Annotated in this window: 182 protein-coding genes, 3 tRNA genes, 4 rRNA genes and 10 pseudogenes (2 of these 199 only partly in view); 103 read left to right on the forward strand and 96 right to left on the reverse strand. The window is 59.3% G+C overall.

Translation table 11 applies throughout. The features are described 5' to 3' along the window. Positions 1 to 692, reverse strand: partial view of an ATP-binding protein gene (locus PSH57_RS00250; RefSeq protein WP_305387120.1) — the 5' end (the start) only. 1,099 nt of this gene lie to the left of the window's left edge; only the first 692 of its 1,791 coding nucleotides appear in the window; it begins with the start codon at positions 690 to 692; the stop codon falls past the left edge of the window. A 10-nt stretch (positions 693 to 702) separates the two neighbouring features. Continuing rightward, positions 703 to 2,049 (reverse strand): sigma-54-dependent response regulator transcription factor AlgB, encoded by a 1,347-nt coding sequence (gene algB / locus PSH57_RS00255; protein WP_305387122.1) that lies wholly within the window; start codon positions 2,047 to 2,049, stop codon positions 703 to 705. 438 nt (positions 2,050 to 2,487) lie between these two features. Here algB and PSH57_RS00260 point away from each other — a divergent pair, with 438 nt between their 5' ends. The 5 genes from PSH57_RS00260 (at position 2,488) to PSH57_RS00280 (ending at position 6,858) form a co-directional block, all read left to right on the forward strand. Next, positions 2,488 to 2,775 carry a hypothetical protein gene (locus tag PSH57_RS00260; RefSeq protein ID WP_305387124.1) on the forward strand — a complete coding sequence of 96 codons (288 nt, stop codon included), beginning with the start codon at positions 2,488 to 2,490 and terminating at the stop codon, positions 2,773 to 2,775. An 80-nt stretch (positions 2,776 to 2,855) separates the two neighbouring features. Then, positions 2,856 to 3,020 (forward strand): DUF1328 domain-containing protein, encoded by a 165-nt coding sequence (locus tag PSH57_RS00265; RefSeq protein ID WP_003177151.1) that lies wholly within the window; start codon positions 2,856 to 2,858, stop codon positions 3,018 to 3,020. A 2-nt stretch (positions 3,021 to 3,022) separates the two neighbouring features. Then, positions 3,023 to 3,487 (forward strand): inhibitor of vertebrate lysozyme family protein, encoded by a 465-nt coding sequence (locus PSH57_RS00270; protein WP_305387126.1) that lies wholly within the window; start codon positions 3,023 to 3,025, stop codon positions 3,485 to 3,487. A gap of 705 nt (positions 3,488 to 4,192) precedes the next feature. Then, positions 4,193 to 5,524 (forward strand): glutamate/aspartate:proton symporter GltP, encoded by a 1,332-nt coding sequence (gene gltP, locus PSH57_RS00275; RefSeq protein ID WP_305387128.1) that lies wholly within the window; start codon positions 4,193 to 4,195, stop codon positions 5,522 to 5,524. Between the two features lie 104 nt (positions 5,525 to 5,628). Continuing rightward, positions 5,629 to 6,858, forward strand: a complete 1,230-nt coding sequence (locus tag PSH57_RS00280) for a nucleoside recognition domain-containing protein (RefSeq protein WP_305387130.1) — start codon at positions 5,629 to 5,631, stop codon at positions 6,856 to 6,858. Positions 6,859 to 6,901: 43 nt separating this feature from the next. Here the strand turns inward: PSH57_RS00280 and PSH57_RS00285 are convergent, their stop codons facing one another. The 9 genes and pseudogenes from PSH57_RS00285 to PSH57_RS00325 all read right to left on the reverse strand — a co-directional run bounded on the left by PSH57_RS00285 (position 6,902) and on the right by PSH57_RS00325 (position 17,293). Then, positions 6,902 to 7,537, reverse strand: a complete 636-nt coding sequence (locus PSH57_RS00285) for an ABC-type transport auxiliary lipoprotein family protein (RefSeq protein ID WP_305387132.1) — start codon at positions 7,535 to 7,537, stop codon at positions 6,902 to 6,904. Further along, complete coding sequence (locus PSH57_RS00290) at positions 7,534 to 8,472, reverse strand: MlaD family protein (RefSeq protein ID WP_305387134.1); 939 nt, start codon at positions 8,470 to 8,472, stop codon at positions 7,534 to 7,536. Before PSH57_RS00290 ends, PSH57_RS00285 begins: the two co-directional genes overlap by 4 nt. Before the next feature lies 1 nt (position 8,473). After that, complete coding sequence (locus PSH57_RS00295) at positions 8,474 to 9,280, reverse strand: ABC transporter ATP-binding protein (RefSeq protein WP_305387136.1); 807 nt, start codon at positions 9,278 to 9,280, stop codon at positions 8,474 to 8,476. After that, a complete protein-coding gene (locus tag PSH57_RS00300; protein ID WP_305387138.1) occupies positions 9,274 to 10,422 on the reverse strand; it encodes an ABC transporter permease in 1,149 nt (382 codons plus the stop codon). The genes PSH57_RS00295 and PSH57_RS00300 overlap by 7 nt, the downstream gene beginning before the upstream one ends. 51 nt (positions 10,423 to 10,473) lie before the next feature. Further along, positions 10,474 to 11,502, reverse strand: a complete 1,029-nt coding sequence (locus PSH57_RS00305) for a DUF5924 family protein (RefSeq protein WP_305387140.1) — start codon at positions 11,500 to 11,502, stop codon at positions 10,474 to 10,476. A gap of 72 nt (positions 11,503 to 11,574) precedes the next feature. After that, entirely contained in the window at positions 11,575 to 12,948 is a 1,374-nt protein-coding gene (locus PSH57_RS00310) for a M16 family metallopeptidase (protein WP_305387142.1), read from the reverse strand. Positions 12,949 to 13,120: 172 nt separating this feature from the next. After that, positions 13,121 to 14,779 (reverse strand): Na/Pi cotransporter family protein, encoded by a 1,659-nt coding sequence (locus PSH57_RS00315; RefSeq protein ID WP_305387144.1) that lies wholly within the window; start codon positions 14,777 to 14,779, stop codon positions 13,121 to 13,123. Between the two features lie 360 nt (positions 14,780 to 15,139). Beyond that, a pseudogene (locus PSH57_RS00320) lies at positions 15,140 to 15,910 on the reverse strand (TerC family protein). 75 nt (positions 15,911 to 15,985) lie between these two features. Continuing rightward, positions 15,986 to 17,293, reverse strand: coding sequence for a CitMHS family transporter (locus PSH57_RS00325; protein ID WP_305387148.1), 1,308 nt, complete (start codon positions 17,291 to 17,293; stop codon positions 15,986 to 15,988). 495 nt (positions 17,294 to 17,788) lie between these two features. Here PSH57_RS00325 and PSH57_RS00330 point away from each other — a divergent pair, with 495 nt between their 5' ends. Beyond that, positions 17,789 to 18,448, forward strand: coding sequence for an NAD(P)-dependent oxidoreductase (locus PSH57_RS00330; protein ID WP_305387150.1), 660 nt, complete (start codon positions 17,789 to 17,791; stop codon positions 18,446 to 18,448). A 44-nt stretch (positions 18,449 to 18,492) separates the two neighbouring features. Here PSH57_RS00330 and PSH57_RS00335 read toward each other — a convergent pair whose 3' ends face one another. Continuing rightward, a complete protein-coding gene (locus tag PSH57_RS00335) occupies positions 18,493 to 19,443 on the reverse strand; it encodes a choline sulfate utilization transcriptional regulator (RefSeq protein WP_305387152.1) in 951 nt (316 codons plus the stop codon). Positions 19,444 to 19,557: 114 nt separating this feature from the next. Between PSH57_RS00335 and betC the strand changes: the two genes are divergently transcribed. From betC to PSH57_RS00350, 3 genes are all read left to right on the forward strand, one after another. Beyond that, a complete protein-coding gene (betC, locus tag PSH57_RS00340) occupies positions 19,558 to 21,072 on the forward strand; it encodes a choline-sulfatase (RefSeq protein WP_305387153.1) in 1,515 nt (504 codons plus the stop codon). Between the two features lie 15 nt (positions 21,073 to 21,087). Continuing rightward, a complete protein-coding gene (choX, locus tag PSH57_RS00345; RefSeq protein WP_305387155.1) occupies positions 21,088 to 22,005 on the forward strand; it encodes a choline ABC transporter substrate-binding protein in 918 nt (305 codons plus the stop codon). Between the two features lie 185 nt (positions 22,006 to 22,190). Further along, positions 22,191 to 23,759 carry a SulP family inorganic anion transporter gene (locus tag PSH57_RS00350; RefSeq protein WP_305387157.1) on the forward strand — a complete coding sequence of 523 codons (1,569 nt, stop codon included), beginning with the start codon at positions 22,191 to 22,193 and terminating at the stop codon, positions 23,757 to 23,759. Positions 23,760 to 23,900: 141 nt separating this feature from the next. On the opposite strand, the gene aroE is transcribed toward PSH57_RS00350, so the two are convergent. Beyond that, positions 23,901 to 24,722, reverse strand: a complete 822-nt coding sequence (gene aroE / locus PSH57_RS00355) for a shikimate dehydrogenase (RefSeq protein WP_305387158.1) — start codon at positions 24,720 to 24,722, stop codon at positions 23,901 to 23,903. 13 nt (positions 24,723 to 24,735) lie between these two features. Further along, the gene (gene hemF, locus PSH57_RS00360; RefSeq protein WP_305387159.1) at positions 24,736 to 25,650 is read right to left on the reverse strand and encodes an oxygen-dependent coproporphyrinogen oxidase; all 915 of its coding nucleotides are present in this window, start codon (positions 25,648 to 25,650) and stop codon (positions 24,736 to 24,738) included. Positions 25,651 to 25,813: 163 nt separating this feature from the next. On the opposite strand from hemF, the gene PSH57_RS00365 reads away from it, so the two are divergent. Further along, positions 25,814 to 26,791, forward strand: a complete 978-nt coding sequence (locus PSH57_RS00365; RefSeq protein ID WP_305387161.1) for an NADPH:quinone reductase — start codon at positions 25,814 to 25,816, stop codon at positions 26,789 to 26,791. Between the two features lie 147 nt (positions 26,792 to 26,938). Here PSH57_RS00365 and tsaC read toward each other — a convergent pair whose 3' ends face one another. The 3 genes and pseudogenes from tsaC to PSH57_RS00380 form a co-directional block, all read right to left on the reverse strand. Next, positions 26,939 to 27,496 (reverse strand): L-threonylcarbamoyladenylate synthase type 1 TsaC, encoded by a 558-nt coding sequence (gene tsaC, locus PSH57_RS00370; protein ID WP_305387162.1) that lies wholly within the window; start codon positions 27,494 to 27,496, stop codon positions 26,939 to 26,941. A gap of 60 nt (positions 27,497 to 27,556) precedes the next feature. Beyond that, positions 27,557 to 28,653, reverse strand: a pseudogene (gene dprA / locus PSH57_RS00375) (DNA-processing protein DprA). A gap of 79 nt (positions 28,654 to 28,732) precedes the next feature. Next, positions 28,733 to 29,758, reverse strand: a complete 1,026-nt coding sequence (locus PSH57_RS00380; protein ID WP_305387164.1) for a LysM peptidoglycan-binding domain-containing protein — start codon at positions 29,756 to 29,758, stop codon at positions 28,733 to 28,735. 160 nt (positions 29,759 to 29,918) lie between these two features. On the opposite strand from PSH57_RS00380, the gene def reads away from it, so the two are divergent. The 8 genes and pseudogenes from def (at position 29,919) to PSH57_RS00420 (ending at position 37,455) form a co-directional block, all read left to right on the forward strand. After that, complete coding sequence (gene def / locus PSH57_RS00385; RefSeq protein WP_092167761.1) at positions 29,919 to 30,425, forward strand: peptide deformylase; 507 nt, start codon at positions 29,919 to 29,921, stop codon at positions 30,423 to 30,425. Between the two features lie 69 nt (positions 30,426 to 30,494). Further along, positions 30,495 to 31,454: a methionyl-tRNA formyltransferase gene (gene fmt, locus PSH57_RS00390; RefSeq protein ID WP_305416263.1), complete on the forward strand. Its 960-nt coding sequence runs from the start codon at positions 30,495 to 30,497 to the stop codon at positions 31,452 to 31,454. After that, complete coding sequence (rsmB, locus tag PSH57_RS00395; protein WP_305387166.1) at positions 31,451 to 32,761, forward strand: 16S rRNA (cytosine(967)-C(5))-methyltransferase RsmB; 1,311 nt, start codon at positions 31,451 to 31,453, stop codon at positions 32,759 to 32,761. The genes fmt and rsmB overlap by 4 nt, the downstream gene beginning before the upstream one ends. Before the next feature lie 24 nt (positions 32,762 to 32,785). After that, a complete protein-coding gene (gene trkA / locus PSH57_RS00400; RefSeq protein ID WP_305387168.1) occupies positions 32,786 to 34,159 on the forward strand; it encodes a Trk system potassium transporter TrkA in 1,374 nt (457 codons plus the stop codon). Between the two features lie 179 nt (positions 34,160 to 34,338). Next, positions 34,339 to 34,650, forward strand: a complete 312-nt coding sequence (locus tag PSH57_RS00405; RefSeq protein ID WP_047229821.1) for a tetratricopeptide repeat protein — start codon at positions 34,339 to 34,341, stop codon at positions 34,648 to 34,650. Positions 34,651 to 35,029: 379 nt separating this feature from the next. Further along, positions 35,030 to 35,644: an alpha/beta fold hydrolase gene (locus tag PSH57_RS00410; protein ID WP_305387169.1), complete on the forward strand. Its 615-nt coding sequence runs from the start codon at positions 35,030 to 35,032 to the stop codon at positions 35,642 to 35,644. A 345-nt stretch (positions 35,645 to 35,989) separates the two neighbouring features. Next, positions 35,990 to 36,466 (forward strand): annotated as a pseudogene (locus tag PSH57_RS29125) (hypothetical protein); the annotation flags it as partial. Between the two features lie 338 nt (positions 36,467 to 36,804). Beyond that, entirely contained in the window at positions 36,805 to 37,455 is a 651-nt protein-coding gene (locus PSH57_RS00420; RefSeq protein WP_305387170.1) for a DUF2459 domain-containing protein, read from the forward strand. Between the two features lie 177 nt (positions 37,456 to 37,632). On the opposite strand, the gene PSH57_RS00425 is transcribed toward PSH57_RS00420, so the two are convergent. From PSH57_RS00425 to PSH57_RS00440, 4 genes are all read right to left on the reverse strand, one after another. Further along, entirely contained in the window at positions 37,633 to 38,667 is a 1,035-nt protein-coding gene (locus tag PSH57_RS00425; RefSeq protein WP_305387172.1) for an aldo/keto reductase, read from the reverse strand. 186 nt (positions 38,668 to 38,853) lie between these two features. After that, positions 38,854 to 39,354: a DUF2306 domain-containing protein gene (locus PSH57_RS00430; RefSeq protein WP_305387173.1), complete on the reverse strand. Its 501-nt coding sequence runs from the start codon at positions 39,352 to 39,354 to the stop codon at positions 38,854 to 38,856. Positions 39,355 to 39,404: 50 nt separating this feature from the next. Further along, a complete protein-coding gene (locus tag PSH57_RS00435) occupies positions 39,405 to 40,229 on the reverse strand; it encodes an alpha/beta fold hydrolase (protein ID WP_305387175.1) in 825 nt (274 codons plus the stop codon). Next, a complete protein-coding gene (locus PSH57_RS00440; protein WP_305444810.1) occupies positions 40,226 to 40,408 on the reverse strand; it encodes a hypothetical protein in 183 nt (60 codons plus the stop codon). The genes PSH57_RS00435 and PSH57_RS00440 overlap by 4 nt, the downstream gene beginning before the upstream one ends. Positions 40,409 to 40,610: 202 nt before the next feature. On the opposite strand from PSH57_RS00440, the gene PSH57_RS00445 reads away from it, so the two are divergent. Next, on the forward strand, positions 40,611 to 41,018 hold the full coding sequence (locus tag PSH57_RS00445; RefSeq protein WP_305387176.1) for a helix-turn-helix transcriptional regulator: 408 nt from the start codon (positions 40,611 to 40,613) through the stop codon (positions 41,016 to 41,018). Positions 41,019 to 41,030: 12 nt separating this feature from the next. Here the strand turns inward: PSH57_RS00445 and PSH57_RS00450 are convergent, their stop codons facing one another. Next, positions 41,031 to 41,978, reverse strand: a complete 948-nt coding sequence (locus PSH57_RS00450; RefSeq protein WP_305387177.1) for a helix-turn-helix domain-containing protein — start codon at positions 41,976 to 41,978, stop codon at positions 41,031 to 41,033. A 476-nt stretch (positions 41,979 to 42,454) separates the two neighbouring features. Between PSH57_RS00450 and PSH57_RS00455 the strand changes: the two genes are divergently transcribed. The 3 genes from PSH57_RS00455 (at position 42,455) to PSH57_RS00465 (ending at position 44,287) form a co-directional block, all read left to right on the forward strand. Next, a complete protein-coding gene (locus PSH57_RS00455) occupies positions 42,455 to 42,688 on the forward strand; it encodes a hypothetical protein (RefSeq protein WP_305387178.1) in 234 nt (77 codons plus the stop codon). Between the two features lie 89 nt (positions 42,689 to 42,777). Continuing rightward, the gene (locus tag PSH57_RS00460; RefSeq protein WP_305387180.1) at positions 42,778 to 43,428 is read left to right on the forward strand and encodes a DUF2459 domain-containing protein; all 651 of its coding nucleotides are present in this window, start codon (positions 42,778 to 42,780) and stop codon (positions 43,426 to 43,428) included. A 466-nt stretch (positions 43,429 to 43,894) separates the two neighbouring features. Next, the gene (locus PSH57_RS00465) at positions 43,895 to 44,287 is read left to right on the forward strand and encodes a hypothetical protein (RefSeq protein WP_305387182.1); all 393 of its coding nucleotides are present in this window, start codon (positions 43,895 to 43,897) and stop codon (positions 44,285 to 44,287) included. 571 nt (positions 44,288 to 44,858) lie between these two features. Here PSH57_RS00465 and PSH57_RS00470 read toward each other — a convergent pair. From PSH57_RS00470 to PSH57_RS00490, 5 genes and pseudogenes are all read right to left on the reverse strand, one after another. Next, complete coding sequence (locus tag PSH57_RS00470; RefSeq protein WP_305384618.1) at positions 44,859 to 45,437, reverse strand: plasmid pRiA4b ORF-3 family protein; 579 nt, start codon at positions 45,435 to 45,437, stop codon at positions 44,859 to 44,861. A gap of 3 nt (positions 45,438 to 45,440) precedes the next feature. Beyond that, positions 45,441 to 46,944: pseudogene (gene tnpC / locus PSH57_RS00475) on the reverse strand (IS66 family transposase). Between the two features lie 37 nt (positions 46,945 to 46,981). After that, the gene (tnpB, locus tag PSH57_RS00480) at positions 46,982 to 47,326 is read right to left on the reverse strand and encodes an IS66 family insertion sequence element accessory protein TnpB (protein WP_034138746.1); all 345 of its coding nucleotides are present in this window, start codon (positions 47,324 to 47,326) and stop codon (positions 46,982 to 46,984) included. After that, the gene (gene tnpA, locus PSH57_RS29160; protein ID WP_422766044.1) at positions 47,323 to 47,700 is read right to left on the reverse strand and encodes an IS66-like element accessory protein TnpA; all 378 of its coding nucleotides are present in this window, start codon (positions 47,698 to 47,700) and stop codon (positions 47,323 to 47,325) included. The genes tnpB and tnpA overlap by 4 nt, the downstream gene beginning before the upstream one ends. Before the next feature lie 115 nt (positions 47,701 to 47,815). After that, a complete protein-coding gene (locus PSH57_RS00490) occupies positions 47,816 to 48,289 on the reverse strand; it encodes a hypothetical protein (RefSeq protein ID WP_305387184.1) in 474 nt (157 codons plus the stop codon). Positions 48,290 to 48,583: 294 nt separating this feature from the next. On the opposite strand from PSH57_RS00490, the gene PSH57_RS00495 reads away from it, so the two are divergent. Next, positions 48,584 to 49,000 (forward strand): Imm50 family immunity protein, encoded by a 417-nt coding sequence (locus PSH57_RS00495; RefSeq protein WP_305387186.1) that lies wholly within the window; start codon positions 48,584 to 48,586, stop codon positions 48,998 to 49,000. Between the two features lie 49 nt (positions 49,001 to 49,049). On the opposite strand, the gene PSH57_RS00500 is transcribed toward PSH57_RS00495, so the two are convergent. The 10 genes from PSH57_RS00500 to PSH57_RS00545 all read right to left on the reverse strand — a co-directional run bounded on the left by PSH57_RS00500 (position 49,050) and on the right by PSH57_RS00545 (position 58,403). Further along, positions 49,050 to 49,505 carry a hypothetical protein gene (locus PSH57_RS00500; RefSeq protein ID WP_305387187.1) on the reverse strand — a complete coding sequence of 152 codons (456 nt, stop codon included), beginning with the start codon at positions 49,503 to 49,505 and terminating at the stop codon, positions 49,050 to 49,052. A 113-nt stretch (positions 49,506 to 49,618) separates the two neighbouring features. Next, positions 49,619 to 50,359, reverse strand: coding sequence for an HNH endonuclease (locus PSH57_RS00505; protein WP_305387189.1), 741 nt, complete (start codon positions 50,357 to 50,359; stop codon positions 49,619 to 49,621). A 295-nt stretch (positions 50,360 to 50,654) separates the two neighbouring features. Then, positions 50,655 to 52,085: an IS1182 family transposase gene (locus PSH57_RS00510; RefSeq protein WP_305384404.1), complete on the reverse strand. Its 1,431-nt coding sequence runs from the start codon at positions 52,083 to 52,085 to the stop codon at positions 50,655 to 50,657. 269 nt (positions 52,086 to 52,354) lie between these two features. Then, a complete protein-coding gene (locus PSH57_RS00515) occupies positions 52,355 to 52,933 on the reverse strand; it encodes a hypothetical protein (RefSeq protein ID WP_305387191.1) in 579 nt (192 codons plus the stop codon). A 268-nt stretch (positions 52,934 to 53,201) separates the two neighbouring features. Beyond that, positions 53,202 to 53,564: a DUF6124 family protein gene (locus PSH57_RS00520; protein ID WP_305387192.1), complete on the reverse strand. Its 363-nt coding sequence runs from the start codon at positions 53,562 to 53,564 to the stop codon at positions 53,202 to 53,204. Between the two features lie 933 nt (positions 53,565 to 54,497). Then, complete coding sequence (locus tag PSH57_RS00525; protein WP_305387194.1) at positions 54,498 to 55,133, reverse strand: SCO family protein; 636 nt, start codon at positions 55,131 to 55,133, stop codon at positions 54,498 to 54,500. Further along, positions 55,130 to 56,029 carry a heme o synthase gene (cyoE, locus tag PSH57_RS00530; protein WP_305387195.1) on the reverse strand — a complete coding sequence of 300 codons (900 nt, stop codon included), beginning with the start codon at positions 56,027 to 56,029 and terminating at the stop codon, positions 55,130 to 55,132. Before cyoE ends, PSH57_RS00525 begins: the two co-directional genes overlap by 4 nt. Continuing rightward, complete coding sequence (locus PSH57_RS00535) at positions 56,017 to 57,096, reverse strand: COX15/CtaA family protein (RefSeq protein ID WP_256229692.1); 1,080 nt, start codon at positions 57,094 to 57,096, stop codon at positions 56,017 to 56,019. Before PSH57_RS00535 ends, cyoE begins: the two co-directional genes overlap by 13 nt. Before the next feature lie 10 nt (positions 57,097 to 57,106). Continuing rightward, entirely contained in the window at positions 57,107 to 57,700 is a 594-nt protein-coding gene (locus tag PSH57_RS00540; protein WP_305387196.1) for a hypothetical protein, read from the reverse strand. Continuing rightward, positions 57,666 to 58,403: an SURF1 family protein gene (locus PSH57_RS00545; RefSeq protein ID WP_305387197.1), complete on the reverse strand. Its 738-nt coding sequence runs from the start codon at positions 58,401 to 58,403 to the stop codon at positions 57,666 to 57,668. The genes PSH57_RS00540 and PSH57_RS00545 overlap by 35 nt, the downstream gene beginning before the upstream one ends. 71 nt (positions 58,404 to 58,474) lie before the next feature. Here PSH57_RS00545 and PSH57_RS00550 point away from each other — a divergent pair, with 71 nt between their 5' ends. Then, positions 58,475 to 58,678: a twin transmembrane helix small protein gene (locus tag PSH57_RS00550; RefSeq protein WP_305387198.1), complete on the forward strand. Its 204-nt coding sequence runs from the start codon at positions 58,475 to 58,477 to the stop codon at positions 58,676 to 58,678. 24 nt (positions 58,679 to 58,702) lie between these two features. On the opposite strand, the gene PSH57_RS00555 is transcribed toward PSH57_RS00550, so the two are convergent. The 4 genes from PSH57_RS00555 to coxB all read right to left on the reverse strand — a co-directional run bounded on the left by PSH57_RS00555 (position 58,703) and on the right by coxB (position 63,080). Then, entirely contained in the window at positions 58,703 to 59,590 is an 888-nt protein-coding gene (locus PSH57_RS00555) for a cytochrome c oxidase subunit 3 (RefSeq protein ID WP_305387199.1), read from the reverse strand. A 24-nt stretch (positions 59,591 to 59,614) separates the two neighbouring features. Further along, on the reverse strand, positions 59,615 to 60,166 hold the full coding sequence (locus PSH57_RS00560; protein WP_305387200.1) for a cytochrome c oxidase assembly protein: 552 nt from the start codon (positions 60,164 to 60,166) through the stop codon (positions 59,615 to 59,617). Between the two features lie 117 nt (positions 60,167 to 60,283). Continuing rightward, positions 60,284 to 61,870 (reverse strand): cytochrome c oxidase subunit I, encoded by a 1,587-nt coding sequence (ctaD, locus tag PSH57_RS00565; protein ID WP_047230053.1) that lies wholly within the window; start codon positions 61,868 to 61,870, stop codon positions 60,284 to 60,286. Between the two features lie 82 nt (positions 61,871 to 61,952). Next, a complete protein-coding gene (gene coxB / locus PSH57_RS00570) occupies positions 61,953 to 63,080 on the reverse strand; it encodes a cytochrome c oxidase subunit II (RefSeq protein ID WP_305387201.1) in 1,128 nt (375 codons plus the stop codon). Positions 63,081 to 63,453: 373 nt separating this feature from the next. Here coxB and PSH57_RS00575 point away from each other — a divergent pair, with 373 nt between their 5' ends. Then, entirely contained in the window at positions 63,454 to 64,104 is a 651-nt protein-coding gene (locus PSH57_RS00575; protein ID WP_305387202.1) for a hypothetical protein, read from the forward strand. A gap of 303 nt (positions 64,105 to 64,407) precedes the next feature. Here PSH57_RS00575 and PSH57_RS00580 read toward each other — a convergent pair whose 3' ends face one another. From PSH57_RS00580 to PSH57_RS00590, 3 genes are all read right to left on the reverse strand, one after another. Next, entirely contained in the window at positions 64,408 to 65,937 is a 1,530-nt protein-coding gene (locus PSH57_RS00580) for a SulP family inorganic anion transporter (RefSeq protein ID WP_305387203.1), read from the reverse strand. Between the two features lie 93 nt (positions 65,938 to 66,030). After that, a complete protein-coding gene (locus PSH57_RS00585; protein WP_305387204.1) occupies positions 66,031 to 66,762 on the reverse strand; it encodes a carbonic anhydrase in 732 nt (243 codons plus the stop codon). A gap of 196 nt (positions 66,763 to 66,958) precedes the next feature. Continuing rightward, positions 66,959 to 68,017 (reverse strand): PA0069 family radical SAM protein, encoded by a 1,059-nt coding sequence (locus PSH57_RS00590; RefSeq protein ID WP_305387205.1) that lies wholly within the window; start codon positions 68,015 to 68,017, stop codon positions 66,959 to 66,961. Between the two features lie 180 nt (positions 68,018 to 68,197). Between PSH57_RS00590 and PSH57_RS00595 the strand changes: the two genes are divergently transcribed. After that, positions 68,198 to 68,878, forward strand: a complete 681-nt coding sequence (locus tag PSH57_RS00595) for a phosphatase domain-containing protein (RefSeq protein ID WP_305444811.1) — start codon at positions 68,198 to 68,200, stop codon at positions 68,876 to 68,878. On the opposite strand, the gene PSH57_RS00600 is transcribed toward PSH57_RS00595, so the two are convergent. The 3 genes from PSH57_RS00600 to prlC all read right to left on the reverse strand — a co-directional run bounded on the left by PSH57_RS00600 (position 68,854) and on the right by prlC (position 73,339). Further along, positions 68,854 to 70,869 (reverse strand): M3 family metallopeptidase, encoded by a 2,016-nt coding sequence (locus tag PSH57_RS00600; protein ID WP_305387208.1) that lies wholly within the window; start codon positions 70,867 to 70,869, stop codon positions 68,854 to 68,856. The genes PSH57_RS00595 and PSH57_RS00600 overlap by 25 nt on opposite strands. Positions 70,870 to 70,985: 116 nt before the next feature. Then, a complete protein-coding gene (locus PSH57_RS00605; RefSeq protein WP_305387209.1) occupies positions 70,986 to 71,264 on the reverse strand; it encodes a YheV family putative zinc ribbon protein in 279 nt (92 codons plus the stop codon). Continuing rightward, positions 71,261 to 73,339: an oligopeptidase A gene (prlC, locus tag PSH57_RS00610; RefSeq protein WP_305387211.1), complete on the reverse strand. Its 2,079-nt coding sequence runs from the start codon at positions 73,337 to 73,339 to the stop codon at positions 71,261 to 71,263. Before prlC ends, PSH57_RS00605 begins: the two co-directional genes overlap by 4 nt. Before the next feature lie 72 nt (positions 73,340 to 73,411). On the opposite strand from prlC, the gene PSH57_RS00615 reads away from it, so the two are divergent. After that, positions 73,412 to 73,957, forward strand: a complete 546-nt coding sequence (locus tag PSH57_RS00615) for a gamma carbonic anhydrase family protein (protein ID WP_305387212.1) — start codon at positions 73,412 to 73,414, stop codon at positions 73,955 to 73,957. 212 nt (positions 73,958 to 74,169) lie between these two features. Next, positions 74,170 to 74,820, forward strand: coding sequence for an HAD family hydrolase (locus PSH57_RS00620; protein ID WP_305387214.1), 651 nt, complete (start codon positions 74,170 to 74,172; stop codon positions 74,818 to 74,820). Positions 74,821 to 75,118: 298 nt separating this feature from the next. Here PSH57_RS00620 and PSH57_RS00625 read toward each other — a convergent pair whose 3' ends face one another. Further along, positions 75,119 to 75,577, reverse strand: a complete 459-nt coding sequence (locus PSH57_RS00625; RefSeq protein ID WP_305387216.1) for an REP-associated tyrosine transposase — start codon at positions 75,575 to 75,577, stop codon at positions 75,119 to 75,121. A 556-nt stretch (positions 75,578 to 76,133) separates the two neighbouring features. After that, positions 76,134 to 77,225, reverse strand: coding sequence for an aminopeptidase (locus PSH57_RS00630; RefSeq protein WP_305387218.1), 1,092 nt, complete (start codon positions 77,223 to 77,225; stop codon positions 76,134 to 76,136). 59 nt (positions 77,226 to 77,284) lie between these two features. On the opposite strand from PSH57_RS00630, the gene PSH57_RS00635 reads away from it, so the two are divergent. Next, positions 77,285 to 77,698 carry a PA0061/PA0062 family lipoprotein gene (locus tag PSH57_RS00635; RefSeq protein ID WP_305387219.1) on the forward strand — a complete coding sequence of 138 codons (414 nt, stop codon included), beginning with the start codon at positions 77,285 to 77,287 and terminating at the stop codon, positions 77,696 to 77,698. Positions 77,699 to 77,739: 41 nt separating this feature from the next. Then, a complete protein-coding gene (locus PSH57_RS00640; RefSeq protein WP_305387220.1) occupies positions 77,740 to 78,165 on the forward strand; it encodes a PA0061/PA0062 family lipoprotein in 426 nt (141 codons plus the stop codon). A gap of 6 nt (positions 78,166 to 78,171) precedes the next feature. Here PSH57_RS00640 and PSH57_RS00645 read toward each other — a convergent pair whose 3' ends face one another. Beyond that, positions 78,172 to 78,405: a DUF1161 domain-containing protein gene (locus tag PSH57_RS00645; protein WP_305387221.1), complete on the reverse strand. Its 234-nt coding sequence runs from the start codon at positions 78,403 to 78,405 to the stop codon at positions 78,172 to 78,174. 129 nt (positions 78,406 to 78,534) lie between these two features. Next, positions 78,535 to 78,966, reverse strand: coding sequence for an OsmC family protein (locus PSH57_RS00650; RefSeq protein WP_305387222.1), 432 nt, complete (start codon positions 78,964 to 78,966; stop codon positions 78,535 to 78,537). Between the two features lie 237 nt (positions 78,967 to 79,203). On the opposite strand from PSH57_RS00650, the gene PSH57_RS00655 reads away from it, so the two are divergent. Then, positions 79,204 to 80,205: an LLM class flavin-dependent oxidoreductase gene (locus PSH57_RS00655; RefSeq protein ID WP_305387224.1), complete on the forward strand. Its 1,002-nt coding sequence runs from the start codon at positions 79,204 to 79,206 to the stop codon at positions 80,203 to 80,205. Between the two features lie 54 nt (positions 80,206 to 80,259). Here PSH57_RS00655 and PSH57_RS00660 read toward each other — a convergent pair whose 3' ends face one another. Further along, positions 80,260 to 80,484: a DUF1161 domain-containing protein gene (locus PSH57_RS00660; RefSeq protein ID WP_305387225.1), complete on the reverse strand. Its 225-nt coding sequence runs from the start codon at positions 80,482 to 80,484 to the stop codon at positions 80,260 to 80,262. 117 nt (positions 80,485 to 80,601) lie between these two features. Next, the gene (locus PSH57_RS00665; protein ID WP_256229718.1) at positions 80,602 to 80,817 is read right to left on the reverse strand and encodes a dodecin; all 216 of its coding nucleotides are present in this window, start codon (positions 80,815 to 80,817) and stop codon (positions 80,602 to 80,604) included. Between the two features lie 153 nt (positions 80,818 to 80,970). On the opposite strand from PSH57_RS00665, the gene PSH57_RS00670 reads away from it, so the two are divergent. Beyond that, positions 80,971 to 81,297, forward strand: coding sequence for an ElaB/YgaM/YqjD family protein (locus tag PSH57_RS00670; protein WP_003196426.1), 327 nt, complete (start codon positions 80,971 to 80,973; stop codon positions 81,295 to 81,297). On the opposite strand, the gene PSH57_RS00675 is transcribed toward PSH57_RS00670, so the two are convergent. Next, entirely contained in the window at positions 81,270 to 82,187 is a 918-nt protein-coding gene (locus tag PSH57_RS00675; RefSeq protein WP_305387226.1) for a LysR family transcriptional regulator, read from the reverse strand. The two genes, PSH57_RS00670 and PSH57_RS00675, sit on opposite strands and share 28 nt — an antisense overlap. Positions 82,188 to 82,299: 112 nt before the next feature. Between PSH57_RS00675 and trpB the strand changes: the two genes are divergently transcribed. Beyond that, positions 82,300 to 83,532, forward strand: coding sequence for a tryptophan synthase subunit beta (gene trpB, locus PSH57_RS00680; protein ID WP_305387227.1), 1,233 nt, complete (start codon positions 82,300 to 82,302; stop codon positions 83,530 to 83,532). Beyond that, a complete protein-coding gene (gene trpA, locus PSH57_RS00685; protein ID WP_305387228.1) occupies positions 83,532 to 84,344 on the forward strand; it encodes a tryptophan synthase subunit alpha in 813 nt (270 codons plus the stop codon). The genes trpB and trpA overlap by 1 nt, the downstream gene beginning before the upstream one ends. Positions 84,345 to 84,410: 66 nt before the next feature. On the opposite strand, the gene PSH57_RS00690 is transcribed toward trpA, so the two are convergent. The 10 genes from PSH57_RS00690 to PSH57_RS00735 all read right to left on the reverse strand — a co-directional run bounded on the left by PSH57_RS00690 (position 84,411) and on the right by PSH57_RS00735 (position 94,236). Continuing rightward, a complete protein-coding gene (locus PSH57_RS00690) occupies positions 84,411 to 86,372 on the reverse strand; it encodes a DUF7844 domain-containing protein (RefSeq protein WP_305387229.1) in 1,962 nt (653 codons plus the stop codon). After that, positions 86,369 to 86,689 (reverse strand): DUF2388 domain-containing protein, encoded by a 321-nt coding sequence (locus PSH57_RS00695; protein ID WP_305387230.1) that lies wholly within the window; start codon positions 86,687 to 86,689, stop codon positions 86,369 to 86,371. The genes PSH57_RS00690 and PSH57_RS00695 overlap by 4 nt, the downstream gene beginning before the upstream one ends. A gap of 26 nt (positions 86,690 to 86,715) precedes the next feature. Beyond that, positions 86,716 to 87,024 carry a DUF2388 domain-containing protein gene (locus PSH57_RS00700; protein WP_305387232.1) on the reverse strand — a complete coding sequence of 103 codons (309 nt, stop codon included), beginning with the start codon at positions 87,022 to 87,024 and terminating at the stop codon, positions 86,716 to 86,718. Between the two features lie 109 nt (positions 87,025 to 87,133). Next, positions 87,134 to 87,451: a DUF2388 domain-containing protein gene (locus PSH57_RS00705; protein WP_305387233.1), complete on the reverse strand. Its 318-nt coding sequence runs from the start codon at positions 87,449 to 87,451 to the stop codon at positions 87,134 to 87,136. Positions 87,452 to 87,781: 330 nt separating this feature from the next. Beyond that, positions 87,782 to 87,997, reverse strand: a complete 216-nt coding sequence (locus PSH57_RS00710) for a DUF1127 domain-containing protein (RefSeq protein ID WP_047230079.1) — start codon at positions 87,995 to 87,997, stop codon at positions 87,782 to 87,784. Between the two features lie 318 nt (positions 87,998 to 88,315). Next, positions 88,316 to 89,809 (reverse strand): acetyl-CoA hydrolase/transferase family protein, encoded by a 1,494-nt coding sequence (locus PSH57_RS00715; protein ID WP_305387235.1) that lies wholly within the window; start codon positions 89,807 to 89,809, stop codon positions 88,316 to 88,318. 199 nt (positions 89,810 to 90,008) lie between these two features. After that, on the reverse strand, positions 90,009 to 91,445 hold the full coding sequence (locus PSH57_RS00720) for an NAD(P)(+) transhydrogenase (Re/Si-specific) subunit beta (RefSeq protein ID WP_305387237.1): 1,437 nt from the start codon (positions 91,443 to 91,445) through the stop codon (positions 90,009 to 90,011). Beyond that, a complete protein-coding gene (locus PSH57_RS00725; protein WP_003187010.1) occupies positions 91,445 to 91,768 on the reverse strand; it encodes an NAD(P) transhydrogenase subunit alpha part 2 in 324 nt (107 codons plus the stop codon). The genes PSH57_RS00720 and PSH57_RS00725 overlap by 1 nt, the downstream gene beginning before the upstream one ends. 15 nt (positions 91,769 to 91,783) lie before the next feature. Next, complete coding sequence (locus PSH57_RS00730; RefSeq protein ID WP_305387238.1) at positions 91,784 to 92,905, reverse strand: Re/Si-specific NAD(P)(+) transhydrogenase subunit alpha; 1,122 nt, start codon at positions 92,903 to 92,905, stop codon at positions 91,784 to 91,786. A 434-nt stretch (positions 92,906 to 93,339) separates the two neighbouring features. Then, a complete protein-coding gene (locus PSH57_RS00735) occupies positions 93,340 to 94,236 on the reverse strand; it encodes a LysR family transcriptional regulator (protein WP_305387239.1) in 897 nt (298 codons plus the stop codon). A 157-nt stretch (positions 94,237 to 94,393) separates the two neighbouring features. Here PSH57_RS00735 and PSH57_RS00740 point away from each other — a divergent pair, with 157 nt between their 5' ends. From PSH57_RS00740 to PSH57_RS00785, 10 genes are all read left to right on the forward strand, one after another. Beyond that, positions 94,394 to 95,575 (forward strand): acyl-CoA dehydrogenase, encoded by a 1,182-nt coding sequence (locus PSH57_RS00740; protein ID WP_025216186.1) that lies wholly within the window; start codon positions 94,394 to 94,396, stop codon positions 95,573 to 95,575. Positions 95,576 to 95,587: 12 nt separating this feature from the next. After that, positions 95,588 to 96,808 carry a CaiB/BaiF CoA transferase family protein gene (locus tag PSH57_RS00745; RefSeq protein ID WP_305416273.1) on the forward strand — a complete coding sequence of 407 codons (1,221 nt, stop codon included), beginning with the start codon at positions 95,588 to 95,590 and terminating at the stop codon, positions 96,806 to 96,808. Positions 96,809 to 97,446: 638 nt separating this feature from the next. Next, positions 97,447 to 98,982 (forward strand): 16S ribosomal RNA (locus PSH57_RS00750). 83 nt (positions 98,983 to 99,065) lie between these two features. After that, positions 99,066 to 99,142, forward strand: a tRNA-Ile gene (locus tag PSH57_RS00755). Positions 99,143 to 99,172: 30 nt separating this feature from the next. After that, a tRNA-Ala gene (locus tag PSH57_RS00760) sits at positions 99,173 to 99,248 on the forward strand. A 235-nt stretch (positions 99,249 to 99,483) separates the two neighbouring features. Then, positions 99,484 to 102,375 (forward strand): 23S ribosomal RNA (locus PSH57_RS00765). Between the two features lie 154 nt (positions 102,376 to 102,529). Continuing rightward, positions 102,530 to 102,645, forward strand: a 5S ribosomal RNA gene (gene rrf / locus PSH57_RS00770). Between the two features lie 107 nt (positions 102,646 to 102,752). Next, positions 102,753 to 102,868, forward strand: a 5S ribosomal RNA gene (gene rrf / locus PSH57_RS00775). The 16S, 23S and 5S rRNA genes sit together here with 2 tRNA genes alongside, the layout of an rRNA operon. 182 nt (positions 102,869 to 103,050) lie before the next feature. Further along, the gene (locus PSH57_RS00780) at positions 103,051 to 103,686 is read left to right on the forward strand and encodes an NADH:ubiquinone oxidoreductase subunit N (RefSeq protein WP_305387241.1); all 636 of its coding nucleotides are present in this window, start codon (positions 103,051 to 103,053) and stop codon (positions 103,684 to 103,686) included. A 154-nt stretch (positions 103,687 to 103,840) separates the two neighbouring features. After that, positions 103,841 to 105,346: a YdgA family protein gene (locus tag PSH57_RS00785; protein ID WP_305387243.1), complete on the forward strand. Its 1,506-nt coding sequence runs from the start codon at positions 103,841 to 103,843 to the stop codon at positions 105,344 to 105,346. A 243-nt stretch (positions 105,347 to 105,589) separates the two neighbouring features. On the opposite strand, the gene PSH57_RS00790 is transcribed toward PSH57_RS00785, so the two are convergent. The 6 genes from PSH57_RS00790 to PSH57_RS00815 form a co-directional block, all read right to left on the reverse strand. Further along, entirely contained in the window at positions 105,590 to 106,498 is a 909-nt protein-coding gene (locus tag PSH57_RS00790; protein WP_305387245.1) for a hypothetical protein, read from the reverse strand. Further along, positions 106,495 to 107,190 (reverse strand): hypothetical protein, encoded by a 696-nt coding sequence (locus tag PSH57_RS00795; RefSeq protein ID WP_305387247.1) that lies wholly within the window; start codon positions 107,188 to 107,190, stop codon positions 106,495 to 106,497. The genes PSH57_RS00790 and PSH57_RS00795 overlap by 4 nt, the downstream gene beginning before the upstream one ends. 168 nt (positions 107,191 to 107,358) lie before the next feature. Then, positions 107,359 to 109,539: a lipase family protein gene (locus PSH57_RS00800; RefSeq protein WP_305387248.1), complete on the reverse strand. Its 2,181-nt coding sequence runs from the start codon at positions 109,537 to 109,539 to the stop codon at positions 107,359 to 107,361. A gap of 12 nt (positions 109,540 to 109,551) precedes the next feature. Beyond that, positions 109,552 to 110,325, reverse strand: coding sequence for a hypothetical protein (locus PSH57_RS00805; RefSeq protein ID WP_305387249.1), 774 nt, complete (start codon positions 110,323 to 110,325; stop codon positions 109,552 to 109,554). Then, a complete protein-coding gene (locus tag PSH57_RS00810) occupies positions 110,322 to 111,173 on the reverse strand; it encodes a DUF4123 domain-containing protein (protein ID WP_305387250.1) in 852 nt (283 codons plus the stop codon). The genes PSH57_RS00805 and PSH57_RS00810 overlap by 4 nt, the downstream gene beginning before the upstream one ends. Continuing rightward, positions 111,170 to 113,233: a type VI secretion system Vgr family protein gene (locus PSH57_RS00815; RefSeq protein WP_305387251.1), complete on the reverse strand. Its 2,064-nt coding sequence runs from the start codon at positions 113,231 to 113,233 to the stop codon at positions 111,170 to 111,172. The genes PSH57_RS00810 and PSH57_RS00815 overlap by 4 nt, the downstream gene beginning before the upstream one ends. A gap of 442 nt (positions 113,234 to 113,675) precedes the next feature. On the opposite strand from PSH57_RS00815, the gene tssA reads away from it, so the two are divergent. The 31 genes and pseudogenes from tssA to PSH57_RS00970 all read left to right on the forward strand — a co-directional run bounded on the left by tssA (position 113,676) and on the right by PSH57_RS00970 (position 150,665). Continuing rightward, on the forward strand, positions 113,676 to 115,232 hold the full coding sequence (gene tssA / locus PSH57_RS00820; protein ID WP_305387252.1) for a type VI secretion system protein TssA: 1,557 nt from the start codon (positions 113,676 to 113,678) through the stop codon (positions 115,230 to 115,232). 30 nt (positions 115,233 to 115,262) lie between these two features. Further along, the gene (gene tssB / locus PSH57_RS00825; RefSeq protein ID WP_305387253.1) at positions 115,263 to 115,766 is read left to right on the forward strand and encodes a type VI secretion system contractile sheath small subunit; all 504 of its coding nucleotides are present in this window, start codon (positions 115,263 to 115,265) and stop codon (positions 115,764 to 115,766) included. Between the two features lie 27 nt (positions 115,767 to 115,793). Then, complete coding sequence (gene tssC / locus PSH57_RS00830; RefSeq protein WP_305387255.1) at positions 115,794 to 117,269, forward strand: type VI secretion system contractile sheath large subunit; 1,476 nt, start codon at positions 115,794 to 115,796, stop codon at positions 117,267 to 117,269. Positions 117,270 to 117,277: 8 nt separating this feature from the next. Then, positions 117,278 to 117,691 carry a type VI secretion system baseplate subunit TssE gene (gene tssE, locus PSH57_RS00835; protein WP_305387256.1) on the forward strand — a complete coding sequence of 138 codons (414 nt, stop codon included), beginning with the start codon at positions 117,278 to 117,280 and terminating at the stop codon, positions 117,689 to 117,691. A 6-nt stretch (positions 117,692 to 117,697) separates the two neighbouring features. Continuing rightward, a complete protein-coding gene (gene tssF, locus PSH57_RS00840; protein ID WP_305387258.1) occupies positions 117,698 to 119,485 on the forward strand; it encodes a type VI secretion system baseplate subunit TssF in 1,788 nt (595 codons plus the stop codon). Continuing rightward, positions 119,449 to 120,456, forward strand: coding sequence for a type VI secretion system baseplate subunit TssG (gene tssG / locus PSH57_RS00845; RefSeq protein WP_305387259.1), 1,008 nt, complete (start codon positions 119,449 to 119,451; stop codon positions 120,454 to 120,456). Before tssF ends, tssG begins: the two co-directional genes overlap by 37 nt. 11 nt (positions 120,457 to 120,467) lie before the next feature. Next, entirely contained in the window at positions 120,468 to 123,053 is a 2,586-nt protein-coding gene (tssH, locus tag PSH57_RS00850; protein ID WP_305387261.1) for a type VI secretion system ATPase TssH, read from the forward strand. Positions 123,054 to 123,061: 8 nt separating this feature from the next. Then, positions 123,062 to 124,579, forward strand: a complete 1,518-nt coding sequence (locus tag PSH57_RS00855; RefSeq protein WP_305387263.1) for a sigma-54 interaction domain-containing protein — start codon at positions 123,062 to 123,064, stop codon at positions 124,577 to 124,579. Between the two features lie 61 nt (positions 124,580 to 124,640). Further along, positions 124,641 to 124,781 (forward strand): type VI secretion protein, encoded by a 141-nt coding sequence (locus PSH57_RS00860; RefSeq protein WP_305387265.1) that lies wholly within the window; start codon positions 124,641 to 124,643, stop codon positions 124,779 to 124,781. 18 nt (positions 124,782 to 124,799) lie between these two features. Beyond that, the gene (gene tagH, locus PSH57_RS00865) at positions 124,800 to 126,002 is read left to right on the forward strand and encodes a type VI secretion system-associated FHA domain protein TagH (RefSeq protein WP_305387267.1); all 1,203 of its coding nucleotides are present in this window, start codon (positions 124,800 to 124,802) and stop codon (positions 126,000 to 126,002) included. A gap of 5 nt (positions 126,003 to 126,007) precedes the next feature. After that, entirely contained in the window at positions 126,008 to 126,511 is a 504-nt protein-coding gene (tssJ, locus tag PSH57_RS00870) for a type VI secretion system lipoprotein TssJ (RefSeq protein ID WP_305387269.1), read from the forward strand. After that, entirely contained in the window at positions 126,508 to 127,839 is a 1,332-nt protein-coding gene (gene tssK, locus PSH57_RS00875) for a type VI secretion system baseplate subunit TssK (protein ID WP_305387271.1), read from the forward strand. The genes tssJ and tssK overlap by 4 nt, the downstream gene beginning before the upstream one ends. A gap of 5 nt (positions 127,840 to 127,844) precedes the next feature. After that, positions 127,845 to 128,702, forward strand: coding sequence for a type IVB secretion system protein IcmH/DotU (gene icmH, locus PSH57_RS00880; RefSeq protein ID WP_305387272.1), 858 nt, complete (start codon positions 127,845 to 127,847; stop codon positions 128,700 to 128,702). 19 nt (positions 128,703 to 128,721) lie between these two features. Next, a complete protein-coding gene (tssM, locus tag PSH57_RS00885) occupies positions 128,722 to 132,201 on the forward strand; it encodes a type VI secretion system membrane subunit TssM (protein WP_305387273.1) in 3,480 nt (1,159 codons plus the stop codon). Continuing rightward, on the forward strand, positions 132,201 to 132,926 hold the full coding sequence (locus tag PSH57_RS00890; RefSeq protein ID WP_305387274.1) for a PP2C family protein-serine/threonine phosphatase: 726 nt from the start codon (positions 132,201 to 132,203) through the stop codon (positions 132,924 to 132,926). Before tssM ends, PSH57_RS00890 begins: the two co-directional genes overlap by 1 nt. 44 nt (positions 132,927 to 132,970) lie before the next feature. Next, on the forward strand, positions 132,971 to 133,855 hold the full coding sequence (locus PSH57_RS00895) for a serine/threonine-protein kinase (RefSeq protein WP_340368600.1): 885 nt from the start codon (positions 132,971 to 132,973) through the stop codon (positions 133,853 to 133,855). A 210-nt stretch (positions 133,856 to 134,065) separates the two neighbouring features. Then, positions 134,066 to 134,647, forward strand: coding sequence for a hypothetical protein (locus PSH57_RS00900; protein ID WP_305390249.1), 582 nt, complete (start codon positions 134,066 to 134,068; stop codon positions 134,645 to 134,647). 118 nt (positions 134,648 to 134,765) lie between these two features. Continuing rightward, the gene (locus PSH57_RS00905; RefSeq protein WP_305387277.1) at positions 134,766 to 136,427 is read left to right on the forward strand and encodes a vWA domain-containing protein; all 1,662 of its coding nucleotides are present in this window, start codon (positions 134,766 to 134,768) and stop codon (positions 136,425 to 136,427) included. Between the two features lie 169 nt (positions 136,428 to 136,596). Further along, positions 136,597 to 137,169 carry an RNA polymerase sigma factor gene (locus PSH57_RS00910; protein WP_256233066.1) on the forward strand — a complete coding sequence of 191 codons (573 nt, stop codon included), beginning with the start codon at positions 136,597 to 136,599 and terminating at the stop codon, positions 137,167 to 137,169. Next, positions 137,166 to 137,783, forward strand: coding sequence for a hypothetical protein (locus PSH57_RS00915; RefSeq protein ID WP_305387278.1), 618 nt, complete (start codon positions 137,166 to 137,168; stop codon positions 137,781 to 137,783). The genes PSH57_RS00910 and PSH57_RS00915 overlap by 4 nt, the downstream gene beginning before the upstream one ends. 175 nt (positions 137,784 to 137,958) lie before the next feature. Further along, positions 137,959 to 138,132: pseudogene (locus tag PSH57_RS00920) on the forward strand (VOC family protein); the annotation flags it as partial. A 46-nt stretch (positions 138,133 to 138,178) separates the two neighbouring features. Next, the gene (locus PSH57_RS00925) at positions 138,179 to 139,207 is read left to right on the forward strand and encodes a homoserine dehydrogenase (RefSeq protein ID WP_305387279.1); all 1,029 of its coding nucleotides are present in this window, start codon (positions 138,179 to 138,181) and stop codon (positions 139,205 to 139,207) included. Then, complete coding sequence (locus PSH57_RS00930) at positions 139,204 to 139,908, forward strand: glutamine amidotransferase (protein ID WP_305387281.1); 705 nt, start codon at positions 139,204 to 139,206, stop codon at positions 139,906 to 139,908. The genes PSH57_RS00925 and PSH57_RS00930 overlap by 4 nt, the downstream gene beginning before the upstream one ends. A gap of 253 nt (positions 139,909 to 140,161) precedes the next feature. Beyond that, positions 140,162 to 140,848 carry a hydrolase gene (locus PSH57_RS00935; RefSeq protein ID WP_305390251.1) on the forward strand — a complete coding sequence of 229 codons (687 nt, stop codon included), beginning with the start codon at positions 140,162 to 140,164 and terminating at the stop codon, positions 140,846 to 140,848. A 354-nt stretch (positions 140,849 to 141,202) separates the two neighbouring features. After that, a complete protein-coding gene (locus PSH57_RS00940) occupies positions 141,203 to 141,778 on the forward strand; it encodes a putative antibiotic biosynthesis monooxygenase (RefSeq protein WP_305387283.1) in 576 nt (191 codons plus the stop codon). A 143-nt stretch (positions 141,779 to 141,921) separates the two neighbouring features. Beyond that, the gene (locus PSH57_RS00945) at positions 141,922 to 143,760 is read left to right on the forward strand and encodes an amidohydrolase (RefSeq protein WP_305387284.1); all 1,839 of its coding nucleotides are present in this window, start codon (positions 141,922 to 141,924) and stop codon (positions 143,758 to 143,760) included. 2 nt (positions 143,761 to 143,762) lie between these two features. Further along, positions 143,763 to 145,360 (forward strand): annotated as a pseudogene (locus PSH57_RS00950) (MFS transporter). A 16-nt stretch (positions 145,361 to 145,376) separates the two neighbouring features. Beyond that, positions 145,377 to 146,237, forward strand: a complete 861-nt coding sequence (locus tag PSH57_RS00955) for an alpha/beta hydrolase (RefSeq protein WP_305387287.1) — start codon at positions 145,377 to 145,379, stop codon at positions 146,235 to 146,237. Between the two features lie 19 nt (positions 146,238 to 146,256). After that, positions 146,257 to 149,373 carry a sensor histidine kinase gene (locus PSH57_RS00960; RefSeq protein WP_305387289.1) on the forward strand — a complete coding sequence of 1,039 codons (3,117 nt, stop codon included), beginning with the start codon at positions 146,257 to 146,259 and terminating at the stop codon, positions 149,371 to 149,373. Positions 149,374 to 149,402: 29 nt separating this feature from the next. Then, the gene (locus PSH57_RS00965; RefSeq protein ID WP_305387290.1) at positions 149,403 to 150,008 is read left to right on the forward strand and encodes a response regulator; all 606 of its coding nucleotides are present in this window, start codon (positions 149,403 to 149,405) and stop codon (positions 150,006 to 150,008) included. Positions 150,009 to 150,116: 108 nt separating this feature from the next. After that, a complete protein-coding gene (locus tag PSH57_RS00970; protein ID WP_305387292.1) occupies positions 150,117 to 150,665 on the forward strand; it encodes a helix-turn-helix transcriptional regulator in 549 nt (182 codons plus the stop codon). 72 nt (positions 150,666 to 150,737) lie between these two features. Here the strand turns inward: PSH57_RS00970 and gabD (PSH57_RS00975) are convergent, their stop codons facing one another. The 5 genes from gabD (PSH57_RS00975) to PSH57_RS00995 form a co-directional block, all read right to left on the reverse strand. Next, positions 150,738 to 152,180 carry an NADP-dependent succinate-semialdehyde dehydrogenase gene (gabD, locus tag PSH57_RS00975; RefSeq protein WP_305387294.1) on the reverse strand — a complete coding sequence of 481 codons (1,443 nt, stop codon included), beginning with the start codon at positions 152,178 to 152,180 and terminating at the stop codon, positions 150,738 to 150,740. A 75-nt stretch (positions 152,181 to 152,255) separates the two neighbouring features. Beyond that, the gene (locus PSH57_RS00980) at positions 152,256 to 153,899 is read right to left on the reverse strand and encodes an acetolactate synthase large subunit (protein WP_305387296.1); all 1,644 of its coding nucleotides are present in this window, start codon (positions 153,897 to 153,899) and stop codon (positions 152,256 to 152,258) included. Positions 153,900 to 153,948: 49 nt separating this feature from the next. Continuing rightward, positions 153,949 to 154,260 (reverse strand): antibiotic biosynthesis monooxygenase family protein, encoded by a 312-nt coding sequence (locus PSH57_RS00985; RefSeq protein ID WP_305387298.1) that lies wholly within the window; start codon positions 154,258 to 154,260, stop codon positions 153,949 to 153,951. 37 nt (positions 154,261 to 154,297) lie between these two features. Then, positions 154,298 to 155,272: a zinc-dependent alcohol dehydrogenase family protein gene (locus tag PSH57_RS00990; RefSeq protein ID WP_305387299.1), complete on the reverse strand. Its 975-nt coding sequence runs from the start codon at positions 155,270 to 155,272 to the stop codon at positions 154,298 to 154,300. A gap of 634 nt (positions 155,273 to 155,906) precedes the next feature. Beyond that, positions 155,907 to 155,983, reverse strand: a tRNA-Arg gene (locus PSH57_RS00995). A 349-nt stretch (positions 155,984 to 156,332) separates the two neighbouring features. Between PSH57_RS00995 and gabD (PSH57_RS01000) the strand changes: the two genes are divergently transcribed. The 3 genes from gabD (PSH57_RS01000) to PSH57_RS01010 all read left to right on the forward strand — a co-directional run bounded on the left by gabD (PSH57_RS01000) (position 156,333) and on the right by PSH57_RS01010 (position 160,564). Then, positions 156,333 to 157,775 carry an NADP-dependent succinate-semialdehyde dehydrogenase gene (gene gabD, locus PSH57_RS01000; RefSeq protein ID WP_305387302.1) on the forward strand — a complete coding sequence of 481 codons (1,443 nt, stop codon included), beginning with the start codon at positions 156,333 to 156,335 and terminating at the stop codon, positions 157,773 to 157,775. Positions 157,776 to 157,949: 174 nt separating this feature from the next. Further along, positions 157,950 to 159,227 (forward strand): 4-aminobutyrate--2-oxoglutarate transaminase, encoded by a 1,278-nt coding sequence (gene gabT / locus PSH57_RS01005; protein WP_305387304.1) that lies wholly within the window; start codon positions 157,950 to 157,952, stop codon positions 159,225 to 159,227. Between the two features lie 125 nt (positions 159,228 to 159,352). Continuing rightward, on the forward strand, positions 159,353 to 160,564 hold the full coding sequence (locus PSH57_RS01010) for an HDOD domain-containing protein (RefSeq protein WP_305387306.1): 1,212 nt from the start codon (positions 159,353 to 159,355) through the stop codon (positions 160,562 to 160,564). Between the two features lie 134 nt (positions 160,565 to 160,698). Here the strand turns inward: PSH57_RS01010 and PSH57_RS01015 are convergent, their stop codons facing one another. Both PSH57_RS01015 and desA read right to left on the reverse strand, forming a co-directional pair. Further along, positions 160,699 to 161,688, reverse strand: coding sequence for a GGDEF domain-containing protein (locus PSH57_RS01015; RefSeq protein ID WP_305387308.1), 990 nt, complete (start codon positions 161,686 to 161,688; stop codon positions 160,699 to 160,701). A gap of 219 nt (positions 161,689 to 161,907) precedes the next feature. Next, positions 161,908 to 163,092, reverse strand: a complete 1,185-nt coding sequence (gene desA, locus PSH57_RS01020) for a delta-9 fatty acid desaturase DesA (protein ID WP_305416274.1) — start codon at positions 163,090 to 163,092, stop codon at positions 161,908 to 161,910. Between the two features lie 145 nt (positions 163,093 to 163,237). Between desA and dibA the strand changes: the two genes are divergently transcribed. Further along, positions 163,238 to 165,145, forward strand: coding sequence for a phosphodiesterase DibA (gene dibA, locus PSH57_RS01025; RefSeq protein ID WP_305416275.1), 1,908 nt, complete (start codon positions 163,238 to 163,240; stop codon positions 165,143 to 165,145). Between the two features lie 313 nt (positions 165,146 to 165,458). On the opposite strand, the gene PSH57_RS01030 is transcribed toward dibA, so the two are convergent. Then, on the reverse strand, positions 165,459 to 165,842 hold the full coding sequence (locus tag PSH57_RS01030; RefSeq protein WP_305387310.1) for a DUF6124 family protein: 384 nt from the start codon (positions 165,840 to 165,842) through the stop codon (positions 165,459 to 165,461). Between the two features lie 479 nt (positions 165,843 to 166,321). Here PSH57_RS01030 and oscA point away from each other — a divergent pair, with 479 nt between their 5' ends. The 8 genes from oscA (at position 166,322) to PSH57_RS01070 (ending at position 174,831) form a co-directional block, all read left to right on the forward strand. Continuing rightward, the gene (oscA, locus tag PSH57_RS01035; protein ID WP_305387312.1) at positions 166,322 to 166,504 is read left to right on the forward strand and encodes a sulfur starvation response protein OscA; all 183 of its coding nucleotides are present in this window, start codon (positions 166,322 to 166,324) and stop codon (positions 166,502 to 166,504) included. A 50-nt stretch (positions 166,505 to 166,554) separates the two neighbouring features. Next, on the forward strand, positions 166,555 to 167,568 hold the full coding sequence (locus PSH57_RS01040; RefSeq protein ID WP_305387314.1) for a sulfate ABC transporter substrate-binding protein: 1,014 nt from the start codon (positions 166,555 to 166,557) through the stop codon (positions 167,566 to 167,568). Positions 167,569 to 167,699: 131 nt separating this feature from the next. Continuing rightward, positions 167,700 to 168,518, forward strand: coding sequence for a sulfate ABC transporter permease subunit CysT (cysT, locus tag PSH57_RS01045; RefSeq protein WP_305387316.1), 819 nt, complete (start codon positions 167,700 to 167,702; stop codon positions 168,516 to 168,518). Between the two features lie 12 nt (positions 168,519 to 168,530). Then, positions 168,531 to 169,400 carry a sulfate ABC transporter permease subunit CysW gene (gene cysW / locus PSH57_RS01050; protein WP_305387317.1) on the forward strand — a complete coding sequence of 290 codons (870 nt, stop codon included), beginning with the start codon at positions 168,531 to 168,533 and terminating at the stop codon, positions 169,398 to 169,400. Positions 169,401 to 169,403: 3 nt separating this feature from the next. Beyond that, a complete protein-coding gene (locus PSH57_RS01055) occupies positions 169,404 to 170,393 on the forward strand; it encodes a sulfate/molybdate ABC transporter ATP-binding protein (protein WP_305416276.1) in 990 nt (329 codons plus the stop codon). Positions 170,394 to 170,747: 354 nt separating this feature from the next. Further along, complete coding sequence (locus tag PSH57_RS01060) at positions 170,748 to 172,112, forward strand: cytochrome C (protein ID WP_305387319.1); 1,365 nt, start codon at positions 170,748 to 170,750, stop codon at positions 172,110 to 172,112. Further along, positions 172,109 to 172,624, forward strand: a complete 516-nt coding sequence (locus tag PSH57_RS01065) for a sorbitol dehydrogenase (RefSeq protein WP_305387320.1) — start codon at positions 172,109 to 172,111, stop codon at positions 172,622 to 172,624. The genes PSH57_RS01060 and PSH57_RS01065 overlap by 4 nt, the downstream gene beginning before the upstream one ends. Continuing rightward, positions 172,621 to 174,831, forward strand: coding sequence for a GMC family oxidoreductase (locus PSH57_RS01070; RefSeq protein ID WP_305387321.1), 2,211 nt, complete (start codon positions 172,621 to 172,623; stop codon positions 174,829 to 174,831). The genes PSH57_RS01065 and PSH57_RS01070 overlap by 4 nt, the downstream gene beginning before the upstream one ends. A gap of 132 nt (positions 174,832 to 174,963) precedes the next feature. On the opposite strand, the gene PSH57_RS01075 is transcribed toward PSH57_RS01070, so the two are convergent. Then, positions 174,964 to 175,488, reverse strand: a complete 525-nt coding sequence (locus PSH57_RS01075) for an Mpo1 family 2-hydroxy fatty acid dioxygenase (RefSeq protein ID WP_305387322.1) — start codon at positions 175,486 to 175,488, stop codon at positions 174,964 to 174,966. Positions 175,489 to 175,575: 87 nt separating this feature from the next. Between PSH57_RS01075 and PSH57_RS01080 the strand changes: the two genes are divergently transcribed. Next, positions 175,576 to 176,262: a Crp/Fnr family transcriptional regulator gene (locus PSH57_RS01080; RefSeq protein WP_305387323.1), complete on the forward strand. Its 687-nt coding sequence runs from the start codon at positions 175,576 to 175,578 to the stop codon at positions 176,260 to 176,262. Between the two features lie 149 nt (positions 176,263 to 176,411). Here PSH57_RS01080 and PSH57_RS01085 read toward each other — a convergent pair whose 3' ends face one another. Continuing rightward, the gene (locus tag PSH57_RS01085; RefSeq protein WP_305387324.1) at positions 176,412 to 177,359 is read right to left on the reverse strand and encodes an IS110 family transposase; all 948 of its coding nucleotides are present in this window, start codon (positions 177,357 to 177,359) and stop codon (positions 176,412 to 176,414) included. 246 nt (positions 177,360 to 177,605) lie between these two features. Then, entirely contained in the window at positions 177,606 to 178,610 is a 1,005-nt protein-coding gene (locus PSH57_RS01090) for an AraC family transcriptional regulator (protein WP_305387325.1), read from the reverse strand. A 100-nt stretch (positions 178,611 to 178,710) separates the two neighbouring features. Between PSH57_RS01090 and PSH57_RS01095 the strand changes: the two genes are divergently transcribed. Next, on the forward strand, positions 178,711 to 179,763 hold the full coding sequence (locus PSH57_RS01095) for a fatty acid desaturase (RefSeq protein ID WP_305387326.1): 1,053 nt from the start codon (positions 178,711 to 178,713) through the stop codon (positions 179,761 to 179,763). 191 nt (positions 179,764 to 179,954) lie between these two features. On the opposite strand, the gene PSH57_RS01100 is transcribed toward PSH57_RS01095, so the two are convergent. From PSH57_RS01100 to PSH57_RS01110, 3 genes are all read right to left on the reverse strand, one after another. Continuing rightward, the gene (locus PSH57_RS01100) at positions 179,955 to 182,459 is read right to left on the reverse strand and encodes a TonB-dependent siderophore receptor (protein ID WP_305387327.1); all 2,505 of its coding nucleotides are present in this window, start codon (positions 182,457 to 182,459) and stop codon (positions 179,955 to 179,957) included. Between the two features lie 86 nt (positions 182,460 to 182,545). Continuing rightward, on the reverse strand, positions 182,546 to 183,547 hold the full coding sequence (locus PSH57_RS01105; RefSeq protein WP_305416279.1) for a FecR domain-containing protein: 1,002 nt from the start codon (positions 183,545 to 183,547) through the stop codon (positions 182,546 to 182,548). Next, the gene (locus tag PSH57_RS01110) at positions 183,537 to 184,037 is read right to left on the reverse strand and encodes a sigma-70 family RNA polymerase sigma factor (RefSeq protein ID WP_305387329.1); all 501 of its coding nucleotides are present in this window, start codon (positions 184,035 to 184,037) and stop codon (positions 183,537 to 183,539) included. Before PSH57_RS01110 ends, PSH57_RS01105 begins: the two co-directional genes overlap by 11 nt. A gap of 251 nt (positions 184,038 to 184,288) precedes the next feature. Between PSH57_RS01110 and PSH57_RS29165 the strand changes: the two are divergent. Further along, positions 184,289 to 185,266, forward strand: a pseudogene (locus PSH57_RS29165) (cache domain-containing protein); the annotation flags it as partial. A gap of 117 nt (positions 185,267 to 185,383) precedes the next feature. After that, positions 185,384 to 186,169, forward strand: coding sequence for a methyl-accepting chemotaxis protein (locus tag PSH57_RS29170; RefSeq protein ID WP_422766085.1), 786 nt, complete (start codon positions 185,384 to 185,386; stop codon positions 186,167 to 186,169). Positions 186,170 to 187,577: 1,408 nt separating this feature from the next. Here PSH57_RS29170 and PSH57_RS01120 read toward each other — a convergent pair. The 5 genes from PSH57_RS01120 to PSH57_RS01140 form a co-directional block, all read right to left on the reverse strand. Continuing rightward, positions 187,578 to 188,042, reverse strand: coding sequence for an SRPBCC family protein (locus PSH57_RS01120; protein WP_305387331.1), 465 nt, complete (start codon positions 188,040 to 188,042; stop codon positions 187,578 to 187,580). 32 nt (positions 188,043 to 188,074) lie between these two features. Continuing rightward, a complete protein-coding gene (locus PSH57_RS01125; protein WP_305387332.1) occupies positions 188,075 to 191,632 on the reverse strand; it encodes an amino acid adenylation domain-containing protein in 3,558 nt (1,185 codons plus the stop codon). 10 nt (positions 191,633 to 191,642) lie between these two features. Beyond that, a complete protein-coding gene (locus tag PSH57_RS01130) occupies positions 191,643 to 192,575 on the reverse strand; it encodes a diiron oxygenase (RefSeq protein ID WP_305387333.1) in 933 nt (310 codons plus the stop codon). Next, complete coding sequence (locus PSH57_RS01135) at positions 192,572 to 193,348, reverse strand: DUF3050 domain-containing protein (RefSeq protein ID WP_305387334.1); 777 nt, start codon at positions 193,346 to 193,348, stop codon at positions 192,572 to 192,574. The genes PSH57_RS01130 and PSH57_RS01135 overlap by 4 nt, the downstream gene beginning before the upstream one ends. A gap of 687 nt (positions 193,349 to 194,035) precedes the next feature. Then, positions 194,036 to 194,728, reverse strand: coding sequence for a GntR family transcriptional regulator (locus PSH57_RS01140; RefSeq protein WP_305387335.1), 693 nt, complete (start codon positions 194,726 to 194,728; stop codon positions 194,036 to 194,038). Between the two features lie 273 nt (positions 194,729 to 195,001). Between PSH57_RS01140 and lapG the strand changes: the two genes are divergently transcribed. The 3 genes from lapG (at position 195,002) to PSH57_RS01155 (ending at position 198,685) form a co-directional block, all read left to right on the forward strand. Further along, positions 195,002 to 195,625, forward strand: a complete 624-nt coding sequence (gene lapG, locus PSH57_RS01145; protein ID WP_370695181.1) for a cysteine protease LapG — start codon at positions 195,002 to 195,004, stop codon at positions 195,623 to 195,625. A 14-nt stretch (positions 195,626 to 195,639) separates the two neighbouring features. Further along, the gene (gene lapD / locus PSH57_RS01150) at positions 195,640 to 197,586 is read left to right on the forward strand and encodes a cyclic di-GMP receptor LapD (RefSeq protein ID WP_305387337.1); all 1,947 of its coding nucleotides are present in this window, start codon (positions 195,640 to 195,642) and stop codon (positions 197,584 to 197,586) included. A gap of 739 nt (positions 197,587 to 198,325) precedes the next feature. After that, positions 198,326 to 198,685 carry a DUF6124 family protein gene (locus PSH57_RS01155; protein WP_305387338.1) on the forward strand — a complete coding sequence of 120 codons (360 nt, stop codon included), beginning with the start codon at positions 198,326 to 198,328 and terminating at the stop codon, positions 198,683 to 198,685. A gap of 286 nt (positions 198,686 to 198,971) precedes the next feature. Here the strand turns inward: PSH57_RS01155 and PSH57_RS01160 are convergent, their stop codons facing one another. The 4 genes and pseudogenes from PSH57_RS01160 to PSH57_RS29185 form a co-directional block, all read right to left on the reverse strand. Then, positions 198,972 to 199,310: a tryptophan synthase subunit beta gene (locus tag PSH57_RS01160; RefSeq protein WP_305387339.1), complete on the reverse strand. Its 339-nt coding sequence runs from the start codon at positions 199,308 to 199,310 to the stop codon at positions 198,972 to 198,974. A gap of 139 nt (positions 199,311 to 199,449) precedes the next feature. After that, positions 199,450 to 204,669, reverse strand: a pseudogene (locus PSH57_RS29175) (LapA family giant adhesin); the annotation flags it as partial. A gap of 31 nt (positions 204,670 to 204,700) precedes the next feature. Next, complete coding sequence (locus PSH57_RS29180; RefSeq protein WP_422766062.1) at positions 204,701 to 206,353, reverse strand: immunoglobulin-like domain-containing protein; 1,653 nt, start codon at positions 206,351 to 206,353, stop codon at positions 204,701 to 204,703. Continuing rightward, positions 206,350 to 215,667 carry a retention module-containing protein gene (locus tag PSH57_RS29185; protein WP_422766063.1) on the reverse strand — a complete coding sequence of 3,106 codons (9,318 nt, stop codon included), beginning with the start codon at positions 215,665 to 215,667 and terminating at the stop codon, positions 206,350 to 206,352. The genes PSH57_RS29180 and PSH57_RS29185 overlap by 4 nt, the downstream gene beginning before the upstream one ends. A gap of 358 nt (positions 215,668 to 216,025) precedes the next feature. Here PSH57_RS29185 and PSH57_RS01170 point away from each other — a divergent pair. From PSH57_RS01170 to PSH57_RS01180, 3 genes and pseudogenes are all read left to right on the forward strand, one after another. Next, positions 216,026 to 217,376, forward strand: a pseudogene (locus tag PSH57_RS01170) (TolC family outer membrane protein). 38 nt (positions 217,377 to 217,414) lie between these two features. Beyond that, on the forward strand, positions 217,415 to 219,571 hold the full coding sequence (locus PSH57_RS01175; protein ID WP_305387341.1) for a type I secretion system permease/ATPase: 2,157 nt from the start codon (positions 217,415 to 217,417) through the stop codon (positions 219,569 to 219,571). Next, positions 219,561 to 220,928 (forward strand): HlyD family type I secretion periplasmic adaptor subunit, encoded by a 1,368-nt coding sequence (locus PSH57_RS01180; protein WP_305387342.1) that lies wholly within the window; start codon positions 219,561 to 219,563, stop codon positions 220,926 to 220,928. Before PSH57_RS01175 ends, PSH57_RS01180 begins: the two co-directional genes overlap by 11 nt. A 331-nt stretch (positions 220,929 to 221,259) precedes the next feature. Here PSH57_RS01180 and PSH57_RS01185 read toward each other — a convergent pair. Then, positions 221,260 to 221,627 (reverse strand): annotated as a pseudogene (locus PSH57_RS01185) (DUF6124 family protein). Positions 221,628 to 222,017: 390 nt separating this feature from the next. Between PSH57_RS01185 and PSH57_RS01190 the strand changes: the two are divergent. The 4 genes from PSH57_RS01190 to PSH57_RS01205 are packed head-to-tail and all read left to right on the forward strand — an operon-like array spanning position 222,018 to position 226,712. Further along, positions 222,018 to 222,797: an efflux RND transporter periplasmic adaptor subunit gene (locus PSH57_RS01190; RefSeq protein WP_305387343.1), complete on the forward strand. Its 780-nt coding sequence runs from the start codon at positions 222,018 to 222,020 to the stop codon at positions 222,795 to 222,797. Continuing rightward, entirely contained in the window at positions 222,794 to 224,113 is a 1,320-nt protein-coding gene (locus tag PSH57_RS01195) for an efflux RND transporter periplasmic adaptor subunit (RefSeq protein ID WP_305387344.1), read from the forward strand. Before PSH57_RS01190 ends, PSH57_RS01195 begins: the two co-directional genes overlap by 4 nt. Before the next feature lies 1 nt (position 224,114). Continuing rightward, positions 224,115 to 226,211, forward strand: a complete 2,097-nt coding sequence (locus PSH57_RS01200) for a site-2 protease family protein (protein ID WP_305416283.1) — start codon at positions 224,115 to 224,117, stop codon at positions 226,209 to 226,211. Between the two features lie 9 nt (positions 226,212 to 226,220). Then, positions 226,221 to 226,712 carry a GNAT family N-acetyltransferase gene (locus PSH57_RS01205; protein WP_305387345.1) on the forward strand — a complete coding sequence of 164 codons (492 nt, stop codon included), beginning with the start codon at positions 226,221 to 226,223 and terminating at the stop codon, positions 226,710 to 226,712. 118 nt (positions 226,713 to 226,830) lie between these two features. Here PSH57_RS01205 and PSH57_RS01210 read toward each other — a convergent pair whose 3' ends face one another. Both PSH57_RS01210 and PSH57_RS01215 read right to left on the reverse strand, forming a co-directional pair. Beyond that, positions 226,831 to 227,142, reverse strand: coding sequence for a DUF6916 family protein (locus PSH57_RS01210; protein WP_305387346.1), 312 nt, complete (start codon positions 227,140 to 227,142; stop codon positions 226,831 to 226,833). A gap of 47 nt (positions 227,143 to 227,189) precedes the next feature. After that, positions 227,190 to 227,777: a phage tail protein gene (locus tag PSH57_RS01215; protein ID WP_305387347.1), complete on the reverse strand. Its 588-nt coding sequence runs from the start codon at positions 227,775 to 227,777 to the stop codon at positions 227,190 to 227,192. 249 nt (positions 227,778 to 228,026) lie between these two features. On the opposite strand from PSH57_RS01215, the gene PSH57_RS01220 reads away from it, so the two are divergent. Both PSH57_RS01220 and PSH57_RS01225 read left to right on the forward strand, forming a co-directional pair. Beyond that, entirely contained in the window at positions 228,027 to 228,872 is an 846-nt protein-coding gene (locus PSH57_RS01220; RefSeq protein WP_305387348.1) for a sulfotransferase family protein, read from the forward strand. Positions 228,873 to 228,925: 53 nt separating this feature from the next. Next, positions 228,926 to 230,686, forward strand: the start of a protein-coding gene (locus PSH57_RS01225) for an Ig-like domain-containing protein (protein ID WP_305387349.1). The gene runs 5,478 nt beyond the window's last position; 1,761 of the gene's 7,239 nt are visible here — the first part of the coding sequence; its start codon is at positions 228,926 to 228,928; its stop codon lies beyond the right edge, outside the window.

The following is a 230,686-nucleotide window of genomic DNA, read 5'->3' on the forward strand; positions in this document are numbered from 1 at the left end:
AAGTTCAGCTCAGCGGCTGAGGAGATCGGCAGCGTCACCTCGAAATTGCCCTGGCCGATATCATCCGCAGCCGCAGCCAACGCCTCAATCGGCGCCCCGAAACGCCGTGCGATACCGTGGGCCGTGATGAAGCCGATGATCAGCACTGCCAGCCCTACCAGCCCCAGTAATCCGGAAATCAGCAATGCGCGCTCGCGAGCTTTGTTCTGGGTATCGCTGATGTTGTTCAAGGCCTGCCGATACGCGTCGATCAAGCCTGTGCGCAGCACGTTGAATTTTTCGGTGACGTTCTGGATACCGGTAAGTTGGGCGGGTAGCTGGCGAGCGGCTGAAAAAGCCTCGAGAAAACTGATGTAATCGGCCTTGGCCTTGCTGAAGCTGTCTGGCGAATCGTCCAGTACCTGTTCGTGGGCGATGCCCTCGTCAAGCAACTGGAAATATTGCCGTTTGGATTCTTCCAGGGCAGCCAGGTCGGGCTTGTCATCGAGCATGATCATCAACTGGTCGCCCAGGGTCTGGCGCAGCTTGAGGCCCAGGTCGAGCAGGATGAAGTTGTCGCGCACCGATTGTTCCTGGGTATTGGCCATCTGCACCACGCTGACCAGGCCGAGCAACAGGCCCAGCAATGCCACGGTGATCAGCGCCGAGATACTCAGAAACAGCCGTGTGCGCAGCTTCATCGCCAATTTCATAAGGTGCCGCTCACAGGTTGTATTGCTTGCGTTTGCGATACAGTGTGGACGCATCGATACCCAGGGTCTTGGCGGCCTGGTCAAGGGTCTCGGCCGTGGCCAGCACCGCGCCAATATGCGCCTTTTCCAGTTCGTCGAGACTCAGCGCGGCACCGATTCGCGGTGCATTGTTGACAGGTTGCTCAGCCATGCCCAAGTGGCTGATTTCAACTTTTTCCTGCGCGCAGATGATGCTGGCGCGCTCGACCACGTTGCGCAGCTCCCGGATGTTGCCAGGCCAGCGATAACCTAGCAGCGCTTCGCGCGCCTCGTCGCTGAAGCCTCGTGCCGGGCGGGCGTACTCCTTGACGAAGCGCGCCAGGAAACGGTCGGCAAGGGTCAGGATGTCTTCGACTCGCTCGCGTAGTGGCGGCAGATGCAGGGTAATGACATTCAGGCGATACAGCAGGTCTTCGCGAAAGCGCCCGTCGCGCACCATGTCTTCAAGGTTGAGGTTAGTCGCCGCGAGAATCCGCACATCGGCACGACGGGTCACCGGGTCGCCGACCCGCTCGTATTCCTTGTCCTGGATAAAGCGCAGCAACTTGGGCTGCAATGTCAGGGGAAAATCGCCGATTTCATCGAGAAAAAGCGTACCGCCGTCGGCCTGATTGACCCGTCCCAGCGTGCTTTCACTGGCGCCGGTAAATGCGCCGCGGCTGTGGCCGAACAGTTCGCTTTCCATCAATTCAGCGGTCAGCGACGGGCAATTGATAGTGACGCAGGACTTCTTCGCGCGCTTGCTCCAGCCATGGATGGCTCGGGCCAGTTCGCCCTTACCGGTGCCGGACTCGCCAAGGATCAGAATGTTGGCGTCAGTGCTGGCGACCTGGCGAGCGGTTTCAAGGACGACTTTCATCGCTGGGCTATGGGAATCGAGGCCGTCATTGGGTTTGCGCACTTCCCCTTCCAGAGCTTCCAGTCGCGCCGACAACTGGCGTACCTCCAGCTGTTTGGCAGTCGCCAGGCGCAGTTGATCGGGGCTGCAAGGCTTGACCAGGTAATCGGCGGCGCCGGCCTGGATCGCATCAACGGCGGTGTCGACCGCCGAGTGAGCGGTGACGATCACCACCCGCATCCAGGGAGCCTGGATGCGCATTTGCGCCAGCACATCGAGGCCGTTGTCTTCTCCCAGGCGCAGGTCCAGAAAGCACAGGTCAAACACCTGCCGCTGCAGCAGGGTGTCGGCCTGGGCAGCGCTGTTGGCGGTGGCGACGCTGTAGCCTTCGTCTTCCAGGCAGTAACGGAAGGTACGCAGGATGGCGGACTCATCGTCTACCAGCAGAATGCGGCCTTGATGCTCAGTGGCGGATTCCATTTTTCCTACGCTCCTTTAATGAATGATGTTGGTTAGTGTCAGAAATATCGGGCAAGTTGCATGGTCGTTTCTGAGGGGATATTACCCACCGAGAGCGTACCCGTGAGTGTCTGACTCCTAAAAGGTTGATTTGGGTCCCTTTTTTGCTCCTGTCCCCGCCTCGCACGGTACGGCTTGCTCATTCCGACATCTCTTTGCGACGGGCAATTCAAAAAGATTCTATCGCGCCTATCCCCGCGGTTCGTGCATTTCGCACGACGCTCGTCGTAGCCATCGTGCAGGATGCGCTCCGGCGTGCGCACAGAGTATTTATAACTAGCTGATTTTAAAGAGTTTTATCTCGGTAAAAATTCTGGCATGCCGGCTGCAATGGTCAGGTCAATGTGGCGTGAAGACGCCTCAACCAGATCACCACTCGGGGTGGGGAGGAATTTCAGGATGAATCGTCAACGTGCCGCTCAGTTTCGAATCTCTGCCTTGCATGTTCAGCAGGGTCTGTGGGCTGTAGTGGCCCTGCTGATCACTCTTATGGCAGGCCAGCAGTTGATGCTTTGGCATCAGAGCCAACAGCCTGAAGCGCCTCTGCTGTCGATTCAGCGCGCCCCGCAAACTCATTTCAGCGCTGTCAGCAGCCTCGCGGATGTTGCCGCTTCGATGCGAATGATGGAAGTCGACCAGGTTCAGCCTGCCAACGACATGCCCCGCCAGGAGCGTTGGGTGTTTTAACTCGATGAACCGGTCGTCCACCGCACCGGAACCATCACCGCAAGACCCAAACTAAATAGAAAAGCGTAAGGAGAATCACCATGTTGAGCTGGGCAATTACTTTCCTGATCATTGCCATCATCGCCGCAGTACTGGGCTTCGGTGGTATCGCAGGCACCGCCACGGGCATCGCCAAGATTCTCTTTGTCGTGTTCCTGGTGATGTTCATCGCTTCGTTCTTCTTTGGCCGTCGCGGCCGAGGCTGACCATGAGTGTTAGATATAAGGGACTGGCCGCCGCCCTGTTGCTGGGCGGCAGCGCCATGGCCATGGCGGCCAACGACGGACAGATGCGGGTCAATCAATTGCTTAAGGCCGACCCGCAATATGTCGAGACTTGGCAGCAAGTGGTTAAAAAGGAAGAACGCCTGCCGGAATGGGTGATGAACCTGTCAGGCGATTCGCAACAGATGAATGCTGTTGAGGAAGATGGCGATAAATACCTGGTCGGTCCGTTGTGCGAAACCCAGGCGACGTGCCGCAGCAAGCGCTTGTTCGTCGCCTTCAGTTTCGACAAGGACGAGGCGTATGCATTGCTGGTTGAAGTCCCCGCGGGACTTCCGGCCGACAAGTCGCCGACGCGTCATGCCGATTACCGTTTCCTCGGCGATCCCGATGAAGGTATGCAAGAACTGTTAATGGAACAACTCAAAAAAGATCCGAACTGGTACTGATTCTGAAAGCGAGAAAAGCACTCTGCTTTTCTCCTCTGCACCGTCCGAAGAGGGCTGATGCATGACCAGGGGGCCGGGACGCTCTGCCCGTTTCAGGGCGCAGTGACCTACGGGCACAAGGGGTGCCTGCGAAAGGGCCAGGTCAGGAAAAAGCTTCCACGCAGGTTCGCAAAGTCATGGTGACTGGCGAACTTGCGTGGAGCTTCGTGCCTTGTAAAGTTCATGCCAGAGCGGTTGGCTATCCTGGCGTCTGCGCCACCCTCCCCGCACCGCTATCGTTTTTCAATGCTGCTCCATTCCTCCGCGCCCGACCGTATATCGGAGATTTATCCGGCCGGTCCGCCCTCTTGAGGGTCCTTCATTCTTCTGTCCTTTGATCGGTTTTTGCGATGCAGGGTAAAAAGCCTGCTGCGCTGAAATGGCCGGTTCACGGCACTTTTGCCTGCCGAAATGGCGTATTCGCACCCATTGCTACAGACGTTTCATTTCTCAAGCCTCATGCCGATTCGGCATAGGGTAGGCGTTTACGGCATTAGACGCCCCACCTTCACGTCGCAATAGTTGCGCCTTTTTTCGCCTGCCAGTGCGCCTGTGGCGCGTACTCGGGGTGACTTTACATGGGGGGCAGCGGCACGCATTCGTATCGCCATCGGGTGGTTCAGTTTGTGGCAGTTGCCCGAGTCAAACTGAAGTAAGGGTAAAGATATGAAGAAGGCAAGACTAAGCCTCGCCTGGCAGATCCTCATCGGTCTGGTGCTCGGGATTGCAATTGGCGCGTTGCTCAACCATTTCAGTGCCGAGAAAGCCTGGTGGATCAGCAACGTACTGCAACCGGCAGGCGATATCTTTATTCGTCTGATCAAGATGATCGTGATCCCGATTGTGATTTCCTCGCTGATCGTCGGTATTGCCGGGGTTGGCGACGCCAAGAAACTCGGGCGTATCGGTCTCAAGACTATCCTCTACTTCGAAATCGTCACCACCATTGCCATCGTTGTTGGCCTGCTGTTGGCCAACTTCTTCCAGCCGGGCAGCGGCATTGACATGAGTACCTTGGGAACGGTGGACATTTCCAAGTACCAGGCCACGGCCGCCGAGGTGCAGCATGAACATGCGTTCATCCAGACCATCCTCAATCTGATTCCGTCGAACATCTTCGCGGCGGTTGCGCGTGGCGAGATGCTGCCGATCATTTTCTTCTCCGTATTGTTCGGCCTGGGGCTGTCCAGCCTGCAATCGGACCTGCGTGAACCCCTGGTGAAAATGTTCCAGGGCGTCTCGGAAAGCATGTTCAAGGTCACCCACATGATCATGAACTACGCTCCGATCGGCGTATTCGCGCTGATCGCGGTGACGGTCGCCAACTTCGGTTTCGCATCTTTGCTGCCATTGGCGAAGCTGGTGATCCTGGTTTACTTCGCCATCGCCTTCTTCGCCTTCATGGTGCTGGGTTTGATTGCCCGTCTGTTCGGCTTCTCCGTGATCAAACTGATGCGCATCTTCAAGGATGAGCTGGTGCTGGCCTACTCCACCGCCAGCTCCGAAACCGTGTTGCCACGCGTGATCGAGAAAATGGAAGCCTACGGCGCACCCAAGGCGATTTGCAGCTTCGTGGTGCCGACCGGTTATTCGTTCAACCTTGACGGTTCGACCCTTTACCAGAGCATCGCGGCGATTTTCATCGCTCAGTTGTACGGCATCGATTTGTCCATCAGCCAGCAATTGCTGTTGGTGCTGACCTTGATGGTGACCTCCAAAGGCATCGCCGGCGTACCGGGTGTCTCTTTCGTGGTGCTGTTGGCGACCCTGGGCAGTGTCGGTATTCCGCTGGAAGGTCTGGCGTTCATCGCCGGTGTCGACCGCATCATGGACATGGCCCGTACCGCGCTGAACGTGATCGGCAATGCCCTGGCCGTGCTGGTCATTTCCCGCTGGGAAGGCATGTACGACGATGCCAAGGGCCAACGCTACTGGAACTCCCTGCCCCACTGGCGCAGCAAAGAGCCGCTGCCGGCGGGGGAAGTTTCCAGCCGCTGACACACATGACCCTGTGGGAGCCAAGCAAACCCCGGAGAAATCCGGGGTTTGTCGTTTCTGCCAGCCCCGCTATCATTCGCGGCATCTTCCGGGGGACTTAACCGATGCTCAATGGCCTGTGGCTTGGCTTCTTTATCGTGGCAGCCGTGTCGGCGCTGGCGCAGTGGCTGATCGGTGGTAACGCCGGGATCTTCGCCGCCATGGTCGAAAGCATCTTCGCCATGGCCAAGCTGTCGGTGGAGGTGATGATCCTGCTATTCGGCACCTTGACCCTGTGGCTGGGGTTTCTGCGGATCGCCGAAAAGGCCGGAATTGTCGACTGGCTGGCCAAGGCGCTCGGGCCTTTATTTTTGCGGCTGATGCCGGAGGTGCCGGCGGGCCATCCGGCGATCGGCCTGATTACCCTCAACTTCGCGGCCAACGGCCTGGGGCTGGATAACGCTGCGACCCCGATCGGCCTGAAGGCCATGCGTGCCCTGCAGGACTTGAACCCCAGCCCGACCATCGCCAGCAACGCACAAATCCTGTTCCTGGTGCTCAATGCGTCATCACTGACGCTGTTGCCGGTGACTATTTTCATGTATCGCGCCCAGCAAGGCGCGCCGGACCCGACCCTGGTGTTCCTGCCGATCCTGCTGGCCACCAGCGCCTCAACCCTGGTGGGGCTGCTGTCGGTAGCCTTCATGCAGCGTCTGCGCCTGTGGGACCCGATAGTGCTGGCTTATCTGGTTCCGGGTGCGTTGGTACTGGGCGGTTTCATGGCGCTGCTGGCGACGCTCTCAGCCACGGCGCTGGCCGGGCTGTCTTCGATCCTCGGCAACCTGACGCTGTTCGGCTTGATCATCCTGTTTCTGGTGGTAGGCGCGCTACGCAAGGTCAAGGTTTATGAAGCTTTCATAGAAGGCGCCAAAGAGGGCTTTGACGTCGCCAAGACGTTGCTGCCGTACCTGGTGGCGATGCTGTGCGCCATTGGCGTGCTCCGGGCTTCTGGGGCGCTGGACTTCGGTCTGGACGGCATTCGGCACCTGGTGCAATGGGCCGGCTGGGACACCCGTTTCGTCGACGCCTTGCCGACCGCCATGGTCAAGCCATTCTCCGGCAGTGCCGCCCGGGCGATGTTGATCGAAACCATGCAGACTTCCGGCGTGGACAGCTTCCCCGCGCTGGTGGCCGCGACCATTCAGGGCAGCACCGAAACCACCTTCTATGTGCTGGCGGTGTATTTCGGCGCCGTGGGTATCCAGCGGGCGCGGCATGCGGTGGGCTGCGCGCTGCTGGCCGAGTTCAGCGGAGTCGTGGCGGCGATCGGCGTTTGCTACTGGTTCTTTGGTTGAGCCCAATAGCCTTGCCACCGGCCCGGATTGCAGTGACGGGCCTTTAGGGGCGTGCGGGGATCGCCAGGCGCTGGCCTTGTTCCACCGTCCAGTTCACAACCTCGGCCGTCAGCCGATCGCTGGCCTGGCCAAAACCCTGCACCACCGCCGGCACTTGCACGTCGCTCAAGGGCTGGCGGACTTCAAAACGATGACTGGCAAGGATGCGTTGGTCAAACCCCCGCACCAGCAATGCGTCCAGGCGAATCACCACGCTGGCTCCTGCACCTTGATATTCGGTCTGGAAAGCCTGCAACTGGCCACCCAACTCCAGATCCGTTTGCAAGTTGCTGTCGGCGACACTCAATAGCCCGACACGTCCATCCTGTGCGAAGCCATCGAGCAAGCGATTGCGTAGCAACACCGGTGCCGGGTCGCTCCAGCGTGAGGCTGCGTAGCTGCTCAACAGATTGCCGTGGGGAATGACCGCTATTTTAGGGCTGTTGAGCACTTCGCTGGCCTGCGGGCTGGCCAGGCGCAACGACCACTTCACGGGCGTGCCCGGGGCTGCGGGCGCCTGCGTCGCGGGTAAGCGATAGACGTTTGAGGGCTCGGCCTGGGGCAGAATCGAGCAACTGCTAATCAGGACACATCCTGCCAGCAAGAGGATAGGGCGGACGAATCGATCAAACGGCTTCATGGCGTGAACTCCTTGTTCTTGTCATTGCCCAGCAAATAGCCGCTGGGGTTGGCATCCAGGCGCCGGGAAATACCCCGCAGCGCGCTCAAGGTGTCGCGCAATTCCCGCACGGCCGGCGACAGGGCATTGAGCCCCTGCATGCCATTGTTCAGCGCGTCGCGATTGTCGTTGAGCAGTTTGTCGAGGGTCGCGGTGCTGCGGGCCAGTGATTGCATGGCCTGGTCTGCGCTGTTCATGACCTCCTTGCCCTGATCGTTGAGCAGACCGTTGGCGCTGCGCATCAATGCCGTAGTCTGCTCCAGGGTGGCGCTGGCCTGTTTGCCGACAGATGCCAGTTGCTGCATGGCCTGGCGAATATCGCCGCGTTGATCGGCGATGACCCCGGTGGTTTGCTCCAAGTGTTCAAGGGTCTTGCCCAGCCGCTGGACATTGTCCGAGGAAAATACCTCGTTGGCGTTATGCAGCAGCAGGTTGATGCTGGTCATCAGGTCATCGCTGTTGTTCAGCAGGCGGGCAATGGGCGAGGGCGCTGCGATAATCACGGGTGGCTCACCATCCTGCCCGGTCAGTGGCGGGCTATTGGGGGTGCCGCCGCTGAGTTGGATAATCGAGGTGCCGGTGATGCCGGTCAGTGCCAGTTTGGCCTGAGTGTCCTGCTTGACCGGTGTCTCAGCACTCAAACGGACCCGTGCCAGTACCCGGCGCGGGTCGTTCGGGTCCAGGCGCAGATTGACGACGTCTCCGACCTTGATGCCGCTGTACTCCACCGAGCTGCCTCTGGACAAGCCGCTGACCGCTTCGTTGAACACCACTTCGTAATACTTGAATTCGCTGTCCACGCTGGATTTGGCCAGCCACAACCCAAACAGCAGGGCGCCGACCACCACGATCACGGTGAACAGGCCGATCAATACATGATGGGCTCGGGTTTCCATGTCAGACCTCGTTCAATTGTGTCGCGGCCGTTAAGGCCGCGCGGCCGCGAGGGCCGTGGAAGTACTCATGAATCCACGCATCGTCGGTTTCCGACACTTTGTCGATGACGTCGGCCACCAGCACTTTTTTCTGGGCCAGCACCGCCACCCGGTCGCTGATGGTGTAGAGGGTGTCCAGGTCATGGGTGACCAAAAATACGCTCAAGCCCAAGGCGTCGCGAAGCGTCAGGATCAATTGGTCGAACGCAGCCGCGCCGATGGGGTCGAGGCCGGCGGTGGGTTCGTCGAGAAACAGAATGTCCGGGTCCAGGGCTAGCGCCCGGGCCAAGGCTGCACGCTTGATCATGCCGCCGGACAGCGAGGCGGGGTATTTGTCCGCTGCCGATAGCGGCAGCCCGGCCAACGCCAGTTTCACCGCCGCCAGATGCTCGGCATCGGCCCGGCTGAGCCCGGCGTGTTCGATCAGTGGCAGGGCGACATTCTCTGTCACGGTCAGCGAAGAAAACAGCGCGCCTTTCTGAAACAGCACCCCAAAGCGTCGTTCCACTTGCGAGCGCTGTGCCTGGGGCAGGCTCGGCAGGTCCTGGCCGAACACTCGCACGGTCCCTTCACTGGGCCGGTTCAAGCCGACAATGCTGCGCAATAGCACTGATTTGCCGCTGCCGGAACCGCCGACCACGGCGAGGATCTCGCCCCTGTATACGTCCAGGTCGAGGTTCTCATGCACGCTCTGCGGGCCAAAGCGATTGCACAAACCACGTACCTGAATCACCGCCTCGGTGGGCGGCCTGGAAGGTCGACTCACCATTGCATCTCCATGAAAAACAGCGCCGCCACCGCGTCGAGCACGATCACCACAAAAATCGACTGCACCACGCTGGAGGTGGTGTGAGCCCCAACAGACTCGGCGCTGCCGCTGACTTTGAAGCCTTCCAGACATCCCACCGCAGCAATCAGGAAGGCAAAGATCGGCGCCTTCACCATTCCCACCAAGAAATGCTGGACGCCGATGTCCGACTGCAACAGCGTCAGGAACATCGCCGGAGAAATATCCAGCGACAGGGCACACACCACTCCGCCGCCGACAATACCCGAGAGCATGGCCACAAAAGTCAGCATCGGCAGCGCCACCAACAGCGCCAGCACTCGCGGCACCACCAGCAACTCGATGGGGTCGAGGCCCAGGGTGCGAATCGCGTCGATTTCTTCGTTGGCCTTCATTGAGCCGATCTGCGCGGTGAACGCGCTGGCGGTGCGACCGGCCATGAGAATCGCAGTCAGCAACACGCCGAATTCGCGCAGAAACGAGAACGCCACCAGGTCCACGGTAAAAATACTGGCGCCGAAATCGGCCAGCACCGTCGCCCCGAGAAACGCCACCACCGCGCCCACCAGAAAAGTCAGCAGGGCGACGATAGGGGCCGCGTCCAGCCCCGTCTGTTCGATGTGAACAACCATTGGGGTAATGCGCCAGCGTTTAGGGCGAAACAGACCCTTGGCCAGCGTTTCAAGGATCAAGCCGACAAAGCCCAGCAATTGCAGGGTGTCTTGCCAGACCTTGTCCACGGCTCGACCGATGCGTATCAACAACTGGGTCGCGACACTCACTCTCGGCTCTTTGATCGGCACGCAGAAGTCGGTCAGCGAGCAATAGACCGTCTGCAACAGTGCCCGATCGGCGGACGACAAAGTGCAATCGCGATGCTCGGCGGTCTTGCCCAGCCGCTCGGTGCCTAGCAGTTCCACCAGCAATGAGGCGCCGGCGGTGTCGAGGGCACCCAAGCCGTTGAGGTCGATCAGCGTGTCGTCGTCGTACTGGCCGCGCAGCGAGTCGCTCAAGCGCTTGAGTTGCGTGTAATGAGCCAGTGTCCAGTCGCCGCTGATCCATAGCTGCGCCGGAGCGCGAGACTGATCCAGTCGGGCACTGCCAGCAAGAGTGCTAGAGGTCATAAGCGCCATGCTCGTTCGGCTCGAAAGTGTTACCTAATAGCACGAGCGGCATTATTTTGCCTCAGGCTCGAGCGCACCGCTGACCTTGAAACGCAATACACCAATCACCTGACCATTTTCCGTCAGCACCCGCACCTGCCATTTACCCGTGGGGTTTTCCGGGAAGTTCTGCTTGTGGGTCCAGGCGCGATAGCCTTCCTTGCGTCCGCCATGAATGTCCAGGGCGATGCGATCGACTTCTTTGCCGTTGAATTGCCAGACGTGATAGATCCGCTCATCAAGGCCCCGCGGCGCATTGATCGCGGTGTAGGCATACAGGCCATTGCCGCGGATCTGGGCAGCGGTGACTTCCTTCAGGCTGGCGCCCGGCGTGCGGTCTTGCAACTGGGTGCTGATCGCCACTTCGGTCATCCACAAGGTTGCCGGCGGCACCCAGGAGCGCAGCAGCCACCCGGCGGCGCCGATCCCCACCGTGATGCACAGAATCGCCAGGGCGTTGCGCACGGTGCGGATCGGAAAGATCGAGGCCAGGCTGGGGAACGACAACAGCATGGCAGTGCCCAGGGCCAGCTTGAAGCTCTGGTCGGTGGTCAGGTGCAGGATGATGGGCAGCGCAGTGAGCAGGGCGGCAAACAGCGTCAACGTGTGCAGCGCCAGGAACGCCCAGCGCCGGGGCGCCAGCCATTTGTAGTACAGCGGATCAATGATCGAGACCAGCGCCGAGGCCGCCAGCAGGCCGGTGAAAATCACCTGGCTGCTGTTCCAGGTGGTGGTGATGAAAAAGAACGGCAGGACGAAAAACAGGCTTTCCTGGTGAATCATCTGCGTGGCGTAACGCAGCAGCGGCTGGGGGATTTCCCGTTTGAAGATGCGGGCAAAAAGCCGGGTCAGACTATTCTCCAGCATCAGCCAGACCCAGCTCACCAGCATGATGATGGCGATCCAGGTCGCAAGGCCCTGCTGGCGGTCCACCAGCATGAAACTGCCGATCCCGGAGATGAAACCACCGAGTGCGATGACTCCTGGATAGCGCTTCATCAATTCAAGAAGGCGCTGGATGTAATGAGTCAGGTTCGGCATTCGGCAGTTCGCAGTCAGTCGTAGGAAATATCCCTGACAGAGTATCGCCAGGACATCGATGTGACGAGCGCTCTAAACCCTGCGACGCAATCTCCAGCCGACCAGGACCAGCAGCAACCCCAGCAAACCGCTCACCCCCCAAACCAGTTCATCGTCGCCGAGCAATGGTTTCTCGATGCGCAGGTATCCCGGGTCCTTGAGCAGTTCACGCAGGGCCTGGTTGGCCTGTTCCAGGCTCACTGCCTGAAGGCGCACGGCCGGATTGGTGAAGCGGCCGTCGTCGTAATCGCCCAGGGCGCTCCAATAGTAATCGGCCAGCGCGCTGTTGCCTTGAACCGCCCAGGACTGATGGGCGATGGCGGCTCGTTTGATACGCACGAAACTCTCCGGGTCCAGGCCATCCTTGAGCAACGTGGTGCGCATTTGCTCCAGCGCTTGTTCGGCCTGGGGCAGGTCCTCGCGGGCAAGGTCCGCGTTCAGGCTGAAGAAGCCAACGCCGCCAAACACCTCTCGCTCCACCCACGGCCCGTAGGACAGGCCACGGGCCAGGCGCAGTTGGCGATAGAGCGCCCAGTCCAGATAGTCCTTGAGCAGGTCGAAGGTTTCGTCGTGCTGCTGTTGCAGTACCGGCTCCGGAAACAGCCAATGAAGCTTGGCGCTATTGCCCACCAGGCCGCGCATCAGGTTACGCTTGGTGACCGCGCTGTAGCGGATCTGCGGCAACGCTGCGTGAGCGCTGGGCTCGACCGGTTCCAGTTCGCCGAAGGTCCGTTCCAGATAGGCCGGTAGCAACCGGTCCAGGTCGCCAACCACGATCAGCGTCATGTTGTTCGGGGCATACCAGGCCTTGCGTGCCTGCTCGATCCTGGCAAGGGTGAGGTGCCCGACTTCGGCCCGCTCAGCGCAGCGCAGCCCCAATTCCACTGCCAGTTGATTGCCCGCCTTGTGGCCCAGGTCCTGATGGTCGAGCCAGCGTTGCAGATGGGTGTAATGACCGCCATCCTCGCGTTCCACCACACGTTTGGCCGCCTGCAGGGCGTTGTCATCGATGCGGGTACGGGTCAGCAGTGCCATCAACAGGTCCAGGACCTTGCGTTGATTGCTTGCCGGTGCCTCGATAACGAATGTGGTGTCGGCGTTGCTCGTGAAGGCATTCCACTCGCCGCCCAGCGCCTGCATGCGCTCTTCCAGCCCGCCTTCGCCGCCGTCATCGACACCGCTGAACAGCAAATGCTCCAGCAGGTGGGGCAGTTCCTTGTCGGCGCAGTTGAAGTCGTCCAGCCCCACGCCCACCACCAGCCGGATCGCCACGTGCCCGCGCTCGCTGCCCGGCTTGAGCAGCAGTTGCATACCGTTGGGTAGCGCATAGCCTTCGACCTGGAATCGATCCAGCGCGACCACTGGCACAGAACCGAGCAAAAGAACGGCGAGCAACAGACAACGCATAGCGAGCTTCCTGGCGGCTGATTGGAGGTCCATGTGCCGGGCAGGTCGATATCGCAAGCAATTTCGCGCCCCACATCGAGCCGGATGTATTTCCTTGGCGATGTGGGGCCGGTTTGCGTGCGAAGGGTTTAAGCCCAGGCCAATCTTACTGACTGAGCAATGCGCCAGTCGTTCAAGGCGAATGGGTGATGTCGGAAATTTCATCAACCGCGAGCGCACCGGTCTCGGACGCCCCCAGCACCGCGTAGGCGCTGCCGCAGAACAGCGAGTTGAGGCGCTTCATGTCGGCGATCAGCTCAAGGTGCAGGGAGCTGGTCTCGATGCTTTGTACGATCTTTCGCTGTAGGCGGCTGACGTGCGCATGGGCCAGTCGTCTTTCCTGCGCTCGAAAGCGACGTTTCTCACGCAACAGCTGACGTGCGCTCTCCGGGTCGGCACTGAGGAACACCGACAATCCCAGCCGCAGATTGGCGATCAACTGGCTGTGCAGCGCCGCCAACTCTTCCAGGCCAACCTCGGAAAAGGACCGACGTTGCGCGGTTTTCTGCTGCTGGACCTTGCGTAACATGCGTTCGATGAGGTCGCTGGCCAGATTCAGGTTGATCGCCAGCTCAATGATTTCCGCCCAGCGGCGGCTGTCCTGTTCACTGAGGTCCTCACGGGGCATTTGGGCCATATACAGCTTGATAGCGCTGCACAGCGCCTCGACGTCATCGCCCATGCTTCGTACTTGTTGGGTGACAGCCGTCTGCCCGCCGCGCAGCACGTCGAGCATGGCTTCGAGCATGTTTTCGATCAGATCACCGATGCGCAGGGTTTCCCGGGCGGCGTTTGCCAGGGCCAGGCTCGGCGTGGCGAGGGCGGTGAGGTCCAGGTGGCGGGGCTTGGCCGTGCCATTGGTGTCTGGACGCTCCGGCAGCAGCCAGGCACACAGCCTGGCCATCGGCCCGACGCTGGGCAGCAGCACCAGGCAGCGCACGGTGTTGTACAGCAGGTGAAAACCGATCACCGTTTCCTGGTGGCTGAAATCCAGGCCGTCCAGCCAGCCCACCAGCGGATCGAGCACTGGAATGATCAACAACAGGCCGATCAGCTTGTACAGCAAGCTGCCCAGCGCCACCTGGCGGCCGGCGGCGTTCTGCATGCTGGTGCTGAGAAAGGCCAGCACGCCGCTGCCGATGTTGGCGCCGATCACCAGGCCGATGGCCACCGGCAGGCTGATCACCGCCGCGCCGGCCAGTGTCGCGGTCAGCAGCACGGCGGCGAGGCTGGAATAGGAGATCATCGCGAACAGCGCACCGACCAGCGCATCGAGCAGGATGTCACCGGTCAGCGAGGCAAAGATCACTTTCACGCCCTGGGCCTGGGTGATGGGCGCGGCGGCTTCGACAATCAATTGCAGCGCCAGGATGATCAGGCCCAAGCCGATGCCGACCCGGCCCATTTGCCCCAGGCGGGTCTGTTTGCGCGACAGGAAAAAAATCACCCCGAGGAAAATCAGCAGCGGCGATAACCACGACAGGTCCAGGGTCAGTACTCGCGCCATCAGCGCCGTGCCGACATCGGCGCCGAGCATGGTCGCCAGGGCAGGGGTCAGTGCCATCAGGCCCTGGCCGACGAACGAAGTGACGAGCATGGCCGTGGCATTGCTGCTCTGGACCATGGCAGTGACCATGATGCCTGCGACGAAAGCCAGCCAGCGTCTGGACATGTTTTGGCCAATGACATGGCGCAGGTTCGTGCCATAGACCCGCAGAATGCCGGTACGGACGATGTGCGTGCCCCAGATCAGCAGGGCCACGGCAGAGAGCAAGTTGAGCAGGGTCAGCATGAGAAGCCCCCTGTTAGCGTCCCAAAGGGACCAATTGACGGTGCCACATTTTTCTTCGTTGTACTTAAGCTGTAGTTGGCCAACGGTTCGAGCGCCAGCATTGCACAGCTAAAGAATCGATTGAAACAAAACTGTCATAAAAAATACCTCGACGAACTTGAAGACTCCTGTATCGATCAGGCAAACGCGGACCTGTGGGAGCGGGCTTGCTCGCGAAGAGGCCAGAGCAGCCAATCCTGTGTCGCCTGACAGAATGCATTCGTGAGCAAGCCCGCTCCCACAGGTCATGCACCAGGCCACTTTCATACCGGCATGAAAAAGGGGCTCCAATGAGCCCCTTCGTTCAAATGCCCAACGTCATTACTGACCCGGCATATCCTTACGCAGTTTCACTGGATCTTGCTGCTTGCGCTTGCGCGCCATGGCCGTGCGCATCTTGATGTTGAACGCTTCGACCGCCAGGGAGAACGCCATGGCGAAGTAGACGTAGCCTTTTGGCACATGCACGTCCAGGGACTCAGCGATCAGCACAGTGCCGACCACCAGCAGGAACGACAGCGCCAGCATTTTCAGCGACGGGTGCTTGTCGATGAACGCGCTGATGGTGCCCGCCGCCAGCATCATCACCAGCACCGCCACGACGATTGCCGCGACCATCACCGGTACATGGGAGACCATGCCCACGGCGGTGATGACCGAATCCAGGGAGAACACGATGTCGATGATCGCGATCTGGACGATGGTGTAGATGAAGCTACCGCCCTTGCCCGTAGGCGTCTCGCCGGTTTCATCTTCGCCTTCCAGCGCGTGGTACATTCTCCTGGGAGCTTTTCCACAGCAGGAACAGGCCACCGAAGAACAGGATCAGGTCACGACCGGAGATGCCCTGGCCGAACACTTCGAACAGGTCGGCGGTCAGGCGCATGACCCAGGTGATGGACAGCAGCAACAGGATCCGCGTGACCATGGCCAGGGCCAGACCGAAGATCCGGGTGCGTGCCTGCATGTGCTTGGGCATGCGGCTGACCAGGATCGAGAGATCATGATGATGTTATCGATACCCAGGACAATTTCCAGGGCGGTCAGGGTTAAGAAGGCAACCCAGATTTCCGGGTTGGTCAGCCATTCCATGTGAGTTCCTTTAGCGAGTGTTGGACCGCGCCGCACCTTCGGTTATCGAAAGGGGCGACGCAGCGGGCATTGCTTTTATAGAGTGCTGAACAGCGGAAAAATCCCCATCAGCAAGGCGGCAAACATTATGCACAGGCAAACCAATACTGCCCACTTCAAGGTGAAGCGTTGGTGATCGCCAAACTCGATCCCGGCCAGGGCCACCAGCAGGTAAGTCGACGGAACCAGCGGGCTCAGCAGATGGACGGGCTGGCCAACGATCGATGCACGGGCCATTTCAACGGCCGTGATGCCGTAATGGCTGGCCGCTTCGGCCATGACCGGTAACACCCCATAATAAAATGCATCGTTCGACATGAAGAAAGTAAACGGCATGCTCACCAGCGCGGTAATCACCGCCAGGTAGGGGCCGAGGAAATCCGGGATCACCGCCAACAGGCTCTTGGACATGGCGTCGACCATGCCGGTACCGGACAGGATGCCGGTGAAGATACCCGCCGCGAAAATCAAACCGACCACCGCCAATACGCTACCGGCATGGGCCGCAACGCGATCCTTCTGCTGTTGCAGGCAAGGGTAGTTGACGATCATCGCGATGCTGAACGCCACCATGAACAGCACCGGCAGTGGCAACAGGCCGGCGATCAGGGTGCACATCAGGGCCAGGGTCAACGCACCGTTGAACCAGATCAGCTTCGGACGACGGGCGTCCGGGAACTGGGAAACGCTGATTTCGCTGTGGTCGATGTCGTCACCGGCGAGGTGCAACTCACCCAGACGGGCGCGCTCGCGTTTACCGTACATGTAGGAAATCGCCAGGATCGCCACTACACCCGCGAGCATCGCAGGAATCATCGGAACGAAGATGTCGGACGGGTCGACATGCAGCGCGCTGGCCGCGCGGGCCGTCGGGCCGCCCCAAGGGGTCATGTTCATCACGCCACCGGCGAGAATGATCAGGCCGGCCATGATCCGTGGGCTCATGCCGATGCGGCTGTAGAGCGGCAGCATAGCGGCTACGCAGATCATGTAAGTGGTCGCGCCGTCACCATCGAGGGAAACGACGAGCGCCAGAACGGCGGTGCCGACCGAAACTTTCAACGGGTCGCCCTTGACCAGCTTGAGGATCTTGCGCACGGCCGGGTCGAACAGGCCGGAGTCGATCATCAGGGCAAAATAAAGAATCGCGAACATCAGCATCACCCCGGTCGGGGCAAGCTTGGTGATGCCTTCGAGCATCATCGGACCGATCTTCGGTGCAAAGCCACCGAACAGGGCGAACAGGATCGGGATGATGATCAGGGCAATCAGCGCGGACAGGCGCTTGGTCATGATCAGGAACATGAACGTGATGACCATGGCAAAGCCAAGGAAAGTCAGCATAGGAAATACTCCAGGCGTGGCGCGACGGGCAAAGGCAGACCGGACAGGTCAGCGCAGGATGCAAAGCACGGGACGGACGGAGGGAGTTGACGCGACGGGACGGCTAGCAGCGGACATCAGAATCACCATTGTTGTTGTTAAAAGGGCCTAACGAGCCTTCGAAGCTCGCTTCTGGCCACCGGTCTGTTGCCGGTAGTGGGGGCGATCCTAATCGCGCAAGCTTTCAGCCACCTTTCGCTGCAGGCAATGGCGTTTTTGTATAGGAGCAAGGCTTAACTGTGGGAGCAAAGCTTGCTCGCGATGAAGTTGATAAATTTTCACTGGAGAGCTGTGGTGCGTTTATCGCGAGCAAGTGCTCCCACAGACAAATCGAAGGTCGCATGGTCGTGGTAGCCCTTGATCCGATGCACGTGCCTCTCCCAGAAAACTGCCGAACCGAGCTTGGCTCCCGTGTGTCAGAGCCTTTACACGCGAGACAAAAAAGGAAAAGCAGCCATGAAAAATGCCGAAACCCCGGTCACCAAAGTGGTGCTCTATGGGGCCATGAGTAGCCTCGGCAGTGCGTTGATGGCTGAAATGCTGCGGCGCCAGCACGAAGTCATCGCTGTTCTCGACGACCTTACGGCCCTGGCGCCGCGCCCCGGCCTGCGGACCAAGACCGGCGACCTCTACGATCCCCAGCGGGTCAAGCAAAGCGTCGCCGGCACCAATGCCGTGGTGTGCCTGCTGAACGCCCCGGGGTTGCCGATGAACAGCGAGCAAGTGGAGCGCACGCTCATTCCTGGGCCCGTGGAGCAGGTGTTGGCCGTGGATGCGCTGATCGCCGGGATGGAGGCGGCGAGTATTTCCCGGCTGTTTCTGGTGGGCGATTTCGCCGTGCTCGACGAGGAGCAGGCGGACGATGTATTGCAGCGCCATGCCGCCGAAGAGGTACTCGACGCCCTGAATAACAGCACGTTGCAATGGACCCTGATTAACTCACCCTACGCAACGCCCGGCTTGAGCATCGAGCACTTCAGCCAGGTCAGCACAAGCCTGGAGCCCGGCATGGCCGAATCACTGGAGCGGCTTGGCCGTGTGGCCGTCGGCATTGCCGATGAGCTGCGCCTGAACCTGCATGTGGGCCAGCATGTCAGTTTTGTCGCCGCCGATTAGCCTGAACGGTCGCAGTCTCCTGAGTCGGCGCAGGGGCGGGCGGGTCACACCGCAATGGAAGGTGATGCCAAACCTATCAGCGATTCGGCGCTGTTGGCCTGCTCCTCCATTAACCAGTCCACAAACTGCTTGATCAAAGCCCCGCGCCGTTTACGCTGGGGCAAGACCACGTAATACCCTGACCGCGACAGCACCGTTTCCGCGACCGGACGGCACAGCAGCCCTTGGGCCAATAAGTTATCCACAAGGTATCGCCAGCCGATGGCGACGCCCTGACCGCCTATCGCCGCCTGGATCAGCAAGGTGTAGTTGTCGAACCGTAACTGCCCGGGCGCCGGGGGCGAGGTAATGCCCAGCTCACGGAAAACGCCACTCCAGTCGAACCAGTGACTGCTGTTTTCCCCACGCAAATGCAGCAGCGGGAATTCCGACAAGGCTTGAGCGGACAAGGGCAGGGAGCGCTCCCTGAGCAATAGCGGGCTGCACACCGGAAAGACTTCTTCGCTGAAAAGCCAGCGACTTTCGCCTTGTTTGAAGCGACCGTCTCCAAACAGCACCGCAACGTCGATATCCGTGCGCAGCATGTTGTGGTTGCGTTCGCTGGTCACCAGGCTGACGTCCACCTGCGGGTTGGCCGCGTGAAACCGATGCAGGCGTGGCATCAGCCAATAGGCGGCAAAGGCAAAATCTGTGGCGACTTGCAGCACCTCATGCTGGTCCTGGGCGGTAATCGCGCCCAATCCTGCGTCGATATTCTGCAAACCGGCCTGAACTTGCTCGAACAGGATTGTCCCGGCCTCGGTCATTTCGATGCCGCGGTAGATGCGATCGAACAACCGTGTACCCAGTTGTTCTTCCAGGCGCTTGATCTGCTGGCTGATGGCCGGTTGCGTGGTGCCCAGTTCGATCGCCGCTGCCGTGAAACTGCGGTGGCGGGCCGCCGCTTCAAAGGCGCGGAACAGGTCAAGGGACAGGTCTCCCAGAGCTTCATACATAAGCTGTGCTTATCCTAGTCATTGCCTTACATGGGCTTTACCCATAAAGACGTGGGCTACATGCTCAATCGCAGCAATCTCGCATAACTGTTTACTATGGAATGCCGCGAATACATGAAGCGCAAGAACATTCTTTTCATCATGGCCGATCAAATGGCCGCGCCAATGTTGCCGATCTACGGTCCTTCGCCGATCAAGCTGCCGAATCTGTCGCGCCTGGCCGAGCAGGGCGTGGTGTTCGACGCCGCGTATTGCAACAGCCCACTCTGCGCACCGTCGCGCTTTACCCTGGTGAGCGGCCAGTTGCCCAGCAAGATCGGCGCCTACGATAACGCGGCGGACTTTCCTGCGGACGTCCCGACGTACGCCCACTACCTGCGGCGCCTGGGTTATCGCACGGCGCTGTCCGGCAAGATGCACTTTTGCGGGCCGGACCAGTTGCATGGCTATGAAGAACGCCTGACCAGTGACATTTATCCGGCCGATTACGGCTGGTCTGTGAACTGGGACGAGCCCGACGTGCGGCCAAGCTGGTACCACAACATGTCTTCGGTGTTGCAGGCCGGCCCGTGCGTGCGCACCAACCAGCTGGACTTTGACGAAGAGGTGGTGTTCAAGGCCCAGCAGTATCTGTTCGATCACATCCGCGAGGATGGCGACCAGCCGTTCTGCCTGACGGTGTCCATGACCCACCCCCACGACCCGTACACCATTCCCAAGACCTTCTGGGATATGTATGACGACAAGGACATCCCGCTGCCGCAAACCCCGGCGCAGACGGAACTCGACCCGCATTCCCAGCGCCTGCTGAAAGTGTATGACCTGTGGGACAAGCCACTGCCTGTGGATAAGATCCGTGATGCTCGCCGCGCGTACTTCGGTGCATGCAGCTACATTGACAGCAACGTCGGCAAGTTACTGCAAACCCTGGAAGACACCGGCTTGATGGAGGACACGATCATCGTGTTCTCCGGTGATCATGGAGACATGCTCGGTGAAAAAGGCCTCTGGTACAAAATGCACTGGTTCGAGATGGCAGCTCGTGTCCCCCTGTTGATCAGCGCACCGGGCCAGTTCGCCAGCGGGCGAGTCGGTGCGGCGGTGTCCACTGCCGACTTGCTGCCGACCCTGGTGGAGTTGGCCGGTGGCACGCTGGAGCCCGGACTGGCGCTGGATGGCCGGTCGCTGGTGCCCCATCTGCAGGGGCAGGGCGGTCATGACGAGGTCTTTGGTGAGTACATGGCCGAAGGCACCATCAGCCCATTGATGATGATCCGTCGTGGTCCATGGAAATTCATCTACAGCGAGGATGATCCGTGCCTGCTGTTCGATCTGCGTAATGACCCCAAAGAACTGGAAGACCTCAGCCAATCGGCTGAACATCAGTCCCTGTTCGCGGATTTTCTCGCCGAGGCGCGAGCCAAATGGGATATCCCGGCCATTCATCAACAGGTGCTCGCCAGTCAGCGACGCCGGCGTTTCGTCGCTCACGCGTTGACCCTGGGCAAACTCAAGAGCTGGGATCACCAGCCGCTGGTGGACGCCAGCCAGCAATACATGCGCAACCACATTGACCTCGACGATCTGGAGCGCAAGGCCCGTTATCCACAACCCTGCCAAAACCAATAATGTAAGGGGAAGCACATGCAAAAGTTATCCACAGTACTGACCGCTGGGCTGTTGGCGCTTAGCAGTTCGGCGTGGGCCGAGCAAAGCTGCGAGACGGTAAAGATGGCCGACCCGGGTTGGAGCGACATCGCCGCGACCAACGCGATCACCGGTTTTCTGCTCGATGGCATGGGCTATAAGGCCAAGGTCGACACCCTCGCGGTGCCGATCACCTTCGGCGGTCTCAAGGACGGTCAGGTTGATGTGTTCCTGGGTAACTGGATGCCGGCGCAGCAAGGGTTCTACGACAAGTTCGTGGCCAATGGCGATGTCACGCAACTGGCCAAGAACCTGGACGGCACCGAGTTCACCCTGGCGGTCCCGGATTACGTGTGGGACGCCGGTGTGCATAACTTCGCTGACCTGAACAAATTCGCCGATAAGTTCGACAAGAAGATATACGGGATTGGCTCCGGCGCCCCGGCCAACCTGTCCTTGAAGGAAATCATCAAGACCAATGATTTCGGCATGGGCGAATGGAAACTGGTGGAATCGAGCGAGCAGGCCATGCTCGCGGAAGTCTCCCGGGCGGTGAGGAAACAGAAGTTCGTGACCTTCCTTGGCTGGACGCCACACCCTATGAACGTGCAGCTGAAAATGCACTACCTCAAGGGCGGCGAGAAGTACTTCGGCGACACGGGCAGCGTTTATACATTGACCCGCAAGGGTTATGCACAGGCCTGCCCGAACGTCGGCAAGCTGTTGACCAACCTGAGCTTCACCCAGGAAATGGAAAACAGCATCATGGCCGAGGTGGTGAACAAGAAAGTCAGCAACGCCGAAGCGGCCCAGGCCTGGATCAAAGCCAACCCGGCGGTGCTGGATAAATGGCTGGACGGTGTGAAAACCCTGGATGGCAAGGATGCGTTGGCGGCGGTGAAGGCCAAGCTCTGACAATCATGTGCTCCGCGGGAATCTATGTGGGAGCAAGGCTTGCCCGCGATGAAGACAACTCGGTCTTTCAGAGACCGAGGTGCCTGTTTCGCGAGCAAGCCTTGCTCCCACATAAATCCCCTCGGCACAGGGAGAATGGCGCCTTGTCCTGATACTCTTGCGCCAAACCCGATCCTTGAGGCCCCATGGCATTGCCCACCCGCCATTCACTCTTTCCGTTCCTGAGCTGGCTGCCCCGGCAGACCCGCGCCAGTGTCGGCCGTGACCTGATCGTCGGTCTGAGCGGTGCGATTCTCGCGTTGCCGCAGTCGATTGCCTACGCCCTGATTGCCGGACTACCACCGGAATACGGTTTATATGCGGCGATTGTGCCGGTGCTGATCGCCTGCTTGTGGGGGTCGTCATGGCACCTGATATGCGGCCCTACGGCGGCGATTTCCATTGTCCTGTATGCCAGCGTCAGTCCCCTGGCCATGCCGGCCAGCCAGGACTACGTCACCTTGATCCTGTTGCTGACGGTGCTGGCGGGGGTTTTCCAATGGCTGCTGGGGCTGTTGCGTTTCGGCGCGCTGGTGAATTTCGTCTCACACTCGGTGGTGTTGGGTTTCACCCTGGGCGCAGCGGTGGTAATCGCCCTGGGACAGTTGCCCAACCTGCTGGGTCTTGATCTGCCCAACGAAGCCACGGCGTTGAAGGGGCTGCTGATGTTGGCCAGCCATATCGAGGCTGTGGATAAGCCTTCTCTGTTTCTCGGTTTGGGCACGCTGGTGATGGGCGTCGTGCTCAAACGGCTGCTGCCGCGCTGGCCGAGCCTGTTGATAACTTTAGTCATCAGCAGCCTGGTGGTCTGGCTATGGCCGGGGATGTTCGGGCATGTCGCGTTGGTCAGCGCCTTTGCCGGGCGCTTGCCGCCTTTCTCTGCGCTGCCGCTGGACCTGGATCTGATCCTGCGCCTGCTGCCCGGTGCCGTTGCGGTGGGCATGCTCGGGTTGGTGACCAGCCTGTCCATTGCCCGCTCGTTGTCAGTACGCTCGGGGCAGTTACTCGATGCGAACCAGGAGGTCAGGGCGCAGGGGCTTTCCAATATTGTGGGAGGGTTCTTTTCCGGTTCCTTGTCAGCGGGTTCCTTTACCCGTTCCGGCCTCAGTTATGAAGCCGGCGCCTGCTCGCCCCTGGCGGGGGTTTTCTCGGCACTGTGGGTGGCCTTGTTTGCGGTAACCGGTGCCAAGCTGATTTCGCACATTCCGATACCGGCCATGGCCGGCAGCATTCTGCTGATTGCCTGGGGCCTGGTGGACTATCGCGGCGTCCGGGCGTTGTTTCGCGTGAGCCGCGCCGAATTCGTGGTGATGAGCCTCACCTGTCTGGCCACGCTGCTGCTGGAGCTGCAAACCGCCATCTACGCCGGTGTGCTGGCGTCGCTGTTTTTCTACCTCAAGCGCACCTCACAACCGCGGGTACAACATTCCTGTGAGGGGGAAGCTGACATCCTGCGGGTCGGCGGTTCGATCTTTTTTGGTGCCAGCCACTACCTGCAAGTGCGCCTGCAACGGTTGCAGGCACAACGGGTGGTGATCGATGCGCAGCAGATTAACTTTATTGATTATTCCGGCGTGGAAATGCTGCACCAGGAAGCCCGGCGCTTGCGCATGCAGGGGCGCAGCCTGACGTTGCGCAGGGCCAGGCCCCATGTGGTGGAGGAGTTGAAGAAGCTGGAAGGGCCGGAGCACTGTCCGATCCATTTTGAAGACTAGGGCTTAAGGTAGAAACACCCTGTGGCGAGGGGATTTAGCGAAACGTCGCACCGCCCCGCTGGGGCGCGAAGCGGCCCTGGTTTTTTGGGACTGCTTCGCAGTCCAACGGGGATAAATCCCCTCGCCGCAACAGTCTGTAGCCTACAGTGCGAGCTGGCGCCGCAATTCGGCCAGCACCGGCGCGGTGTCCGGGCGTACCCCACGCCACAGGTAGAACGCTTCGCCCGCCTGTTCGGCCAGCATGCCCAAGCCGTCCATCGCCACCGCCGCGCCCTGTTCACTGGCCCAGCGACAGAACGAAGTAGGTTCCTTGCCATACATCATGTCGTAGCAGAACGTCATGCCGGGTTCGATCAAACTTGCGGCAATCGGCGGAACATCGCCGGACAGGCTCGCCGATGTGGCGTTGATAATCAGGTCCACGGGCTCTTGCAGCCAGTCGAAACCGCTGGCCGAGACCGGGCCCAGGTCCGCGAACAACTCGGCCAGCAATTCGGCTTTTTCCACCGTGCGGTTGGCGATGATCACCGAGGCTGGCGCTTCGGCCAGCAGCGGCTCCAAGGCGCCGCGCACGGCGCCGCCGGCTCCCAGTAACAGGATGCGTTTACCCTTGAGGTTTAAACCTGCGTTGACGGTCAGGTCCCGTACCAGTCCGGCGCCATCGGTGTTGTCACCCAACAGGCGGCCGTCGGCCAGCTTGCTCAGCGTGTTCACCGCCCCGGCCCGCTGGGCTCGCTCGGTCAGGCTGTCGGCCAAGCGGAAGGCATCTTCCTTGAACGGCACGGTGACATTCGCCCCACGACCTTCGCGGAAGAATTCCCGCGCGCAACCGGCGAAATCGTCCAAGGGCGCCAGCAGCGTGCTGTAGTCCAGCGCTTGCCCGGTCTGTTCGGCAAAGAGACGGTGGATCAGCGGCGATTTGCTGTGGCCGATCGGGTTGCCCATTACAACGTAGTGATCCATGGAAACTCCCCCGTCAGGCCGTCGCCAGCCAATCACGATCCTGCAGGAAGTACTCGGTCAGCCGCGCCTCTTCGCTGCCCGGTTCGGCTTTCCAGTCATAGCCCCAGCGCACTTGCGGCGGCAGGGACATCAGGATCGACTCGGTACGCCCGCCCGATTGCAGCCCGAACAGGGTGCCGCGGTCGTAGACCAGGTTGAACTCCACGTAGCGTCCGCGGCGAAACTCCTGGAATTCCCTTTGTTTGGCTGTGAACGGATCCTGCTTGCGGCGGCGCACGATAGGCAGGTAAGCCTCGATGTAGGCATCGCCGATGGCGCGCATGAAGGCGAAGCTGGTGTCGAAATCCCACTCGTTCAGGTCATCGAAAAACAGGCCGCCGATGCCTCGGGGCTCGTTGCGATGCTTGATATGGAAATAGCTGTCGCACCAGGCCTTGTAGCGCGAATACACGTCGGGGCCGAACGGGGCACAGGCCTGCTCGGCAACGCGGTGCCAATGCACGCAGTCTTCTGCCACGCCATAGTACGGTGTCAGGTCGAAGCCACCGCCGAACCACCAGACCGGCTCTTCGCCTTCCTTTTCGGCGATGAAAAAACGCACATTGGCGTGGGACGTCGGAACATGAGGGTTGTGGGGATGGATGACCAATGACACGCCCAGGGCTTCAAAGCCGCGCCCGGCCAGTTCCGGCCGATGGGCGCTGGCCGAGGGTGGGAGGCCGCTGCCGAAGACGTGGGAAAAGTTGACGCCGCCCTTTTCGATCAGCGTACCGTTTTCAATTACTCGCGTGCGACCGCCACCACCGGCGGGGCGGGTCCAGGCATCTTCGACGAAACGAGTGCCGCCGTCTTCGGTTTCCAGGGCCGCACAGATGCGGTCTTGCAGGTCGAGCAGGTAGGCTTTCACGGCCTCGGTGCGAGTGGTCATGACATCACCTTGATCAGGGCTGCGCTACGCGGCTTGCAGCGGGCCGGTGGCAAATGGGCGCACAGGATACCACCGCACTTGCCTACGCCACAGTTGACGAAGGTCAAGCTTAGGAGTCCGATAGCAGGCTTGGTAAAAAGTCCACGGCAAGGAGAAAGTGAAGATGGCCAAACGTATCCAGTTCAGTTCCCACGGCGGCCCCGAAGTGCTCAAGTACGTGGGCTACCAGCCTGCCGAGCCGGGCCCGCAGCAGGTGCGGGTCAGCAACAAGGCGATCGGCCTGAACTTCATCGATACCTATTACCGCAGCGGCCTTTACCCGCCACCGGCCCTGCCGTCGGGCTTGGGGGCCGAGGGAGCGGGGGTGGTCGAGGCGGTCGGCTCAGACGTCACGCGGTTCAAGGTCGGTGACCGGGTAGCCTATGGCAGCGGTCCGCTGGGGGCCTACAGCGACGTGCATGTGTTGCCCGAGGCCAACCTGGTGCATTTGCCCGAATCCATCAGTTTCGAACAGGCGGCTGGGGTAATGCTCAAGGGCCTGACCGTGCAATACCTGTTACGTCAGACCTATGAGCTCAAAGGGGGGGAAACCATCCTGTTCCATGCCGCCGCCGGTGGCGTGGGTTCTTTGGCCTGCCAGTGGGCCAAGGCCCTGGGCGTGAAGCTGATCGGCACCGTCAGCTCAGCGGAAAAAGCCGCAATCGCCGAATCCCACGGCGCTTGGGAAACCATCGACTACAGCAAGGAAAACGTCGTACAGCGGGTGCTGGAGCTGACCGACGGCAAGAAAGTCCCGGTGGTCTATGACGGTGTCGGCAAGGACACCTGGTTGACCTCCCTGGACTGCATAGCGCCCCGTGGCCTGCTGGTGAGTTTCGGCAATGCTTCCGGTGCGGTGGAGGGCGTGAACCTGGGGATACTCGCGGCCAAAGGCTCGCTGTACGTCACCCGCCCGACCCTGGCGACGTACGCCAATAACGCCGAGAACCTGCAGCGCATGGCCGATGAGCTGTTCGGCATGATCAGCAGCGGCAAACTCACGGTGGATATCAACCAGCGCTATCCACTGGCCGAAGCGGCCAAGGCCCAGGCCGAGTTGTCGGCGCGGCGTACAACCGGGTCGACCATTCTTTTGCCCTGATTCAGAGGTTGCTAAAGAACCTGTGGGAGCGGGCTTGCTCGCGAAAGCGGTGGGTCAGCTTGCATCAATGTTGGATGTGCCGACGCCTTCGCGAGCAAGCCCGCTCCCACACTTGCTCTGTGTTGAGCATGGAGCTTGTGTTCGGGCTCAGTCCGGCCGCACGACCTTGCCGCTGGCCAGGTCGCGAATCACGCTGGGGTTCTTGCGCCCGCCCAGGTTGCCGCCCAGCACCAGGTCGATCTGCCCGCGAAAATACTGCTCGACGCGAATCCGCGTGCGCGCTGCCGGGCGGCCCTGAGGGTTGGCCGAGGTGGACACCAGCGGCCCGACCAACGAGCACAAGTCCCGCACGGTGGGATGGTCGCTGACCCGCAGCGCGACGGTGTCGTGTACCCCGGTAATCCATTCCGGCAGCAGGTTCTGGTGCGGCACCAACCAGGTATTGGGCCCCGGCCACGTGCTGGCCATGCGGTCCATCCAGGTTTCAGGGAAATCTTCGAACAGAAAGTCGAACTGGTGGATATTGTCAGCTACCAGAATCAAACCCTTATCGGGCAGCCGCGACTTGATCGCCAGCAGGCGCTCCACCGCGTCTTCGTTCCACGGGTCGCAGCCCAGGCCCCAGACCGCTTCGGTTGGATAGGCAATCACCGCCCCGGCGCGAATTTCTCGCGCGGCTTGTTGCACACGCCAACTGTTGACCATGAAAGACTCTCCACAACGCAAATAAGGCTGTGCGCAGTTTACCGATCTTCCCCATAAAACCTAGCGTGCAAACCAGCGCCCGGTGTCACAGACCGCCCGTCCCTCCATTTCCAGTTCAGTCAGCGCCGCCAGTACTTTGGGCAAGCCCCAGCCACTGGCGTCGGCCAGCGCTTCGCTGGTAAGCGGCGCGGCATGGAGCAAGCGCAACAGCGGATGGGTGACGGGCGCCGGTTCCATGGACAGCGGCAACTGTTGCCAACCCCGCAATGCTTCAAGGATGTGCTCGACGGTTTCCCACCAGCGCCGCACCGTCGCGGATCAACTGATGACAGCCCTTGGCGCCGGGGTGATGGATCGACCCCGGAATGGCGTACACCTCGCGGCCTTGTTCGGCCGCCAAGCGTGCGGTGATCAGCGAACCGCTGGCGATACTGGCCTCCACCACCAGCACGCCGAGGGACAAGCCGCTGATGATCCGGTTGCGACGAGGAAAGTTGCTGGCGTGGGGCGGCGCGTCCAGCGGGAACTCCGACAGCACCGCGCTGCCTTGGGCGATCATCGCGTCCGCCAGCCGACGATTGCGCTGTGGATAAAAATTTTCCAGCCCCGTGCCCAGCACGCCAATTGTCTGCCCGCCCACATCCAGTGCCGCTTGATGGGCCGCCGCGTCGATGCCCAGGGCCAGGCCGCTGGTGATGACAAAACCGGCACCCGGCCAGGCTTCGGGAAAACGCCGCGGCCGTGTCCATGCCCGGTCGCGATGCCCGGCGGCTGCCGACCATTGCCAACTGTGGTTTTTCCAGAATGGTCGCGTTGCCGGCGACGAACAACAGCGGTGGCGCATCGCTGATCTGTGCCAGCAGCGCGGGGTAGTCAGGCTGGTCCCACATCAGTAAATGCTGGGCCGAACGCTCCAACCAGGCCAATGCATGGGCTGCACCGTCACGCACATCCGGGTTGCGCCGTGCCTCGGCGCACGCCGAGGGCAACCTCAGCGCTCGCCAGGCGCTGGCCGGTGCGCTGATGGCTTTGGAGGCCGAGCCAAAGGCCTCCATCAGGGTCATGAAACGTTTGGGGCCCAGTTCCGGCAAGCGGTGCAGGCGCAGACGGGCCTCCAGTTCCGCCGGGGAAACCGAAGCAGATTCAGGCAATGACATGGATCATCCTTGATCGTTATTAAGCCCGTCGAAACGGGAACAAGCTGTGGATAACTCTGTTGGTAACTTGTGAGACACGTTATGGATTGCGCACTTTGTCGAATACCGCCAGCGAGCGCGAGGCGTAGAGCACCAAGCCATAGCTGAGCTTGTCGTAGGTGCGAAAAACCATCAGCAGGCCAGCACGTTCATCCGGGATTTTCACCCGCTCGCCGGTGATGCGGTCGCGCACGGTCTCGCCGGTCTTCATCACCGCCAGCACGTTGCCTTCGGCCAGCCCGTCGCGACGCCCCTTGTTCAGGGTGACCACGTCCAGGGCGCCAATCTGGGTGACGCCTCGGGGTACATCGAGGATCAGCCCGTTGATGTCCGATTGCGGTGCGCTGGGCATGAACGTCGAGTTGATCGAGCGTTCTTCGCCACTGAACAGGCGATCACCGAGGCGCACCTCCTGGGTTGTGCGTTGCAGGGCCAGGGTCGTGACGTCGCCTTCGCTCGCCACGACTTCACCGCTGCCGATGTCGTCGGCGTTGATGCCCAGGAACTCCTTGGTTTCGGGATCGGTGTAGACCTTGCCCTGCCGAAAGATGCCATACGCCGACTGGTTCGCGTCGAATGGGCCGCGGGCAAAGATCCGGTCTCCCGCGCCGCTGAGGACCCGTTCGGCATTGCCGGCAACAATGTAGGGCGCCTTGTCGAAATCCTCGGCCGTGTCGACGATGCGGTTGCTCAGCAAAAAGCTATTGATGGCCTGCAGCGGGATGCTCGGGATCGCCTCGGCCACCGGCGAGCTGCGAATGCGCGGTGACAGCTTGATGGTGCCCCGCGAAGCGCCGCGATGGAGGGTCAGCCGCGGTTGGCCGTTGACGTAGACCAGCGACAGGGTGTCGCCGGGATAAATCAGGTTGGGGTTTTCGATCTGTGGGTTGGCTTGCCAGAGCTCGGGCCATTTCCACGGTTCACGCAAGTATTTGCCGGAGATGTCCCACAGCGTGTCCCCCGTCACCACTGTGTATTGCTGGGGAAAACCTTCCCGAAGTTGCACTTGCCCGTGCGCGATACCGGCCGAGGCCAGAAGCAGCAGGGCGAGTAGTGATTTCCTCATGCGGTGAATCCCTTTATTATGTGCGTTCGCGTAAAACGCCAGAGCCCCCGTGGCTCGCTCCGTAAGATGTGAGGAGCAACGTTTTACAACGGTAGCCTGCATCCCAAGACACGCCAGGCCTGCCACCCGACTTTACCTCACACGTGCATTTATCAAGCTTATGGCCATTTTGAACATTCTCGAATTTCCGGACCCGCGCCTGCGCACTATCGCCAAACCGGTGGCCGTAGTGGACGACGAAGTGCGTCAGTTGGTCGATGACATGTTTGAAACAATGTATGAGGCGCCAGGCATCGGCCTCGCCGCGACTCAGGTCAACGTGCACAAGCGTATCGTCGTGATGGACCTTTCCGAAGACCGCAGCGAGCCCCGGGTGTTCATCAACCCCGAGTTCGAAACCCTGACCGACGAGATGGACCAGTACCAGGAAGGCTGTCTCTCGGTGCCGGGCTTCTACGAAAACGTCGACCGCCCGCAGAAGGTCAGGATCAAGGCCCTGGACCGGGATGGCCAGCCTTACGAACTGATCGCCGAAGGGTTGCTGGCGGTGTGCATCCAGCATGAGTGTGACCACCTCAACGGCAAGCTGTTCGTGGACTACCTGTCTACCCTCAAGCGTGACCGGATCAAGAAAAAACTGGAAAAACTGCATCGCCAGAATGCTTGACGCCCCCTTCAAAGGCTTGCCGCGGCAAGCCTTTTTCTTTTGCGACTGCTTTGTAAATGAGAGCTTCCCATGACTGAGCCACTGCGCATCGTCTTTGCCGGCACTCCCGAGTTCGCCGCTGAACACCTCAAGGCCCTGCTGGCCAGCCCCCATGAAATCATCGCGGTCTACACCCAGCCGGATCGGCCGGCCGGTCGCGGGCAAAAACTGATGCCCAGCCCGGTCAAGCAACTGGCCCTGGAGAACGGTCTGCAGGTATTGCAGCCGCCGACCTTGCGGGACGCTCAGGCCCAGGCCGAATTGGCCGCGCTCAAGCCCGACTTGATGGTGGTGGTCGCCTACGGCCTGATCCTGCCCCAAGTGGTGCTGGATATCCCGCGCCTGGGTTGCATCAACAGCCACGCCTCGCTGCTGCCACGCTGGCGCGGTGCGGCGCCGATCCAGCGCGCCGTGCAAGCCGGTGATGCCGAGAGCGGCGTCACGGTGATGCGCATGGAAGCCGGCCTGGACACCGGGCCGATGCTGCTCAAGGTCAGCACGCCCATCAGCGCCGAAGACACCGGCGGCAGCCTGCACGACCGCCTCGCGCTCATCGGCCCGCCGGCCGTGGTCCAGGCCATTGCCGGCCTGGCCGCCGGTACGCTGGAAGGCGAAGTGCAGGATGACAGCCTCGCCACCTACGCGCACAAACTGAACAAGGACGAGGCGCGTATCGACTGGAGCCGCCCGGCCATCGAACTGGAACGCCTGGTGCGAGCCTTCAACCCGTGGCCGATCTGCCACAGCACCTTGAACGGCGAGGCCCTGAAAGTGCTGGCGGCCAGCTGCGCCGAGGGGCAGGGCGCGCCGGGTGAAATCCTCGGTGCCAGCAAGGACGGCCTCGTTGTCGCCTGTGGTGAGCAGGCGCTGTGTCTGACACGTCTGCAATTGCCCGGTGGCAAGGCGCTGAACTTCAGCGATTTGTACAACAGCCGCCGTGAGAAATTTGCCGTCGGCACGCTGCTGGGCCAAGTGGCGGACGCTTCATGAACCCGCGTCTGGCCGCCGCCAAGGCACTTGCCGCGGTCCTGAGCGGAAAAGCCTCACTCAACAGCTCCCTGCCGACCCAACTGGACAAGGTTGAAGACCGCGATCGCGGTTTCACCCAGGACCTGGCGTTCGGCACCGCCCGTTGGCAGCCGCGGCTGTCGGCCCTGGCGGCCAAGCTGCTGCAGAAACCGTTCAAGGCCGCCGATGCCGACGTTGAAGCACTGCTGCTGGTGGGGCTCTATCAATTGCTCTACACCCGCGTGCCTGCCCACGCCGCCATCGGTGAAACCGTAGGCTGCGCCGACAAACTGAAAAAGCCGTGGGCCAAGGCCCTGCTCAATGCCGTGCTGCGCCGCGCCCAACGGGAAAGCGAAGCCCTGCTGGCTGAGCTGGAACACGACCCAGTGGTGCGCACCGCCCACCCGCGCTGGCTGCAAAAATCCCTGAAGGCCTTCTGGCCCGAGCAATGGGAAGCCATCTGCGCGGCCAACAATGCCCATCCGCCGATGATCCTGCGGGTCAACCGTCGCCACCATACGCGCGATGCCTACCTGGCGTTACTGGGCGAGGCGGGCATCCCGGCCATCCCGTGCCAGTACAGCCGCGACGGCATCGTGCTGGAAACCCCCGGTGATGTACGCACGCTGCCGGGCTTTGCCGACGGCTGGATCAGCGTCCAGGACGAAGCCGCGCAGTTGGCTGCCGACCTGCTGGAGCTGGCGCCCGGCCAACGCGTGCTGGATGCCTGCTGCGCACCGGGTGGCAAGACCTGCCACATCCTTGAGGCCGAGCCGAAGCTGGCCGGCGTGGTGGCGGTGGACCTGGAAGCCAAGCGCCTGGTGCGCGTGAAGGAAAACCTCGAGCGCCTTGGCCTGGACGCCGAACTGATCGCCGCCGATGGCCGTGACACCGCCAGTTGGTGGGACGGCAAGCCATTCCAGCGCATCCTGCTGGACGCACCGTGTTCGGCCACCGGCGTGATCCGCCGTCATCCCGACATCAAGCTCACCCGTCAGCCGGACGATATCGCCGCACTGGCGGTATTGCAGGGGCAATTGCTCGACGCCCTGTGGATAACCCTGGAAGTCGGCGGCATGCTGCTGTATGCCACCTGTTCGACATTGCCGACCGAGAACACCGAAGTGATCGAAGCCTTCCTCGCCCGTACCCCCGGTGCCCGGGAGCTGGACATTGCCAGCCAGGCCGGGGTGAAGCAGCTCCATGGCCGGCAGTTGCTGGCCCAAGAGGGCGGCCACGACGGGTTCTACTACGCCAAACTGATCAAGATCGCCGCCGCACGCGGTTAAAACCGATTCGATAGGAGTGACCGGATGAAAATCATCATCCTCGGCGCAGGGCAGGTCGGCGGTTCGCTGGCTGAACATCTGGCCAGTGAAGCCAACGACATCACCGTGGTCGACACCGACGGTGAACGCCTGCGCGATCTCGGTGACCGCCTCGACATCCGCACCGTACAGGGCCGTGGCTCATTGCCTACGGTGCTGCGTCAGGCCGGTGCCGACGATGCCGACATGCTGGTGGCTGTCACCAACAGCGATGAAACCAACATGGTGGCCTGCCAGGTCGCTCACACGCTGTTCCACACCCCGACCAAGATCGCCCGGGTGCGCGAGGCGGCCTACCTGACCCGCGCCGATCTGTTCGACAACGAAGCGATCCCGGTCGATGTACTGATCAGCCCCGAGCAAGTGGTGACCAACTACATCAAGCGCCTGATCGAACACCCGGGCGCCTTGCAGGTGATCGACTTTGCCGAAGGCAAGGCGCAATTGGTCGCGGTCAAGGCCTACTACGGCGGACCGCTGGTGGGCCAGCAACTGCGCCAGCTGCGCGAGCACATGCCGAACGTGGAAACGCGGGTCGCGGCAATTTTCCGCCGTGACCGGCCGATCCTGCCCCAGGGCGATACGGTGATCGAAGCGGACGACGAGGTATTTTTCATCGCCGCCAAGGCCAATATCCGCGCGGTGATGAGCGAAATGCGCCGTCTCGACGAAAACAACAAGCGCATCGTGATTGCCGGCGGCGGCCAGATCGGCGAGCGCCTGGCCGAAGCCATCGAAAGCCGCTATCAGGTCAAGATCATCGAGATGAACCCGGCGCGCTGCCGTTACCTCTCGGATAACCTCGACAGCACCGTGGTGCTGCAGGGCAGCGCCTCGGACCGTGACTTGCTGCTGGAAGAAAACATCGCCGACGCGGACATCTTCCTGGCCCTGACCAACGACGACGAAGCCAACATCATGTCCTCGCTGCTGGCCAAGCGCCTGGGGGCGAAGAAGGTGATGACCATCATCAACAACCCGGCCTACGTCGACCTGATCCAGGGTGGCGAGATCGACATCGCCATCAGCCCGCAACTGGCAACCATCGGCACCTTGCTGGCCCACGTGCGGCGCGGCGACATCGTCAGCGTACACTCCCTGCGCCGTGGCGCGGCCGAAGCCATCGAGGCGATTGCCCATGGCGACGCCAAGTCCAGCAAAGTCATCGGCAAGGCCATCCGCGACCTCGGCCTGCCGCCAGGCACCACCATCGGCGCAATCATCCGCGACGAACAAGTGCTCATCGCCCATGACGACACCATGATCCAGACCGGCGACCATGTGATCCTGTTCCTGGTGGACAAAAAGCACATTCGCGACGTCGAGAAACTGTTCCATGTGGGGTTGAGTTTCTTCTGATCCAGAATTTGCGGTGGCAGTCATGGCCTCATCGCGGGCAAGCCTTGCTCCCACAGATGTTCCACAGTCCAGACTCTGTGGAACTCCCTGTGGAGGTCTCTGTGGGAGCAAGGCTTGCCCGCGATAGCGATCTCATTCCCAACCGATCAACCCCTGACACAACAGATAAGGACGCCCCCATGCTCGACTCCCTGGAAAAAATGCTCGCCAAGGGTGTGGATAACTCCCTGCTGCGCTTCGGCCTGGGCAAGGGCTACCTGGACCTCGGCGAATTCGCCCGCGCCGCCGAACACTTCCAACGCTGCGTCGAACTCGACCCCAAGTATTCGGCGGCTTGGAAGCTACTAGGCAAGGCCCACCAAGGCCAGGGCGACCTACCGGCAGCCCGCCAAGCCTGGGAACAAGGCCTTGAAGCCGCCCGCGCCCACGGCGACAAACAGGCGGAAAAGGAAATGACCGTGTTCCTCAAGAAACTGGATCGCCACCCCTGACAAACTCTCAGCCCCAGCACAGCCCCCGTGGCGAGGGAGCTTGCTCCCGCTTGACCGGGCTGGCGCTCCAGTGCGAAGCACTCACAAAAAAGCCCACCCCCCAACCCACTGCCGATCCGCTAAAAGCTCAGACAGCGCAAAATCTGTGGGAGCAAAGCTTGCTCGCGATAGCGATAGACCAGCCAAACCCGTTGTCGACTGACCTGCCCCAATCGCGAGCAAGCTTTGCTCCCACAGATTTGCGGCTTGACTGATCGGTACTAGCCAAGAACGGCCCTTCACTTGCCGGCGGCTCTCATTGCGAAGTGGTCGCCGAAGCTTGCGGCATCCGTTTGTCCTCCTGCTGACTCTTTCAATCCCACCTTCAAGGACCGAACCCGTGATTGCATCCCCCACCAAACTGCTCTTCCTGCCCGGCGCTTCTGGTAACACCCAGTTCTGGCACCCGGTTGCCGAGCGCTTGGCCCACCCGGCGCAGCAGGTCCATATCGGCTGGCCCGGCTTTGGAGACACTCCGCCCGTGCCTGGCATAACCGGCATGGAAGATCTGGCGAGGTGCGTGCTGGCCGAGATCGACCGGCCCACAGCGCTGGTGGCGCAGTCCATGGGCGGTATCGTTGCGGTGCTTGCAGCGCTTGAACGCCCTGAGCTGATCACGCACCTGACGCTGACCGTCACCTCTGGCGGGGTGAATATGTCTGATCTGGACGCGGAAGACTGGCGCCCGGATTTTGCTGCCGCCAACCCGACACTGCCGAGGTGGTTTCTCGACGACCGCACTGACCTCACGCTCCGGTTGGCCGAGTTGCGCATGCCGGTCCTGCTCCTCTGGGGAGATGCTGACCCGATCAGCCCCGTTCGTGTCGGCCAGCGCCTTGCTCAACTGTTACCCCGTGCGCAGCTACACGTTTTCCCTGGCGCCGATCACAGTCTGGGCTTTACGCATGCAGATGAGGTGGCAAGGTTGATTGAGAGACATCTGGCCTGCGGGTGAGCGGGGGGATTTGTTGCTACTGGGTTAGGGGAAAAGGAAGCAGGTGAATTAATGAAAATAAATCCGTCCCGTTTCTTGAAAAAGCCCACCCCCCATTCCACTGCCGATCCGCTAAAAGCTCAGCCGACGCAAAATCTGTGGGAGCAAAGCTTGCTCGCGATAGCGGTAGACCAGCCAAACCCGTTGTCGACAGACCTGCCCCAATCGCGAGCAAACTTTGCTCCCACAGGTTTGTGGCTTAACTGACCGGCATTCACCGCTCCCCGATCCAGCAAGATGAAATGATTTGAATCCAATCCACTCGTTGTAGAGAATCGCCACCTTTACCCCAAAAGGATGCGGGCGATGAAGTTCGAAGGGACTTTCCAATACATGGGCAATCACGGGGTCGTCTTCAACGTCTCGCAGATCACCCTCACCGACAGCGAACGCGGACGCTTGCGCGAGCTGCATTTTGGCGAAGCGAAAAGTGCCCACTATGAAGTCAACAGCAAGGTCGTCGAGGTGTACGACAAGATGCTGGCCAAAAACCTGCCGTGCGTGATGATGATCGGCATCTCCAAACCGCTCACCCGGCAACAGGGCGATGCCCTCAATACCCAGCGCACCACGATCGCCAACCTTGCAGCCACGGCCTTCACTGCCGCCGCCAAGGCCGTGGCCCCGTCTTACGTGGCGGTATCTGTAGGGGCCGGTGTGCGCACGTATGCCAATGAAATCCTGCCCACCTACCATGCGGGCGACGTACTGGTCAGCATAGAGGCGCAGGTCAACGGCGGTATCGGCCCGCAACGCACCCTCTCGACATTGATCATCAAGACCTGGCTGGAGACGTACATGTCCGTAATTACTCAATTGGTCATTGCCTTGGTGGTGTCCTTTCTGCTCGATCGATTCCTCAAACCCTATCTGCTACGCAAGTGGCTAGGCGTGGTGTTGGTGGCGGCGGGTGCGGTTGGCTGCGTTTTGGCCGGTCAGACCCGCGTGTTGGGGTTTGATCTGGGGTTGCTGTCGGCTTTTGCCGTGGCGATAGGGATGGGGTTGTTTATGAAGCGGCGGCGGTTTGAGGAGGTTGGCTGAGCGGGAAAGGCGGATGGATTAATATCAGAAAATAAATCCGTCCTCTTAAGTGGTCCCCTTAAGTGAGCGAGCCCTTGTGTATGCGCATTGTAGTGCTGGCCCTGATCCTCACGCTGTTCGGCTGCGCTACCGCGTCGGACCCGCCGAGGGGCGAGGGTGGCGATTGGCGGTCCTTCTATGTAGTGAATCATGGCCTGCATACCGGGTTGATAATTGCGCGCCCCGATCTGCTTCAGGTGCTTCCCGCACTGGCCGAAGAATTCAGCGACGGCGACTTCGTTGAGTTCGGTTGGGGTGACGAGGATTTTTACCGAGCCCCACAGGCCACCTTGAGCCTCGCTCTGCGAGCCTTGTTCGGGTCGACGGCAACCGTGCTGCATGCGGTCAAGATTGACGGGGACCCCAGGCGGCGTTTCGCCGCAAGCGAGGTCGTCGAGGTGCGGGTGACGGAGGACGGCTACCGACGACTGCTCGCGTTCGTGGCCGGGACCTTCACCCACTCAGCGACGGGCACCTTGGTGGTGCTCGGGCCTGGCCTGTATGGAGAGAGCCGGTTCTACCAGGCCGAGGGTCGCTATTCGCTGTTTTATACCTGCAATACCTGGGTCGCAGAGGCGCTGGCCGCGAGCAGTTGCCCAATGTCGCCTACGGCGGTGATTACGGCGGGGAACGTCATGTCGCAGTTACGCCGGGCGACAGCGGTCGGTGCATCTTGCTTGGTTACTCGCTAACCTGTGCCTTGACTGAAAAGGGGACAGAATTATTTGCTGGAAATAAATCTGTCCCCTTTTTGAGCGCAGCCCCAGCACAGCCACCGTGCCCCAATGCTGTTGGCTTTGTAGAAAGTCGCCGTTGCTCATCCAGCATCCTGCACCGTCGAGTCAGGGCTGGATAGCTGACCCCAATACTCATCGAACAATCCGGTTCGTTGCATCGATGAGGTCTGCCTTGCCTCCGGCAAGCGAGGGTCCTGAAGCCGCAACCACGTCGTGTGGAAATCCAAGGGTTATTGCGCTAACAGCGTCCAGATGCTCCAGTTGATCCGCCGTCAGGTGAACGTCTGCTGACGCAAGGTTATCGGCCATCTGCTCCGGCGTGCGTGGACCAATGATGGGGAGTGTTCCCTTGGCCAGCACCCAGGCGATTGCGATCTGACCCGGTGTATGGCCGGTCTCTTCGGCGATCGCCAATACTGAATCCACAGTCGTGGTCTTGCGCTCGCTGCTCTCGTCGTGGATAACCGCCCCCAAACCCTGGGCACGACCGGTTTCCCCTTTGCGGTATTTACCTGTCAGCAAACCACCTCCTAGCGGTGACCACCCGACCGTTCCCAAATTGAATGCAGCCGCCATCGGCAGAAGTTCGCGTTCGGCCGACCGCTCCACCAGGCTGTGCTCCAATTGCACCGCCGATATCGCAGACCAACCACGAAGCTCGGCCAGGGTGGCTGCCGTTGCCACACGCCAAGCCGGAAAGTTGGACAGTCCGCTATAAAGCACTTTGCCAGAGCGGATCAGGTCGTCCAGACCCCGTACAATTTCGTCGATAGGCGTTACGCCATCGGGCATATGCACCCACAAAAGATCAATTCGATCCGTCTTGAGGCGCTTAAGGCTTACTTCCACCGAGCTGAGCATGGCTTTGCGGCTATTGCCGGAGCGCAGAACGCCAGCACCGGGTGAATCACCGAGTGAGAATTTAGTCGCCAGCACGACTTCATCGCGCTCGGTAGCCACGAAATCGCCGAGCATTGATTCCGACTGGCCAAATTGATATTGATCGGCCGTATCGATGAAGTTGCCCCCCGCTTCACGGTAGCCGTTGTAGATTTTACGTGCCTCGTCCGGCTCGGAGCCATAGCCCCATCCTTTACCGAAGTTGCCGGTGCCGAGCGCTAGCGAAGATACCCGCAGGCCGGTGTTGCCGAAAATGCGATAACGCATGGCGTGCTCCTTCATGGGCAGGAGGCTTCAGCGACCTGCGCGGGTTGATAGTTAATGTATGCGTAGGAAGTTTAGACGGTCACATAAGTAGTTGGCCCCCTCCACTCCAGCCAAATCAGTAACGCCGTGTCATCCGGTGTTCGCGTCAACGGCCCTCCACCACGATACGGCCGGCAGCGAACCGCGTCATGCAATACGGGCGAGTCGTTGTGTCCTTCGAATACTTACAATTTGCGCGGCCGCGCCTGCTAGGTAAATCAGGAAACAGCCCCCTACTAGCATCTTGAGTGTTGGGTCCTGCGGACCAGCAAAAACTGGGTGGCCCACGGGCACTCTTGTTCCCGTCTCAGTGAGACCGGGGATGAAGTGGAAGAAGAAAGTCAGTGAGTAACCCAAAGCGGCAATGTACCGCGAAAGGCCACGCTGGCTGGCGCGGGTCTCTGCCAAATAGGCAATGGCCAACACGATTAGTGTTGTGATCGACAGGACATGCGGAGCGCCAAAACCTCCGTGGTGAAAGATAAACAGCCCAGTGATACTGGTTGCTACGGTGAACCACACATAGATTCGCCCCGATCGTGTGCGAAAGCTGATTTCGCCGTGACTCAGGAGCGTAACAATTGCCCCTGCCACTGCTATCAGGGCGAGGGCTGTATGCAGCATGCCGAAAGGTGTCATACCCAACATAAGAATGCCTCCAGTCGAAGGGACCATGCGCCGTTCCGGCTATGTGCTTCTCAGGATTTTACAAATGCCAAAAGGTCGGCATTCAGTCGTTCTTTATGGGTGTCGGTAATGCCATGAGGGGCGCCTTCGTAGACGATCAATTTGCTGTTCTTGATCAGTTTGGCTGAAGCACGACCTGCCGCATCGATAGGAACGATCTGGTCATCGTCACCGTGGATAATCAGCGTTGGTACGTCGAACTTTTTCAAATCTTGCGTGAAATCGGTTTCCGAGAAGGCCTTAATGCTGTCGTAAGTGTTCTTGTGCCCACCCAACATGCCTTGCATCCACCAGGCGTTGATGACCCCTTGCGATGGCTTCGCACCAGGGCGGTTGTAGCCAAAGAAAGGACCGCTCGGGATGTCGATGAATAGCTGCGACCTGTCGGCCAGGAAGGCTGCGCGGATGTCATCGAAGACTTTAATGGGCAGGCCGCCGGGATTGGCTTCGGTCTTGACCATCAGCGGTGGGACGGCAGAAATGAGGCCGGCCTTCTTCACTCGCTTGGTGCCATGACGACCAATGTATCTCGCCACCTCGCCTCCGCCTGTGGAGAAACCGAACAACGTGGCATCCCTCACATCCAGGTGGTCGAGCAATTGGGCCAGGTCATCGGCATAGTGGTCCATGTCATTGCCATCCCAGGGTTGACTGGAACGGCCGTGGCCGCGGCGGTCATGGGCAATGCAACGAAAGCCGTTAAGGGCCAGGTGATACATCTGTGATTCCCAACTGTCCGCGTCCAGCGGCCAGCCATGGCTGAACACGACGACCGGGCCCTTGCCCCAATCCTTGTAATAGATTTCCACGCCATCTTTGGTGGTGAAGGTACTCATGGTTTTATGCACTCCATGGTTTTTTGAGGGGGATTGGATTCAGACGCCTGTGCGTTCGCTTGGAAAAACGCTTTACCCTGGATGTCAGCAGCGAAAAGAGGCGTTTCCTCTTCGTTGTTCTCAACGGGGGCTTTGATGACGCTTCTGCGAGTGGAGTTTGCTAGCACCTGACTGCTCATGATTAATGACCTTGTGGAAAGTTCATCTATGACATGCCGCCGATGATCCCAATGCCAAAGCCGCTGAGCTACGTAAAAACGGCAATTAGAATCGAAGCTTCGCCGATCCATGCACTCAGTGTTTTTGCCTGTTTTACGTAGTTCAGTGCAGTGAGTTAAGAGACCCTTAGCCGACCTGAAACGAGTTGAATGGCAGGTTGAAATGCAAAAGGTCCCTGTCTCGCCCCAACACGCGGAACACCCAAAAAAACTGCGAGCCGGATGGCAAGGTGCCAAACACCAGGAAAGCGTCGCCAAGGTGCTGGACCTACTGCTTGTGTATGAGGAAAAACCGATTCGCCTATCCGATTTGTGCCGCCATGCAAGCATTAGCGAACGCACCTTGCGCTCCATTTTCAAAGAGGTATTCGGTATAGGGCCGAATCGTTACTTGCACATTCGCAGGCTACATCTGGTCCGTGCCGCACTGTCAGTAGCCAACGCCAACACGACATCCGTCAGTGATATCGCCTCGCGCTTCGGTTTTTCCGACAGTGGACGAATGGCGTCCGATTATCGGAGGCTGTTCGGGGAATACCCCCGCCAAACCCTGATTCGGACGCTGCTGTGAACGTCTCAAGCATCATGGATGCGACAACGCCTTCGTGGCCCTGAGCGATTGCGCCGGCAGCGTTCCAAAATACTGGCGGTACAGGCTGGCGAAACGGCCAAAATCCCAGACCCCAAAACGTGCGCAAATGCTGGTGATCGTATCGTCAGGGCCTGCATGTCGGATGGCATCACGCATCCCATGCAAGCGGCGGATCATCAGATACCGATGAGGACTCATACCGAGGTATTCGTTGAATACATTGCGTACAGTGCGCTCCGAGGCACAGGCGGCCTGACAGATGTCTTCAGTGTAAACGGACTGGATCTCCAGCGTATCCAGCAACTCCAATGCACGCTTGAGTATCTCTCGGTGATCGCGATGGTGCCGTGGTGCGGCGTGAAGCGGGTCTACGGGCAGCAGCATGCGGAAGACCACATCCATCACCTCCCGGCGCGCGGCCTCCTCAGCTTCCTCGTTGTGCAGAACCTCAGGGGCTTGGGCTTCGATGTGGAACAGACGACGTGCCAGCCACAACAATGGGCCGAGATTGCGCTGGGCGTTGCTGACCAAGTTGCGATGCAACACGCAAAAGTCGAACTCATCTTCACGTACCGACGCCCAACGGAGCACTAACTCGCAGGACATCGCCACCGTCAGCCAACGGGCCGGACTTTTCGCGTTGATGTGGAACATGGCATTGGGCACCATCCAGCCGATTCGTCGGCGATTGAAGGGATGGCCGTCGACCACCGTGGACTCATGCCCCGTCAGCGGCAGGAAGATGTTGAAGTAACCTGGCAGGCCGATGCCGGTGTAAACCGTGCTGGCGCCCTCGCGGCCACTCATCAGTGCTACGCCGTTCAAGTCAACGACGTTGAGTTGCCAGTCGCGCTGCTGTCGCGTGCGCAGCACGTACCGGCCTTGCACCCCGTATAACGCTTCTTCGAATTCGTCGAACTCTGAACAGATCAGCTGCATCGCCCACCTCACTCAACCCATATATAGCGGAGGGCAGCCTCCATGCCAGATCGGTCCAGACGATGAGCATAGACTACGAAAACGGCAGGCAGACGAACGCGCATGGCCGTCCATCTACCCACTCGGTGCAACGGTTCAGCGGCTCAGGTAGTCCGAGGTGGAGATGAGCGGTGCAGTGTGAAAAGGGGACAGAATTATTTGCTGGAAATAAATCTGTCCCTTTTTCTCCTTTGCTTCTCTATTCACCCCCAATCCACTGTTGATCCGCTAAAAGCTCAGCCGGCGCAAAACCTGTGGGAGCAAAGCTTGCTCGCGATAGCGGTAGACCAGCCAAACCCGTTGTCGACTGACCTGGCCCAATCGCGAGCAAGCTTTGCTCCCACAGGTTTGCGGCTTAGCTGATCGGCATCGGCATCGGCATCGGCCCGCAACGCACCCTCTCGACATTGATCATCAAGACCTGACTGGAGACGTACATGTCCGTAATTACTCAATTGGTCATTGCCTTGGTGGTGTCCTTTCTGCTCGATCGATTCCTCAAACCCTATCTGCTACGCAAGTGGCTAGGCGTGGTGTTGGTGGCGGCGGGTGCGGTTGGCTGCGTTTTGGCCGGTCAGACCCGCTTGTTGGGGTTTGATCTGGGGTTGCTGTCGGTTTTTGCCGTGGGGATAGGGATGGGGTTGTTCATGAAGCGGCGGCGGTTTGAGTAGGTTGGCTGAGCGGGAAAGGTGGATGGATTAATATCAGAAAATAAATCCGTCCTCTTAAGTGGTCCCCTTAAGTGAGCGAGCCCTTGTGTATGCGCATTGTAGTGCTGGCCCTGATCCTCACGCTGTTCGGCTGCGCTACCGCGTCGGACCCGCCGAGGGGCGAGGGTGGCGATTGGCGGTCCTTCTATGTAGTGAATCATGGCCTGCATACCGGCTTGGTAATTGCGCGCCCCGATCTGCTTCAGGTGCTTCCCGCACTGGCCGAAGCGTTCAGCGACGGCGACTTCGTTGAGTTCGGTTGGGGTGACGAGGATTTTTACCGAGCCCCACAGGCCACCTTGAGCCTCGCCCTGCGAGCCTTGTTCGGGTCGACGGCAACCGTGCTGCATGCGGTCAAGATTGACGGTGACCCCAGGCAGCGTTTCGCCGCAAGCGAGGTCGTCGAGGTGCGGGTGACGGAGGACGGCTACCAACGACTGCTCGCGTTCGTGGCCGGGACCTTCACCCACTCAGCGACGGGCACCTTGGCGGTGCTCGGGCCTGGCCTGTATGGAGAGAGCCGGTTCTACCAGGCCGAGGGTCGCTATTCGCTGTTTTATACCTGCAATACCTGGGTCGCAGAGGCGCTGGCCGCGAGCAGTTGCCCAATGTCGCCTACGGCGGTGATTACGGCGGGGAACGTCATGTCGCAGTTGCGTCGGGCGACGGCGGTCGGTGCATCTTGCCTGGCTACCCGTTAACCCGTGCCTGACGGCGGGTGTGTATTCCAGTGGTGCTGACATCCAGTTCCAGTGAATGTGACCCAACCAAAATCTTGTTTGCGAAATTGCATCCCACGGGACTGTCCGTATTCGTTCCCATTGACCCGCCAATTGCGTTGGTGCTGACCACCGTTTGCATCAGGCATTGACCGATACCCGCTGAAGAAGCGACCGGCAGAGAACCAGCCAGCCAGAAGCAGCCACTGGACAGGCCTGTTGTCAGTCGCTAAGACCTGGCGGCTTCGATGAAGCCAACAAAGATTTTTGCCTGCATGAATCCCTCAAATGTGGGAGACAATGGTAACGGTGTGCGTGTGAATTTAGAAGACGGTAGGCGAGCCCTTGTTCGTCCCAATAGCAGCAACGGTCGGCGAACCATCGAAATACAAAGACCTGACGGAAAAAGAGCCGGTGATCAGATACATTACGACTAAAGGATGTTGACATGAATACACAAATATTCCGTCCATGGAGTGCATTAGGCTTGCCTGCTTTAGGTAGAGTAACCTTCGAACGAATAACCTATGACAGCGGCATGCGCGTTCATCTTAAAGAATCAGGAAGTGCAGGTAGAAGACTTTATTTAGACTTCATTCAACTTCCCACCGCAATACGCATAGCAAACGAGAGCATGAGGCTTGTTTCGTTGCAGCTGATACCCAAGGAAATCGAAACCTCATTTTTCTTAGTTGAGAATTCAGATTTTTTAGCATGGCTACATAATGATTCACTTGGTATCTATAAAGATGATCCAATTTTTCATTTGGCAATTGTCACAGATGAGTGGATAGACATTATCTGCAATGAAAAACCAGTACTTGTGATTGAGGGCAGATAGGCTTTACGGGCCCAGACTTGAATGACATTGATGGGACGACCTGCATTCTTGATGCAGAAGCTGGCAGGGCGGCGCAATGGCCGAGATCGACCGAGTGATAACGTCTGACAGACTACCGGCCTACCGCCTTGGTAGTCAGTCGTGCGCGCCTCTTGTCGTAAAGGCAGAAAACGGCCAGAGCGGACATCCCCTAGGTACGGCTGCCGGCCAGAAGCAGGCCGTCAGAACAGTAAAATATCGAATTTAAGATTTAACTTCGCTCTGGACAGTGCCACGCGAGACAGTGCCACATGCTTCCCGATACCGTAAATTGCACCATCAGCATTTGAGACTCTGCATAATCGGGTGCTTCGGTGTAGCTGAAAACGAGCTTCGGATAGATGCTCCGCCCGAAAGCCAGGAACTCATCAACCGGCGCATTGCAACTCGCCAAACATTCGATTAACGGGTGCCACCTATCTTCAGAGAAAAATTTCAGCTTTCTCCTCCAGTACAGATATTCCTGATTAAGGAATAGGTCATGAATACAAGTGGTTAATTCGTAAGCGTCCGAGCTACACCGCCTTGCAACTCAAACCTTAATCCGTTTAAACCACTGGTTCACGCGCTCGCACTCAAATGTCGCCGGATCAAAAACATCGCCATGCCATTCAACCATGGCGTCATGCTCTGGATGATCGGGGTTGCCCATCGCCTCCAGAAACTCCTCGTAACCAGGCCCGCCACCCACGTCTTCCGGTGGGCAAGCATTGGCGCCGTCGATGCAGTACGGCACCTGAGGACAGGCAACAGCGGGTAGCGTTTTTTCGACCTTGATACTGTGATGCCAGCTGTCACCAAAGTCGTAGAGATAATTGAATGTCCGCTTTCCGCTTAGCGCCTTGATCAGCGTTTTACGGGATTCCGGGTTCACCGTCGGCCCCCAACCATCAGGGTCGGGCATGCCGTAATTCTCACCAGCAATTTCAAACTCATGCAGATGGCTATCACTCCAGCCCATCACGACCTGGATGACATGGTGCAGCTTGCCCAAGGTGATGTTTTCAGGCACCGCGAACCGACGCCAAATCTTCGGAGTGATCCACTTCAGCTCGATGTGCAGCAGTAACAGGTCGGGGGCGGGTTTGGGTAAACGGACAGTTTTAACCATGGATCAGGTGGCCTCGCAGTGTTCAGTGTGATTCAAAGAAATGTTCCAAGGCAGCAACTCGCTCACCCGATTGATCGAGTGTTCGGCAATGTGCTCAAGTACGTAGGCCAGATAGGCCTGTGGGTTTAACCCGTTTAGCTTGGCAGTACCCACCAGGCTGTAAATCGCAGCGGCTCGTTCTCCGCCGACATCGGAACCGGCAAACAGGTAGTTTTTGCGGCCCAGCGCGACGGCGCGTAGCGCCCGTTCGGCGGCGTTGTTGTCGATTTCGATTCGGCCGTCATTGCAGTAGCGCGTTAAGGCCTGCCACCGGTTGAGGGCATAGAGGATTGCACCGCCCAATGCCGACTTTTTCGACAGTTGAGTCAGCGTCTGATTAAGCCATGTGTGCAGGTGCTCCAGCAGCGGACTGGCCCGACTTTGCCGAACCGTTTTTCGCAGGTTAGGCGGCTGCCCTCGGATCTCACTTTCGATGGCATACAGGGCTGCAATCCGTTGCAGCGCCTCGGCGGCAAGGGGTGAAGCCAAGTCTTTGTAGACATCGTAAAACTTGCGCCGGGCGTGAGCCCAGCATGCAGCTTCCTCAATAGTGCCCGTCGCATACAGCTGAAAAACCGGCGTAGCCGTCAGCCTGCAAGATCCCGCTAAAGCCCTTGAGATGAGCGCGCGGATGTTGCCCCTTGCGATCCGACGAGTAGGCAAACCAGACCGCCGCCGGTGTCGAGTCACCCGCAGGCCGGTCGTCCCGCACGTATGTCCACAGGCGAGCCGTTTTGGTCTTGCCGTTGCCCGGCGCGAGCACGCCAATCGGCGTGTCGTCTGCATGGACTTTGTGACCGCTCATGACGTGGTGCTCAAGGGCGTTGATCAGCGGCCTGAGCAACTGACTGCTCTGGCCCACCCAGTCGGCCAGGGTTGAGCGCTCCAGCTCGACGCCCTCACGGGCGTAGATCTCGGACTGCCGATACAACGGCAAATGATCAACAAACTTGGAGACCAGCACATGGGCCAACAACCCCGGGCCTGCAAGGCCTCGGGCTATCGGACGACTCGGCGCCGGCACCTGGGCGATGTGCTCGCAGCAGCGACAGACCCACTTCGGACGGACATGGCAAATAACTTTGAAACGTGCCGGAACGTACTCCAGCACTTCGGACACATCCTCACCCAAATAGCGAAGCTTCCCACCGCAGCCCGTGCATTGCGACTCGGGCTGATGCACGTGAGTTTCGCGAGGCAGGTGTTCGGGCAATGGTTTGCGGCGCGAAACTGCGCGAGGTGCCGGTTCGACTGGCGTTGTCATTTCGGCTTGGCTGACTTGCAGCTCTTCGAGGCTCAACTGGAGTTGATCGATCATCGCGTCCAGTTGCTCGGAGCTGCGACCGAACTGCGTACGACGCAGCTTGGCGATCATCATTTTCAAGCGCTCAATCTCTGCCCGCTGGGCAGAGACCAGAGTCTTCAAGGCTTGAAGATCGTTCGGCAGGGAGTCGGTCACGAGAGTCATGACCGCATGTTACTGGGGATTTTTTCAGCGCGGCAAGTCAGACTGCGAGGACAGGCGCTGTACGAATTGGCCTGCGCCAATCAATGCCTTCCAACAGCATCGATAACTGCGCAGGCGTCAGCGACACGCTGCCGCTGGTTGCTTGCGGCCAGACGAAGCGCCCTTGTTCCAACCGTTTGCAAAACAGACACAAGCCGTCGCCATCCCACCACAACAGCTTGATCCGGTCACCGCGCCGTCCGCGAAAGGCAAATATCTGACCGGAAAACGGGTCGGCTTCCAACTGTGTCTGCACCAGTGCCGCTAAACCATCGAAGCCACGGCGCATATCCGTGACGCCGGCGGCGATCCAGATACGGGTTCCAGCGGGCGGGGCAATCATCGCAGCAACTGCTGCAAGACGAATTGCAGCGTCTGCGGATCGGGTGCGCCCATGATACGCAACTTGGCTTTTCCGACCTCAACTGCGATCTCGGAATGACACTCCGCCTGTGGCTGGACGACGTGCGGCAGATCGATTGGCGCCTCCATCACCTGGACGGGCAGAAGCGTTGCGCTCTGGCTGACGACGCCGAATACCCCTTCCTGATATTGATGCCGCCAGCGAAACACCAGGTTGGCATTGACGTCATGCTCACGAGCGATCAACGACACGGAGGCGCCAGGCTGGAGGGTCGCCTCGACGACTTGGCGTTTGAACGCCAGCGAGAAGTTGGGGCGGCGGCCGGTTCGACGGGCTAGGGCAACGGTATCCAAGATAGTGTCCACTAAAAAATGGTGTCCACTATCTTGGCTAATTTGGAGGGCTTTCAGGAGAGGGTGCTGGCCGGACGGTTACGTTAATTCCTCTTCGGTCGCATCTTCAGTTTGCTCACACACCGCCTGGTCCCTCGCGACGAGAAAAATCAGCTTGAGTTTCCTTCAGGGCTAGCGATAAGCGCTCATCCCCCGCCCAGACAGCATCGGTGACGCTGAACGCTTCGGAAGCACGACCGGACGCCATGGCCTGCTCTCTGGACAGCATTTGGCCGAGGATGCTATTGCTTACCCAAGATGTTTCAGAGGCGTCGATTACACGACAACCAGGTCCGCTGTCGCCATTTTCCCACTCTAGGGCTACACACTCTTTGGCCGCTGTATCCGCGCCGTCACCCCAGCCTCTCAGGCTTACGACCATGGCAACCCCAAACTCGGGATGTGATGCCGTATATGTGCACAGGTACACCGCATAGGCATCCTCGTGATTGAAGACAAAACCGCGAAAGGTTCGTGTCTCGTGACCGCAAGAGTCGCAATGTCCAACGACTGCCTCTGCACCTGGCTCGACCCTGAAAACACTGTCCATACCTGCGTATCCTTCTATTCATTGGTCTGAAAGCTCATAAAACCACCAGAGCGACCTCCCGCGTTATACGCCCCCTGATCAGAGACGAAGCCACAAACCTCGAGGATTCACCTGCTGCCTAGCTGTTATCGACCCAAAGCAACACATTTGAAGTCATCACTAAGTGAGCCTATCGATTTTGGCTTTTTTCTGCTTAACATATCTATAGCGTGAGATGCAGTCGTTGCACAATTGCTTGCTGATTGCTTCGTATCTGACGATTATCAGTTAATGACATCATCTTGGAGGCAGGCCGTGAAACCCGCAGAACTGATAAGCGGAGCGGAGAGTGTGATTGAAGCTATTGGTTTCTGGCCATCGTTTCACGATGCAGAGGTGATCTCTTTTTCGGTATCGCGCGCGCTTCCGGGCGTCGATTCGGTTACGGTAGCGAAGCTCTGCGTTCACTACCGTGAGCATGAAGCGGTTGGCGTTGGGACGGCGGACCTTGAATACGTTTGCCAGAAAAGTTTGCTGGTTGAGCTGATACTCAGTGATATCCACGATCTTGCACTGACAGAGTTCAATCAACAAAACGTGCTTGAATCAATTGACCTGAAGCGATCAGAAGATTTATCGATTCTGGTGGATATCGTCTCGATCTGGGGCGTTGGCGGAACCATTCGTTGCAACCATGTAGCCGTTGGAGCGGTAACGAATCTATTGTCCTGATGCTGGTCTGCTTTATTTTTGTTCAGTTTTATAGATATTGAGAGCAGGGTCAGGCTTTGGCGGTCGCCAATGGTCGGGTGTCGGGATATCTAACCATAAATGAGTGAGCGGCTTGCGCAGGTAGATTAATCAGGATGGTGCCGCTACTGTCCCAGCATACGATTTCAAATAAGGCACCATCGAGTTGAGGAGTTGGCTCTGTCCCATCCCAATATCTGGGGTTACCCTCGACGTATGGTGGAAACGAAGGCGATGAACGAAACCCTTTAGGTACGGCACTAAATACCGCCCAAATGAACTGCACCTCATGTTCACGTATAAAGGACGCGAGTGCGTCGCCAGAAAACCATTGATCAATCGGTGAAAAACCCGCAGGCGCCCAATTAGTTTCGATATCGCTGACGAACCAATCATAATTTTGCGGCGCAATGTTCGCAGCATCAAATACTTCAAGCATATTAGTGAACCAACGGACTTGGTTCGTCTTTTCCAAGATAAGATTCATTTGCCTCCTTGAAAGTCCGGGCTTCGTAGGTTCGCTTTTGGCCGATTGTTGCCTGTCGTGACGGGCAGCAATTGATCCGAATTTTCCATTCGCGAATACTTCAGTGGGACTTGTTAGGTTTTTTTGGTGATAAGTGCTTTAAGTTGACCAACAGTGAGCCATGGCCTTGAGCGATGCAGTATTCTATGGCAATTAGAACACACCATTGCAATGTCAGTAATTTTGGTTTTTTGTGAGGACTCCATCTCGCTTACAGGTACTATATGGTGAGCCTCAATGTAATCACTACCTCTTTCGCCATAGACTTTTTCAAAGTCAAAGTTACAGGCTTCGCAGGAAAGACGTTTATTTGACTTTTTATAAGCATCCTTCGCTGACTTGACTAGAGCTGCATTTCGCTCACGAGCTGTATGTTTCCTTTCAACTATTTTCCCCTCTGGAAAGCCCTCATCGGAGATTTTATTATTTGTGAAATCTGTGCCTTCTAGGGATAGGCTCCAAAATTTTCTTTTTTTATTGAAAGGTGATACACCCAAATCACTGCAATATTTAAGATATTTCTTTTCTAGGTTGTCGCTCTGAGTTAATTTTCCAAGCACTTTAGTGATGGCCGGATTCGTTTCTTTTCCGTCCTTCTCCCGCTGAATGTGAGAGTGAATTGTATTTTTTGAATAGCCGATATAGCGACTAGGAGAAAACCGCAGTTCATTTTCGATCTCGTATGCGATAAAGCAACTGCCCTTTCGAATCAATTCTGAACAGAATAACTGCTCTTCATCGGTGCCTTCGCACAGGTAGTCTTCGAAAAGCTGTAAGTTCTCTTCGATTTCAGTGATTGACGTCACAACAGTCATAATTCGCTCTCGAGATGGAACGGGACATTGGGTGGCAGAAGCGCGGCATACTTAAGGAAAGCTGATCTGCAACAAGATTTAACGCGCGAATTGAAGATACCAATTTGCCACTAGTCTGTCCACCGACTGCTATTGGCCCAGAGTGTGTAAAAACGTCAGATTGAGTTTTCTGTATCGACGTCAGCAGCCCGTGCTTTCGTTTCGCAAACTGATCAACATCACGACGCTTCCAGAAGCAGTCAAAACGACTCAGCAGCCTCTTAAAGTCCTTTGGGCGGGGCAAAAAGAGCGGTTTTTACGCCGCTAACGCTTTCATCAAATCAGCGGTGCCGATGATTTTCATGACCCTTTTCAAATTGTAGGCGAGCACGTTCAGACTCATCTCTGCACTGACCCCGTTGAGCTTTCGCGTGAGGAAGTGCGTTGCACCCATCCATTGTTTGAGCGTCCCGAAGGGATGCTCAACAGTCCGTTTTCGGATCCGCATCATTTCCGGCGCGTTGCTCAGCCTGTTCTGCATTTCCTCCAGGACGGCTTCATGCTCCCAGCGTCGAACCCGCCGTTCCGTGCTCGGTGTGCACTGCGGTTTCATTGCGCAACCCCGGCATTTCGAACTCCAGTAACGGTGCAACGCCAGGCCTTTTTCAACGTTGGTATAGCGCCAGATCAGGGCCTCTCCAGCCGGGCAAATGTATTCGTTTTTTGCCGCGTCATAGATGAAGGCATCGTTATTGAAACGCCCGTCTGCTTTGGCTCCAGAGGTCATCGGCTTGGGCACATAGGCGGTGATGCCTGCATCGTGGCAAGCCAGGATTTCTTCGCTTTTGAAGTAACCTCGGTCAGCCACTACCGAAAGCGTTTCTGACGCCATCGCTTCGCGGGCCTGCTTGGCCATCGCGCTGAGTTGATCACGGTCGGAACCGACGTTGGTAACCTCATGGGCAACGATCAAATGGTGCTGGGTATCGACCGCTGTCTGCACGTTGTAACCGACGATTCCAGTGCCGCGCGTCATCATGGAACGGGCGTCGGGATCGGTCAGTGAGACCTGTTTATCCGGTGATTCGTTGAGCTGAGTTTCAATGACCTGTAACTCTTTCATCTGAGCTTTGAGCTTGTCGATTTTCTCTTGCAGACGGGCAGCCTTGGGCTGAGCGATCGAGGGTTCTTGCCGATCGGCTTCGTCGAGCGCAGTCAGGTACCGATTGATACCCGATTCAATTTCTTCCATCCGCCGCTTCAGCTTGGCGCTGGTGAAATTGCGATCGCGGTTGTTGACGGCCTTGAATTTACTGCCGTCGATGGCGACCAGATTTTCTCCGAACAGTCCCAGTTGCTGGCACAGCACCACGAATTGGCGGCAGACGCCTCGGATGGCTTTGCTGTTGTCTTTTCGGAAGTTGGCGATGGTCTTGAAATCGGGTATCAAACGCCCGGTCAGCCACATCAGCTCGACGTTGCGTTGGGCTTCTCGTTCAAGACGCCGGCTCGATGGAATGCGGTTTAGATAGCCGTAGATGTAGATCTTCAGCAGGATCGCGGGATGGTAAGCCGGCCGGCCAGTATCAGCCGGTATGGCGCCCTCGAAACCCAGTTTGACCAGGTCGAGTTCGTCGACAAAGACGTCGACTACGCGCACCGGATTGGTATCGCTGACGTAATCGTCGAGGCTCTCCGGAAGGAAGGTACCTTGGCCTCGATGTTCACCTTGGATAAAGCGCTTCATGGGCGGTCCCTGCGATGAAATCCTCAGAAATCATAGCAAGGGTTTGCGAAAGCGTTTTTACACACTCTGGGCCGGTAGCTGCCTGTCACCAGCCTTCGCTACCTGCCAGAAGCGGTCACTAGGTTGGGGCGGCTGACTGTTCGCACCCTCTCACCTTCTTGGTAACTAACATTTGTCTAAGGGTCCGGCTTTAACCGACCTCAAGTGAGCGAAGCGAACGACTTGAGTCAGTTGTTAGGTATGAGTGGTCTTGAGTGAGGGGATAGGTATCACACCGGTACGACGGCTGTTCCTGTCTTGCTCTCGGTGGCAAATTTTATAAGCACTTGACCACACTTAGATCTTTCGATCATTTCCGGCGATACGGGAATCTTCAATCGGACCCATGTGCTATTCCTGCTGCCAGGGTCTAAGAGTGTGTAAGTGGTCTTGTTGTCCGTGCCGAACTTGATTTGCAGTGATTTCTTAAAGAGGCCGGACTTAAAGTTTGAAGCAACTGATGCACCAGCGCGCGAGAAGAAGAAAAATCTGCGCACACGCGGCCGGAATGCAGCAGCCGCTAAGAAAACTGGCGCGCCTGTCTGGTTGATGATCTGAATGCGAAGGACAGGTTGAGGGGAGTCGGGAGATGCTGCGCCAACCTGATCTTGGGGTTCGTTGAAGACGGCATGATCGACATATACCTGAGCAGTCAGACCTTTGAGGCCACGGCCTCGATAGTCGAGCAGAGTGGTTTGGAGGCGGAGCCAGACCCAAGCTAGTACCGCAATGGCCACGCCTACCAAGCCTTTCGCTACCTCGGCTGGAATCGACTCAAGGATTTTCTGTAGCAGTTCAGCCATGGTCATTGCTGCTATCTCCGACGGTTTGTTCAGAGTGATCTGGTGATGCCTAGCGTTCGCGGCCTCACATGGGACCGTCGGTTTGCAGCGAATGGTCAGGAATCAAGCCAGTCAAGTATTTCCTAGAAACAGCGGCATGGCCTCCGTGGAGATTAGAAAGCCTTTGGCAGTGTGTCCACAGCCTGCCTTTGGCCGTTTTCGGCCACTCTAGGAGGACGGAGGCAAAAAGGAACCCGGCGCAGCACGCCGGGTTTTTCCATTGGCAAACCTTTACCTACTGCCGCGGCTCCACGTTATCCAACACCCGATTCGCCAGCAACGAACTCAGCTCAATCAACTGCTGGATACCCTGCGCCACATGACGTCTCGAGCCATCCAGATCAAACGCCAGATCACTCACCATGGCATCGGCCGAAGCCAATGTCTCGCTGAGATTGGCGAGCAAGCATTCGTTATCGAGGCCTTTCACGACGGTGTATAGCTGGCCCGGTTTGGGGTCGTCTTGGGATTTATCCGGCTTTGGTAGCAAGTAGTGATCGAGCACGCGTTTGGTGGTTTCGTCTTGCTGCTTGGCTTTGGATTTTGCGGACGTGGAAGTGGAGTCTGTTCCTGGTGGGTTCGGCGTTACTTTGAACATTGGTGTGTTCCTATAATAGGCCGCACCATCTCGCTACTAAACGGAAGGGTGGCAGCTGTGCGCAAGTTAGTAGACCGGTAACACACCGAACCCGGCGCGCCCGAAGGCGCCATGCGCACAGCCACCATCAAGAACAGGCAAATGCCTGACTGATGAGACTTGTGCAACCGAGGTGTGAACCGGGCTACTAAACCCGACCACTGATGGGCAGTGGCAGGAAAGACAATAGAACCCAGGGAAAAAGCGCACAAGCGGGCGGATTCTGGCGTAGTTGTAGGCAAAGGCGCAAGGATGCGTGGCTTGGTGAAGGTGTGTAGGCAGGTTCTGTAGGAGCGGGGTTTTCCGGCGATGCGGGTGACTTGTTTTGGTCTGGAACCGCGTCGATTTCATCGCGAGCAAGCTTTACTCCCACAGGGGGCGGCATGTTCAACATTGATGCAAGCTGACCGGCCGCTTTCGCGAGCAGGCTCGCTCCCACAGGGGAGTTGGGTTGGATGCTGTATTTGTGAGCACCCCAGGTTGGATGTGGGGCAGTTGCTCGCGGAGGCACATTCAATATTGATGCAAGCTGACCGGCCGCTTTCGCGAGCAGGCTCGCTCCCACAGGGGAGTTGGGTTGGATGCTGTATTTGTGAGCACCCCAGGTTGGAGGTGGGGGTGGGCTTGCTCGCGGGGGTACATTCGGTTCTGATGCAAGCTGAGCCGACGCTTTCGCGAGCAAGCCCGCTCCCACAGAGAGAGTGGGGGCAGGAGGTCTCTCGCCCTGAACGCAGGCACCGCGTTGTGCCATGTTGATCGCATTGGGCTTTTGGGGGCTGCTGCGCAGCCCAGCGGGGATAAATCCCCTCGCCACAATGAGTTTCCCTACAACAATGAATTCCCCCACCACAATGAATCGGCACGGCTTAACTGAACGGCATGCCCTTGGAAGTGCTATTTACGCTTAAGCATCTCCGGCAACTGCGCCACCAGTTTCTGGTTATTCAACGGCGCACGAATAAACCCGCGTTGAGTACCGTCCGGTCCGATGACGGCGAGGTTGCCGCTGTGATCGACCGTGTAGTTGGGCTTGCTGGTGTCCGCCGGGATGAACGGAATGCTTACCGCGTTGGCGACCTTCTGCAGGTCTTCGATCGATGACGGGGTCAGGCCGATGAACTGCGGGTCGAAGTAGCCCAGGTACTGCTTGAGTTGCTTGGGCGTGTCGCGGTTCGGGTCGACGCTCACCAGTACGATCTGCAACTTATCCACAGCCTCCGGCGGCAGTTCGCTCTTGATCTGGCGCAGTTGGGCGAGGGTGGTCGGGCAGATGTCCGGGCAGAAGGTGTAGCCGAAGAACAGCAGGCTCCATTTGTCTTTCAACCCGTCCATCGCCACGGGCTGACCGTCCTGGTCGGTCATTTTCACGTCCGGCAGGTTGCGGCTCTGAGGCAGCAGGATGATGCCGGCGTCGATCAGCGCCGTGGGGTCGCCTTCGCCCTTGCCGGTCAGCACTTTATTGATGGTCAGGCCGAGGATCAGCGCGATCACGGCCACGAGAATGAAGACGGTTTTCTGGGTTCGAGTCATAGGCTCAACAGTAAGTAGTGATCTACAAGCAGGGCAATGAACAGCAGGAACAAGTACCAGATAGAGTACTTGAACGTGTTGATCGCCGCGTGCGGCCGACTGCCACGGTACAACACCACGGCCCATTGCAGAAACCTGGCGCCCAGCACGAGCGCGCACACCAGGTACAGCAAGCCGCTCATCTGGATCACAAAGGGCATCAGGCTCACCGCCAGCAACACCAGGGTGTACAGCAGGATATGGATCTTGGTGTAGTGCTCGCCATGGGTCACCGGCAGCATCGGGATATCCGCCTTGGCGTATTCCTCTTTGCGATGAATCGCCAGGGCCCAGAAATGCGGCGGGGTCCAGGCGAAGATGATCAGCACCAGCAGCAGCGGTTCGGCGCTGACATGACCCGTGGCGGCCACCCAGCCCAGCAACGGTGGCGCCGCGCCGGCCAGGCCGCCGATGACGATGTTCTGCGGCGTCGCCCGTTTGAGGAAGCCGGTGTAGATCACCGCATAACCGAGCAAGGAGGCCAGGGTCAGCCAGGCGGTCAGCGGGTTGGTGAACGCCAGCAACAGCGCTTGGCCGGCCACCGCCAGTGCCAGGGCGAAGGTCAGTGCGGCGGCCGGTGAGACGCGGCCTTCGGCCAGTGGGCGTTTATGGGTGCGGGCCATCACCGCATCGATACGCCGGTCCACCACATGGTTGACCGCCGCCGCGCCGCCGGCACACAGGGCGATGCCCAGGTTGCCGAACACCAGCACCGTCCACGGCACACCGGCGCGGGTGGCGAGGAACATGCCCACCAGCGAGGTGATCAGCATCAGCACCACCACTTTGGGCTTGGTCAGCTCCAGATAATCGCGCCAGATCGCCTGGCTGTGGCGTTCACCTATCAGGGTTGCCATGGCATCTCTCCTTTTATTGTGAGGGGGCTGGCGCTGTGTTTATGCGCATTGAAGCGCCAGCGCAGCGGGATTTGATGCTTGACCCGGACCAGGCTGGTACGGGCGTGATAATTGACCAGCACCAGGCTCAACAACAGCGCGGCGCCTCCGGCGTTGTGGGCCACGGCGACTGGCAGCGGCAGGTGGAACAGCACGTTGCTGATGCCCAGGCTGATCTGGGCTGCCAGGGCCACCAACACCAGCCCCGCCAGGCGTGTCATGCCGACGGTCTTCAATTGCCAGGCCAGCCCCAACAGCACCACCGTCACCAGCAACGCGCCGATACGGTGGGTCAAGTGAATGGCGGTGCGCGCATCGCTGTCGAGCTGGCCGCCCAGGTAGTTCGGGCCAATGTGCTGGGTCAGATGAAAGCCGTTGGCAAAATCCGCCGGGGGCAGCCATTGCCCGTGGCAAGTCGGAAAATCAATGCAGGCTACGGCGGCGTAATTGGAACTGACCCAACCGCCGAGGGCGATCTGGCCGATCACCAGCAGTAACCCGGCGGTGGCCCAATGTTGCAGACGCTTGGGCACGGTCAGCGCCGGCAACACGCCAGACAATCTCAACGTGAGCAGAAACAGCAGGCTGAGGGTCGCGAACCCGCCCAGCAAATGCCCGGTTACCACTTGCGGCCACAGCTTGAGGGTCACGGTCCACATGCCGAACGCCGCCTGGGCAAACACCACGGCTAGCAGAAACAGCGGCAGCTTCAAGGGCAGGCCCGGGTGACGCCGGTTCATCCAGGCCCGAGCAGCCAGCACCGTAATCATCAGCCCCAACAGGCCGGCGAAGTAGCGATGGACCATCTCGTTCCAGCCCTTGTGGGCTTCCACCGGGGCGTCGGGAAAGTGCAGTTCGGCATGGGCCAGTTGGGCTTCGCTCTTGGGTACGCTGATGAAACCGTAGCAACCGGGCCAGTCCGGGCAGCCGAGGCCGGCGTGGGTGAGCCGGGTGTAGGCGCCCAGTAATACGACGATCAGTGCCAGCAACGTGGCAAACAGCGCGAGGCGAAATCCAGGTTTGGCCATGTCGTTGCCCTCATCCGATGTTCGACAGTTTCAACAGATGTCGCAGGTCGTTGAGCAGTGCCTTGCCCTTGATCCGGGCGTCATAGCGCAGCACCAGGTTGCTGTGGGGATCGATGATCCACAGCTGCGCTTCCCCGCTGCCTTGGGCGCCTTTCTGGTAGGCCGGCAGGTCCAGCGGGTAGCGTTGCAGTTGGGGGTATTCGCGTTGCAACTGGGCGTCGTATTCCGCGTCCAGCGGCTGGGCGATGGCCAGGGCATGGCTGGCGCGGGAGGCGTCGCGGCCCAGGCCGATCTGCACCTGACGGGCCAGGTAGACCAGTTGCCGGCAATCGGCCGAACATGCCTGCGGCGCCGTGACCAGGATCTGCCAGCGCTGCTCATCGGCCTGTACGCCAATCTCGGCGCGGGTCTGGCCGTTGCCGATCAGTTCGCCGTGGTAGCTGCGGTTTTCCGGGACCCAGAACTGGAATTTGTACATGCCGGTGGCCAGGATCATCGGGCCGATCACCCCGAGCAGGATCAGCAGCAGTTGCAGGCGACCCTTGCGACGGTTGCGCGCCGTAGGTGCCTCAGACGTGTTGGTTGGATTCATGGTGGTTCCCATGCTGTCTCCCTGCGTTGTGCCATCCGAGATAAAGGAAAAGGCCGAACAGCGCCGCCGCCATGGCGAACCACTGCACGGCATAGCCGAGGTGTTTTTCCGGCCCCATGGCCACTACCGGCCAATCGGTCCGATAGGCGCCGGGGCCACTTTGCTGGCGTAATTGGTAGGCGTAACCGTTGCGGCCCAGTTCGGCCCAGAGTTTGTCCGGTTCGACGGCGGTCACCAGTCGCGGCCACGGCGCGTCGGCCGGGTCGGCGTGGAGCTGGAACGTGGTGCCCGGAGCAACGTAGACCCAGGCTTGAAGGTTCACCGCTTGTTCGGGGGTGCTGAAGACCGGCGGCGTGCGGCGGTCAGGCCAGGGCAACCAGCCGCGATTGACCAGCAGCCAGAGCCCGGTCTCCTGGTCGAGAAAGGGTTGTAGCAACTCCACGCCGACCTTGCCGTCGTGCTGGCGGTTATCCAGCAGGATGCTGTGGTCGGCGTCGAACTGGCCCCGCAGGCTGACCGGCCGAAAGGCCGGGTCCGCCGTCTCTTGCAACTCGACGCTGGCCATCGGCTGCGCCACGCGGCGTTCGGCGTAACTGTCCATGAGTACGCGCTTTTGTTCGCCCCGGCTCAATTGCCAGAACCCCAGGCACACCATCACCGGCAACAGAACCGCTACCACCAGTGACGGCACGACGCCTGGTCGGAAGCCCTTCATGGCGCCGTTCCAAAGCTGTCGAACGAGATAGCTATACTCACGTGCATCGCGTCCCCCCCGGAGTGTCCCTAATGCTAAAAGCAGCCATCGCCCTGATGCTGATTGCCACGATTGCGAGCCTGTTCAGCGGCCTGTTTTTTCTGGTCAAGGACGAAAGCGATTCCAATCGCCTGGTCATCGCCCTGACGGTTCGGGTCAGCTTGGCCGCCATCACCGTCGGCTTGATCGCCTGGGGCTTTTTCAGCGGCCAGTTGGTGTCGCATGCTCCTTGGTAAAGAGCCGCCTTGGTAACGGTTGCCTCAGAGTATGTAGACGAAGAAGAACAAGCCGATCCACACCACATCGACGAAGTGCCAGTACCAGCTCGCGGCCTCGAAGCCGAACTGGTGTTCGTTGTCGAAATGCCCACGCATGACGCGCATAAGCATCACAAACAAAATGATCGTGCCGATGGTGACGTGAGCGCCGTGGAAACCGGTGAGCATGAAGAACGTTGCGCCATAGATTCCCGAGCCCAACGTCAGGCCCAGCTCTTTATAGGCGTGGATGTATTCCTCGGCCTGGAAGCCCAGGAAGGCGCAACCCAGCAGCACGGTGATCGCCAGCCAGATTTTCAGCGCACCGCGATGGCCTTTTTTCAGGGCATGGTGGGCGATGGTCACGGTGACGCTGGAACTGACCAGCAGGATGGTATTGAGCAGCGGCAAGCCCCAAGGGCTGATTACATCCTTGGGCGGCGGGAAGAGCTTGGGGTCGGGGTTGTTCAGCAACGGCCAGACGTATTCGAAGTTCGGCCAAAGCATCTCCGACAGGCCCTTGCTGCCTTCACCGGCCAAGCCCGGCGCCGAGATCATGCGCACATAGAACAGCGCGCCGAAGAAGGCGACGAAGAACATCACTTCGGAGAAGATGAACCAGCTCATGCCCCAGCGAAACGAGCGGTCGAGCTGCGCACTGTAGAGCCCGGCGCGACTTTCCTTGATCACCGCGCCGAACCAGCCGAATAGCATGTAGGCCAACAGCAGGCCGCCAACGAAGAAGATCAGCGGGCCGTTGGAGTCGGGCCGGTCAGCCTTCAGGTCGTTGAACCAGGTCGCCAGGCCGTACACCGTGACGAACATCCCGACGGTGGCGATGATCGGCCATTTACTCTGGGCCGGAACGTAATAGTGCTCGTGAGTTGCCATTTATTGTTCTCCTTATCGGGCACGCTATCGGTCAGTGTTTACAGCCACCGGTGGATGACGAGCGGTGATATCGAACAGCGTGTAGGACAGCGTCAGGTGCTTCACTTCCTTGGGCATGTCCCGGTCAACGATGAAGCGCATGGGCATTTCGATACGTTCACCGGGTTGCAGCACTTGCTGGGTAAAACAAAAGCATTCGGTCTTGTGGAAATAGGCCGCCGCGTTGCTCGGCGCGATGCTGGGCACTGCTTGGGCGCTCATCGGCCGATCGGTGGGGTTGTGGGCAACGAACACCATCTCGTTCACGGCCCCCGGCTGAACCACCAGTTCATCGCCCTTGGGGTAGAAATCCCAGACCATGTCCACCGAGTTGGTCGACAGGAACTGCACGCGCACCTGGCGCGATTCATCCACGGTTTGCTCGCCTTCGTACTGCCCGGCGGTCTTGCCGTTGATGCCGAAGGCCTTGCACATCACGTCGTAGATCGGCACCAGGGCAAACCCGAAGACAAACATCGCCACCACCACCAGCAACAGGCGCGTGACCAGTTTTTTCAGCGAAATCGAGTCAGCCATGATTTCCAATCCTCACCGGGAACCCTGTGGGAGCGAGCCTGCTCGCGATGCAGGCAACGCGGTGTGCCTGTTCTACCGCTATCGCGAGCAGGCTCGCTCCCACAAAAGCTTGCGTGTTCATTTCACTTCCGGCGGCGTAGTGAAGGTGTGATACGGCGCCGGTGAAGGCACGCTCCACTCCAACCCCTCAGCCCCATCCCACGGCTTGGCCGGAGCCGGTTCGCCGCCGCGGATGGTCTTGATCACGATGAACAGGAAGAACAACTGCGTGGTGCCGAACATGAACGCGCCGATGGACGAGACCATGTTGAAGTCGGCGAACTGCAGGTTGTAGTCCGGGATCCGCCGGGGCATGCCCGCCAGGCCGACGAAGTGCATCGGGAAGAACGCCAGGTTCATGCCGACGAAGGACAGCCAGAAGTGCAGCTTGCCGAGGGTTTCGTCGTACATGTGGCCGGTCCATTTCGGCAGCCAGTAGTAGGCCGAGGCGAAGATCCCGAAGATCGCGCCGGGCACCAGCACATAGTGGAAGTGCGCGACCACGAAATAGGTGTCCTGGTACTGGAAGTCCGCCGGGGCGATGGCCAGCATCAGCCCGGAGAAGCCGCCGATGGAAAACAGGATCACGAACGCTACGGCAAACAGCATCGGCGTCTCGAAGGTCAGCGAGCCTTGCCACATGGTGCTGGCCCAGTTGAACACCTTCACCCCGGTGGGCACGGCAATCAGCAGGGTGGCGTACATGAAGAACAGCTCGCCCACCAGCGGAATGCCCACCACGAACATGTGGTGCGCCCAGACGATGAACGACAGGAACGCAATGGCCGCGGTGGCATAGACCATGGAGGTGTAGCCGAACAACGGTTTGCGCGAGAAGGCCGGGATGATCGAGCTGACGGCACCGAAGGCCGGCAGGATCATGATGTACACCTCGGGATGGCCGAAGAACCAGAACACGTGCTGGAACAGCACCGGGTCACCGCCGCCGGCAGCACTGAAGAAGCTGGTGCCGAAGTGGATGTCCATCAGCATCATCGTCACGCAGCCGGCCAGCACCGGCATCACTGCGATCAGCAGGAACGCGGTGATCAGCCAGGTCCAGACGAACAGCGGCATTTTCATCAGTGTCATGCCGGGGGCGCGCAGGTTGAGGATGGTGGCGACCACGTTGATCGCGCCCATGATCGAGCTGATGCCCATCAGGTGGATGGCAAAGATAAAGAACGTCACGCTTTCCGGCGCATAGGTGGTGGACAGCGGCGCGTAGAAGGTCCAGCCGAAGTTCGGCCCGCCGCCGGGGGTGAACAGCGTCGACACCAGCATCAGGAATGCCGCCGGCAACAACCAGAAACTGAAGTTGTTCATGCGCGGCAGGGCCATGTCCGGCGCCCCGATCATCAGCGGAATCATCCAGTTGGCCAGGCCGACGAAGGCCGGCATCACCGCGCCGAAGACCATCACCAGGCCATGCATGGTGGTCATCTGGTTGAAGAACTCCGGCTGCACGATCTGCAGGCCGGGCTGGAACAGCTCGGCGCGGATCACCATGGCGAACGAGCCGCCCAGCAGGAACATGGAGAACGCGAACCACAGGTACAGCGTGCCGATATCCTTGTGGTTGGTGGTCAGTACCCAGCGCATCAGCCCTTTGGCGGGGCCGTGGGCGTGGTCGGCATGACCGTGGTCATCGATCACAGCACTCATGTCCTGTCTCCTTCGAACGAGTGGGCTGGGCGGCGCGCGGCTGTGAGCGGCGACCGGTTGCGGGAACAAACGTCAGGCCGGCTCATTGGCTTTCTGCCTGTTTGAGTTCCAGCACTTCTTTAGGCGTAACCATGTCGCCCTTGTTGTTGCCCCAGGCGTTACGTTCATAGGTCACGACCGCGGCGATATCGACTTCCGACAATTGTTTGCCGAACGCCGCCATGGAGGTGCCCGGTTTGCCGTGGAAGACAATGTTCAGGTGATCCTTGATCGGCCCGGTGGCGATTTTCGAGCCCTTGAGGGCCGGGAACATCGGCGGCAGGCCCTGGCCTTCGGCCTGGTGACAGGCCACGCAGGTGGTGTGATAGACCTTGTCGCCACGCTCGATAAGCTCTTGCAGGGTCCATTCCTTGCTGGTCAGCTCTTTGAGCTGCGCCGCTTCGGCCTTGCGCTCGGCCAGCCATGCTTCATAGTCGGGCTTGCTCTTGACCTCGACCACGATGGGCATGAACCCGTGGTCCTTGCCGCACAGTTCGGCGCACTGGCCGCGATACAGGCCGGGCTTGTCGACGCGGGTCCAGGCTTCGTTGACGAAGCCTGGAATCGCATCGCGCTTGACCGCAAACGCCGGCACCCACCAGGAGTGGATCACGTCGGCGGAGGTCACCAGAAAGCGCACCTTGGCATCGACCGGCAGCACCAGCGGCTTGTCGACTTCCAACAGGTAATGTTCGCCCTTGGCGCTCTGGTTATTGATTTGTTCGGCGGGGGTGGCCAGGTTGCTGAAGAACTCGACGTCCTGCCCCAGGTACTTGTAGTGCCACTTCCACTGATAGCCGGTGACCTGGATATCGATGTCCGACTCGCTGGAGTCGTACATCTTGATCAGCGTCGCGGTGGCGGGAACCGCCATTGCAACCAGGATCAGGAAGGGCACGATGGTCCAGAGGATTTCGACGCGGGTGTTTTCGTGGAAATTGGCCGCATTTTGGCCGGTTGAGCGGCGGTGCATTATCATCGACCAGAACATGGCGCCGAAGACGATGATGCCGATCACTACACAGATCCAGAAGATGGTCATGTGCAGGTCGAACACTGCATTGCTGATCTGTGTCGCTCCAGGCGCCATATTCACAGTCCAGGCTGCTTGCGCCTGACTGAAAATCGACCACAACAGGAGGCCCATCCATACGTGTGGATGTCGCGTCATTGCGGGTTCCCCTTATCGTTCTTGTTATCCCGTCGGCGTAACGCCAGCGGCAAGGGATCGGCTACTTCAGACTACCAACTTGACTCGCCGCGCCTTGCTGCACATGCAATCGGGTGTCATCAGCTAACTCCATTCCAAACCGAGTATAGACAGCGACTGCAACCTCGCAACGCGATGGCGTAAATCGTTTGAAACAGGCAGGGCTTGCGCTAGAGCCCACGAATGGAGAAGGATGCGAACCTGAGTGATGGCAAACCGATATAACGGTGACGTATCAAGGACGAGCCAGTTATGAAAAATAGGTCTTAGGAGTGTTTTTGCGCCAGCTAAGTTATGTCTTCCTTATTTCATTGCCTTGTATCCTGGAGTTGTCATGAACACCGCCGCATTGCGCGAGCAGATCCAAAAAGCCCAACAACATGAGGCCGAGACCGGCCAACTGACGCGTCAGCTGGAAGCTCAGCTGCCGAGCCTGCACGCCGCGATCCAACTGCCGGACATCGACGCCAAGGGCGTGATGACCCGTTTTGTCAGCGCGTATATCGAGCAAGTGCCCGACCTGCTGGACGCAGCCAACGAGGTGGCCCGCGAAGCCGGCATCGAATCGCAGATCAAGCCGGTGCTGAAAATCGCCGAGCAGTTTTTCCTCCAGCCACCCAAGGTCATGGAGGGTCACGTTGGCCTGGACAGCCTGCTGGATGAAGCCTACCTAGCCCATCGGCTGGTGGAGGAGGTCAACGACCTGTACATCAAGCACTTCGGCCAGCCCTTGATTCCGTTGGATATGACGGTGGCCAACCTGATCGCTCACCATTTGATCGGCGAACCCTTTGCCAATCAGCTCGATGAAGCCGTGCATCATGCGGTAGATGAAATGCTCGACGAAGACAGCTTTGCGCTGGAGTCGGTGGAGTCTTACCGGGAAAAACTCAGCAACCCGGACACCGGCGCTGCCTGGAAGCGCTGGCCGTGCCTGTCGCGGCAGTTGGGAGTGGGGCTGGAGCTGGATCAGCCGGCGGCTTGATCCATCAGGAAAACCTGTAACCCCTGTGGGAGCGGGCTTGCTCGCGAAAGCGCAGTGTCAGGCAGCATTTAGCCAACTGATCCACCGCCTTCGCGCTCCCACATTGGATCTGTGGCGTTCATCAATCACTTGCCCTACACCCAACCCCTGTGGGAGCGGGCTTGCTCGCGAAAGCGCAGTGTCAGACAGCATTTAGCTAACTGATCCACCGCTTTCGCGAGCAAGTCCGCTCCCACATTGGATCTGTGGCGTTCATCAATCACCTGCCCTACACCCAACCCCTGTGGGAGCGGGCTTGAGATGTCAGGAAGCCGCTGCGCCAACCCCTACCGTGGTGCGCAAGCGCCCTTCCAGCCTGCGCTTGAGCCCGCGGGATTCGATCAACAGCTTCGAGCCCTTGCTGGCATTCGCCCGGCCCCATTCTTCCAGCAACTCCAGACACGAATGGTCGATGTAACTCAGGTTATTGAGCGGCACATGCACCGTCGCGCCTGGGGGAATGGTGCCCAGCACCTGGGTCAGTGCCGGCACCTTCAGGAAGGTTGCCGCCCCCACCAAGCGCAGCTCCATTTCACCGTCCCGGGGCAGGTCGATCAGGCTGATTTTCAGTCGCGAGGCTTTCCAGGCCAGTTTCGCCAGGGTCAGGCCGAAACCGATCAGCACGCCGGTCAGCAGGTCGGTGAAGATGATCGCCAGCGCCGTCGCGGCATAGGTGAACATCGGCATCCGGCCATAACGTCCCAGCCCGCGAAACGCCTTGAGATCCACCAGTTTGAAACCGGTGTACACCAACACGCCCGCCAGGCTCGCCACTGGAATGCTCTGGAGCACGCTGGACAGCAACAGCACAAAGAGTAACAGCCACAGGCCATGGAAAATCGTCGACATCCGCGTGGTCGCCCCGGCCTGGACATTGGCCGAACTGCGCACGATCACGCCGGTCATCGGCAGGGCGCCGAGCAGACCGCAGAGCATATTACCGATGCCCTGGGCGGACAGTTCCCGATCGAAATCCGCGCGTTCGCCGCTGTGCATGCGGTCCACGGCAGCGGCCGACAGCAGCGTTTCGGCGCTGGCGATGAAAGCGACAGCGAACGCAGCGATCAGCAACGTGGGGTCGGCCAGGTTCAGCAGGTCGGCCGGGCGCAGCCAATCGATGGCTTCGGCAAGGTTCTCCGGGACTTCCACACGTTTGACCTGTAAGGCCAACAGCAGGCTGGCAATGGTCGCCAGACCCACGCCGAGCAGGGCACCGGGAACAAAGCGCAAGCTGTGAGGGCGAAACTTTTCCCACAGCCACATCACCGCAATCGTCGACAAACCGAGCAGACCAGCCTGCCAGCCGAAGGACGGCAACGCCTGAGCCACTGCCGCAGGAAACGCCGCCAGATTATCCAGCCCTGACGGCTTAGGCACCGCGTCGAGCATCACATGGACCTGGGACAACACGATCAGCACACCGATACCCGCCAGCATCCCGTAGACCACCGCAGGCGCGGTCACCCGGAACCAGCAACCCAGGCGAAAGCGCCCGGCCAGCAACTGTAGAAGACCGGCCAGCAGCAGGATCGGCCCGAGCATCGCGACGCCGTGCTGGCGCACCAGTTCGAAGACCAGTACCGCCAACCCGGCGGCCGGGCCGCTGACTTGCAACTTGGACCCGGCCAGAAAACCCACAACCAGACCACCGATGATGCCGGTGATCAGCCCTTTGGCCGGTGGCAGGCCGGACGCGATGGCAATGCCCATGCACAAGGGCAGCGCCACCAGAAACACCACCACGGAAGCCAACAGCTCCCGTGGCAGAACAGCTTTTAATTGAGCAGCACGCATGGCGACTCTCCCGAAGTTTTCTTCAGGCATGGCAAGGCCCGACCGCTCAAATGGCAGGCTGGGCTTGGACCACGCAAGGATGTTTAGGAGTGGTTAGAAGCGCGCTTTAGGCGTCGCCACCGGTATCGGATGGCTGCCATCGAGCGGCAGGAAACAGCCCTGGTCCGCGTCGTAGGCTTTGATCTCGCTGGTCTCGATGTTGTACACCCAGCCATGGATGAACAACTGGCCGTTGGCCATGCGAGAAGCGACCGAGGGATGTGTTCGCAAATGCTGCAACTGCGCGATCACGTTCTCTTCGGTGAGGATAGGCATGATTTGTTTTTCGTCGCCGCACGGGCAGTTGTCATGGACCATGGTCTTGGCCACTTCGGCGTGGCGCAACCAGGCTTTGACCGTGGGCATTTTTTCCAGGGTGTCGGGATTCAACACTGCACGCATGGCGCCGCAGTCGGAGTGACCACAGACGATGATGTGCTGCACTCCGAGGGCCAGCACGGCGTATTCGATGGCGGTAGAGACGCCGCCGTTCATCTGCCCGTATGGCGGAACGACGTTGCCGACGTTGCGGGTCACGAACAGGTCGCCCGGGGAGCTATGGGTAATCAGCTCGGGCACGATGCGCGAATCGGCGCAGGTGATGAACATCGCCCTGGGCGCTTGCGCGGTGGCGAGTTTCTTGAAGAGTTCTTCCTGCTGCGGAAAGATTTCGTGATGGAAATGCAAAAAGCCGTCAACAATATGCTGCAGCGCTGCATCGGCGGTTTCCGCCGCGGGTTGGGCTGAAGCCGACGCAGCCAACGGCTGTTTATCCTTGTCACTCATGATTCATCCTCTATAGCGCCAGTGGCTGGTTAAAAAACATCCAGGTCGAGGTGTTCGACCTGTCAGTCACTCGATGAACAAGGTAGCGGCCGAAACTTAACTCAAACTGAATCAAAGGCTCTAGAACAACGATTACAGGTGTGACCGGGAGCGCAAGTGCCGGTCATGCCAGCCCATGCCCCACGTTCAACTTTAATCAAATCAAAGACATCTGTCGGCCCGGCGGACAAAAGGCATTGCAATCGAGATTGTAGCCTTCCCGACGCTCTAGCCCCAGACGCTTGAGCGCCTTGGCGAAACGCTGGGCCAGCAGGTCGGCGAACGGGCCTTCGCCACGCATCCGAGAACCGAAGCGGCTGTCATACAGTTCGCCGCCACGGCTCTGGCGAACCAGGCTCAGCACATGAGCGGCGCGTTGCGGGTAGTGCGCTTGTAACCATTCTTCGAACAGCGGCGCGACCTCCAATGGCAGGCGCAACATGATGTATGAGGCACTCTGCGCACCGGCGGCATGGGCCTCGGCCAGCAGGTTTTCGATCTCGCTGTCGTTGATCATCGGGATCATCGGCGAACACAGCACCCCCACGGGAATGCCCGCCTCGCGCATGACCTTGATCGCCCGCAACCGCGCCTTGGGCGCCGCCGCGCGCGGTTCGAGGATGCGCTTGAGTTCATCGTCCAGGGTGGTGAGGCTGATCATGACCTTGACCAGGCGCTGTTGCGCCAGCTCGGTCAGCAGGTCCAGGTCGCGCAGAATCAGCGAGCCTTTGGTGACGATGGTCACCGGATGACGGTAGCGCAGCAGCACTTCGAGAATCCGGCGAGTAATGCGATGTTCGCGCTCGATGGGCTGGTAAGGGTCGGTATTGGAACCCAGATTGATCGGCGCGCATTGATAACCGCGCCTGGACAGCTGCTCCTCCAGCACATCGGCGGCATTGGTCTTGGCGATCAGTCTGGTTTCGAAATCCAGCCCGGGCGACATGTCCCAGTAAGCATGGCTGGGCCGCGCATAGCAGTAGATACAGCCATGTTCACAGCCTCGGTAAGGATTGATGGAGCGGTCGAAAGGCAGATCCGGCGAGGTGTTGCGGGTGATGATGGTCTTGGCCGTTTCGATCCGCACTTCGGTGCCTTGGGTCGGCGGTACTTCCTGATACCAGCCATCATCTTCGACCACCGAGCGACTCGGGGCGAAGCGGTTGTGCGGGTTGGTGGCGGTGCCACGGCCACGGGGCGGAAGAGAGATGGACATTGGAATGCTCCGTTGCTGTATGTGCATACAGTATTCGCTGGAGTTGAATTAGACCAGCGCCGTTCAGCAGCCCACCGCTATGGGTCTTGTTCACGTTGTGTTGACGTCTTGCTCACAGGCCTTTAACCGGCTCGTGCCGAAACTGGCGGTCTCGTTCTTCTTCGTTTCGGTCGTCCGCGCATGTTCAAACGCTATTACCGCTCGCTGCTTCTTCTGTCCTTGTGCCTGGTATTTGCCGAGTCCCAGGCCCTGGCGGCCGATTTGGTCGAGGCGGGGTCTTCCGAATGGGCCCGGCCGGTAGAAAAGCGCTACAACCTTTATCAAATGTCTCCCGCGCTTTACCGCAGCGCCTTGCCGGACGCTGAGGCTTTGCCTCTGCTGACGAGACTCAACATCGGCACGGTCATCACCTTTCTGCCGGAGTCGGATGCCAATTGGTTATCCACACCCGGCGTCAAGCAAGTGCAGTTGCCTTATCGCACCAACCATGTGGACGACAGCGATATCCTCGCCGCCTTGCGCGCCATTCAGGTCGCCGAAGCCGATGGCCCGGTGCTGATGCACTGCAAGCATGGCTCGGACCGCACCGGGTTGGTGGCAGCCATGTACAGAGTGGTCGTACAGGGCTGGAGCAAAGAGGAGGCCTTGAACGAAATGACGGAAGGCGGCTTTGGCAACAACCCGCACTTCAAGGACGGGATTCGTTACATGATCCGGGCTGATATTGAGAAGCTCCGCATTGCGCTGGCCAACGGCGATTGCAGCACCAGCGTTTTTGCTCTTTGCTCCCTGAACAGTTGGATCAACTCAACCACCACAGCGCATCATCTCGACCCTCAGGTGGATGTCCCCGGGCGATGATCGGTTGCGTGCTCGAAGGCGACTATGGATTCGGACAACGGTCGTGAATCCCCCGGCGCGAAGATCGTTTCGCGCAATGCCCGGCCCGTTGCCGCGTTGAACAGTCCATCGCGTTTGAATGTCTGGAAGACGGTATTGGCCGACTCCCTTGACCAGGCATAGGCGTAGATCCCGGCTGCGTAGCCCGTGACGATGTAGTCCAGGCCATTGGGCCAACGTTCGTTCGCGAACACCGGCAGGTGCCCTACTTGTCCGCTGATTTGATCGAATACTTGTTGGGCTGTGCGTCCGTCGCCGTGGCTGTGGTGCAACTCCATGTCGAATAACGCATCGCGCAAGAAAGCGGCGGTGCCCCAACTGGTTTGCGTATTGAGGTAAACCAGCAACTGATCGGCGATTTTGTCCGGTAAGGGTGCCCCGGTTTGATGATGCTTTGATATACGGATCAGGCACTGTTTGGAGAAGCACCATTTCTCGAACAATACTCCGGCAAATTCGGCCGTATCCCGGGAAAGCTCCGAGATACCTGAAACCCCGCGATAGTCTGCCCGGGTCAATACGTGGTGCAGGCAATGGCCGAATTCATGAAAGAGGATTCGTAGCTGCCGATGATCCAGCAATACGGGGTCTGCACTTGAGCTACGCGGCAACCAGCCATGCAAGACGGCGATGGGGTGGCGGGGGCGGCCCTCGGCCGTGAGGCGACGGTTGCGCAGGGTCGTGGTATTGGGGAACCCGTCCTGGTTCGCCACTTCAAACGGGTCGAAGTAGATGTAGCCAATGATTTCGTCCCGCTCACGGACTTCAAAAAGACGCACGTCCGGATGCCAGGTAGCCACATCCCGACGTTCAGCGATGATCACGCCGAACAGGTCCCTGGCGATCAGCCGCAGCTGTGAAAAAGTGGACTCCAGCGCAAACCAGGCGCTGACTGTTTGCTCTGAAATGCCTGCTGTCTGCCGACGGAGCTTTTCTGCCAGGTATTGAAGGTTCCAAGGCTCAAGCCTGTTGAAACCTTGTGTCGTGGCAAATGCCTGCAGTTGCTCGGTGTCCCGGATAAACACGCTGTGCTGCTGTGCGAGCCGCCCTTGCAAGAACGACAGGACCTGCTCGGGCGACTCGGCTTGCTCCGGCTCGATCGCCATTTGGGCGTAATTCGAATAGCCCAGTAAGGTGGCGTACTGATGACGATCTCTGAGCAACTGCGAGAGTACGTCGCCGTTGTCGAACACCCCGGCATGCGGCCCTTGATCCGATGCGCGCGTGCTGAAGGCGACATAGATTTGCTTGCGCAAAAGGTGATTGTCAGCGTAACGGGTGACGATACGAAACGATTCCTCATTGAGCGTCAGCAACCAGCCTTTGCGCCCAGCCTCACGCGCCTGGTCGGCCATGCGTTGTTTGAAAGACGGCGGTAGGCCGCTCAACTGAGCCTCGTCGTCAAACGTTTTGCTCCAGGCTTTATTGGCTTCGTGCAAGTGCTCCAGGAACAAGCTCCGGGCGCCTTGGATGCGTAGCGTCAGGTCTTTCAAGTCTGCCTGTGAGGTGTGTGCCAATCCGTTCTGGCGAAACTGTCGGAGGATCTTATCCAGCGTTCGTTTTCTCGCCGATGTGAAATGCCTGGCTATCTGGCTGTTCGCCAATTGCTGGAAGAGTTGAAACAGTTCTGGATTTTGCTTCAACGACCTCTGGTACTCGTACAACCGTTCGCTGCAGTCGCGCCAAGCCTGTGTCCAGCCGTCTCCCGTCCTGGTCAAGGTCAAACGCTCCAGTACGTAGCGGAAGCCTTTCAATCGTGCATGGATTTCGTCCATGGCCAGCACCAGGTCGTCCCAGGTGGGGAAAGCTGTCTGGGTCTTGATGATCTCGGTTACCTGATCCCGGCTTTGAGCAAGGATCCGGTCGAGGGCCGGTGAAAAATGTTCGGCTTTGATCAGCGAAAAAGGGGGCAGGTCGTAGGCCTGCACCAGCGGGTTGTCATCGTCGGGCATGGCAGCCTTCCTGTCAGTCTGGACTTGCTGAACAGTCTGGGCGGGAAGGGATAAAGCCTGGTGGTATATATGTATCGCTTCCGGGCCGGGCGGCCCGGAAGGTGATGCCGAAGGTTTCAGTCGGTTTTTTTCTTCAACTTGGGATTGGGGAAAAATTGCACCGCCTGAACCTTGGCGTCCGGCACTTTGAGCGCCGCGGTGTTGACTCGGGTGCCCAATTCCTTGGGCACCGACAGGCCTTGCTCGTTGAGCGTGTCGGAATAACCGCAGGCCACGCATTCACGGTGCGGCACGCCGTCTTCGTTCCACATCATCAACTTGTCCGGTTCGCTGCACGCTGGGCAGACTGCCCCGGCGATAAAGCGTCTTTTGGTAATCACAGGCCCCTTGCTCATGCTGCTGCGTCCTCGGTCAGACCGCTATGGCGCAAGAGTGCGTCAATCGATGGCTCACGGCCACGGAAGTCGACGAACAGCACCATCGGTTCCTGAGAACCGCCGCGGGCCAGGATCGCTTCACGGAAGGCGCGACCGGTATCGGCGTTGAGTACGCCGTCCTCTTCGAACTTGGAGAACGCATCGGCCGACAACACTTCCGCCCACTTATAGCTGTAGTAACCCGCCGCATAACCGCCGGCGAAGATGTGGGCAAAGCTGTTGGGGAAGCGGTTGTAGGCCGGCGGACGCATCACCGAGACTTCGTCGCGCACGCCTTCGAGCACTTGCAGCACGCTGCGGCCATCGCCGTGGGTGGCGTGCAGCTCGAAGTCGAACAGCGAGAACTCCAACTGGCGGACCATCATCAGGCCTGACTGGAAGTTTTTCGCCGCGAGCATTTTTTCCAGCAGGTCCTGGGGCAGCGGTTCACCGGTTTCGTAGTGGCCGGAAATCAGCGCCAGGCCTTCGGGTTCCCAGCACCAGTTTTCCATGAACTGGCTCGGCAGCTCCACGGCATCCCAGGCCACGCCGTTGATGCCGGACACCCCGGCATGTTCGACGCGGGTCAGCAGGTGGTGCAGGCCATGGCCGAACTCGTGGAACAGGGTGGTGACTTCGTCGTGGGTCAGCAGTGCCGGTTTGCCGCTGTCGGCCGGGGTGAAGTTGCACACCAGGTTGGCGACCGGGCTTTGCAGCACGCCCTCGAAGGTGCGGCGACGGTCACGAGCGCCGTCCATCCAGGCACCGCCGCGTTTGTTGGCGCGGGCGTAGAGGTCGAAGAAGAAACGGCCGACGTGCTGGCCGTTTTCCTTGATTTCGAACAGGCGCACGTCCGGGTGCCAGGTGTCGAAACCTTTCAGCTCGGCAATCTCTATGCCATAGAGGCGTTGCACGATGGCGAACAGACCGCTCAAGACCTTATCGATCGGGAAGTAGGCGCGCAGGGCTTCCTGGGCGACGCTGTAACGCTGCTGGCGCAGTTTTTCACCGTAGAAACCGCTGTCCCAGCTTTGCAGGTCCGGGCAGCCCTGTTCGGCGGCGAACGCCTTCAGCTGTTCCAGGTCCAGGGCGGCAAATGGTTTGCTGCGCTTGGCCAGGTCGCGCAGGAAGCTGAGCACCTGATCGCTGGACTCAGCCATTTTGGTCGCCAGGCTCAGTTCTGCGAAGTTGGCGAAACCCAGCAATTGGGCCAGTTCCTGGCGCAGGTCGAGGATCTGTTCCATCACCGGGGTGTTATCGTTCTGACCGGCGTTGGGGCCCTGGTCTGACGCGCGGGTGCAGTAGGCAGCGTAGATTTCTTCACGCAGGGCGCGGTCTTCGGCGTAGGTCATCACTGCGTAATAGCTGGGGAATTCCAGGTTGATCAGCCAACCGTCCAGTTCTTTGGCATGGGCGGCAGCGGCCATTTGCGCCTTGGCCGAGTCGGTCAGGCCGGCGAGGGCGGCTTCATCGGTGATGTGTTTGGTCCAGGCCTGGGTCGCGTCCAGCAATTGGTTGGAGAAGCGGCTGCCCAGTTCCGACAGTTTGCTTTGCACTTCGGCATAGCGCTTCTGCTGCTCGGGCGGCAGATCGATACCCGACAGACGGAAGTCCCGCAGGGAATGTTCCAGGATGGTTTTCTGCGCCACGTCGAAACCGGCGGCCTCGGGGCTGTTCGCCAGGGCTTCGAAGGCCTGGAACAGCTCGCGGTTCTGGCCCAGCTCGGTGGAGTAAGCACTCAGCGCCGGCAGGCAGGCCTCGTAGGCTTCCCGCAGTTCGGGGCTGTTGCGCACGGCGTTCAAATGGCTCACCGGGCTCCAGGCGGCGCCCAGGCGATCATTGAGTTCGTCCATCGCCAGCACCAGGCCGGCCCAGGTAGGCTGCTGGCCTTGGGTCTTGAGGATTTCAGCAATGGCGGCACGGTTGTCAGCCAGGATCTGCTCGATGGCCGGTTGCACGTGCTCGGCACGGATCGTCGAGAACGGCGGCAGGTCGTAGGGTTGCAAAAGGGGGTTGTTCACGCTCACGGTTGACACCTTGGCTGGAAGAAACATGGGCCCATCTTAATTACAATCGACGTTCACCGCAGCTAGCAGCGCCTATCACCGGATAAGAGAGAGCCTATCGTGACCCTTCGCACGTACCAGAATCACCGCCCACGGCTTGCCCGCGGCGTTTTTGTCGACAGCACCGCGGTGGTGATCGGCGACGTTGAAATTGGCGAAGACAGCTCCGTCTGGCCGCTGACGGTCATACGCGGCGACATGCACCGCATCCGTATCGGCGCCCGCACCAGCGTCCAGGATGGCTGCGTGCTGCACATCACCCACGCCGGCCCCTTCAATCCCGATGGCTTCCCGCTGCTGATCGGCGACGACGTGACCATCGCCCACAAGGTCATGCTCCATGGCTGCTCCGTGGGCAGCCGCGTCCTGATCGGCATGGGCAGTATCGTCATGGACGGCGCGGTGGTCGCAGATGATGTGATCATCGGCGCCGGCAGCCTCGTACCGCCGGGCAAACGCCTGGAGAGCGGCTTCTTGTATGTGGGCAACCCGGTGAAACAGGCCCGGCCACTGACCGACAAGGAACGGGCCTTTTTCACCTACAGTGCGGCGAACTACGTGAAGCTTAAGGACCTGCATCTGGCCGAAGGCTACGACCAGCTCTGAATCGCCCACCTAAGATGTCGAATGAACCATTGTGGCGAGGGGATTTATCCCCGCTGGGCTGCGTAGCAGCCCCAAACCCTGCCACCGCAGTGTGCCAAGTTTGTTACATTCAGTTTTTTGGGGGCTGCTGCGCAGCCCAGCGGGGATAAATCCCCTCGCCACAGTTTCATTCAAACCTGTTGAGTGAACTTCATGATCACCCAGGAACTGCCATGCACTACCAGACCGTACTCTTCGACCTCGACGGCACCCTCACCGACCCCCGCGAGGGCATTACCCGTTCGATCCAGTTCGCCTTGAGCCAATTAGGCATCGACGAACCCGACCTCACTCGCCTCGAACACTTCATCGGCCCGCCGCTGTTGCAGGCCTTCATGCAGTTTTATGATTTCGATGAAGCGAAAGCCTGGGACGCGGTGAATTTTTATCGCGAGCGCTTCAAAGTCACCGGGTTGTATGAAAACCGCGTCTTCGACGGCGTGATACCTCTGTTGGAAACCTTGGGTGGCCAAGGTCGGCAACTGTACATCGCCACCTCCAAACCTTGGGTCTTCGCCCGGGAAATCGCCCGCCACTTCGACTTCGCCCGGCACTTCAAAGTGATCTATGGCAGTGAGCTGGACGGTACGCGCACCGACAAAGTCGAGTTGATTGCTCACCTGATGGCTGAAGAGGGGCTCGACCCGGCGAATACCTTGATGATTGGCGACCGCAAACACGATTTGATTGGGGCTCGTCGCAATGGGCTGGATGCGGCGGCGGTGGGGTATGGGTTTGGCAGTTATGAGGAGCTGAATGCCGAGGGCCCGGCGTATCACTTTCAGACGCTGGATGAGTTGCATCGGGCGTTTTTGCGGGGTTAGCCATATTGCTATCGCGGGCAAGCCTTGCTCCCACAGATGACAACCTCAGTACTTCATTCCGAGCACTGCCCTGTGGGAGTAAAACTCAGAGTACTGCTCTGTGGGAGTAAAACTCAGAGTACTGCTCTGTGGGAGTAAAACTCAGAGTACTGCTCTGTGGGAGTAAAACTCAGAGTACTGCCCTGAGGGAGCAAAACTCAGGGTACTGCTCTGTGGGAGCAAAAGTGTGTGTGAGTACTGCTCTGTGGGAGCAAAGCTTGCTCGCGATGAGGCCCTCATGGACACAGCCTGAACCGACTCATACCCATACGGCATCCCACAATGAATAGTCCCCAATTTTCTCAACTAGACCTGCCCGCAGCGGATTCGCCACGATATACCGTGCAACTGCTTGCAAATCTTCCTCCTTGCGAATGGCTCGGTCATGGAATCCCTCCTGCCAAAGCGATCCTTGCCGCTGCATCAATCGATTGAAGGTGACCGTGGTCCGAGACTTCGTTCGCGCCATCAGTTTTGAAAGTCCGATTCCCTGCAACTCGATCAGCCAATGAAAATGGTCCGGCATCACCACCCAGGCCAACGAATGGGCAAATTGCTCTTGCTGGGCCTTGCGAAAGGCATCAACCACCAAGCGTCCCGTCTCGAAGCGGCCAAAAGCCGGCTCGCGATCCCGCGTAATCGCCGTCAGCAAATAAATTTGCCCAGACTGCGAATAACGCCCGAAACGCAACTGATTGGAGTGGGGCAGTGTTGTCATCAGTGATCCTCCTTGATCTGTCCTTTGTCTCAAGGCTAGGACAGCGGCAACGGATCTGACTTGGAATGTTGGAGCAGGATATGTCTGGGCGAACGTCATCGCGGGCAAGCCTTGCTCCCACAGATGACACCCTTAGCACTTCATTCCGAGCACTGCCCTGTGGGAGCAAAACTCAGAGCACTGCCCTGTGGGAGCAAAACTCAGGGTACTGCTCTGTGGGAGTAAAACTCAGAGTACTGCCCTGTGGGAGTAAAACTCAGAGTACTGCCCTGTGGGAGTAAAACTCAGAGTACTGCCCTGTGGGAGTAAAACTCAGAGTACTGCCCTGTGGGAGCAAAACTCAGAGCACTGCCCTGTGGGAGCAAAACTCAGAGCACTGCTCTGTGGGAGTAAAACTCAGGGTACTGCTCTGTGGGAGCAAAACTCAGAGCACTGCCCTGTGGGAGCAAAACTCAGGGCACGGCCCTGTAGGAGTAAAACTCAGGGTACTGCTCTGTGGGAGCAAAACTCCGAGTACCGACCTGTGGGAGCAAAGCTTGCTCGCGATGAGGCCCGTTCAATCACCGGAAGTCTTCAATCCTGCCAGCGCCTTCAGTGCCGCTTTGCGCTCATCAATCGGCAAACTGCCGAGCTTTTCCACTGCGGCATAAAACGCAAGCCAATCGCCGTCCTTCTGCTGGAACAACGCCACAAACGCCGGCACCCACTGGTCATATAGCCCGAACGGCAATAGCCGCGCATTGTTCAGTGGCGCGTAGATCCAGGCGTCGTAGCGTTTGTCGCCTGCCCACCGGGTGTCGCGCAGTTGCTGATAATCAGCGCGCAGGCGCTCGAACTCCTGAGCCTTGCGCTGGCGCATCTGTTCGGCCGGCAAGGGTTGGGTGTAGAGCTGTTCCAATCGCTGGCGCGTGTCGAGGATCAACTGGATGAATTCATCGCGCTGGCGCATTCGTTTGCCATTGTCCGGCGCCAGCCCGCGGCTGGCGCGCCATTGCCGGGTGCCTTGCTGTTCGACGAAGGTGGCGAAGGACTCGTTGAATTCGGTGTCGTCCTTTACATAGAAGCGCTGGTGCGCCAGCTCGTGAAAGATCAGCGTCGCCAGGCGTTCGTCGCCCCAATGCATCATCGAACTCAGGATCGGGTCGTTGAACCAGCCCAGCGTCGAGTAAGCCTCTACGCCGCCAATCGCCACATCCATGCCCTGCAAGCGTTGCAGCGCCGCCTCGCCACGGGCGGCGCCCTGGTTGTAGTAGCCGCGATAAGCCACGCAACCGGCGATGGGAAAGCAGTGGTTTTGCGGTGCCAGGGAAAATTCTGGCGTGGCGAAGACGTTCCAGACTACGAACGGCCGGCCAATGTCCGCATACAGACGGTAGCTGTTGTTGTCCGGCAGGTGCAGGTGCGCACTGGCAAACGTTCGTGCCGCGCGCGCCTGGGCCAGATGAGCCCGCAATGTGGGATCGCGGGCGGGGTCGGCAATCACCTGGTCGATCGGCTCGCGGGCCTGTAGCAGTCGCAGTTGTCCGCTGGCGAGTTGGCCGTAATAGCCAACGCTTGCACAACCGTTGAGTAACAAAAGCAGGAGGCCTGGAAACAAAATCCGGAAAACACGGTCGAGTAACCGATGGCTTGGATGCGGCCTGATCAATTGGTATCACCCCGGGAAAGTCTGCCCACAAGACTATCCCGCCTGCCTGGAGCTTCGCTATGCGCGTGTTGATGCTGACGAGTGGCTTGTTGCTGCTAACCGGTTGCGCCGGTTTGCCTGATCCCGATCCGTCGCAAGCATGGATCGACCTGGGAAGCCATCAGGACACGGCGTTGCAGGCGCTGGAAGTCGATGACAAGACTTCCATCGACCGACGTTATTTCCAAGTGCAGCCCGGCAGCCATGAGCTGACCGTGCGTTATCAATTTGCTGTCGAGCCCGGCAACATCGGCCCGAATGCCGAGCCGCTGTGGCGCGATTGCCGGTTGAACGTGACATTCAAGGATTTCAATGCCGGCCAGCGTTACCAGTTGCAGGCCGGCAACATCGGTTTCCGGCCATGGGCCAAGCTCTATGATCAACAGCGAAAAGTCGTGGGCCAAGGCACGCCAGCAGGCTGTCAGCAAAGCTGATCGGCGCTATGCTCAGGATCTGACCTCAGGAAATCTCCACCATGCGCCTACCTATATTGCTATTGGCTTTTGTCTCCATGAGCGGCTGTGCAACCAGCCCGCCGCCCAAGGTTGATCCGAACATGGCCTGGATCGATTTCGCCACGCCCATGCCGGGCGGCAAGATGCTGATGGCTGAAAGCCTGGATGGCCAACGACTGCAGGATGGACGGTTCTTTCAGGTGTCTCCGGGCAGCCATGAACTGAAAGTGCGTTTCGACTTTGAGGTGCCTGGCGGTGGTGGGATGGGTATGCAAGCCGAGCCGCAGGAGCGGTTGTGCTACATGCTCGTGCGTTACGACCATTTCGAGGCGGGTCAACGTTATCGCCTGGAGGGTCGCAATCTGGCGTTTACCCCCAGCGCTCGACTCTATAACGCCAAGCGTGAAATCGTGGCCGAAGAACGGCAGGTCAATTGCGTTCCGTAGGACTGTTTAGCTGTCGTTCTTCTGGTAGATGATTTTTTTGGTGCCGTTTTCGCAACTGCCCACGACCATATTTTCGTCATGCACTTCATCATTGGTCACGATTTCCAATGTGTAGGACGGAACGTTATTGGCCTGGATCTTCGTTTCGATTTCCGCTTTCAACTCTTCGCAGGGTTTGGGCGCCGCGAGGGCCGATGTGGCCAACGCGCAACTGATGACCGCCAGGGCAAGTCTTTTCATGCTCGAATTCCTCATGGCAGCGCGCACTGCCTGTGCGCTGAAACTGCAGGTGTGCATTCGACCACAATTGCTGCAGGGTAAACAGATCACAACCTTCAGCCGCAGCTGAAGGCTGTGATGGGTATCGCATCAGCTCACCAGCGTCGCATCCAGGGTAATCTTGGCGTTCAGCACTTTGGAAACCGGGCAACCTTCCTTGGCCTTGTTGCTCAGCTCTTCGAATTGCGCTTGGCTGGCGCCAGGGATTTTCGCTTTAAGCGTCAGCTTCACTGCGGTGATGGCAAAGCCGCCCTCGACCTGATCCAGGGTTACGTCCGCGTTGGTATCGATACTCTCGGCTTTAAGCCCTGCATCGCCAAGGATCATCGAAAACGCCATGGAAAAGCAGCCCGCATGGGCCGCGCCGATCAGTTCTTCCGGGTTGGTGCCCTTGCCGCCTTCGAAGCGCGCCTTGAAGCCATAGGGTGCTTCGCGCAACACGCCGGTTTCCGTGGAGATGGAGCCGATACCGGTTTTCAGGTCACCTTCCCAATGAGCTGATGCTTTCTTGATGATAGCCATGTCTGCCTCCTCAATATCCGGCGCGAGGTTCGCGCCTGGGTGTTTTTCGTTGTCAGGGTTGTGAGGATAGACCGCCGGATAAAGTTCATCCTGTCGATTAGCCGACCGATTTAGTAGGAAATTTCGTGGTAGCTATTGAAACTCGGGTATATGCCCACATTGCATGAAACACACCTATAGAAACGGCAGGCTTTTGCCCGTAGGAAAAGCCCCTCATGCCGTTGGAGATGCCGGCCCATGAAACAGCTGTCCGAAGTGAAATTCTCGACCCTCGACCTCGTGCCTGTGCGTGCTGATGGCAACGCTGCCCAGTCCTTGCGCAACTCGCTGGACCTGGCGCAGCACGTGGAAAAATACGGCTATACCCGCTTCTGGGTAGCCGAGCACCACAACATGGATGGCATCGCCAGCTCCGCGACGGCGGTACTGCTGGGCTATCTGGCGGGGGGCACTTCGACCATTCGCGTTGGCTCCGGCGGCGTGATGCTGCCCAATCACGCACCGTTGATCATCGCCGAACAGTTCGGCACCCTCGAAAGCCTCTATCCAGGCCGTATTGATCTTGGGTTGGGGCGCGCGCCCGGTTCCGATCAGATGACTGCCCGAGCGTTGCGTCGCGAGCGCTCCGGTAGCGCGGACGATTTCCCTGAAGACGTGGCCGAACTGATGCGTTACCTCGGCCCACGCACCCCTGATCAACGCATTATCGCCATGCCCGGCACCGGGACCAACGTGCCGGTCTGGCTGCTGGGCTCAAGCCTGTTCAGTGCGCAACTGGCCGGCGAGCGCGGCTTGCCCTACGCCTTCGCTTCCCATTTCGCACCGCGCTACATGCATGAAGCGATCCGTATTTATCGCAATCACTTCAAGCCGTCGGCGGTGCTCGACAAGCCTTACGTGATGCTCGGCGTGCCTTTGGTGGCAGCCGACACGGACGAGCAGGCCGATTACCTGGCGACCTCGGTGTATCAGCGAATCCTGGCCCTGATGCGCGGCCAGAGCCTGGTGCAGCGCCCACCGGTGGAAACCATGAACGGTCTCTGGTTGCCCCATGAGAAAGAAGCGGTTGGCGATTTCCTGGGCCTGGCCATGGTCGGTGGTCCACAGAAAATCAGGGCCAAGCTCGAAGTGCTGATTGAGCAGACCCAAGCCGATGAATTGATCTTCACCAGCGATTTGTATGAACACGCTGATCGTCTGCACTCGTATGAGTTGCTGGCCCAAGCCATGAAAGACTGAGTCAGGCGCATAAAAAAGCCGACGCTTGCGTCGGCTTTGACGTTCCAGAAAGTATCAGCCCTTCCTGTAGACGATTTGCTTCGTGCCACCTTCGCAGGAACCGACGATTTCACCGTCAGTGGCCGTACCTTTGTCGACAATTTCCAGCGTATAACCCGATGCGCCTTTGGCATCAATTTTCGCTGCGATCTCGCTTTTCAGCTCCTCGCATGGCATGCCGGCGGCAAACGCAGAGCCGGCAAGGCTCAGCAAACCCAGGGCAACCATTAACTTCTTCATCGCTCGCACTCCTTGGTCGGATCAAATAGGGCAGGGATCGAACAGACATGACGCGCTTGCCAGATAGCGCATCGCCATTCCCTATGGCACTCCGCCAGCGTGCAAGTTCACAGCCTCTCAGCTATTAGCAATCCGGAAGCCGACTTTAATGGTCACCTGAAAGTGCGCGGCCCGACCGTTTTCGATGTGCCCACGGGTTTCCGTGACTTCGAACCACTCCAGGTGCTTGATGCTTTTGCTGGCTTCGGCCAGAGCATTGTTGATGGCGTCTTCGATGCTGGTGGGAGAGGAGCCGACCAGCTCGACCTTTTTATACGTGTGATGATCACTCATGACGTTCTCCTTGGTTGTCTTTAACAGCCTAGCAGCGAATTTTCGCCTTACGTGTGTCGCCGTTAACCCGGTGAAAGTTCAGATTTACTGCACTTTCAGAAACGGCTGGAGTCCCAATTCACACGCACTCAACCACTGCAGGAGATAGCCACCATGGCCAGTAATTCTTTACGTAAAGCCTCGTTGCAAAGCATGGAAGCGGAGATCGAGAGTCTGCTCAAGTCCTTGGAAAGCCTGAAGGACGACGCTTCGGACGAGTCGCGTAAGACCCTCAAGTCGCTCAAGGCAAACGCCGAAAACGCGCTGAAGCATTCCCGGCATCTGCTGAGCGACGCGTATGAAGAGGTCAAGGTGAAAACCCGTGAAACCGGAATCGCCACCCGTGATTACGCTCAGGAGCATCCTTGGACCACCGCTGGCGTCGCGGTCGGGGCGCTGGGTTTGTTGGCGGCTTATTTGCTGTGCAAGCGCGGCGACTGAGTCGGTGGGTTCAGCTCATGTCTGAGCCATTGCGCCAATTGCCGAGCGCGCCCGTCCGCGGCGCGCTTGGGTAGCCACAGCGCCAGTCGCGCCGGGGTTTCGTCAAAGCCCCACGGCGCGACCAGGCGACCGGCGCGCACATCCTCGGCGACCAACGGCTCGGGGGCGATGGCCACGCCTAGCCCCGCCACGGCGGCCTCCAGCAAGTAATACAAATGCTCGAAACCCTGCCCGAACTTCAACGCCTTGGGGTCAAGGGCGTTTTGCTGTGCCCAGGTGGGCCACGCCTGGGGACGAGAGGTGGTATGCAGCAGCGCCTCGCCCAGAATTGCACTCGGCGGGGCGTTTTGCAGCCGGGCGAAACCGGCGTAATGAGGGCTCATGACCGGGCCGATCCGCTCACTGACCAGTTCATAGACCTGCATGTCTGCCGGCCACGGCGGTTCTGCGAATACCAGCAACGCGTCAAGCCCTGGTCGCCTGGGGTCAAGGTCGCCTTCGCCAGCGGAAAGATGCAAGCGCAAATCCGGCAGATCGGCATTGAGCCGGCCCAGGCGAGGAATGAACCAGCGCGCCAGCAGACTTCCCGAGCAGCCCAGTACGAACGGTGCATCCGCTGTGCTTTGCGTCAGCTGCGCACAGACGGTGCGTAACCGCTCGAACGCCTCGGCGCTGGCGTCGCGCAGACGCATACCTGCATCTGTGAGTTTAAGGCCGCGTCCATCCTTGATGAACAGGCTGACGCCCAAGTGTTCTTCCAGCACCTTCAACTGTCGGCTAACCGCACCATGGGTGACATGTAGCTGTTCGGCCGCCTGGCTCACGCTGTTCAGGCGGGCAGTGGCTTCGAAGGCGCGCAAGGCGTTGAGGGGGGGAAGGTCATGGCTCATTTTATCTGTGAGTTTTCCTGACGGGTTGCGGCGATCTTATCGGTTTTCAGCGCGGGATGTCAGGGGTAGAGTGAACCTCATTGTCTTTCTACGCATTCGCCTGGAGCGCCCGATGACCCAGTCTACAACCCCTTTCAACCTGCGCAGTGGCCCGGACGCCAACGGTCTGTTCGGTGCGTTCGGCGGCCGCTATGTGGCCGAAACCCTGATGCCGCTGATCCTTGATCTGGCCCGCGAATACGAAGCGGCGAAGGAAGATCCTGCGTTCATTGAGGAACTGGCCTACTTCCAGCGTGACTACGTCGGACGTCCAAGCCCGCTGTATTTCGCCGAACGTCTGACCGAATATTGCGGCGGCGCCAAGATCTACCTCAAGCGCGAAGAGCTGAACCACACTGGCGCGCACAAGATCAACAACTGCATCGGTCAGATCCTGCTGGCGCGGCGCATGGGCAAGAAACGCATCATTGCCGAGACCGGCGCCGGCATGCACGGCGTAGCCACTGCCACCGTGGCGGCACGTTTCGGTCTGGATTGCGTGATCTACATGGGCACCACCGACATTGAGCGCCAACAGGCCAACGTGTTCCGCATGAAGCTGCTCGGCGCCGAAGTCATCCCGGTGGTCGCCGGCACCGGCACCCTCAAGGATGCGATGAACGAGGCGCTGCGCGACTGGGTGACCAACGTTGACAGTACGTTCTACCTGATCGGCACCGTGGCCGGCCCGCACCCGTACCCGGCCATGGTTCGCGACTTCCAGGCCGTGATTGGCAAGGAAACCCGCGATCAGTTGCAAGCCCAGGAAGGTCGTCTGCCCGATAGCCTGGTAGCGTGCATCGGCGGGGGTTCCAACGCCATGGGCCTGTTCCACCCGTTCCTGGACGACAAGAGCGTCGAAATCATCGGCGTTGAAGCCGCCGGCTACGGTATCGAGACCGGCAAGCATGCGGCGAGCCTGAACGGCGGCGTCCCGGGTGTATTGCACGGCAACCGCACCTTCCTGTTGCAGGACGACGACGGCCAGATCATCGATGCCCATTCGATCTCCGCGGGCCTCGATTACCCCGGTATTGGCCCTGAACACGCCTGGTTGCACGACATTGGCCGTGTCCAGTACACCTCGGTCACCGACGCCGAAGCCTTGGAAGCCTTTCACAAATGCTGTCGCCTGGAGGGGATCATTCCGGCCCTGGAAAGTGCCCACGCCCTGGCTGAAGTGTTCAAGCGCGCTCCGAACCTGCCCAAGGATCACTTGATGGTGGTCAATCTGTCCGGCCGTGGCGACAAAGACATGCAAACCGTAATGCACCACATGGAACAGTCCCAGCAGGAGAAACACTGATGAGCCGCCTGCAAACCCGTTTTGCCGAACTCAAGGAACAGAACCGCGCCGCTCTGGTGACTTTCGTTACCGCTGGCGACCCGAACTACGACACCTCGCTGGCGATCCTCAAGGGCCTGCCGGCGGCTGGTGCTGACGTGATTGAGCTGGGCATGCCGTTCACCGATCCGATGGCCGACGGCCCGGCGATCCAGTTGGCGAACATCCGCGCCTTGGGCGCACAGCAGAATCTGGCGAAAACCCTGCAGATGGTTCGCGAGTTCCGTGAAGTTAATAACGATACGCCGCTGGTGTTGATGGGCTACTTCAATCCGATCCATCGCTATGGCGTGCAGCGTTTCATTGGCGAAGCGCTGGACTCGGGTGTGGATGGGCTGATCGTGGTGGACATGCCACCTGAGCACAACAGTGAGCTGTGCGAGCCGGCCCAGGCCGCTGGTCTGGACTTCATTCGCCTGACCACGCCGACCACCGATGACGTGCGTTTGCCGACGGTGCTCAACGGCAGTTCCGGTTTTGTGTATTACGTCTCGGTGGCCGGCGTGACCGGCGCCGGCGCCGCGACGCTGGAACATGTGGAAGAAGCCGTGGCGCGCCTGCGTCGTCATACCGATCTGCCGATCAGCATTGGTTTCGGCATTCGTACCCCGGAGCAAGCCGCGGCCATCGCACGGTTGGCCGATGGGGTGGTGGTCGGTTCGGCGCTGATCGACCATATCGCCAGTGCTGATACACCGGAGCAGGCGATCGATGGGGTGTTGAGCCTTTGCGCCGCTTTGGCTGATGGGGTGCGTAAGGCGCGGGTTAGCTGAGTGCCTGATTTAGCCTGCCAGTAACCCAAAAGGGGTTCAGAACTTGGTTCTGAACCCCTTTTTGTTTCAAGGCAACTCCAACCCGCCGCCCGCCTTGTGCAACTTGCGCAAATGCTCGCCGATCCTTTTGACGTTGTCCTCACTGGCGCTAATTTCTGCCGCACGGCTTGGCTCAAGCAAGGCCCTGACTTCCTTATCCAAATCCCCGGTCAGTGTTTGAAGCTGTTTCTGACGCAAGCTGCTTTCGGACTCCAGTCGCTGCCACTCGCTGGGCTGCGGCAGCCCGTAACCGCTACTGCCCAGCAACTCGGCGGGACGGCTCAGGAAACCACTGTTGGCGAGGATCTGTTGCAGCGTCGCGTTGGCCCTTTCCATGCCTCCGTTCTGCAACTCCCGGGCACCGAGGTAACGCTGTTTGACCTCATCCTGGGCCAGAAGCAACTGCCGGCGATAACTGGCCTGTTCCAGCAGTAGCAATGCCGCACTGGTGCGCAGGTCGGCCTGCTCAAACCATGGTCGGCGTTCTGCGGCGCTCAGGGCCAGCCAGTCTTCCACTGTTTGTTGCTTGATGGGCAGGTGTTTCTTCAGCACCTCGAACATGGCCTGATAGCGCTCGCGGAACGAGTCGAAACGGTAGCCCAGGCGCAAGGCCTCCTTGGGATCATCGAGCACGCTGGTATCGGCCAGACCGCGTCCCTTGAGCACTTCCAGCAAACCGTTGGGCAGGATGCTGTCCAGGCCCTTGAGCTGTGCGTTATTGCTGCCGCTGCGCAGCAACTTCAGGTTTTCCACCGCGCAGTTATTGGACAGGAAGTAATAGTTGCCGTCGTAGCTCCAGTGCATTTCGGCGGCGCGCTCGACCGTTGCCTCGATCTCGGACCGTGACAGGTTCAGTGGTACCGAGGCCAGGCTGCGCAGTTCGGTCTTGGTGTATTCATCGATGACCTGGGCCAGCGGCAGTACGAACAGGCGCGACGGGTATTTGCCTACCAGGCCGTCCCAGCTCGACAACTGCACATCGCCAACGAAGGCGCGGTAGGACAGCACCAGGTGTTGATCCAGGTCCAGTCGGCAGTCCGGCCCACGGGGGCGGTCCGGTGCGCAGATCACCAGCCGCAGCATGCTGTGGCCCCAGCGGCTGACCCAGTTCTGGTTGGCTTCGGCCAAGAGATAATCGATGGCGTAGACCCGCTCTGGGTCAACCTTGCCCAGTGGCGTCTTGGCAAAGTCGTTGCCGGCGTTGAGAAACGCGAATGACTGGGCGCAGGTATTCTTGGCGGCGGGAGCCCAACCGAAGTGTTCCTGATAATAGCGATACAGTGCAGGCCGTCGGCAGGCGTAGCTCGGGTCCAGGAGAAAGTACTCCATGTTGACCGCGACGAACTCCTTGGGGCTGCTCGTCTCGTAGATGTCCGGGCTGCGGGCGATCTGGCGATTGTGCTGTTCCCGTTCACCACGACGGCCGACGTATTGCGGCCAGCCGGCGAGGTCCAGCAGGCGGGGATCATCGCTGAGGGTGAAGCGGCGGTCGTTCTCGCCCCGGCATTCATCGGGAAGGCCGATCAGCCCGGCGCTGCTGGTGCGTCGGGTGCAGCGTTGGATCAGCGCGCGTTCGGCATTCGGCCATAAACGTGAGCGATCATAAATGTGGGTCAGTTCATGCAGGACCGTGGCGAGCATTTCCCGCCGCACCGTACCGTGGGGGCGATGGGTCTTTTGCGTGGCGGCACTGCCGTCGGTGAGGCTGTCGAGCAGGTTGCGATTGAGGTCCAGCTGCGACACCAGCGACGCCTGGCCATAGGCGTTGGCGGGCATCCGGTCGGTCCAGCCCACATCAATGCGTCGGTCCAGCTGTTCGATGAATCGCGGCGGCAGGGCCTGCATCGCTTCATCGAGCAGCGCCTGGCTGGCCTGTTGTTGCGCCGGGGTCAGTCCTTCGTCGTTAAGGTGCAGTTGCAAGCCGGCCTGGGCGGTGCTGCCCAAGAGCAGCACGATCCCGGCCGTCAGCCAGACGGCGAACGGCCTCACAATGCGAGGATGGCTTCGGCGAGAATCTGGTCACTGGCGTCGCGGGCTTCCGGTACGCGGGTGCGCAAGGTGTCGAAGGCGGCCTCGAGATGAGCACCACGTATCTCACCGTTACTGGCGACGAAACTGGCCGCGTCGTCATGGGCTTCACGGACGATTTTCGAATCACGGATAGATGTAGTGGTGTCGGAAGTGAAATCGATCGTGCGCTGGGAAGCGCGAACGACGATGTTACTGGTGGCTACCAGGGTTTGTGCCTGGGCCACATCGGCCAACACCAGCAGGCCTAGGGCGGCAGCAATCAGTGGGCTACGCATGGAACGACTCCGAAGAATAAAGATAACTATTGGACGAGAATTGCCTGTGCCAGTTCAAGGTCGCTGACGTGAAGTTTTGGTTGGGTCCGGTGTAGATAATCCAGGGCCGACTCCAGTCGCGCGCCTCTCAACTGCCCGTCGCTGGCAACGAATGCCGCAGCATCATCGTGGGCGGCGGCGATCAGTTTATGGTCGAAGGGCGCGGAGGTCACCATGCTCGTGGCATAGCCGCTGATCACGACTTGCTGGGTGGAGACATCGAAGGCATGGGCCGGAACGGACCAGCATAAAGCGCTGAAGAAAAAAGCGATGGACAGATCTGAGTAGAAACGCATGGGACTCGACTGTTGATGGTGAGTCCGAAGGCTAGCGCAAACCACTGCGCCAGAGCCAGCGCTGAAACATCGGAACACCATTGGCGGCCCGATGTTTCATGTTTGCAAATCAGATCACCAGGATGGCTTGGGCCAGCTGCGCGTCGGTGGCGTTCAACTGCGGCGCCTGCTGCCGGATAAAATCCAGAGCGCTTTCCAGTTTCACACCGCGGATGGCGCCGTTGCTGGCGACGAAGCTGGCAGCGTCGTCACGGGCGGCCAGGACGATCTTGTTATCTCGAAACGACGACGTAAGGTCGGATGTGGCGTCGGATGTGGCCTTGAGTGCACCCACAAGGGAGTCGGTGGTGACAATGAAACTACTGGCATTGGAGTGGGCGGCTACGGCCAGCAGGGCGGCGGCGCTGAGCAGACGAAGACTGATCATGATGAAACTCCTTGGATAATGAAGTGGTGCTGGTGCGTGTAGCTGGAAGAGAAGACGCATGCTCGACCCGCTTCGCCACGTTCGTTTCGATATTAAGTCAGAACGAGGTGGATGACAGCTTGGGTCATTGGCTATTTCTAATGTTTCTATAACTGCCGGATAAAACTGTACCGGTTATTTTTAGATTATCTTGAACTGTGCAGTCGTGTTGTTTTTGCCAAAATCAGGGCTCTGAAACGACAAGACCCGTCGCGGTTTCCCGCGACGGGTCTTGTTTGTTCAATTCAGTGCTGGCGGTGGACCCGGTGGGTCAGAGCCAGCGACGCTGAGTTAGCGCCAGAACGGCTTGCTCAGCTCTTCGTAGCGTTGTGCTTCGCTGATACCGGCGTCAGCCAGCAAGCGTGCATCCAGACGAGCCAGTTGGTGGCGGCTGGCGATGCGGCGCTGCCACAACATCAGGTTAGCGATAACGCGAAGAGGCAGGGAAGCCTGGTTTTTTTCAGCTTTGTCTTCGAAGAACAGCTCGGAACTGAGTGTACGTTCCATGGTTGACATCCTTCCGCTTATGGCGGGATTAGGTAGTGGTTTAACTGGTGCCCATGATCCTCTCGTTTGGCCAGTCTCTCTAGATACAGTTCACCTGTAATGTGAGAGACCAGTTAACTGTTAAACGGTGGTGTACTGGTCAATATCGATGCAACTGTACCTGTGCGCACTGTTTTCGTGCATTTTCGCTATGAAAGCAGAGATGTGTAGGCATTTGCTGTAGGAAATCACAGGTACAGTAGTACAGTTTTTTCTGTTTATGGGTTGAAAGAGGCGGGCAGCAAAAACTGTATGTGCTGGCAGGCTGATCCAGCTGTATTAAACCGCCAGCATCCGCCCGGTCTCTTCCAGGTTCAGGTGCCAACTCAGTGCATCGCGCAGGATGTGCGGTGTGTGTCCACCCAGGGCGCACGCCGCTTCAAAATACTCGTTCAATGCCTGGCGATAGGACGGATGCACGCAATTGTCGATAACCACCCGCGCCCGCTCCCTTGGCGCCAGGCCACGCAGGTCGGCCAAACCGATCTCGGTCACCAGGATGTCGACATCGTGTTCAGTGTGGTCCACATGGCTGACCATCGGCACAACACTGGAAATCGCGCCACCCTTGGCAATCGACTTGGTGACGAAAATCGCCAGATGCGCATTCCGGGCAAAGTCGCCCGAGCCACCAATCCCATTCATCATTCGTGTGCCGCAGACATGGGTGGAGTTGACGTTGCCGTAGAGGTCGAACTCCAGCGCCGTATTGATGGCGATGATGCCCAAGCGGCGTACTACCTCGGGGTGGTTGGAAATTTCCTGGGGGCGCAGGACCAGCTTGTCCTTGTACTTCTCCAGATTGCCGAAGACGTCGGCATTGCGTCGGCCCGACAGCGTAATGGAACTGCCAGAGGCGAAGCTCAGTTTGCCGGCGTCGATCAGGTCAAATGTGGAGTCCTGCAGGACTTCGGAATACATGGTCAAGTCTTCGAACGGGGAGTCGATCAACCCGCACATCACGGCATTGGCAATGTTGCCGATACCGGCCTGCAACGGACCGAGTTTGTTGGTCATGCGCCCGGCGGCGACTTCCTCTTTGAAGAAGCCGATCAAATGATCGGCAATCGCCTGGGTGTCGCTGTCCGGCGGCATGACTGTCGAGGGCGAATCCGGCTGATGGGTGATGACAATGGCGGCAATTTTTTCCGGTGGTATCGGGATGGCGGTGCTGCCGATACGGTCGTCGACCTTTACCAAGGGAATCGGTGTGCGGGTCGGGCGATAGCTCGGGATATAGATGTCATGCAACCCTTCCAGATCAGGGTTATGGGCCAGGTTGATTTCAACAATTATCTGCCTGGCGAAAATAGCGAAGCTGGCCGAGTTGCCCACCGAGGTGGTGGGCACGATATGGCCTTGCTCGGTAATCGCCACGGCTTCGATCACGGCAATGTCCGGCAACTTGAGCTGGGCGTTGCGTAATTGCTCGACGGTTTCCGACAGGTGCTGATCGATGAACATCACCTCGCCAGCGTTGATCGCCTTGCGTAGGGTGCTGTCGACCTGGAACGGCATGCGCCGCGCCAGCACGCCGGCTTCGGTGAGCTCCTTGTCGAGGTCGTTACCCAGGCTCGCACCGGTCATCAGGCTGATTTTCAGTGGTGTGACCTTGGCGCGCTCAGCCAGCGCGTGGGGCACCGCTTTCGCTTCTCCGGCGCGGGTAAAGCCGCTCATGCCGACGGTCATGCCGTCCTGAATCAACAAGGCTGCTTCGGCAGCACTCATCACTTTATTCAATAACGAAGGCAGGCGGATGCGATCACGGTACATAGGTTGTTATCTCGGGCAGGAAAGCAAGATGCGCAGTCTAGTGAATTCGCGCTGTGCCCGACCCGCTACAAAGGTCGCATTTGAGGCCTCTATTACGGGCGTTTCAGGCAAAACATTATTACCGGATCGGTAACGTTCGGCCTTGATACAAATCAAAACGCCCCGACAAGTCGGGGCGTTAGTGGCAAAACAGTGACCGTTATTCCACGGCTTTGACCATGTCTTCGATGACCTTCTTGGCGTCACCGAACACCATCATGGTCTTGTCGAGGTAGAACAGCTCGTTGTCCAGACCGGCGTAGCCGCTGGCCATCGAGCGCTTGTTGACGATGATGGTCTTGGCTTTGAACGCTTCGAGAATCGGCATGCCGGCAATCGGCGACTTCGGATCGTTCTTCGCCGCCGGGTTGACCACGTCGTTGGCGCCCAGCACCAGCACCACGTCGGCCTGACCGAACTCGGAGTTGATGTCTTCCATTTCGAACACCTGGTCGTAAGGCACTTCGGCCTCGGCCAGTAGCACGTTCATGTGTCCAGGCATCCGGCCGGCCACCGGGTGGATCGCGTATTTAACGGTCACGCCGTGGTGGGTCAGCTTTTCAGTCAGCTCTTTCAAGGCGTGTTGCGCGCGGGCCACCGCGAGGCCGTAGCCTGGGACAATGATCACGGTGTCGGCGTTGGTCAGCAGGAAGGTGGCGTCGTCCGCCGAACCGGATTTCACCGGGCGGGCTTCTTTGGAGCCCGCAGGGCCGGCAGCCTCTGCGGTGTTGCCGAACCCGCCGAGCAGCACGTTGAAGAACGAACGGTTCATGGCCTTGCACATGATGTACGACAGAATCGCACCGCTCGAACCCACCAAGGAACCGGCAATGATCAGCATCGAGTTGTTCAGCGAGAAGCCGATACCGGCCGCCGCCCAGCCGGAATAGCTGTTGAGCATCGACACTACCACCGGCATGTCCGCACCGCCGATCGGGATGATGATCAGCACGCCCAGCACGAACGCCAGGGCCAGCATCAAGGCAAATGCGCCGAGGTTGCCGGTGAACATGAACATCAGGCCCAGACCCAGTGTTGCAAGGCCCAGGATCAGGTTGAGTTTGTGCTGGCCGGCAAACTGTACCGGCGCGCCCTGGAACAGGCGAAACTTGTACTTGCCCGACAGCTTGCCGAAGGCTATTACCGAACCGGAGAAGGTGATTGCGCCGATGGCGGCGCCGAGGAACAGTTCCAGGCGGTTACCGGCCGGAATGGCATCGCCCAACTGTTGGACGATGCCCAGGGACTGTGGCTCGACCACTGCTGCAATGGCGATGAACACCGCAGCCAGGCCGATCATGCTGTGCATGAACGCCACCAGTTCCGGCATCTTGGTCATCTCGACGCGCTTGGCCATGATCGAGCCGGCGGTACCGCCGACCAACAGGCCGACGATGACGTAGCCGATGCCGGCTGTCGCTAGCTCAGCGCCCAGCTTATAGATGAGGCCCACGGTAGTGAGCACCGCCAGCGCCATGCCGAGCATGCCGAACAGGTTGCCACGCCGGGATGTGGTCGGGTGCGACAGGCCCTTGAGGGCCTGGATGAAGCAGACAGACGCGATCAGGTAGAGCGTCGTTACCAGATTCATGCTCATTACTTGGGCGCCTCTTCTTTTACGGCTTTCGGGGCTTTTTTCTTGAACATTTCGAGCATGCGGCGCGTCACCAGGAAGCCACCGAACACGTTCACTGCCGCCAGGGCCACGGCGAGGGTGCCCATGGTCTTGCCCAGCGGGGTCACGGTCAGCGCGGCGGCAAGCATGGCGCCGACGATCACGATCGCCGAAATGGCATTGGTCACCGCCATCAGTGGTGTGTGCAGCGCGGGTGTTACGTTCCAGACCACGTGGTAACCGACATAAATCGCCAGCACAAAGATGATCAGGTTGTAGATACCGGGGGAGATAAGCTCTTCCATTGTCTGAATCCCTGCTTAGGCGTTTTTGCGGATGACTTGGCCGTCGCGGCACATCAGGCACGCGGCGACGATGTCGTCTTCCAGGTTCACGTCGAACTGACCTTCCTTGGTGAAGACCAGCTTCAGGAAGTCCAGCAGGTTACGGGCGTACAGCGCCGAAGCGTCGGCCGCGACTTCGCCGGCCAGGTTGGTCGGACCGCAAATGGTCACGCCATTTTCGATCACCACCTGATCGGCCACGGTCAGCGGGCAGTTACCGCCCTGGGCTGCCGCGAGATCGATGACCACCGAGCCGGGTTTCATCTGCGCGACGGTTTCGGCACTCAGCAGCGTCGGAGCCTTGCGGCCCGGAATCAGTGCGGTGGTGATGACGATGTCCGCCTGTTTGGCGCGTTCGTGCACGGCCTGGGCCTGGCGCTGCATCCAGCTGGCCGGCATGGGGCGGGCATAACCACCGACACCGATGGCGCATTCACGCTCTTCATCGGTTTCGTAAGGCACGTCGACGAACTTGGCGCCGAGGGATTCAATTTGCTCCTTCACTGCCGGCCGCACATCCGACGCCTCGATCACAGCGCCCAGGCGCTTGGCCGTGGCAATCGCCTGCAGTCCGGCCACGCCAGCACCGAGAATCAGCACTCGCGCTGCTTTTACGGTACCCGCGGCGGTCATCAGCATCGGCATGAAGCGTGGGTAGTAGTGGGCAGCCAGCAGCACGGATTTGTAGCCGGCAATGTTCGCCTGAGACGACAGCACATCCAGGCTTTGGGCGCGGGAGGTACGTGGCGCAGCCTCAAGGGCGAAAGCGGTAATGCCGCGTTCGGCCAGCTTGGCAATGGTTTCGTTGTTGAACGGATTGAGCATGCCCACCAGAACGGCGCCGGTCTTGATCAGCGTCAGTTCGCTGTCGCTGGGGGCGACCACCTTAAGGATCAGTTCGGCCCCGAACGCATCACTGGCGCCGCCAATGGTGGCACCCGCTGCTTCATAAGCACTGTCGATAACGCTTGCCTTGATGCCGGCACCGCTTTGAACAGTGACCTTATGGCCTTGGCCGATCAGCTTCTTGATGGTTTCCGGGGTTGCAGCAACCCGTGTTTCACCCGTCTGGGTTTCGAGAGGAACACCAATGTGCACGTCAAATCTCCTGCGTGATCTTATTGAGTAAACCCAGGCACTTCGGATGGTGCGACTGGGGCGGCCGATCAGCACGATCCCGCCAAATCAGGCGGGGCGCGGCATTTTGCAGGCGAAAATTCAGCCCTTCAAGGGATTATGACTGGTGACGGAAAATTAACTACAAGTCACCCTGTGACCGAATGTCGCAACTATCGGTAGATATCCCTTGCAGGCCGGGCTTTTCAGGGCTTCAGGCCAAAATTGACGAATTTTCCATTGGCGACGTGAATGAACCCTAATGAGCTGCGTAATATGGCTCAAAGCCACGTATTTGAACGGTTGTGAGACTACGGTACTGATTTCATAACAGATTGACTGTATGCGACATAAATTTATATCTGTAGCGCTTTTGATTAGCTTACTACCGGAGTCGGATATACAGCTTTTCCTTATTAATCAAGGCTATAGTCAGCCGCCTGTTTTACCAGCCAGTCGCGAAAAGCCCGCAGGGACGCCGATTCGACCTTTCGTTCGGGGATCATCAGGTAGTAGGCCTTGATGCTCGATAAGGCATTTCGATTGGCAACCACCAGTCGTTTCTCTGCCAGCTCGCGCTGGATCAAGAAGGGTGGAATCAAGGCGACTCCCATGTCGTGCATGGCCGCTTGGGCAAGCATGGAGAATAGTTCATAACGCGGGCCTGTCAGGTCTCGCGCGATATTGAGGTTTTGTGAGTTGAACCACTGGCGCCAGGCATACGGGCGAGTGGTTTGTTGGAGTAGGGGCAGTTCGGCGATAGCTTGCGGTGTCAGACTGGTCCGGTTACCCAGTAAGGAGGGACTGCACACGGGCATCGGATTTTCCCCCATCAGCTTGTGGGATTCGGTACCAGACCAGTCCGCATCGCCAAAATAGATGGCGGCGTCAAAATCCGTATCCGCAAAGAGAAAGGGCCGCGTGCGATTGGTCAGATTGACCGTGACTTCTGGATGCTGCTGCTGGAAGTCCTTGAGACGCGGTAATAGCCATTGAGTGCCAAACGTCGGAACTACAGCCAACTCGATCACATTGGCGCCGGTATGCCCCATCACTGAAAGAGTATCGCGCTCGACGGCGTCCAGTTGGGTGGCCACTCGGCGGCTGTAGGAAAGTCCGGCCTCTGTCAGTTTGACTCCTCGCCGTGAACGTCGGAACAACTCCACACTGAGGAAGTCTTCCAGGCTGGCGATCTGTCGGCAAATAGCACCCTGCGTGAGGGAAAGCTCCTGTGCGGCCTTGGTGAAGCTCTCATGACGTGCGGCTGCCTCGAAGCTGACCAGGGCGGCGGTGCTGGGGATTTTTCTGCGCATGTACGTCAACCTCACACGTCAGGGTTGTAAATGGGGTTCCAGGCGTTTACGGAGTGAGAAATTAGCACAAGATCGTGCGTAATCCTCGTTTGCTCTGATAGGAAAGCGCGCCTAGGATCAACCCACGATTTTTAATCTGATTGGCGAGGACTCATTCATGGCCGGTAAAGCGAGTTTCAACTGGATTGATCCATTGTTGTTGGACCAGCAACTCACCGAAGAAGAGCGCATGATTCGCGACACTGCCGAGCAGTTCGCCCAACAGAAGCTCGCGCCGCGGGTATTGGAAGCGTTCCGTCATGAAAAAACCGACCCGGCGATTTTTCGTGAAATGGGCGAGGTCGGTCTACTGGGCGCCACCATTCCTGAGCAGTACGGCGGCAGCGGACTGAACTACGTCAGCTATGGCTTGATCGCCCGTGAAGTGGAGCGCGTTGATTCAGGTTATCGCTCGATGATGAGTGTGCAGTCTTCGCTGGTCATGGTGCCGATCAATGAGTTCGGCACCGAGGCTCAAAAGCAGAAGTACCTGCCAAAGCTGGCCTCCGGCGAGTGGATTGGTTGCTTTGGTCTGACAGAGCCGAACCACGGTTCTGACCCGGGAGCGATGATTACCCGTGCGCGCAAAGTGGAAGGCGGCTACAGCCTGACCGGCAGCAAGATGTGGATTACCAACAGTCCGATCGCCGACGTATTTGTCGTTTGGGGCAAGGATGACGCTGGCGACATCCGTGGCTTTGTTCTCGAGAAAGGCTGGAAGGGCCTGAGCGCGCCGGCTATTCACGGCAAGGTCGGTCTGCGCGCTTCGATCACTGGCGAGATCGTCATGGATAACGTCTTCGTTCCAGAAGAAAACATTTTCCCGGATGTGCGTGGCCTGAAGGGTCCGTTTACTTGCCTGAACTCGGCGCGCTATGGCATCTCCTGGGGGGCCTTGGGTGCCGCCGAGTTCTGCTGGCACACCGCGCGCCAGTACACCCTGGATCGGCAGCAGTTTGGTCGTCCTTTGGCTGCCACTCAGTTGATCCAGAAAAAGCTGGCCGATATGCAGACTGAAATCACCCTCGCCTTGCAAGGATGTCTGCGTCTGGGTCGTATGAAGGATGAAGGTACGGCCGCGGTTGAAATCACATCGATCATGAAGCGCAACTCCTGTGGCAAGTCCCTGGATATTGCTCGCATGGCGCGGGACATGCTGGGCGGTAATGGCATCTCCGATGAGTTCGGCATCGCTCGTCATCTCGTCAACCTGGAAGTGGTGAACACTTACGAAGGTACTCATGACGTTCATGCACTGATCCTTGGGCGTGCGCAAACCGGTATCCAGGCGTTCTATTAATAGGAGGACGGCATGGGCGCGCTTTCGCATCTGCGGGTACTGGATTTATCGAGGGTGCTGGCCGGGCCGTGGGCTGGTCAGATCCTGGCGGACCTGGGGGCTGAAGTCATCAAGGTCGAGCGACCGGGTGGTGGTGACGATACGCGCGCCTGGGGGCCGCCGTTCCTGAAGGATGTATCTGGAGAGAATACGACCGAGGCGGCCTATTACTTGTCGGCCAATCGCAACAAACAGTCGGTGACCATCGACTTCACGCATCCCGAGGGGCAAAGGTTGGTGCGGGAGCTGGCGGCCAAGTCCGACATTCTGATTGAGAACTTCAAGGTGGGAGGGCTGGCGGCTTATGGCCTGGATTACGACTCGCTGAAGGCGATCAACCCACAACTGATCTATTGCTCGATTACCGGGTTCGGCCAAACCGGTCCTTACGCCAAGCGCGCCGGATATGACTTCATGATCCAGGGGTTGGGGGGGCTGATGAGTCTCACCGGCCGGCCTGAAGGTGATGAGGGGGCGGGGCCGGTGAAGGTCGGGGTTGCGCTGACGGATATCTTGACCGGTGTTTATTCGACCGTGGCCATCCTGGCGGCGCTGGCTCACCGCGATCATGTCGGCGGCGGGCAGCATATCGATATGGCCTTGCTGGACGTTCAAGTGGCTTGCCTGGCGAACCAGGCGATGAATTATCTGACTACGGGCAACGCGCCGAAGCGGTTGGGCAACGCTCATCCGAACATAGTGCCGTATCAGGACTTTCCTACGGCTGACGGTGACTTCATCCTTACCGTGGGTAATGACGGTCAGTTCCGAAAATTCGCCGAGGTCGCGGGTCAGCCGCAGTGGGCTGATGATCCCCGGTTCGCTACAAACAAACTGCGGGTGGCGAACCGTGCAGTATTGATTCCTTTGATTCGCCAAGCGACGGTCTTCAAGACCACTGCCCAATGGGTGGCTCAGTTGGAGCGGGCGGGTGTGCCCTGTGGGCCGATCAATGATTTGGCCCAGGTGTTTGCCGATCCTCAGGTCCAGGCGCGTGGGCTGGCGATGGAGTTGCCTCACGCACTGGCGGGTAAAGTGCCGCAGGTTGCCAGCCCGATCCGACTGTCTGAGACGCCGGTGGAATATCGCAATGCGCCTCCTTTATTAGGGGAGCACACGCAGGATGTCCTGCAGCGAGTATTGGGATTGGATGAAGTGATGGTGGCGGGTCTGAGGGAAGCTGGAGTGCTCTGACTCTTTCTTCTATATAGAAGAGGCTTTTTGAGGGGCACGGTGGCTTTTTCGAATGTCTGCAGCTTATTGATAGAAAAACGAAATTAAGGGTTGACGGCAAATCCTGGACGTCTATAATTCGCCCCACTTCCGGCGCAGTCGAAACGGAAAACTCCTTGAGTTTCAATGAGTTAAGCGAAATTTCGGCAACGCAGGGCTTCAGGTCATCGAAGCCTGGGAAGCAGTTAGTGGGGCGGTTTACATGGCTCCGTTAACGATTCGGTCTTCTCGATCGAAAAGCGGTCAAAAAGAGGTGTTGACAGCAGCGAGTAACGCTGTAGAATTCGCCTCCCGCTAACGAGAGATCGGAAGCGCAAGTGGTTGAAGTTGCTGAAGTTTTGGAAAGCAAAACTTTGAAAACTTCAAAAATAACCGCTTGACAGATACATCGGGCGCTGTAGAATGCGCGCCTCGGTTGAGACGAAAGGCTCAACCCACCGCTCTTTAACAACTGAATCAAGCAATTCGTGTGGGTGCTTGTGGAGTCAGACTGCTAGTCAACAGATTATCAGCATCACAAGTTACTCCGCGAGAAATCAAAGATGTAACCAACGATTGCTGAGCCAAGTTTAGGGTTTTCTCAAAACCCAAAGATGTTTGAACTGAAGAGTTTGATCATGGCTCAGATTGAACGCTGGCGGCAGGCCTAACACATGCAAGTCGAGCGGTAGAGAGGTGCTTGCACCTCTTGAGAGCGGCGGACGGGTGAGTAAAGCCTAGGAATCTGCCTGGTAGTGGGGGATAACGCTCGGAAACGGACGCTAATACCGCATACGTCCTACGGGAGAAAGCAGGGGACCTTCGGGCCTTGCGCTATCAGATGAGCCTAGGTCGGATTAGCTAGTTGGTGAGGTAATGGCTCACCAAGGCGACGATCCGTAACTGGTCTGAGAGGATGATCAGTCACACTGGAACTGAGACACGGTCCAGACTCCTACGGGAGGCAGCAGTGGGGAATATTGGACAATGGGCGAAAGCCTGATCCAGCCATGCCGCGTGTGTGAAGAAGGTCTTCGGATTGTAAAGCACTTTAAGTTGGGAGGAAGGGCATTAACCTAATACGTTAGTGTTTTGACGTTACCGACAGAATAAGCACCGGCTAACTCTGTGCCAGCAGCCGCGGTAATACAGAGGGTGCAAGCGTTAATCGGAATTACTGGGCGTAAAGCGCGCGTAGGTGGTTCGTTAAGTTGGATGTGAAATCCCCGGGCTCAACCTGGGAACTGCATTCAAAACTGTCGAGCTAGAGTATGGTAGAGGGTGGTGGAATTTCCTGTGTAGCGGTGAAATGCGTAGATATAGGAAGGAACACCAGTGGCGAAGGCGACCACCTGGACTGATACTGACACTGAGGTGCGAAAGCGTGGGGAGCAAACAGGATTAGATACCCTGGTAGTCCACGCCGTAAACGATGTCAACTAGCCGTTGGGAGCCTTGAGCTCTTAGTGGCGCAGCTAACGCATTAAGTTGACCGCCTGGGGAGTACGGCCGCAAGGTTAAAACTCAAATGAATTGACGGGGGCCCGCACAAGCGGTGGAGCATGTGGTTTAATTCGAAGCAACGCGAAGAACCTTACCAGGCCTTGACATCCAATGAACTTTCCAGAGATGGAGGGTGCCTTCGGGAACATTGAGACAGGTGCTGCATGGCTGTCGTCAGCTCGTGTCGTGAGATGTTGGGTTAAGTCCCGTAACGAGCGCAACCCTTGTCCTTAGTTACCAGCACGTTATGGTGGGCACTCTAAGGAGACTGCCGGTGACAAACCGGAGGAAGGTGGGGATGACGTCAAGTCATCATGGCCCTTACGGCCTGGGCTACACACGTGCTACAATGGTCGGTACAGAGGGTTGCCAAGCCGCGAGGTGGAGCTAATCCCACAAAACCGATCGTAGTCCGGATCGCAGTCTGCAACTCGACTGCGTGAAGTCGGAATCGCTAGTAATCGCGAATCAGAATGTCGCGGTGAATACGTTCCCGGGCCTTGTACACACCGCCCGTCACACCATGGGAGTGGGTTGCACCAGAAGTAGCTAGTCTAACCTTCGGGAGGACGGTTACCACGGTGTGATTCATGACTGGGGTGAAGTCGTAACAAGGTAGCCGTAGGGGAACCTGCGGCTGGATCACCTCCTTAATCGACGACCGCAGCTGCTTTCATGAGCTCCCACACGAATTGCTTGATTCATTGAAGAAGACGAAAAGAAGCAGCCCGAAATTGGGTCTGTAGCTCAGTTGGTTAGAGCGCACCCCTGATAAGGGTGAGGTCGGCAGTTCGAATCTGCCCAGACCCACCAATTTTGTGTGGGAAAAGCCTGTAGAAATACGGGGCCATAGCTCAGCTGGGAGAGCGCCTGCCTTGCACGCAGGAGGTCAGCGGTTCGATCCCGCTTGGCTCCACCACTACTGCTTCGATTGTATAAAGCTTAGAAATGAGCATTCCATCGGTTCGATGGTGAATGTTGATTTCTAGTCTTTGACTAGTTCGTTCTTTAAAAATTTGGGTATGTGATAGAAAGATAGACTGAACGTTGCTTTCACTGGTAACGGATCAGGCTAAGGTAAAATTTGTGAGTTTAATCGCGAATTTTCGGCGAATGTCGTCTTCACAGTATAACCAGATTGCTTGGGGTTATATGGTCAAGTGAAGAAGCGCATACGGTGGATGCCTTGGCAGTCAGAGGCGATGAAAGACGTGGTAGCCTGCGAAAAGCTTCGGGGAGTCGGCAAACAGACTGTGATCCGGAGATGTCTGAATGGGGGAACCCAGCCATCATAAGATGGTTATCTTGTACTGAATACATAGGTGCAAGAGGCGAACCAGGGGAACTGAAACATCTAAGTACCCTGAGGAAAAGAAATCAACCGAGATTCCCTTAGTAGTGGCGAGCGAACGGGGACTAGCCCTTAAGTGGCTTTGAGATTAGCGGAACGCTCTGGAAAGGGCGGCCATAGTGGGTGATAGCCCTGTACGCGAAAATCTCTTAGTCATGAAATCGAGTAGGACGGAGCACGAGAAACTTTGTCTGAATATGGGGGGACCATCCTCCAAGGCTAAATACTACTGACTGACCGATAGTGAACTAGTACCGTGAGGGAAAGGCGAAAAGAACCCCGGAGAGGGGAGTGAAATAGATCCTGAAACCGTATGCGTACAAGCAGTGGGAGCCCACTTTGTTGGGTGACTGCGTACCTTTTGTATAATGGGTCAGCGACTTATTTTCAGTGGCGAGCTTAACCGAATAGGGGAGGCGTAGCGAAAGCGAGTCTTAATAGGGCGTCTAGTCGCTGGGAATAGACCCGAAACCGGGCGATCTATCCATGGGCAGGTTGAAGGTTGGGTAACACTAACTGGAGGACCGAACCGACTACCGTTGAAAAGTTAGCGGATGACCTGTGGATCGGAGTGAAAGGCTAATCAAGCTCGGAGATAGCTGGTTCTCCTCGAAAGCTATTTAGGTAGCGCCTCATGTATCACTGTAGGGGGTAGAGCACTGTTTCGGCTAGGGGGTCATCCCGACTTACCAAACCGATGCAAACTCCGAATACCTACAAGTGCCGAGCATGGGAGACACACGGCGGGTGCTAACGTCCGTCGTGAAAAGGGAAACAACCCAGACCGTCAGCTAAGGTCCCAAAGTTATGGTTAAGTGGGAAACGATGTGGGAAGGCTTAGACAGCTAGGAGGTTGGCTTAGAAGCAGCCACCCTTTAAAGAAAGCGTAATAGCTCACTAGTCGAGTCGGCCTGCGCGGAAGATGTAACGGGGCTCAAACCATACACCGAAGCTACGGGTATCACTTAGGTGATGCGGTAGAGGAGCGTTCTGTAAGCCTGTGAAGGTGAGTTGAGAAGCTTGCTGGAGGTATCAGAAGTGCGAATGCTGACATGAGTAACGACAATGGGTGTGAAAAACACCCACGCCGAAAGACCAAGGTTTCCTGCGCAACGTTAATCGACGCAGGGTTAGTCGGTCCCTAAGGCGAGGCTGAAAAGCGTAGTCGATGGAAAACAGGTTAATATTCCTGTACTTCTGGTTATTGCGATGGAGGGACGGAGAAGGCTAGGCCAGCTTGGCGTTGGTTGTCCAAGTTTAAGGTGGTAGGCTGGAATCTTAGGTAAATCCGGGATTCTAAGGCCGAGAGCTGATGACGAGTTACCCTTTGGGTGACGAAGTGGTTGATGCCATGCTTCCAAGAAAAGCTTCTAAGCTTCAGGTAACCAGGAACCGTACCCCAAACCGACACAGGTGGTTGGGTAGAGAATACCAAGGCGCTTGAGAGAACTCGGGTGAAGGAACTAGGCAAAATGGCACCGTAACTTCGGGAGAAGGTGCGCCGGTGAGGGTGAAGCACTTGCTGCGTAAGCCCACGCCGGTCGAAGATACCAGGCCGCTGCGACTGTTTATTAAAAACACAGCACTCTGCAAACACGAAAGTGGACGTATAGGGTGTGACGCCTGCCCGGTGCCGGAAGGTTAATTGATGGGGTTAGCTAACGCGAAGCTCTTGATCGAAGCCCCGGTAAACGGCGGCCGTAACTATAACGGTCCTAAGGTAGCGAAATTCCTTGTCGGGTAAGTTCCGACCTGCACGAATGGCGTAACGATGGCGGCGCTGTCTCCACCCGAGACTCAGTGAAATTGAAATCGCTGTGAAGATGCAGTGTATCCGCGGCTAGACGGAAAGACCCCGTGAACCTTTACTATAGCTTTGCACTGGACTTTGAATTTGCTTGTGTAGGATAGGTGGGAGGCTTTGAAGCGTGGACGCCAGTTCGCGTGGAGCCAACCTTGAAATACCACCCTGGCAACTTTGAGGTTCTAACTCAGGTCCGTTATCCGGATCGAGGACAGTGTATGGTGGGTAGTTTGACTGGGGCGGTCTCCTCCTAAAGAGTAACGGAGGAGTACGAAGGTGCGCTCAGACCGGTCGGAAATCGGTCGTAGAGTATAAAGGCAAAAGCGCGCTTGACTGCGAGACAGACACGTCGAGCAGGTACGAAAGTAGGTCTTAGTGATCCGGTGGTTCTGTATGGAAGGGCCATCGCTCAACGGATAAAAGGTACTCCGGGGATAACAGGCTGATACCGCCCAAGAGTTCATATCGACGGCGGTGTTTGGCACCTCGATGTCGGCTCATCACATCCTGGGGCTGAAGCCGGTCCCAAGGGTATGGCTGTTCGCCATTTAAAGTGGTACGCGAGCTGGGTTTAGAACGTCGTGAGACAGTTCGGTCCCTATCTGCCGTGGACGTTTGAGATTTGAGAGGGGCTGCTCCTAGTACGAGAGGACCGGAGTGGACGAACCTCTGGTGTTCCGGTTGTCACGCCAGTGGCATTGCCGGGTAGCTATGTTCGGAAAAGATAACCGCTGAAAGCATCTAAGCGGGAAACTTGCCTCAAGATGAGATCTCACTGGGACCTTGAGTCCCCTGAAGGGCCGTCGAAGACTACGACGTTGATAGGTGGGGTGTGTAAGCGCTGTGAGGCGTTGAGCTAACCCATACTAATTGCCCGTGAGGCTTGACCATATAACACCCAAGCAATTTGTTGACCCGATACATCAAGGGCACCAGATTGCGGTGTGTGAAGACGCTATGAACCGAAAGTTCGCACAACACACAAATCTATCGCATACCCATTCGCTGGCACGTGACCGCAAGGCACGCACCGGCTACCGAATTTCTTGACGACCATAGAGCATTGGAACCACCTGATCCCATCCCGAACTCAGCAGTGAAACGATGCATCGCCGATGGTAGTGTGGGGTTTCCCCATGTGAGAGTAGGTCATCGTCAAGATTAAATTCCGAAACCCCTATCTGCTGATGCAGGTAGGGGTTTTGTTTTAGTAGAAGTTATCGATTTTCGCCGGCACGTTGCTGTTGAACGAGTTGGCCACAGAATTTCTTGACGACCATAGAGCATTGGAACCACCTGATCCCATCCCGAACTCAGCAGTGAAACGATGCATCGCCGATGGTAGTGTGGGGTTTCCCCATGTGAGAGTAGGTCATCGTCAAGATTGAATTCCCAGAACCCCTGTCTGCTGATGCAGACAGGGGTTTTGTCGTTTTGGGCCGGTAATCGGATCGCCCCTCATGATTGCTGTCCGCACACGGCAAACCCTGAGGCCGTTGCTATGCTGTGATAGTCGGGGTCCTTGAAAAATGGCCCGCGACGTGACTGGTCATGGGGATTCCAATAATGAAAAACCCTTATGCTCCTGGCTTCTGGTGCGCCCTTGCGGCGTTAGTGCTGCTTTCGGCCACTTATTTCTATGGCGTCATGCTGACTCACCAGATCGACAAAGCGCTGATCTTCCTCGATAGCGCGGCTGCGCTTATCGGTGTGATATCCATCGCAATCGTGGCCTGGGCATCGCTTCAGGGCCAACGCATCAAAAAAAAGCATCTTGAGCAGGGCAAGACCCTGGTGCTGATCTGGGACACCAAGGTTGCGCTGCGCCGGGTCGAAACGGTCTTCGACCGCTACTTCTGGGGCAGTTACTGGCAGCCTGGCCGCACATTCCAGGAAGTCATGGGTGAACTCACCGGTACTCCATTGGAAAAAAGTCTCGAGGCCTTAAAGACCCAATGTGCAGAATTGGACAAGCAAGTCGCCCAAGACGACTGGCACTGGCTCAACAACGCTCGTGAGCTCTGCGACGTTGCTAACGCTATGGCCCGGGAGCGCTATCAGCTGGACTTCTGCGATCCTCGCGCAGAATCATCGGGTGCGACGGTGATCAATCGCGATTTCGAAGTGTTGGTGTACACCTGGACGGCACGGCTCAAGACGTTCGATCATCAGCTCGACGAGATTGAAGTTCAATATTCGTAGACCCTCTCTCAAGAAAATACTTTCACCCTTTAAACATTGGGCCCGCTGGCGTGCCTGATGGTAATCTCCCTCCACTTCGCGGCGTCGAGCCACACCCTTTGCGGGTCAGGGAAGACGACGGCTTTTTCAACCATGGATATTGATCGGGTCACTCATGAATAAATCAGCAAGCGTACTTTTGGGAATCGTTGTGGTTGTCGGTGCAATCAGCGCAGGTGGCGCCTGGTACACCGGCACGAAGCTCGAAGGAGTGCTGCAAACCGCTATTGCCGACAGCAACAAGCAAATGCAAACGGCCCTGGCCGGGTCCAATGGTACCGCTTCGATCGAGCTGGTTTCATTAGATCGTGGGACTTTCAGCAGCACCGCCCACTATCGCCTCAAGGGCGAAGGCGAGATGTTTGGTGATGAGCCGGTTGAATTGCTGTTCGTCGACAACATCGAACATGGCCCGCTCCCGTTCTCGCGCCTGATGACGCTCAAATGGTTGCCGGTCATGGCCACCAGCCACACCGAGCTTGAGCGCACTCCGCTGACAGAGAAATGGTTCGTCGCCGCCAAGGACAAGTCGCCGCTCAAAGGTGTGGTCAACCTGGGTTACGACCAGTCGACCCACGGCACATTCGAGTTGCTGCCCCTGGACACCAAGCTGGATGAACAATCCCAGCTCAGTTTCTCTGGCCTGAAGATCGACCTGGCCTCCAGCGCCCAGGCAGAGAAGATCAAGGCTGACGGTTACATGGACAGCTTCAAGCTGACCACCGTCGCGGAGGACCAGACTCCGGTGCAAGTCGAGCTCAACGGCCTGACGCTCGCCAGCAACCTGAGCAAGAGCACTTATGGTTATTACATGGGTGACAACGTTCTGATGCTCAGCAACAGCAAGACTACTTTTGGCGAGCAGAAGTCGGTCTTGGGCCTGAAGAACTTCGAGATGAAAAACAACAGTACCGAAAATGGCACCAGCGCATCGGGCCGTGCTGATTACAAGGTCGGCGAGTTGTCGTTCAACGATAAGGCCATCGGTTCTGCGAAGATGGCGGTCAGCCTGAAGAACCTGGATATTCCGGCCACCATGTCGCTCATGCAGGTCTATCAGACCAAGCTGCAACCTTACGAGCAAGCGGCTGCTGAGGCTGCTGCAGCCGGCGAGCCAGCGCCAGAGTTGGTCCTGACCGAGGCCGAGGAGGCGCAGGTCAAGACCGACCTGGAGAAACTCCTGGCCGGCGGCCCGCAAGTGGCGCTGGAAAACCTGTCGTTCACTACAGCCAATGGCGAAAGCCGCGCGACGCTGGTCATTGACCTTACCAAACCGCAATCCATGGACCTGCCGCCCGATCAACTGGGTCGTCAGTTGCTCGCCTTGCTGGATTTCAATTTGAAAGTGTCCAAGCCGATGCTGGTGGATCTGTTGACCGTGCAGGCGCAAATGGAAGGCCAGACCGACGCGAAGTTGATCGCCGATCAGGCCACAGCCACTAGCGACATGTTCAGCGCGATGGCGGTGGGCACGGAACTGGCAACGCTTGAAGGCAACGACGTGGTCACCAAGCTGCACTACGCCAACAATCAGGTTGATTTCAACGGTCAGAAGATGACAGTCGAACAATTCACCGCGTTTGTGATGAACAAGCTTGGCGGCGGTGTAACCATTCAGTAATCCGCTCCAGCAACACCCAAAAACCCGGCCCGTGCATTGCGCACGGGCCGGGTTTTTTATGGCTGTAAACGTCGAAGGCACCACAAAGCCAATGTGTGACCCTGAAGCCTGGGGCGCTCCGAAGGCCGCCTGTTATTTGTGGCGAGGGGATTTATCCCCGCTCGGCGGCAGAGCCGTCGTAAAGCATCGGATGCTGCTGGTCAGCCCCGCCCTCTACGGACCCAACAAGAAAACGACCCTGAACTAACGCCCGTATACCTTCTGCAACTGTGCCTCTGTCAGCGCATCCTCGAACGGCACCGGCACGGATTTCACCGCGCCGTAGAGGTTGCGATAACGCCAGTAGTTGCCATTGTGGGCCAATTGATAACCGCGCTCGACCACGCGCTGACCGTCAAGCACATAGCGCAAGGTTTCCTGAGCGGCTTGCGGTGGGGTCGGCAGCATCAGGTCAGTGGTCAGCACGCGCATCGACTCGTCAACGCACTCGTCGAGCACCGCCGTGACTTGCGCCAGGTCCAGGATGCCGTCATCAATGCAGCGTTTGCCGCAGCGCCGAATCGGCTGGCTGGTGACTTCGATGCGCATGCGATACAGCGCCGAACCGGCAATATCCTGGACCTGTACCTGATTGATCAGCACGAAACTGCCGCGATCGGGGGTAAGCATCAGTTTAGGTTCGACCAGCAAGCGCGCGGTCACGGGCCCCGCTCCCTGCTTAAGGCCGGCCGCCAGCGAAGCCTGCTGGAAACGCTGTTGCAAACGTTCCTGCAACGGCACGCCAGCCAGCAGGTCGGCCAGTGGACGCGACTCCTTGGCGGCGGCGGTTTCCGCGTCCCGCTGCAAGCTGCCGCTGCCCATCTGGGTATTGATCAGGCTGGCGACCAGCAAACCGGCAACCCCAGCGGTGTTGCCGGAACTGGCGATCAGATTATGACTCGACGACGCGGCCTGCTGCGCGGCCTTGGCGTCGACCACAGTGCTGGCCCCCACGAAGACCGGCGGCAGTTGTACATCCACCTTGACCCCATGGGCCTGGACGTAAGTCACCGCATCTTGCGACTTGAAACCGGCCGGCGGCGCTGGCTTCTGCGCGCAACCGGCCAGTACCAGCAGGGCCAGCGCGCCGGCCGTTATCAGCGCGGGTTTCATTGTTCGAACGGGGTGATCATTTGCTGGCGGCTGGTATCCATCGCCTGGTAGAACGCGTTGGTCAGATTGGCGTAGTTAGGCTCGTCCCACTCCCCCTGAGCGGCCTGCACGACGGCAAAAGGTTTGAACCACAGCAACTTGTTGTCGGCCAGATCAACCACCATGCCTTGCCCGCCCACCTGCGCCATTGGCACGCTGGTCGGCACGACGCTGTAGTAGCTGCGCGTGGCGCCGGTGGCCAGAATGTTGACCAACAACAGGCGATCCACCCCGTAAGTTGCCTTGAGCGGCGTCAGGTCGCGGACCGTGTAGCCTTCGCGGAAGCTGACTTCCTTATAGACCTTCAGATCCACCGGCTCGTCGATTCGCTTGGCCTTGTAACCCTTGGCCTGCAACTTGGCGACAATGGCATCGGGCAGCGTGTTGAGATCGCGTACCTGCCATTTCTCGACGTTGTCGCTGAGCGTGCTATTGACGCCCTTGTTGATGGCGAAATCCAGAAGGCCTTGATTGCCGGTCAGCGCCAGCACAGGCTCCGGCACCACGGTAATCGCCACGCCAATAGTCGGCTCCTTGGCGTCCCAGAATTGATGATCCAGCGGTACTGGCGGTTGAACGTGGGCGCAGCCGGTGAGCGTGAGGCAGGCGAGTAACGTCAGTGCGGCGAGGGTGCGGAAGGTGTGAAAAGACATGCATCAAGTCCTTATGATTTAAAAACGATGCTGTCTGTGTCGGCAGCATTGGTCATAACAATAGTGGCAGATTGATATATTTTTCCCCGCTGTGTTACCGCACGCGGCCGCAGTGCCTCGTCACCCAGTGGGAACTCAGTGTCTACAGCGCCAGCCAGAGGCCTTCAGTCAAGTGATCGTATCAACATCCAGTGTGTAGCGTTTGCCGACGGCGTATCCATCTGCACCGCCTATTACTTCGACGTCGACATCCTCGATCGGCGCCATTGCCAGTTGCTCGGCGACACTGTTCTGCGGATGTGCCTGCCAGCGTGCCAAACTTTGCGCCAATCGTTCGGGTTGTTCCGCCATGCTTCCGTAAACGTCTTTTCCGCTAACCGACGCGTTTCGCAGTGTGGTCAGACGAGCGTGTGTGGTTTGTATCTTGTCGATCTCGCGGGCGAGTGCAACGTTGACGGGTCTTTCGCTACGGCCGTTTGGGGCGCCCCGTCCCGTCAGGTGGCGGTTTTCGTCGCGTAGCTGTTGGACAATCCGGTCCAGTGCATTGGCCATCCATTCATATTCGCGCCTTGTTACCAAAGTGTCCCCAGTAGTCTGCGCTTGCTGCCAGCGGCGCAAGGTCGCCCAACAAGCCGGGATATAGCTGGGGACCATAAAGTGGTTCCCAACGTCGAAGAGTTGAGCCAGGAATGAAGGACGATTCGGCAGGCCGTGTTTATGGTGAAGGGCCATTTCGCAGGCGGCGTGTTGAGTGATGGTGTCGCAACTGGGTGTCCAAAGAATCGAAGACTTTTCCCCGCGACCGAGTTCCACCGGCAAAAAATGTCGCAAGATACCGTGGTGTTCGTAGGCCTCGCCCGTCCAGTTGATGATGCCCGCCACGAACACCGAAAGGCCGAGCGGCACGTTGGCGAACATCAGTGCCATGCCGGCGCCATATACCTCTGTTTTGGTGTTCATCCAACTGCCGGGCAAACTGGGTACAGGGTCGTTGTGGTTGACCATGCGATAGTGCATCAGGGCGTCGGCGTTTTTTATGAACATGGAATCAGCGGCGCGGGGTGCGCCGTAGGTGTAAAGCTGGATGCTGTAGTTTTCCTGTCTGCGACGCAGCATCTCGGAAAGTAATAACGCCACTGCGCCTCCCAGGCTGTGACCGCAGATCAACAGTTTTTGCCCTGCGTAGAATCTGTCCAGATAGCTCGTCACGAAGGTCGCGGCTTGTTTGGCGGCCCTATAGAAACCTCGATGCACATGGCCGTCACCTTCTTCAAAAGGCACTTGAAGCGCGTCGGCGTCGCGCAGACCGTCGGCGGATTGCTGGGTTCCACGCACTGCGATCAGGATCAATTCGTCGTTGTGGGTGATGAAGGCCTGAGTGTCCGTACAGTCTTGCGCGTCGGTGTCGTCGAGAAAGTGGATGTTGGCGGGGTGTTCCTGATGTACACCTAGTTCTGGATCGTTGGCCGCGTAGAGAGCTGGGTCGAACGGCACAATCTCCAGGCGCTTGGAATAGGGCACGTCCTCGTACAGTGGGTAGAAGTAAGGTTCTGTTTGCTCCGGATAGAGCTTCCAGATCTCTTCGAATTTGGCCAATGCATCCGCGAACCAATTACCCACGCTCGGCTGTTGGGTGAAACTTACCGATGTTTCTATCGGCGCTTTGTCAGGCGTCTGGCCGAAGGGGCAATAGGTCAGGGTCGACATGAGCGCCAGTTGATATAAGTTGAGCGCGCAGAACCCGGGAGCAGTAGACAGCATAGGCCGCAGCGCCCGCAGTGGGCGTACCTCAAGCATGGTGTGCCTTTGGGGCATCAGCGCCACACCGAACTTGCCATGCTTGCCAATGAGTCTTGCAGGCCCCGTGCCGGGTGGGTAATGACGGTTAACCTCTGGCGGCAGATGCGTGGCATGTTGGACCAGATGGCGCACTTCCACCTGGAAAAATTCATCGGCGCAGGTTTGCGCGGGTTTTTCTCGGGGCCGGGCGGCGTTGCTGTTCAGGTAGCGTGTTTGTTCGGCGCGAACTTGCAGTTCAGTAATTTTGAGGGGGTAATGCTTCCTGCTAATCAGTTCGTTGTACCCTGCGTCGTTGCCTTGATAAAGATCAGTAAACGCAATGGCAATGGGCCCCGCACAATGGTTAGCCACTTTCCCTGTCCCATCAGTGTCTAGCTGGCCGTGATATTCAAGCCCTTCGGCATCCGTCGCGGTATAGGCCAATCCGGCGTACGGTTCGCCTGAACCGAACTCGTCAGTGAGTTGAAAAGTGGTCCACTTGCCTTGTCGAGGGCAAGAAACCATTCGTCCACTTAAAGAAGATGTCATTTCCTTATTTGAAACTGCCATTGAGTCCTTTCCTTATTCGATGCATCCGGGGTAGACGGAGCAGATACGGCCGTCAGGCATTTGAAATGTGCTGAAGTCTTTAAAGTTTCCGTGACAGAAAGCATGTTGATCTTCAAAGCCGTTGCCCATGCAGCGTTTATATCCGTTCTTGAACTTCACCCATTTGCCGGTGAAATAGGGCTCCTCCTCCGGCGCCAGGGAAATCCTCATCCTTACAGTCTTGCCTGGTAGCTGTTCGAGGGTGTACGCGGTGAAAGGACGCCCGTGTCCAGGTTCGCCGAGTGAATTGGTTTTATTACAATCGAGGATTTTTCTGAGAATGCGGGGCTTTCCTGAGGTGCGAAACAACCATTGGCATTGACCATAAAAGAGGCTTTCTCCTGCTTCGTTGAAAGTGCCTTTATATGTGTCTTCCAGTTCATCGCGAATAACGACGTTGGCCGTGTCATGGCTTATATCGCTCCAGTCTTTGCCGTAGGCGGAGTTGATTGTGAGTTTGATGCGGTTGATCACCAGCGGACAGCCCTTACGGGCGGTACGAATAGTGATCTGAGAGTCAGGTGTGTATTCCTTTCGCCACTCTCTGTTAAACACGGGTGCTTTGTTGTTCCTTTTCTCGACGGTGCAGCTCTCGCCCTTGGCGGGGGAGTAGTACACCACCGCAACGTAGGCAAAGTCGGGCGGCAAATCAGCGGTAAAGGTGAAGGTATTCACCTGTTCCCCAGCGCAACCTGCCGTTGTCGCCAGGCCTAAGCCAAGGCTCATCATCCGCAGGTGATTGTTCATTGCGGCGCGCCTCCCTGCCAAGACTGCGTCGCCAAGCGCACTCGCTCAAAATGTTCGTCGGGGGTTTCGTCGGGGCGCGCTTGCCAGTGTGGCGCCAACGTCTGGGCAGGGGCCTGCAGGCTTTGGGTGAGCAAAAACTCCAGAGGGGCGGGCGCCAGCCAATTCCATGCCTCGGCCTGATCAAGCGTGGCGCGCAACCATATCTGCGGATCCTGTTGCTCGGCGAGCTGAGCGTAGGCCTGGAGATGCTCGGCCAACAAAAAGCGGTGGGCATTGATCAGGCGAGTTTTCATCGCTTGCTGTGGAGCAACTGGCAACTGTAGCCAAAGAGGAAAATCAGGTACCGGACAAGTGCCTGGCACCGGGTTATCCGTGCATTCCCAACAGGCGCCCCGCCAATAGCACACGCTGATCGCCGGCCCGAGGTAGCTCGGATAGGACTCAACGGGTAGATGCCTGAGAGCCTTGGCCAATACTCGATTGTCGTGAAAGCGATACAGCGCCTGATGCGGGCGATCTCCGATGATCAGCCGTTTACGCCAGTGCTCCACCAGCATGGGCATGTGCCCTTTGGGAACGCTGGCAAGCCACCCCCAGTCACTGTCCGGGCGCATGAGCAACTCGTTGACATTTTTGTCGCCGGGATTGACGGTGAAAACAAACGGCCCGGCATCGCAGAGGTCTGCGACCATCGTTTGCCCGTAGACACTCAGATACTGGTGGGGGCGACTGTTCTTCAGCAACGTCTGGCGCATCTGGCGCTCATTTTCTGAATCCAGAACGACACACAGGGTGTGACCGAGACGTTGGTGTGTAAGCAACCATTGATAAGGGCGCGAATGAGTCATGCGGCGGCTTCCATTGGGCAGATACCCTCCCGGCAGGTCTCGCAGACAGGGCAAAAGTCGGACCCCAAGGCTTTACTGGCCGTCATCAGGGCGCGTTGAGTGGGGGCAAGCAGCAGTTGGTCCGATAACGTAGCCGTGGGGTCCGCTAATTCGGGCTTGAATGACGAGGCAGTGGCACCGGTCAGTGGTGCTCCACCGATCTGGATTTCACTGCTGCTATGGATACCGCGGTGGTCGATCACCAGATGTTGGCCCCCGGCATTCAAACTGAGGGTTGCGCCTGCCTGGAGAACCAGATGGGCACCGGCCTTGATATGCACTTGCTGCCCGGCCTCAACGATTAGCGTCTGTTCAACGCTCGTGTGGCGGTTGGCGACACGCAGATAGTCGTTGCCTCCAACCTGGATCGCGCGATCGGCAGCCGTGGTCCGATGCTCGCCGGCTTGCAGCACGGTGGTGCTGTTGCCCTTGATCATTTCTCGTCGCTCGTTGCCAACCTCCAAACGACAGTCGTTCTCTACCTTCTGCTCCATGTCACGCTGGGCACGCAGGTAGATCAGCTCCTGACCCACGCGGTCTTCCAGGTGCAATTCATTGAAGCCCTTGCTGCCTGGTGAGCTGCAAGAACGAAGCACCGTGCGGGTCTTGTGTGCAGGCAGTGGATAGGGCAAAGGGGTGGCGCTGTTGGTCAGGCATCCACTGATCAAGGGTTTGTCGGGGTCGCCCTCCATGAAGGTTACCAACACCTCCATGCCCACCCTCGGGATCGTGACCCCTCCGTAGCCGTTACCGGCCCAACTGGAAGCGACTCGTAACCAGCAACTGCTACGGTCATTGAAATGCCCCGCGCGATCCCAGAAAAACCTGACCTTGACGCGGCCATAGGAATCGCAATGGATGTCTTCGCCTTGAGGACCAGTGACTATGGCGGTCTGGCTACCCGATACGCATGGTTTTTGATAGGCCCGCTGCGAGCGGAAGACCGCATCCCAAGGCGTGGCGACGAATCGATTGCGGTAGCCCTGATCGAAGTCACCTTCATTTGCGCCGGTATAGTGAGTGATGTTCTCTTCCAGCACCTGCGGTTGTCTGCCTTGGTGATGCACTTCGGTCAGCAGCCAAAGATCATTCCATTCCTGGCGAGGGTGTTCACTCAGCGTCAGGAAGTGTCCCGACGCCAGCTCCGGTTGATTACTCCTGCCTTCGGCCTGGCGGTAATCGGCGCGATAGCGTTCCAAGTTTCGCCGACTGACTAAGTTGCCGCGTTTTTCCTGGGTAAAGCCGCCGGGATAATCATAGGCTTCCAGATCTGGCCAGATGTCGCCACCCGACTGACAGGTGTTCTCCAAAGGAAAAGTTGCTTTCTTGAAATCGTAATCACGGCGAGTGACCCGGTTGGGTCTTGTCTCCAGTCGTAGACCAAAACGCTGGATGACCGGGACATCGCAAACCATGCCTCGTTCGTGTTTATAAACAGTGGGGAATTTAAGTCGGGGAAACACAGTCTGGTCGTCGCCAAATATCAAATGATGGCCCGACGCGCTGTGCTGGAAATGATAATGCAGGCCTTCTTCATGACACAGGCGCTCAATGAAATGTAAGTCAGACTCTTGGTATTGCACGCAGTAGTCACGCGGCGGAGAACTTATACTCAATTGAAAGCGATGAGTGTCGGCGAGAATGCCATGTTCGTTGAGAATCGACGTGATAATTTGTGGAACATTGATGTTTTGAAAAATACGTTGATTGGTTCGGTGCTCTAAATAAGCCAGTCGAGGAACCAACCTGATCGTGTAATGAGCCAGGCGGGCGTCGGAGTCAACTTGTGCAATGCGGTAAATCAGCCCGTGAACGCCGCAGCCGTGTTTATTAAATGCCAGAAACGCCTGCTTGTTTATTAGATGTTCAAGATCGATGTCCTTTTTCGCGCTGACGAGTTCTATATCGAATGAATAGGTCGTGCTAATGGCTTCATGCCCTTTGAAGGCCAAAACTTGGAGGTCATGATTAAAGTCGGGAATTGAGAGATGAAAATCGGGTAACTCAATAGAGGAGGGCATCAATTTGTCCTTGGGGAGTGGCTTCGGGTCATGGTTTTATTGAAGCAGCCCAGATGGCTGACGACGCTTGAATCTGCAAAAAAAGAAAAGGATGTAGGAGTTTTCTTCGAGTCCGACAAAGCAATGGCGAAATGATTTGAAGTAATTTGTAGTTGACTAAATGACTCGCTCAAGTGTGGCAAGGGCAGCGATGGAGGTAAAAAACTGATGGGTTGATCTGTTTTTATTCTTCTACAGAAAGAGAAAAATCCTACTTTTTTATGTTCAAAACTTTGGCATTCTTTGCGGCGTTCGAATAGCTGGAAGTCGACGGGAATTTTTGTGAAGGGACTTGATTGTATAGGGCGAAAATCCCTACAAGCGACATTGAATGCTTATCTTGGATAACCCTGTCGCCCGAGCCACTCGAGTTATAAATCGAATTACTTAAACAGAGTTATAAATGTCGTATTCTGGAAAACTGTCCGCCCATTATCTGACCCTCGCTGGATCTCCCGTTTCCACGGAGCGTTTCGCAGGTGCGGACGTGCGTTTTTCAAATGAATACGAAGCCTTGGAAAGTGAGTTGGGCAAGGCTCAGTCGATGCATGAAAACGGTCAGGTCGACTGGCTGAAAGTGCTTGAGCAAAGTGAAGCCTTGTTGCGCACCCGCTCGAAAGATCTGCGCGTGGCGGCTTGGCTGACATGGGCGTTGTATCAGCGTGAATCTCTACAGGGGCTGCTGGCCGGTCTCTGTTTGTTGCAGTACTTATGTAAAAATCATTGGTCCGAGATCCACCCCGTCAAGGACCGAACCCGGGCCGCCAGCATCAACTGGCTGGTGCCTCGCCTGGAGCAGGCGATGGGCGAGGACGTTGCGATCAAGGATCAACTGCCGTTGTTCCGTGACCTGGCGGAGCAACTGGAGGGCCTCGAAGCCGCTTGCACTGCTCAGTTGGGTGATGAAGCGCCTCTATTGTTGCCGCTTTGCCGGCGACTCAAAAATATGATCCGGCGCGCTTCCGAAAACCGTCCGCAATCCGATGTGGTTGGGGAGGTAGAGGCCCAGTCGAAGCAATCCGCCACGCAACTGCTCACCCCCGGTGCGCCGATTGAAAACGAAAAAGCGGCCCACAAGGCCCTACGCGCCCAGCAGGAAGGCGCTCGTACATTGTGTTCCTGGTGGCTCAAACAAAAGGCGACCGACGTTCGCGCCTTGCGCCTTAATCGCACGTTGCTCTGGCTGTCCATCGACGCTGTGCCCGAGCGTAACACTGAGCAGATCACTTCGCTGCGCGGACTGCCGGCGGACAAACTCAAAAGTTTTCAGGACAGCCTCCAACATGGCCATTACATGGACCTTCTGGTGGAGGTCGAGGCCAGCCTGGCGAAGTCACCGCTCTGGCTCGACGGCCAAAGACTCGCCTGGGAGTGCCTGCAAGGACTGAACGCTGAGCAGGCCATGCGTGAAGTGGAAGTTCATTTCGCATTGTTCATCCAGCGTCTGCCGGGGGTTATCGACCTGCGTTGGCATGACGGCACGCCATTCGCGGACCCGGCCACCCGAGCCTGGATCGCAGCTCAGGTCTTGCCTCATCTGCAAACTCACAGTCTCCCGCCCAGAGCCGATGTCACCGGCAGTCAGCAGCATTGGGAACTGGCTCTGGACGAAGCCCAGTCGGTCCTCGGCAAGGATGGCCTAAAACCCGCCGTTCAATTGCTCAGCCAAGGCATGCAAAACGCTCACGGTGCGCGCGAGCTTTTCTGCTGGCGGTTCGCGATGGCTCGTTTGTGTTTCTCGGCGAGGAAATACGAACTCGCCAAGGTCCAGCTTGAAGCCCTCGATCAGACGCTACAGAACGCGGATTTGAAAGCCTGGGAGCCCGATCTGGTGCTGCAGGTTTTGCACCTGTTGCATAGCTGCTGTGAGCTGCTGCCCCAAAACCACGCAGTGCGCGAGTGCAAGGAAGAAACCTACCGCAGGTTGTGTCACCTCGACCTGGAACGGGTCATTGAATAGGCCCCTGGCCTCAATCATTAGGAGAAAGTCATGGCCAAAGAAGGCTCGATCGCACCCAAGGAACGCATCAACGTCACTTTCAAACCCGCTACTGGCGGTGCGCAGGAAGAGATCGAACTGCCGCTGAAACTGTTGGCAATCGGTGACTACACCCACCGCAAGGACGAACGCAAAGTCGAGGATCGCAAGCCGATCAGCATCGACAAGATGACCTTCGATGAAGTACTGGCCAAGCAGGAGTTGAGCCTGACGCTGAGTGTGCCGAATCGTCTGCTGGCCGAAAGTGCAACAGAAGAATTGGCCCTGCAACTGCGCGTTAATTCGATGAAGGATTTCACCCCGGCCAACCTGGTCGACCAAGTGCCTGAACTCAAGAGATTGATGGAGCTGCGTGATGCGCTGATGGCCCTCAAAGGCCCACTGGGCAACGCGCCTGCCTTCCGCAAAGCCATCGAAGGCGTACTCGCCGACGACGAGTCGCGCGCGCGGGTACTGGGTGAGCTGGGCCTGAAGGCCGAAGCCCCGGAAGCTTAAGTCCCTATCAGTCAAGGAAGCCAAACTATGAGCATCAGCGCAGCGCAGCAACAGAACAGGGAATACGGCGAGTACAGCATCCTCGACAGTATCATCGCCGAAACCCGCCTGACCCCGGACGACGAAGCCTACGACATCGCCAAGCGCGGTGTGCTGGCGTTCATCGAAGAACTGCTCAAGCCGCAAAACAGTGGCGAACCGGTCAAGAAAGCTATGGTTGACCGCATGATCGCCGAGATCGATGCCAAGCTTAGCCTTCAGATGGACGAGATCCTCCATCATCCTGCGTTCCAGGCATTGGAGTCGGCGTGGCGCGGTTTGCATCTGCTGGTCGAACGCACCAATTTCCGCGAAAACATCAAGATCGAGATCCTCAACGTCTCCAAGGATGACTTGTTGGACGATTTCGACGATTCGCCAGAGGTGATGCAGTCGGGGTTGTACAAGCACATCTATACCGCGGAATACGGCCAGTTCGGTGGTCAGCCGGTGGGCGCGATCATCGCCAACTACTACATGTCCCCGAGCTCGCCGGATGTGAAGCTGATGCAGTACGTGTCCAGCGTCGCCTGCATGTCCCACGCGCCGTTCATTGCCGCCGCCGGCCCGAAATTCTTCGGCCTGGAAAGCTTTACCGGTCTGCCGGACCTAAAGGATCTGAAAGACCACTTCGAAGGTCCGCAATTCGCCAAGTGGCAGAGCTTCCGTCAGTCGGAAGACGCTCGTTACATCGGCCTGACCGTGCCGCGCTTCCTGCTACGCAACCCATACGATCCAGAAGAAAACCCGGTCAAGTCATTTGTGTACAAGGAGGCTGTAGCCAACAGCCACGAGCACTATCTGTGGGGCAACACTGCGTACGCATTCGGCACTCGGCTGACCGACAGTTTTGCCAAGTTTCGCTGGTGTCCGAACATTGTGGGCCCCCAAAGTGGTGGGGCGGTTGAGGATCTGCCGCTACACCACTTCCAAAGCATGGGCGAAATAGAAACCAAGATTCCGACCGAAGTGCTGGTTTCCGACCGCCGCGAATACGAGTTAGCCGAAGAGGGCTTCATCTCCCTGACTATGCGCAAAGGGAGTGATAACGCCGCATTCTTCTCCGCCAGTTCCGTTCAAAAACCGAAGTTTTTCGGTATCGGCGCCGAGGACAAGCATGCAGAACTCAACTACAAGCTCGGCACCCAACTGCCGTACATGATGATCGTCAACCGCCTGGCTCACTACTTGAAGGTGTTACAGCGCGAGCAACTCGGTTCGTGGAAAGAACGTACCGATCTCGAACTGGAACTGAACAAGTGGATCCGCCAGTACGTCGCCGACCAGGAAAACCCGAGCGCCGAAGTTCGTGGCCGTCGTCCGCTACGTGCTGCCCGGATCATCGTCAGTGATGTGGATGGCGATCCGGGTTGGTACCGCGTCAGCCTGAACGTGCGGCCGCACTTCAAATACATGGGGGCCGATTTCACCCTGTCGTTAGTTGGCAAGCTGGAAAAGGCATAAGCCCCCCCATGACTGGATACGGCAGCCTTTTCGAACGCCTGAACGGCGACGTTGATAAACGTACAGGTTTGAGTCGCGATGTTTGCGCCATGGCCTCTGTTGCTGCACATCTGGCCAAGATGCTCAGCACCCGTTCGGGTAGCGTGCAGACGTCCGCCCATTATGGAGTACCGGATCTCAATGACATGCGTTTTAGCCTGCACGATGCCCGGAGCCAGGCCCGCGAGGCGATCAAGACACTCATCGAGACTTATGAGCCACGCCTGAGCAATGTCTGTGTCGCATCGGTGCCAGGTAACACCGGTCAGCTTCGCCTGTTCTTCAGTATCGACGCTTTGCTGGTTATGGAAGGTTTCAAGCAGCAAGTGAGTTTTACCGCGAGTCTGGACGGTCGCGGCCAAATCAAGGTCAGCCAAGGATAGCCACCGATGTCGTTCAACCACTACTACCAGAGCGAACTGACCGCGCTGCGCCAGCTGGGTCGGCGTTTTGCTGAGCGCAATCCGGCATTGGCGCCATTCCTGGGGCACGCCGGGCGGGACCCGGACGTGGAGCGGTTGCTGGAGGGGTTCGCATTTCTAACGGGTCGCTTGCGCCAGAAGCTCGATGACGAATTGCCGGAGCTGAGCCATTCGCTGATGCACCTGTTGTGGCCAAACTACATGCGCCCATTACCGGCCTTCAGCATATTGCAGTTCGATCCGCTACATCGCTCCGGACCCGCCATTCGGGTGGAGCGTGATACGTCGGTCGAGAGCAAACCGGTGCAGGAGGTGCGTTGCCGTTTTCGGACTTGTTACCCGACCGACGTGCTGTCGCTGGACCTTACGGGGTTGAGTTATTCGATGAAGGGCGATAGCTCGCTATTGAGCCTGCGCCTGGAGATGGGATGCGAGGGGCATGTGGGCGAGTTGCAACTGAGCCGTCTGCGTCTGCACTTCGCCGGTGAGCGCTATATCAGCCAGATGCTCTATCTCAACCTGTTGCGCAACCTGAAAGGCATCGAACTGATCCCGCTCAATGGCGCCGGCATGCCCTTGAAGGCCGCAGATGATTCTCCCATAGCTTTCAGGATCACTGCCGACCGCGTCCAGCCGGTAGGGTTTGCCGAAGAGGAAGCGCTGATTCCGTATCCGCTGAATACCTTTCGCGGCTATCGTTACCTGCAGGAATATTTCGCCTTTCAGGACAAGTTTCTGTTTGTCGACGTCAACGGCCTGGACGTTCTCAGCACGTTGCCGCAAGAGACCCTTAAACAGATGCGCGGCCTGGATCTGCGTTTCGATATTGGCAAGAGCGGCATTCAGCGGCTGCGTCCGACGCTGGATAATGTGAAGCTGTATTGCACCCCTATCGTCAATCTGTTCACCCATGACGCGCAGCCGATCCGGCTGGACGGCAAACAGGACGAGTACCTGCTGCTGCCGGCCAATTACAACCGGGAGCACTGCGGCGTGTTTTCTGTCGAAAGTGTCATCGGCTGGAGTCCCGGCGGCTTGGGTTATCAGGCCTATGTGCCGTTCGAGTCCTTCGAACACGACTCAAGCTTTGAAGTGCCCCATAACCGCCCCTATTACAGCGTTCGCCAGCGTCCGTCATTACTGCACGGCGGCCTGGACACCTGCCTGGGATTTGGTGTCAGGCACGCTCAGCCCCATGAGACCCTGTCAATCGAACTGATGTGCACCAACCGAAACCTGGCGCAGCAACTCAATCTGGGAGACATCGACCAGCCTGGCGAAGAAAGCCCTGAGTCGCTGAGTTTCCGCAACATCTGCCCGGTCACTCCGAGCTTCGCGCCGCCACTCAACCGCGACTTCCTCTGGAAGTTGGTCAGCAACATGTCACTCAACTACTTGTCGTTGGCGAACGTGAATACCCTCAAGGTGATTATCGAAACCTACGATTTCCCGCGTTACTACGACGAGCAGGCGGAAAAGGTCAGTAAGCGTCTGCTGGATGGACTCAAGTCGATCAGTCATCAGCACGTCGACCATCTGCATCGCGGGCTGCCGGTTCGCGGCTTGCGCACTGAACTGGCCATCGATCCGCAAGGGTATATCGGTGAAGGCGACCTATTCGTTTTCGCTTCGGTCCTTAACGAGTTTTTCGCGCTTTATGCCAGCCTCAATTCGTACCACGAACTTCGGGTGAGCAGTACTCAGGGAGAGGTGTACCAATGGACACCCCGCATGGGCCAGCAGCCGCTTCTATAAGCGCGCTGACGCAAGGGATACGTGAGTACTCGCTGTTTCAGGCGGTGTTGCTGGTGATTGATCGGCTGCGTGAGACCTGCCCGCTTCTGGATGATGAGGAACTGTACGAGCGCCTGGAGTTTCAGGCCAATCCAAGCCTGGGGTTCCCGGCCAGTGATGTTGATCGTGTGGAGTTTTTTGAGGAGCACGGGCAAGCGCGGGCTCGTCTGCGCCTGAATCTGATCAGCTTGATGGGTGCAGGGTCGCCGCTTCCGGCGTTCTATGGTGAGCAGGCCTTGGGAGAGGATGGAGATGGCAATCCGACTCGCCTTTTCCTGGACCTGTTTCACCATCGACTTCAGCGGCTGATGCTGCCGATCTGGCGCAAGTATCGCTACTGCGCCAGTTTCCAGAGCGGCGCCCGCGATCCATTTTCCGAGCAATTGTTTGCATTGATCGGCCTGGGTGGCGAAGAAATCCGTAAGTCCACTCAATTGAATTGGAAGCGTCTGCTGCCATACCTGGGTCTGTTGAGTCTTCGGGTTCATTCGGCGGCGTTGGTCGAAGCGGTACTGCGTTATTACTTCAAGCACGCCGAACTGAACATCGAGCAGTGTGTTGAACGCCGTGTGGACATCCCGGGTGAGCAACGCAATCGCCTTGGAAGCGCCAATAGCCTGCTGAGCGAAGAGCTGGTTCTGGGAGAGCAGGTTCGTGACCGCAGCGGCAAGTTCCGGATCCATATCTGCGAACTGGACTGGCGCCGTTTCCACGAATTCCTGCCCATCGGCGTCGGTTATCAGCCGTTGTGCTCGCTGGTGCGTTTCACCCTTCGTACCCCCCTCGAATATGACATTCGCCTGGTCCTGCGCCAGCAGGAAATACGAGAACTGCGAATCGGAGAAAGAAATACCTGCCGCCTCGGCTGGACCAGCTGGATGGGGCACGAACACGCCGATGGTGTAGTGACCTTGGGCAGCAAAATTCATTAGGAATGGATGACATGATCAACGTAGATCTACAGCAACTCATTCAGGCGCTGGACGCCGATACGCGCAGCGACCTGGAGCGTTCGGCCCAGCGATGCGTGGCTCGTGGCGCCAACAAAGTCCTGGTGGAAGATCTGTTGCTGGGCTTGCTGGAGCATCCGCAGGGGCTGCTCGCACAGGCCTTGCAGGATGCCCGGATAAGCACAAGCGAGCTCAGCGCCGCCCTGCAACCGCGGATTGAACACAGCGTTTCGCGCGACCCGGTATTCGCTCCTGAGTTGGTGCAATGGCTACAAGATGCAATGCGGGTGGCCAATCTGGAACTGGGCCAAAACCAGATTGGGCAGGCCGCCTTGATTCTGGCATTGCTGCGCAATCCGGTTCGCTATGCGGGCAGTCCTTATCAGGCATTTTTCGCCGGGATGAACGCCGACCGGTTGAAAAATCTCGCCTTGTCGCAAGAAGCCCCGTTGGTGGTTACTCAATCTGCCACCCCAAACGATTCCGCGTTGGAGCGTTTTACTCACAACCTGACCCAACAGGCCCGTGACGGTCATCTCGATCCGGTTCTTTGCCGGGATGACGAGATCAGGCAAATGATCGATATTCTGGTTCGTCGCCGCAAGAACAATCCGATCGTGGTCGGTGAGGCTGGGGTGGGCAAGACTGCCATTGTCGAAGGTCTGGCGTTACGTATTGTGGGTGGGGAGGTGCCATCGGCGCTCGAAGCCGTTGAAGTGCTCTCATTGGATATGGGACTGCTGCAGGCCGGAGCCAGCATCAAGGGTGAATTCGAACGTCGCCTCAAGGGTGTGATTGATGGAATCAGAACTTCACCCAAACCTATCGTCCTGTTCATCGACGAAGCTCATACGCTGATCGGGGCGGGCGGTAGCGCCGGCGGTTCCGATGCGGCTAACCTGCTCAAGCCGGCCCTCGCCCGGGGCGAGCTGTGCACCATCGCGGCCACCACCTGGACCGAATACAAAAAATACTTTGAGAAAGACCCGGCTCTGGCCCGTCGTTTCCAACCGGTGCGAGTGCACGAACCTACCGTCAGCGAAGCAGTGACAATCTTGCGTGGGCTGGCTCGAGTCTATGAGTCCAGCCACGGTATTTACCTGCGTGACGATGCGGTGGTCGCGGCGGCACATTTGTCAGCCCGCTACCTGGCCGGTCGCCAACTGCCGGACAAGGCTGTTGATGTGCTGGACACAGCCTGTGCTCGAGTGCGTATCAGCTTGGCCGCTACGCCGCAGAGCCTTGAGCGATTGCGAGGCGAACTGGCAAAGGGCGAGCGTCAGCGCCAGGCATTGCGGCGCGACGCAGAGGCCGGCCTGTCGATTGATTTCCAGGACCTTGCGGCGCTGGACGTGAGTCTGGCTGCCATCAAAGACGAGTGCCGGGAACTGGAGGCTCTCTGGACCGAGCAACGAATCATGGCCGAACGCCTGCTGTCGCTGCGTCAACAGCTGGTCAGGGCGCGCGCAACCGCGATAGATCAAGCACTGAATGTCGAAACCCTGGAAGCGGCGGTACACGATACCCATAGCGCGTTGGTGGCTGCGCAGGTTCAGGAGCGCCTGGTCAGTTTCGAAGTTTGCCCGCGTCTGGTGGCGGAAGTCATCAGCGCCTGGACGGGTATTCCTCTGGCGCAACTGGCACGGGAGCATAACGAAAGAATCGCCAGTTTCGCGGCCGACTTGCGCGCTCGTATTCGTGGTCAGGAACAGGCTGTGCAGGCGCTTGACCGCGCAATGCGTGCCGCCGCCGTTGGTCTGAACAAACCCGACGCGCCGGTTGGTGTGTTTCTGCTGGTGGGTCCGAGCGGAGTCGGAAAGACGGAAACGGCGCTGGCCATGGCCGACCTGTTGTATGGCGGTGATCGTTTCATTACCACCCTGAATATGGCTGAGTTCCAGGACAAACATACCGTCTCGCGACTGATCGGCGCGCCGCCGGGTTATGTCGGTTTTGGCGAGGGCGGCATGCTTACCGAAGCCGTGCGGCAGAAGCCCTATTCGGTACTGTTGCTCGATGAGGTCGAAAAAGCCGACCCGGATGTGCTGAACCTGTTCTATCAAATTTTCGACAAGGGCCTGGCCAATGATGGGGAAGGGCGGGAGATTGATTTTCGTAACACCTTGATTCTGATGACGTCGAACCTGGCTAGCGAGCTCATCAGTGATCTGTGCGAAAACGGCGCGCAACCAAGTGCCGAACGGCTCGAAGAAAGTATTCGCCCGATACTCAGCAAACATTTCAAACCAGCGCTGCTTTCACGCATGTGTGTGGTGCCGTACTACCCGGTGAGCGGGCCGGTGCTGCGCGAACTGGTGGAAATCAAACTTGATCGCGTGGGGAAGTGGCTGCTTCGTCGTCAGTTGGGCTTCAGTTACTGCGCACGTCTCGTCGATCAGTTCGTCGAGCGCTGTACCCACAGTGACAGTGGAGCAAGGCTGATTGACCATTTGCTCGACCGGCACCTGATGCCGCTGGTGGCCGACCGCCTGCTCGCTGCCATGGCGGATGGCGAACAGTTGCGGCACGTACACGCCACGCTCAGCGGCGAAGCCTGCGTAACTTGCGAGTTCACCTGATGGGCGCGATGTTCAATCAGATTGCGCAACCGCTGGCTTACGCTGAAGCCCTGCTGGCGCAATTTACCCACTTGTCGCGGGCGGTGGATGGCCCTGCATTGCTGGGGGATTTCATCCTGGGCGTGGCGAGCCTCAGTGGCTGTGAACTGACGCAGCTATACGTGCTCGATGCCACCCATACTCGTCTGGAAGTGCACACTGAATGCCTGGAAGGCCAATTGCAGGTTCGTGATCGGACCAGTGTCCCTTCCAATTACCGCGGTGAACAACTGTTGCAATTCGCCCTGTGTCAGAACCGCGTGGTGTGCCTTGGTGCGTTGAGCGACAGCCTGTACGAAACCAGTTTTCTGCCGGTGCGGGCAGCGCCGTGGCAGTCGCTGCTCTGCGTTCCCCTCGTCAACCCGCAGGAAACCGTTGAAGGTCTGTTGCTGTGTGCCAGTGGTCAACACATCGACTTGCAGGGGTTCGCGGAGTCACTGGGGCATCTTGGTGTGTTCGCGCTCGGCCGGATACATCAGTTGAAGCTCCTTCCCAGCCCATCCGGCAACCCTCGACCAGTCGCCACAAGCGTGCCGAGCGCCAACGGCTCCAGTCTGATCGGCAAGAGCGCGGCGATGCGCCAAACCTGGTCATTGATCAGCAAGGTCCTGGACAGCCCTTACACCGTCCTGCTGTGTGGTGAGACAGGCACTGGCAAGGAGGTGGTGGCTCGGGCGATCCACGATCGGGGTGTTCGCTGTTCCAAGGCGTTTATCGTGCAGAACTGCGCGGCGGTTCCCGAACATTTGCTGGAAAGTGAGCTGTTCGGCTATCGCAAGGGTGCCTTCACCGGTGCAGATCGGGACCGCCCGGGGCTGTTCGATTCGGCCAACGGAGGCACTCTGCTGCTCGATGAAATTGGCGACATGCCATTGTCTCTTCAGGCCAAGCTGTTGCGGGTGTTGCAGGAAGGTGAAATCCGTCCGCTGGGGTCCAACGACACCCACACAGTCGATGTGCGCATCATCGCCGCCACTCATCGCAACCTGAAACAGTTGATGGAGGAGGGCAAGTTCCGCGAGGACCTGTACTACCGCCTCGCTCAGTTTCCGATCCAGTTGCCGGCGTTGCGTCATCGCGACGGCGACATCCTTGAGCTGGCGCGGCATTTTGCCGACAAGGCATGCGTGTTCCTGCGACGAGAACCCGTGCGCTGGTCCGGCGCTGCGCTGCGCCATCTGGCTGCCTACGGTTATCCCGGCAATGTACGTGAGTTAAAGGCTGTGGTGGAAAGAGCCGTGTTGTTGTGCGAGGGCGGGGAAATATTGGTCGAGCATTTTGCGCTGCACATCGAAACGGCGGCAGAACAAGGTCATTCAAATCTGCGCGAACGGATGAGGCAGGTCGAACGTAAGTTGCTGATCGATTGCCTTCGAAAAAACGCCGGTAACCAGACGCTTTCCGCCCGTGAGCTCGGCTTGCCGCTGCGCACACTGCTTTATCGCCTCGGGCGTTTGAAGATATGTCGGAAAGATTTCGATGATTGACCTCGTTCTCGCCCATTCCTACCGATGCCCACCCGCTCCTTTCATTTCTGGAGACTTTTCCATGTCTGTCTATTCCCGGCCAATCGTCCTGCTGACCCTGTTGGTGTTACTTGGCCTCGGCGGCTGTAGCGGCAATTACAAATTCAATGACGGCGGTTATCGCCCGCTGGGTGATCCGCAAGCGGTCAATCGCGGTAAGTGACCGCAAGGAGCTTCATCGATGGAACTTGTTTTTGAAGTGTTGAACGCCAGGCAGTTCGTCGCAGGGCAGTCGTGCCAGAAGACTTTCGGGCCGGCCGGCGGCGTGATTGGGCGGGGCGAGGGCTGTGACTGGATTATTGCCGACCGCCTGCGACTCCTGTCCAAGCGTCATGCGCAGATTAGCTTCCGTGAGCGCGCTTTTTTCCTCACAGATATCAGTGGCAACGGCGTGATCGACAGTGAAAGTGGTACACGGCTGCCCAAGGGCGAGCGGGTACGTATCAAGGACGGCGGAGTCTACGTCATGGGCGATTTCGAAATTCGGGCACGGTTGATAGCCAGCCCAGCGAGCAGCAGTGCTGAAGCCGGTCATGTAGTGCCGGCCGGCAGCCTGATCCCTGACGACATGTTTTTGGATCTAGACCCGCTGAAGACCTTGGATCAACGAGAGCAGGTATTTTCCGAGATCGATAATCTGATAAACCCCGTTGCGGTCTCCTCGGACAGCCCCGGGCGTTCGGACTACGCTCGCATCGACATGGAAAGCCTGCTGCTGCCGGAACTGGTTGAAGCCTCGACCAAGCCTGAGCCGGTCACGGCCCCACCGTCCGACGCGGCCGGCCCCTCACACGACGGCTTCTGGGAGCGCTTCGGTATCGCGCTGGGCATGGACCTCAGTGGCCTGGGCGACGAGGCCCGCGAAGCCTTGGCAATCAACGCTGCTTTGCTGCTCAGGCAAAGCGTCCAGGGGTTGCAGGAGAGCCTGCGGACCCGTTCGGAGCTGAAAAACGAACTGCGTCTGACCCACACCCTCGCCCAGGCCGAGCAGAAGAACCCGTTGAAGGTTGCCGACGATGGCCATCATGCGCTGCAGATGCTGTTGTGGTCGGACAAGCCTGGCCAGTTGTCTGCCGAACAGGCCATTGCTCGAGCATTTCGCGATCTGCAGGCCCATCAAGTGGCCTTGCTCAGCGCCAGCCGCGCGACCTTGCGTGCAACGCTGGAACATTTTTCGCCCCGGCAATTGATCCTTCGTCTGCAGTTGGGCGACAAGCCGCTGGTGAACACATCGGGCCGTTACTGGAGGGCTTATGGCCGTTATCACCAGTCGCTGTGCCAGGACGATGACTGGACCGAGCGCCTGCTGGCTCGTGACTTCGCCCAAGCCTATGACGAGCAGGTTCGTTTAATTTCCACTCTGCATAACGATCACCACGGATGATGTACATGTCTCGCTGCACGATGCTTTTTCTCCGGGCTTTTACGATGCTCGTCACAACGGTGCTGTTGGTCGGTTGCGCCTCCTTGTCACCCTTTTCGACGATAACCAAGCTCAACCTCAGGTTGACGGCCACTGATCAACTCAACCCGGACCTCAATGGCCGGCCATCGCCAGTGGTGGTGCGGTTGTTTGAACTCAAGCATCCGGTGGCTTTTGAGAGCGCGGATTTCTTCAGTCTGTATGAACGCGCCAGGGAAACCCTATCGCCCGATCTGGTTTCCAGCGAAGAGCTGGAGCTGCGCCCGGGTGAAACCATCGAACTCAGGCTTGGTATTGTGGGGGGTGGTCGTTATGTCGGCGTGCTGGCAGCGTACCGCGATCTTCCACAAACTCGCTGGCGCTACACACTGCCAGTCGCCGCGGCGCAGTTGACCGAGGTGAACCTGACTCTCGATCAGGAAGGAATCGCCAACTCCCTTGAAAAAACGGCCAAGGTAGATGACCGATGAATCACGATAAAGTCATCTGGCAGGAAGGCATGCTGCTGCGTCCGCAACATTTGCAGCATAACGACCGCTACTTCGATCACCAGTTGAAGGTCCGCACCCGTTTGTTGGCCAGTTATGCCTGGGGTTTTCTGGCACTGGAAATAGATTCTCAGTTTCTTGGCATGGGCCAGTTGGTGGTCAGTCAGGCTTCGGGGGTCCTGCCGGACGGCAGCCTGTTCGAGTTGGGTGGCAACGCCGATCCATTGGTTTTGGAGGTGCCATCCAATACCCGCAACACGTCGATCTACCTGGCCCTGCCACTGGTGACGGGCAATCACATCGAGGCTCGCCGCCCGGAGCAGTCTGACGTGCTGGCCCGCTTTACGACTTATGAGTCGCGGGTCACCGACTCAAACGCCGGAGAGGCTAGCGCGAGCCTGGTCAGTTGTGGCCGAGCGGACTTGCGCCTGCTGTTGGGCGAGCAGCAAAGCGATCCGGCGTTTGTGAAGCTCAAGCTCTGTGAAGTACTCGACACGACGTCCGATGGAGTGATCAAACTCAACCTGGACTTCGTGCCAACTTTTATCCAGGCGCGATCATCCAGTTATCTACTGTCATGCCTCAAGGAAGTCATTGGCATGCTTGCCCACCGGGGCGACAGCCTTGCCGAGCGGATTCGTACCCACGGCAAGGCGGGTGGCGCACAAGTTGGCGATTTCATGATGCTGCAACTGATCAACCGTACCGAACTGTTGCTGCGTCATTATCTGGAACTGGACCAGGCGCATCCCGAAACGCTATACCGCACGCTATTGGCCTTGCTGGGTGACCTGGCGACATTCTCCAGTGATAGCAAGCGCCCGCCGCTCAACAACCGCTACCAGCACAACAACCAAGGCGCCTGCTTTCGAAGCCTGATGCAAGCGATCCGCCAGATGCTGTCGATGGTGCTTGAGCAGCATGCTATCGAGCTGCAATTGCAGGTGCGTCAGTACGGAATCCTCGTCGCGCCGATACCGGATCTCTCGTTGCTGGACTCGGCTTCGTTCGTACTGGCGGCAAGTGCCCACTGCGATGGTGAAGCGTTGCGGCATCGCTTGCCTTCGCACCTCAAGGTCGGTCCGGTGGAACGCATTCGCCAATTGGTAAACCTGCATCTGCCTGGCATCAAGATCCGGCCTTTGCCCGTGGCGCCGCGGCAGATTGCGTTCCATGCCAACAAAACCTATTTCATCCTCGAGCCCAATTCCGAAGACCTGGCTCAACTGAAGCGCTCCGCAGGTTTCGCCTTTCATGTTTCCGGGGACTTCGCCGAGCTTGAATTGAACTTCTGGGCCATCAGGAACTGAACCAAATGGATAAGGAAAATCCTCAGGACGAAACAACGGTTCTGCTCGATCATCATGGCCAACGGCCTGGTTCTGGGCCATTGACCGACGCTACCCCTCCGCCGCGTATTGAACATTTGCAAGATCGAATGATCTACGCCGCTCACCTGCCACCGTCCAGGACATTCAATGTCAGCCTCAATCCACTGGTGGCGGCGGCGTCCGGGTTGTTGTCGCAAGTGGTACGGCTCAAGCACGGCCGTGATCGGGAAGATCTGCAAACGCTCAAGCGGGAACTGACCTGGGGCCTGGAAGAGTTCGAAGCCCGCGCCTTGCAAGATGGCGTTGAAAGCAGCCAGTTGATCGCCGCCCGTTACGTGCTGTGCACAGTGATTGATGAGGCGGTAGTCACCACGTCGTGGGGCCATGGAAGCAGTTGGTCGCAAATAAGTCTGCTCAGTACCTTTCATAACGAAACATTCGGTGGAGAAAAAGTCTTTCTGTTGCTGGATCGCCTGTCGAAAAACCCCATCAAGCATCTGCCGATGCTCGAGTTGCTGTACCTGTGCCTGTCCTTGGGTTTCGAAGGCAAGTATCGGGTTCAGGCCCGGGGAGTCCTTGAGCTGGAAGGTATCCGTGATGCGCTTTACCGAATGATCCGCCAGGCCCGAGGCGATACCCCTCGCGAACTGTCACCCCACTGGGAAGGATTCGATGGTGGGCCTCGCACGCCGGTGCGCATTGTCCCGGCCTGGACAGTGGCGGTCTTCACCCTGGTATGTCTTGGCGTGATGTATTGGAGCTTCGCCTGGGTACTGGACGAGCATCGCGAAAGCGTACTGCAACCTTATCAATCGCTAGAGCCGGTCACCGCTCAGCCGTAGCCGTAAACAGGGACGTGTCATGAAATTGTTTTTCCGAAAAGCCGGTGCTTGTGTGCGTCGGACCTGGGTCTGGACGTTGCTGCTGGTATTTTGTGCGGGGTTGCTGGTGTGGCTCGTCGGGCCGCTACTGGCGGTCAATGACTACAAGTTCTGGTCGACCCCGACGGCACGGCTGCTGTCGATCAGTATCTTGCTGCTGGGTTGGGGGCTGGGCATGGTTTTCGTCAATGGGCGAGCCGGCGCGACCATGAACACCAAGGAAGTCGCCAGCGAGCGGGATTCTATTCGGCGTCAGACCAGGATTGACGAGGAGCGACGTGAACTGCGCTCGCGCTTCGCGCAGGCTTTAAGAACGCTGAAAGCCTCAAGTCTCTATCCCGGTCGTGGCGGACCCTGGCGAAACGAACTGCCGTGGTATTTGCTGATGGGGTCGCCCGCTAGCGGCAAGACTAGCCTGCTGGACTGTTCAGGTCTGGAGTTCCCCATCAACAGGCATGAGCAAAAGCCGATGGCTGACACCTCGGCTATCCGGAGTTGCGACTGGTACTTTGCCGAGGGTGCCGTGCTGATAGACACGCCCGGGCGCTACTTGAGCCAGGAGGATAGTGATGTCGACGGCAGCGCTTGGGCCGCTTTGCTGGAGTTGCTACGCAAGCGTCGTCGCGGTCGCCCCTTGAATGGCTTGCTGATGGTTGTGCCGAGCGACGTCTTGCTGCAGGCGCGTGAGGATGAGGTCGCCACCCTGGCTTGTCAGATTCGTGGCCGCTTGCACGAGGTGCGAAGTCGGCTGCACATTAATGTGCCGATTTACCTGGTCCTTAGCAAAGCGGACAGCGTGCCTGGCTTCAACGAGTTCTTTGATTCGCTGACTCGCGAGGAAAGTGACCAGGTGCTGGGTGCGAGTTTCAACCAGGACCAGCGCGGTAACGATATGGCGGTATTGCAAGCCGAATTCGAGGCGTTGCTGCATCGCCTTAACGGTCAGGTGCTCATGCGCATGCATCAGGAGCGCGACACCCGGCGCCGTAGTCAGATCCTTGATTTCCCTCATCAACTGGGACTGATCGGGACCCGCTTGCGTCTGCTGGTCGACTTGGCCTTCACCACCGATAACTGCCGGTTACGCGGGTTCTACCTGACCTGCGCGTGCTCGCCAGCCTTTAGCATGGATTCGGCAGTCCCAGTCAACGCCAGCTTTCGCAGTGCGGGTGTCGCGTCTGGAGGGCGATCGCGATTTATCCGTCATTTGCTTAGCAGGGTCATTTTTCCGGAGGCCGACCTGGCCGGTCTCGATCAGCGCGAACGCAGACGTATCCACTGGGGCCAGCGTGCTTTGTACCTGGGAGCGCTGGCGGTCCTTGGTGTGTTCGGGTTGTTGTGGGCAAATGGGTTTTCGGCCAACCATGAGCGTCTGGAGAGCTTGCGTACGTTGGCGCAGCGTTGGGATCAACAGCGCTCGGCCCTGGTGGCCGGTGATGACTCGATGCTCAAGTCTCTTGATATCCGTTACGAAGCCACTCGGGTTTTCCCGCATGGCGGGGAGGTACCGTTGTATGAGCGTGTCGGTCTGTATCAGGGCCAAGCGAGTAACCCAACGGTAGTCGGCGCTTACGAGCGTGAACTACAGGCACACCTGCTTCCTCGGGTCGCGCAGATGCTTGAGGCGCATATCCGTGGCAATTTGAATAATCGTGAACATTTGCTCAATAGCTTGCGCGCGTACTTGATGCTCAACCTGCAGGAGCGTCGCGACACTGCTTGGCTCAAGGATCGGCTTGCCAGCGATTGGTCGCTGCGTTACGCCGGTAATACGGCAGCGCAGAATGGCTTGAATGCTCACTTCCAGCGTCTGCTTGACCAGCCGTTCACCTATCTGCTTGATGAGCCGCTGGTGGCCAGTGCCCGGGAGGCCTTGCGCCGAGAATCCCTGGCGAGCGTCGTTTACCGAATGCTCCGAGAGAAGGCCAGTCACCTGCCGCAATACCGTCTCAGTCAACATATGGGGCCGCAGGGCGCGTTGCTGGTAGGCACCGATCATGTGATCCCCGGTTTCTACACACGCCAGGGGTACGAGCGATACTTTTCAGTTCAGGGCACGACGCTGGTTATAGAACTGCTGCGAGACAACTGGGTATTGGGTGAGGGCGCTAGCCTTAGCGGCATGGACATGCGGCGACTGATGATCGAACTGGAGCAACTGTATTTTAGCGACTATGCCGACCAGTGGAGCGAAGCGGTCGGCCAGGTTGCCCTGCATTCGATCAGCGATATGGGGGAGGGCGCCGAGCAACTGGCGGGATTGACGTCTGCCCACTCGCCAATCCTGCGAATGCTGGTGCAAGTGCGTGAGCACACGCAAATCCTGAGCGTTGCAGAGCGTATCGATGATGAGCAACAAACGGTCGGGAACGGTGGCAATACCATTGCACATATCGTTGCCATTACCGAGAAAACGGCCGGTGCCTTGGCCGACAATTTGCCGGACACCGCGCAGAAATCCTTGCGACGGCGTTTCGAGCCACTGCACCGTCTGTTGGATCTTGATGAAAGTCCGCTGCACGACCTGACCCAGGTCTTGCAGGCCCTGGACGAGGTGCAATTACAACTGGCGAACCTTGTCCGTGCCGGTGCGCCGGAGCAGGCCGCGTTCGAATTGGCCAAGAGACGCATGGGCGGCCAGCGTGATGCACTGAGTAACCTGCGCAGCGCCTCGGCTCGTTTGCCACGTCCGATCAGCGAGTGGTTTCAGGTTCTGGCCGAAGACAGCTGGCGCTTGGTGCTCAATGATTCCTACCGTTACCTGAACCTGCGCTACCAGAGCGAGCTTTACAGCTTTTACGGCAAGGCAATCAATAAGCGATATCCGTTCAGCGCTCACAGTGCCAGTGACGTGGCGATCAACGACTTCCGGGAGTTCTTCAAGGATCAGGGCGTTGTCGATCGATTCTTCGAGAGCTACATGCGACCCTTTGTCAGCGGTCATCCGGGCCTCTACCGCCTGCGCAGCATCGACGGCCAAAGTTTGCCGGTGTCCAGGGCTTATCTTGACCAGATGGCTGCGGCGAACACCATCCGCCGGAGTTTTTTTGCCGAAAACCCGGCCGAGCCGCAGGTGCAGTTCAAGCTTGAACCGTACACGCTGGATCCGGCGGTGAGCCGTTCCGAATTCCGTTTTGGCGACAAGACGCTGGAGTATCGTCACGGGCCGATTTTGCCTGTGACCTTCACCTGGCCAAGCGATGCTCAAGATGGTCGAACCGCCCTGGTGCTGGACAAAATGGTCGGGCGAGGGGTGGGTATCGAGAAGAATATGGGGCCATGGTCGCTTTTTCGTTTGTTCGACCTGATGCAGACCGAATACCTGACCGGACGCGACGTGCGCGTACTCAAGGCAGACCTGGGCGGCTTGCGAGCCAATTATCTGTTAACGAGCCAACGCACACCCAACCCGTTCGACATGAGCGTGCTACGCACTTTTCGAATGCCGGTGCAGCTTTGATGCAGGCCGCGGACCGTTGGCGTAGTGCCGCGCGCACTGCCCCTGGCAAGGTTCGGGCAAGGAACGAGGATGCCTTTCTCGAATCCCCACGACAGGGGCTATGGGTGGTCGCCGACGGTATGGGTGGTCATGCGGGCGGTGATATCGCCAGCCAACTGATTGTTGCCAATCTGGCGGAGTTGCCGCTGCACCGAGACCTCGACAAGCGATCGAAAGCGGTGCGCCAATGTCTGCGCTGGAGCAATCGACGATTGAACCAGGAACTGACTGTCACCGGACGTCATTGCGCAATCATGGGCAGCACCGTGGTGGCGTTGTTGCTGGAAGGCAACCGTGGAGCGTGTATATGGGCGGGCGATAGCCGATGTTACCTGTGGCGCGACCGAAGGCTCTATCAGTTATCCAGGGACCATTCACTGCAACAGCAACTGATTGACAAGCAACACTTGGATATTCATGAGGCCCGTGCCCACCCGGCAGCGAAGGCGTTAACCCGCGCCGTCGGCGCTGCGCAAGAGCTGAGCCTGGAGGTGCTGGAGTTGGAGGTTCATCCGCACGATACGTTTTTGTTGTGCAGTGACGGCTTGTATCAGGATCTAAGCGCACAGGCCTTGGGAGAAGCGTTGAGCCTTGCTTCACCTCGCACTGCCCTGGAGTGTCTTTTCGAGCAAGCACTGTGTGGCACTGCGAAGGACAACTTGACGGCTGTGGTGATTCGCCAGTGAAGGAAGAGGGTAGTCACCACACATATTTCGCCTTCTCCAGCGCTCTGCATTCGACGACATTGCGCGAGCGTTGTGTCAGCGAAATGCCACAAATACTCGCAGGTCGCTATCACCTGGAACGCCTGCTCGGAGCAGGCGGCATGGGGGTCGTATATCGCGTACGGGACCTGCTACACGAACAGTACGGTGATCCGGATCCGTACATTGCGTTGAAAATGCTCAGTGAGCAATTCGATGGCTCACCTGACGCGAGCGCGCTGCTCTACAGCGAGTTCGCCCTGAGCAGGCGATTGCATCACCCGAACGTGTTGCGTCCATACACCTTCGAAGTGGACGCTGACCATCGGCGGGCTTTTATCACCATGGAGCTGATGCGTGGCTTGACCTTGGACAAACTGCTTTGCGAGCGGCCGCTGGGTTTGCCCTGGCATGAACTGCAAGCCATCGCCGCGCCTCTGCTCGACGCCTTGGCGTATGCCCACAGCCGGGGCGTGCTGCACGGGGACATGAAGCCAAGCAACGTTATGCTCAGCGAGGAGGGTGTGCGTTTGTTCGATTTCGGTTTGGGCCTGGCGCAAGAAGGGCCTTTGAAGAGCCTGCCAAACCTGAGTCGAGATCGCCTCAACGCCTGGACCCCGAGCTACGCCGCCCCTGAGTTGCTTGACGGCGCACCGTTGTCAGAGGGGGGCGATGCCTATGGGGTGGCTTGCTTACTGTATGAGCTGGCGAGCGGCAAACATCCGTTCCGCCGTTTACCTTCAACCCAAGCGCGAGACGCCCGCATGGAGCGCGAACTCAAGGCGCCGCGCCATTTGCCCAGGCGTTGCTGGACGGCTTTGCGCTTGGCGCTGGCGTTTGATCCGAGGCAGCGCCGCATTACTGCGGCGCAGCTGCGTGACGCCATGAATGCTGAGTCTTCCTGGTGGTGAATCGGTTGCGAGCGATGATCGATTTTTCAATCACTGCAACTGCAATGCATGGCAAGGGAGCACGCTTGCGCGCCACAGGATGGCGGTGTGGCGACCATCGTGGCTCAACGTTATCCAGCACCTGCTGCCGCCAAACAACTTGAGAACCCGTCCAAACTCCGTAGAATGCTGCCGTCATTATGCCACTACCTTTCAGGGACGAATTCAGATATGCGAGTTTTTGCCATATTCCTGGCCCTCTGCCTTATGGCGGGCTGCGCCTCCAAACCCGATTACTACGTTTCCCCGACGCCGGTAACGATCCCCACAACCGCCACCTATTGGATCGACACCTTCGATGTTGAAGTCGTAGGTAAAAACGAACGCTTTTTGCCGGACGAAAAAGTCCGTGAGCAATTGCACACCGACCTGATCGGCCGCCTGCTTGAGGACAATCGTTATGCCTCCAGCAAGGAAACCGCCGACTATCTGCTGGACGTCAACAGCGTCTACGCACGACGTATTCAAGACACCCAAGGTGGCTTCATGAGCAAGATCGTCGCCGATGGCACGTTCCTCGCCAGTGTTGATTTCAGCTATGAGGTCAAAGTGAAGAAGGCCGGCACCGAGGTTTTGCACTTTGCCCAGGCCCGTCAGGGGCTGATGCCGGGCGGTGCGGTCGGGCAATTTCAGAACATGAGAAGCATGGTGGGCGCTCTGACCAACAGAGGTAACTCTGATGTCGAAGGCTTTTACACCGGCCACTTGAGCGGCTTTATTGCCGACGACCTGCGGGCCATTCCGTCCCGCTAGTCATGACTGTCGCCGGTTGCTGACTCACGCATAAAAAAATCTCGTGGTCGTTAACCCGAACCACGAGTGCCTCGCGTCTGACCTTGTGAACGGATCATTCATTCACGAGGTTCAGCCCATGTCCCGTCCTCCTTCATTTCTACGTCCTGCTGCTCAGGGCTTCGCCGTGACCTTGCTGGTGGCATTGGCCGGTTGTGAGTTGTCTTCGCCCCGGGAGGTTACCAAGCCGGCCGAACCGGCGTCTGCGTCCCCCGGCCCAGTGCGGCAAAGCGAAATCGCTTACGTGCACGAGCCTCTGGCCAAGCGCATGGCCGCCCCGGCTTCGATGCCTTCGCCAAGGGTGCGCAGCGATGCTATCGCGGGGGATTACCGCGCCGAGCCCCGCGAGCAGTATGAAAAACTGCCGGACAACCCCATCCATAGCGTTGCCGAAACGCCGGTCTCGACCTTCAGCGTCGATGTCGACACCGGCAGCTATGCCAATGTGCGACGTTTGCTCAATCAAGGTCGCCTGCCGCCCGAAGGCGCCGTGCGACTGGAGGAAATGGTCAACTATTTCCCTTACGACTATGCCTTGCCCACCGACGGTTCTCCCTTCGGCGTGACCACTGAAGTGGCCCCGTCGCCATGGAACCCTCATACCCGCTTGCTGCGCATTGGCATCAAGGCGAGTGATCGAGCCGTGGCGGACCTGGCGCCGGCCAACCTGGTATTTCTGGTGGACGTTTCCGGTTCCATGGCCCGGCGCGAAGGCCTGCCGCTGGTCAAGAGCACCCTGAAACTGCTGGTGGATCAATTGCGCGAGCAGGACCGGGTCTCTCTGGTGGTGTATGCCGGCGAATCCCGGGTAGTGCTTAAGCCGACCTCGGGCCGCGACAAGGTCAAGATACGCAACGCCATCGATCAGTTGGACGCCGGTGGTTCCACCGCAGGTGCGTCGGGTATCGAACTGGCCTATCAAATGGCTCGGGAGAGCTTTATCGACAAAGGTATCAACCGCATCCTGCTGGCCACCGATGGCGACTTCAACGTCGGCATCAGCGATTTCGACAGCCTCAAGCAGATGGCGGTGGACCGGCGTAAAAGCGGTGTATCCCTGACCACGCTGGGCTTCGGTGTGGATAACTACAATGAACACCTGATGGAGCAACTGGCCGACGCCGGTGACGGCAACTATGCTTACATCGACAACCTGCTTGAAGCGCGCAAGGTATTGGTGGACCAGCTCAGCTCAACCCTGGCAGTGGTGGCGCGGGATGTGAAATTGCAGGTGGAGTTCAACCCCGCCCAGATCAGTGAGTATCGCCTGTTGGGTTATGAGAACCGTGCGCTCAAGCGTGAAGATTTCAACAACGACAAGGTGGATGCGGGCGAAATCGGCGCCGGGCACACGGTGACCGCGTTGTATGAAATTGTTCCGAAGGGCGAGCAGGGCTGGTTGGAACCGTTGCGTTATGCGAGCACGCCCACGCTGGACGGCAAGGCAGGGGAGCTGGCGATGCTGCGCGTGCGCTACAAGCCCGCTGAAGGTGGGAGCAGCCGATTGATCGAGCACCCTGTCGCCAGCACGCAAAAAAATGACAAGGCCAGCGATGACCTGCGCTTCTCGGCCGCTGTGGCCGCTTTCGCCCAACAGCTCAAGGGGGATGGCCGCTACACTGGAACGATGAGTTTGCAGGACACCGCGCAATTGGCCCGCTCCGCCCGAGGTGATGATCCGTTTGGACTGCGCTCGGAGTTTGTGCAATTGGTGGAGCTCGCGCAGAGCCTTGAACGCTGATCCTGACCACAACGAGGATCAAATGTGGGAGCGAGCCTGCTCGCGATAGCGGTGGATCAATCTCCATCATCATTGACTGATCCGACGCCATCGCGAGCAGGCTCGCTCCCACAGTATTCTCTTGTCGCCTGCCAGAACGGTGTTGACCGCAAAGGAGTTTGTCACCGACATGCCCGCGCCCCATGATTGCCCCAGCGACGAATCGCTGCTGGCCCGTTATCGCAATGGCGACGGGGCTTGCTTCGAAGCCCTGTACGCCCGCCATCGACAGGGGCTATACCGTTTTCTGGTGTCCTTGAGCAACAAAACCGAGCTGGCCGAGGAAGTCTTCCAGGACACCTGGCTTAGCCTGATCCGCAGCAGCACCCAGCCACAAGGGCGGGCGAGTTTTCGTACCTGGTTGTTCCAGATTGCCCGCAACCGCTTGATCGATCACTGGCGCAAACACGGTGTCCACAACCCGCTGCACGACAGTTACGATGAACAGCTCCACGTTCAGCCCGACGACACCGCCGGTCCCGAACAACAGTTGAGCCTGAGTCGCGATCAGGCCCGCCTGGACGCCGCGTTACAAGCGTTGCCGGAGGACCAGCGGGAAGTCTTCCTGCTGCGTCTGCACGGTGACCTGGAATTACCGCAAATTGCCGCCCTGACCGGCGCCCCGCTGGAAACGGTAAAAAGCCGCTTGCGTTACGCCCAGCAGAAATTGCATCGACTGCTGGCCGAGGAGGTACCCGCATGATTGATTCCAAACAGACCCCGGATTCCGACGACGAAAGGCTCATCGAGCATTTTCGCCAACACGCCAGCGGCGAACCGCCCGCGTCCCTGGACGCCTTCATCCTGGCCGCCGCCCGTCGTGAAGCCCCGACGCCTACGCCGAGCTTATGGACGCGTTGGCTGCAAGCCTGCCAACGGCCACGCTGGCAGGTGGCATTCGCCACGGTCGCCGGTGTGGCGCTGATGATCGGCCTGGTGGTGCGTTCGCCAGTGCCCCACGACGAGCTGTCCTCACCCGCCTCGATGGAGTTTTCCGCCAATCGGCAGGAGTCCGCCGTCGCCGCTGCACCGCCGCCCGCCATGCCTGCTCCCGCGCCGACAGCCCGGATGGCGCCCCAGGGCGAAAGGGCCCGAGCCCAGGCAAACACTGACCAGGCCTTTGCGGATAGACCCGCGGCGAGAATGAGTAAAAGCGCGCCCGTTGCACTGCCGTTGCTGGAGCAAGAACTGCTGGAAATCCTGCGCTTGCGTCAGGCGGGTGAGAGCAAGGCTGCTGATGAGAAGTTGCTGGCGTTGTATGAGCGCTTTCCCGAGGAGGATTTGCCGGCACGGTTGGAGGCGTTGCAAAAGCGTTGAATAAAAAACGAGATTCGCCCCTTCGATTTCTGACCACTAGCCTGCGATCAGGGTACGAAGTTCAGTGATCATGAGGATTGATAATTTTTTGTTTTGCTCGTGATCAAAACATATAGTTTTTTATGAATCCTGTCGCTGGATACGATGATCCCACTCACCAATGAGGGATACCTAAATGACTGCGCTATGCCCCTTCCATCTGGCGTTTCCGGTTAATGACCTGGCAGCCGCCCGTGACTTTTACGGCACTTTGCTTGGTTGCACCGAGGGTCGCAGTTCGTCTGAATGGATCGACTTCAATTTTTATGGTCACCAGATCGTGGCCCACCTCGCGCCCGATGAAGCCAGCGCCGTCAACAATCTGTTTGCCAGGTAGACGCCAAAGGAGCGAACTCATGCAAATACTCAAGGTTGCAATCGCCGGATTCGGCGGCGTCGGACGCGCCACAGCCGACCTGCTTCTGTCCCGGCGCGAGCGCTATCGCCAGGTTTACGGCGTGGACGTTCGTCTGGTCGCGGTGTGCGGATCACGTGCAGGCCTGGCTGATGCGAACGGCCTGCAAGCGAACCAGTTGGATGCGCTGCAGGCTGGTCTGTCAGGACCGGATTTCGTGATGGCGAGCGGCGCAGACGTTCTTATCGAGGCCGGGCCGAGCGATTTTCGCAGCGGCGAGCCGGGGCTTGCCTACCTTCGTACGGCGCTGTCGGCCGGTAAGGACTGCATCGTGATATCGAAGGGCGCCCTGGTCCACAGCGGGCGACAATTGCGCGAACTCGCGCAGGCCTCGGGGGCGATGCTCAAACTCAGTGGTGCGGCGGCGGCCGCCCTTCCGACACTCGACCTGCTCGACCATAGCCTGGCCGGCTGCAAGGTGCTCGCCATCGAGGGCATCCTCAACGCCACCACCAACTACCTGCTTGACGCCATGAGCACGCAGGGCCTCGGCTTCGATGCGGCATTGCGTGAAGCGCAGGCGGGAGGCTTCGCCGAAGCTGACCCGCGCAACGACACGCAAGGCTGGGATACCGCCTGCAAGCTCCTGCTGCTCGCCAACTTCGGTCTTGATGCTGATCTGACGATGGACGACCTTGTGGTCGAAGGCATTCAGTCGGTCACGGTAGAGCGCATCGAGGCCTGGCGCGCGAAGGGGCTCGTTCCCAAGCTGATCGGCAGCCTCACCCGCGAAGACGGTGCGATCCGCGCCAGCGTCGGTATCAAGACCTATCCACTGTCCGACCCGTTCGCCCACGTAAGCGCAAAGAACAAGGCGATCCGTATCAGCAGCGACGCAATGGGCGAGACGCTGGCGATCGGCTGCGGTGTGGAGCCGATCGCCACCGCAGCGGCCGCGCTGAAGGACCTCGAACACATTCTCATGGCCAGGGCCGCGCGGTCCTCCGCTCTTTCGGAATGCTCATCATGACCCTGCGCACCTTGCAAGCCATCCGCCATGTCGGTTTCGAAGATCTTGGCAGCTTTGAGGCGCCCCTGCGCAAAGCCGGTTACGCCATCGAATACGTCGAAGCGGCGGAGCGCGATCTCGGGCTGCTCGACCCGCTTGATGCAGACCTTCTGGTGGTCCTTGGCGGCCCGATTGGCGTCTACGATCACGCCAGTTATCCGCTCCTCACCCACGAGCTAGAGCTATTGCGAGCACGCCTGGCGGCTGACCGACCGACGCTCGGTATCTGCCTGGGCGCGCAGTTGATGGCGGCAGCTCTCGGTGCGCGCGTCTATCCTGGGCCGGCCAAGGAGATCGGCTGGACGGCCCTTGACCTGACGCCCGCCCTTGAACGTCAGCCCCTCGCCGCGCTGCGCAACGTGCCCGTTCTGCACTGGCATGGCGACACCTTCGACCTACCGGAAGGCTGTAGCCTGCTTGCGTCCACCCCGCTCTGTCGCAGTCAGGCTTTCTCCCGCGGGCCAAACGTACTCGGTCTGCAGTTTCATCCCGAAGTCCGTGGTGCACGATTCGAGCACTGGTTACTGGGGCATGCGAGTGAGCTGGCCTCGTCAGGCATCGACCCCGTTGCCTTGCGTCGCGATGCAAAGCGCTATGCAAACGATCTCGAGAAAGCCGGGGCCCTCTTGCTGGACCAATGGTTGGCGGGCATAGATCAATAGTTGCCGGCGCACGTGAATGCTGACCATCTCAGCCTCAAGCAATCCATTGACCGCATAAATGTTCCAGAACCGTATACCTGTCCAATTTTCAGGCGGCCACTCTGGAGATAGTAACGATGCCTTTCAGAAGGATTGAGGGACTGAGGGCCTACTCAAAACTGGCCTCTCTCTAAGACGTCGCCATGGTTGCAGCCCTGTGCTTAAGCCATGGCGATCACAGCATTCACGCGCGAACACATATCAGGTGATTGAAATGACCAATCCAAAACTCGAAGTGCTGACACCCAGCAATTGCCAAGTGATTTTCATCGATCAACAGCCGCAAATGGCATTTGGTGTACAAAGCATTGATCGGCAGACATTGAAGAACAACACCGTGGGCCTGGCCAAGGCCGCGAAGATTTTCTCGATTCCAACCACCATCACCACGGTCGAAACAGAAAGCTTTTCGGGCCATACCTATCCGGAATTGCTGGCTGTTTTCCCTGAAGCACCGATCCTTGAGCGTACCTCGATGAACTCCTGGGACGACCAGAAAGTACGCGATGCGCTGAAAAAAAATGGCCGTAACAAAGTGATCGTCTCTGGCTTGTGGACCGAAGTCTGCAATACAACCTTCGCGCTGTCAGCGATGCATGATGCCGGCTATGAAATTTATATGGTGGCCGACGCCTCGGGTGGCACCAGCCAAGCGGCGCATGATTACTCCATGCAACGCATGATTCAGGCTGGCGTTGTCCCGGTTACCTGGCAGCAAGTGCTGCTGGAGTGGCAGCGTGACTGGAAGAACCGCGACACCTACGACGCCGTTATGACATTGGTCAAAGAGCATTCTGGCGCATATGGAATGGGCGTCGACTACGCCTACACCATGGTGCACAAGGCGCCAGAACGCGTCACACACGGACCGACGCTGGAGCCTGTCGCGGCGAATATCTGACCGCTGCCGGGTCGATCCATCAGGTCGACCCGACTGCAAATCAATGGACTCCGGTAGCGGGTACACCATGGGTATACGCCGTTTTTTTGCTCTACGGAGTACTGCCATTAGCCCCCCTGCTAAACCCTCGCTCACACAGCAGCAGTGCCGTCCCAAAACCACACATTCATACAATTTGCGCTCCGAGTCCTGCGCCAACATAACCCCCGTAACGTGGTCAGCCAGGCGCCTGCCTTACGCGCAGCCATGCTCCAGGCAGGCACCGCGCTCAAAGACCACCTGCAATAAACCTTCGGGATGTGAGCCCCTTCATACGAAGTGCCACAAGGCGCTCATCCACTACAGGAGTCCATCATGGACGCAGATACCGTCAATGAGGCGGCCACGCTAGTTGTCAGGCACAGGGTTAAGGCCGGACATGAGCAGCAATACGAAGCGTGGCTGCGGCGCATCATCGATACGGCAAGCCGTTATGCCGGGCATATGGGTATTGATGTATTCCGCAGCCACAGTGATGGACTGCCGCTGTTCACCTGCGTGTTGCACTTTTCCTGCAAGCTGCACTTGCAGGGCTGGCTGGATTCGAGTGATCGCCAGGAGTTGGTCGCCGAGGTAAAGCCTTTGCTCGCCGGCGGCGATCAGATCGAAGTGTCGAGCGCCCGTGAATTCTGGTTCGTACCTGCCTCAGAACATCAGCCTCCGCCGCGCTGGAAGCAGGCCTGTGTGACCTTCCTGGTCATTATGCCGCTCAGTTTGATAGTGCCCCAACTGTGGCAGCCCCTCTTCAAACGCATTACCTGGCTAGGCAGTCATCCCGTCAGTGCGGTGCTGGTCACGCTGAGTATCGTGCTGCTGGTGGTTTATTTGTTCATGCCAATGATGACCCGTTGGTTAGCGGCCTGGCTCAACCCACAACGCCGCGAGGAATGATCATGAGTGAAGATCCGTCAGACAAAAGCCGTCGCCAGTTTCTCGCTACCAGCTCAGTTCTCGGAGCAGCGGGAGCACTCTGGTCTGCCCTGCCTTTTGCCGGCTCCGCCGGCACCTCTTTCGCCAACTCTCCGGGAGGCTCCATGAAAGCCGATTTGATCCTTTACAACGGCCGTCTGCACACCGTGGATCGTGAAAAGCCGCAAGCAACAGCTGTGGCCATTAAGGACGGAAAATTCATTGCCGTGGGCAGCGACGTAGAGGTCATGGCGGTCCGCGCAGATACGACACAGGTTATAGATCTGCAAAAGCGCACGGTGATCCCAGGTCTCAATGACTCGCACCTGCACCTGATTCGTGGGGGTCTGAACTACAACCTGGAACTGCGCTGGGAAGGTGTTCCATCTCTCGCCGATGCGTTACGGATGCTCAAGGATCAGGCCGATCGCACACCTGCTCCGCAATGGGTGCGGGTGGTGGGTGGCTGGAATGAATTCCAGTTCGCCGAGCGCCGCCTGCCTACCCTGGACGAATTGAACAAGGCCGCACCAGATACGCCGGTATTCGTCCTGCACCTTTATGACCGCGCCCTCCTGAATCGGGCGGCACTGCGCGTTGTCGGCTATACCCGCGACACGCCGAATCCGCCGGGCGGAGAGATTGTCCGCGACAGCAATGGTGAGCCCACCGGCATGCTGGTGGCAAAACCCAACGCGATGATTCTCTACTCGACCCTGGCCAAGGGGCCAACGCTGCCGCTGGAATACCAGGTCAACTCGACACGCCAGTTTATGCGCGAACTCAACCGCCTTGGCGTGACCAGTGCCATCGATGCCGGTGGTGGCTTCCAGAACTATCCGGACGACTATGAAGTGGTCCGCGAGCTGGCCAAGCACAACCAGTTGAGCGTGCGCATCGCCTACAACCTGTTCACCCAGAAACCCAAGGAAGAGCTGACTGACTTCAAGAACTGGAGCGGCATGGTCAAGCCTGGCGATGGCGATAACTTCTTCCGGCACAACGGTGCCGGTGAAATGCTGGTGTTCTCGGCGGCGGATTTTGAAGACTTCCTGGAACCGCGTCCGGACCTGCCACCGGGCATGGAGCAAGACCTGGAACCGGTGGTTCGGCACTTGGTGGAGCAGCGCTGGCCGTTCCGGCTGCACGCGACCTACGACGAATCCATTTCACGAATGCTCGATGTGTTCGAGCGGGTCGATCGCGACATTCCGTTCAATGGCCTGCCATGGTTCTTCGATCACGCTGAAACCATCAGCCCGAAGAATATCGAGCGGGTACGCGCCCTGGGCGGTGGCATTGCCATTCAGGACCGCATGGCCTTCCAAGGTGAGTATTTCGTCGACCGTTACGGCAGCAAGGCCGCCGAGCAGACCCCGCCGATTCAACGCATGCTGGCCGAAGGCGTACCCGTTGGTGCGGGGACTGATGCGACCCGCGTCTCCAGCTACAACCCCTGGACCTCGCTTTATTGGCTCGTCAGCGGCCGAACCGTTGGAGGGCTGGAGCTTTACCCCAACGGGCTGTCCCGTGACACCGCCCTGCAGCTCTTTACCCATGGCAGTGCCTGGTTCTCGTCAGAGCAAGGCAAGAAGGGCCAGATCAAGGTCGGGCAACTGGCCGATCTCACGGCCCTGTCGGCGGACTTCTTCAGTGTCGAGGAGGAGGCGATCAAGTGGATCGAATCAGTGCTGACCATAGTCGACGGCAAAGTGGTCTATGGTGCCGCGGAGTTCGACCAGCTGTCGCCCCCGAGCCTTCCGGTCATGCCGGACTGGTCACCGGTTGCCAAGGTACCCGGCCACTGGCGTCCCGCTTCACCGCTGCTGACTCAGGTGCATCAATGCTCAGGCCCTTGCGCGGTGCATGCGCACAGCCATGACAGGGTGCGCCGGTCATCCGTACCTATCAGTGACTACCAAGGCTTCTGGGGCGCCTTCGGCTGCTCCTGCTTCGCTTTCTGAGCATGGACACGACTATTGAAAAGCGCTCCCCCTGGAGCGCACTGCGCCATAGCACTTTCCGCTGGCTATGGCTGGCCAGTATCGCCTCCAACATCGGCACCTGGATGCACGAGGTAGGGGCCGGCTGGTTGATGACGACGCTGTCAGCCAGCCCCATGCACGTTGCCTTGGTGCAGGTTGCAGGCTCCGCGCCGATGTTCTTTCTTGCTCTTCCAGCGGGTGCCATGGCCGACATCGTCGACAAGCGTCGGTACCTGCTTATGGTGCAAGTGTGGATGGCCGCGGTGGCGATGTTCCTGGCTCTGCTCACGCTAAGCGGCATGATGACCGTCTCGCTGCTGCTCCTTCTGACCCTGGGCATGGGCGTGGGGACTGCATTGATGATGCCCGCATGGTCAGCGTTGACGCCCGAACTGGTCGACAAGCGCGACCTCGGCTCGGCCATCGCCCTGTCCAGCCTCGGCATCAACGTCGCCCGCGCCATCGGGCCGGCGATTGCTGGGGTGTTGGTCAGCATGAGCGGCCCCTGGGCCACCTTCGCGCTGAACGCCGTGTCGTTCTTCGCGGTGATGGCGGTGCTGTACACCTGGAAACGCGAGCAGACGCCTGCGCTGTTCCCGGCGGAACGGCTGCTCGGGGCCATGCGCGCAGGCTGGCGCTACAGCCGCAGCTCCCAGCCGTTGCAAGCGGTGCTGGTGCGGTCGGCGGCATTCTTCGTCGGCGCCAGTGCTGGCATGTCGCTGCTGCCGCTGATCGTGCGCGGTGAGCTGAACGGCAGCGCCAGCGATTTCGGCCTGCTGCTCGGCAGCGTCGGCATCGGTGCAGTGCTCGGCGCTACTTTACTGCCGCGCATCCGTGATGCGGTGAAACCCGATCACCTGGTGGCCGGCTCCAGCCTGCTCTACGCCCTGGTGCTTGCCGCGCTGGCCGGGGTGCGCAACTTGTACTGGCTGATACCGGTGATGATGATCAGTGGCGCGGCTTGGATCGCCGTGCTGTCGAGCCTGCAAATGGCGGCGCAGACCTCCGTACCCAACTGGGTGCGGGCGCGGGCGCTGTCGGTATACATCCTGGTGTTCTTCGGCAGCATGGCGGCCGGCGGCGCGCTGTGGGGCTTCGTCGCCAGTCACCTGTCGATCAGCCTAACCCTGCTGATCGCTGGCGGGGTCCTGCTAGTGGGCATCGTACTGACCCTGCGCTTCCACCTGCCGGTGACCGAAGCCGAAGACCTGGCACCGTCCCTGCACTGGCCTGCCCCCATTCTGAGCGACGAACAGGGACCAGGAGCGCGGACCTAATGGTCACCCTTGAGTACCAGATCGATCCGCCGCAGGCAGAACAGTTTCTCGTTGCCATGAAGGATGTACGCAGCATGCGAATGCGCAATGGTGCCTTTTCCTGGGGACTGGTCCAGGACAGTGAGCATCCGCAACGTTGGCTGGAATTCTTCTTTGATGAGTCCTGGCTCGAACATATGCGCCACCACGGTCGGGTGACCCGCGCCGAACAACGCACCGAGGCTGCGGCTCGCCAGTTCCAGGCTGCTGGGGTCGCCATACGCATTCACCACTACCTGGCACCCACTAAGCCGCACACTTGAGCGCATGAACCACAACATGCCAGCGCACGGAGACCTCGGTATTCAATGCTTTGGCACCCAGAGCGCTTGTGATCAACCTAAGCTCATGGGATCAGGGATGAATATAACCGTACTGTTCATACATGGCGAATGGCTGTCTGCCGCCGCCTGGGATCATTTCTCCAGCCGCTATCGGGCATGTGGCTACACCTGCATTGCACCACCCTGGCCCTTATCGGAGGGGCCGCCAGAGAGGCTGCGCGAGGCGCCACATACCGACTTCCCAAGGCTTGGGATCACACAAATAATTGAGCACTATGCAGCGCTGATTCGGCGCATGCCTCAGCCCCCTTTGCTGATTGGCCACTCGCTGGGTGGCCTGCTCGTACAGATACTTTTGGACCGTGGTCTTGGCTGTGCCGGGGTATCGATTACAGCGATGCCCCCTCGTGGGTTAGTGCCTCGCTTGAGCATCCTCTACAAGGCGATCCCCATGCGCATGGCTTGGGGCAGTTGGAAGCGAGTCATGTATTTTCCGCTACGAGAATTTGCCCAACTTACTCGGGTTTTGGCGATCCAGGATCTTTCGCTGTTACATGCAAGCCATATCGTGCCAGCACCGGGGCGGATTTTCTTTGAAGCGGCTTTCGGTATTGGCACACATGTCGACTTTGCCAATGACTACAGAGCACCGCTGCTGTTGATCGCCGCCGAGAACGATCACAGCATACGGCCATGCCTGGTGACGTCGAACTATCGGCAATACAATCGCTCGGCGGCCAGTACCTCGTTCAAGTGCTTTGCCGGGCACAGCCACTGGCTCATCGCCGAACCCGGTTGGGAGCAAATAGCTGACTACACAATTGAATGGGCGCAAACTCAACTGGGTCGCTTTTGATTAATTTCAGGTTCGCGCGGTGATTAGCGTATCGGGCTTTTCCCCAGCCAAACAGCAGAAGCCAACCCCAGGAAATCGCTGGCGCACATGCACGGCGCTGGCAATCTGTATGCTGTTGGTTAGCCTGCTATGTTTTAGTCCGGCCGTAACGGCCGCCGACTACTTACTGGACAAGCTGGAGCACCACCGCTGGACCGTCGCTGATGAAGGCCCCAATCAGGTCGGGGCCTTGGCTCAGACCCGAGACGGTTATCTCTGGCTTGGAACCAACGATTCGCTCTATCGCTTTGATGGCCTGGACTTCGCGCGATACACACCGCCAGACGGCAATCCGCTGGGCATCATTTCCGTACTCAAGGCGGAGGATGAAGGCTTGTGGGCGGGTCTGCGTGCAGGAGGCATTAGCCTGATCACCGACACAGGCATAACCCATTACCCAGTCAGTGCAGGGTTGCCTGGCGGGGTGATCTATAGCATCGCCAAGGATCGCAGTGGCGCAGTCTGGATCGCCGCCAACGATGGTTTGGCGCGTTTTGACGGTAACGCGTGGCAACGTATCGGTACCGAGTGGAACTTTCCGGGGCGAAATGCCCGCGCTGTACTCGTCGACCGCGATGGCACGCTATGGGCAGCAAATGAAGATCGCCTTTTCTACCTGCCGTCAGGTGCCAAAGCGTTTATCGATGCAGGCATTGCGGTGGGTTGGGTGAGTCATATGGCTCAGGCTCCAGATGGGGCCATCTGGATGGCAGAACGATATGGCGGTTCGCTGCGCCGAATCGTGCCAAACGAAGGCGATGCGGCTACCCAAGTGACCGTAATCGATGGTGCCAATGGTTTGTTATTCGACAGCACTGGGGCGCTATGGGTGGGAACCAGCGGTAAGGGCGTTCGCTATGTACACGCCTCTGCCAGCCTCAGTGCTCTATCGATAACTGACGTACGCAGTCACCAAGAAGAGTTCATGGCCAAGGATGGCTTGAGTGCAGATATCGTTCTCCCATTACTCGAAGATGTTGACGGCAATATTTGGGTGGGGACTAGTGCCGGGCTAGACCGTTTTCGGCCAAGCGCTATGGTCTCGTCCGCATTTCCACACAACGCCCAGAATTTGGCATTGGTTGCCGGTACGGCAGGCAGTGTCTGGGCGGGTACCAGCAACCTACCGGCAATGCGTCTGAGCAGCACAGGGTTAGCCTCTGTGGATATACCGGCACCGATTAGTAATGCCTTCAATGATGTTAACGGTGATATCTGGATGGCTGGCAGCAAGGGTATCTGGCGTGCGCAAGGCGACGAAATCGAACGAGTCGCGTCATTGCCAACCCAGGATGGGCTTGACTCAGCCGTCCGCGCGATGACTCTCGATCAGGCAGGCAACCTGTGGGTTTCGATCAACCGCAAGGGTCTGTTCGTTCTTCGAAGCGGGCGTTGGTCAATGGTTGCGCCGCCTAATGCTGATCCAAGCCAGTTAATGCCTGTCACCGCTACCACCGATCCTCTTGGCAGACTCTGGTTCGGCTATCGCAATAATCTGATTGTGACCCACGACGACCAGGTCCAACGACACTGGGGGGCAGACGAAGGCTTAAAGGTTGGTCATGTCACGGCGATGCTGCATCAGGGCCGCCTCACCTGGGTTGGTGGCCAGCGTGGAGTGGCCTTCTTCGATGGTGAGCGCTTCCACAGCCTTCACCTACCGGACAATGGGCTGTTCGACAATATCTACGCGATTCTAGCCGTACCTCCCAGAGAACCAGAAGGTGATGGGAGCTATGATCTCTGGCTCCATGGCAAAGCCGGGGTTTATCAGTTGACCGCTCGTGAGGTAAAGCGCGCCATCGCTGACCCGCAATACCAGATACGTTACCGCAGCTATGAGGTGATCGGTGGCCTGGCCAATGACCCGCACCAAGTACTCCCATTGCCCACTGCAGTGCGTAGTACGGATGGACGTCTATGGTTCAGCACCAGTAAGGGCGTGACTTGGATTGATCCGACTCGCTATGTGCAGAGTAAAGCGGCGCCCAAGGTAGTCATCCAATCGCTCAATGTCGATGGTAAGGAGCCCCGACCAAGTGAGCTGTCACAACTGGGCGCAGAGCCAAAGAGAATCGAAATCTCTTATGCAGCGCTTAGTCTCTCAGGCATGCAAGGTTTGCACTTTCGCTATCTGTTAGAGGGGGTCGACACGGACTGGCAGCAGGCGGGTTCAAAACGTAGTGCCATCTATACGGGGCTCGGCCCCGGGGATTATCGGTTCCGCGTATTAGCCTCCAATCAGGATGGAATACTGAGCACCGAGGAGGCCGTGCTCAGCTTCAGTATTCGACCCGTTTTCTACCGCACCCCACTATTTATAGTGTTGAGCGGTCTAGCAGTGGCGATTATTTTGTGGATGCTGCATCGGTTCAATATTCGCCGTTCAGCCCAGCATCTGCGTGACCGTCTTGAGGAGCGACATGCCGAGCGCGAGCGAATCGCCCGTGAGCTGCATGACACCCTACTCCAGGGTGTGCAGGGTCTTATGTTGAGTTTCCAGGCGGCCACTGAGCAAATCCCCAGTACTCATCCAGCACGATCCAAAATGGAGAGAGCGCTAGATCGCGCAGATCAGGTTTTGGTGGAGGCACGAGAGCGGGTGAGTAATCTGCGTGATCTGAACGAGCCTGCTCTGAATCTGATCGATGCATTTGCCGCTGTCACGAGTGAGCTGCAGCTAGAAGGCAGTACGCGCTTTACCCTGAACAGCCACGGCACGCCACTGCCACTGCACCCTATAGTCGGAGAAGAAAGCTACCGGATAGGCTGTGAAGCGATCATGAACGCCTTTCGACATGCCAATGCGCAGAACGTGGAAATCTGGATCGTCTACACCAGGCACGCATTTCAGCTAAGCGTTGGCGATAATGGTAGCGGCATCGACCCACAGTATCTGCCGCCCAATATCCGCCCCGATCACTGGGGCTTACATGGCATGCTGGAGCGGGCCCAAAAAATAGGCGGCCGGCTGTCTATTCAAAGAGGAGCCCACAGTGGCACTGAGATTCAACTGACTGTACCCGCATTAACGGCCTACCGACGTATCCCGCGACGTCTCAAGTGGCTACGTGTATTGACTCAATTGAGGCCCTAAGCGTGCACCCGGAGAATGAACAGATACGCGTGCTGGTCGTCGATGACCACCCTCTGCTGCGCGAGGGTATAGCTGCCGTCCTTGAAGCCCAATCAGACATAGTGCTGGTCGGCGAGGCGACCAATGGCTGCGAAGCGCTTCAGCTATTTCGCGCGCTGCGCCCGGACGTCACCCTGATGGATCTACAAATGCCCGAGATGGATGGCATTGAGGCGATTCATGCCATTCGCGCCGAGTTTCCTCGCGCCCGCATTGCCATCCTGACCACCTATCGGGGTGATGTACGGGCATTGCATGCAATCAAGGCGGGAGCTCTCGGCTACTTATTGAAAAGTAGTCTGCGCAAGGAACTGCTGGATGCCATCCGCTCCATTGCTGCCGGCAAGCGCCATATCCCGGCAGAGATAGCTGTTGAACTGGCTGATCACTTAAGCCACGACTCCCTGACCGCTCGTGAAATCCAGGTCCTGCAATGTGTCGCTATGGGTAAACCCAACAAGCAAATCGCGACGGAACTCATGATCGCGGAGGACACCATCAAGGGGCATTTAAGAAGCATCATGGACAAGTTGGGTGCCAACAATCGCACCCACGCGGTCATCCTCGGCATTCAGCGCGGCATCATCACTGTGTGATACCCCACTTTTGAGGGGGGCGTGCGCCCCCCATTGTTGTCTTATGCGCGATCAGTGCACGGCATAGCATGGTGCCAGGACCCAAAAGATCCACAGTGGAGCACAGCCATGCGTGCCACCTTGCATGCCGTTACCCCGGCAACCGCAGTAGACCGCCTGAATCAGCGCTGTATTTCCGACGAAACGTATGATGGCGTCATGCAATTGCTTAGCGAGGCTCAAGCGCACCTGAGCATCGATCGTGACTCAGCCTGCCTATGCCTGACCCGTGCCCTGGTCATGATGCAAAAGAGCGATAGCCAGTTAAAAAGCCGCCATGGCTGCCTATCCAGTTGGCAAACTAAACGGGTGGTTGACTACATCGACGCTAACCTCGACTCATCAATACGCACAAATCAGATGGCTGCTGTTCTAAGCCTGAGTGTCAGCTACTTCTCGCATGCTTTCAAAAATACCTTTGGTGTAACGCCGCTGCTTTACGTCGCACGTCGGCGCATCGAATCTGCTCGACAGATCATGCTCACGACCGACTCCTCGCTGACCGACATCGCCCACAGCCACGGATTCTGTGACCAATCCCATTTCATCCGTACCTTCCGCCGCCAGATCGGGGTTACACCTCAGGCTTGGCGGCGGTTGTGCGATGCAGGGTTATAGTCCACTGGATTGAACCAGGTATGTGGACTCTCCTCACAAGCAGTGAGAAAAGTTTTACTGCATTTGAGAGCCTCATACGCTCAGACACACGTATTTGATCTCCAAGTAATCCTCGATACCGTACTTGGAGCCTTCACGGCCCAAGCCCGAGGCCTTGATACCGCCGAACGGCGCGACCTCATTGGAAATAAGACCGGTATTGACGCCGACCATACCGTATTCCAGGGCTTCAACTACACGGAATACACGTCCCAGGTCGCGGGCATAGAAGTACGAGGCCAGGCCAAATTCGGTGTCGTTGGACATCGCGATTACGTCGGCTTCGTCTTTGAAGCGGAACAGCGGTGCCAGCGGGCCGAACGTTTCTTCCTTCGCCACGGCGGCGTTGTTTGGTACGTCGATCAGGATGGTCGGCTCAAAGAAGTTGCCTTCGATAGACTTGCCGCCGGAAAGCACGGTGGCGCCTTTGGAAACAGCGTCGGCGATATGTTCTTTAACCTTGGCCACGGCTTTTTCGTCGATCAGCGGACCAGTGGTGGTGCCGTCCTCCAGACCGTTGCCGATCTTGAGTTGGGACACCGCCACTTTCAGCTTCTCGGCAAACGCGTCGTAGACCGAATCCTGAATATACAGGCGGTTGGCGCAGACGCAGGTCTGGCCATTGTTGCGGTATTTGGAAATGATCGCGCCTTCAACGGCCTTATCCAGATCCGCATCGTCGAACACGATGAACGGTGCGTTGCCGCCCAGTTCCAGGGACACTTTCTTGATGTCCTTTGCGCACTCAGCCATCAACTGGCAACCGACTTCGGTCGAGCCAGTGAAAGACAATTTACGCACGATCGGGTTGCTGGTCAGCTCGCCACCAATGTCACCGGCGCTGCCGGAGACCACGCTGAACACGCCAGCAGGAATGCCCGCACGCTGGGCCAGTTCAGCCAGAGCAAAAGCCGAGAATGGCGTTTGTGAGGCCGGCTTCAGCACCATGGTGCAACCGGCGGCCAGCGCCGGGCCGGCTTTACGGGTGATCATCGCGGCCGGAAAGTTCCACGGGGTGATTGCAGCGGTCACACCGATCGGCTGCTTGATCACGATCAGGCGCTTGTCTGGCTGGTGGCCGGGAATCACATCACCGTAGATGCGCTTGGCTTCTTCGGCGAACCATTCGATGAAGGAAGCGGCGTGGACGATTTCGCCCTTGGCTTCGGACAATGGTTTGCCTTGTTCCAGGGTCATCAGGCGAGCGAGGTCGTCCTGGTTTTCGATGATCAGTTCGAACCAGCGACGCAGCGTGTTTGCACGTTCTTTGGCGGTCAGTGCGCGCCAGGCCGGCAGCGCGTTGTCAGCAGCTTCGATGGCGCGGCGGGTTTCGGCAGCGCCCATTTTCGGCACGGTACCCAGAATGTCGCCCGTTGCCGGATTGTTGACCTTGATCGTCTGACCATTGTCCGCATCAACCCACGTGCCATTGATGAAGGCTTGCTGGCGGAATAGCTGGGTGTCTTTGAGTTGCATGATGAACTCCGATTTCAGTACAGAAAGACTGGCGGCACCGCAATGTCGCCATAAAGACAAACGAGTCTCGAGAGATCAGACCAGAGCGCTTCTTCTCTTGAGCTCACTGTTGAGAATGAAGTCATTTTCCGAGTAGTCCACCGGGCAATCGATCACGTGCACGCCCGGCTCACTGATGCAATGCTGCAGCAGTGTCAGGAAGCCGTCGGCGCTTTCCACTCGATGGCCCTTGGCACCGTAGCTTTGCGCATATATGACGAAGTCCGGGTTGCCATAGTCCAGGCCAAAATCGGTGAAGCCCATGTTCGCCTGCTTCCAGCGGATCATGCCGTAGCCGTCGTCGCGCAAGATGATGACCGTCAGATTCATCTTCAGGCGTACCGCTGTCTCCAATTCTTGGCTATTCATCATGAAGCCACCGTCACCACACACCGCGACCACCGGCCGATCCGGGCAGACCAGATGCGCAGCCATCGCCGACGGCAGGCCCGCGCCCATGCTCGCCAGAGCGTTGTCCAATAACACAGTGTTGGGTTTGTGGGCCTTGTAGTTGCGCGCGAACCAGATTTTGTAGATGCCATTGTCCAGCGCGACGACGCCTTCGGACGGCAAGGCACGACGCACGTCAGCGACGAAGCGCTGCGGGTAGATCGGGAAGCGGTTGTCGCAAGCGCCCTCGATGATGTGCTCTTCGTTGGCTTCCCGAATCGCCATCAGCCGGCTGAAGTCCCAATGTTCCTGAATTTGCAGCGCTTCGCCGATCTGCCACACGGCGTTGGCGATGTCACCGACCACTTCGATTTGCGGGAAGTACACAGGGTCAACTTCGGCCGAGCGGAAGTTGATGTGGATCACTTCGGTACCGCCACGGACCATAAAAAACGGCGGCTTTTCGATGACATCGTGGCCTATGTTGACGATCAGATCGGCGGCCTCGACGGCGCGATGAACGAAGTCGCCAGCGGACAGCGCGGCATTGCCGAGAAAGCGCGGATGACGCTCATCTACCACGCCTTTGCCCATTTGCGTGGTGACAAACGGGATACCGGTATTGTCGATCAGTTGCTTGAGAACCTTGGCGGTCATCTTGCGATTGGCACCGGCTCCAATCACCAGGATCGGGCTGCGTGCGGCTTGAATTTTCTGCACGGCCGCGTCGATTGCCTTGTGCTCTGCCAAGGGACGACGGTGCAGGCTTGGAGGGACCGGCATACTCTCGGTCTGTTCGGCAGCGATGTCTTCAGGTAACTCCAGATGCACAGCGCCGGGCTTTTCTTCTTCAGCCAGGCGAAAGGCTTCACGCACCCGTGATGGAATGTTGTCGGCGGACGCCAACTGATGGGTGTACTTGGTCAGCGGTTGCATCATGCCGACCACATCGAGAATCTGGAATCGGCCCTGTTTGGACTTCTTGATCGGTTTCTGGCCCGTGATCATCAGCATCGGCATGCCGCCCAGATACGCGTACGCACCCGCGGTTACCAGATTAGTTGCCCCCGGTCCCAAGGTAGCCAGGCTTACGCCGGTCTTGCCGGTCAGCCGGCCATAGGTGGCCGCCATGAAACCCGCGGACTGCTCATGGCGAGTCAATACCAGCTTGATACTGGAGCGGCGCAATGACTCCAGCAGGTCCAGGTTTTCTTCACCGGGAATACCGAACACATACTCGACACCTTCGTTCTCCAGGCATTGCACGACGACATCCGCGGCCTTGGCCATTTCTCCACCTCAGTATCTGTGAGTGACATAGCAAGCCACTGTGAAAGTCTTAGAAAGCAGCATTCCCCATGGCAAATGCCGCCCCCTCGATGTGATAGACCGTCGGCTCTTCCGAGAAGTATTCCTCTAAACCTGCCATGAACACCTGATGGTCCTCACTCGCTTCGAAGCCCGTGTGGTCCTCGAGCGAGCGCCTGCGCACGATGAGGTTGAGTACCTGGGGCGTTTCGATGCCTTGCGCGAGCATGTGGCCGCCGTAACCCATTGCGCGTTTGAGCAACGGTTCGACGTCGGCAAATGCACGTTTGAAACTTTCAATGCGTTCTTTGTGAACGGGGAGCAGAGCGATTTCATAGATCATGGCGTCCTCCAAAAATGACTTAAACGGTTAAGTACTGTTACGAGAGGAGCGATGGTTCGACTGCAATCGCAATTTTCCCTTGAAGGCCGTTGTTGGGGCTCTCCAACCGGGCATGGGCGAGCGCAAGGTCGGCCAGCGAATAGACCGCGCCAACGTGCGGGCGCAGTTGGCCGCGTTCTACCAATGCGCTCAGCTCATCCAGTTTGCCGCGGTTTTGTCGGGTAAAAACGAAGTGATAACTGGCGTTCTTGCCCCAGGCCTGAACCAGGTTTTGCGGCTGGGCAATGTCCACAATCGAGACTAGGCGGCCGAGTTGGGCGAGCACGTCGGGGCTACGCGTCAGTGTGTTGCCGCCGATGGTGTCGAACACCACATCCACGCCGTGGCCGCCGGTTTCCCGAAGGATGGCGTCGACGTAATCCTCTTTTTCGTAGTCGATGAGTACATCGGCCCCCATGTTGCGTGCGAACTCAAAGTTTGCTTCGCGCACGGTCGTGAAGACCCGCGCTCCAATGGCTTTTGCCACCTGGATCGCGACATGCCCTACGCCTCCCGCGCCGCCGTGTATCAGAATGCTTTCCCCCACTCTGAGCGCCGCTCGCACGGTCAGTGCTTCCCACACCGTCCCGCCCACCAGGGTCAAACTGGCTGCCTCAAGGTGGCTCAGTGATTGCGGCTTATGCCCGATGATGCCTTCGGCCGCAACGTGGTACTCGGCATAACTGCCTGGGCCGTCGAAAATTTGCGGGGTGTACCAGACTTCGTCTCCCGGAGCGAAGCTCGTCACACCCGGCCCGACTTCTTCGACAACGCCCGATACGTCGTGCCCGGTAATGGCCGGCAGTGGCACGTATTCGACGTAATCGCCACGTCGAACCTGATAATCCAACGGGTTGATGGAGGTTGCGTGTACCCGCACCAGGACCTGTCCCGCACCCGGCACGGGCCTGGGCACGTCGCTAAGTTCGAACGACTCCGGGCCGCCAAATGATTTCAGTATCATCGCTTTCATGATAGATCCTCGCATCTATAGGCTTGCGCATATTCGAGCCGAGCATGTTTCAGCGTGGGAGTCACAAAGAGGTCGTAGGCTGCGCCCTTGCTTGTTCCTCGGCCGCCGGGAGATAAGAGGATATTGCCGAGCGGTAGTAACTTGCATTGGACCAAACTGTGGTTTTGGAATCAGTTTGCTGCGATCAATCCGGATGCGCAGACGTGCTGCAGGGCGGAGCGTGCTGGCGGGACTTCGGATACCACATTGAGCAGACCGTAGCGCAGATCGCAACCTTGGAGCGTATGTCCATAACCGGTACGTTAGCGGCGTTGAGGCGCTGTCTCGCATAGCCAACACGCCGGGCTACAACACCTCGACGGACCCCATGGATCTGCTCTGTGAGTGTCTGGGGTGCGAGTTGGGCGACTTACTGAAACGGGTAACTGAGTTATCTGGAGAAGGCTGGAGTAACGCCTTGCGCGTTACAGCTCAGAAAAGCCATTAGTGTCCACCAACGCCCAGTAGGTAAGGGCGGTGGTCAAAAGGGTGTCGATACATTCCGAGTGCCAGCTTAGATGGGCACAGAATGGACACATTTTGGACACATGAAAAACAAAAGGGCCTAGGTTTTCACCTAAGCCCTTGTTTTATATGGTGCACCAGGCGGGATTCGAACCCACGACCCCTGCCTTCGGAGGGCAGTACTCTATCCAGCTGAGCTACTGGTGCGACGCGGGCGCCATGATACTCATATGCAATGCGGGCGTCCATGCTGCTGATTTGCCGGTGTTTTCATAAGCATAGGCGGGCATGGGCTACGCTGATCAGAAAAAGTGGGCAAATTCAGCTTTTTCGTTCTTTTTTTCGAACACCCTATTGTCCTTCACCCCCATCGGCCCTAGGATTCGTTTGAGATTTCAAACGCTCTTGTCTGAGTGCTGAACCGCACGTCTGTGCTTATGTGCGTTATTTCTGTGCTTCAGCCCGGTGGATGATTTCCCTGACGGCAGCCCATAAGGCGCCTTTCTACAAATCTAATTCGCTGCGCGTGTGCGCGGTGCTGTTAAGGAAAGCCGACATGCAGCTTAAAGACACCCAGTTGTTCCGCCAGCAAGCCTTCATCGATGGCGCTTGGGTCGATGCGGACAATGGTCAGACGATCAAGGTTACCAACCCGGCAACGGGCGAAGTGTTGGGCACTGTGCCGAAGATGGGCGCTGCCGAAACCCGTCGGGCGATTGAAGCCGCCGACAAGGCGTTGCCAGCCTGGCGCGCCCTCACCGCCAAAGAGCGCGCTAACAAGCTGCGCCGCTGGTACGAATTGCTGATCGAAAACCAGGATGACCTTGGTCGCCTGATGACCCTGGAACAAGGCAAGCCGCTGGCCGAAGCCAAGGGCGAAATTGTTTACGCTGCCTCGTTTATCGAATGGTTCGCCGAAGAAGCCAAGCGCATCTACGGTGATGTGATTCCTGGCCACCAGCCCGACAAGCGCCTGATCGTGATCAAGCAGCCGATCGGTGTGACCGCTGCGATTACCCCGTGGAATTTCCCGGCCGCGATGATCACCCGTAAAGCCGGCCCGGCCCTGGCCGCTGGCTGCACCATGGTCATCAAGCCGGCTTCGCAAACCCCGTTCTCGGCCCTGGCCCTGGTTGAGCTGGCCCACCGTGCCGGCATCCCGCAAGGTGTGCTGAGCGTGGTCACCGGCAGTGCCGGCGACATCGGCGGCGAGCTGACCAGCAACCCGATCGTGCGCAAGCTGTCGTTCACCGGCTCGACCGAAATCGGTCGCCAGTTGATGGCCGAATGCGCCAAGGACATCAAGAAAGTGTCCCTGGAACTGGGCGGTAATGCACCGTTCATCGTGTTCGACGACGCGGACCTGGATAAGGCCGTCGAGGGCGCGATCATTTCCAAATACCGCAACAACGGCCAGACCTGCGTCTGCGCCAACCGTCTGTACATCCAGGATTCGGTGTATGACGCTTTCGCTGAAAAACTCAAAGTGGCGGTCGCCAAGCTCAAGATCGGCAACGGTCTGGACGATGGCACGACTACTGGTCCGTTGATCGACGAGAAAGCGGTTGCCAAGGTGCAAGAGCACATCGCCGACGCGATCAGCAAAGGCGCGACCGTGCTGGCTGGCGGCAAGGCCATGGAAGGCAACTTCTTCGAGCCGACTATCCTGACCAACGTACCATCGAGCGCCGCTGTGGCGAAGGAAGAAACCTTCGGTCCGTTGGCGCCGCTGTTCCGCTTCAAAGACGAAGCCGAAGTGATCGCGATGTCCAACGACACCGAGTTCGGCCTGGCCTCGTACTTCTATGCCCGCGACCTGGGCCGTGTGTTCCGCGTGGCCGAGGCACTGGAATACGGCATGGTCGGCGTCAACACCGGTTTGATCTCCAACGAAGTCGCGCCGTTCGGCGGCATCAAGGCGTCGGGCCTGGGCCGTGAAGGCTCCAAGTACGGCATCGAGGATTACCTGGAAATCAAATACCTCTGCCTCGGTATCTGATTCTGCTGCAAGCGCAAAGGGCACGAGAGCGCTGTCCCTTTGCGCGTTTCACCCGTTCTGTTTCTTGTGGCCGGAACGCTGTGACAGTCGATCATCGCATGCTGTCGCGGTTGCCTCCCTGCCATGTACGCCTTGAACTACGCCGCCGATGAGCGGCGAATGAGGACATATTCAATGAGCAAGACCAACGCTTCCCTGATGAAACGCCGCGAAGCCGCTGTACCACGCGGTGTTGGCCAGATTCACCCGATCTTCGCCGAGTCGGCGAAGAACGCCACGGTAACCGACGTTGAAGGCCGTGAATTCATCGACTTCGCCGGCGGCATCGCGGTGCTGAACACCGGCCACGTCCACCCGAAAATCATCGCCGCCGTGACCGAACAGCTGAACAAGCTGACCCACACCTGCTTCCAGGTCCTGGCTTACGAGCCGTATGTGGAACTGTGCGAAAAAATCAACGCCAAGGTACCGGGTGATTTCGCCAAGAAAACCCTGCTGGTGACCACAGGTTCCGAAGCGGTGGAGAACGCCGTAAAAATCGCCCGCGCCGCGACTGGTCGTGCGGGTGTCATCGCTTTTACCGGCGCCTACCACGGCCGCACCATGATGACCTTGGGCCTGACCGGTAAAGTCGTGCCGTATTCGGCCGGCATGGGCCTGATGCCCGGCGGCATCTTCCGCGCGCTGTACCCGAACGAACTGCACGGCGTGAGCATCGACGACTCCATCGCCAGCATCGAGCGCATCTTCAAGAACGACGCCGAGCCCCGTGACATCGCTGCAATCATCATCGAGCCGGTACAGGGCGAGGGTGGTTTCTACGTGGCGCCCAAGGAATTCATGAAGCGCCTGCGCGCCCTCTGTGATCAGCACGGCATTCTGCTGATCGCTGACGAAGTACAGACCGGTGCCGGTCGTACTGGCACTTTCTTCGCCATGGAGCAGATGGGTGTTGCCGCCGACCTGACTACTTTCGCCAAATCCATCGCCGGTGGCTTCCCGTTGGCCGGTGTCTGCGGCAAGGCCGAGTACATGGACGCTATCGCCCCTGGTGGCCTGGGCGGCACCTACGCTGGCAGCCCGATTGCCTGCGCTGCTGCGCTGGCGGTGATGGAAGTGTTTGAGGAAGAACAACTGCTCGATCGCTGCAAAGCGGTGGGCGAGCGCCTAGTGACTGGCCTCAAGGCCATCCAGAAGAAATACCCGGTCATCGGTGAAGTGCGCGCTCTGGGCGCGATGATCGCCGTGGAGCTGTTCGAAAATGGTGATACCCATAAGCCGAACGCGGCGGCAGTGGCTCAGGTTGTGGCCAAGGCTCGCGACAAGGGCTTGATCCTGCTGTCCTGCGGCACCTACGGCAACGTCCTGCGGGTGCTGGTGCCATTGACCTCGCCAGACGAGCAATTGGACAAAGGCTTGGCAATCATCGAAGAGTGCTTCTCCGAGCTCTGATATTTACGAGCACTGAGCTGTGCGTTGATCCACAAAAACCCGCTTCGCAGCGGGTTTTTTCATTTTCGCTGTCTGCAACGGCCACCATTGACTAAGGTGCAAGTATTGCGAGGGAGCGATACTGCATGACTGCTGTGGATTTACCCGCTGTACCGCGTGTGTTGATCGCCGAGGCTGATCCGGCGTCTCGGGAGCTGCTTGAGCAAGTGTTGTCGGGCATACGCTGCGATGCCCAGGTGGATACGTGCGGTGAGGGCCAGCAAGCCCTGAATCTGCTGGCGCACAATGCGTACGATCTGGTGATCGCCGATTGGGAGCTGCCGGGCGTCGATGGCCTGAGCATCCTGCGGGGCCTTCGACAGCAGCATCGAAAACCGGTGTTGCCGTTTATTCTGATGAGCCGGCGCAACGATAGCGCCAGCGTACGTGAGGTCTTGCCACTGGCGCCAGCGGCCTATCTGACCAAGCCCTTGAACCGGGAAGACCTGACCCAGCGTTTGCAGGGGCTGCTGTTGAGCAGCGCTGAGGATGGCTTCACCGACGTGTCAGCCCCGGGGCAGACCCTGAAAGCCTTCTTGGAGCGTCGACGTGATTCTGCCGAAGGCGCGCCGTTGATGACCGATGTGCAAGTGGCCGTAAAGCGCAGCCTCAACCCCGGCGGTCTGGACCTGAAACTGCTGGAAGAGGAAATCCGCACCGACCCGCAAATCACCGCCGTATTGATCGCCGCGGCCAACAGCGCTGCGCAACACCAAGGTGGCGGCCGGGTGCAGACGGTGGCTCAGTCGCTGCAGCAGTTAGGCACCGGGCAGAGCATGAACCTGATTCTCGGCTTGACCCTCAAGCGCTGTGCCCGGCTGAGTGTCCCGTACCTGGCGGACTATGCCGAGCGTTACTGGGAATTGTCGCTGCACACCGCCGAGCACGCCCGGATGCTGGCGCGGCTGCTGGATCTGGAGCAGGAGCGCTGTTATTGCGCCGGGCTGTTGCATCGTCTAGGGGACTTGGCATTGTTGCGCTGCCTGGAAGAATGGAAGCAGGCCGGTGGGGAGTTGGACGATCTGGAAGAAGTGGGCAATGCACTCGATCAGTACGGCGCCAGCTTCGGTTCGGCATTGCGTACGCGCTGGCGCTTGCCATTGGAGTTGCGAGAGCTGATTGCGGCGGCTTATGGCCTGGGGGGCGGGGTTTACTCCCGGGAGGCGCTGGTGATGAACATGGCGGCGCAGATGGCCCATCTGACCGAGCATGAAGGGCTTGAAGAGCTGGCCCGTGGTCGCACGGCGCGTTTGTTGAAGATCGGATTGCCAGAGTTGATGCGCATACGCAGGAAGTAAGGCCGCTGACTAACCCCTGTGGGAGCGAGCCTGCCATTCAACGATGCGCCGGCTGTCAGTCCGCCCTCGCGAGCAGGCTCGCTCCCACAGGGGGTATGACTGGAGTTTTGCTGGCTCCTTGGCGACGAGATTGCTCAAGCCGCAATGATGCGATTTTTCCCCTGGCGCTTGGCTTCGTACATGGCCGCGTCGGCGCGGGAGAACAGAGTATCCAGGGACTGGTCTTCGTCGGTGATGCTGGTCAGGCCTTGGCTGACGGTGATGCCGAAGTTCTGCTCCCCGCTGCGGAATGCCAGGCGCTGAATCTCGCGCTGCAAACGCTCGGCGACTTGCAATGCCATGTCCGGGGCACAGCCAGGAAATACCGCGGCGAACTCTTCACCACCGATTCGTCCGAACAGGTCGCCGCGCCTGAGCACGGAGCGTCCGCTTTCGGCGATTTTCTGCAGCACGGTATCGCCTTCCTGATGACCATAGGTGTCGTTGATTACCTTGAAATCATCGATGTCCAGCAACAGGAACGCCATGGGTGTTCCTTGCAGCCGCGCCTGTGCGAATTCGCGGTGAGCACATTCGAAGAAGTGGCGGCGATTGCTGCTCTGGGTGAGCACGTCGGTAGTCGCCAGTCGCTGCAGTTCGCTTTCCAGCAGTTTTTTTTCGGTGATGTCTTCGGCGATGCCCACCACGATCACTGGTTGTCCCGACTCGGCCTTACGGTTGATGAAGCACTTGTCGCTCAGCCAGCGGATTTGGCCATTGGCAGCGATGATGCGGTATTCGCGATCTTCCACGGCACCTTTGACCAGCACTTCGGCCAGGCTGCGTTCGGCGTATTCCAGATCGTCGGGGTAGATTGCGTCGCGCCATTCGTTGAAATCGGCCAGCACCAAGCCCGCCGGTCGACCGAAGATTCGTTCATAGGCGGGGCTGACGTACAGGACTTGTCGGGTTTCCCAGTTGAACGCCCACAGCACCGCGTTGACGCTGACCAGCAATGAACTGAATAGCTGCTCACGCTCGCTCAGGCGCGCGACTTCGCCCTGGGCGTGCATCAGCGCCATGAGCGTCTGGGCCGCTTCGGGCCAATGAGGGTGGGACGAATCCTGTAGGTTCTTGTCGACCATCGGCACAAATCTCAAAGAACGTGCACTGCTGTGGATTGGCACGCGCTTGCTCCAAAGCCCGCCAGTATGGCGAAGTGCTCTTTGAGATAAGGGATTCGGGGCGAAGTTCCTTTTCAGGCGACGAAGGGCGGGGGATTTAGCGAGTCAAATTATCGGGGCTGAACCTGTGGCGAGGGATTTATCCTCTCGCCACAGGAGCCCTTCACCACAGTGATCTTGTCAGGCCGTTGCAGGTCGCAGCGAGTAGGTCTTGAGCTGGTCAGCGAAGTCGCGCAGGGACTGGATGCCGCTGGCCTCGGCTTCGTGGATCCACTCCTTGATGGCTGCGAGCATGTCATGGCCGTTGCTGCTGGTCTTGACCCAGATCTGCTGCAAGGCCAGGCGTTTTTCGTAGATCACCTTCAACGCATGGCTGTGTTCCAGCATGCTCTGGATGCGCGCGTGGTGACGTTCATCCAGCAGGCTGGTTTCCCGCGACAGCAGGCGTTTGGCCCGGTGGAACTGGTGGCGGACCGAGTGATCGACCTTTTCCAGTTCCTGCTTGACCAGCGGTGCGATAACCAGCCTGCGGTACTGGGCCATGATCTGGAAACGGTTGTTGAGGATCGCCATGGCGGTGTCCATGTCCAGGTGGCCCTTGCCTTCGACCCGGTGGGCGATCGGCGCCACGCGCTGGACCTTGGCCAGGCGCAGGAAGCTGAACACCTGGATCCAGGCCCAGCCCAGATCGAACTCCCATTTGCGTACCGACAGTTTGGCCGAATTGGGATAGGTGTGATGGTTGTTGTGCAGTTCTTCGCCACCGATCAGGATGCCCCAGGGCACCAGGTTGGTCGCCGCGTCGCGGCATTCGAAGTTGCGGTAGCCCACGGCATGGCCCAGGCCATTGACCACGCCGGCGGCCCAGACCGGAATCCACATCATCTGGATGGCCCAGATGGTGATGCCGATGGTGCCGAACAGCAGCAGGTCGATGACGCCCATGATCGCCACGCCCAGTATCGGGAAACGGCTGTAGAGGTTGCGCTCGATCCAGTCGTCAGGGCAGTTCTTGCCGTAGATGCGCAGGGTTTCGGGGTTTTCCGCTTCGGCGCGATACAGCTCGGCGCCTTTGCGCAGCACGGTGGACAGGCCTTTGATCACCGGACTGTGGGGATCGTCGACGGTTTCGCATTTGGCATGGTGCTTGCGGTGGATGGCGGTCCACTCGCGGGTGTTCTGCGCCGTGGTCAGCCACAGCCAGAAGCGGAAGAAATGTTTGAGGCCGGCGTTGAGCTCCAGGGAGCGATGAGCCGAATAACGGTGCAGGTAGACCGTGACGCCAATGATCGTGACATGGGTCATCAGCAGGGTGACTGCCACCAGTGACCAGGGCGACAAGCCAAGAAAACCTTCGTACCACATAGGCTATAGGGCCCTCGATAAAGATAGAAACAGCCGTTGCATTATCACCTGCCGTACAGATAAAACCAGTCGGCCTTTCAGATAACAGTGGCAGGATGTTTCTTACTCTATAATTCCCACCTCTTTGTGGGACATGGATGACCGAATGACCGTCTATCACCGCAGCGCCATGCGTGGTGCGCTGCTTTACCTCCTGCTGTCGGTCATCTGGCTGCAGTTGGTTGGTTATTTACTGAGCAGATTTTTCGATCAATCTGCTGATCAGCTTCGCTGGCAGTTGATCAACGGTTATGCCTGGGTGCTGGTCAGCGCCGGGTTGATTTTTCTGGCTCGGGTGCGGATATCGCGGATTTTCGGTAAAGGCGAGCCGCCTGCCGATGGCGAGCGTTTGCGCCAGGCGGCCGCAGTCTTCGATTGCACGCGCGAAGGGGTGTTGGTGACGGACCCGAACGGCCTGATCGTGCACGTGAATCGGGCCTTCATGACGATCACCGGTTACACCCGGGACGAGGTGCTGGGCCGTCGGCCCAACCTGTTCAAGTCTGGCCGTCACGGGCCGGATTTCTATCAGGACATGTTTGCATCCCTGGGCAGCCTTGGCGAGTGGAGCGGCGAGATCTGGAACCGGCGCAAAAGCGGCGAGATCTACCCGCAATGGCAGACGATCCGCGTTATTCACGACGATAGCGGTCAAGTCAGCCATTACGTCGCGGTGTTTTCGGACATCAGCGCGATCAAGGATTCGGAACACGAACTGGCGTATCTGGCTCACCACGATCCGCTGACGGGTCTGCCCAATCGCCTGCTGTTTTCCGATCGCGCCGAGCAGGCCCTGGCATCGTCGCAGTTGCACAAACGCGGCTGCGCCTTGTTGCTGGTGGACCTGGACCACTTCAAGAACATCAACGACAGCCTGGGGCATCACGTTGGCGATCAACTGCTCAAAAGCGTCGCCGAGCGGTTCCGCGGACTGTTTGCACCCGGTGTGACCCTGGCCCGGCTGGGGGGCGATGAGTTTGCGGTGCTGGTGGAAAACTGCTCGCAGCCAGCGCAGGCGGCGGTTCTGGCCCAGCGCATTATCGATGCCCTGAAAGAGCCGTTGCACCTCGACAACCAGCTCTTGTTCATCAATGCCAGCGTGGGCATCAGCCTGTTTCCCGGCGACGCTCTCAGTGCGGGGCAGTTGCTGCGCAATGCCGACTCGGCGCTGTTCAAGGCCAAAAGCGCCGGGCGCGACGGCTATGCCTTGTACACCGAAGAACTCACAGCCCATGCCCAACAGCGCGTCGAGATCGCCTTCGAACTGCGTCGCGCCCTCCAGCAGCAGGAATTGCGGGTCCATTACCAACCGGTGCACGATCTGGCGACCAGCCGTCTGGTCGGTGTCGAGGCATTGGTTCGCTGGGAACATCCCGAGCGAGGTCTGGTTTCACCAGCCGAATTCATTCCCATTGCCGAGCGTACCGGGCTGATTGCCCAGATCGATGCTTGGGTCATGGAGCAGGCCTGTCGACAGATGTGCCAGTGGCAGCAGGCCGGAGTGGTGCTGTCGTTTGTCGCGGTCAATGTCTCCAGCCGGTTGTTCGCCCGTCGTGAGTTGTACGAGCAAGTCGCCCGGGTGCTGCACGACACAGGCCTGGACCCGGCCTGTCTGGAACTGGAAGTAACCGAAAGCGCGGTGATGGACGACCCGGAGGTGGCGCTGGAGCAAATGCATCGTTTGCGGGAGCTGGGGGTGCGACTGGCTATCGATGACTTCGGTACCGGTTATTCGTCGCTGCTGCGACTCAAACGCCTGCCCGTCCAGAAGCTCAAGATTGATCAGGGCTTTGTTGCCGGGTTGCCGTGGGATGAAGACGACGCAGCGATCGTCCAGGTAATCATCGCCCTGGCCCGGAGCATGGGTATGCAAGTGCAAGCCGAGGGCATCGAGCAGCGCGAGCAGGCGGCGTTCCTGCTGGAGCACGCCTGTGGGATGGGGCAGGGCTACTGGTTCGGTCGACCCGTGGCGGCGGCGCTGTTGGATTGGGACCGGGCGCCGGTTATTGCTTGATCGTCAGTGGTATTGATGTTGGTCGAGTAACACCCCTCAGATCTGTTTGAGCAGGACCTGTGGGAGCAAAGCTTGCTCGCGAGGCGGCCTGACAGCCGACCTGGTTCTCCGGTTTTACCCAATCCAACTGTGGGAGCGGGCTTGCTCGCGAAGGCGTCTGTTTAGCTTGCATCGATAGGGACTGATGCACCGCTATCGCGAGCAGGCTCGCTCCCACAATGGATTGGCGTTGAACTTGAGATTCGGTTCGACACAGAACCCTGTGGGAGCTTTCTCGCGATGGCGCCGGTTCAGCTTGCATCAAAGCTATGCGCTACCCCTTGGCACCAGGCGCCGCCATCTCCTTCGTTTCCAAATGATCCAACGCCCGCTCGACCAACAACTGCACCCCATCGGCCATGCGGCTGATCGCCAGGGCGACGCAGCGGCGTGAGTCGTCCACGTCGTCAGCCAGGTCGGCGGCGATGGTGCTGATGGAGAGCAGGTCTTCGGAGGCGTTGGCGAGCAGGGTTTCGGTGTCGATGTGGGGGGAGGCGATGAAGAGTTGATTTTTGTCGGGTTCGGGCGGTGAGGCGGGCTTGGGGTTGAGGTAGTAGTCGAGGGCGCGGGTGGCGGCGTCTTCGAGCTTTTTTTCTTCCTGCGCTTGGACGCGCGATTTGGGGCTGCTTTGCGGCGGATTCGGTGAATGCTTGACCATATTTTATGTACCAGAGTTGGGGTCGACATCCTTTCGCTTGCATTCGAAGAGGTGGCAACTGTACGTAGGTGTGCAAGACCGGTCCGGTACCGCCGGCAGACCCGAAGGTCTCCCACGCACAATTGCCATAACGGACGCGAGCATAAAAAAATGCTCGGTCAATAGCCATAATCAATTGCGTACCAGTCCGGACTTGCACGTCCGTGTCACCGTTTTTTGCGATGACGAACCAAGGTTAGCGGTGCAAAACCAGGGTGCCTAGTTCATGAACAGCCCGGCGTTTTGAAGGAAATATCCGAGGGTTTGGCAGGGAAAAAGCCTCCGATCCCACTGCCGTAGGACGTCGGTTACTTTCTGTAGTTTTGGTTATATAAAAATTCTTAAATAGTCTTTTTAAGAATATCAACGCCTCTCTAGTATTGCTCCTACGCCGCAGGCAGTGCCGCCCATTGTCAGGCGATTCTTCAGGGAGCATCAGCATGAGCGCACCTCTACGCACCGTTGACGGCCAGGACGAAGCAGCCATCTTGCGCGAGATCCAGAGCGCATTGCGCGATCTGCGTTTTGGCGCGGTGGAAATCACGGTGCACAACGCCCAGGTGGTCCAGATCGAGCGCAAGGAAAAATTCCGATTGCAGCAGCCGAGCCACAAACCGGGTTGAAGACCAACACTTCACAGCCATAAAAAACCGGAATTCCAGGAGTCCTCACCATGCCTTCAATTCGCCGTTATGCCCTGGCCGCCCTGGCCAGTGCTGTTTTTGCAGGTTCCGCTTTTGCCAAGGATTACGAGTTGCTCAACGTGTCCTACGACCCGACCCGCGAGCTTTATCAGGATTACAACGCCGAATTCACCAGCTTCTGGAAGCAAGCGCACCCGGACGACAGCGTGAAGATCCAGCAGTCCCACGGTGGCTCGGGCAAGCAAGGCCGGGCGGTGATCGATGGTTTGCGGGCCGACGTGGTGACCTTGGCCCTGGCCGGCGACATTGATGAAATCGCCAGGCTGGGCCGATCCTTGCCGGTGGATTGGCAAAAGCGTCTTCCCGAGGCGAGCACGCCATACACCTCGACCATCGTGTTCCTGGTGCGCAAGGGCAATCCCAAGGGCATCAAGGACTGGGGTGACCTGATCAAGGAGGACGTGTCGGTCATCACGCCGAACCCGAAGACTTCCGGTGGCGCTCGCTGGAACTTCCTCGCAGCCTGGGCCTATGGCCTCAAGGCCAACGGCGGTGACGAGGCCAAGGCCAAGGAGTATGTGCAAGCACTGTTCAAGCATGTGCCGATTCTCGACACCGGCGCCCGTGGCTCGACCATTACCTTCGTCAACAACGGTCAGGGCGACGTACTGCTGGCCTGGGAAAATGAAGCTTTCCTGGCACTGAAGGAAGACGGTGGCGCCGACAAGTTCGACATCGTCGTGCCGTCGCTGTCGATCCTCGCCGAACCGCCGGTGGCGGTGGTGGACAAGAACGCCGGAAAAAAGGGCAACGCCGAGATCGCCGAAGCCTACCTCAAACACTTGTACAGCCCGGCTGGGCAAGAAATCGCGGCGAAAAACTTTTATCGCCCGCGGGACAAGGACGTTGCCGCCAAGTATTCCCAGCAATTCCCGGAACTGGAGCTGGTGACCATCGACAAGGACTTCGGCGGCTGGAAAACCGCCCAGCCGAAGTTCTTCAACGATGGCGGCGTGTTCGATCAGATTTATCAGGCGCAGTGAGCTGGACAGGCCTGAATGAGCTGATTACAGGCTAAAGCCGGACACTGAATCTGTGGCAAGGGATGTTGTGGGAGCAAGCCATGCTCCCACCCAGTTTTGCTCCCACTGTGTGTTCTCAACCAAGGACTTCTATGTCGCGTCGCATCTCACCGGTCATACCCGGCTTCGGGCTGACGCTGGGCTACACCCTGGTGTACCTCAGTCTGATTGTGCTCATACCGCTGGCGGCGATGTTCGTGCATGCCGCCCAGCTCACCTGGGCACAGTTTTGGGCAATCATCTCGGCGCCACGAGTGCTGGCGGCCCTGCAGCTCAGCTTCGGTACCGCGCTGTGCGCCGCGATCATCAACGGCTTGATCGGTACGCTGCTGGCCTGGGTGCTGGTGCGCTACACCTTTCCTGGTCGCAAGGTCATCGATGCGATGATCGACCTGCCATTCGCCCTGCCCACCGCCGTGGCCGGCATTGCGCTGACGGCGTTGTATGCACCGACAGGCCTGGTGGGCCAATTTGCCACCGACCTGGGTTTGAAAATCGCCTACACCCCGCTGGGCATTACCCTGGCGCTGACCTTCGTAACGCTGCCGTTCGTGGTGCGCACGATGCAACCGGTGCTGGCCGATATTCCCCGTGAAGTCGAAGAGGCTGCCGCCTGTCTCGGCGCCAAGCCATGGCAAGTGGTCCGTCACATCCTGGTGCCGGCGTTGCTGCCGGCCTGGCTGACCGGCTTCGCCCTGGCGTTTGCCCGTGGCGTGGGCGAGTACGGTTCGGTGATTTTCATCGCCGGCAACATGCCGATGAAAACCGAGATCCTGCCGCTGCTGATCATGGTCAAGCTCGACCAATACGACTACACCGGCGCCACCTCCATCGGCGTGTTGATGTTGGTGGTTTCCTTCGGCCTGTTGCTGCTGATCAACCTGCTGCAGCGGCGCATCGAAACCCCATAAGGAGGCGCGGAAATGTCCCAATCGTCTATTTACGCGGCCTCCACCAACGCCGCCCGCCGTGGCAGTGCTGCTTCGCGGCGAGTCCTGCTTGGCCTTGGCTGGTTGATTTTTGCGCTGTTCCTGCTGCTGCCGCTGTTCATCGTGGTCTCCCAGGGACTGAAGCTGGGCCTGGGGGCGTTCTTTGCCGCAATCTTCGAACCCGACGCCCTGTCGGCGCTCAGGCTCACGGTGGTCGCGGTGCTGATCTCGGTGCCGCTGAACCTGGTGTTCGGTGTCAGCGCCGCATGGTGCGTGAGCAAGTATTCATTCCGTGGCAAAAGCCTGCTGGTGACCCTGATCGACCTGCCGTTCTCGGTCTCGCCAGTGATCGCAGGCCTGGTCTACGTGCTGATGTTCGGCGCCCAGGGGCTGTTCGGTCCGTGGCTTTCGGATCACGACATTCAGATCGTATTTGCGCTACCGGGCATCGTACTGGCGACCATTTTTGTCACCGTGCCTTTCGTGGCCCGCGAACTGATCCCGCTGATGCAGGAGCAGGGCACCCAGGAAGAGGAAGCCGCGCGCCTGCTGGGCGCCAATGGTTGGCAAATGTTCTGGCATGTCACTGTGCCGAACATCAAGTGGGGCCTGATCTATGGCGTGGTGCTGTGTACGGCCCGGGCCATGGGCGAGTTCGGCGCGGTGTCGGTGGTGTCCGGGCATATCCGCGGGGTGACCAACACCCTGCCGCTGCACGTCGAGATCCTCTACAACGAATACAACCACGTGGCTGCGTTCGCCGTGGCGAGCCTGTTGCTGATCCTGGCGCTCTTGATCCTGCTGCTCAAGCAGTGGAGCGAAAACCGAATCAACCGTCTGCGCAACAGCAGCGCGGAGGAATAAGTCATGTCGATTGAAGCCCGTAACGTCAGCAAGCATTTCAACGCGTTCAAGGCCCTGGACAACATTAACCTGGATATCCAGAGCGGTGAGCTGGTGGCGCTGCTCGGCCCGTCGGGCTGCGGCAAGACCACGCTGCTGCAGATCATCGCCGGCCTTGAAACCCCGGACCTGGGCAATATCGTGTTTCACGGTGAGGACGTGTCCGGCCACGATGTGCGTGATCGCAACGTTGGTTTCGTGTTCCAGCACTACGCCTTGTTCCGTCACATGACCGTGTTCGACAACGTCGCCTTCGGCCTGCGCATGAAGCCCAGGAACCAGCGCCCGAACGAAAGCCAGATCGCAACCAAGGTCCACGAACTGTTGAACATGGTGCAACTGGACTGGCTTGCCGATCGCTATCCCGAGCAACTTTCCGGCGGCCAGCGCCAGCGCATTGCTCTGGCCCGGGCGTTGGCGGTGGAACCCAAGGTGTTGCTGCTGGACGAACCCTTCGGCGCCCTCGACGCCAAGGTTCGCAAGGAACTGCGGCGCTGGCTGGCGCGGCTGCACGAGGACATCAACCTGACCTCGGTGTTCGTGACCCACGATCAGGAAGAGGCCATGGAAGTCGCCGACCGAATTGTCGTGATGAACAAAGGCGTGATCGAGCAGATCGGCTCACCGGGCGATGTGTATGAAAACCCCGCCAGTGATTTTGTGTACCACTTCCTGGGCGACTCCAACCGTCTGCACCTGGGCGAAGACCGTCATGTGCTATTCCGCCCCCACGAGGTCTCGCTGTCGCGTTCGGAATTGGAGGATCACCACGCCGCCGAGGTGCGCGACATCCGCCCGCTGGGCGCCACGACGCGGGTGACCTTGAAGGTTGAGGGCCAGAGCGAACTGATCGAAGCCGAAGTGGTGAAGGATCACGACAGCCTGGTGGGCCTGGCGAAGGGCGAGACGCTGTTTTTCAGGCCGAAGGTCTGGCAGAAAGTCGCCAACCTCTAAGATCACAAGCATCGCGAGCAGGCTCGCTCGCGAAGGCGTAGACACATTCACCCTCGATGCAATTTGACCCGCCGCTTTCGCGAGCAAGCCCGCTCCCACAAGTGGATCGGTGTCGGCCACAACATCTGCGGCCCAACGCCAGTTCCCTGTGGGAGCGAGCCTGCTCGCGATGGCGGCTTCAGTCACGACCCGGTCCCATTCTGAATAACAGCGCTTGGGTTTGCTTCGATCGGTTCTACTTTTGCACCTGTTAGCGAACCAAACCCTACCTAGACTCTGACCTGCCAGGAGGCAGTGAGAGTCTATGACGGACCGGTGTTATCTCCTGGCGTCCTGATGCCAAGGAGATCAAGTATGAGAAAGGAAGTCAGTCGGCATGGCCCGTTCGGCTGTGCATTGTTAAGCGTCTTGCTGAGCCCCTGCGCCAGCGCCGCCCCCGCCTTGTCACCGCAAATACCCTTCGATGTCACGGTTACGGAGGAACATCCCACTCTGGTCAGCCTTCAGCGCGATTTCGATGACCTGTCATGGCAAACCTTCATTGCCCTGAACTGGCCGGCGCTGGACAACGGCAATCCAAATACCGGCACCCCCATCGGCAAGCAGGATGGGGCGACGGTGTGGGAAAGCTGGAAAGAGAGCTACCAGATCTTCCGGGCCAAGGGGCAGGCGCCGCTGGCCTGGGACGCGCCGGCGACGCTTCCCGAGGCGTGCAAGTCGCTCAAGCCCGGTCGCCTGTTGCAGCAGATGGGCAAGGTGCCCGATGTGCTGGATGAGTTTATCCAGCCTTTCGAGAGCGGCCCGCTGGTGGATCAGAACGGTGCCTATACGCGTAACGAAATCGTGGTCAACCGATCGATGTTCGATTCAATTGTCGACAATGGTCTGTACAGCATCGAAGGCCAGCAGAAGTTTTTTGCCGCAAACCCAACCAACACCGTGGCTTTCAGCTGCGGCTCGACCAAGACAAAGGACGTCGGCGCGGTGATGGTGAAAGCGTCGTGGAAAGTGCTGGGCGCCAATGATCGCCCGCAGGATTTTCACACCGTCGATGCGCTGGTCTATACACCGGGAAACAGCGACCCGAGCAAAGGACCCATTGTCGGGGAGTCGTGCAAGTCCGAACCGGTGGGGCTGGTGGGACTGCACATCGTTCACAAGACCGATAGCGCCGCGCAGTGGGTCTGGTCGACCTTTGAACATGTGAAAAACGTACCCGAAAAGACCATACCCCCGGCTCAGCGGGTGGGGCCTTATCTGTTCTACAACGCTTCCAGCCAAAGCGACATCAACCAGCCGCCGCCCCGGCCATGGAATCCGGCGGTCAAGGCAACACCCTCGCAGATCGTGCGTGAGATACCGCTGACCGAGGCCACCAAAACCCTGAACGCCACCTATCAAGCCCTGTTGCGCACAGTCAATGCGCAGAGCGTCTGGGCCAACTACCAACTGATCAGTACCCAGTGGCCGTCAGATCCACCCGACACCTGCCAGGTATCGGCCGCCAATCCGTTGGGCAGTCCCGCGCCCTCGTTCCTGGCCAACGCCACGCTGGAAACCTACATCCAGGGCACCGTGCCCCAGGCGTCGTCCAGTTGCATGGCGTGCCATGGCAATGCGGCCACCCATGCCACCGAATCGCCGCGCACCAGCTTCGCGGATTTCACCTATTTGCTCGAACGCGCACAGTCCACCGGCGCGACAAGGAGTCAGCCATGAGCAGTGATCTGGACAAATTCGTGGGTCTTTCATCGGCCCTGACCGGCATTCCCGTAAACCGGTTGGCGCCGCAGATCGACCCGGTCGGTTTACCACCGATATTTCTCGACTACGTGACCCCGCGCATTACCCCTGAGGTGCTCAATGCGTTGCTGGCCCAATACACCGCGCAGGCAGCGCAAAAGCTACCCCCGGACCTGATCGCCCAAAAGGTGCTGGTGGGCACCGGGCCGCAACCGGTGATCCCGCAAACCGTGCTGGCCGCGCGGTCGATCATGAAGCTGTGGTTGCTGGGCGTCTGGTACCAACCGTATGACGCCGGGAATTTCAAAGTGGGTGAGTCGACGGTGGTCTCCGACCAGGCCTACATCTACAGCTGGGCCTGGAAAATCGCCCAGGCCCATCCGATGGGCTACAGCGAATCTTTCTTCGGTTATTGGAACGCTGAGCCATCGAGCCTTGAGGACTTGACCGGCGTACCTGCCAACGGACAGCAAGGAGCCTTGTCATGAGTACCGAACAAGCCGAAGTGGTGATCGTTGGCGCAGGACTGGCCGGTAGCATCATTGCTTACCAATTGAGCATGGCCGGAGTGGATGTGCTGGTGCTTGAGTCCGGCCCCGAGATCCCGGCCAACCGCACGCAATACCTGGAGCGGTTCTACACCGCGACGCTTAAAACCCCGGAATCGCCTTACCCACCCGTGTCGAACCTGGACACCCCGCGTAATCCGGCCGAACAGAACGCCCCACGGGCGACCATTGCCGATCTGATCCTTGGCTGGGATAAGCCTCAGGTCAGCTATTTGGTACAGAAAGGTCCGCTCCCCTTCACCAGTACCTATGAGCGCGTGGGTGGTGGGACGACCTGGCATTGGGTCGGGACATGCCTGCGCATGGTGCCGAACGATTTTCGCCTGAAGTCAAAATATGGTGTTGGGGTCGACTGGCCGATCAGCTACGACGACTTGCAAAGTGCCTATTGCCGGGCAGAGGCGGAAATCGGCGTGTCGGCCAATGTCGCCGACCAGGCGTATCTGGGCATGACGTTTCCTGAAGGCTATGAGTTTCCGATGCATAGCATTCCGCTGTCCCTGGTCGATGGCAGTTTTGTCACGGCCGTGACGGGGCAGTCTTTCGATGGCTTGCCGCTGGTTGTCAGCCCGACGCCGGCCGGGCGCAATTCCCAACCTTACGCCGGGCGCCGGGTGTGCGCCGGCAATACCAATTGCACACCGATCTGTCCGATCCAGGCCAAGTACGACGCTACCGTGACGATGAACAAGGCACTGGCCACCGGCAAAGTCCGGATACTGTACAAAACCGTGGCCAGCAAGGTGACTGTGGGGGCGGACAAAAACATCAATGGTGTGGAGTTCATCCAGTATCAGTTGGGCTACGGCCCGGCCACTGGCACTGGCGTGGCCATCGGGCAGCGTTATGTGATCGCCGCCCATGCCATCGAAACACCCAAGCTGTTGCTCAATTCCGTCAGCTCAGCCTGGCCCAAAGGCGTAGCCAACAGCAGCGGGCAGGTGGGGCGCAGCCTCGCCGACCACCCGATCTACCTGGCCTGGGGGCTGATGCCGGAAGGCAAGGCGGTATTTCCGTACCGTGGCCCTGTGTCCACAGCGGGCATTGAGAGCTTGCGTGACGGTGACTTTCGCAAGCAACGCGCGGCGTGGCGTATCGAAATTGGCAACGAGGGCTGGAACTGGCCGGCCACCGACCCATACAAAACCGTGGCTGATTTCATCGATGGCAGCAACGACGGCGGTGCCAACCCGTTGCCGCCGGCCAAAGAACCCCAGCAAGTGCTGTACGGGACAGCGCTGGTCCAGAAGCTCAACGACATATTCATTCGCCAGTTCCGGATCGGATTTCTGGTGGAGCAGGTCGAGGACGATCCTGATCACGCCAATTGCTACATCGTGCCGTCCACCGAGTACAAGGACCGGCTCGGCATTCCCCGGCCGGAAATTCACTACGACCTGTCCGCTTACACCAAGGAGGGATTCCGGCAGGCGAAGTTGTTGGCAACTCACATCATCGAGGACTTGCTCGGCGCGGTGGAGCTGACCAAACCCCTTCCGCCCGGGTTGTTCACCTACCAGGGGGTGCCTTACAGCTTCCAGGGCGCCGGGCACCTGATGGGGACCTATCGCATGGGGGATGATCCGCACAAATCGGTGGTCGACAAATACCAGCGCAGTTGGGATCACCAGAACCTGTTTCTGGTGGGCGATGGCGTCTTCCCCAGCACCGGGACCTCGAACCCGAGCCTGACCATCGCGGCGCTGTCGTTCCAGGCCGGGGATACGCTGGCCAATGACTTGCGGGCGGTGACGATGCAGGTCCAATCCAATGTCGCCTGGCAGGGCACTGGCGTGCAGGTCAACGCCGAGATTCCACGTCTGGTTCGCTACATCAGCGGACAATGGTGCGCCAGTCCGCAGGGCGGCAATGTCGATGGAAATGGCGGTTCGAGGCACATCGACTACAGCAGCTATGCCTTGCCCGGTGCCGCCGAAGGCGCCTTGATAGGTCGCGTGGGCAATGGTGGCAAGCCGTTCCTGGTGGGTGATCTGGGGCAGGTTCCGGGCGATCAGCAAGGGGAACTGCAGCTGTGCATCAACGATGACCTGACCGGGCAGCACGGGTCTGGCTTGAAAGATAACACCGGCGCGCTGACGATACGGGTCGAGTTTGGTGCGCTGTAAGGTTTGAGCGGTAATGGTCCAACTCCTGTGGGAGCGAGCTTGTGGGAGCAAGGCTTGCCCGCGATGGCATCGCCTCGGTCTATCCGTTACACCGAGGTGTTTGCATCGCGGGCAAGCCTTGCTCCCACAGATTCAGACGGCCGAACGCTGGTTGCGCAACGCCACCGGCCCGACGCGCTCCTCGATGGCCCGCTTCAGTTCGCCGCGAAGCCCCAGCAGGAAGCCCGCCTCCACCACCACGAACAGCGGCCCGACAATCAACCCGGTGAGGTCATCGACGAACGCCGGCTTGCGGCCTTCGTAATAGTGGCCGACGAACTGGATCACCCAGCCCAGCACAAACATTCCCAGGCCACTGCCCAGCCATACCAATGTGCTTTGCGCGGCGAGCACCTGGCCCAACCATAGCGCCAGGGCCAGCAGTACCGTCATCAGCACGCCCAGTCGCAGTTCCAGGCGAAGATAGAACCAGGCACTGGCTACCGCTACCAGCAGCGCCGGCGACACTAGCAGCGCGCCTACCGGCCAACCCGGCCGTGACAGCAGCACGGCGACGGCGACAAAAATCAGCGGAATGCCGATGAAGTGCGTGGCAATGTTGCGTGGGTCGCGGTGGTAGGCGGCGTATTGACTGAGATGATCAACGAGGCTTTTCATTGTTGTTCCTCCTGAGGTGATGCCTGCATGATGCCCGGGTTCCACGAGGCGTTCTGTCAGTTAGCCGACACTTGTCCCGGAGTTTCCATGAATACGCATCCCTGGCACTCGCACCTGTTGGCCGGTCACTGGTACAGCCACTTGCCCGCTGAGTTACAGAATAGTCTGTTGGGCATGTCGCGGGTGCGCCGCCTGGTACCGGGACACCGGTTGTTCCAGCGCGGTGACCCGCCCTGCGGGATGTACGCCGTATTGGAAGGCGCGGTACGGATTGGCGCAGTGAACGAACAGGGCAAGGAAGCGCTGCTCAGCGTGGTGGAGGCACCCCACTGGTTTGGTGAAATCTGTCTGTTCGATGGCCAGCCGCGCACCCATGACGCGGTGGGCGTGGGCCAGTGCACATTGCTGCACTTGCCGCAGGCGCCGTTGATGGCGTTTCTGCAAGAGCATCCAATCTATTGGCGAGATATTGCGCGGCTGATGAGCCATAAACTGCGCCTGACCTTCATCAATCTCGAACACCTGAGCCTGATGCCCGCCCCGGTCCGTGTTGCCCATCGCCTGCTGATGATCGCCGAAGGCTACGGCGAAATCGAACCGGCGCGACGGGTCTTGCAACTGCCCCAGGAGCAACTGGCGCTCATGCTCTCACTGTCGCGCCAGACCACCAACCAGATCCTCAAGGACTTGCAGGGCCAGGGCATTGTGCAGCTGGCTTATGGCGAGATTGAAATCCTGGATATCGAGCGGTTGCGGGCCCTGACCACAATCTGAGTCCGGCCCAGCACCTGTGGGAGCGGGCTTGCTCGCGAAAGCGGTGGGTCTGTTGGCTGTGCTGCGGTCTTCGCGAGCAATCCCGCTCCCACAGGGTTTGTGTGCACCACAGATCAAATGTGGGAGATTCTATGGTGCATGAATAGCCCCTAAACGCTTTTTGGCTGGTATTCACTCTGACTTTTCAGCAGAGCGAATACCACTCGGGCAAGCTTGCGCGACAACGCCACCATGGCTTGGGTCGTACTCAGCCCTCGGGCCAGTAACGCCTCATAAACCCCCTTCCATCTCTCGGTGCGCCTTGCCGACATCGCAGCGTTGTGGAGCAAGCGGCGAGCTTCCGGATCTCCTCGCTTGGTCAGGCAACTGCGCCCCTTTTTTCGTCCTGATTGCGATATACGCAGGTCCAACCCCAGAAACGCGATGAAAGCATCGGCATTTCGGAAATCTCCACGCTGAAACGATGTGATCAATCGCGCTCCGGTCAACAGGCCAATACCTTCGACTTTCATGCAGCGTTTGAGCTGCCCCAGCAATCCCGCTTCCTTGAGCTCTTCCTGGATCTTTTGTTCGACCAGCGTTTCCAGCCTTTGCATGGCGCTTACTTGGCGCTTGAACGCGGCTTTGAGCAGCGGCTCATTCGCCCAGGCTTGGCTCAGACTGACACGGGCTTGAACCACAGCCGCACGGCGCCGGAAAAGGCTTACGAGCCTGCGATACAAGGGCGATGGCGGACTCCAGGGTTTTAGCTCTTGTCCTTCGTTCTTCAGGTAACGGGCCAATAGGCGAGCATCCAGGGCATCGGTCTTGGCGCGAACGTTCACACCTTTGCGGTAGTGACTGAGCTCATAACCACCGACCATATAGATCAAGCAGCCGGCCTTGTGAGCCAGATCGGCGAACTCCAAGTGATAGATGTTGGTGGCCTCAATAGCAATATCCACCCGTGTGGACAAGGCCTTGAGCCATTTCTTGATCGCAGCTTTGGTGTTAGGGATCGTCTCGAGTTGATCTGACTCGGCGTGATACATCACCAACTCGTCCTTGGCGACATCTACACCTACGATCGGTTGGTGGATGGCGACGGGCATTGCCATTGAAAAACCTCCGGGCTAAGGTTTGAACACTTGAAGGGTTCACCCAGAGGCGCAGGCTTGTTCCTATCGTCGGTCTAGGCCAGATGCATTCTTTATCGGCGCTTGGGTGAAAGGAGGAGGGGCGAAATCTCCCACGGTCTGTACTGCGCTAACAGTCAGAAGCGAACCTTGTCCCTCCTCCTCCCTTCAAGTCCTACCATACAAGCGAGCCTGCTCGCGATTGGGCCGGCCCAGCCAACGCAAGCCCTAGCGCAAACCCTCACGAAACTGCCCCGGGGTCATTCCGGTCCAGCGCTTGAACGCACGGCTGAAGCTGCTGGCATCGGCAAAGCCCAGGAGATAACCGACTTCACTCAGTGAGCACCGCGGATCGCGCAGGTGCAGCAGCGCCAGGTTTTCCCGACACTCGTTAAGCAGCGTGTCGAAGCGGCAGCCTTCATCGGCCAAATGCCGTTGCAGGCTGCGCAGGCTCAGGTGCATGGCCTGGGCGATGCGCTCGGCGCTGGGTTCGCCTTCGGGCAGTTGGGCTTCGATAGCGGCTCGCACCTTGCGCTCCCAGGTCAGCGGCTGGAGCTGGGCGAGCGTGCGCTTGAGTACCGTCTCGTTGTGTTCGGCCAGCTCCGGGTTGGCGTCGTCCAGGTGGCTGTCGAAATCGGCGAGGTTGAATTCCAGGCAATCTTGCCCGGCGCCGAAGTACACAGGCGAACGAAACACTTTATGCCAGGGGCCGGGGTCCGTCGGTTCCGGGCGCCGCAAGTACACCGCCAGCGGTGCGTAATCGCGGCCCAGTCGGTTGCGACACGTGCGCACGTAAATCGCGGCGAATGCATCGATGGCTTCAAAGGCCGGCGTCGCCCGGCCCTGGGGCACGTCGAGCGTGAAGCGGTAACGGTCTTCGCAGCGGCTCAAGTGCAGTGTCAACGCATCGCTGACCACCGGGTGATAACGCACGATTCGCTCAAACACTTCTCGCAAGCTGCCGCTGGCCACCAGGGCGTAGCCCAACGCGTGGAACGTGGTGGGACTGACGAAGCGCGAAACCCGCAGGCCGATCGCCGGATCGCCGCTGGCCTGCACGGCCAACTCCCACAGGCGCGTGGTGGCCGAGAGCGGATAACGGGCATTCGGGTCGTCCATCCATTGCGGATCGAGCCCGGCCTCCAGACACAGGGCATGGCTGTCCAGGCCCAACGCATCAAGCTGTTTGCGCAGGGCGCGGGTCCAACTGGCGAGGGAGGTGGGTTCAGTCATGGCGATTGGCGCTTGCGGTCAACAGGTTGGCGTTTACGGCTACCACCCTAGGGGGCATCGCCCGGCAGGATGAGCACATCGATAGAAGAGGATGTAAGCCATGCACGGCACTTGCGCAAGCCCCGAGCGATTGAATGCACAACAGCGATCGGCCCATATTCGCCAGGTGGTCCTGGCCCGGGGCGAGGAGTTGCGCCAGCGCTACCCGATCCTGCGCCACCAGGATGCGTTGGGCGCGGGCATCCTGGCGTTTGCTCTGGCCGGGATGGTCGGCTCGGCGCTGCTCTACATCAACGGTCACCTGGCTGGCTGGGTGTGCCTGCTGCTCAACGCTTTTTTCGCGTCCCTGACCCACGAGCTGGAACACGATCTGATCCACAGCATGTATTTTCGCAAGCAACGCGTACCCCACAATCTGATGATGGGCCTGGTGTGGCTGGCGCGGCCCAGCACCATCAACCCGTGGATCCGCCGCCACTTGCACCTCAATCATCACAAGGTGTCCGGCAGCGAGGCTGACATGGAAGAGCGGGCCATCACCAACGGCGAGCCCTGGGGGCTGGCGCGGCTGCTGATGGTGGGCGACAACGTGATGTCGGCGTTCATTCGCCTGCTGCGGGCCAAGACCTGGGCGCACAAGCGCAGCATCCTCAAGCGCACGCTGAAGGTGTATTTCCCGCTGGCGCTGTTGCACTGGGGCGCGTGGTACGTGTTTCTCGGTTTCCATGGGGCCAACGCTGTCGCCTATCTGCTTGGCACGGCGATTGATTGGTCGGCGGCCACGCTGGCAGTGATGCATGTGATCGATATCGCGGCGGTGGTGATCATCGGCCCGAACGTGCTGCGCACCTTTTGCCTGCATTTCATCAGCTCGAACATGCATTATTACGGCGACATCGAGCCGGGCAATGTCATCCAGCAAACCCAGGTGCTCAACCCGTGGTGGCTGTGGCCGTTGCAGGCGTTCTGCTTCAACTTCGGCAGCAGCCACGGCATCCATCATTTCGTGGTCAAAGAGCCGTTCTACATCCGCCAGATGACGGTGCCGGTGGCCCACCAAGTGATGCGCGAGATGGGCGTGCGGTTCAATGATTTCGGCACGTTTGGGCGGGCGAACCGGTTTGTGCGGGAAGAGGGTGTGGTGCGGGTTTGAGACGCACCACCTTATGCATGGAGAACACACCTTGTGGCGAGGGGATTTATCCCCGCTGGGCTGCGAAGCGGCCCCAAAAAATTGGATGTAATCAGGCCTGACACACCGCGGCGCCGGGTCTTGGGGCTGCTGCGCAGCCCAGCGGGGATAAATCCCCTCGCCACAGGGGGTGTCAGATCTGGGGGAACGGGTCAGAACTGGTAACTCACCGTCGCCGCGACGTTGCGTTCTTCGCCCAGGTAGCAGTAGCTCAGACTGGCGCAGGAGGCGACGTAGGTTTCGTTGGTCAGGTTGTTAGCGTTCAGGCGCACGTCCACGCCTTTCAAGCCGACCTTGCCCAAGTCATACCCCACCGATGCGTCGAACAACGTGTAGGACGGCACCTTCATGGTGTTTTCCGCGTCGGCCCAGCTGTAGCCGACATAACGTACGCCCCCGCCCAGTCGCAGGCCATCGAGCGCGCCGCTGTCGAACCTGTAGTCCGCCCACACCGAAGCCATGTGGCGCGGGGCCTGGGTCGGTGAGTTGCCCTTGTTTTCGATGATGTCGGTGGCGGTACTCAACGTGCTGATCATCGATTTCGAATACTCGATATCGGTGAAGGTGTAGCTGCCCAGCACTTTGAGCTGCTCGGTCAGTTGCAGGTGCGCTTCCAGTTCCAGGCCCTGGGAGCGAACGGCACCGACGGCGCGGTAGAAGTTTTCCTGGGGCAGTTTGGTCGCCAGGTTCTCCTGGTCGATGCGGAACAGCGAGGCGGTGTACAGATCATCCGTGCCCGGTGGCTGATACTTCAGGCCCAGCTCCCATTGCTTGCCATCGGTCGGCGGCAGCGGGTTGCCGGCGCTGTCGGCGTAGGAGTTGGGGTTGAACGACTCGGAGTAGCTGACGTACGGCGCCAGGCCGTTGTCGAACAGGTACAGCGCGCCGGCGCGGCCAGTGAGCTTGCTGCGCTTGTCGTTGATCTCGGAGCCTTCCGGGCGGCCGAACTCAGCGATGCGGTTTTCATCCGAGGTTTGCACCCAGTCCTGACGCAGACCCAGGGAGAAACGCCATTTATCCATCTCGATCAGGTCTTGCAGGTAGACACCGGTCTGTTCCAGGCGCCGCAGGTAGCTGGTGGGGCTGAAGTAGGTGATGGCCGAGTTGCCATAGATCGGGTCGAAGGCGTTGATCGGGGCCAGGCTGCCGCTGGTCCAGTCCACCACGGTTTTGCGCCGCTGATAGTCAGCGCCCATCAACACAGTGTGCTTGGTCGCTCCGGTGAAAAATTCAGCCTGCAGCATGTTGTCGACGATGAACGAATGCAGTTTTTCTTCGGCACCGGTGTAGTAGCGGTTCAGCTCGTTGCTGGTCGGCGTGGTCCAGCCATAGGCGTAGACCTGATCATTGGTGACCTGGGAGTCCAGGTAACGGAAGTTCTGGCGGGCGGTGAAGACATCGTTGAAGCGGTGTTCGAACTGGTAGCCGAATGACTGCTGATCACGTTCATAACCATCGACGCCCGGCTCGCCTTCGAAGAAGTTTTCCGAGATACGCTTGCCGTTGTGCTGATGCAAGGTGCCGTCGGCCGGCATGCCGCCGTGATAACCACCGTCGGGGTCGTGCTGCAGATAGGCCTGAAGTGTCAGCGACGTGTCTTCGGTAAAGTCGATGCTCAGCGTGGGGGCGAGGGCAAAGCGCTTTTCCTTGTTGTGGTCGAACTGGGTGTCGGACGTATCCGCCAGGCCCACCAGGCGATAGGCGATGCGTTTGTCTTCATCCACCGGTCCTGTGAAGTCGAAGCCCATGCCGCGTTGGCCCTGGGTGCCGACCGTGGCCTGGATCTGGTGATAGGCCTCGTACAGCGGCTTTTTGCTGGTGAGCGCCACCAGGCCACCGGGGGAGCTGCGACCATAGAGCACCGAGGACGGGCCTTTGAGAATGTCGACCCGCTCCAGGAAGTACGGATCGACTTGCATGGAGCTATAGGTGCCGCTGTCGCCCATGGACTTGAGGCCGTCGAGGTAGATGTTGTCCACCGAGCCATCGTTGAAGCCGCGCATCGCTACGTAGTCGTAGCGATGAGTCGCGCCGTAGGGGTTGGTCAATACCCCTGGGGTGTAGCGCATGGTCTGGGACACGGTTTGCGCGCCTTGGTCGTCCATTTGCTCGCGGGTCACCACGGAGACGCTTTGCGAGGTTTCCCGCAGGGCGGTACTGGTCTTGGTGGCGATCTGGCTGTGGGTGGCGTTGTAGCCTTCCATGCTGCCCAAGGCGTTACCCAGGGCAAACCCCTTGATGTCGGTGGTCGGCAGCGCCAAAGTGCCGCCCGAAGCCTCGGCTTGCAGCACATAGCTGCTGCCATCCTGGCTGACGGCGGTCAGCCCCGAACCGCTGAGCAGATGGCTCAGGGCCTGGCCCGTCGAATATTCGCCGTGCAGTCCCGGGGACTGGACCCCGCCTGTTTGCTGCGGGGTGCTTGCCAGGGTGATGCCCGCCTGGCGGGCGAACTGGTTCAGCACGTCGCTCAGAGGGCCGGCGGCAATGTTGTAGCTCTGGCGCGCGGTGGTGACACCGTCTGGCGCCGCGATTGCGAACATCGGTACGGCGCCCGCACTCAGCACCGTGCAGAACAGTGCAGCGCGGATGGCATGGCGCAACAGGCCTGTTTGCGAGGAGCAGCCAAAGGGAGTGTTGAGGTTTACGCGCTCAGTCATTGTGGGTTTCCGTTGGAGTCGCTAAGGGCAGATAAGCGTTGCTTACTGTCCTAGCCGGACTTGCGCGCAAAACCCGCCAAAAAAAATCAAACCGACTCTTGCACCGTGACCCACCAGCGGGTTCGATAGCGTAATTGCACGGGGAGCGTGCGCGGCAGGACGGCCAGCAACTTGTCGGTGTCTTCCAGGCGGAAAACGCCTGACAAACGCAGGTCCGCAATCGACGCGGCGCATTTCAGATAGCCCTGGCGGTAACGTCCTACCTCGTTGAGGAAGTCCTCCAGACGCATGTTGCGCGTGATAATCAACCCATCCGCCCAGGCGCCGACGTCCATATCCAGCGGCGGCGCCAGGGTCGCTGTCGATGAGCTGAGCAGATAGCTCTGCCCGGCGCTCACCTGTAGCGCAGCACCATCACCGCCGCGGTGCGAAAGGATCGCGACCCTGCCACGGGTGACGCTCAGGCGTGTGCAGTCATTGTCCTGTCGCACCACGAAGCGCCCGTCCAGCCCTTCGAACAGGCCATGTCGGCTGCGCACCAGCAACGGCCGCTCGGGATCGTGACCGCAAGTGAGCATGATTTCACCCCGCGTCAGGCTGATCAGGCGATGCTCGGTGGTGTAGTCCAGGTCGGCCGCGCTGTCAGTGTTCAGTTCTAGCCGCGTACCGTCCGGCAACTGGAAGCCTCGGTGTTCGCCGGTGGCAGTGGCGAAATCCGTGTTCCACGGCTGCCAGTCCAGATCCTTGCCCAGCCAGGCGGCGGAGCCTAGCAGCGCCACCCCCGACAACAGTTTCAAGGCCTGACGCCGGCCGAGTCGCTGAGCGCTGTTTTCCAGGGTGTCGAGAGCGACGTGGGCACCGGGGACCGCCCTCAGGTTCGAGGTCAATTCACTGTGCAGCGATTGCACCCGCTGCCAGGCCAATTCGTGTTCGTGATGGGCGGCGCGCCAGACCTCGCATTGTTGGCGCAAGGCCGGATTGGCAGCATGGTTGCGCAGGCGCAGCAGCCAGTTGATCGCTTGCCTGACTACCTGTTGGGATGGGCCGCTGCGTCGATTCAACACGTCATCCACAGGCTCAGCTTTCATAGCGCAACACATAGCAGTGATACAGCGCATCGGCGACGTATCGTTCCACCGAGCGCAAGGAAATGCCCATCTGCTCGGCAATCTGCTTGTACGTCAGGCCTTCGCACTGGGCCAGCAGAAATGCCCTGCGTACTTTCGGCTTCAGGCCCTCCAGCATTCTGGCGATGGCTTCCAGCAACTCCAGGATCAAGGCCTGGGCTTCGGCGTCGGGGGCTTGGGCGGGTGGCAGGTGGGCGATGGTTTCGAGGTAGGCGCGTTCGATTTCTTCCCGGCGCCAATGATCGATTACCAGGCCTTGGGCGATGGTGCGTAGAAAGGCGCGGGGCGACTTGAGCTCCAGGCGTTCGGTGCGTTGTAGCAGGCGCACGAAGGTGTCCTGGGCCAGGTCCGCTGCGTCGGCAGCATTGCCCAAGCGGCTGCGCAGCCATGTGTGAAGCCAGCCGTGATGGTTGCTGTAGAGCGCCTGTACTGCAAACTCGGGAGATGACATGAACGCGAAGGCCTGGATATCACAAATGATAATAGGTCGCATTGTCATCATGGGTCAGTGAATTTGCAACCTCCGTTCGACGCGCCGTGTCCTTCCGTCGTCCATTTGTTCAAAGGGCTAATATTTTCTTAACTTTTGCCGACAGCGTTGTATGCGTGCACCAAAGTGGAGCAGACCAAAAGTTCGCCCGCGCTGTGACATGAATGCTGCAATCGGAATGCACCCCCACTCCCTGCATAAGAAGCCTGTCGATGAATCTGAAGTTCAGTCATAAAATCCTTCTGGCCGCCTCTGGTGTGGTCGTTCTGGCTTTTGCCTTGTTCACGCTCTACAACGATTATCTGCAACGAAAAACCATTGGCAGCAGCCTCGAATCCTCCATCCAGCAGTCCGGCGACCTGACGGCCAGCAGCGTCCAGAACTGGATGAGCGGCCGGGTGCTGGTGCTGGAAAACCTGGCGCAGAATATTGCGTACCAGGGCGCGGGTGCCGATCTGCCGGGGCTGGTGGATCAGCCGGCGCTGACGTCGAATTTCCAGTTCACTTACGTGGGCCAGGCCAACGGCGTCTTCACCCAGCGCCCTGACGCAAAAATGCCCGACGGCTACGACCCGCGCCAGCGCCCCTGGTACAAACAGGCAGTCACCATCGATCAAACCATGCTGACCCCGCCCTACCTGGCAGCGGTCGGCGGTCTGGTGGTGACCATCGCCCTGCCGGTGAAGCACAACGGTGAGCTACTTGGTGTGGTGGGTGGCGACCTGAGCCTGGAAACCCTGGTGAAAATCATCAACTCCGTGGATTTCGGCGGCATCGGCCATGGGTTTCTGGTCAGCGGCGACGGTCAGGTCATCGTCAGCCCGGACAAGGACCAGGTGATGAAGAACCTCAAGGACATCTATCCTGGTACGCCAGTGCGCATCGAGAAAGGCATCCAGGAGGTTGAGCTCAATGGGCAGGATCGTATTCTTTCGTTTACCCCCGTCACGGGCCTGCCGAATACCCAGTGGTACATCGGTCTGTCGATCGACAAGGACAAGGCCTACGCACCGCTGAGCCATTTCCGTACCTCGGCGCTGATTGCGATGTTTGTGGCGGTGGCAGCCATTGCATTGTTGCTGAGCCTGTTGATCCAGGTGTTGATGCGTCCGTTGACCACCATGGGGCGCGCCATGCAGGACATCGCCCAAGGTGAAGGCGACCTGACCCGGCGTCTGGTCGTACAGGGCAAGGATGAGTTCGCTGAGCTGGGGAGTTCATTCAACCAGTTCGTGGAACGGATTCACGCGTCGATCTCGGAAGTGTCTTCCGCTACTCGGCAGGTGCATGACTTGTCGCAGCGGGTGATGACTTCGTCCAATGCCTCGCTCATTGGCTCCGACGAACAGAGCGCCCGCACCAACAGCGTGGCAGCGGCTATCAACCAGTTGGGCGCCGCGACCCAGGAAATCGCCCGCAATGCTGCCGACGCCTCGCAACAGGCCAGCGGCGCCAGCGAGCAGGCCGATGACGGACGCCAGGTGGTGGAAAAAACCATTCAGGCGATGACCGAGTTGTCGCAAAAGATCAGTCTCTCGTGCACCCAGATCGAAACCCTGAACACCAGCACCGACAACATCGGGCATATTCTGGACGTGATCAAAGGCATCTCTCAGCAAACCAACCTGCTGGCGCTGAACGCCGCCATCGAAGCAGCCCGTGCCGGTGAAGCCGGGCGCGGGTTTGCGGTGGTGGCCGATGAAGTGCGCAACCTGGCGCACCGCACCCAGGAGTCGGCGGAAGAAATCCACAAGATGATCACCTCGCTCCAGGTCGGCTCCCGTGAAGCGGTGACCACGATGAACGCCAGCCAGCTTTCCAGCGAAGAAAGCGTGGAAGTGGCCAACCAGGCTGGCCTGCGACTGGTCAGCGTGACGCAGCGCATCGGCGAAATCGACGGGATGAACCAGTCGGTGGCCGCGGCCACCGAAGAACAGACCGCCGTGGTGGAAACCCTCAACATGGACGTCAGCCACATCAACCTGCTGAACCAGCAAAGCGTCGCCAACCTCAATGAAACCCTGAGGGATTGCGATGCCTTGTCGCAACAGGCCAATCGCCTGAAGCAGTTGGTGGACAGCTTCAAGATCTGACCTCCGCCGACATCACCGCCAACCGTGCCACCGCTTTCGCGAGCAAGCCCGCTCCCACAGGGGATTTGTGGTGGATGGGGATCTGCGAACGACTCGGGAAATTGTGGGAGCAAGGCTTGCCGGCGATGACGGTGGCAAAGTCGGCAGTGATGCAAGCTGACCAACCGCTTTCGCGAGCAAGCCCGCTCCCACAGTGGATTTGTGGTGGATGGGGATCTGCGAACGACTCGGAAAACTGTGGGAGCAAGGCTTGCCCGCGATGACGGTGGCAAAGCCGGCAGTGATGCAAGCTGACCCACCGCTTTCGCGAGCAAGCCCGCTCCCACAGGGGATTGGTGGTGGATGGGGATCTGCGAACGACTCGGAAAACTGTGGGAGCAAGGCTTGTCGGCGATGACGGTGGCGCATCCGGCAGTGATGCAAGCTGACCCACCGCTTTCGCGAGCAGGCTCGCTCCCACAGGGGATTTGTGGTGGATGGGGATTTGCGAACGACTCGGAGAACTGTGAGAGCAAGGCTTGCCCGCGATGACGGTGGCGCATCTGGCAGTGATGCAAGCTGACCCACCGCTATCGCGAGCAAGCCCGCTCCCACAGGGGATCTGTGGTGGATGGGGATCTGCGAACGACTCGGGAAATTGTGGGAGCAAGGCTTGTCGGCGATGACGGTGGCGCATCTGGCAGTGATGCAAGCTGACCCACAGCTATCGCGAGCAAGCCCGCTCCCACAGGGGGTTGGTGGTGGATGAGGATCTGCGAACGACTCGGAAAGCTGTGGGAGCAAGGCTTGCCCGCGATGACGGTGGCGCATCTGGCAGTGATGCAAGCTGACCCACCGCTTTCGCGAGCAAGCCCGCTCCCACGGGGATTTGTGGTGGATGGGGATCTGCGAACGACTCGGAAAACTGTGGGAGCAAGGCTTGCCCGCGATGACGGTGGCGCATCTGGCATTGATGCAAGCTGACCCACCGCTTTCGCGAGCAGGCTCGCTCCCACGGGGATCTGTGGTGGATGGGGATTTGCGAACGACTCGGAAAACTGTGGGAGCAAGGCTTGCCCGCGATGACGGTGGCGCATCTGGCAGTGATGCAAGCTGACCCACCGCTTTCGCGAGCAAGCCCGCTCCCACGGGGATTTGTGGTGGATGGGGATTTGCGAACGACTCGGAAAACTGTGGGAGCAAGGCTTGCCCGCGATGACGGTGGCGCATCTGGCATTGATGCAAGCTGACCCACCGCTTTCGCGAGCAGGCTCGCTCCCACAGGGGATTGGTGGTGGATGGGGATTTGCGAACGACTCGGAAAGCTGTGGGAGCAAGGCTTGCCGGCGATGACGGTGGCGCATCTGGCGGTGATGCAAGCTGACCCACCGCCATCGCGAGCAGGCTCGCTCCCACAGGGGAGTGGTGTTTACTTGAAGATCACTTGCACATTCCCCATCGCCTCATTGGCAAACCCTTGCAGGAAGTCCCGGAAGCCGGACGGGGTATGTGCATCGGTGTGGTCGGCGATGATGGTCCAGGTGGCGCGGCAGCGATTGTCCGCCAGGGGCTCGACGCGCATTGCCGCCCAAAGGTTGTCGATGCCCAGGGTGTTGTAGATCAGCGTCCAGGTCATCTGCATGGCCTGGTCATCGCGGCTGTTGAGCTGTTCCACCACCAGGTTCTGCCCGTCGCGGAAAAACTTCTTGCGCAGGGACCTCGCGCCCTCGCCAGTCATTTCGATGTGCTCAAGTGCCGGGATGAATTGATCGAACCCCGCAAAGTTGCCTACCACAGCCCAGACGCTCGCCGCGTCGGCGGGTACTTCCACTGACGTTTCGACGTGGCAGGCGAGGGGGTTCTTGATCAAGGTGTCGGGTTGAAAAGCATTCATGGTCTTGCTCCTTTTTTACAGTTGAGGGTGCTTCAGATGAAATCGATGGCCTTGAGGTAGTCGGCGCCGCGACGCAGCAGGGCCGGGGATTTTTCCGGGTAGCGGGCACCCATCTGCCGTACGCCGGCCCGGGCATTGGCGTGGTTGATCAACGAGATGTCGCCGATGTCTTCCTCGAAGCCGTTGAGGTAGAAACCCAGTACGCCGAACAGCGCATTGTCAGCATCGACCCGGCCCAGTTGCCGTTGCCAGTCAGCAATGCTGACCAGCGAGAACTCCCGGCCACTGTCACGAAACGACGCCACATAAGCGTCCCAGCTCAAAGGCTCGGGGTTGTGCAGGTTGAACACCGCCTGCGTCGGCTGATAGCGACTGGCGTGGAAGGCTATGAAACGCGCCAGGAAGTCCACCGGCATCAGGTCGAAATTGAGCGACAGTTCCGGCACCTGACCAAGCTGGATCGAGCCCTTGAGCATCAGCATCAGCCGGTTTTTGTGGGGCTGGCAGACCCCGGTCAGGCTGTTGAAACTGATGTTGCCGGGGCGCAGCAAATTCACCCACACCCCGCGCTCGCGGGCTCGTTGCAGGATCCGCTCACCAACCCATTTGGACAGGTTGTAGCCGTTCTTGATGTAGATCGGTGGCGTCTTGGCGGCGGGCTGCTCCAGGACCTGGCCGTCGGCATCCAGAGCACTGGACGCCGACAACGTGGAGACGAAGTTGAAGATCTTCTTGCTGCGCCCTTCACACAGGCGCAGGCATTCGAAGATCGGCTCCACGTTGTCCCGCGCCAAAGACTCGTAGTCGAGCACATGATTGACGTGAGCGGCGTTGTGGACCAATGCGCCGAAGCTGCGGTCGATGCGGGCATAGACATCGCCTGGCAAACCCAATTGCGGTTGGGTGATGTCGGCGGCGTAAACACTGACGCGGCTCAGGTCCAGGTGGTTCAGGCGATTGTCCTGCAAGGCCTGGGCGAAACGTTCGGCCGCGCTTTGTCCACCGGACTCGCGCACCAGGCACGCAACTTCTGTGGCCCCCCAGGCCAGCAAGGCTTCGACAATGTGTACCCCGAGAAAACTGTTGGCGCCGGTAACCACCACCTTGTGCACATCACCACATTGGCTGACAGGCAGCGGCTCGAGATTGAGTTCCGCCTCGGCATCGATCAACGCCTGGGGGCTGAGGGTCGATGCGCTGGTTTGCTCAGGATCGTCGAGCAACCTCGCCAGGGTCATCAGCGTGGGCGCTTCGATGAAGCGATTGATCGACAGGCTGCGCCCGAAGGCCTCGCGAATCCCCAGCAGCAGTTGCGACAGCAGGATCGAATGGCCACCGAGATTGAAAAAACTCTCGTCGGTGGCGATGTCGTCGACCGGCAGCTCCAATAACTCGGCCCACAGTTGCCGCAACTGTGTTTCCAGAACGTTCTGCGGTTGGCGTCGCTGGCTGCCGACCTGCACTTGCACCGCTGTGGCCAGCAAGGCCCGGCGATCGACCTTGCCGTTGCTGGTGTAGGGCAGGTTGGGCAATTGCACGTAGGCCGCTGGGTGCATGTAGCTGGGCAGCGCGTTTTGTACATGCTCGCGCAAAGCCTGGAGGGCGGCGCCGGCCTGCTCTTCCCGGGGGTGAACCAGAAACGCCAGGATCCGCCGCCGTTCATCGACCCCCACCGCTACTTGGCGAAACAACTGGCTGTCGCGCAGGCAATGCTCGATTTCCTCGGGTTCGACCCGAAAGCCACGGATCTTCACCTGGTTATCGCGTCGGCCGCACAGTTCGATGCCGTTGTCGGTCCATTGGGCGATATCGCCAGTGCGATACACCCGCAGCGTTGGCCCGCCGGGCAGCGTCAGGTTGAGGTAGCGGCTTGCGGTCAGCGCCGGGTCGTTCAGGTAACCGAGGCCGACCCCAGGTCCGGCGATGTACAGCTCGCCCGGTGTGCCTTGGGGGACCGGCTGCAGTTGTTCGTCCAGGATCAGCACCCGGCCATTGGCGATGGGCACGCCGAGGTTGCGGTTGTTGTCACCGACACCGAATTGCCGAGTGGTGGCCAGCACCGTGGTTTCGGTCGGGCCGTAAATGTTGTGGAAACGGCACTGTGGTGCGAGCTGTTCGATCACGAACGGCTCACAGACATCGCCGCCGGTAATCAAATGCTCCAGCCCCAACGGTTCATCCAGCGGCATCACGCTCAGCAGGGCGGGCGGCAGGAAAGCGTGAGTGACGCGCTGTTGCTGAATCAACGCCACCAGTTGCTGCGGATCGCGACGCTGGTCTTCGCTGGGCACCACCAGCGTCGCACCCTGGATGAAGGTCGGCAGGATATCCAGCAGCGATGCGTCAAAGTTGATGGTGGAGAACTGCAATGCCCGGCTGTCGCGCTGCAACCGGACATAGTCGCTATACCAGGCGCAGAAATGGCTGAGGTTGCGATGACTGAGCAACACGCCTTTGGGCTGGCCGGTGGTGCCGGAGGTGTAGATCGCCACGGCCGGTTCGTCGCTGTCCACCACGCGGCGGATCAACGAGGCCGGGATGCCTGGCGTGGGCGAAGGCAGCCGATGGACATTCAGCGTTGGCAACGACAGGTCGCCCAGGTCGCTGTCTCCGTCGTGCAGCAGCAGGTCGGCCTGGGCATTTTCCAGGATGAAGCGTCGACGTTGTGCCGGATGCTGCGGGTCCAGCGGCAGGTACACCGCCCCACAACCCAGCACCGCCAGGATTGCCGCGTACAGGTGCGCGGACTTGGGCAGGCACACGCCGATCACCTTGTGGGAGGAAGGCCTGTGGGAGGAAGGCTTGCCCCCGATGAACGATGATGCGGTTTGCTTGAGAGCATCGGTGTCTTCATCGCGGGCAAGCCTGGCTCCCACAGATTCCTTTACAGGTCCTTTCCCAAGTTCCCACCCAGGTCCGGCGCTCTTCAGCATTTGCAGCATCGGCTGTTGCAACCTCAGCGCCAGGCGGCGCAAGGACTTGTAGTCGATGAGTTGTCCGTCGACCCACAGGGCCGGTTGCGTCGCGTCGTCGAGCATGCGCGATTCGATGCTGTGCATCACCGGCACGTCGGCGGCGGCCAGCAGCCAGGGCACCGGCGGCCGATTGAGGCCGTGCTCGAACGCCAGCGGCTCCAGCGCATCGAGCCCGAGCAGCGGTTGGTCGACAGCGTCAGCGTGCACTGTCGGCCAGTGATCGACGCAGGTGTCATCCCGGGATAACTGGCTGACCAGCCGTGCGCCGGTCTCGACCAGCGTCGCCAGCGTACGCTGGCGCAAGGACTGACCATTGCCATCGCGTTGCGGCGCAATCACTTCCTGGCACAACAACCGCTGCGCACTGTCGCGGAATATCACCACCGGTTGTGGCAATACCTCGCCGGGTAGCGTGCGCAGCGCCACGCGCACCTGGAGGTATGAGCGGGCGTCAATGGCCCGCGATGTCGTACCGTCGTCGATCAACAGGTCGATCGCGCCGTGGCTGGCCGGCGATTGCCGATCCACCACACCGTGGCCGTGCAGTTCGAGCTCCCGGGCCAGGTCGGTCATGGCCTGGCTTGTGCCAGACACTGCAATTTCGAGGCGTCTCATGGGCGGATCCTCATGGGGTCAGGTAGTCGGCCAGGGCGTCACGCACGCAGGGGGACGCCAGCATCGAGCTGCTGCGAAAAAAGCGCGTGATATTGCCCACCAACGGGTGAAAGCGATTGATGGGATACGCCAGCGCACTGGCCTCTTCACGCATTGACTGGCGCACCGATTCGTCGACGGGCAGGTGTGCGATCAGCTGGAAATCGAACGCCTGTTGCAGGTCGCTCGCCAGGTACTGGCTGATGAAGCCGGGCATCAATCGCGCAATCGCATCACGGTCAGCTTCGGGCGCGCTGCGCCAGTAGATTTGCACCAGTCGCGTCCAGAAACCGGAGTGCCGCCCCTCATCCAGCAAGTGGTCGGCCATCAGGCCCTTGATCGAAGCCTTGACCGAGTCATCCCGGGCGAATGCCGCCACCTCGTTGGTCACGGTGTTCTCGGCAATGGCGATGCAAATCAGCTCCACGGCGCTGCGCAGATGCTCTGGCGCCTGGGCCAGCGTCGCCGGTATGGCGCGGCTGAGCTCGATCTGATCGGGCAAGGGGATCGGCGCAATGCCGGTCATGTCGATGGTCTGCTGCATGAAGTCCATCGCCACCAGTGCGTGGTAATCCTCGTCCACCACCACCGTCATTGCGTCGTAGCGGCAGGCGAACGGGAACTCGATGCCGAAGCTGTTTTTAGCGATGCGCCGGGCGGTGTGGTCCACCAGCTCAGTCTCGAAGATCACCACATCGTTGATGAACTTGTAGAGGCTCTGCACCAGCACAAAATCGCGCAGTTGCGGGCAGTGGCTGAGGAAGGTCTGGCTGTGTACCAGGGGTTGACGGCTCATGGGGAAGATCAACTTGTCGTCGTCTTCGACCCGGCGCCGTGGCCGGGTGCGGATGGTGGCGCGGCTTTCCCAGGCGTCGGCGAAGGATTGGTATTCGACGGCGTTCATGGCGCCACCTGCGCAAGCGGTTGGGCCATGCTCTGGCGTAACCCGTCCCACAGCGCGGTGCGGCTTTGGACGGCGGCGAGTGCGGCGGCCAGCACCTCGGTTTCGCGCTGCGGGTCGCCATCGATCAGCCGGGCCAAGAGCTTTTCCGCTGCGGGGCCGTGGTCTTCGGAATCGACTTCGATGTGCCGCTGCAGGTAATAACGAAACGTCGGCGCCTGATCCAGGCCGATGCCCCAGGCGTCCAGCATGCGCTGGAACATCTGCGGGATGACGCTCTCGCGACCGTGCACGAAGGCGGCGGCCACGCTGTGGGCCGGTGCGTGCAGCGCCGTTTGCAGCGTCTGGCGGACGAACCGGGCCGCCGCCGGCTCTACCTCGACGCTCTCCAACGCCGTCTCGGGACTGACGCCTTCCTGTTGCAGGGTGATGAACTGCTCAATCGCGCGGGTATCGGCGCCAACCTCGCGCATGGCGTCCAGGTACAGTTCGAAGTGGCTGCAATAGCCGGCTCCGGGGCGATCATCGGATTCCTCGCCCAGGACGATTTCGTTGATCAAGCGTGCAGCGTGTGGGTCGGCTGGCGGCAGCCAGGGCAGGTGGACGCAGGTCAGCTCCCGTTGCAGCCGTTTGGTCAGTGACATGAAGTCCCACACGGCAAAGACATGGCTTTGCATAAAGCGGCGTAACAGATCGATTGATGTTATTTCGGAAAAAACCGGGTGTTGGCCAAGGGCGTGTTTTTTCAGAGATAGTTGTTCTTTGGTAGGCAGCATCGGAACGTCCTCATCAATGATGTTTATTCGGAAAAGTCACCCGGGCTTTAATAAAAGCGAGCGGGTGCCTGAACCGGAGTCCATAAGTTTTGAAAGTATTGAAATGCTCGTCTTAACTACGCATTTATGGCGTGTGAGCAAGGTTTTTCAGGCCTCGGCCATAAACGTAAGCGGTCGATAACAACTCGACGGATAAAAAACTAATACACCGAACAAGTAAGCGGCAAGTGATTTTTTAATTATTTAAAGGGGGTTATTTATTGGGCGCGAAGAGGGATGTTAAAACTTTTAATGCAAGTTTTATTCAGGCGAAGCCGCTCCTTCCGATAAAGAAGTATCAGAATCGAAGAAGTTGAGTGAATGCCTCACTCGGAGCACTTCAGGGGACAGGGAAATAAGAAGTTGTTGTTTTATGGGGGGGACATCGGTCGGACTTCCGATCATCCCGCCGGTTGGGCGATGCTCCTTGCATGTTGGCTTCGATTCGCCCGGCTGCGGCCAGGCGCTGACTTCTTCAGGTCTGTTTTTTAATCGACAAACGCAAGAGTGAGCCCAAATCGATGGCAGTGCCATTGAACTGATGGGGCGACAAGGCACGGCAATGCTCGGGCCTCGTCGGGCAGGCGAGAAGCTGGGTAGGAGGGATGTGTAAGAAAGTGATACGCCGGCTGGGACGCCGGCGCAGTTTCAACGGCTTTGCTGTTGTTCCAGATAGCGCCGGATGGTGACGCAGGCTTTTTCCAGATGCAGCTCCAGCAGGGCAACCGCTCTGTCGATGTCCTGGGCCGTAGCGGCCTCCAGCAGCGCGCGATGATCGTCCTGGGTCAGTTTGCCCAAGCCCATGGACGACAGATGAAAGCGCAAGAAGCGTTCTTCCTCATTGAGCTCGCGCTCGATCAGGTCCAGCAGTTTGCTGTTGGGTGCCTTGTGATAAAGCGACATGTGAAACAGCCGGTTGAGCCTGCCGATTTCAGCGTGGTCGGTTTGGGCTTCCAGTTGCTCGATGTAATGGCCGGCCAGGGCCAGGTCCTCGGCATCGAGGAGAGGAATGGACAGGCGCAATGCGAAAGATTCAAGGACCGAACGCAGGGCGTAGGTCTCGATCGCATTGTTGGTGATCAACGGGGCCACCACGGCGCCTTTGTGCTGAACCACATTGAGCAGTGATTGCGCCTCGAGCTGGCGCAAGGCCTCGCGTACCGGCATGCGGCTGACGCCGAACAGGTCGGCCAGTTCCTGCTGGCGCAGGGCGGTGCCGCACGGCAAGCGCCCGTCGAGAATGGCCTCACGTAGGGATTCTTCGATGATGGAGCGTGCCTGGGCAGCGGGAATGGGCCCGTTGATCTGGATAGTACTTAGCGGTTTGGGCTTCTGTGTCACGACAACGCACCCTGACTGGTAGTAACAAAAATTGGATCCAAGCCAACGTTAGTTACAGATTGCCAAGCCGTCAAAATCTCGCGGCCCCGGTTCCTGAACTAAAGTTTAGTCTGCTTGCGGTGATTGCACCTTGCCATTGTCTTTTACCCGGCCAGGCTTCACCATCCAACGAATTTCCAACGGCCCTTTTTGGACGTACTTCCCTTGGCTGCACCTTTCCCTGTTCCCAGGTTCTTGCGCTGGTTGTGTTCGGCATTGTTGCTGGCCGGCGTCATGCTGGGCGGCCTGCAGGCCGACTGGGACTTTGCGCAGATCAGCCGGCGGGCGCAAGCGTTATATGGGCCGTTGGGCGAAGGGCAGCAACGGATCGATGCCTGGCAGCAATTGTTGGCGACCCAGAAGCAGACGCCGGAGCTTGAGCAGCTCAAGGTGGTGAACCTGTTTTTCAACAAACGGGTGCGCTACGTCGAAGACATCGACCTGTGGCGTCAGGTCGATTACTGGGAGACCCCGATCCAGGCCCTGTGGAAAGGCGCCGGGGATTGCGAGGACTATGCCATTGCCAAGTACTTCAGCCTGCGTCGTCTGGGGGTGTCCAGTGACAAGCTGCGCATCACCTACGTCAAGGCGTTGCGGCAGAACCGTGCGCATATGGTGCTCACTTACTACGCGACCCCCGATGCCATGCCGCTGGTACTCGACAGCCTGATCGATGGCATCCTGCCGGCCAGCCAGCGGACCGATCTGTTGCCGGTCTACTCTTTCAATGCCGAGGGGTTGTGGCTGCCAGGGGCCAAGGGCAACAAGAAAGTGGGTGACACCAAGCGCCTGTCCCGGTGGCAGGATGTGTTGAAAAAAATGCAGGCCGAAGGTTTTCCGGTCGAGACGACTAACTAGGAGCGCGCGCTCAGATGTCCTTGTTCAAACAGCTGTTGATCGCTATCTGTCTGTTCCTGGTGGTTGCCTTCAGCGGCAGCTTCATGGTCAGCCTGGAAAGCTCGCGGGCCCAGTACGTCAACCAGTTGCGCTCCCACGCCCAGGACGCGGCCACGGCGCTGGCGCTGTCCCTGACGCCGAACATCGACGACCCGGCGATGGTGGAGCTGATGGTCAGTTCGATCTTCGACAGCGGCTATTACGCGACCATTCGGGTGGTCGATGTCGCCACCGACAAAACCCTCGTCGAGCGCACCGGCACACCCGACGCCGGCAACGTGCCGCAATGGTTCATCAAACTCATCGGCCTGGAGCCGGCCGGTGGCGATGCGATTGTCAGCCGTGGCTGGGAGCAGGCGGCGCGGGTCGAGGTGGTCAGCCACCCGATGTTCGCCCTCGCCAAGCTGTGGCAGAGCGCATTGGGCAGCCTGGGCTGGCTTTTGCTGTGCGGCGCGGTGAGCGCGGTACTGGGGGCCTTGCTGCTGCGTCGTCAGCTCAAGCCGCTGGATTACATGGTGCACCAGTCCCATGCCATCGCCCGTCGCGAGTTCTTGAGCCTGCCGGAGCTGCCACGCACCCCGGAACTGCGCCGGGTGGTGCAGGCGATGAACCAGATGGTCGAGAAGCTCAAGGCGCTGTTTCAAGAGCAGGCCGAGCGCAGCGAAAAACTGCGGGTCGAGTCTTACCAGGACAATCTCACGGGCCTGGCCAACCGGCGGTATTTCGAAATGCAGCTCCACGCCCGGGTGAGCAATCCCGAGCAGGCCAGCTCCGGTTATCTGCTGTTGCTGCGGGTCAAGGACCTGGCCGGGTTGAACCAGCGGCTGGGCGGGCAGCGCACCGACCAGTTGCTTAAGGCTGTGGGCGAACAATTGCTGCGTGAATGCGCCCGTTACCCTGAAACCCACAACCTGGTGACGCGCATCCGCGGCGGGGAATTCGCCGTGCTGGCGCCGGGGCTGGTGCGCGAGGAAGCGCTGCAACTGGCGCAGAACCTCGAAAGCGCGCTGGCGAGCCTGAGTGCCACCGGGGCGACTGACGTGGCTTCGGTGGCTTCCATCGGACTTGCACCCTTCGTCCATGGCGACTCGCCGCAAGCCGTGCTCCAGCTCGGCGACCAGGCCCTTGCCCAGGCCGAAAGCCAGGGAGAGCCGGGTTGGGCCTGCCTGGACCACAGCGCCTCGGCCAGCGTCGGTGACGATCACCATGCCTGGCACACTCTGCTCGACCAGGCCTTGAGCAATCAGCGCTTCGAGCTTTACTTCCAGCCAGTGGTGGCCGCCCAGGACACCCAAGTGGTGCTGCATTACAAAGTGCTGTCGCGGCTGCTGGACGAGCAGGGTCAGACCATCCCCGCCGGGCGCTTCCTGCCGTGGCTGGAGCGCTTCGGCTGGACCGCGCGCCTGGACCGTTTGATGCTCGAACAGGTGCTCAAGCAAATGGCCGGGCACGAACAAGCCCTGGCGCTGAACCTGTCCTCCGCCACCCTGGCTGATCCTCAGGCATTGAACAAAATCTTCGAGATCCTGCGGGCCCACTCCAACCTCGGGCCACGCCTGACCCTGGAAATAGGCGAAGAGCAACTGCCGGAGCAGGCCGTGCTGGAACAATTGACCCGGCAACTGCGCGAGCTGGGCTTCTCCCTGAGCCTGCAGCGCTTTGGTGGGCGGTTCAGCATGATCGGTAACTTGTCGCGGTTGGGGTTGGCTTATCTGAAGATCGATGGCAGCTATATCCGCGCGATTGACCAGGAGAGCGACAAGCGCTTGTTCATCGAGGCGATCCAGCGTGCTGCTCACAGCATTGACCTGCCGTTGATTGCTGAGCGGGTTGAGACGGAAGGGGAGTTGGCGGTGATTCGTGAGATGGGGTTGTTTGGGGTGCAGGGGCAGTTGGTTGGCGAGCCTAAGCGTTGGGGGTGAGGCTTGCTGCGAGGCGGTCTGTATCCTTCTGACCGAGTACATATCCATTGCTGCGGTAACGGCGGCTGGCGGTTTCGCCCTTACGGCGAGTCACTTTTGGCAAACGCCCCAAAAGTAACCAAAAGGTCTTGCCCCACCACTTGGTGCCTCGCCTAGGCTCGGCATGCCCGAACGCAGGCATTGCTCCGTGGGCCCGCCGCGAAGGGCCATCCATGGCCCAGCGCGGCTATCCCGGCATCCATGCCGGGATGCCCACTACGCAACACCTGCGTTCGGGCACACCGAGCCTAAGCGAGGTGCCGAGTGGTGGGGCAAAAGCGCTTTGGTTACTTTCGCGCTTTTCGAAAGTGACCCGCTGTAAGAGCGGAACCGCCAGTAGCCGTTACCGCAGAAACGGATATACACCCCCTCTAAAAGTCAGGTCCTAGGAGATTTCCTTCGAGTTGTGGCGAACTTGGTGAACTTGTCCGGCGTCTGCCCCGTGGCTAGTCTGGGTTTGTCACTGAAAAAACGGTGACACCGGCGTGCAAGCCGGTTAGAAAGACGCTCAACAATATCACCAGCCACTTATCGTGCATTCGTGCTCATGTTTTATGGCAGCTGTGTGCGGGAGACCTTCGGGTCTGCCGAGGTTTTTGGGCGTTGTCTTACTCGGTCTTGCACACTCGCACATAGCTGCCACCCTTCATCGCGTGCAAGCGAGCCAGGGCGGCTCTGAATTGAATAGGAAGCCCAAACCATGTTCAAAGCTACGCCTAACCCTCCACAGCCCTCATCCAAATCCCGAGTCGAAACCCTGCAAGCAAAAAAACTCGACGAAGCCGCCGAGCGCGCTCTCGACTACTATCTCAAACCCAAACCCGTCGACGAGGCCCAAGCAGGCCAGCTCTTCATCGTATCCCCAGACATCGACACCGAAACCCTACTGGCCAATGCCTCCGAAGACCTGCTGTCCATCAGCGCCATCGCGGCCGACCTGGCTGATGACGTCGACGGCTCGCGCCGCAGCGTGATCCTGGCGATCAGTCGAATGGCCGACGGGGTGCATTTGTTGGTGGAGCGGGCGATGGATCGGCTTGAAGTGCCAGCGTCGAGCTGACAGGCCTGTGGTGGATTGAAGATTGCCATCGCGAGCAGGCTCGCTCCCACAAGAGATCTGTTGGCGAATGGAAAATTGCGCCCTGACACAAGTCCAATTGTGGGAGCGGGCTTGCTCGCGAAGGCGTCGGCACATCCAGCATCATCGCAAACTGACCCACCGCTTTCGCGAGCAAGCCCGCTCCCACACAAGAACTGCGTGACGGCAATATCTGCGACTTGCCCCATCCCCCTGTGGGAGCGAGCCTGCTCGCGATGAGGGCAGCCCCGACACCGATGAACCAGGCCTAGATCAACCCCTTCTCATCATCATCGATCAACCGGCTCAACCCGCCCAAGGCTTCCCGGGCCTGGTTGCGGTCCATTAGCTTGGCCTGGGCCGCGGCTGGCAGGTCGGTGACGCGGATGACGCCTTTGCTGGTCAGCACCTGGATCAAGTCGTCGAGTACCCGGATCATTTCCAGGTCGCTCTGCTTGAGCTGCTTGAGGCTGTTTTCTACCGCCTGGTTGGCGAACCAGTCCTGGATCTCGTGGCTGTCGGCCGGCAGGGTTTCGGTGGCCTCCGCATAAGCGGTGGCTTCCACGCGCACCAGCAGGCCTTGTGCATCGCGTTGCACATAAAACATCGGGCATCCCTCATGTATGAAGCGGCGTCATGCTGGGCAGCATAGGCCAACTGTGCGCGAGTATGGAGGGTGGCGACGAAATCGTCATCCTGGGTGCAGCCCGATACGACCGCCCCTAAGGGCGGCCGTTAAGCTTCGGTCAGCTGTTGTTGTGATCGACCTTGATGGTCGGATCACTGCCGGCGATCAACGAGTTCAGGTTCATGTTTGACCAGTTGTTACCTTCCAGCTTGATCGTCACGTCAGGGGTGGCCGCTGCGGCGTCGCCTGCGTTGAACTGGCCGGAAGTGCTGACCTGCAGCGACGACACGCCATCGACCGTGCTGATCTTCAGGAAGTTGTCGATGGTGCTGCCGGTTTCACCCTGCAACAGATCCCGCAGGTCGATCCGGTCACCTTCGCTGGCCTTGAAGTCCTTGATCACGTCGGTGCCGGTGTCGCCGGACTTCCAGACAAAAGTGTCGCCACCCAGTCCACCGATCAGGGTGTCATTGCCCTGGCCGCCGATCAGCGTGTCGTTGCCTTTGCCGCCCAGCAGAATGTCATTGCCCTTGCCACCGTCGAGCAGGTCGTTGCCGCCCTGGCCGAAGATGATGTCATTGCCGGCACCGCCCAGCAGTGTGTCATTGCCATCGTTGGCACCGGACACATCGAAAGCGTTGTAGTGCTCGGTGATGTACTGGTGAACGTTGCTGGTGGTGACTTTGCTGACTTCCACGCCGTTTTGCTGGGCCACGAAGGCCTGAATGGACTGGTAACCTTCGCCGGCGATGCCGTTGAAGCTCACCAGGTCGCCGAACAGGATGTCGTTGCCGTCTGCCCCGTTGACTGTGTCGGCGCCCGGCAGGGTCGCTTCGGTGTGGCCGATGATGGAGTTGGCCAGGTCCTTGGGATCGATGTTGGTCTGCGGAGTTTTGTCCGAGTCGTAGTCCTTCAGGTCGTCCAGCGTCACGCCTTTATTCAGGCCGATGGCTTCCACGCCAGACACCGAACTCAACAGCGCGAAAGCGCTCAGGGAGTTGCTGGTGGTGTTCGAGCCGGTGCTGTTGCCAGTGCCATCGCGATACGACAACTCATAAGTGCCATCGCCCTGGGCGCGCAACGTGCCCAATTCCTCACTGCTCCAGTAACCGCCCCAGGATTTTTTCCAGGTGAGCAGGGAGAGGTTGCCGGATTCGTCGACCTGAACGCGGTGGGTGTTGTCGAGCTCGGCGCTGAACGTCTGGCCCAGTTTGTAGTTGCTCGTGGTGATCAGGCTGTCGAGCTTCACGTTGCCGTACAGGGTCGGGTTCGTCTGCTCGCCGGACTGATAGTAGGTCGGCTCACCGTCGGTGATGAAGTACGTCAGGTTCGTCGCCCCGGTGTTGCTCAGGGCTTCGCTGCTCTTGAACCAGTTGGCCGTGGTCTTGAACACGTCCTCATAGTTGGTGCCGCCGCCAGACACCATCGAATCCAGCACGCTTTTGAGCAGCACGAGTGCGTTCGGGTCATTGAGGTTGACCGATACGGTTTTATTCACCTGGCTGTCAAAGTCCGCCAGGAAGATGTTCACCGTCCCGGAGTTGCCGCCCATGCTCTGCTTGAGGGTGTTGAACACCGACGTCAGCGAGTCCTTGGCGGCTGTGACGGACGATGCGCTCATGCTGCCGGAGCTGTCGACCATGAAGGCGATGTTGTAGTTGACGCCTGGCACGACGGTCAGCCCGCCGATGTCGGCGACCACAATGTCGTTGCCGTCGGTGCCGGTGACGTTGTCACTGCCAGAGGTTGCGGTGGTGGAGGTGTAGACCGCCGGATAAACCGTGACCGGTATCTGCGCCGTGGTGGTTGCCGACCCGCCGAGGGCTTCGGTGGAGGTCGATGTCACGGTCAGGTTGAACTGGCCGTTGTAGTAGGTCGGTGGCGTCAGGGTCAGGCTGCCCAGGTTCCAGCCAGTGACCGAGGCCTCGCCATTGCTGCCTACGGTCACTGTGTGGCCGGCGCCGTCGCTCAGCACGCTGCCTTCCGGGATCCCGCCGACTTTCACGCTCAGGCTTTCGGAGCCGTCGGTATCGGTCAGGGCTGTGGTGATCTTCGACAGGTTCACGCTGCCGCCTTCGGCGCCTTCGTTGAGCTTGAAGCCGTCGTAGTAGCCTTCGCCATTGGTGCCGTGCAGGTCCGAAACAGAGACGCCCGCATTCACCAGATCAGCCACGCCGGTATACAGCGGCACGCCGGCACTGCTCAGGTCGGTCGGGGTGCTGCCGTTGACCGACAGGTTCACGTCATAGCTGCCCGGGCCGGTCTGGTTGTGGTGGTAGATGTCCAGGGTGTAATAGCCGCTGGTGGTTGGGGTGAACGAACCATTGAGCTGGCCGCCCGCTCCCCAGGTGATGCCCGCGACATTCTTGCCGCCGATGGTCACCAGCAGGCTGTCATCGCCGGTACCGCTGAAGGTGTAGGTCTTGCCAGCTTCGAGGAAAATCAGGCCCGAGGTTTTCGACGCGGTGCCCGGATTCACGTTGCTGTCGGACTGCACGTTGTTCACGGTGGTGCTGCTGTTGGGTGTTCCGGCGGCATCGATCACCGACTTCAGCGTACCGGACGGTGCGCCGTTGCCATCGGTGCCCAGGCCCGACAGGCCAGTCCAGACTTCCTTGACCAGGCCAGTGGAGGTCACGGCGTTGCCGGCCACGTTGAGGGTCGGTGCGTCGGCGACCGGTGTAATGTCGATCTTCACGGTGCCGGTGGTGCCCAGCGCTTGACCGTCGGTTGGCTGGAATTTGATCTGCGCGTAATCGGACTTCTGATCGCCCACGCCGTTCGCGTTGCCGTTGGCGCCGGATTCATGGGTATCCGGTGTGAAGCGCAGTTTGCCAGCGTCGATGTCGGTTTTGGTGAAGGTCTGGTTGTTGGCCACGTCCTTCCACGTTGCACCGTCCAGGTACTGCAACTTGCCGTCAGCGGGCAGGCCGGTGATTTTTACCCCAAGACTGGAGGCGGAACTGTCCACATCGCTGACACCAAAGGTCGACCAGCCAAGAATCAGCGAAGTGTCTTCGGTACCGGTCACCGCGCCGCCGGTTGCGACCGGCGCATCGTTGACCCCGACCACGTTCACGGTGGTGGTCGCGGTGTTGGAGTAGCTCGTACCGTCGGTCACCGTCACGGTGATGGTGCGCGGCACGGTGCTCGGGTCGTCGCTGCTGTTGGTGAAGCTGATGTTCTTGATCTGCTGCATGTAGTCGGCCAGCGTCGCATTGCCCGACAACGTCAGGGTGACTGTGCCGTTGGTGCTGTTGGCGTTGATGCTGATGCCGTTGACGCTGTTACCCAGGTTCAGCGCATCGCCGGGCTGACGGTTGGTCAGCACGATGGTGGCGCCGGTCAGCATCGTGCTGTCCGGGTCGGTGATGTTCAGGTCGGTGTCACCGATGGACACGCCCGGGCCGGTGGTGCCTTCGGTGAAGGTCACCTGGTAATCGGCGCCGGTCTTGCCACTGGAGTTGTTGGCATCCAGGTCCAGTACCGGTGGTGCATCGTTGTCGATGATCGAGGTGCTGACGCTGCCGTTGGTGCCGCTGACGGCCAGGTTTTCGAAGTTGCCGCCGGTGGCCGAGTCTATTTTGACCACGAAGTTTTCGGTGCCTTCGGTGATCTTGTCGTCCAGCGTCGCCACGTTGAAAGTGGCGCTGGTGGCATTGGCCGGGATCTTCACGGTGTAGACGCCGGTGAAGTCCGTACCGTCGGCGGCGGTACCGCTGTAGACGATCTTGAGCGTCACTTCGGTTTGCGCCGGGTTCGTCAGGCTCACGGTGTATGTGGCGGCCTGGCCTTCAGTGACGGAGGTGCTGCCGGTGATGCTGACGGTGGTGTTGTCGACGGTGTCGGTCACGTCGGTGACGGCTGGCGTGGTGCTTGGCACCAGGTTTTCGAAGTTGCCACCGGTGGCGTTATCGATGCTGACTTCCACCTTGCCGGCGTCTTTGTAGACGTCGTCTTTTGGCGCATCGACGGTCACAGTGCCAGTTGTGGCGCCAGCAGCGATGTTGATGACCGCGCCATTGCTCAGGGTCACGGTGACCGGAGTGCCAGCGGCGTTGGTCAGGGTCGCGGTGTAGGTGATTTGACCGCCTTCGGCGACCGAATCGGTAGCGCTCAGGCTCAGACCGGTCGAGTCCTGCACGTCGGTAACGGTGGTGTCCGCTGGCGTGGCATCGATGTCCAGTTTTTCGTAGTTGCCGCCCTGAGCATCATCAATCTTGACGCTCAGCGAATCACCACCTGACAAAGCGTCGTTCTGGGTAGCGAAGTTGACCGAACCACTGCTGGAGCCGACCGGGATGGTGATGCTTTGACCGTTCGACAGGGTGATGACCAGCGGAGCACCGGTGACCGGGGCGTTGACCGAAGCGGTGTAAACGACAGTACCGCCTTCGGCGACATTCGCGGTCGCAGTGAGCGAAACGGTGCTGGTGTCGATGGTGTCGGTGACATCAGTCACTGCCGGAGTCGTGCTAGGGACAAGGTTCTCGAAGTTACCGCCGGTGGCGTTGTCGATGCTGACTTCGACCTTGCCGGCATCTTTATAGACGTCGTCTTTTGGCGCATCAACAGTGACCGTGCCAGTGGTAGCGCCGGCGGCGATGTTGATCACTGCGCCGTTGCTCAGGGTCACGGCGACCGGGGTACCGGCTGCGTTGGTCAATGTTGCGGTGTAGGTGATTTGACCGCCTTCGGCGACCGAATCGGTAGCGCTCAGGCTCAGACCGGTCGAGTCCTGCACATCGGTAACGGTGGTGTCAGCCGGAGTGGCATCAATGTCCAGTTTTTCGTAGTTACCGCCCTGGGCGTCGTCGATCTTCACGCTCAGGTTATCGCCGCCAGCGAGGGCGTCGTTCTGGGTAACGAAGTTCACCGAACCGCTGCTGGAGCCAACCGGAATGGTGATGCTTTGACCGTTCGACAGGGTGATGACCAACGGAGCGCCAGTTACCGGGGCGTTGACCGATGCGGTGTAAACCACGGTGCCGCCTTCGGCCACGGAGGAAGTCGCGGTCAGGCTGACAGTCGACGTGTCGATGGTGTCGGTGACATCAGTCACTGCCGGGGTGGTGCTCGGTACCAGGTTTTCGAAGTTACCGCCGATGGCGTTATCGATGCTGACTTCGACCTTGCCGGCATCTTTATAGACGTCGTCAGTCGGTGCATCGACGGTCACGGTGCCAGTGGTAGCGCCGGCGGCGATGTTGATGACCGCTCCATTGCTCAAGGTCACGGTGACCGGAGTGCCGGCAGCGTTGGTCAATGTTGCGGTGTAAACGATCGAACCGCCTTCAGCAACGGTATCGGTTGCACTCAAGGTCAGGCCGGTCGAGTCCTCCACAGTTAATCGGTGTGGTCCGCCGTCGTCAGTCGATGTCCGTAGTTGTACCCTGGGCATCGTCGATCTTCACGCTCAGGTTGTCGCCGCCGGCGAGGACGTCGTTCTGGGTAACGAAGTTCACCGAACCGGAGCTGGAGCCAACCGGAATGGTGATGCTCTGGCCGTTGCTCAACGTCACGACCAGCGGAGCGCCGGTCACCGGAGCGTTGACCGAGGCGGTGTAAACCACGGTACCGCCTTCAGCCACATTCGCGGTCGCGGTGAGCGAAACGGTGCTGGTGTCGATGGTGTCGGTGACATCAGTCACTGCCGGAGTCGTGCTAGGGACAAGGTTCTCGAAGTTACCGCCGGTGGCGTTGTCGATGCTGACTTCGACCTTGCCGGCATCTTTATAGACGTCGTCTTTTGGCGCATCAACAGTGACCGTGCCAGTGGTAGCGCCGGCGGCGATGTTGATCACTGCGCCGTTGCTCAGGGTCACGGCGACCGGGGTACCGGCTGCGTTGGTCAATGTTGCGGTGTAGGTGATTTGACCGCCTTCGGCGACCGAATCGGTAGCGCTCAGGCTCAGACCGGTCGAGTCCTGCACATCGGTAACGGTGGTGTCAGCCGGAGTGGCATCAATGTCCAGTTTTTCGTAGTTGCCGCCCTGGGCGTCGTCGATTTTGACGCTCAGGTTATCGCCGCCAGCGAGGGCGTCGTTCTGGGTCACGAAGTTGACCGAACCGGAGCTGGAGCCGACCGGGATGGTGATGCTTTGACCGTTCGACAGGGTGATGACCAACGGAGCGCCGGTTACCGGGGCGTTGACCGAAGCGGTGTAAACCACGGTGCCGCCTTCAGCCACGGAGGACGTCGCAGTCAGGCTGACAGTCGACGTGTCGATGGTATCGGTGACATCAGTTACTGCCGGGGTGGTACTCGGGACCAGGTTTTCGAAGTTACCACCGGTGGCGTTATCAATGCTGACTTCGACCTTGCCAGCGTCTTTATAGACGTCGTCAGTCGGCGCATCGACGGTCACGGTGCCAGTGGTAGCGCCAGCGGCGATGTTGATTACGGCGCCGTTGCTCAGAGTTACGGTCACTGGCGTGCCGGCAGCGTTGGTCAGGGTTGCGGTGTAAACGATCGAACCGCCTTCGGCAACGGTGTCAGTGGCCGAGAGCGTCAGGCCAGTGGTGTCCTGAACGTCCGTGACAGTTGTGTCCGCCGGAGTCGCGTCGATGTCCAGTTTTTCGTAGTTACCGCCCTGGGCGTCGTCGATCTTGACGCTCAGGTTATCGCCGCCAGCGAGGGCGTCGTTCTGAGTAACGAAGTTGACCGAACCGGAGCTGGAGCCCACTGGAATGGTGATGCTCTGGCCGTTCGACAGGGTGATGACCAACGGAGCGCCGGTTACCGGGGCGTTGGCCGAGGCGGTGTAAACCACGGTGCCGCCTTCGGCCACGGAGGAAGTTGCGGTCAGGCTGACAGTCGAGGTATCGATGGTGTCGGTGACGTCGGTGACTGCCGGAGTCGTGCTTGGTACCAGACTCTCGAAGTTCCCGGTGGCGTTGTCGATGCTGACTTCGACCTTGCCGGCATCTTTATAGACGTCGTCAGTCGGTGCATCGACGGTGACGGTGCCGGTGGTGGCGCCAGCGGCGATGTTGATTACGGCGCCGTTGCTCAGGGTCACGGTGACCGGGTACCGGCTGCGTTGGTCAATGTTGCGGTGTAAACAATCGAACCGCCTTCAGCAACGGTATCGGTCGCACTCAATGTCAGGCCAGTGGTGTCCTGCACATCGGTAACGGTGGTGTCAGCCGGAGTGGCATCAATGTCCAGTTTTTCGTAGTTGCCGCCCTGAGCATCATCAATCTTGACGCTCAGCGAATCACCACCTGACAAAGCGTCGTTCTGGGTAGCGAAGTTGACCGAACCACTGCTGGAGCCGACCGGGATGGTGATGCTTTGACCGTTCGACAGGGTGATGACCAACGGAGCGCCGGTCACCGGGGCGTTGACCGAGGCGGTGTAAACCACGGTACCGCCTTCAGCCACGGAGGAAGTCGCGGTCAGGCTGACAGTCGAGGTATCGATGGTGTCGGTGACGTCGGTGACTGCCGGAGTCGTGCTTGGTACCAGACTCTCGAAGTTCCCGCCGGTGGCGTTGTCGATGCTGACTTCGACCTTGCCGGCATCTTTATAGACGTCGTCAGTCGGTGCATCGACGGTGACGGTGCCGGTGGTGGCGCCAGCGGCGATGTTGATTACGGCGCCGTTGCTCAGGGTCACGGTGACCGGGGTACCGGCTGCGTTGGTCAATGTTGCGGTGTAAACAATCGAACCGCCTTCAGCAACGGTATCGGTCGCACTCAATGTCAGGCCAGTGGTGTCCTGCACATCGGTAACGGTGGTGTCAGCCGGAGTGGCATCAATGTCCAGTTTTTCGTAGTTGCCGCCCTGAGCGTCATCAATCTTGACGCTCAGCGAATCACCACCTGACAAAGCGTCGTTCTGGGTAGCGAAGTTGACCGAACCACTGCTGGAGCCGACCGGGATGGTGATGCTTTGACCGTTCGACAGGGTGATGACCAACGGAGCGCCGGTCACCGGGGCGTTGACCGAGGCGGTGTAAACCACGGTACCGCCTTCAGCCACGGAGGAAGTCGCGGTCAGGCTGACAGTCGAGGTATCGATGGTGTCGGTGACGTCGGTGACTGCCGGAGTCGTGCTTGGTACCAGACTCTCGAAGTTCCCGCCGGTGGCGTTGTCGATGCTGACTTCGACCTTGCCGGCGTCTTTGTAGACGTCGTCAGTCGGCGCGTCGACGGTCACGGTGCCAGTGGTGGCACCGGCAGCGATGTTGATCACCGCGCCGTTGCTCAGAGTCACGGTGACCGGAGTGCCGGCAGCGTTGGTCAGCGTTGCGGTGTAAACAATCGAACCGCCTTCGGCGACGGTGTCAGTTGCCGAGAGCGTGAGGCCGGTCGTGTCCTGCACGTCGGTAACGGTGGTGTCCGCTGGAGTGGCATCGATGTCCAGCTTTTCATAGTTGCCGCCCTGAGCGTCGTCGATCTTGACGCTCAGGTTATCGCCGCCAGCGAGGGCGTCGTTCTGAGTAACGAAGTTGACCGAACCGGAGCTGGAGCCCACTGGAATGGTGATGCTCTGGCCGTTCGACAGGGTGATGACCAACGGAGCGCCGGTTACCGGTGCGTTGACCGAAGCGGTGTAAACGACAGTACCGCCTTCGGCGACATTCGCGGTCGCGGTGAGCGAAACGGTGCTGGTGTCGATGGTGTCGGTGACATCAGTCACTGCCGGAGTCGTGCTAGGGACAAGGTTCTCGAAGTTACCGCCGGTGGCGTTGTCGATGCTGACTTCGACTTTGCCGGCATCTTTATAGACGTCGTCAGTCGGTGCATCGACGGTCACGGTGCCGGTTGTGGCGCCAGCGGCGATGTTGATCACCGCGCCGTTGCTCAGGGTCACGGTGACCGGAGTGCCGGCAGCATTGCTCAGGGTTGCGGTGTAAACGATCGAACCGCCTTCGGCAACGGTGTCACTGGCCGAGAGCGTGAGGCCAGTGGTGTCCTGAACGTCCGTGACAGTTGTGTCCGCCGGAGTCGCGTCGATGTCCAGTTTTTCGTAGTTACCGCCCTGGGCGTCGTCGATCTTGACGCTCAGGTTATCGCCGCCAGCGAGGGCGTCGTTCTGAGTAACGAAGTTGACCGAACCGGAGCTGGAGCCCACTGGAATGGTGATGCTCTGGCCGTTCGACAGGGTGATGACCAACGGAGCGCCGGTTACCGGGGCGTTGACCGAGGCGGTGTAAACCACGGTGCCGCCTTCGGCCACGGAGGAAGTTGCGGTCAGGCTGACAGTCGAGGTATCGATGGTGTCGGTGACGTCGGTGACTGCCGGAGTCGTGCTTGGTACCAGACTCTCGAAGTTCCCGCCGGTGGCGTTGTCGATGCTGACTTCGACCTTGCCGGCATCTTTATAGACGTCGTCAGTCGGTGCATCGACGGTGACGGTGCCGGTGGTGGCGCCAGCGGCGATGTTGATTACGGCGCCGTTGCTCAGGGTCACGGTGACCGGGGTACCGGCTGCGTTGGTCAATGTTGCGGTGTAAACAATCGAACCGCCTTCAGCAACGGTATCGGTCGCACTCAATGTCAGGCCAGTAGTGTCCTGCACGTCGGTAACGGTGGTGTCCGCTGGAGTGGCATCGATGTCCAGCTTTTCATAGTTGCCGCCCTGAGCATCATCAATCTTGACGCTCAGCGAATCACCACCTGACAAAGCGTCGTTCTGGGTCACGAAGTTGACCGAACCGGAGCTGGAGCCGACCGGGATGGTGATGCTTTGACCGTTCGACAGGGTGATGACCAACGGAGCGCCGGTCACCGGGGCGTTGACCGACGCGGTGTAAACCACGGTGCCACCTTCAGCCACGGAGGAAGTCGCGGTCAGGCTGACAGTCGAGGTGTCGATGGTATCGGTTACGTCGGTGACGGCTGGCGTGGTGCTTGGCACCAGGTTTTCGAAGTTGCCACCGGTGGCATTATCGATGCTGACTTCAACTTTGCCAGCGTCTTTGTAGACGTCGTCAGTCGGCGCGTCGACGGTCACGGTGCCAGTTGTGGCGCCAGCGGCGATGTTGATTACCGCGCCATTGCTCAAGGTCACGGTTACTGGCGAGCCAGCTGCATTGGTCAGGGTTGCGGTGTAAACAATCGAGCCGCCTTCGGCAACGGTGTCAGTTGCACTCAAGGTCAGACCGGTCGTGTCCTGAACGTCAGTGACAGTGGTGTCAGCTGGAGTGGCGTCGATTTCCAGTTTTTCGTAGTTACCACCCTGTGCGTCGTCGATCTTGACGCTCAGGTTGTCGCCGCCGGCGAGGGCGTCGTTCTGGGTAACGAAGTTCACCGAACCGCTGCTGGAGCCAACCGGGATGGTGATGCTCTGGCCGTTCGACAGGGTGACGACCAGCGGAGCGCCGGTCACTGGAGCGTTGACCGATGCGGTGTAAACGACAGTGCCGCCTTCAGCCACTGAGGACGTCGCGGACAGGCTGACAGTCGACGTGTCGATGGTGTCGGTCACGTCGGTGATCGCTGGCGTGGTGCTCGGTACCAAGTTTTCGAAGTTGCCACCGATGGCGTTATCGATGCTGACTTCAACTTTGCCGGCGTCTTTATAGACGTCGTCAGTCGGCGCATCGACGGTGATGGTGCCGGTTGTGGCGCCGGCAGCGATGTTGATCACTGCGCCGTTGCTCAGAGTTACGGTCACTGGCGTGCCGGCAGCGTTGGTCAATGTTGCGGTGTAAACGATCGAGCCGCCTTCGGCGACGGTGTCAGTTGCCGAGAGCGTGAGGCCAGTGGTGTCCTGAACGTCCGTGACAGTTGTGTCCGCCGGAGTCGCGTCGATATCCAGTTTTTCGTAGTTGCCGCCCTGTGCGTCGTCGATCTTGACGCTCAGCGAATCACCACCTGACAAAGCGTCGTTCTGGGTAACGAAGTTCACCGAACCGGAGCTGGAACCGACTGGAATGGTGATGCTTTGGCCATTCGACAGGGTGACTACCAGCGGAGCGCCGGTCACCGGAGCGTTGACCGACGCGGTGTAAACCACGGTGCCGCCTTCAGCCACGGAGGAAGTCGCGGTCAGGCTGACAGTCGAGGTATCGATGGTGTCGGTGACGTCGGTGACTGCCGGAGTCGTGCTTGGTACCAGATTCTCGAAGTTACCGCCGGTGGCGGTATCAATGCTGACTTCAACTTTGCCGGCGTCTTTGTAGACGTCGTCAGTCGGTGCATCGACGGTGACGGTGCCGGTTGTGGCGCCAGCGGCGATGTTGATTACAGCGCCGTTGCTCAGAGTCACAGTGACCGGAGTGCCAGCGGCGTTGGTCAATGTTGCGGTGTAAACGATCGAGCCGCCTTCAGCAACGGTATCGGTTGCACTCAAGGTCAGGCCGGTCGAGTCCTGCACATCGGTGACGGTGGTGTCCGCCGGCGTGGCGTCGATGTCCAGTTTTTCGTAGTTGCCACCCTGGGCATCGTCGATCTTCACGCTCAGGTTGTCGCCGCCAGCGAGGGCGTCGTTCTGGGTAACGAAGTTCACCGAACCGGAGCTGGAACCGACTGGAATGGTGATGCTTTGACCGTTGCTCAACGTTACGACCAGCGGAGCGCCCGTTACTGGGGCGTTGACCGAGGCGGTGTAAACGACAGTACCACCTTCAGCTACATTCGCGGTCGCAGTGAGCGAAACGGTGCTGGTGTCGATGGTGTCGGTGACATCAGTCACTGCAGGCGTGGTGCTTGGGACCAGGTTTTCGAAGCTACCACCCGATGCGTTATCGATGCTGACTTCGACCTTACCGGCGTCTTTGTAGACGTCGTCAGTCGGTGCATCGACGGTGACGGTGCCGGTTGTGGCGCCAGCGGCGATGTTGATTACAGCGCCGTTGCTCAAGGTCACGGTCACTGGCGAGCCAGCGGCATTGCTCAGGGTCGCGGTGTAAACAATCGAGCCGCCTTCGGCAACGGTGTCAGTTGCACTCAAGGTCAGACCGGTCGTGTCCTGAACGTCAGTGACAGTGGTGTCAGCTGGAGTGGCGTCGATGTCCAGTTTTTCATAGTTACCGCCCTGTGCGTCGTCGATCTTCACGCTCAGGTTATCGCCGCCGGCGAGGGCGTCGTTCTGGGTAACGAAGTTCACCGAACCGCTGCTGGAGCCAACCGGGATGGTGATGCTCTGGCCGTTCGACAGGGTGACGACCAGCGGAGCGCCGGTGACTGGTGCGTTGACCGAAGCGGTGTAAACGACAGTGCCGCCTTCAGCCACATTCGCGGTCGCGGTGAGTGAAACGGTGCTGGTGTCGATGGTATCGGTGACATCGGTCACTGCAGGCGTGGTGCTTGGGACCAGGTTTTCGAAGCTACCACCCGATGCGTTATCGATGCTGACTTCGACCTTACCGGCGTCTTTGTAGACGTCGTCAGTCGGTGCATCGACGGTGACGGTGCCGGTTGTGGCGCCAGCGGCGATGTTGATTACCGCGCCGTTGCTCAAGGTCACGGTCACTGGCGAGCCAGCGGCATTGCTCAGGATCGCGGTGTAAACAATCGAGCCGCCTTCGGCAACGGTGTCAGTTGCACTCAAGGTCAGACCGGTCGTGTCCTGAACGTCAGTGACAGTGGTGTCAGCTGGAGTGGCGTCGATGTCCAGTTTTTCATAGTTACCGCCCTGTGCGTCGTCGATCTTCACGCTCAGGTTATCGCCGCCGGCGAGGGCGTCGTTCTGGGTAACGAAGTTCACCGAACCGCTGCTGGAGCCAACCGGGATGGTGATGCTCTGGCCGTTCGACAGGGTGATGACCAGCGGAGCGCCGGTGACTGGTGCGTTGACCGAAGCGGTGTAAACGACAGTGCCGCCTTCAGCCACATTCGCGGTCGCGGTGAGTGAAACGGTGCTGGTGTCGATGGTATCGGTGACATCAGTCACTGCAGGCGTGGTGCTTGGGACCAGGTTTTCGAAGCTACCACCCGATGCGTTATCGATGCTGACTTCGACCTTACCGGCGTCTTTGTAGACGTCGTCAGTCGGTGCATCGACGGTGACGGTGCCGGTTGTGGCGCCAGCGGCGATGTTGATTACCGCGCCGTTGCTCAAGGTCACGGTCACTGGCGTGCCGGCAGCGTTGGTCAATGTCGCGGTGTAGGTGATTTGACCGCCTTCGGCAACCGAATCGGTAGCGCTCAGGCTCAGGCCGGTCGAGTCCTGCACATCGGTAACGGTGGTGTCAGCCGGCGTGGCGTCGATGTCCAGTTTTTCGTAGTTACCGCCCTGGGCGTCGTCGATCTTGACGCTCAGCGAATCACCACCTGACAAAGCGTCGTTCTGAGTAACGAAGTTGACCGAACCGCTGCTGGAACCGACTGGAATGGTGATGCTCTGGCCGTTGCTCAACGTCACGACCAGCGGAGCGCCCGTCACTGGGGCGTTGACCGAGGCGGTGTAAACGACAGTACCACCTTCAGCTACATTCGCGGTCGCAGTGAGCGAAACGGTGCTGGTGTCGATGGTGTCGGTGACATCAGTCACTGCAGGCGTGGTGCTTGGCACCAAATTCTCGAAGTTACCGCCGGTGGCGGTATCAATGCTGACTTCAACCTTGCCGGCGTCTTTGTAGACGTCTTCGGTCGGAGCGTCGACGGTCACGGTGCCGGTTGTGGCGCCGGCAGCGATGTTGATCACTGCGCCGTTGCTCAGAGTTACGGTCACTGGCGTGCCGGCAGCGTTGGTCAATGTCGCGGTGTAAACGATCGAACCACCTTCGGCGACGGTGTCAGTTGCCGAGAGCGTGAGGCCAGTGGTGTCCTGAACGTCCGTGACAGTTGTGTCAGCCGGAGTGGCATCGATGTCCAGTTTTTCGTAGTTGCCGCCTTGGGCATCGTCAATCTTGACGCTCAGCGAATCACCACCTGACAAAGCGTCGTTCTGGGTAACGAAGTTGACAGAACCGGAGCTGGAACCGACTGGAATGGTGATGCTCTGGCCGTTGCTCAACGTCACGACCAACGGAGCGCCAGTTACCGGGGCGTTGACCGACGCGGTGTAAACCACGGTGCCGCCTTCGGCGACATTCGCGGTCGCAGTGAGCGAAACGGTGCTGGTGTCGATGGTGTCGGTGACATCAGTCACTGCAGGCGTGGTGCTTGGCACCAAATTCTCGAAGTTACCGCCGGTGGCGTTGTCGATGCTGACTTCGACTTTGCCTGCATCTTTATAGACGTCGTCAGTCGGCGCATCTACGGTCACGGTGCCGGTGGTGGCGCCGGCGGCGATGTTGATGACCGCTCCATTGCTCAAGGTCACAGTGACCGGAGTGCCGGCAGCGTTGGTCAATGTTGCGGTGTAAACAATCGAACCACCCTCTGCCACTTCAGTGGAAGCTGACAGGCTCAGACCGGTGGTGTCCACCGAATCGGTAATCGTCGTCACGGCAGGCGTGGTGCTTGGCACCAGGCTTTCAAAGTTGCCACCCGTGGCCCCGGTAATGGTGGTGCTGACGGTGCTGCCATTGTTGTAGACGTCGTTGGCCGGGGTATCGACGTTGACGGTACCGGTGGTTTGTCCGGCGGCGATGGTGATGACCGAGCCATTGCTCAAGGTCACGGTTACCGGGGTCTGGGCCGGGTTGGTCAGGGTGGCGGTGTAGGTGATCTGGCCGCCTTCGGTGATGGTGTCGCTGGCGGTCAAGGTCAGGCCGGTGGCGTCCACCGAATCGGTGATCGTCGTCACGGCAGGCGTGGTGCTCGGCACCAGGTTTTCAAAGTTGCCGCCCGTGGCCCCGGTAATGGTGGTGCTGACGGTGCTGCCATTGTTGTAGACGTCGTTGGCCGGGGTATCGACGTTGACGGTACCGGTGGTTTGTCCGGCGGCGATGGTGATGACCGAGCCATTGCTCAAGGTCATGGTCACCGGGGTTTGAGCCGGGTTGGTCAGGGTCGCGGTGTAGGTGATCTGGCCGCCTTCGGTGATGGTGTCGCTGGCGGTCAAGGTCAGGCCGGTGGCGTCCACCGAATCGGTAATCGTCGTCACGGCAGGCGTGGTGTTTGGCACCAGGCTTTCAAAGTTGCCGCCCGTGGCCCCGGTAATGGTGGTGCTGACGGTGCTGCCATTGTTGTAGACGTCGTTGGCTGGGGTATCGACGTTGACGGTGCCGGTGGTTTGTCCGGCGGCGATGGTGATGACCGAGCCATTGCTCAAGGTCACGGTTACCGGGGTTTGAGCCGGGTTGGTCAGGGTGGCGGTGTAGGTGATCTGGCCGCCTTCGGTGATGGTGTCGCTGGCAGTCAAGGTCAGGCCGGTGGTGTCCACCGAATCGGTAATCGTCGTCACGGCAGGCGTGGTGTTTGGCACCAGGCTTTCAAAGTTGCCGCCCGTGGCCCCGGTAATGGTGGTGCTGACGGTGCTGCCATTGTTGTAGACGTCGTTGGCCGGGGTATCGACGTTGACGGCGCCGGTGGTTTGTCCGGCGGCGATGGTGATGACCGAGCCATTGCTCAAGGTCACGGTTACCGGGGTTTGAGCCGGGTTGGTCAGGGTGGCGGTGTAGGTGATCTGACCGCCTTCGGTCACGGTGTTGCCCGCCGTCAGGGTGACGGTGGTGGTGTCGACGGTGTCGGTGATCTGGGTCACGGCCGGAGTGGTGGGCACGGTCACGGCAATGCCGGTGCCGCCAGTAGTGCCGGTGACGGTGACGCTGATCTGGCTAGGGTCGTTATAGACGGTGTCGTTCGGCGCCAGGGGGACGTTGACACTGCCGGTCAGTTGCCCGGCGGGAATCACGATCACTGCACCGTTGGACAGGGTCACGATCAGGTTGGTCTGAGGTGCCTGGGTGACGGTCGCGGTGTAGACCAGCACGCCGCCGGCTTCAGTCAGGGTCGGGGTGGCGCTCAGGGTCAAAGTCGAATCAAGCACCGCGTTGGCAGTGGTATCGGTGTCGCCGCCGGTGATGTCATCGTCAGCGGCGGCGGCAGTGCTCAAACCTTCAGTCGGGAACCCGATGGTCGGGTCGACGCTGCCAGCGGTGGCATCCAGCATCACCACGCTGTGGCCGCCACCGGCGGCCCCACCCGTACCTGCGGCAGTGGCGCCAGCGGCGGTGGCTTCAAGGGCGGTCGTCGGGTCGACACCGGCGGCAATGGCCTGTTGCAACTCTTCTACAGATGGCGCGGCCTGGGCAGTGGCCTGGGCCAGATCGGTGGAAGAGTCCGGGGCACTGGCGCTCCACTGGGTGTCGCGACCCAAGTCCAGAGTGCGCCCATCGGCCAGCTCCAAAGTAACGGCGCCTTCAGGGCCGGTGTCTAACTGATCGCCTGTGTACAGGCGGTCACCTTCAATGAGCACACGCCGAATGCCCTCGGGGGATACGACGAAAACCTGTCCAACAATGCTTTTGACGACGGCAATAACACTGCTCATTGAAGACTCTCCGGGTGCCACGTTCAGTAGACTTCCATGTACCGGACAGCCTGTGGCTGCGCCGGTCTGGACGTTCTTGCTTCGCTAGATAAGGTTGTTTTGACGCTTTTTAATGTCAATATTTTGGCTTATTTTTTTGGTTTATTTGTTTATGCCAAAGTATTGACCTTCTGCTGGCCATCCTAAACAATCGCTTCAGTAATGTCACATTGATATTTAAGCGGCGACCTGTTCTTTCGGTGCATGATTCACTGCCTGTTTCGAACTTTCCGACATACGGTCATCCCGGTTGCCATCATCCGATGCAGCGCCACCTTTCGCTGTGATTCAAGACAAGAGTTTCGGGAAAAATCCAACCATGCGTTCGCACCTGTTCAAGGCTTTACCTTTCGCCCTCGCCGCCAGTTTCGTACAAGCACAAACCTTGCCGCAGGCCATGCAACAGGCGTTGGATGTCCATCCTGAAATCCAGGCCGGGGTGAACAGTCGTTTGGCGGCGGACTACCAGCTCAAGGCCGCCAAAGGTGGCTACCTGCCTAGAGTGGATCTGGCGGCGGGGTACGGTCGCGAAGGCACCGACAGTGTCACAACCCGCTCGGGCGGTACCAACCACTGGGAAACCTTGAACCGTAGCGAGTCCAGCCTGCGCCTGACGCAAATGGTTTTTGACGGTTTTGCGACGTCCAGCGAAGTGGGGCGTCAACAAGCCACCGTGAATGCCCGCGCCTATTCCTTGCTGGACGCGTCCGAGCGCACCGGGGTTGACCGTGGCCCAGGTTTATCTGGATGTGCTGACCCGGCGCGAGTTCGTGCGCCTGGCTGAGGAAAACCTCAAGAGTCACGAGCGCATCTTCGATCAAATCAAGCTGCGTACCGACCGTGGCGTGGGCAGCGGCGCCGATCTGGATCAGGCTGAGGCGCGCATGGCCCAGGCCCGCAACAACCTGATCACCGAGCAGACCAACCTGGCCGACGCAGAGACCAACTACCTCAGCGCCGTGGGCCAGATGCCCGACCAACTGGAACGTCCCTCCGATTTTCTGGCGTTGTTGCCGGCCAACTTGAACGAAGCCCGCGCCCAGATGCTGGAAAACAGCCCGGTGTTGCGTTCGGCGGAGGCAGACATCGCGGCCGCCGAGCAACAGTACGAAGCCGCCAAGTCGAGCTTCTACCCACGCTTCGACGCCGAGTTGGGCCGTACCGCCGACAACGATCTGGATGGTCAGAACGGTCACAACAACGAATGGCAAGCTATGCTGCGCATGCGTTTCAACCTGTATGCCGGTGGTAGCAACAAAGCGGATCTGGAGTCCAAGTCGTATTTGTCGAACCAGGCCCTGGACATCCGCAACAATGCCCTGCGTCAACTGACTGAAGAGTTGGGCCTGGCCTGGAACGCTCTCAACAACGCCAATGCCCAAGTGCCGATTGCCCAGCAATACGTCGATCACAGCACCAACGTACGCACCGCCTACCAGCGGCAGTTCGGCCTCGGCGAGCGGACCCTGCTCGACTTGCTCGACAGCGAAAACGAGCTGTTCAGCGCATCCCGCCGTCTGGCGGAGATCAAGAACGTGCAGTTGTTCAGTCAATACCGGATCAAGGCAACCATGGGCCAGTTGCTCAAAAGTCAGGGCGTTGTCGCGCCGTTGGCATCCGTTGTGCAGAATGACATCAAGCCCAGGGTCCAGTTGCCTGGGATGAATTGAGTCATCCATCCCGTTTTGACCAGCAAAGAGTGCCCAGCGTGGAATCAGAAGTCAGTCGAGCCGAACTCATCCATGATCCACGCACGCTGCACGATGACCCGTTGCTGGACGGTTTGCTGGCGCTTTGCATGCTCCATCAGAAGCCGGCCAGCGCGGCGATGCTCACCACGGGCCTGCCGTTGCCCAAGCAACGGCTGAGCGTCGAATTATTGTCGCGTGCGGCAGCGCGTGCCGGTCTGCAAGGCCGGGTGCTGCAACGCAGGCTCGAGCAGATACCGACCATCGCCATGCCGGCCCTGTTGTTGCTCAAGGACGGTCGCAGCGCGGTATTGCTCGGCTGGGTCGGCGATGACCAGGCGCGTCTGCTGCTCAGCGAAAGCGACGGCGGCGAAGTGACGGTCAGCCGCGAACTGCTGGCCGACGACTACAGCGGCAAAGTGTTCTTCGCCCAACCGCAACATAAATTCGACGTGAACCACGGTACGCTCATCCCCCGGGCGCGCTCGTGGTTTCGCGACACCCTCAAGCGGTCGCGCTGGCTGTACGCCGACGCCATCGCCGCCAGCTTGCTGATCAACATTATCGCCATGGCTGCGCCGCTGTTCGTGATGAACGTTTACGATCGCGTGGTGCCGAACCAGGCCGAATCCACCCTGTGGGTGCTGGCGATCGGCATCACTGGCGCCTATGTATTCGACCTGATCCTCAAGATGTTGCGCAGCCTGTGCCTGGACCTGGCCGGCAAGAAAACCGACCTGATCATTTCGGCAACGCTGTTCGAGCGCATCGTTGGCATGGCCATGAAGTATCGCCCGGCCCGGGTTGGCAGCTTTGCCCAGAACATCCATGAGTTCCAAAGCCTGCGGGACTTTCTCGCGTCCTTGACCCTGACCAGCCTGATCGACCTGCCGTTCACCTTGCTGATCTTCATGGTCATCGCGATCCTCGGCGGACATCTGGTATGGATTCCGGTGCTGGCCTTTCCGATTGCCCTGCTGATCGGCTACGCCTTGCAAAAGCCCCTGGCGGCGACCATGGAGCGAACCATGGCCCTGGGCGCCGAGCGTCAATCCAGCCTGATCGAAACCCTGGCCGGTCTGGATGCGGTGAAGGTCAACAACGCCGAGAGTGAGCGCCAATATCAGTGGGAACAAACCATTGGCACGCTCAGTCGTCTCGAGCTGCGGGTGAAGATGCTGTCTGGCCTGGCGATGAACATCACTTTGCTGATCCAGCAGTTGGCCGGGGTGATCATGATCGTCTTCGGCGTCTATCAGATCATCGACGGCAACCTGAGCATGGGTGGGTTGATCGCCTGCTACATGCTCAGTGGTCGCGCCCTCAGCCCGTTGGCGTCGCTGTCGGGTCTGTTGACTCGCTATCAGCAGGCGCGGGTGACCATGGTTTCGGTCGATCAGATGATGGAGCTGCCCCAGGAGCGCAATTTCGAAGAGCGCCCGTTGAGCCGTAAGGTCTTGCAAGGCGCTATTGAATGCCGTCAGTTGAATTTCACCTACCCGAACCAGCAGAACGCCGCGTTGAAGAACATCAACCTGGTGATCAAGCCCGGGGAAAAAATCGGCATCATCGGTCGTAGCGGCTCGGGCAAGAGCTCCCTGGCCAAGTTGCTGGTGGGTCTGTATCAGCCGGACGACGGAGCATTGCTGGTTGACGGCGTGGACATTCGCCAGATCGACGTCAGTGAGTTGCGCTACAACATCGGTTATGTGCCCCAGGATATCCAGCTGCTGGCCGGCACCCTGCGGGACAACCTGACCTCCGGTGCCCGTTACGTCGAGGACGAACTGGTGCTCCAGGCCGCCGAGCTTGCCGGTGTGCATGAGTTCGCGCGCCTGCATCCGCAAGGCTATGAACTGCAAGTTGGCGAGCGCGGGCAGAACCTGTCCGGCGGCCAGCGACAGAACGTCGCCCTGGCCCGCGCGTTGCTGCTCAACCCGCCCATCCTGCTGTTGGATGAACCCACCAGTGCCATGGACAACACCGGTGAGGAACGCTTGAAACAGCGCCTGGCCGCCGTGGTGGAAAACAAGACAGTGCTGCTGGTGACGCACCGGGCATCCTTGCTGTCGCTGGTGGACCGCCTGTTGGTGATCGACCGTGGGCAGATCCTCGCCGACGGCCCGAAAGCCGCGGTGATGGAAGCGTTGAAGAAGGGGCAGATCAGTGTTGCTTAAGTCGGGTTTGAAAAATGCCGTGGGCCGCTATTTCAAGGGCTCGGACTCGCTGCATGGCCAGCCTCTGCCTGAGGTCAACAAAGCTCTGATCGAAGACGCCCCGCGGGTGGTGCGGCTGACGATCTGGGGGATCATCGGCTTCTTTGTGTTCCTGTTGCTGTGGGCCAACTTCGCGCAGGTCGACGAAGTGACCAAGGGCGACGGCAAGGCGATTCCGTCGTCCAAGATCCAGAAAATCCAGAACCTGGAAGGCGGTATCGTTGCCGAGCTGTTTGTCAGCGAAGGGCAGATCGTCGAGGCCGGCGCGCCATTGATTCGCCTGGATGACACTCGGTTTGTCTCCAATGTGGGGGAGACCGAGGCTGATCGCTTGTCCATGTTGTTGCGGGTCGAACGCCTCAGTGCCGAGGTCGATGACCGGCCGCTGAACTTTCCGGAGGACGTGCTCAAGGCGGTACCGCGCCAGGCCGCCAGCGAAGAGTCGCTGTACATCAGCCGTCGTCAGCAACTGCACGATGAAATCGGCGGGTTGCAGGAGCAGTTGATCCAGCGTCAGCAGGAGTTGCGCGAGTTTATTTCCAAGCAGTCGCAGTATCGCTCCGCTCTGTCGTTGCAACGCCAGGAGATCAATATGTCCGAGCCGCTGGTAGCCCAGGGCGCGGTGTCACCGGTGGAAGTGCTGCGGCTCAAGCGGGCTGAAGTCGAAACCCGTGGACAACTGGACGCTACGACACTGGCGATTCCCCGCGCCGAATCGGCGATCAAGGAAGTGCAGCGCAAGATTGATGAGACGCGCGGCAAGTTCCGCAGCGAAGCCCTGACCCAACTCAATGAGGCGCGCACCGACCTGAACAAGGCCCAGGCCACGGGCAAGGCTCTGGAGGATAGGGTAAGCCGTACACTGGTCACCTCGCCGGTGCGGGGTATCGTCAACAAGTTGCTGGTGAACACCATCGGCGGGGTAATCCAGCCTGGCAGTGACCTGGTGGAAATCGTGCCACTGGACGATACCCTTCTGGTGGAAGCGAAAATCCGTCCCCAGGACATCGCCTTCCTGCACCCCGGTCAGGACGCCACGGTGAAATTCACCGCGTACGACTACACCATTTACGGTGGATTGAAAGCCAAGCTGGAGCAGATCGGCGCCGACACCATCACCGACGAAGACAAGAAAACCACTTACTACATCATCAAGCTGCGCACCGAACGCAGCCACTTGGGCACCGATGAAAAACCGCTGTTGATCATCCCGGGCATGGTGGCCTCGGTGGACATCATCACCGGCAAGAAAACCGTGCTCAGCTACCTGCTCAAACCGATCATCAAGGCCCGGGCCGAGGCGTTGCACGAGCGGTAGTGTTTGAGCGGGCGCTTCAACTTGAGGCCTGGGCTTTTGTGGCGAGGGAGCAAACGCCCGCTGACCTGTGTAGGAGCTGTCGAGTGCAACGAGGCTTCGATCTTTCCCGAGACACTTGAGTTTCAAGCGAAAGATCAAAAGATAGCAGGCTCCGCCAGCGCCTACAGAGCCATCCCTTCGCCACAGGTTCTGTGTTGCCTGGGCTGACGCCTTCGCGAGCAAGCCCGCTCCCACAGTTGATCGGTGTTGATCTCGATATTTAAGTTCGACACAAAACCCATGTGGGAGCGAGCCTGCTCGCGATGGCGATCCTCAATCCACCACAGATATCTCAGCCCGGCGCTTGAACCTCAAGCCGATCCATCGCCCGCTCCACCAACAAATACACCCCATCGGCTATGCGACTGATCGCCAGGATCACGCTGCGGCGCGAGCCGTCGACATCGTCCGCCAGGTCGGCGGCGATGTGATGGACAACAAGTCTTCGGAGGCATTGGCCAGCAGGGTTTCGGTGTCGATGTCGGGGGCGACCATGAAGAGTTGGGCTGTCTGGGTTTTACCCGAGGCTCCGTCGGCAGGTTTGGGGTTGAGGTAATAGTCGAGGACGCGCTCGGCGGTTTCGTCGAGTTTTTTGGGTTTCGAGGAATTGTTGGAGTCATTGCCAGGGTTTCCTGGCGGATTCGGTGTGACCTTGAACATGTTGTGTAGCTCCATCTGTAATCTCGGAACTGACACCTTTCGCTTGCACGCAAAGGAGGTGGCAGTTGTACGTAGGTGTGCAAGACCGGGCAGACGGAACCCCGGCAGATTCCTCCTTGCGGAAAATCTCCCACGCACAACTGCCATAAAGAGAGCCTTGACCAAAATTTGACCAAAGCTGATAGCAATGTGCGTCGTCTTTTACCCGGACTTGCACGTCCGTGTCACCGTTTTTTCAGTGACAAACCCAGACTAGCTGTGGTCCCAAAGCCGGACAAGTTCACCAAAGCCGCTACAACTTGAAGGAAATCTCCTAGGACCAGATGCACACTCCCTTGACGCCCCCCACCGCTGTCGTAGACTCCGCCCATCCGTCAGGGAGTAGCGGTTATGCGGCGTTCATGTAGTTGGGTTTTGGGGTTGGCCTTTGTAACGTGCGGAGTGCAGGCGCAAACGCCTGTTTCCGGCGATCCGTTGCTCGAGAGCGGCATCACGGCCAGTGCGCCGAGCGGCAATGAGGCGCGCGGGGTGCTTCGGGCGCGGGATCAGGCGGTGCTTGCCAGTGAACTGGCCGGGCGAATTATCGAGTTGCCGTTCAGTGAGGGCGAGTCGTTCAAGAAGGGCGATACCCTGGCACGTTTCGATTGTTCGGCGTACCAGGCTCAGCTCAATGCGGCCAGGGCCGCGAGCCGCGGTGCCAGTGAAGAGCTGGCCCATAACAAGCAGCTGGCGGCGTTGAAGTCGGTTGGGCGTTTTGAAGTGGCGCGCGCCGAGGCCAGGCTTAGCGAGGCTCAGGCCCAATCCCAGGTTTATCAGGTCCAGGTCAAGCGCTGCAGCGTGATCGCGCCGTTCGATGGACAGGTGGTGGTGCGCAAGGTCCAGCGTTATGAAAGCGTGGCCGCCGGCGCGCCGTTGCTGGATGTGGTCGACAACCGCACCCTGGAGATCCACCTGTTGGTGCCTTCGCGCTGGATGGGCAGGCTTAAGCCCGGCCAACCCTTTACCTTTGTCCCCGATGAGACCGGCAAGCCGCTGCAAGCGACGGTCAAGCGCCTTGGCGCGCGCATCGACGAGGGCAGCCAGACCTTGCTGCTGGTTGCCAGCGTCCCTGATGCCAGTGGCCTGCTGTCCGGCATGAGCGGCACGGCGCGTTTCGCGGAGTTCAAGTGAACGCGCCGATAATGGGCAGCGCCGAGCAGGTATTTGCCCGTTTCCTCGACCTGGAGCGCCAGACGCGGGCCGCGCGTACCCCGGCGCAGTTGTGCTACAGCCTGGTCAACGATGGTCAGGCTCTGTTCGGGTTTCGCCACGCCGCGCTGTTGATCGCCGGCAAGGTCCAGGCGGTGACCGGTGTCAGTGCGGTGGAGCCCAACGCGCCATTCGTGGCATTTGTCGAGCAGGCGGTAGCGCAGTTGTTCAAAAGCGGGGTGCTGAACCAGGCCCGGGTAATTGCCGCTGATGGGGTGAGCGACTCCATTCAGGCGGACTGGCGAAGTCTGTCGGCGGGGCAGGTGTTCTGGCTGCCGTTGATCGATCATCAGGGGCAGGTGTTCGGTGGCTTATGGTTGGCCCGTGACCTGCCATGGTCGCCGTCCGAACAAGTGCTGCTCTCGCAACTGGGCGACACCTACAGTCACGCCTGGCTGGCGCTGCAGCCACGCAAACCGTGGCGCTTGCGCTGGACCCGCAAGCGTCAGGTCGCCTTGGTAGCGGTGCTGCTGTTGGGGTTGCTGATTCCTGTGCGTCAGTCGGTATTGGCCCCGGCCGAAGTGGTGCCGCTGGGCGGGCAGGTGGTGGCGGCGCCGCTGGACGGAGTGATCGCTGAATTTCTGGTCAAGCCCAACCAGAGCGTCAAGAGCGGTGACCTGCTGCTGCGCTTCGAAAGCACCAGTCTCAAGGCCCAGGCCGATGTGGCCGAGCGAGTTTTGGGCGTGGCCGAGGCGGAGCTCAAGGCCAACTCTCAGCGCTCGTTTGCCGATGCCGAATCGAGTTCCAAGATTGATCTGTTGGCTGCTCGCGTCGAGCAGAAACGCGCCGAGCGCGACTATGCCATCGAGTTGCTCAAACGCAGCGAAGTGCGCGCCGAACGGGACGGCATTGCGGTGTTTGCCGATGCCGAACGTTGGCTTGGCAAGCCGGTTCAGACAGGCGAGCGGTTGATGGAAATCGCCGACCCGAACCAGGCCGAATTGCGTATTGAACTGGCAGTGGGCGATGCAATTGACCTGGCCCCCGGTGCCCAGGTGGCGTTGTTCCTCGACAGTGATCCGTTGCAGCGGCACCTGGCCAGGCTCGAACGTTCGGCCTACGAGGCGCAACCCACCGCCGCCGGGCAACTGGCGTATCGACTGGACGCGCGTTTCGATGACGCGGCGCCGCGCATTGGCCTGCGGGGCACGGCGAAAATTTTCGGCGATCGCGCCCCACTGGCGCTGTACCTGCTGCGTCGACCCCTGGCCGGCTTGCGCCAGAGTGTGGGCCTGTAGCATGGAGCTGCCGAGCCTGCGGCCAGACCTGCAATTGTCTCCGGCGGCGCCGGACCCGGACGGCTCCCCGCAGTGGACGCTGGCCGATCCGGTACGCGGGCGTTATTTCAAGCTCGGCGCGGCGGCAATGCGCATGCTGCGGCACTGGTCTCTTGGTGACCCGGAGCAGGTGCTGCAAGCGGCGAACCGTGAGCCGGGGCTGCCGCTCAATGGTGAGTCGCTGGAGCAACTGCTGGGCTTTTTGCGGGGTCACGATCTGATCAGCGCCATGGACCCGCAACAGCGTGACAGCTATCAGTTCAAGACCGCCGCCCAACGCCAGAGCCTGTGGCAGATCCTGCTGCATCAATATCTGTTTTTTCGCATTCCGCTGTGGCGTCCGGATGCTTTTCTCAACCGCGCCTGGCCGTTTCTTGCGCGGTTCGGTCCCGCCATCCTGCGTTATGGAATGCCCCTGACCCTGGGTGTGGGGATTTTTCTGGTGTCGCGGGACTGGCAGCGCTTCGTGGCGACTTTTCCGCACCTGTTCAGTCTGGGTGGCGCGCTGGCGTTCGCGGTGGCGTTGTTTTTCGCCAAGTTGTGCCATGAGTTCGGTCATGCCTTCATGGCCAAGCGCGCCGGTTGCCGCGTGCAAAGCATGGGCGTGGCGTTCATGGTGCTGTTGCCGATGTTTTATACCGATGTCAGCGATGCCTGGCGGATCAATGATCGCCGAGCGCGGCTGCTGATCGGCGCCGGCGGTGTGCTGGCCGAATTGCTGCTGGCCTGCATCGCTTTGTTGGCCTGGTCGCTGTTGCCCGACGGACCGGCCCGCACGGCGGCGTTCATGTTGGCCAGCGCCACCTGGATCACCACGTTGGTCATCAACCTGAACCCGTTCATGCGCTTCGACGGTTATTTTCTGCTCAGTGATTTCTGGGCAGTGGATAACCTGCAGGGGCGAGCGTTTGCGTTGTGTCGCTGGCGCCTGCGCGAAGCCTTGTTCGGCTATGGCGCGGCGGCCCCGGAGCCCTGGACGCCGAAAATGCGTCGCCGTCTGCTGGTGTGGGGCTACGGTGCCTGGCTGTGGCGCGCGGCGTTGTTTCTCGGTATTGCCCTGGCGGTCTATCACCTGTTCTTCAAGGTGCTGGGCATTTTCCTGATGTTGGTGGAATTGGTGTGGTTCATTTTTATGCCCATCGTGAACGAATGGCGACAGTGGTGGAGCCGGCGCGAGCAGGCCCATGGTCCGCGAGTGCTGCTCAGCGGCCTGGTGTTGCTGGCATTGGCGTTGGTGCTGCTGTTGCCCTGGCGCAGCGCCGTGGAGGTGCCGGTCATGCTTGAGGCCGGTCGCGCCAGCGCCTTGCATGCGCCGGTGGCGGCGCGGATCAAACAGGTCAATGTGCATGACGGCCAGACCGTGGCCCAGGGCGATGTATTGATCGAGCTGGAGTCTCCGGACATGGCCTCACGCCTGGCTATCGTGCGTCGGGAAATCGAGATCCAGCAGCTGCAGATGCGTCGTCAGGCCGGGCGCAGCGAAACCGCCGCCGATGCCGGTATCGTCGAACAGCAACTGGCCGAAGCGGTGGCTGAATACCGAGGCCTGGCCGCTCAACGTGAGCGCCTGCTGTTACGCGCCCCCCATGCCGGACAAGTGCGCGATTTGCTGTCGCAGTTATCGGTGGGACGCTGGTTGTCACCTACACAGCCGCTGGCGCGGGTGGTACAGGCCGACTCCCGCTTACGCGGCTACCTGACCGAAGCTGAGCTTTGGCGGGTCGAGCCCGGGGCCACGGGGCGGTTCATCGCGGACGATCCGATGCACGCCTCGATTGCCGTGCAATTGAATGAGATCGATACCAATGGCGTGGCTTGGGTCGAGCAACAGGCGTTGACGTCCGATCACCACGGGCCGATTGCGGTGCGTCGTGACTCGCAACAACGGGCAGAGCCGGTGCAGGCGCAATATGGCGTGCGTTTGAGTGCTGTTGATGACACGCCTGCGCCCGCGCAACCGCTGCGTGGCGTCGTGGTGTTGCAGGGACACGGTGAATCGGTGCTGGGAGCGACCTGGCGTCGGTTGGCGGCGCTGGGTGTGCGTGAAAGCGGATTTTAAGGAGCAGACATGGAGTCAGTAGCGGCAGAGGGCTTGGTGGTACGTCCATCGCGGGTCAATGATGGCCCGTTCTTGCAAAGCCTCTATCAGGCAGCGCGCCCGGATCTGCAATGGATCGACGGCGAGCCGGAACAGGTGCAGCAGGTGATCGCGCAGCAGTTCCAGGTGCAGGAGCAAGGCATGGGAGAGCACTTTCCCAATGCCATGCATTACGTCGTGGAAAAACTCGGCACTGCTATCGGCGCTTTGAGCACCGATTTTGGCCCCAATGAGATCCGCGTGTTGTACCTGGCCTTCATCCCCCAGGCCCGCGGGCAGGGTTACGGTCGGGCGGTGCTGCAAGGGGTGCAAAAAGCTGCGCAACAAATTCGCTGCCCGGTGGCGACCGTCGTCTGGGCCAGCAACCCCCACGCCCGTCGGCACTACCTGGCGCTGGGTTTCGAAGTGCAAGAGCGCAACCCGGCGGCAGAGCGCTTGGTTTGGTATCCGAAAGGAAGCTGAACGGCCTATTCAATGTGGGAGCGAGCCTGCTCGCGATGAGGGCGGTATATTCAACATGGATGCAAGCTGACCCACCGCCATCGCGAGCAGGCTCGCTCCCACAAGGGATTATCGGGATTCAGTTAAACGCGATATAGAAATACCCCACCGTCGGATCGCGTCCCATGGGTGGGATTCGCGACACAAACACCCCTTCGAGTCTTCCCAGCTCTGGCACCTCCAGGCCACAGAGTCCGTCCACGAAGTCCGTGCTCTGCAGGCTGTTGAACTCCACGCTGAACGGCATGCGCTCAGCGCTCGGCATCTTCGCCCGAGGTGCTTGCTCGAGGGTTTCGAACCGTACGGGCAGGGCACTTCCGTCGGGTAGGGTCAGGCTGCTGGTCTGACCCAGCAGCGGTTGGAAATGACGGCTCTGAACCAGCTGCAGCATGTCGAGGCTCCAAAAGGCCGGAGGGCTGCAACCCTCCGGCAGGTGGGTCAGTTTCGGGCCGGGAAGATGCCTGAAAGAGCGATGCTGAAGTTGATCGCCAGGAACGGGTTCATGATCGCCATCGGCGTGCTGCCCCCTGCTGGGGCAACCGTGCCGCTGACGGTAGTGGTCACGCCCTGGAGTGGCACCGGGGAGGCGCCAATCTGATCGGAATAGATTGCCGCCGACCCTGGCCCGGTGCCGGAGGTGCCGATAAACGAGTTGGTGGCCGTTGGTGTATTGACCGGGTTGCTGGCCGGGTTTGCCAGTTGCAGGGTGGTCGCGGCGGTGATGCCTGTGAGGGCGTGAGTGTGCATAGGCAGGTTAGCCTGCGTCGCGGTGACGTTTTCGGTGCCGGAGATTTCGCCGATGACTCGCGGCGTCAGGCCCAAACCGTTGCCCATGCCCATGGGCAGGCGACCTTGCAGGTTGGGGAGCATGAAGGTGGTCTGGCCGTTTCCTCCATACGTCACACCGATCAGGGAGAACAATGCCTGGTACTGAGAAAGGGCAAGCGTCTGCCCGTTGCACAGGGCCCATTCCCTGGGTGCGAAGTTGAAGGCGAACGACTGGATAGTGCCGATGAATACTTCCATAGAATCCTCATCCATCAGGTTATTGGTAGGGCGACTCGTCACGCACGGCTGAGCGTAGACGGGGTTGTTTCATTCTGCCGGACGAAAAAGGCTGAAAGAATCCATCGTTGTGCTTAATCGATTCAGGTGCCGGAGGTGTTTTTACCGTCCATCTTTTTTACACTCCAATGCGCAACTGATATCAAAGTAATACTAGGCGGCAATTATTTCATCAGCTACGCTTCGCGCTACAAATGGAATACAAACAGGGTGAAGGGATTGCCGCAGTTTCACTTTATTTCCGGTTTACCGCGCTCAGGCTCGACCCTGCTTTCTGCCATTTTGTTGCAGAACCCGCGCTTTCATGCCGGCATGACCAGCCCCGTTGGCTCGCTGTTCAGCAGCGTCCTGCAGCAGTGCAGCGCCGGCAGTGAGTTCGGCTCGGTGATCGACACCGACCTGCGCCGTCGCCTGTTGCGCGGGCTGTTCGACTCCTACTACGCCGACAAGGCCGACAAGCCTGTCATCTTCGATACAAATCGCCAGTGGTGCGCCCGGTTGCCTGCGTTGCAGGACCTGTTCCCCCAGGCCAAGACCATCGCCTGTGTGCGCAACGTCGCCTGGGTGCTGGACAGCCTGGAGCGGCTTTACCGCGCCAACCCGTTCGAAAACACCAAGCTGTTCAATGACGATGATGAGCGCAACACCGTCTACAGCCGCTGCGAAACCCTGGCCCAGCGCAACCGCCTGGTTGGCTTTGCCTGGACGGCGCTCAAAGAGGCGTATTACGGCGAGAACGCCGAGTCTATGCTGATCGTTGACTACGACCTGTTGAGCCAGGCCCCGGAGCGGGTGATGCGCCTGGTGTACGAGTTCATCGGCGAGCCTTGGTTCGAACACGATTTCAATCACTTGACCTACGACGCACCGGCCTTCGACCAGGCCCTGGGCGTTGCCGGCCTGCACAAAGTCAAGCCCAAGGTCGCGCCGCAAGCCCGGCGGACCCTGCTGCCACCGGATCTGTTTGAAAAGTATGCCGAGTTGTCGTTCTGGCGCGATGGTTCTTCCAGTGCTGCCAATGTCATTCGTATGAAAACCGACGCCGCGGTCAACTGACTCGCGGTTTTTTTCATTTGCGTGTTTAAAAAGTTCGAGTCCAGGTGAACGTCATGTGGTGGAGCAAAGGCAAATCGCGGGTAACCGAGGGCGTACAGGCCCTGGCATCGCCAATGATCATGTCCCTGGAGCCGCGAATGCTGTTCGACGGCGCGGTGGCGGCTACGGTGGCCGATGCCGCACAGGCGGACGCCCAACCCAGCGCAGACGCGGCCAAGACGCCTGCGGCTGACCAGGCTTCAGACAGCCACGCGCCTCAAGGCCAGGTCGATGCCACCCAGGCCGCTGTGCCGGGCAAGGCCGTGGTGTTTGTCGATTCCCGGGTCAAGGATTCGGCCAGCCTGCTCGAAGGCGTTGCGCCCGGTACCCAAGTGGTGCAACTGGATGCCACCAAGGACGGCCTGCAGCAAATCGCCGATTACCTGGACACCCATCAGGGCATCAGCTCGGTGCAGATCATCGCCCACGGTAATGCCGGCGATCTTTGGTTGGGCAACAGCTACCTGTCGGCGGACAACGTTGAGGCTCGCAGCGAGGTGCTGGCGCAGATCGGTCAGGACATGAACGTCGGTGGCGATATTCTGATCTATGGCTGCTACACCGCTGAAGGTGATCGCGGCCTGAGCCTGGTCAATTCACTGGCGCAGTTGACCGGCCGCGACGTGGCGGCGTCCACCGATCGTACCGGTCTTGGCGGCGACTGGGACCTGGAAATCGCCACTGGCAACATCGAAAGCGCCAACGTGCTCTCGGCCAATGCCATGAGCGAGTACCAATGGGGCCTGGCCACCTGGACCGCTACCAACAACCTCAATTCCGGCATCGGTTCTCTGCGCGCAGCGCTGGACTCTGCGCAGAACGGCGACATCGTCACCTTCAATGCCAACATGACCGTTGCGCTGACCCAGGTGCTGGTGATCGACAAGAACGTCACCATCGATGGCGACCTCGACAACGACAACGTGGCCGACGTTACCCTGGATGGACAATACCGCACCCAGATCATCAACGTGACGGCCGGCACGACGGCTACCCTCGATGGCCTGGTGATTACCCGGGGTATGGTGGCAGGCAACGGCGGCAACGGCGGCGACAATGCGCTGGTGTCTCAGGGCGGCGGTATCTACAACGCCGGCACCTTGACCCTGAGGAACGTCACGGTCACCGCGAACGCCGCTTCGGGTGGCGGTGGTGGTGGCGGTGTGACGCCGCAATACGCCGGTGGCGCGGGTGGCGGCGGTGGCGCGATCACTGGCGGTACCGGCGGCAAGGGCGGCGATACCCTCAACTCCACGGGCTCCAACGGCACGGCCGGACAGGGCGGCGCGGGCGGCGGTTTCTTCAACATTGGCGGGCGTGGCGGCTCCACCACGGGGGGCGCGGGCGGTGCGGCTTATCCGGGCTACAGCACCGGTTCGGCCGGCGGCACGGCGGTCAGTGGCGGATTGTCCATCGGCGGTGGCGGCGGTGGCGATGGCTATGACGACATCGGTGGCGCCGGTGGCGGTGCGGTCGGTGGTATCTACAACGATACCGGCGCGACCCTGCGGATCATCGGCAACTCGACCATTTCCAACAACGTTGGCGCCGGCGGTGGCGGTGGCGGTGGCGGGGCTGGCGGTAGCTATCTCCAGGCGGGTGGTGCGGGCGGTGTCGGCGTCGGCGCCATCTGGAACAAAGGTTCGATCCTGATCACCGCTGCCAACTTCGCCGCCCTGGCCGGTAACGTCGGCGGCAGCGGCGTGGGTGGGACGAGTGCGGGCACCGCGGGTGTTTCGCCGGCGTCGGTGGCCAACGTCTACGGCGACGGCGGC

This window comes from Pseudomonas hefeiensis (assembly GCF_030687835.1).
GTDB classification, from domain to species: domain Bacteria; phylum Pseudomonadota; class Gammaproteobacteria; order Pseudomonadales; family Pseudomonadaceae; genus Aquipseudomonas; species Aquipseudomonas hefeiensis.

Excerpts from the sequence above, each read along its gene's own strand:
- choX (WP_305387155.1), top strand. The coding sequence starts at position 21,088 with ATGCAAAAGTTATCCACAGTACTGACCGCTGGGCTGTTGGCGCTTAGC.
- PSH57_RS00510 (WP_305384404.1), bottom strand. The coding sequence starts at position 52,085 with ATGAAGCGCTTTATCCAAGGTGAACATCGAGGCCAAGGTACCTTCCTT.
- PSH57_RS00720 (WP_305387237.1), bottom strand. The coding sequence starts at position 91,445 with ATGAGCATGAATCTGGTAACGACGCTCTACCTGATCGCGTCTGTCTGC.
- PSH57_RS00740 (WP_025216186.1), top strand. The coding sequence starts at position 94,394 with ATGGCCGGTAAAGCGAGTTTCAACTGGATTGATCCATTGTTGTTGGAC.
- PSH57_RS00335 (WP_305387152.1), bottom strand. The coding sequence starts at position 19,443 with ATGTATGAAGCTCTGGGAGACCTGTCCCTTGACCTGTTCCGCGCCTTT.
- PSH57_RS29185 (WP_422766063.1), bottom strand. The coding sequence starts at position 215,667 with ATGAGCAGTGTTATTGCCGTCGTCAAAAGCATTGTTGGACAGGTTTTC.
- PSH57_RS00315 (WP_305387144.1), bottom strand. The coding sequence starts at position 14,779 with ATGCTGACCCTGCTCAACTTGCTCTCTGCCGTGGCCCTGCTGATCTGG.
- PSH57_RS00585 (WP_305387204.1), bottom strand. The coding sequence starts at position 66,762 with ATGAGTGACAAGGATAAACAGCCGTTGGCTGCGTCGGCTTCAGCCCAA.
- PSH57_RS00460 (WP_305387180.1), top strand. The coding sequence starts at position 42,778 with ATGCGCATTGTAGTGCTGGCCCTGATCCTCACGCTGTTCGGCTGCGCT.
- PSH57_RS00515 (WP_305387191.1), bottom strand. The coding sequence starts at position 52,933 with ATGACCATGGCTGAACTGCTACAGAAAATCCTTGAGTCGATTCCAGCC.
- PSH57_RS00990 (WP_305387299.1), bottom strand. The coding sequence starts at position 155,272 with ATGAAAGCGATGATACTGAAATCATTTGGCGGCCCGGAGTCGTTCGAA.
- PSH57_RS00785 (WP_305387243.1), top strand. The coding sequence starts at position 103,841 with ATGAATAAATCAGCAAGCGTACTTTTGGGAATCGTTGTGGTTGTCGGT.
- PSH57_RS00745 (WP_305416273.1), top strand. The coding sequence starts at position 95,588 with ATGGGCGCGCTTTCGCATCTGCGGGTACTGGATTTATCGAGGGTGCTG.
- PSH57_RS00900 (WP_305390249.1), top strand. The coding sequence starts at position 134,066 with ATGCGAGTTTTTGCCATATTCCTGGCCCTCTGCCTTATGGCGGGCTGC.
- PSH57_RS00655 (WP_305387224.1), top strand. The coding sequence starts at position 79,204 with ATGAAACAGCTGTCCGAAGTGAAATTCTCGACCCTCGACCTCGTGCCT.
- cyoE (WP_305387195.1), bottom strand. The coding sequence starts at position 56,029 with ATGGCAACCCTGATAGGTGAACGCCACAGCCAGGCGATCTGGCGCGAT.
- aroE (WP_305387158.1), bottom strand. The coding sequence starts at position 24,722 with ATGGATCACTACGTTGTAATGGGCAACCCGATCGGCCACAGCAAATCG.
- PSH57_RS00810 (WP_305387250.1), bottom strand. The coding sequence starts at position 111,173 with ATGACTCATTCGCGCCCTTATCAATGGTTGCTTACACACCAACGTCTC.
- PSH57_RS00970 (WP_305387292.1), top strand. The coding sequence starts at position 150,117 with ATGCGTGCCACCTTGCATGCCGTTACCCCGGCAACCGCAGTAGACCGC.
- PSH57_RS00445 (WP_305387176.1), top strand. The coding sequence starts at position 40,611 with ATGCAAAAGGTCCCTGTCTCGCCCCAACACGCGGAACACCCAAAAAAA.
- PSH57_RS01125 (WP_305387332.1), bottom strand. The coding sequence starts at position 191,632 with ATGAGACGCCTCGAAATTGCAGTGTCTGGCACAAGCCAGGCCATGACC.
- PSH57_RS00305 (WP_305387140.1), bottom strand. The coding sequence starts at position 11,502 with ATGCCGAACCTGACTCATTACATCCAGCGCCTTCTTGAATTGATGAAG.
- PSH57_RS00300 (WP_305387138.1), bottom strand. The coding sequence starts at position 10,422 with ATGACCTCTAGCACTCTTGCTGGCAGTGCCCGACTGGATCAGTCTCGC.
- PSH57_RS01190 (WP_305387343.1), top strand. The coding sequence starts at position 222,018 with ATGCGGCGTTCATGTAGTTGGGTTTTGGGGTTGGCCTTTGTAACGTGC.
- PSH57_RS00945 (WP_305387284.1), top strand. The coding sequence starts at position 141,922 with ATGAAAGCCGATTTGATCCTTTACAACGGCCGTCTGCACACCGTGGAT.
- gabT (WP_305387304.1), top strand. The coding sequence starts at position 157,950 with ATGAGCAAGACCAACGCTTCCCTGATGAAACGCCGCGAAGCCGCTGTA.
- PSH57_RS00420 (WP_305387170.1), top strand. The coding sequence starts at position 36,805 with ATGCGCATTGTAGTGCTGGCCCTGATCCTCACGCTGTTCGGCTGCGCT.
- PSH57_RS00930 (WP_305387281.1), top strand. The coding sequence starts at position 139,204 with ATGACCCTGCGCACCTTGCAAGCCATCCGCCATGTCGGTTTCGAAGAT.
- PSH57_RS00795 (WP_305387247.1), bottom strand. The coding sequence starts at position 107,190 with ATGTCTTTTCACACCTTCCGCACCCTCGCCGCACTGACGTTACTCGCC.
- PSH57_RS00490 (WP_305387184.1), bottom strand. The coding sequence starts at position 48,289 with ATGGACAGTGTTTTCAGGGTCGAGCCAGGTGCAGAGGCAGTCGTTGGA.
- tssB (WP_305387253.1), top strand. The coding sequence starts at position 115,263 with ATGGCCAAAGAAGGCTCGATCGCACCCAAGGAACGCATCAACGTCACT.
- PSH57_RS00860 (WP_305387265.1), top strand. The coding sequence starts at position 124,641 with ATGTCTGTCTATTCCCGGCCAATCGTCCTGCTGACCCTGTTGGTGTTA.
- PSH57_RS00405 (WP_047229821.1), top strand. The coding sequence starts at position 34,339 with ATGCTCGACTCCCTGGAAAAAATGCTCGCCAAGGGTGTGGATAACTCC.
- trpB (WP_305387227.1), top strand. The coding sequence starts at position 82,300 with ATGACCCAGTCTACAACCCCTTTCAACCTGCGCAGTGGCCCGGACGCC.
- PSH57_RS01120 (WP_305387331.1), bottom strand. The coding sequence starts at position 188,042 with ATGAATGCTTTTCAACCCGACACCTTGATCAAGAACCCCCTCGCCTGC.
- PSH57_RS00575 (WP_305387202.1), top strand. The coding sequence starts at position 63,454 with ATGAACACCGCCGCATTGCGCGAGCAGATCCAAAAAGCCCAACAACAT.
- PSH57_RS00665 (WP_256229718.1), bottom strand. The coding sequence starts at position 80,817 with ATGAGTGATCATCACACGTATAAAAAGGTCGAGCTGGTCGGCTCCTCT.
- PSH57_RS00310 (WP_305387142.1), bottom strand. The coding sequence starts at position 12,948 with ATGCGTTGTCTGTTGCTCGCCGTTCTTTTGCTCGGTTCTGTGCCAGTG.
- coxB (WP_305387201.1), bottom strand. The coding sequence starts at position 63,080 with ATGACGCGACATCCACACGTATGGATGGGCCTCCTGTTGTGGTCGATT.
- PSH57_RS01080 (WP_305387323.1), top strand. The coding sequence starts at position 175,576 with ATGAATACGCATCCCTGGCACTCGCACCTGTTGGCCGGTCACTGGTAC.
- cysT (WP_305387316.1), top strand. The coding sequence starts at position 167,700 with ATGTCGCGTCGCATCTCACCGGTCATACCCGGCTTCGGGCTGACGCTG.
- PSH57_RS01130 (WP_305387333.1), bottom strand. The coding sequence starts at position 192,575 with ATGAACGCCGTCGAATACCAATCCTTCGCCGACGCCTGGGAAAGCCGC.
- PSH57_RS00380 (WP_305387164.1), bottom strand. The coding sequence starts at position 29,758 with ATGAGGAAATCACTACTCGCCCTGCTGCTTCTGGCCTCGGCCGGTATC.
- lapG (WP_370695181.1), top strand. The coding sequence starts at position 195,002 with ATGCTGGGCGGCCTGCAGGCCGACTGGGACTTTGCGCAGATCAGCCGG.
- PSH57_RS01205 (WP_305387345.1), top strand. The coding sequence starts at position 226,221 with ATGGAGTCAGTAGCGGCAGAGGGCTTGGTGGTACGTCCATCGCGGGTC.
- PSH57_RS00635 (WP_305387219.1), top strand. The coding sequence starts at position 77,285 with ATGCGCGTGTTGATGCTGACGAGTGGCTTGTTGCTGCTAACCGGTTGC.
- tssA (WP_305387252.1), top strand. The coding sequence starts at position 113,676 with ATGTCGTATTCTGGAAAACTGTCCGCCCATTATCTGACCCTCGCTGGA.
- PSH57_RS01105 (WP_305416279.1), bottom strand. The coding sequence starts at position 183,547 with ATGAAAGCTGAGCCTGTGGATGACGTGTTGAATCGACGCAGCGGCCCA.
- PSH57_RS01095 (WP_305387326.1), top strand. The coding sequence starts at position 178,711 with ATGCACGGCACTTGCGCAAGCCCCGAGCGATTGAATGCACAACAGCGA.
- PSH57_RS00910 (WP_256233066.1), top strand. The coding sequence starts at position 136,597 with ATGCCCGCGCCCCATGATTGCCCCAGCGACGAATCGCTGCTGGCCCGT.
- prlC (WP_305387211.1), bottom strand. The coding sequence starts at position 73,339 with ATGTTTCTTCCAGCCAAGGTGTCAACCGTGAGCGTGAACAACCCCCTT.
- icmH (WP_305387272.1), top strand. The coding sequence starts at position 127,845 with ATGGATAAGGAAAATCCTCAGGACGAAACAACGGTTCTGCTCGATCAT.
- PSH57_RS01200 (WP_305416283.1), top strand. The coding sequence starts at position 224,115 with ATGGAGCTGCCGAGCCTGCGGCCAGACCTGCAATTGTCTCCGGCGGCG.
- PSH57_RS00700 (WP_305387232.1), bottom strand. The coding sequence starts at position 87,024 with ATGCGTTTCTACTCAGATCTGTCCATCGCTTTTTTCTTCAGCGCTTTA.
- PSH57_RS00645 (WP_305387221.1), bottom strand. The coding sequence starts at position 78,405 with ATGAAAAGACTTGCCCTGGCGGTCATCAGTTGCGCGTTGGCCACATCG.
- ctaD (WP_047230053.1), bottom strand. The coding sequence starts at position 61,870 with ATGAGTGCTGTGATCGATGACCACGGTCATGCCGACCACGCCCACGGC.
- PSH57_RS00290 (WP_305387134.1), bottom strand. The coding sequence starts at position 8,472 with ATGGAAACCCGAGCCCATCATGTATTGATCGGCCTGTTCACCGTGATC.
- PSH57_RS00715 (WP_305387235.1), bottom strand. The coding sequence starts at position 89,809 with ATGTACCGTGATCGCATCCGCCTGCCTTCGTTATTGAATAAAGTGATG.
- PSH57_RS01065 (WP_305387320.1), top strand. The coding sequence starts at position 172,109 with ATGAGCAGTGATCTGGACAAATTCGTGGGTCTTTCATCGGCCCTGACC.
- hemF (WP_305387159.1), bottom strand. The coding sequence starts at position 25,650 with ATGACCACTCGCACCGAGGCCGTGAAAGCCTACCTGCTCGACCTGCAA.
- PSH57_RS00790 (WP_305387245.1), bottom strand. The coding sequence starts at position 106,498 with ATGAAACCCGCGCTGATAACGGCCGGCGCGCTGGCCCTGCTGGTACTG.
- PSH57_RS00465 (WP_305387182.1), top strand. The coding sequence starts at position 43,895 with ATGAATACACAAATATTCCGTCCATGGAGTGCATTAGGCTTGCCTGCT.
- PSH57_RS00265 (WP_003177151.1), top strand. The coding sequence starts at position 2,856 with ATGTTGAGCTGGGCAATTACTTTCCTGATCATTGCCATCATCGCCGCA.
- PSH57_RS00660 (WP_305387225.1), bottom strand. The coding sequence starts at position 80,484 with ATGAAGAAGTTAATGGTTGCCCTGGGTTTGCTGAGCCTTGCCGGCTCT.
- PSH57_RS00430 (WP_305387173.1), bottom strand. The coding sequence starts at position 39,354 with ATGTTGGGTATGACACCTTTCGGCATGCTGCATACAGCCCTCGCCCTG.
- PSH57_RS00640 (WP_305387220.1), top strand. The coding sequence starts at position 77,740 with ATGCGCCTACCTATATTGCTATTGGCTTTTGTCTCCATGAGCGGCTGT.
- gabD (WP_305387302.1), top strand. The coding sequence starts at position 156,333 with ATGCAGCTTAAAGACACCCAGTTGTTCCGCCAGCAAGCCTTCATCGAT.
- PSH57_RS00800 (WP_305387248.1), bottom strand. The coding sequence starts at position 109,539 with ATGGCAGTTTCAAATAAGGAAATGACATCTTCTTTAAGTGGACGAATG.
- PSH57_RS01060 (WP_305387319.1), top strand. The coding sequence starts at position 170,748 with ATGAGAAAGGAAGTCAGTCGGCATGGCCCGTTCGGCTGTGCATTGTTA.
- PSH57_RS00555 (WP_305387199.1), bottom strand. The coding sequence starts at position 59,590 with ATGGCAACTCACGAGCACTATTACGTTCCGGCCCAGAGTAAATGGCCG.
- PSH57_RS00935 (WP_305390251.1), top strand. The coding sequence starts at position 140,162 with ATGACCAATCCAAAACTCGAAGTGCTGACACCCAGCAATTGCCAAGTG.
- PSH57_RS00710 (WP_047230079.1), bottom strand. The coding sequence starts at position 87,997 with ATGGAACGTACACTCAGTTCCGAGCTGTTCTTCGAAGACAAAGCTGAA.
- PSH57_RS01040 (WP_305387314.1), top strand. The coding sequence starts at position 166,555 with ATGCCTTCAATTCGCCGTTATGCCCTGGCCGCCCTGGCCAGTGCTGTT.
- tssG (WP_305387259.1), top strand. The coding sequence starts at position 119,449 with ATGGACACCCCGCATGGGCCAGCAGCCGCTTCTATAAGCGCGCTGACG.
- PSH57_RS01135 (WP_305387334.1), bottom strand. The coding sequence starts at position 193,348 with ATGCTGCCTACCAAAGAACAACTATCTCTGAAAAAACACGCCCTTGGC.
- PSH57_RS00325 (WP_305387148.1), bottom strand. The coding sequence starts at position 17,293 with ATGCTGACTTTCCTTGGCTTTGCCATGGTCATCACGTTCATGTTCCTG.
- PSH57_RS00545 (WP_305387197.1), bottom strand. The coding sequence starts at position 58,403 with ATGAAGGGCTTCCGACCAGGCGTCGTGCCGTCACTGGTGGTAGCGGTT.
- PSH57_RS01100 (WP_305387327.1), bottom strand. The coding sequence starts at position 182,459 with ATGACTGAGCGCGTAAACCTCAACACTCCCTTTGGCTGCTCCTCGCAA.
- trpA (WP_305387228.1), top strand. The coding sequence starts at position 83,532 with ATGAGCCGCCTGCAAACCCGTTTTGCCGAACTCAAGGAACAGAACCGC.
- PSH57_RS00725 (WP_003187010.1), bottom strand. The coding sequence starts at position 91,768 with ATGGAAGAGCTTATCTCCCCCGGTATCTACAACCTGATCATCTTTGTG.
- PSH57_RS01155 (WP_305387338.1), top strand. The coding sequence starts at position 198,326 with ATGTTCAAAGCTACGCCTAACCCTCCACAGCCCTCATCCAAATCCCGA.
- tssJ (WP_305387269.1), top strand. The coding sequence starts at position 126,008 with ATGTCTCGCTGCACGATGCTTTTTCTCCGGGCTTTTACGATGCTCGTC.
- tnpB (WP_034138746.1), bottom strand. The coding sequence starts at position 47,326 with ATGATTGCCCCGCCCGCTGGAACCCGTATCTGGATCGCCGCCGGCGTC.
- PSH57_RS01075 (WP_305387322.1), bottom strand. The coding sequence starts at position 175,488 with ATGAAAAGCCTCGTTGATCATCTCAGTCAATACGCCGCCTACCACCGC.
- gabD (WP_305387294.1), bottom strand. The coding sequence starts at position 152,180 with ATGCAACTCAAAGACACCCAGCTATTCCGCCAGCAAGCCTTCATCAAT.
- PSH57_RS01015 (WP_305387308.1), bottom strand. The coding sequence starts at position 161,688 with ATGGTCGACAAGAACCTACAGGATTCGTCCCACCCTCATTGGCCCGAA.
- PSH57_RS01210 (WP_305387346.1), bottom strand. The coding sequence starts at position 227,142 with ATGCTGCAGCTGGTTCAGAGCCGTCATTTCCAACCGCTGCTGGGTCAG.
- PSH57_RS00450 (WP_305387177.1), bottom strand. The coding sequence starts at position 41,978 with ATGCAGCTGATCTGTTCAGAGTTCGACGAATTCGAAGAAGCGTTATAC.
- PSH57_RS00285 (WP_305387132.1), bottom strand. The coding sequence starts at position 7,537 with ATGAAGCCGTTTGATCGATTCGTCCGCCCTATCCTCTTGCTGGCAGGA.
- PSH57_RS00455 (WP_305387178.1), top strand. The coding sequence starts at position 42,455 with ATGTCCGTAATTACTCAATTGGTCATTGCCTTGGTGGTGTCCTTTCTG.
- PSH57_RS00525 (WP_305387194.1), bottom strand. The coding sequence starts at position 55,133 with ATGACTCGAACCCAGAAAACCGTCTTCATTCTCGTGGCCGTGATCGCG.
- PSH57_RS00520 (WP_305387192.1), bottom strand. The coding sequence starts at position 53,564 with ATGTTCAAAGTAACGCCGAACCCACCAGGAACAGACTCCACTTCCACG.
- PSH57_RS00855 (WP_305387263.1), top strand. The coding sequence starts at position 123,062 with ATGTTCAATCAGATTGCGCAACCGCTGGCTTACGCTGAAGCCCTGCTG.
- PSH57_RS00625 (WP_305387216.1), bottom strand. The coding sequence starts at position 75,577 with ATGACAACACTGCCCCACTCCAATCAGTTGCGTTTCGGGCGTTATTCG.
- PSH57_RS00550 (WP_305387198.1), top strand. The coding sequence starts at position 58,475 with ATGCTAAAAGCAGCCATCGCCCTGATGCTGATTGCCACGATTGCGAGC.
- tssH (WP_305387261.1), top strand. The coding sequence starts at position 120,468 with ATGATCAACGTAGATCTACAGCAACTCATTCAGGCGCTGGACGCCGAT.
- PSH57_RS00500 (WP_305387187.1), bottom strand. The coding sequence starts at position 49,505 with ATGAATCTTATCTTGGAAAAGACGAACCAAGTCCGTTGGTTCACTAAT.
- PSH57_RS00330 (WP_305387150.1), top strand. The coding sequence starts at position 17,789 with ATGAAAAATGCCGAAACCCCGGTCACCAAAGTGGTGCTCTATGGGGCC.
- PSH57_RS00905 (WP_305387277.1), top strand. The coding sequence starts at position 134,766 with ATGTCCCGTCCTCCTTCATTTCTACGTCCTGCTGCTCAGGGCTTCGCC.
- PSH57_RS01030 (WP_305387310.1), bottom strand. The coding sequence starts at position 165,842 with ATGGTCAAGCATTCACCGAATCCGCCGCAAAGCAGCCCCAAATCGCGC.
- rsmB (WP_305387166.1), top strand. The coding sequence starts at position 31,451 with ATGAACCCGCGTCTGGCCGCCGCCAAGGCACTTGCCGCGGTCCTGAGC.
- PSH57_RS00650 (WP_305387222.1), bottom strand. The coding sequence starts at position 78,966 with ATGGCTATCATCAAGAAAGCATCAGCTCATTGGGAAGGTGACCTGAAA.
- PSH57_RS00705 (WP_305387233.1), bottom strand. The coding sequence starts at position 87,451 with ATGATCAGTCTTCGTCTGCTCAGCGCCGCCGCCCTGCTGGCCGTAGCC.
- PSH57_RS00350 (WP_305387157.1), top strand. The coding sequence starts at position 22,191 with ATGGCATTGCCCACCCGCCATTCACTCTTTCCGTTCCTGAGCTGGCTG.
- PSH57_RS00940 (WP_305387283.1), top strand. The coding sequence starts at position 141,203 with ATGGACGCAGATACCGTCAATGAGGCGGCCACGCTAGTTGTCAGGCAC.
- tssF (WP_305387258.1), top strand. The coding sequence starts at position 117,698 with ATGTCGTTCAACCACTACTACCAGAGCGAACTGACCGCGCTGCGCCAG.
- PSH57_RS00260 (WP_305387124.1), top strand. The coding sequence starts at position 2,488 with ATGAATCGTCAACGTGCCGCTCAGTTTCGAATCTCTGCCTTGCATGTT.
- PSH57_RS00435 (WP_305387175.1), bottom strand. The coding sequence starts at position 40,229 with ATGAGTACCTTCACCACCAAAGATGGCGTGGAAATCTATTACAAGGAT.
- PSH57_RS00670 (WP_003196426.1), top strand. The coding sequence starts at position 80,971 with ATGGCCAGTAATTCTTTACGTAAAGCCTCGTTGCAAAGCATGGAAGCG.
- PSH57_RS00295 (WP_305387136.1), bottom strand. The coding sequence starts at position 9,280 with ATGGTGAGTCGACCTTCCAGGCCGCCCACCGAGGCGGTGATTCAGGTA.
- PSH57_RS00955 (WP_305387287.1), top strand. The coding sequence starts at position 145,377 with ATGCCAGCGCACGGAGACCTCGGTATTCAATGCTTTGGCACCCAGAGC.
- PSH57_RS00535 (WP_256229692.1), bottom strand. The coding sequence starts at position 57,096 with ATGGCCAAACCTGGATTTCGCCTCGCGCTGTTTGCCACGTTGCTGGCA.
- PSH57_RS00805 (WP_305387249.1), bottom strand. The coding sequence starts at position 110,325 with ATGAACAATCACCTGCGGATGATGAGCCTTGGCTTAGGCCTGGCGACA.
- tagH (WP_305387267.1), top strand. The coding sequence starts at position 124,800 with ATGGAACTTGTTTTTGAAGTGTTGAACGCCAGGCAGTTCGTCGCAGGG.
- PSH57_RS01055 (WP_305416276.1), top strand. The coding sequence starts at position 169,404 with ATGTCGATTGAAGCCCGTAACGTCAGCAAGCATTTCAACGCGTTCAAG.
- PSH57_RS01010 (WP_305387306.1), top strand. The coding sequence starts at position 159,353 with ATGACTGCTGTGGATTTACCCGCTGTACCGCGTGTGTTGATCGCCGAG.
- PSH57_RS01090 (WP_305387325.1), bottom strand. The coding sequence starts at position 178,610 with ATGACTGAACCCACCTCCCTCGCCAGTTGGACCCGCGCCCTGCGCAAA.
- lapD (WP_305387337.1), top strand. The coding sequence starts at position 195,640 with ATGTCCTTGTTCAAACAGCTGTTGATCGCTATCTGTCTGTTCCTGGTG.
- PSH57_RS00560 (WP_305387200.1), bottom strand. The coding sequence starts at position 60,166 with ATGGCTGACTCGATTTCGCTGAAAAAACTGGTCACGCGCCTGTTGCTG.
- PSH57_RS00620 (WP_305387214.1), top strand. The coding sequence starts at position 74,170 with ATGCACTACCAGACCGTACTCTTCGACCTCGACGGCACCCTCACCGAC.
- PSH57_RS00590 (WP_305387205.1), bottom strand. The coding sequence starts at position 68,017 with ATGTCCATCTCTCTTCCGCCCCGTGGCCGTGGCACCGCCACCAACCCG.
- PSH57_RS00505 (WP_305387189.1), bottom strand. The coding sequence starts at position 50,359 with ATGACTGTTGTGACGTCAATCACTGAAATCGAAGAGAACTTACAGCTT.
- PSH57_RS00815 (WP_305387251.1), bottom strand. The coding sequence starts at position 113,233 with ATGCCCTCCTCTATTGAGTTACCCGATTTTCATCTCTCAATTCCCGAC.
- PSH57_RS00605 (WP_305387209.1), bottom strand. The coding sequence starts at position 71,264 with ATGAGCAAGGGGCCTGTGATTACCAAAAGACGCTTTATCGCCGGGGCA.
- cysW (WP_305387317.1), top strand. The coding sequence starts at position 168,531 with ATGTCCCAATCGTCTATTTACGCGGCCTCCACCAACGCCGCCCGCCGT.
- PSH57_RS29170 (WP_422766085.1), top strand. The coding sequence starts at position 185,384 with ATGACTTCGTCCAATGCCTCGCTCATTGGCTCCGACGAACAGAGCGCC.
- tsaC (WP_305387162.1), bottom strand. The coding sequence starts at position 27,496 with ATGGTCAACAGTTGGCGTGTGCAACAAGCCGCGCGAGAAATTCGCGCC.
- PSH57_RS00675 (WP_305387226.1), bottom strand. The coding sequence starts at position 82,187 with ATGAGCCATGACCTTCCCCCCCTCAACGCCTTGCGCGCCTTCGAAGCC.
- PSH57_RS00425 (WP_305387172.1), bottom strand. The coding sequence starts at position 38,667 with ATGCGTTATCGCATTTTCGGCAACACCGGCCTGCGGGTATCTTCGCTA.
- def (WP_092167761.1), top strand. The coding sequence starts at position 29,919 with ATGGCCATTTTGAACATTCTCGAATTTCCGGACCCGCGCCTGCGCACT.
- tssC (WP_305387255.1), top strand. The coding sequence starts at position 115,794 with ATGAGCATCAGCGCAGCGCAGCAACAGAACAGGGAATACGGCGAGTAC.
- PSH57_RS00270 (WP_305387126.1), top strand. The coding sequence starts at position 3,023 with ATGAGTGTTAGATATAAGGGACTGGCCGCCGCCCTGTTGCTGGGCGGC.
- tssE (WP_305387256.1), top strand. The coding sequence starts at position 117,278 with ATGACTGGATACGGCAGCCTTTTCGAACGCCTGAACGGCGACGTTGAT.
- PSH57_RS00985 (WP_305387298.1), bottom strand. The coding sequence starts at position 154,260 with ATGATCTATGAAATCGCTCTGCTCCCCGTTCACAAAGAACGCATTGAA.
- PSH57_RS01085 (WP_305387324.1), bottom strand. The coding sequence starts at position 177,359 with ATGGCAATGCCCGTCGCCATCCACCAACCGATCGTAGGTGTAGATGTC.
- PSH57_RS00595 (WP_305444811.1), top strand. The coding sequence starts at position 68,198 with ATGTTCAAACGCTATTACCGCTCGCTGCTTCTTCTGTCCTTGTGCCTG.
- dibA (WP_305416275.1), top strand. The coding sequence starts at position 163,238 with ATGACCGTCTATCACCGCAGCGCCATGCGTGGTGCGCTGCTTTACCTC.
- PSH57_RS00695 (WP_305387230.1), bottom strand. The coding sequence starts at position 86,689 with ATGCGTAGCCCACTGATTGCTGCCGCCCTAGGCCTGCTGGTGTTGGCC.
- algB (WP_305387122.1), bottom strand. The coding sequence starts at position 2,049 with ATGGAATCCGCCACTGAGCATCAAGGCCGCATTCTGCTGGTAGACGAT.
- PSH57_RS00280 (WP_305387130.1), top strand. The coding sequence starts at position 5,629 with ATGCTCAATGGCCTGTGGCTTGGCTTCTTTATCGTGGCAGCCGTGTCG.
- PSH57_RS01215 (WP_305387347.1), bottom strand. The coding sequence starts at position 227,777 with ATGGAAGTATTCATCGGCACTATCCAGTCGTTCGCCTTCAACTTCGCA.
- trkA (WP_305387168.1), top strand. The coding sequence starts at position 32,786 with ATGAAAATCATCATCCTCGGCGCAGGGCAGGTCGGCGGTTCGCTGGCT.
- tssM (WP_305387273.1), top strand. The coding sequence starts at position 128,722 with ATGAAATTGTTTTTCCGAAAAGCCGGTGCTTGTGTGCGTCGGACCTGG.
- PSH57_RS01160 (WP_305387339.1), bottom strand. The coding sequence starts at position 199,310 with ATGTTTTATGTGCAACGCGATGCACAAGGCCTGCTGGTGCGCGTGGAA.
- PSH57_RS00470 (WP_305384618.1), bottom strand. The coding sequence starts at position 45,437 with ATGGTTAAAACTGTCCGTTTACCCAAACCCGCCCCCGACCTGTTACTG.
- PSH57_RS00735 (WP_305387239.1), bottom strand. The coding sequence starts at position 94,236 with ATGCGCAGAAAAATCCCCAGCACCGCCGCCCTGGTCAGCTTCGAGGCA.
- PSH57_RS01110 (WP_305387329.1), bottom strand. The coding sequence starts at position 184,037 with ATGTCATCTCCCGAGTTTGCAGTACAGGCGCTCTACAGCAACCATCAC.
- PSH57_RS00915 (WP_305387278.1), top strand. The coding sequence starts at position 137,166 with ATGATTGATTCCAAACAGACCCCGGATTCCGACGACGAAAGGCTCATC.
- PSH57_RS00540 (WP_305387196.1), bottom strand. The coding sequence starts at position 57,700 with ATGGGAACCACCATGAATCCAACCAACACGTCTGAGGCACCTACGGCG.
- gltP (WP_305387128.1), top strand. The coding sequence starts at position 4,193 with ATGAAGAAGGCAAGACTAAGCCTCGCCTGGCAGATCCTCATCGGTCTG.
- PSH57_RS00365 (WP_305387161.1), top strand. The coding sequence starts at position 25,814 with ATGGCCAAACGTATCCAGTTCAGTTCCCACGGCGGCCCCGAAGTGCTC.
- PSH57_RS01070 (WP_305387321.1), top strand. The coding sequence starts at position 172,621 with ATGAGTACCGAACAAGCCGAAGTGGTGATCGTTGGCGCAGGACTGGCC.
- PSH57_RS00980 (WP_305387296.1), bottom strand. The coding sequence starts at position 153,899 with ATGGCCAAGGCCGCGGATGTCGTCGTGCAATGCCTGGAGAACGAAGGT.
- PSH57_RS00440 (WP_305444810.1), bottom strand. The coding sequence starts at position 40,408 with ATGAGCAGTCAGGTGCTAGCAAACTCCACTCGCAGAAGCGTCATCAAA.
- betC (WP_305387153.1), top strand. The coding sequence starts at position 19,558 with ATGAAGCGCAAGAACATTCTTTTCATCATGGCCGATCAAATGGCCGCG.
- desA (WP_305416274.1), bottom strand. The coding sequence starts at position 163,092 with ATGTGGTACGAAGGTTTTCTTGGCTTGTCGCCCTGGTCACTGGTGGCA.
- PSH57_RS00600 (WP_305387208.1), bottom strand. The coding sequence starts at position 70,869 with ATGCCCGACGATGACAACCCGCTGGTGCAGGCCTACGACCTGCCCCCT.
- tssK (WP_305387271.1), top strand. The coding sequence starts at position 126,508 with ATGAATCACGATAAAGTCATCTGGCAGGAAGGCATGCTGCTGCGTCCG.
- PSH57_RS00780 (WP_305387241.1), top strand. The coding sequence starts at position 103,051 with ATGAAAAACCCTTATGCTCCTGGCTTCTGGTGCGCCCTTGCGGCGTTA.
- fmt (WP_305416263.1), top strand. The coding sequence starts at position 30,495 with ATGACTGAGCCACTGCGCATCGTCTTTGCCGGCACTCCCGAGTTCGCC.
- PSH57_RS00925 (WP_305387279.1), top strand. The coding sequence starts at position 138,179 with ATGCAAATACTCAAGGTTGCAATCGCCGGATTCGGCGGCGTCGGACGC.
- oscA (WP_305387312.1), top strand. The coding sequence starts at position 166,322 with ATGAGCGCACCTCTACGCACCGTTGACGGCCAGGACGAAGCAGCCATC.
- PSH57_RS00890 (WP_305387274.1), top strand. The coding sequence starts at position 132,201 with ATGCAGGCCGCGGACCGTTGGCGTAGTGCCGCGCGCACTGCCCCTGGC.
- PSH57_RS00580 (WP_305387203.1), bottom strand. The coding sequence starts at position 65,937 with ATGCGTGCTGCTCAATTAAAAGCTGTTCTGCCACGGGAGCTGTTGGCT.